At 51.2% G+C, this 230,686-nt stretch carries 189 protein-coding genes, 1 tRNA gene and 6 pseudogenes (1 of these 196 cut by a window edge); 104 read left to right on the top strand and 92 right to left on the bottom strand.

What is annotated here, in order from left to right:
* The 6 genes from KGP26_RS00975 to KGP26_RS00950 all read left to right on the top strand — a co-directional run.
* Window positions 1–364, top strand: partial view of a VWA domain-containing protein gene (locus KGP26_RS00975; protein WP_021807361.1) — the 3' portion only. 275 nt of this gene lie to the left of the window's left edge; only the last 364 of its 639 coding nucleotides appear in the window; the start codon falls outside the window, past its left edge; it ends in the stop codon at window positions 362–364.
* 20 nt (window positions 365–384) lie between these two features.
* Entirely contained in the window at window positions 385–1,029 is a 645-nt protein-coding gene (locus KGP26_RS00970; protein ID WP_021181609.1) for a TerD family protein, read from the top strand.
* Window positions 1,026–1,664 (top strand): VWA domain-containing protein, encoded by a 639-nt coding sequence (locus KGP26_RS00965; RefSeq protein WP_021807360.1) that lies wholly within the window; start codon window positions 1,026–1,028, stop codon window positions 1,662–1,664. The genes KGP26_RS00970 and KGP26_RS00965 overlap by 4 nt, the downstream gene beginning before the upstream one ends.
* A gap of 95 nt (window positions 1,665–1,759) precedes the next feature.
* Window positions 1,760–2,800, top strand: coding sequence for a TerY-C metal binding domain-containing protein (locus tag KGP26_RS00960; protein ID WP_059199165.1), 1,041 nt, complete (start codon window positions 1,760–1,762; stop codon window positions 2,798–2,800).
* Window positions 2,800–4,401, top strand: coding sequence for a PP2C family serine/threonine-protein phosphatase (locus KGP26_RS00955; RefSeq protein WP_223664910.1), 1,602 nt, complete (start codon window positions 2,800–2,802; stop codon window positions 4,399–4,401). The genes KGP26_RS00960 and KGP26_RS00955 overlap by 1 nt, the downstream gene beginning before the upstream one ends.
* Window positions 4,402–4,431: 30 nt before the next feature.
* The gene (locus KGP26_RS00950) at window positions 4,432–5,931 is read left to right on the top strand and encodes a helix-hairpin-helix domain-containing protein (protein WP_223664909.1); all 1,500 of its coding nucleotides are present in this window, start codon (window positions 4,432–4,434) and stop codon (window positions 5,929–5,931) included.
* 112 nt (window positions 5,932–6,043) lie between these two features.
* Here KGP26_RS00950 and KGP26_RS00945 read toward each other — a convergent pair whose 3' ends face one another.
* Both KGP26_RS00945 and KGP26_RS00940 read right to left on the bottom strand, forming a co-directional pair.
* On the bottom strand, window positions 6,044–6,616 hold the full coding sequence (locus KGP26_RS00945; RefSeq protein ID WP_059199168.1) for a response regulator transcription factor: 573 nt from the start codon (window positions 6,614–6,616) through the stop codon (window positions 6,044–6,046).
* A 76-nt stretch (window positions 6,617–6,692) separates the two neighbouring features.
* Window positions 6,693–6,950, bottom strand: a complete 258-nt coding sequence (locus tag KGP26_RS00940; protein WP_021181614.1) for a FaeA/PapI family transcriptional regulator — start codon at window positions 6,948–6,950, stop codon at window positions 6,693–6,695.
* A gap of 775 nt (window positions 6,951–7,725) precedes the next feature.
* On the opposite strand from KGP26_RS00940, the gene KGP26_RS00935 reads away from it, so the two are divergent.
* The 7 genes from KGP26_RS00935 to KGP26_RS00905 all read left to right on the top strand — a co-directional run bounded on the left by KGP26_RS00935 (window position 7,726) and on the right by KGP26_RS00905 (window position 14,793).
* Window positions 7,726–8,274: a fimbrial protein gene (locus tag KGP26_RS00935; RefSeq protein ID WP_021807355.1), complete on the top strand. Its 549-nt coding sequence runs from the start codon at window positions 7,726–7,728 to the stop codon at window positions 8,272–8,274.
* Between the two features lie 44 nt (window positions 8,275–8,318).
* The gene (locus KGP26_RS00930; protein WP_223664908.1) at window positions 8,319–9,044 is read left to right on the top strand and encodes a molecular chaperone; all 726 of its coding nucleotides are present in this window, start codon (window positions 8,319–8,321) and stop codon (window positions 9,042–9,044) included.
* Window positions 9,019–9,579, top strand: coding sequence for a fimbrial protein (locus tag KGP26_RS00925; RefSeq protein ID WP_223664907.1), 561 nt, complete (start codon window positions 9,019–9,021; stop codon window positions 9,577–9,579). Before KGP26_RS00930 ends, KGP26_RS00925 begins: the two co-directional genes overlap by 26 nt.
* Window positions 9,580–9,586: 7 nt before the next feature.
* Entirely contained in the window at window positions 9,587–10,306 is a 720-nt protein-coding gene (locus KGP26_RS00920; RefSeq protein WP_059199169.1) for a molecular chaperone, read from the top strand.
* Entirely contained in the window at window positions 10,303–11,037 is a 735-nt protein-coding gene (locus tag KGP26_RS00915) for a molecular chaperone (protein ID WP_021807351.1), read from the top strand. Before KGP26_RS00920 ends, KGP26_RS00915 begins: the two co-directional genes overlap by 4 nt.
* A gap of 61 nt (window positions 11,038–11,098) precedes the next feature.
* Window positions 11,099–13,690, top strand: coding sequence for a fimbria/pilus outer membrane usher protein (locus KGP26_RS00910; protein WP_223664906.1), 2,592 nt, complete (start codon window positions 11,099–11,101; stop codon window positions 13,688–13,690).
* On the top strand, window positions 13,690–14,793 hold the full coding sequence (locus tag KGP26_RS00905) for a hypothetical protein (protein WP_223664905.1): 1,104 nt from the start codon (window positions 13,690–13,692) through the stop codon (window positions 14,791–14,793). The genes KGP26_RS00910 and KGP26_RS00905 overlap by 1 nt, the downstream gene beginning before the upstream one ends.
* 106 nt (window positions 14,794–14,899) lie before the next feature.
* Here KGP26_RS00905 and KGP26_RS00900 read toward each other — a convergent pair whose 3' ends face one another.
* Window positions 14,900–15,937: a virulence RhuM family protein gene (locus KGP26_RS00900; RefSeq protein ID WP_223664904.1), complete on the bottom strand. Its 1,038-nt coding sequence runs from the start codon at window positions 15,935–15,937 to the stop codon at window positions 14,900–14,902.
* Window positions 15,938–16,205: 268 nt separating this feature from the next.
* Here KGP26_RS00900 and KGP26_RS00895 point away from each other — a divergent pair, with 268 nt between their 5' ends.
* From KGP26_RS00895 to KGP26_RS00830, 14 genes are all read left to right on the top strand, one after another.
* Window positions 16,206–16,469: a PAAR domain-containing protein gene (locus KGP26_RS00895; protein ID WP_071682755.1), complete on the top strand. Its 264-nt coding sequence runs from the start codon at window positions 16,206–16,208 to the stop codon at window positions 16,467–16,469.
* 90 nt (window positions 16,470–16,559) lie between these two features.
* Window positions 16,560–18,020, top strand: coding sequence for a type VI secretion system contractile sheath large subunit (gene tssC, locus KGP26_RS00890; RefSeq protein WP_223664903.1), 1,461 nt, complete (start codon window positions 16,560–16,562; stop codon window positions 18,018–18,020).
* A gap of 24 nt (window positions 18,021–18,044) precedes the next feature.
* On the top strand, window positions 18,045–19,787 hold the full coding sequence (gene tssF / locus KGP26_RS00885; RefSeq protein ID WP_223664902.1) for a type VI secretion system baseplate subunit TssF: 1,743 nt from the start codon (window positions 18,045–18,047) through the stop codon (window positions 19,785–19,787).
* A complete protein-coding gene (gene tssG, locus KGP26_RS00880; RefSeq protein ID WP_223664901.1) occupies window positions 19,784–20,812 on the top strand; it encodes a type VI secretion system baseplate subunit TssG in 1,029 nt (342 codons plus the stop codon). Before tssF (KGP26_RS00885) ends, tssG (KGP26_RS00880) begins: the two co-directional genes overlap by 4 nt.
* 18 nt (window positions 20,813–20,830) lie before the next feature.
* A complete protein-coding gene (gene tssF, locus KGP26_RS00875) occupies window positions 20,831–22,576 on the top strand; it encodes a type VI secretion system baseplate subunit TssF (protein WP_223664900.1) in 1,746 nt (581 codons plus the stop codon).
* 20 nt (window positions 22,577–22,596) lie between these two features.
* Window positions 22,597–24,579 carry a type VI secretion system tip protein TssI/VgrG gene (gene tssI, locus KGP26_RS00870; protein ID WP_223664899.1) on the top strand — a complete coding sequence of 661 codons (1,983 nt, stop codon included), beginning with the start codon at window positions 22,597–22,599 and terminating at the stop codon, window positions 24,577–24,579.
* Window positions 24,580–24,609: 30 nt separating this feature from the next.
* Window positions 24,610–25,326 carry a DUF4123 domain-containing protein gene (locus KGP26_RS00865; RefSeq protein WP_218520015.1) on the top strand — a complete coding sequence of 239 codons (717 nt, stop codon included), beginning with the start codon at window positions 24,610–24,612 and terminating at the stop codon, window positions 25,324–25,326.
* Complete coding sequence (locus KGP26_RS00860) at window positions 25,326–26,459, top strand: hypothetical protein (protein ID WP_223500623.1); 1,134 nt, start codon at window positions 25,326–25,328, stop codon at window positions 26,457–26,459. Before KGP26_RS00865 ends, KGP26_RS00860 begins: the two co-directional genes overlap by 1 nt.
* 13 nt (window positions 26,460–26,472) lie before the next feature.
* A complete protein-coding gene (locus tag KGP26_RS00855) occupies window positions 26,473–30,372 on the top strand; it encodes an RHS repeat-associated core domain-containing protein (protein ID WP_223664898.1) in 3,900 nt (1,299 codons plus the stop codon).
* Between the two features lies 1 nt (window position 30,373).
* Window positions 30,374–30,841, top strand: a complete 468-nt coding sequence (locus tag KGP26_RS00850) for a hypothetical protein (RefSeq protein ID WP_211136601.1) — start codon at window positions 30,374–30,376, stop codon at window positions 30,839–30,841.
* 636 nt (window positions 30,842–31,477) lie between these two features.
* Entirely contained in the window at window positions 31,478–31,720 is a 243-nt protein-coding gene (locus KGP26_RS00845) for a hypothetical protein (protein WP_223664897.1), read from the top strand.
* Between the two features lie 75 nt (window positions 31,721–31,795).
* Window positions 31,796–32,434: a hypothetical protein gene (locus KGP26_RS00840; protein ID WP_223664896.1), complete on the top strand. Its 639-nt coding sequence runs from the start codon at window positions 31,796–31,798 to the stop codon at window positions 32,432–32,434.
* Between the two features lie 444 nt (window positions 32,435–32,878).
* Complete coding sequence (locus KGP26_RS00835; protein WP_223664895.1) at window positions 32,879–33,952, top strand: hypothetical protein; 1,074 nt, start codon at window positions 32,879–32,881, stop codon at window positions 33,950–33,952.
* Window positions 33,953–34,135: 183 nt separating this feature from the next.
* Entirely contained in the window at window positions 34,136–35,059 is a 924-nt protein-coding gene (locus tag KGP26_RS00830) for an IS5 family transposase (RefSeq protein ID WP_223664894.1), read from the top strand.
* Window positions 35,060–35,495: 436 nt separating this feature from the next.
* Here KGP26_RS00830 and KGP26_RS00825 read toward each other — a convergent pair whose 3' ends face one another.
* Window positions 35,496–35,795 carry a hypothetical protein gene (locus KGP26_RS00825; RefSeq protein WP_223664893.1) on the bottom strand — a complete coding sequence of 100 codons (300 nt, stop codon included), beginning with the start codon at window positions 35,793–35,795 and terminating at the stop codon, window positions 35,496–35,498.
* A 245-nt stretch (window positions 35,796–36,040) separates the two neighbouring features.
* On the opposite strand from KGP26_RS00825, the gene KGP26_RS00820 reads away from it, so the two are divergent.
* The 8 genes from KGP26_RS00820 to KGP26_RS00785 all read left to right on the top strand — a co-directional run bounded on the left by KGP26_RS00820 (window position 36,041) and on the right by KGP26_RS00785 (window position 46,277).
* Window positions 36,041–36,541, top strand: a complete 501-nt coding sequence (locus KGP26_RS00820; protein WP_223664892.1) for a toll/interleukin-1 receptor domain-containing protein — start codon at window positions 36,041–36,043, stop codon at window positions 36,539–36,541.
* A 35-nt stretch (window positions 36,542–36,576) separates the two neighbouring features.
* Window positions 36,577–36,966 (top strand): TIR domain-containing protein, encoded by a 390-nt coding sequence (locus KGP26_RS00815; RefSeq protein ID WP_223664891.1) that lies wholly within the window; start codon window positions 36,577–36,579, stop codon window positions 36,964–36,966.
* Window positions 36,966–37,955: a caspase family protein gene (locus KGP26_RS00810; protein ID WP_223664890.1), complete on the top strand. Its 990-nt coding sequence runs from the start codon at window positions 36,966–36,968 to the stop codon at window positions 37,953–37,955. Before KGP26_RS00815 ends, KGP26_RS00810 begins: the two co-directional genes overlap by 1 nt.
* A gap of 8 nt (window positions 37,956–37,963) precedes the next feature.
* On the top strand, window positions 37,964–39,154 hold the full coding sequence (locus KGP26_RS00805) for a S8 family serine peptidase (protein WP_305801994.1): 1,191 nt from the start codon (window positions 37,964–37,966) through the stop codon (window positions 39,152–39,154).
* A 354-nt stretch (window positions 39,155–39,508) separates the two neighbouring features.
* Entirely contained in the window at window positions 39,509–41,215 is a 1,707-nt protein-coding gene (locus KGP26_RS00800) for a class I SAM-dependent DNA methyltransferase (RefSeq protein WP_223664889.1), read from the top strand.
* Window positions 41,205–42,485, top strand: coding sequence for a restriction endonuclease subunit S (locus KGP26_RS00795; protein WP_223664888.1), 1,281 nt, complete (start codon window positions 41,205–41,207; stop codon window positions 42,483–42,485). Before KGP26_RS00800 ends, KGP26_RS00795 begins: the two co-directional genes overlap by 11 nt.
* The gene (locus KGP26_RS00790; protein WP_223664887.1) at window positions 42,482–43,153 is read left to right on the top strand and encodes an abortive infection family protein; all 672 of its coding nucleotides are present in this window, start codon (window positions 42,482–42,484) and stop codon (window positions 43,151–43,153) included. The genes KGP26_RS00795 and KGP26_RS00790 overlap by 4 nt, the downstream gene beginning before the upstream one ends.
* Window positions 43,143–46,277: a type I restriction endonuclease subunit R gene (locus KGP26_RS00785; RefSeq protein ID WP_223664886.1), complete on the top strand. Its 3,135-nt coding sequence runs from the start codon at window positions 43,143–43,145 to the stop codon at window positions 46,275–46,277. Before KGP26_RS00790 ends, KGP26_RS00785 begins: the two co-directional genes overlap by 11 nt.
* A 635-nt stretch (window positions 46,278–46,912) precedes the next feature.
* On the opposite strand, the gene KGP26_RS00780 is transcribed toward KGP26_RS00785, so the two are convergent.
* The 5 genes and pseudogenes from KGP26_RS00780 to KGP26_RS30360 all read right to left on the bottom strand — a co-directional run.
* Window positions 46,913–47,776, bottom strand: coding sequence for a hypothetical protein (locus KGP26_RS00780; RefSeq protein ID WP_223664885.1), 864 nt, complete (start codon window positions 47,774–47,776; stop codon window positions 46,913–46,915).
* Window positions 47,777–48,543: 767 nt separating this feature from the next.
* Window positions 48,544–49,701: a hypothetical protein gene (locus tag KGP26_RS00775; protein ID WP_223664884.1), complete on the bottom strand. Its 1,158-nt coding sequence runs from the start codon at window positions 49,699–49,701 to the stop codon at window positions 48,544–48,546.
* 82 nt (window positions 49,702–49,783) lie between these two features.
* A complete protein-coding gene (locus KGP26_RS00770) occupies window positions 49,784–50,674 on the bottom strand; it encodes a GTPase family protein (RefSeq protein ID WP_223664883.1) in 891 nt (296 codons plus the stop codon).
* An 883-nt stretch (window positions 50,675–51,557) separates the two neighbouring features.
* On the bottom strand, window positions 51,558–52,730 hold the full coding sequence (locus tag KGP26_RS00765; protein WP_223664882.1) for a tyrosine-type recombinase/integrase: 1,173 nt from the start codon (window positions 52,728–52,730) through the stop codon (window positions 51,558–51,560).
* A 159-nt stretch (window positions 52,731–52,889) separates the two neighbouring features.
* Window positions 52,890–53,030, bottom strand: a pseudogene (locus tag KGP26_RS30360) (hypothetical protein); the annotation flags it as partial.
* A 458-nt stretch (window positions 53,031–53,488) separates the two neighbouring features.
* Between KGP26_RS30360 and KGP26_RS00755 the strand changes: the two are divergent.
* From KGP26_RS00755 to KGP26_RS00740, 4 genes are all read left to right on the top strand, one after another.
* The gene (locus KGP26_RS00755) at window positions 53,489–54,754 is read left to right on the top strand and encodes a hypothetical protein (RefSeq protein WP_223536934.1); all 1,266 of its coding nucleotides are present in this window, start codon (window positions 53,489–53,491) and stop codon (window positions 54,752–54,754) included.
* A gap of 348 nt (window positions 54,755–55,102) precedes the next feature.
* On the top strand, window positions 55,103–55,858 hold the full coding sequence (locus KGP26_RS00750; RefSeq protein WP_223536932.1) for a DUF2971 domain-containing protein: 756 nt from the start codon (window positions 55,103–55,105) through the stop codon (window positions 55,856–55,858).
* A 416-nt stretch (window positions 55,859–56,274) separates the two neighbouring features.
* Window positions 56,275–57,204 (top strand): hypothetical protein, encoded by a 930-nt coding sequence (locus tag KGP26_RS00745; RefSeq protein WP_223536930.1) that lies wholly within the window; start codon window positions 56,275–56,277, stop codon window positions 57,202–57,204.
* A gap of 589 nt (window positions 57,205–57,793) precedes the next feature.
* The gene (locus KGP26_RS00740; RefSeq protein ID WP_223536928.1) at window positions 57,794–58,954 is read left to right on the top strand and encodes an IS30 family transposase; all 1,161 of its coding nucleotides are present in this window, start codon (window positions 57,794–57,796) and stop codon (window positions 58,952–58,954) included.
* 115 nt (window positions 58,955–59,069) lie between these two features.
* Here the strand turns inward: KGP26_RS00740 and KGP26_RS00735 are convergent, their stop codons facing one another.
* The 11 genes from KGP26_RS00735 to KGP26_RS00685 all read right to left on the bottom strand — a co-directional run bounded on the left by KGP26_RS00735 (window position 59,070) and on the right by KGP26_RS00685 (window position 66,324).
* Window positions 59,070–60,188: a PIN domain-containing protein gene (locus tag KGP26_RS00735; protein WP_223536926.1), complete on the bottom strand. Its 1,119-nt coding sequence runs from the start codon at window positions 60,186–60,188 to the stop codon at window positions 59,070–59,072.
* A gap of 485 nt (window positions 60,189–60,673) precedes the next feature.
* Window positions 60,674–61,531: a DUF4942 domain-containing protein gene (locus KGP26_RS00730; protein ID WP_223536922.1), complete on the bottom strand. Its 858-nt coding sequence runs from the start codon at window positions 61,529–61,531 to the stop codon at window positions 60,674–60,676.
* An 87-nt stretch (window positions 61,532–61,618) separates the two neighbouring features.
* Window positions 61,619–61,993 carry a type IV toxin-antitoxin system YeeU family antitoxin gene (locus tag KGP26_RS00725; RefSeq protein ID WP_223536919.1) on the bottom strand — a complete coding sequence of 125 codons (375 nt, stop codon included), beginning with the start codon at window positions 61,991–61,993 and terminating at the stop codon, window positions 61,619–61,621.
* Between the two features lie 76 nt (window positions 61,994–62,069).
* Window positions 62,070–62,402, bottom strand: a complete 333-nt coding sequence (locus KGP26_RS00720) for a TA system toxin CbtA family protein (RefSeq protein WP_223536916.1) — start codon at window positions 62,400–62,402, stop codon at window positions 62,070–62,072.
* A 5-nt stretch (window positions 62,403–62,407) separates the two neighbouring features.
* The gene (locus KGP26_RS00715) at window positions 62,408–62,893 is read right to left on the bottom strand and encodes a hypothetical protein (protein WP_223536913.1); all 486 of its coding nucleotides are present in this window, start codon (window positions 62,891–62,893) and stop codon (window positions 62,408–62,410) included.
* Between the two features lie 62 nt (window positions 62,894–62,955).
* Window positions 62,956–63,288 (bottom strand): DUF5983 family protein, encoded by a 333-nt coding sequence (locus tag KGP26_RS00710; protein WP_223536911.1) that lies wholly within the window; start codon window positions 63,286–63,288, stop codon window positions 62,956–62,958.
* Window positions 63,282–63,770: a DNA repair protein RadC gene (radC, locus tag KGP26_RS00705; protein ID WP_223536909.1), complete on the bottom strand. Its 489-nt coding sequence runs from the start codon at window positions 63,768–63,770 to the stop codon at window positions 63,282–63,284. The genes KGP26_RS00710 and radC (KGP26_RS00705) overlap by 7 nt, the downstream gene beginning before the upstream one ends.
* A gap of 18 nt (window positions 63,771–63,788) precedes the next feature.
* Window positions 63,789–64,226 carry an antirestriction protein gene (locus tag KGP26_RS00700; protein ID WP_223536907.1) on the bottom strand — a complete coding sequence of 146 codons (438 nt, stop codon included), beginning with the start codon at window positions 64,224–64,226 and terminating at the stop codon, window positions 63,789–63,791.
* A 189-nt stretch (window positions 64,227–64,415) separates the two neighbouring features.
* A complete protein-coding gene (locus tag KGP26_RS00695; protein WP_223536905.1) occupies window positions 64,416–64,772 on the bottom strand; it encodes a hypothetical protein in 357 nt (118 codons plus the stop codon).
* 131 nt (window positions 64,773–64,903) lie between these two features.
* Window positions 64,904–65,374, bottom strand: a complete 471-nt coding sequence (locus tag KGP26_RS00690; protein WP_223536903.1) for a hypothetical protein — start codon at window positions 65,372–65,374, stop codon at window positions 64,904–64,906.
* A 62-nt stretch (window positions 65,375–65,436) separates the two neighbouring features.
* Window positions 65,437–66,324, bottom strand: coding sequence for a GTPase family protein (locus KGP26_RS00685; protein ID WP_223536901.1), 888 nt, complete (start codon window positions 66,322–66,324; stop codon window positions 65,437–65,439).
* A gap of 435 nt (window positions 66,325–66,759) precedes the next feature.
* On the opposite strand from KGP26_RS00685, the gene KGP26_RS00680 reads away from it, so the two are divergent.
* From KGP26_RS00680 to KGP26_RS00670, 3 genes are all read left to right on the top strand, one after another.
* Window positions 66,760–67,368 carry a hypothetical protein gene (locus tag KGP26_RS00680; protein ID WP_223536898.1) on the top strand — a complete coding sequence of 203 codons (609 nt, stop codon included), beginning with the start codon at window positions 66,760–66,762 and terminating at the stop codon, window positions 67,366–67,368.
* 91 nt (window positions 67,369–67,459) lie between these two features.
* Window positions 67,460–67,867: a hypothetical protein gene (locus KGP26_RS00675; protein ID WP_223538559.1), complete on the top strand. Its 408-nt coding sequence runs from the start codon at window positions 67,460–67,462 to the stop codon at window positions 67,865–67,867.
* Window positions 67,868–68,125: 258 nt separating this feature from the next.
* The gene (locus KGP26_RS00670; RefSeq protein ID WP_223536897.1) at window positions 68,126–68,608 is read left to right on the top strand and encodes a hypothetical protein; all 483 of its coding nucleotides are present in this window, start codon (window positions 68,126–68,128) and stop codon (window positions 68,606–68,608) included.
* A 64-nt stretch (window positions 68,609–68,672) separates the two neighbouring features.
* On the opposite strand, the gene KGP26_RS00665 is transcribed toward KGP26_RS00670, so the two are convergent.
* Window positions 68,673–69,536 carry a hypothetical protein gene (locus KGP26_RS00665; protein ID WP_223536895.1) on the bottom strand — a complete coding sequence of 288 codons (864 nt, stop codon included), beginning with the start codon at window positions 69,534–69,536 and terminating at the stop codon, window positions 68,673–68,675.
* 1,494 nt (window positions 69,537–71,030) lie between these two features.
* Between KGP26_RS00665 and KGP26_RS00660 the strand changes: the two genes are divergently transcribed.
* The 10 genes from KGP26_RS00660 (at window position 71,031) to KGP26_RS00615 (ending at window position 76,473) form a co-directional block, all read left to right on the top strand.
* Window positions 71,031–71,633 carry an inovirus Gp2 family protein gene (locus KGP26_RS00660; RefSeq protein ID WP_223536892.1) on the top strand — a complete coding sequence of 201 codons (603 nt, stop codon included), beginning with the start codon at window positions 71,031–71,033 and terminating at the stop codon, window positions 71,631–71,633.
* A 145-nt stretch (window positions 71,634–71,778) separates the two neighbouring features.
* Complete coding sequence (locus tag KGP26_RS00655; protein WP_223536890.1) at window positions 71,779–72,042, top strand: AlpA family transcriptional regulator; 264 nt, start codon at window positions 71,779–71,781, stop codon at window positions 72,040–72,042.
* A 382-nt stretch (window positions 72,043–72,424) separates the two neighbouring features.
* On the top strand, window positions 72,425–72,592 hold the full coding sequence (locus tag KGP26_RS30355; RefSeq protein WP_223536888.1) for a zinc-ribbon domain-containing protein: 168 nt from the start codon (window positions 72,425–72,427) through the stop codon (window positions 72,590–72,592).
* On the top strand, window positions 72,552–73,169 hold the full coding sequence (locus tag KGP26_RS00645; protein ID WP_223536886.1) for an inovirus-type Gp2 protein: 618 nt from the start codon (window positions 72,552–72,554) through the stop codon (window positions 73,167–73,169). The genes KGP26_RS30355 and KGP26_RS00645 overlap by 41 nt, the downstream gene beginning before the upstream one ends.
* A 94-nt stretch (window positions 73,170–73,263) precedes the next feature.
* Window positions 73,264–73,668: a zinc-ribbon domain-containing protein gene (locus KGP26_RS00640; protein WP_223538555.1), complete on the top strand. Its 405-nt coding sequence runs from the start codon at window positions 73,264–73,266 to the stop codon at window positions 73,666–73,668.
* The gene (locus KGP26_RS00635; protein ID WP_223536884.1) at window positions 73,656–74,060 is read left to right on the top strand and encodes a zinc-ribbon domain-containing protein; all 405 of its coding nucleotides are present in this window, start codon (window positions 73,656–73,658) and stop codon (window positions 74,058–74,060) included. The genes KGP26_RS00640 and KGP26_RS00635 overlap by 13 nt, the downstream gene beginning before the upstream one ends.
* 179 nt (window positions 74,061–74,239) lie before the next feature.
* The gene (locus KGP26_RS30350; RefSeq protein WP_371824834.1) at window positions 74,240–74,419 is read left to right on the top strand and encodes a ClpX C4-type zinc finger protein; all 180 of its coding nucleotides are present in this window, start codon (window positions 74,240–74,242) and stop codon (window positions 74,417–74,419) included.
* Window positions 74,404–74,682 carry a hypothetical protein gene (locus KGP26_RS00625; RefSeq protein ID WP_223536881.1) on the top strand — a complete coding sequence of 93 codons (279 nt, stop codon included), beginning with the start codon at window positions 74,404–74,406 and terminating at the stop codon, window positions 74,680–74,682. Before KGP26_RS30350 ends, KGP26_RS00625 begins: the two co-directional genes overlap by 16 nt.
* Window positions 74,683–74,691: 9 nt before the next feature.
* Complete coding sequence (locus KGP26_RS00620; protein WP_223536879.1) at window positions 74,692–74,940, top strand: hypothetical protein; 249 nt, start codon at window positions 74,692–74,694, stop codon at window positions 74,938–74,940.
* 405 nt (window positions 74,941–75,345) lie between these two features.
* A complete protein-coding gene (locus tag KGP26_RS00615; RefSeq protein WP_223664881.1) occupies window positions 75,346–76,473 on the top strand; it encodes a hypothetical protein in 1,128 nt (375 codons plus the stop codon).
* Between the two features lie 385 nt (window positions 76,474–76,858).
* Here KGP26_RS00615 and KGP26_RS00610 read toward each other — a convergent pair whose 3' ends face one another.
* Both KGP26_RS00610 and KGP26_RS00605 read right to left on the bottom strand, forming a co-directional pair.
* Window positions 76,859–80,155 carry a P-loop NTPase fold protein gene (locus KGP26_RS00610; protein ID WP_223536875.1) on the bottom strand — a complete coding sequence of 1,099 codons (3,297 nt, stop codon included), beginning with the start codon at window positions 80,153–80,155 and terminating at the stop codon, window positions 76,859–76,861.
* A gap of 497 nt (window positions 80,156–80,652) precedes the next feature.
* Window positions 80,653–80,781 (bottom strand): annotated as a pseudogene (locus KGP26_RS00605) (integrase); the annotation flags it as partial.
* 22 nt (window positions 80,782–80,803) lie between these two features.
* Here KGP26_RS00605 and KGP26_RS00600 point away from each other — a divergent pair.
* From KGP26_RS00600 to KGP26_RS00590, 3 genes and pseudogenes are all read left to right on the top strand, one after another.
* The gene (locus tag KGP26_RS00600; protein WP_223536873.1) at window positions 80,804–81,166 is read left to right on the top strand and encodes a hypothetical protein; all 363 of its coding nucleotides are present in this window, start codon (window positions 80,804–80,806) and stop codon (window positions 81,164–81,166) included.
* A 57-nt stretch (window positions 81,167–81,223) separates the two neighbouring features.
* Window positions 81,224–81,488: pseudogene (locus KGP26_RS00595) on the top strand (IS5/IS1182 family transposase); the annotation flags it as partial.
* Between the two features lie 548 nt (window positions 81,489–82,036).
* Window positions 82,037–82,351, top strand: a complete 315-nt coding sequence (locus KGP26_RS00590) for a hypothetical protein (RefSeq protein ID WP_039996087.1) — start codon at window positions 82,037–82,039, stop codon at window positions 82,349–82,351.
* 691 nt (window positions 82,352–83,042) lie between these two features.
* On the opposite strand, the gene KGP26_RS00585 is transcribed toward KGP26_RS00590, so the two are convergent.
* The 5 genes and pseudogenes from KGP26_RS00585 to KGP26_RS00565 form a co-directional block, all read right to left on the bottom strand.
* On the bottom strand, window positions 83,043–86,144 hold the full coding sequence (locus KGP26_RS00585) for a type I restriction endonuclease subunit R (protein ID WP_223536872.1): 3,102 nt from the start codon (window positions 86,142–86,144) through the stop codon (window positions 83,043–83,045).
* The gene (locus KGP26_RS00580; RefSeq protein ID WP_223536871.1) at window positions 86,137–87,306 is read right to left on the bottom strand and encodes an anticodon nuclease; all 1,170 of its coding nucleotides are present in this window, start codon (window positions 87,304–87,306) and stop codon (window positions 86,137–86,139) included. The genes KGP26_RS00585 and KGP26_RS00580 overlap by 8 nt, the downstream gene beginning before the upstream one ends.
* Window position 87,307: 1 nt before the next feature.
* The gene (locus tag KGP26_RS00575) at window positions 87,308–88,426 is read right to left on the bottom strand and encodes a restriction endonuclease subunit S (RefSeq protein WP_223664880.1); all 1,119 of its coding nucleotides are present in this window, start codon (window positions 88,424–88,426) and stop codon (window positions 87,308–87,310) included.
* Window positions 88,423–89,445 (bottom strand): annotated as a pseudogene (locus KGP26_RS00570) (type I restriction-modification system subunit M); the annotation flags it as partial. The pseudogene KGP26_RS00570 and the gene KGP26_RS00575, both read right to left, overlap by 4 nt.
* Window positions 89,446–89,664: 219 nt before the next feature.
* Complete coding sequence (locus KGP26_RS00565; protein ID WP_223536866.1) at window positions 89,665–90,099, bottom strand: hypothetical protein; 435 nt, start codon at window positions 90,097–90,099, stop codon at window positions 89,665–89,667.
* 445 nt (window positions 90,100–90,544) lie between these two features.
* On the opposite strand from KGP26_RS00565, the gene KGP26_RS00560 reads away from it, so the two are divergent.
* The 5 genes and pseudogenes from KGP26_RS00560 to KGP26_RS00540 form a co-directional block, all read left to right on the top strand.
* A complete protein-coding gene (locus tag KGP26_RS00560; RefSeq protein WP_223536864.1) occupies window positions 90,545–90,865 on the top strand; it encodes a hypothetical protein in 321 nt (106 codons plus the stop codon).
* Window positions 90,866–90,958: 93 nt separating this feature from the next.
* Window positions 90,959–92,086 (top strand): AAA family ATPase, encoded by a 1,128-nt coding sequence (locus KGP26_RS00555; RefSeq protein ID WP_223536862.1) that lies wholly within the window; start codon window positions 90,959–90,961, stop codon window positions 92,084–92,086.
* Between the two features lies 1 nt (window position 92,087).
* Entirely contained in the window at window positions 92,088–92,972 is an 885-nt protein-coding gene (locus KGP26_RS00550; protein WP_223536860.1) for an HNH endonuclease, read from the top strand.
* 476 nt (window positions 92,973–93,448) lie between these two features.
* A complete protein-coding gene (locus KGP26_RS00545; protein WP_223536857.1) occupies window positions 93,449–94,612 on the top strand; it encodes a DUF4238 domain-containing protein in 1,164 nt (387 codons plus the stop codon).
* 278 nt (window positions 94,613–94,890) lie between these two features.
* A pseudogene (locus tag KGP26_RS00540) lies at window positions 94,891–95,159 on the top strand (transposase); the annotation flags it as partial.
* 425 nt (window positions 95,160–95,584) lie between these two features.
* Here KGP26_RS00540 and KGP26_RS00535 read toward each other — a convergent pair.
* The 12 genes from KGP26_RS00535 to KGP26_RS00485 all read right to left on the bottom strand — a co-directional run bounded on the left by KGP26_RS00535 (window position 95,585) and on the right by KGP26_RS00485 (window position 103,961).
* Window positions 95,585–96,442 (bottom strand): DUF4942 domain-containing protein, encoded by an 858-nt coding sequence (locus KGP26_RS00535; RefSeq protein WP_223536855.1) that lies wholly within the window; start codon window positions 96,440–96,442, stop codon window positions 95,585–95,587.
* 89 nt (window positions 96,443–96,531) lie between these two features.
* Window positions 96,532–96,816 (bottom strand): type IV toxin-antitoxin system YeeU family antitoxin, encoded by a 285-nt coding sequence (locus KGP26_RS00530; RefSeq protein ID WP_223536852.1) that lies wholly within the window; start codon window positions 96,814–96,816, stop codon window positions 96,532–96,534.
* Between the two features lie 76 nt (window positions 96,817–96,892).
* Window positions 96,893–97,228 (bottom strand): TA system toxin CbtA family protein, encoded by a 336-nt coding sequence (locus KGP26_RS00525; RefSeq protein WP_223536849.1) that lies wholly within the window; start codon window positions 97,226–97,228, stop codon window positions 96,893–96,895.
* 13 nt (window positions 97,229–97,241) lie between these two features.
* Window positions 97,242–97,724: a hypothetical protein gene (locus KGP26_RS00520; protein ID WP_223536847.1), complete on the bottom strand. Its 483-nt coding sequence runs from the start codon at window positions 97,722–97,724 to the stop codon at window positions 97,242–97,244.
* A 63-nt stretch (window positions 97,725–97,787) separates the two neighbouring features.
* Entirely contained in the window at window positions 97,788–98,108 is a 321-nt protein-coding gene (locus KGP26_RS00515; RefSeq protein WP_223536844.1) for a DUF5983 family protein, read from the bottom strand.
* On the bottom strand, window positions 98,102–98,590 hold the full coding sequence (radC, locus tag KGP26_RS00510; protein WP_223536841.1) for a DNA repair protein RadC: 489 nt from the start codon (window positions 98,588–98,590) through the stop codon (window positions 98,102–98,104). The genes KGP26_RS00515 and radC (KGP26_RS00510) overlap by 7 nt, the downstream gene beginning before the upstream one ends.
* A 17-nt stretch (window positions 98,591–98,607) precedes the next feature.
* Window positions 98,608–99,054: an antirestriction protein gene (locus tag KGP26_RS00505; protein WP_223536838.1), complete on the bottom strand. Its 447-nt coding sequence runs from the start codon at window positions 99,052–99,054 to the stop codon at window positions 98,608–98,610.
* A 374-nt stretch (window positions 99,055–99,428) separates the two neighbouring features.
* A complete protein-coding gene (locus KGP26_RS30295; RefSeq protein WP_256461389.1) occupies window positions 99,429–99,554 on the bottom strand; it encodes a hypothetical protein in 126 nt (41 codons plus the stop codon).
* A gap of 135 nt (window positions 99,555–99,689) precedes the next feature.
* The gene (locus KGP26_RS00500) at window positions 99,690–100,631 is read right to left on the bottom strand and encodes a hypothetical protein (protein WP_223536837.1); all 942 of its coding nucleotides are present in this window, start codon (window positions 100,629–100,631) and stop codon (window positions 99,690–99,692) included.
* Between the two features lie 65 nt (window positions 100,632–100,696).
* Window positions 100,697–101,107, bottom strand: coding sequence for a hypothetical protein (locus KGP26_RS00495; protein ID WP_223536836.1), 411 nt, complete (start codon window positions 101,105–101,107; stop codon window positions 100,697–100,699).
* A 654-nt stretch (window positions 101,108–101,761) separates the two neighbouring features.
* Window positions 101,762–102,643 carry a GTPase family protein gene (locus KGP26_RS00490; protein ID WP_223536835.1) on the bottom strand — a complete coding sequence of 294 codons (882 nt, stop codon included), beginning with the start codon at window positions 102,641–102,643 and terminating at the stop codon, window positions 101,762–101,764.
* A 490-nt stretch (window positions 102,644–103,133) separates the two neighbouring features.
* Window positions 103,134–103,961: a CopG family transcriptional regulator gene (locus tag KGP26_RS00485; RefSeq protein WP_223536834.1), complete on the bottom strand. Its 828-nt coding sequence runs from the start codon at window positions 103,959–103,961 to the stop codon at window positions 103,134–103,136.
* A 452-nt stretch (window positions 103,962–104,413) separates the two neighbouring features.
* Here KGP26_RS00485 and KGP26_RS00480 point away from each other — a divergent pair, with 452 nt between their 5' ends.
* From KGP26_RS00480 to KGP26_RS00420, 13 genes are all read left to right on the top strand, one after another.
* Window positions 104,414–104,638, top strand: coding sequence for an AlpA family transcriptional regulator (locus KGP26_RS00480; protein WP_223536833.1), 225 nt, complete (start codon window positions 104,414–104,416; stop codon window positions 104,636–104,638).
* 79 nt (window positions 104,639–104,717) lie between these two features.
* Complete coding sequence (locus KGP26_RS00475; RefSeq protein WP_223536832.1) at window positions 104,718–105,320, top strand: hypothetical protein; 603 nt, start codon at window positions 104,718–104,720, stop codon at window positions 105,318–105,320.
* Window positions 105,321–105,488: 168 nt separating this feature from the next.
* On the top strand, window positions 105,489–106,067 hold the full coding sequence (locus tag KGP26_RS00470) for an inovirus-type Gp2 protein (RefSeq protein WP_223536830.1): 579 nt from the start codon (window positions 105,489–105,491) through the stop codon (window positions 106,065–106,067).
* A 155-nt stretch (window positions 106,068–106,222) separates the two neighbouring features.
* Window positions 106,223–106,768, top strand: a complete 546-nt coding sequence (locus KGP26_RS00465) for an inovirus-type Gp2 protein (RefSeq protein ID WP_223536828.1) — start codon at window positions 106,223–106,225, stop codon at window positions 106,766–106,768.
* 192 nt (window positions 106,769–106,960) lie between these two features.
* Window positions 106,961–107,224 (top strand): PAAR domain-containing protein, encoded by a 264-nt coding sequence (locus KGP26_RS00460; protein WP_223536824.1) that lies wholly within the window; start codon window positions 106,961–106,963, stop codon window positions 107,222–107,224.
* Window positions 107,225–107,288: 64 nt separating this feature from the next.
* A complete protein-coding gene (gene tssC / locus KGP26_RS00455) occupies window positions 107,289–108,749 on the top strand; it encodes a type VI secretion system contractile sheath large subunit (RefSeq protein ID WP_223536822.1) in 1,461 nt (486 codons plus the stop codon).
* 24 nt (window positions 108,750–108,773) lie between these two features.
* Window positions 108,774–110,516, top strand: coding sequence for a type VI secretion system baseplate subunit TssF (gene tssF / locus KGP26_RS00450; protein ID WP_223536819.1), 1,743 nt, complete (start codon window positions 108,774–108,776; stop codon window positions 110,514–110,516).
* Entirely contained in the window at window positions 110,513–111,541 is a 1,029-nt protein-coding gene (tssG, locus tag KGP26_RS00445; RefSeq protein ID WP_037409155.1) for a type VI secretion system baseplate subunit TssG, read from the top strand. The genes tssF (KGP26_RS00450) and tssG (KGP26_RS00445) overlap by 4 nt, the downstream gene beginning before the upstream one ends.
* Before the next feature lie 20 nt (window positions 111,542–111,561).
* Complete coding sequence (gene tssF, locus KGP26_RS00440; RefSeq protein WP_223536817.1) at window positions 111,562–113,307, top strand: type VI secretion system baseplate subunit TssF; 1,746 nt, start codon at window positions 111,562–111,564, stop codon at window positions 113,305–113,307.
* Window positions 113,308–113,327: 20 nt separating this feature from the next.
* On the top strand, window positions 113,328–115,628 hold the full coding sequence (tssI, locus tag KGP26_RS00435; RefSeq protein WP_223536815.1) for a type VI secretion system tip protein TssI/VgrG: 2,301 nt from the start codon (window positions 113,328–113,330) through the stop codon (window positions 115,626–115,628).
* The gene (locus KGP26_RS00430) at window positions 115,625–116,413 is read left to right on the top strand and encodes a DUF4123 domain-containing protein (RefSeq protein ID WP_223536813.1); all 789 of its coding nucleotides are present in this window, start codon (window positions 115,625–115,627) and stop codon (window positions 116,411–116,413) included. Before tssI (KGP26_RS00435) ends, KGP26_RS00430 begins: the two co-directional genes overlap by 4 nt.
* Window positions 116,414–116,423: 10 nt before the next feature.
* Window positions 116,424–121,349, top strand: a complete 4,926-nt coding sequence (locus KGP26_RS00425) for an RHS repeat-associated core domain-containing protein (protein WP_223536811.1) — start codon at window positions 116,424–116,426, stop codon at window positions 121,347–121,349.
* Window position 121,350: 1 nt separating this feature from the next.
* On the top strand, window positions 121,351–121,707 hold the full coding sequence (locus KGP26_RS00420; RefSeq protein ID WP_223536809.1) for a hypothetical protein: 357 nt from the start codon (window positions 121,351–121,353) through the stop codon (window positions 121,705–121,707).
* A 148-nt stretch (window positions 121,708–121,855) separates the two neighbouring features.
* On the opposite strand, the gene KGP26_RS00415 is transcribed toward KGP26_RS00420, so the two are convergent.
* The 13 genes and pseudogenes from KGP26_RS00415 to KGP26_RS00355 form a co-directional block, all read right to left on the bottom strand.
* Entirely contained in the window at window positions 121,856–122,398 is a 543-nt protein-coding gene (locus KGP26_RS00415; protein ID WP_025122249.1) for an RNA 2'-phosphotransferase, read from the bottom strand.
* Window positions 122,399–122,551: 153 nt separating this feature from the next.
* A pseudogene (locus tag KGP26_RS00410) lies at window positions 122,552–123,715 on the bottom strand (IS3 family transposase).
* Window positions 123,716–124,051: 336 nt separating this feature from the next.
* Window positions 124,052–126,100, bottom strand: coding sequence for a BREX-1 system phosphatase PglZ type B (pglZ, locus tag KGP26_RS00405; RefSeq protein ID WP_223536806.1), 2,049 nt, complete (start codon window positions 126,098–126,100; stop codon window positions 124,052–124,054).
* Between the two features lie 7 nt (window positions 126,101–126,107).
* Window positions 126,108–126,254, bottom strand: a complete 147-nt coding sequence (locus KGP26_RS00400) for a hypothetical protein (protein WP_223536803.1) — start codon at window positions 126,252–126,254, stop codon at window positions 126,108–126,110.
* Between the two features lie 154 nt (window positions 126,255–126,408).
* A complete protein-coding gene (locus KGP26_RS00395) occupies window positions 126,409–128,250 on the bottom strand; it encodes a DUF262 domain-containing protein (protein WP_223536800.1) in 1,842 nt (613 codons plus the stop codon).
* On the bottom strand, window positions 128,247–131,639 hold the full coding sequence (locus tag KGP26_RS00390) for a BREX-1 system adenine-specific DNA-methyltransferase PglX (protein ID WP_223536797.1): 3,393 nt from the start codon (window positions 131,637–131,639) through the stop codon (window positions 128,247–128,249). The genes KGP26_RS00395 and KGP26_RS00390 overlap by 4 nt, the downstream gene beginning before the upstream one ends.
* Window positions 131,640–131,758: 119 nt before the next feature.
* On the bottom strand, window positions 131,759–135,235 hold the full coding sequence (brxC, locus tag KGP26_RS00385) for a BREX system P-loop protein BrxC (protein ID WP_223536794.1): 3,477 nt from the start codon (window positions 135,233–135,235) through the stop codon (window positions 131,759–131,761).
* Between the two features lie 13 nt (window positions 135,236–135,248).
* A complete protein-coding gene (locus tag KGP26_RS00380) occupies window positions 135,249–135,797 on the bottom strand; it encodes a BREX protein BrxB domain-containing protein (RefSeq protein WP_179248586.1) in 549 nt (182 codons plus the stop codon).
* A 3-nt stretch (window positions 135,798–135,800) separates the two neighbouring features.
* On the bottom strand, window positions 135,801–136,562 hold the full coding sequence (locus tag KGP26_RS00375; protein ID WP_223536791.1) for a hypothetical protein: 762 nt from the start codon (window positions 136,560–136,562) through the stop codon (window positions 135,801–135,803).
* A 258-nt stretch (window positions 136,563–136,820) separates the two neighbouring features.
* A complete protein-coding gene (locus tag KGP26_RS00370) occupies window positions 136,821–138,677 on the bottom strand; it encodes a hypothetical protein (RefSeq protein ID WP_223536788.1) in 1,857 nt (618 codons plus the stop codon).
* Window positions 138,678–138,694: 17 nt separating this feature from the next.
* On the bottom strand, window positions 138,695–140,692 hold the full coding sequence (locus tag KGP26_RS00365) for a DEAD/DEAH box helicase family protein (RefSeq protein ID WP_223536785.1): 1,998 nt from the start codon (window positions 140,690–140,692) through the stop codon (window positions 138,695–138,697).
* Between the two features lie 271 nt (window positions 140,693–140,963).
* The gene (locus KGP26_RS00360; protein WP_223536782.1) at window positions 140,964–142,172 is read right to left on the bottom strand and encodes an integrase arm-type DNA-binding domain-containing protein; all 1,209 of its coding nucleotides are present in this window, start codon (window positions 142,170–142,172) and stop codon (window positions 140,964–140,966) included.
* A gap of 164 nt (window positions 142,173–142,336) precedes the next feature.
* A tRNA-Sec gene (locus tag KGP26_RS00355) sits at window positions 142,337–142,431 on the bottom strand.
* 174 nt (window positions 142,432–142,605) lie between these two features.
* Between KGP26_RS00355 and KGP26_RS00350 the strand changes: the two genes are divergently transcribed.
* From KGP26_RS00350 to KGP26_RS00340, 3 genes are all read left to right on the top strand, one after another.
* Window positions 142,606–143,190, top strand: a complete 585-nt coding sequence (locus KGP26_RS00350; RefSeq protein ID WP_021181316.1) for a DJ-1/PfpI family protein — start codon at window positions 142,606–142,608, stop codon at window positions 143,188–143,190.
* A gap of 507 nt (window positions 143,191–143,697) precedes the next feature.
* Window positions 143,698–143,862, top strand: a complete 165-nt coding sequence (locus KGP26_RS00345; RefSeq protein WP_155621689.1) for a hypothetical protein — start codon at window positions 143,698–143,700, stop codon at window positions 143,860–143,862.
* A 10-nt stretch (window positions 143,863–143,872) separates the two neighbouring features.
* Complete coding sequence (locus KGP26_RS00340) at window positions 143,873–144,817, top strand: Rpn family recombination-promoting nuclease/putative transposase (RefSeq protein ID WP_223664879.1); 945 nt, start codon at window positions 143,873–143,875, stop codon at window positions 144,815–144,817.
* A 369-nt stretch (window positions 144,818–145,186) separates the two neighbouring features.
* On the opposite strand, the gene KGP26_RS00335 is transcribed toward KGP26_RS00340, so the two are convergent.
* The 8 genes from KGP26_RS00335 to xylF all read right to left on the bottom strand — a co-directional run bounded on the left by KGP26_RS00335 (window position 145,187) and on the right by xylF (window position 156,431).
* Window positions 145,187–146,539: an amino acid permease gene (locus KGP26_RS00335; protein ID WP_223664878.1), complete on the bottom strand. Its 1,353-nt coding sequence runs from the start codon at window positions 146,537–146,539 to the stop codon at window positions 145,187–145,189.
* Between the two features lie 80 nt (window positions 146,540–146,619).
* Window positions 146,620–148,938: an Orn/Lys/Arg decarboxylase N-terminal domain-containing protein gene (locus KGP26_RS00330; RefSeq protein ID WP_223664877.1), complete on the bottom strand. Its 2,319-nt coding sequence runs from the start codon at window positions 148,936–148,938 to the stop codon at window positions 146,620–146,622.
* 123 nt (window positions 148,939–149,061) lie between these two features.
* Window positions 149,062–149,751 (bottom strand): helix-turn-helix transcriptional regulator, encoded by a 690-nt coding sequence (locus tag KGP26_RS00325; protein ID WP_179250956.1) that lies wholly within the window; start codon window positions 149,749–149,751, stop codon window positions 149,062–149,064.
* Between the two features lie 260 nt (window positions 149,752–150,011).
* On the bottom strand, window positions 150,012–151,358 hold the full coding sequence (locus KGP26_RS00320) for an esterase-like activity of phytase family protein (protein ID WP_223664876.1): 1,347 nt from the start codon (window positions 151,356–151,358) through the stop codon (window positions 150,012–150,014).
* Window positions 151,359–151,473: 115 nt separating this feature from the next.
* Entirely contained in the window at window positions 151,474–152,652 is a 1,179-nt protein-coding gene (gene xylR, locus KGP26_RS00315) for a D-xylose utilization transcriptional activator XylR (protein WP_059199223.1), read from the bottom strand.
* Between the two features lie 51 nt (window positions 152,653–152,703).
* A complete protein-coding gene (gene xylH, locus KGP26_RS00310; protein ID WP_223664875.1) occupies window positions 152,704–153,888 on the bottom strand; it encodes a xylose ABC transporter permease XylH in 1,185 nt (394 codons plus the stop codon).
* On the bottom strand, window positions 153,866–155,407 hold the full coding sequence (locus KGP26_RS00305) for a xylose ABC transporter ATP-binding protein (RefSeq protein WP_115160111.1): 1,542 nt from the start codon (window positions 155,405–155,407) through the stop codon (window positions 153,866–153,868). Before KGP26_RS00305 ends, xylH begins: the two co-directional genes overlap by 23 nt.
* 28 nt (window positions 155,408–155,435) lie before the next feature.
* Window positions 155,436–156,431, bottom strand: coding sequence for a D-xylose ABC transporter substrate-binding protein (gene xylF / locus KGP26_RS00300; protein WP_059201918.1), 996 nt, complete (start codon window positions 156,429–156,431; stop codon window positions 155,436–155,438).
* 375 nt (window positions 156,432–156,806) lie between these two features.
* Between xylF and xylA the strand changes: the two genes are divergently transcribed.
* Both xylA and xylB read left to right on the top strand, forming a co-directional pair.
* Entirely contained in the window at window positions 156,807–158,126 is a 1,320-nt protein-coding gene (xylA, locus tag KGP26_RS00295; RefSeq protein WP_223664874.1) for a xylose isomerase, read from the top strand.
* A 51-nt stretch (window positions 158,127–158,177) separates the two neighbouring features.
* Window positions 158,178–159,629 carry a xylulokinase gene (xylB, locus tag KGP26_RS00290; protein ID WP_223664873.1) on the top strand — a complete coding sequence of 484 codons (1,452 nt, stop codon included), beginning with the start codon at window positions 158,178–158,180 and terminating at the stop codon, window positions 159,627–159,629.
* A 99-nt stretch (window positions 159,630–159,728) separates the two neighbouring features.
* On the opposite strand, the gene KGP26_RS00285 is transcribed toward xylB, so the two are convergent.
* Complete coding sequence (locus KGP26_RS00285) at window positions 159,729–160,271, bottom strand: CS1 type fimbrial major subunit (protein ID WP_021807301.1); 543 nt, start codon at window positions 160,269–160,271, stop codon at window positions 159,729–159,731.
* 333 nt (window positions 160,272–160,604) lie between these two features.
* Between KGP26_RS00285 and KGP26_RS00280 the strand changes: the two genes are divergently transcribed.
* Both KGP26_RS00280 and KGP26_RS00275 read left to right on the top strand, forming a co-directional pair.
* On the top strand, window positions 160,605–161,156 hold the full coding sequence (locus tag KGP26_RS00280; RefSeq protein WP_223498668.1) for a cysteine hydrolase family protein: 552 nt from the start codon (window positions 160,605–160,607) through the stop codon (window positions 161,154–161,156).
* A 2-nt stretch (window positions 161,157–161,158) separates the two neighbouring features.
* Entirely contained in the window at window positions 161,159–162,076 is a 918-nt protein-coding gene (locus tag KGP26_RS00275; RefSeq protein ID WP_179248601.1) for a GlxA family transcriptional regulator, read from the top strand.
* Here KGP26_RS00275 and KGP26_RS00270 read toward each other — a convergent pair.
* The gene (locus KGP26_RS00270; protein WP_223664872.1) at window positions 162,073–163,065 is read right to left on the bottom strand and encodes an acyltransferase; all 993 of its coding nucleotides are present in this window, start codon (window positions 163,063–163,065) and stop codon (window positions 162,073–162,075) included. The genes KGP26_RS00275 and KGP26_RS00270 overlap by 4 nt on opposite strands.
* A gap of 229 nt (window positions 163,066–163,294) precedes the next feature.
* Here KGP26_RS00270 and KGP26_RS00265 point away from each other — a divergent pair, with 229 nt between their 5' ends.
* The gene (locus tag KGP26_RS00265) at window positions 163,295–164,539 is read left to right on the top strand and encodes an MFS transporter (protein ID WP_037376487.1); all 1,245 of its coding nucleotides are present in this window, start codon (window positions 163,295–163,297) and stop codon (window positions 164,537–164,539) included.
* Window positions 164,540–164,584: 45 nt separating this feature from the next.
* Here KGP26_RS00265 and KGP26_RS00260 read toward each other — a convergent pair whose 3' ends face one another.
* The 8 genes from KGP26_RS00260 to fdnG form a co-directional block, all read right to left on the bottom strand.
* On the bottom strand, window positions 164,585–166,123 hold the full coding sequence (locus KGP26_RS00260) for an aldehyde dehydrogenase family protein (RefSeq protein WP_021807296.1): 1,539 nt from the start codon (window positions 166,121–166,123) through the stop codon (window positions 164,585–164,587).
* Window positions 166,124–166,334: 211 nt separating this feature from the next.
* Complete coding sequence (selB, locus tag KGP26_RS00255) at window positions 166,335–168,176, bottom strand: selenocysteine-specific translation elongation factor (protein WP_223664871.1); 1,842 nt, start codon at window positions 168,174–168,176, stop codon at window positions 166,335–166,337.
* Entirely contained in the window at window positions 168,173–169,564 is a 1,392-nt protein-coding gene (selA, locus tag KGP26_RS00250; RefSeq protein ID WP_223664870.1) for an L-seryl-tRNA(Sec) selenium transferase, read from the bottom strand. The genes selB and selA overlap by 4 nt, the downstream gene beginning before the upstream one ends.
* A gap of 71 nt (window positions 169,565–169,635) precedes the next feature.
* Window positions 169,636–170,286 carry a DcrB-related protein gene (locus KGP26_RS00245; protein WP_021807293.1) on the bottom strand — a complete coding sequence of 217 codons (651 nt, stop codon included), beginning with the start codon at window positions 170,284–170,286 and terminating at the stop codon, window positions 169,636–169,638.
* Between the two features lie 192 nt (window positions 170,287–170,478).
* Window positions 170,479–171,408, bottom strand: coding sequence for a formate dehydrogenase accessory protein FdhE (gene fdhE, locus KGP26_RS00240; RefSeq protein WP_174333189.1), 930 nt, complete (start codon window positions 171,406–171,408; stop codon window positions 170,479–170,481).
* The gene (gene fdoI / locus KGP26_RS00235; protein WP_021181336.1) at window positions 171,405–172,043 is read right to left on the bottom strand and encodes a formate dehydrogenase cytochrome b556 subunit; all 639 of its coding nucleotides are present in this window, start codon (window positions 172,041–172,043) and stop codon (window positions 171,405–171,407) included. The genes fdhE and fdoI overlap by 4 nt, the downstream gene beginning before the upstream one ends.
* Complete coding sequence (fdxH, locus tag KGP26_RS00230) at window positions 172,040–172,951, bottom strand: formate dehydrogenase subunit beta (protein ID WP_021807291.1); 912 nt, start codon at window positions 172,949–172,951, stop codon at window positions 172,040–172,042. Before fdxH ends, fdoI begins: the two co-directional genes overlap by 4 nt.
* Before the next feature lie 12 nt (window positions 172,952–172,963).
* Entirely contained in the window at window positions 172,964–176,011 is a 3,048-nt protein-coding gene (gene fdnG, locus KGP26_RS00225; RefSeq protein WP_080661084.1) for a formate dehydrogenase-N subunit alpha, read from the bottom strand.
* Window positions 176,012–176,184: 173 nt separating this feature from the next.
* Here fdnG and fdhD point away from each other — a divergent pair, with 173 nt between their 5' ends.
* From fdhD to KGP26_RS00200, 5 genes are all read left to right on the top strand, one after another.
* On the top strand, window positions 176,185–177,012 hold the full coding sequence (gene fdhD, locus KGP26_RS00220; RefSeq protein WP_039996103.1) for a formate dehydrogenase accessory sulfurtransferase FdhD: 828 nt from the start codon (window positions 176,185–176,187) through the stop codon (window positions 177,010–177,012).
* Between the two features lie 128 nt (window positions 177,013–177,140).
* Window positions 177,141–177,764, top strand: coding sequence for a superoxide dismutase [Mn] (gene sodA / locus KGP26_RS00215; protein ID WP_024483271.1), 624 nt, complete (start codon window positions 177,141–177,143; stop codon window positions 177,762–177,764).
* A gap of 121 nt (window positions 177,765–177,885) precedes the next feature.
* Entirely contained in the window at window positions 177,886–179,808 is a 1,923-nt protein-coding gene (locus KGP26_RS00210; RefSeq protein WP_223664869.1) for a methyl-accepting chemotaxis protein, read from the top strand.
* Window positions 179,809–179,908: 100 nt separating this feature from the next.
* Window positions 179,909–180,580 (top strand): 6-hydroxyaminopurine reductase, encoded by a 672-nt coding sequence (gene yiiM / locus KGP26_RS00205; protein WP_223664868.1) that lies wholly within the window; start codon window positions 179,909–179,911, stop codon window positions 180,578–180,580.
* A 49-nt stretch (window positions 180,581–180,629) separates the two neighbouring features.
* Window positions 180,630–181,409, top strand: coding sequence for a class I SAM-dependent methyltransferase (locus KGP26_RS00200; RefSeq protein ID WP_223664867.1), 780 nt, complete (start codon window positions 180,630–180,632; stop codon window positions 181,407–181,409).
* 66 nt (window positions 181,410–181,475) lie between these two features.
* Here KGP26_RS00200 and KGP26_RS00195 read toward each other — a convergent pair whose 3' ends face one another.
* The 3 genes from KGP26_RS00195 to KGP26_RS00185 form a co-directional block, all read right to left on the bottom strand.
* Complete coding sequence (locus tag KGP26_RS00195; protein WP_059199132.1) at window positions 181,476–182,411, bottom strand: IS110 family transposase; 936 nt, start codon at window positions 182,409–182,411, stop codon at window positions 181,476–181,478.
* A 767-nt stretch (window positions 182,412–183,178) separates the two neighbouring features.
* Window positions 183,179–183,541 (bottom strand): YibL family ribosome-associated protein, encoded by a 363-nt coding sequence (locus KGP26_RS00190; RefSeq protein WP_021181343.1) that lies wholly within the window; start codon window positions 183,539–183,541, stop codon window positions 183,179–183,181.
* Window positions 183,542–183,608: 67 nt separating this feature from the next.
* Window positions 183,609–185,078, bottom strand: a complete 1,470-nt coding sequence (locus tag KGP26_RS00185; protein ID WP_115160317.1) for a PLP-dependent aminotransferase family protein — start codon at window positions 185,076–185,078, stop codon at window positions 183,609–183,611.
* Window positions 185,079–185,214: 136 nt separating this feature from the next.
* Here KGP26_RS00185 and KGP26_RS00180 point away from each other — a divergent pair, with 136 nt between their 5' ends.
* Window positions 185,215–185,823: a LysE family translocator gene (locus tag KGP26_RS00180; protein WP_021181345.1), complete on the top strand. Its 609-nt coding sequence runs from the start codon at window positions 185,215–185,217 to the stop codon at window positions 185,821–185,823.
* Here KGP26_RS00180 and KGP26_RS00175 read toward each other — a convergent pair.
* The 8 genes from KGP26_RS00175 to KGP26_RS00140 form a co-directional block, all read right to left on the bottom strand.
* Window positions 185,820–186,377: an MltR family transcriptional regulator gene (locus KGP26_RS00175; RefSeq protein WP_021181346.1), complete on the bottom strand. Its 558-nt coding sequence runs from the start codon at window positions 186,375–186,377 to the stop codon at window positions 185,820–185,822. The genes KGP26_RS00180 and KGP26_RS00175 overlap by 4 nt on opposite strands.
* Window positions 186,378–186,541: 164 nt before the next feature.
* On the bottom strand, window positions 186,542–187,690 hold the full coding sequence (locus KGP26_RS00170) for a mannitol-1-phosphate 5-dehydrogenase (protein WP_179252561.1): 1,149 nt from the start codon (window positions 187,688–187,690) through the stop codon (window positions 186,542–186,544).
* Between the two features lie 62 nt (window positions 187,691–187,752).
* The gene (locus KGP26_RS00165; protein WP_094982485.1) at window positions 187,753–189,669 is read right to left on the bottom strand and encodes a PTS mannitol transporter subunit IICBA; all 1,917 of its coding nucleotides are present in this window, start codon (window positions 189,667–189,669) and stop codon (window positions 187,753–187,755) included.
* Between the two features lie 547 nt (window positions 189,670–190,216).
* Complete coding sequence (locus KGP26_RS00160) at window positions 190,217–190,936, bottom strand: DUF3053 domain-containing protein (RefSeq protein WP_059199242.1); 720 nt, start codon at window positions 190,934–190,936, stop codon at window positions 190,217–190,219.
* Between the two features lie 198 nt (window positions 190,937–191,134).
* Window positions 191,135–193,204, bottom strand: a complete 2,070-nt coding sequence (glyS, locus tag KGP26_RS00155; protein ID WP_059199243.1) for a glycine--tRNA ligase subunit beta — start codon at window positions 193,202–193,204, stop codon at window positions 191,135–191,137.
* Between the two features lie 8 nt (window positions 193,205–193,212).
* Complete coding sequence (glyQ, locus tag KGP26_RS00150) at window positions 193,213–194,121, bottom strand: glycine--tRNA ligase subunit alpha (RefSeq protein ID WP_021181351.1); 909 nt, start codon at window positions 194,119–194,121, stop codon at window positions 193,213–193,215.
* Between the two features lie 282 nt (window positions 194,122–194,403).
* Complete coding sequence (locus tag KGP26_RS00145; RefSeq protein ID WP_218520064.1) at window positions 194,404–195,147, bottom strand: LuxR family transcriptional regulator; 744 nt, start codon at window positions 195,145–195,147, stop codon at window positions 194,404–194,406.
* 790 nt (window positions 195,148–195,937) lie between these two features.
* Window positions 195,938–197,926, bottom strand: a complete 1,989-nt coding sequence (locus tag KGP26_RS00140; RefSeq protein WP_223664866.1) for an autotransporter outer membrane beta-barrel domain-containing protein — start codon at window positions 197,924–197,926, stop codon at window positions 195,938–195,940.
* 193 nt (window positions 197,927–198,119) lie between these two features.
* Here KGP26_RS00140 and KGP26_RS00135 point away from each other — a divergent pair, with 193 nt between their 5' ends.
* From KGP26_RS00135 to KGP26_RS00060, 16 genes are all read left to right on the top strand, one after another.
* Complete coding sequence (locus KGP26_RS00135; protein WP_218520066.1) at window positions 198,120–198,692, top strand: DNA-3-methyladenine glycosylase I; 573 nt, start codon at window positions 198,120–198,122, stop codon at window positions 198,690–198,692.
* Window positions 198,689–199,135: an N-acetyltransferase gene (locus tag KGP26_RS00130; protein WP_094982479.1), complete on the top strand. Its 447-nt coding sequence runs from the start codon at window positions 198,689–198,691 to the stop codon at window positions 199,133–199,135. The genes KGP26_RS00135 and KGP26_RS00130 overlap by 4 nt, the downstream gene beginning before the upstream one ends.
* A gap of 76 nt (window positions 199,136–199,211) precedes the next feature.
* On the top strand, window positions 199,212–199,943 hold the full coding sequence (locus KGP26_RS00125) for a MurR/RpiR family transcriptional regulator (protein ID WP_094982478.1): 732 nt from the start codon (window positions 199,212–199,214) through the stop codon (window positions 199,941–199,943).
* 176 nt (window positions 199,944–200,119) lie between these two features.
* Window positions 200,120–201,628, top strand: coding sequence for a PTS transporter subunit EIIC (locus KGP26_RS00120; RefSeq protein WP_223664865.1), 1,509 nt, complete (start codon window positions 200,120–200,122; stop codon window positions 201,626–201,628).
* Window positions 201,629–201,654: 26 nt separating this feature from the next.
* Window positions 201,655–203,091, top strand: a complete 1,437-nt coding sequence (locus KGP26_RS00115; protein ID WP_059199251.1) for a 6-phospho-beta-glucosidase — start codon at window positions 201,655–201,657, stop codon at window positions 203,089–203,091.
* A gap of 278 nt (window positions 203,092–203,369) precedes the next feature.
* The gene (locus tag KGP26_RS00110; RefSeq protein WP_115160326.1) at window positions 203,370–204,029 is read left to right on the top strand and encodes an OmpA family lipoprotein; all 660 of its coding nucleotides are present in this window, start codon (window positions 203,370–203,372) and stop codon (window positions 204,027–204,029) included.
* Between the two features lie 118 nt (window positions 204,030–204,147).
* Window positions 204,148–205,155 (top strand): LacI family DNA-binding transcriptional regulator, encoded by a 1,008-nt coding sequence (locus KGP26_RS00105; RefSeq protein ID WP_179250964.1) that lies wholly within the window; start codon window positions 204,148–204,150, stop codon window positions 205,153–205,155.
* Window positions 205,156–205,284: 129 nt separating this feature from the next.
* Window positions 205,285–207,411 carry an alpha-galactosidase gene (locus KGP26_RS00100; RefSeq protein ID WP_223664864.1) on the top strand — a complete coding sequence of 709 codons (2,127 nt, stop codon included), beginning with the start codon at window positions 205,285–205,287 and terminating at the stop codon, window positions 207,409–207,411.
* 82 nt (window positions 207,412–207,493) lie between these two features.
* Window positions 207,494–208,765 (top strand): MFS transporter, encoded by a 1,272-nt coding sequence (locus KGP26_RS00095; RefSeq protein WP_223498654.1) that lies wholly within the window; start codon window positions 207,494–207,496, stop codon window positions 208,763–208,765.
* A gap of 70 nt (window positions 208,766–208,835) precedes the next feature.
* Window positions 208,836–209,870, top strand: a complete 1,035-nt coding sequence (locus tag KGP26_RS00090; RefSeq protein ID WP_179248620.1) for a LacI family DNA-binding transcriptional regulator — start codon at window positions 208,836–208,838, stop codon at window positions 209,868–209,870.
* 156 nt (window positions 209,871–210,026) lie between these two features.
* Window positions 210,027–210,785 carry a sugar phosphate isomerase/epimerase gene (locus tag KGP26_RS00085; protein WP_179248621.1) on the top strand — a complete coding sequence of 253 codons (759 nt, stop codon included), beginning with the start codon at window positions 210,027–210,029 and terminating at the stop codon, window positions 210,783–210,785.
* Complete coding sequence (locus tag KGP26_RS00080) at window positions 210,782–211,729, top strand: sugar kinase (RefSeq protein WP_172413971.1); 948 nt, start codon at window positions 210,782–210,784, stop codon at window positions 211,727–211,729. Before KGP26_RS00085 ends, KGP26_RS00080 begins: the two co-directional genes overlap by 4 nt.
* A gap of 122 nt (window positions 211,730–211,851) precedes the next feature.
* Complete coding sequence (locus tag KGP26_RS00075) at window positions 211,852–213,120, top strand: MFS transporter (protein WP_024483300.1); 1,269 nt, start codon at window positions 211,852–211,854, stop codon at window positions 213,118–213,120.
* Between the two features lie 81 nt (window positions 213,121–213,201).
* On the top strand, window positions 213,202–214,176 hold the full coding sequence (gene ghrB / locus KGP26_RS00070; RefSeq protein ID WP_223500575.1) for a glyoxylate/hydroxypyruvate reductase GhrB: 975 nt from the start codon (window positions 213,202–213,204) through the stop codon (window positions 214,174–214,176).
* 186 nt (window positions 214,177–214,362) lie between these two features.
* Window positions 214,363–216,429, top strand: a complete 2,067-nt coding sequence (locus KGP26_RS00065; RefSeq protein ID WP_223500574.1) for an alpha-amylase — start codon at window positions 214,363–214,365, stop codon at window positions 216,427–216,429.
* Window positions 216,430–216,563: 134 nt separating this feature from the next.
* Window positions 216,564–217,814, top strand: coding sequence for a valine--pyruvate transaminase (locus KGP26_RS00060; protein ID WP_223664863.1), 1,251 nt, complete (start codon window positions 216,564–216,566; stop codon window positions 217,812–217,814).
* A gap of 60 nt (window positions 217,815–217,874) precedes the next feature.
* On the opposite strand, the gene KGP26_RS00055 is transcribed toward KGP26_RS00060, so the two are convergent.
* The 3 genes from KGP26_RS00055 to ibpA all read right to left on the bottom strand — a co-directional run bounded on the left by KGP26_RS00055 (window position 217,875) and on the right by ibpA (window position 220,613).
* The gene (locus KGP26_RS00055; RefSeq protein WP_071682676.1) at window positions 217,875–219,533 is read right to left on the bottom strand and encodes a putative transporter; all 1,659 of its coding nucleotides are present in this window, start codon (window positions 219,531–219,533) and stop codon (window positions 217,875–217,877) included.
* Window positions 219,534–219,700: 167 nt separating this feature from the next.
* Window positions 219,701–220,129 carry a small heat shock chaperone IbpB gene (gene ibpB / locus KGP26_RS00050; RefSeq protein WP_223664862.1) on the bottom strand — a complete coding sequence of 143 codons (429 nt, stop codon included), beginning with the start codon at window positions 220,127–220,129 and terminating at the stop codon, window positions 219,701–219,703.
* Between the two features lie 70 nt (window positions 220,130–220,199).
* Window positions 220,200–220,613 (bottom strand): small heat shock chaperone IbpA, encoded by a 414-nt coding sequence (ibpA, locus tag KGP26_RS00045; RefSeq protein ID WP_021181374.1) that lies wholly within the window; start codon window positions 220,611–220,613, stop codon window positions 220,200–220,202.
* Window positions 220,614–220,917: 304 nt separating this feature from the next.
* Here ibpA and KGP26_RS00040 point away from each other — a divergent pair, with 304 nt between their 5' ends.
* Window positions 220,918–221,277: a YceK/YidQ family lipoprotein gene (locus KGP26_RS00040; RefSeq protein ID WP_021181375.1), complete on the top strand. Its 360-nt coding sequence runs from the start codon at window positions 220,918–220,920 to the stop codon at window positions 221,275–221,277.
* Here KGP26_RS00040 and KGP26_RS00035 read toward each other — a convergent pair whose 3' ends face one another.
* The 7 genes from KGP26_RS00035 to dnaA all read right to left on the bottom strand — a co-directional run bounded on the left by KGP26_RS00035 (window position 221,278) and on the right by dnaA (window position 230,686).
* Entirely contained in the window at window positions 221,278–222,558 is a 1,281-nt protein-coding gene (locus KGP26_RS00035; RefSeq protein WP_223498650.1) for a DUF3748 domain-containing protein, read from the bottom strand.
* Window positions 222,559–222,633: 75 nt separating this feature from the next.
* Entirely contained in the window at window positions 222,634–223,374 is a 741-nt protein-coding gene (locus tag KGP26_RS00030; protein WP_223664861.1) for a phosphatase PAP2 family protein, read from the bottom strand.
* A 319-nt stretch (window positions 223,375–223,693) separates the two neighbouring features.
* Window positions 223,694–224,509 (bottom strand): sugar-phosphatase, encoded by an 816-nt coding sequence (gene yidA, locus KGP26_RS00025; RefSeq protein ID WP_179248626.1) that lies wholly within the window; start codon window positions 224,507–224,509, stop codon window positions 223,694–223,696.
* A gap of 125 nt (window positions 224,510–224,634) precedes the next feature.
* Window positions 224,635–227,049, bottom strand: a complete 2,415-nt coding sequence (gyrB, locus tag KGP26_RS00020) for a DNA topoisomerase (ATP-hydrolyzing) subunit B (protein WP_059199267.1) — start codon at window positions 227,047–227,049, stop codon at window positions 224,635–224,637.
* 18 nt (window positions 227,050–227,067) lie between these two features.
* Entirely contained in the window at window positions 227,068–228,153 is a 1,086-nt protein-coding gene (gene recF / locus KGP26_RS00015; RefSeq protein WP_021181392.1) for a DNA replication/repair protein RecF, read from the bottom strand.
* 32 nt (window positions 228,154–228,185) lie between these two features.
* The gene (gene dnaN / locus KGP26_RS00010) at window positions 228,186–229,286 is read right to left on the bottom strand and encodes a DNA polymerase III subunit beta (protein ID WP_021181393.1); all 1,101 of its coding nucleotides are present in this window, start codon (window positions 229,284–229,286) and stop codon (window positions 228,186–228,188) included.
* 5 nt (window positions 229,287–229,291) lie between these two features.
* Complete coding sequence (gene dnaA / locus KGP26_RS00005) at window positions 229,292–230,686, bottom strand: chromosomal replication initiator protein DnaA (RefSeq protein ID WP_021181394.1); 1,395 nt, start codon at window positions 230,684–230,686, stop codon at window positions 229,292–229,294.

The following is a 230,686-nucleotide window of genomic DNA, read 5'->3' as shown; positions in this document are numbered from 1 at the left end:
CAGCAACGAAGTGCAGAAAACCACCGCCGAGACTAAAGGCGATTGGCGCCCGCTGGTGTTCATCATGACCGATGGCTCACCCACGGATGACTGGCGCAAAGGCGTCAGCGACTTTAAAGCCGCCAGAACCGGCGTGGTCGTTGCCTGTGCCGCTGGCCACAGCGCCGAAACCAAAGTGCTCCAGGAAATCACCGAGATCGTCCTCCAGCTGGATACGGCTGACTCCACCTCGATCAAAGCCTTCTTTAAATGGGTGTCGGCCAGCATCTCCGTCGGCAGCCAGAAAGTCGAGTCAGGCAAAAAGGAAGTTATTGGCCTGGACGATTTACCGCCACCACCACCCGAAGTTAACGTTGTTCTATAAAACATTTTCAAGGAGATTTTATGTCAGTCAGTTTGCGTAAAGGACAAAGCGTCAGCCTGCGTAAAAACGAACACGACCTTTCCTCAGTCACCATTGGACTTGGCTGGGATATCAATGAAGAGAAGAAAGGTTTGCTGGGTGGTCTGTTTGGCAAGAAAGAGCCGGAGTATGATCTCGACGTTATCGCCTTCCTGTGTAATGCCCAAGGCAAAGTCGCCGATCTGGGCGATGTGGAAAACGGCCGGCCTTCGCTGGTTAACGGGGACATCATTTTCTTCAACAGCCAGCGCCATAAGTCTGGCCACATCTGGCTGACCGGCGATAACCGCACCGGCGCGGGTGACGGTGATGACGAGCAGATTATCGCCCAGTTGAACTCCCTCGATCCCAAGTACGAAAAAATCGTCTTCATCGTGCAGATCTATAACGGCCAGGAGCTGAAGCAGCACTTCGGCAAGGTGCAAAACGCCTTTATCCGCGCGGTGGATGCCAAAAACGTGGAAATGGCGCGTTTCGATCTTTCGGGCGGGGCCGCCTTTGATGGCCAGCGTTCCATGCTGTTTGCCGAGTTGGTGCGTGAAAGCACCGGCTGGAAGCTGAACGCCATTGGCGAACCTTCCGAGTCCGACTCCTTCGTGTCCCACTTGAAGAACTACCTGCAATGAGAAGATTACCCGTTTACCTGCTGATTGATACCTCCGGGTCGATGCGCGGGGAATCTATCCATGCCGTTAACGTGGGCATTCAGTCAATGATGAGCGCGCTGCGCCAGGACCCGTATGCGCTGGAAAGCGTGCATATCTCCATCATCACCTTTGATAACGAAGCCCGGGAGTTTATCCCGCTAACCTCATTGGAAGAGTTCCAGTTCTCCGACATTGTCGTCCCCAGCGCGGGTGGCACCTTCACCGGGGCCGCGCTTGAGTGCCTGATCAAATGTGTCGATCGGGATATCCACCGCTCCGATGGCGATCAGAAAGGCGATTGGCGGCCACTGGTATTCCTGATGACCGATGGCACCCCGTCAGACAGCTATGCCTATGGCGAGGCGATCAAAGAAGTCAAAAAACGTTCCTTCGGCTCCATTATCGCCTGTGCGGTCGGGCCGAAGGCCAAGCATGAACACCTCAAGCAACTGACCTCTCAGGTTGTGGCCCTCGAAACTCTGGATTCAACGGCCTTTTCCGGCTTCTTCAAATGGGTGTCGGCCAGCGTCGCGTCAGGCAGTTCCAGTGCGGGTGTTAACGCCGGGCAGGATAACCTCCCGCCACCACCACCGGAAATACAGCTGGTTCTGTAGCCAACAGGCAAAGCCTCTACCCGGAGCTTTGCCTGTTTTTTCATTGCCCCATGACGCGCATTGCAAGAAGCATCCGCCTGACGAGGTTTTTAACCATGAGAAGACTGCCCATCTTCCTGGTCTTGGACTGCTCAGAGTCCATGATCGGGGAAAGCCTGAAGAAAATGAATGATGGCCTGCAAAGGATCGTCAGCGACCTGAAAAAAGACCCCCACGCGCTTGAAACCGCCTGGATATCGGTGATCGCCTTCGCCGGGGTGGCAAAAACCATCGTACCGCTGGTCGAGGTGGTGTCATTTTATCCCCCTCGCCTGCCGATCGGCGGTGGCACCAACCTGGGCGCGGCATTGCGGGAACTTACCCGTCAGTTGGATCAACAGGTCAGAAAAACCACCCAGGAACGCAAAGGCGACTGGAAACCGGTGGTGTACTTACTCACCGATGGTCGCCCAACGGATGATACCGCCCCCGAAATCAGGCGCTGGAAAGAAAACTACGCCAATAAGGTCAACCTGATCGCCATCGGCCTTGGCCCTTCGGCGGATATGAACATCCTGCGGCAACTGACCGATAACGTCTTGCTGTTCACCGACAGTCAGGAAGGGGATTTCGCCCAGTTCATTAAGTGGATCACCGCGTCTGTCTCTGCCCACAGCCGCAGCGTGGGGGAGGATGCACCTCCGTTGCTCACCCACACCGACCACATTGTGCGGCTGGCCAAAGACGATATTGCCAGAGCCTACGACGAAAACTGCGTCACCCTGACGGGCCGTTGCAGCAAGTCACGCCGCCCCTACCTGATGAAATACGAACGCCCGGCCGTTAACCTCTCCACGCTGGATTTCAAGCTCAATATCAACGGCTTCAACCTCAACGGCTGCTTCCCGATCGATGAGGATTATTTTGCCTGGAGCGATGAATCGGCATCTGCCATTCAGGTCAATACCAGCGAACTGCACGGCGTGCCGGGTTGCCCGTACTGCGGCAATGCCAGCGCCTTTGCGATGTGTACCTGCGGCAAACTGCTGTGCGTCAACGGGCCCGATGACGTTATCTGCCCGTGGTGCGATAAGGGGCTGACGTTCAGGGAAAACGGCGGCGACTCCGATTTCGACGTGACGCGAGGGAAAGGCTGATGCAAGACGTGGATAAACTGCGCCAAAACGTACTCATGCTGATCCTGGCTGAAACGGGCGCAACGACGGATGACGCCCAGCTTGCCAGCCTGCAAGCCGATGATGAGATCGGCACCTTGCTGACCAACCTCATCACGAAAGTGACGGCCAAGACCCCCGCAACGCTTGAGACAACAGAAGCTCCGCCGTGGGTTGCCAATGACGATACCTTGGCCGACGAGCCAAAAGTGGTCCTCACCAAGGACGATGACACCCCTGTTGCCTCGCCAGATACCGCAGATCTGCCAACACCAGACGACTGGCAGAAAGCACAGTTTGATCCGCTGGAAGTGCAAGGAGATGCCGCATTGCCTGAAGAAACCGCCAAAGAAAACCTGAAGCCAGGCCAGATACCGTCCGGCACCGCTATCCCGATTAGCACGCCGCAGAACATTCAGCCGCAGGCAAAAATCAACGTAGCCAATGCCCGTACCGGCGTCCCCTTCCACTCTGAAATAGATATCGTGCTTGATGATGGAACGACCGCCGAAGTACTGGCCGTCGCGTTCTCCAAAGATATCGGTATCACCTTTGATCCGGCGACCTCTTCACTGGCAGGAACCGCCACCGAAAGCGGCGACTTTGACATCACGGTCACCTGGTCTTGCCCTACTGCGCCGCAATGCTCAACCCAGGTGCCCTTTATCGTTAACCCAGACCCACGCAGCCTGTGGAAAATCCTCGAGCCGCCTGCCGATTCGCGCTATTTCAAACCGCATGTCGCCCATCAGCAGATCCAGGGGCCTGGGGTGAACATCGTGGCGGCCAGCCGCAGAGGGCGTTCACACGAGCATGCGGGCACCTTCCGGGATGATGACTTTTATATCGCCAGCAATAGCGATACTGGTTGGAACATCCTGCTGGTAGCCGACGGAGCCGGTAGCGCTAAAAACTCGCGCGAGGGCTCGCGCATCGCAACTCAAACCGTTGGCGACTACCTGACTACCCTGCTGAATAGCGACAAAGGGCTGGAACTCAAAGCCTGCGTTGAAAACTGGGGAACCGACGATCAGCGGATAGTCTGGGAGGCGTTTAATCGCCTGTTCCGCCAGGCCGCGATCATGGCCGTCAACAACATCAGCAATGAATCCATCCGGGCCGAAGAGAGCGCCAAATCCTATTCGACCACGCTGCTGGTCACCGTTTCCTTCCGTACCGGGGCCGAGCTGTTCGCCGCCTCATTCTGGTTGGGTGACGGTGCCATTGCGGCCTACGGGCCGGTGGGCAAAGTGCGTGTACTGGGCACACCAGACAGCGGTGAGTATGCGGGCCAAACACGCTTCCTGGATGCCGACGCCGTGAACGATGCGAACTTCAGTAAGCGCATCAGCATCGGTAAATGGACCGAGGTCTCTCATCTGGTGCTGATGACCGACGGCGTCTCCGATCCCCGGTTTGAAACGGATAATGGCCTGCAAAATAGCCAGAAGTGGGATGACCTGATCGCGGAGCTGGCGCCCTGCCTGAGCGATCCCTCGCAGCCCGCAGAGCGGCTGGCCGAATGGCTGAACTTCTTCTCCCCGGGCAATCACGACGATCGGACCCTGATCGTGGCGTGGTGAATGGATTGGACTACATAGCGGGTGAGTAAAATGGCAAATATTGTTACCTGTACCACCAGGGATGGCGAAACCATCCAGTATGTCGATGAGATCATCGGCTCCGGCTCCATGAAGGACGTCTACTTTTCGCCGGATAAGTCATACGTAGTGGCGTTCTATAAAAAGCCGCAGAACGAGCAGGCGAAAGAGCGCATCGAGATGATCACTGGCCGCTACCGGCAGAACATCTTTGAGCAAGCCGGCGGGGATTACTGGCAAGGGCTGTTTTGTTGGCCCACCAGCATAGTGGAACACGACGGCAAAATCGGCATCGTAGTGCCCACCTACCAAAGCCACTTCTTCTTTAAATACGGCTCCAAGAATAACGACTTCCTGGGGATTAAAGGCCGCGAGAAGGAAGGTAAATGGTTCGCCAGCGCCAATAACCAGAACAAGTTCCTGGATCCGCGCGAACGTGGCAACACGCTGAATTACCTGAAGGTATGCCTGCTGCTGACCAGAGCCGTCCGGCGTATGCACGCCGCTGGCCTGTGCCATAGCGATCTGAGCTATAAAAACGTGCTGATCGACCCCGAGCAGGGCCACGCCTGCATCATTGACGTCGACGGGCTGGTGGTGCCAGGCAAATATCCCCCAGACGTGGTCGGTACGCCGGACTTTATTGCTCCGGAAGTGGTGAAAACCAGCCATCTGCCGAAGGAAGATCCGCAGCGCATACTGCCAAGCATCGCCACCGACAGGCATGCGTTATCCGTGCTGATCTACATGTATCTGTTATTCCGCCACCCACTGCGCGGCGGCAAGATCCATGACATGGACGATGAGATGCGCGACGAATCCCTGGCGATGGGCGAGAGAGCGCTGTTTATTGAGCACCCGACCGACCACAGCAATGCGGTCAAACTCAACCAGGTCAGCCCTTCTTCGCTGCCTTGGGCCGATCCGCAGAAAGTGCCCTACACCATTATGGGCCCCTACCTGACGCCGCTGTTTGAAAGGGCGTTTATTGAGGGCCTGCACGAACCTGCAAGGCGACCAACTGCCGATGAGTGGGAAACGGCGCTGGTGAAAACGGTCGATCTGATCCAGCCGTGTCAAAACGCTGCCTGCGAACAGAAATGGTACGTGTTCTCCGGTAAAAACCGCCCGGCCTGCCCGTATTGCGGTACGCCGTTCAAGGGCAAACTGCCGATCCTGAACCTTTACTCCTCGCGTAAAGCCGGGAGCTTCCGGCCCGACGATCATCGCCTGATGGTGTGGAGCGGCCAGTCGATTTATGCCTGGCACGTTAACCGCCTGATCGCCCCCAACGAACGCACGCCAGACGCGCAGAAAAAACGCGTGGGCTATTTCGTGTTCCATAACGATCAGTGGTGGCTGGTGAATGAAGGCATCAGTGGGCTGCTCTCCTTGCCGGATAAGACCCCGGTGGCGATCGGTGACAAGCTGGCGCTGAACGACGGTGTCCAGTTCGTGCTTTCTACCGAGGAGGGCGGCAGGTTGGTGGTGGTGCAGTTGGTGGAGAACTAAGCGTTGGTGAGTGCGGGGTGCGGCGCGCCTCGCACTGGATTATGGAGGAAAGGAAGATCCACACCTGCGCCCCACAAAAAACAACCATTAGTGCTTTCACCCTTAGGTAGTATCATCCCTCTCCCACCGTGCTCCTCAATATATCCGGGCTGCCTTGCCACAACCAATGGTACAAATCGTGACTGCGCTGGAATCCCAATTTTCGCATGGATGCCTGCTTATGGGCGCTGACGGTCTTGGTGCTGATCTGCAACTTTCTGGCGATCTGTGTAGGCGATAAGCCTGCTGCTATCGCCTGCAAGACCTCTCGCTCTCGCCGAGTGATCTTTTCGTAGTCAGGTACGCAGGTGGCATTATTATTGAGCTGCACGTCGAACAGCCTATCCAGCAGTTGCATCACCGCCTCGGGTTTATCATTCAGGCCGATTTCTCCCTGTTGATAGGTGACCCCTTCTATATTTTTTCGTATAAGGATTTGGTACCGTTGATATCCATCACCCCGCCAGCTGGCGTTGCTCCTGACAATCAGATCCGCAACTTTCAGATGAATAATATCATTGCAATCTGCATGGACAAATAGAGGAGATACTCCCCGGAGATAAAAATACCGTTCAAAAAGGTGGCGAATGCCTTGTAAGAAATAGAAATTTTTGCCCCACAGAGCAATAACGATGCGTGAGTTCATATTGACACCTTAACAGCCTGATTTTTTTAAATGACACCGTTGATTAGGTGATACATCATTGGGATAAATCCCCACCTCAGGTAGGTGTTGCAATACACCAGCGTAGGCTCTTTTGGTCTGGTACCGATGAGACATGCGCCTTCTTTTTCTTCACCAGTTTCATCAGGTAGTAGCGGGACACATAAATGTTGGTATCACAGTAGTCGGCAATATCCCGGGTCTTGGGCCATTTATCTTGCGGGGGCAATGTGCCCAGAGGGCAATCAACACGGCTCAACACCTGCAGCGCCGTCAGAACCTTGTCGCAGGCTGCATTATGTTTTTTATATTTCATGAGGTTAAACCTTTTCTCTTACGAGCTTTAGTGATGCGTCAGCCCGCGCTACAGGCCAAAGCCCACCGATCAAAACGGCAAACGGCATGCAGGTCCCGTCTGCTTGGCTTTCTGAGCGTATTTAATACCACATCGGAGTAAAGTATTTATAAACGTTACAATAACGAGTTTTAAATCTGCCTAAATTAAATTTGCGATATAACATATCGGAAACATAATGATACATACGATAATAACTCGCAATTTGACCATAAAAACCATCTGCCAAGGCATTTATTGCGAAATTGCTTTTCCTATCAAAAAACACTTTTCAAAAATAAGGTTGGCCGTAATAATTCCGGCCTAAATCGATGGGTAGGAAAAATCTTAAGAACATAGGCAATAAATCGCGAGATTAATCTTAATAAAAAATGAAATATCTGGCTTTCGATTTAGGAAATCATTGGATCAGGAAAGCCCTCCATTTCCAGCTCAGTCAAACTGTGTCTCCAGTGATGGGAAGACAGCCGCACACTAAAACTTAACAAGTCTTTCATGTTTGATGGATAGCCAACCGCTCTCAATCCATTAGGCACAGAGCCTTGGCATAAAAACGCATGAAAATAGCATCAGGATGCCTTACTCACGTCTAAAAAAATTGACGGCATCAGGAGTGATGATTTTATTGAAGATACTTTGTCTGTTCGGACTGTTCAGATAAATGATGGCTCGTGGCTAATAATCAGCTACGAAATGATTGTATTCACCTTTTTAATACGTAAATAAGGAATTCATTATGCGTAAGTCTATTTTTACTCTGGCTCCGGTGGTTGCGACTCTGTTGGCAGGATCTGGCGTGGCTCAGGCCGCATCTAACGCCCAGATGACCATTACCGCCAACGTTGTAGCGGCGACCTGTGACGTTTCTCTCTCCAACCCTAGCCTGGACCTGGGTAACTATTCCAAGTCCGCCTTCACCGCAGTAGCCACCCCGGTTGCCAGCAGTATAAAAACCTTCACCGTGGGTCTGAACAACTGTGAAACCCCGGCAGCAGCAGGTGATACAGCAAGCCTGATCGTCACCGGCCAGACACTAGGGGGCAACCAGAACATCTTTAACAGCACCGGCACCAATACCGGCGTTATGTTAAGTGAAGTGACCTCACCAACCACCTACATTAGCGCCGGCCAGAAATTATTGGTAGCCAAAGCAGGTGAGACTCCGGAAGCAGCCGATTTCAACACGAAATCCTTGAGCCTGCAGGCTGGTTTAGCCTCTACGTCTCTCACGCCAGATATCGGTATGGTTAGCGCGCCGATCCTGTTCAGCTTTGCCTACAACTGATGTGTTCCAGCGGGCCGATGGCCCGCCTTTTCAGGATCCGCAATATGACGCGCTTTATCTCCCTGCTTTCGCTGCTAGTGGCCCTGCTGGGTACGCCGTTGGCAGGCTGGTCCGCCGGGTTTGGCATTAATGCCACACGCCTGATTTACCCTGAAGGGGCTAGCAGTATCAACGTCGCGGTACGCAACACCCTTAACCACGAACCGTATCTGGTGCAAACGGCTGTCAGCGGTAAACAGGATGCACAGACCACGGCCCCGTTCACCGTAACGCCGCCGCTGTTCCGTCTGGAACCACAAAGCACCAATCAGTTACGTATCGCCTTTACCGGCCAGCCGCTACCCGGCGATCGGGAGTCGGTGTTTTATTTGCATGCCACCGCTATTCCAACCAGTACGCAAATGGATCCGACTCAGCAGCGTAATGACGTGCAGGCCCAGCTGCGCTTCGGCGTGGGCAACATTATCAAGCTGTTCTACCGGCCTGCGAGCCTGAGCGGTTCCTCTGCCGCCGCCCAAAAAGAGTTGCAGTTCTCCCGCGTGGCTGGGGGGCTGAAGGTGACCAATCCCTCTCCCTATTTTGTCAGCCTGGCCGGCTTGACGGTGAATGGGCAACAACTGGCTTTGGACACGCCGGCTGCACTCATGATCCCCCCTTTCGGCAACCATATCTGGCCGGTTAAAACACCGTTGGCAACCGGCAAGCGGGTGCAGTGGCAGACCATTAATGATACCGGGGGCACCGATGCGTTCAGCGCAACGTTACCTTAAGGCCGTGCTGGCTGTAGTGCTGGCAGGTGGTGGAGCGGTATCCGCCCCGGTGCAGGCCGTAACGCTGGATTTCTCAGCCGTGCTGACCAATGGCACCTGCACGCTCAGCCTGGATAGAAGCACTCTGCCTTTGGGTGTCATCGCTAAATCACAGCTGCGCCCAAACCAGCTGGTTGCTCCACAGCCCTTTACCCTCTCCGTGCAGGACTGCACCGGTTCAGCGGGCGGCAGCCTTAAACCTGTCGTGACTATCGCCGGCACTGGCACCACCCAAGACGGTAAATGGCTGTTTCGCAATGCCGGATCGGCGGCGAATACCGGGATTTTGGTGATCCAGAGTGCCACCGTGCCGGATTACAGCCAGCCCGAAGTCAAAAACAACAGCTTGCTGTCACTGGCTAATCCCGGACAGATACCGGTCAACCAGGCGTTCACCTTTTATGCCGGTGCCAGTTGTGGCGGCAGCACCGGGTGTGCCACGGTTGCGACCGGTGACGTGACGGCCACGCTGATGTTTACGTTTCTCTATCAGTGAGGGCCCGATGACACAGCAATTTCATCAGGTGCTATCAAGCCTGCTGCTCACTTTCAGCCTGTCTGCACAGGCCGGGAGCGGCGGCATCAGCCTGGGGCAGACACGCGTTATTTTTTCTGCCGCGGATAAAGCGCAAACCCTCACCGTCAGCAATAGCGGGCAACAGGCTTATCTGGTCCAAGCCCGAGTACAGAACGGCCTGGACGATACGACCCCCGCGCCGTTTATCGTTACGCCACCGCTGTTCTCGCTGCAAGGCGATAGCCGCCAACTGCTACGACTATTGCCGCAGGACGCCACGCTGCCCTCCGACCAGGAATCGCTGTTTTATCTCTCTATCTCGGCCATTCCTGCACAGGCTGAACCCGTAACGGCGGCCGATCGGCTGTCAGTTGGGGTACGTTTCGTGCTCAAGCTGTTTTATCGCCCGCAAGGTTTGGCGTTACCTGCGGACAACACCCCGTGCCTGCTGACGTTCAAGCGTGAAGCGCACGGCGTGCGGGCCATTAATCCCACCGGCTATTTTCAGACCCTGGGGATGCTGGCCGTTGACGGGCATACCGTGGCATTAGTTCAGCAACCGGCGATGGTGCCTCCGCACAGCAGTATCATCCTGGCCGTTGACGGGCCGGTGAATAAGGTGGCCTGGCAGACGCTCACCGACTATGGCGGACTCTCCAAGTCCTGCCAGCAGACAGGCTCAGCCTCCACGGAGACCACACCATGAAATACCCGATTTATCTTCTGATGGGCCTATGCCTGTTGGTCAACAAAATGGGCCTGGCACAGGCTCAGGACAACGCCTCGCCGGGGATTTCTTTTTACGTGCTGCGGGTGATTTACCCGGAGGGCGAAAAGCAGGGCGTAACGCTGACCGCCTACAACAAAAGCCCGGCACCGTACCTGATGCAGTCATGGATCCGCCCGGTCGATCCGGCCACCGGGGACGTCGATCTGAGCTGGCATGGCACCCCAGTGATGCCGTTTATTGTCACGCCGCCGCTGGCTCGCCTGGAAGCGAACGGTGAACTGGCGCTGCGAATCCGGCGCAACGATATGCCGCTGCCTAACGACCGTGAATCGGTGTTTTTTATCTCCATGAAGGCGCTGCCCACTCAGCAACCCGACGGTAAGCAGATGGTGATGACGGTCGTGAGCAATATCAAACTGTTTTACCGCCCGGCGGGATTAGTGAAACGCGCTGTGGCAGACATGGCCCCGAAGCTGACCTTCAGCCGGGCAGGCGACCAATTGACAGCCACCAACCCGACCCCCTACTGGCTCACCTTCTCCCGCCTGTCGGTGGGGAATATGGCGTTGGACAAACCGGCTCTGCGCCTGATGGTGCCCCCTTTCGGCAAGCAGTCTTACACCCTGCCCGCCACCGCGAGCGGGAAAGTCAGCTGGCAGCTGATTGATGAAGATGGCTGGGATACTCCGGTTGCCCAACAGGACTGACGATTTCTCCCTTCCTGGCTCGTTACGGGGAGCCACGTTCTTTCAGACGGATAGGATAATAATGAAAATTCACCCTCTTGCCCTTGCGCTTTCCCCACTCCTGGTGGGCAGCGCATTGATTGCAGGCACGTCTCCAGCCTGGGGCCGCGACTACTTTGACCCGGCGCTGTTGTCGCTGGGTGGTGGCCTGGAAGCCGTCACCGACCTGAGTGCGTTTGAAAGCGCCGGACAGACCCCGCCGGGGACTTATCTGGTGACGGTGTTGGTCAACCGCAGCGAGCGTGGCCAATACCGCGTCGTATTCACCCCAGGTGACAAGGGCCAGGTCAGCGCGGAATTGACTCCGGCCTTCCTGGCGGAGATGGGGATCAATACCCCCGCATTGCCCGCTTTTGGCGGATTGCCGGTCGACAAGCCAGTCCGTGACCTGGCCACCCTGATCCCTGATGCCCGAGTGCACTTTGATTTTCAGCAACAGCGCCTGGAACTCAGCATTCCCCAGGTGGCGATGAAGCCAGACGCCAGCAGCGTGGTTAACCCTGCGCTATGGGACCAGGGCATGACTGCGTTTTTACTCAACTATACCCTCAACGGCGGGCGCAGCCGCCAGGACGGACAGTGGGGCCAATCCAACAGCGAACAGACCAACCTGTTCCTGGGGCTGCACAGCGGATTAAACTGGCAGGCCTGGCGCCTGCGCAGTGACATGACCTACACCTACAATAACAGCCGCAGTGGCTATGCCGACAGACAAAGCAATCAGCAAACCCGTTTCTCAAATACCTATCTGCAACGCGATATCCAGGCCTGGCGTTCGGATGTGCTGGCTGGGGAAAACAACACCGGCAATGACGTTTTCGACAGCATTCCGTTTCGTGGGGTGAAATTGAGCTCCAGCGAAGACATGCTGCCGCTCAGCCTGCGGGGATTTGCCCCGGTGATCAGCGGCATTGCACAGAGCAACGCCCGGGTGACCGTCAGCCAGAACGGTAACGTGGTGTACCAGGCGTATGTCGCCCCGGGGCCGTTTCGGATTAATGACCTGTACCAGACCGGACAAGGGGGAGACCTGACGGTCACGGTGACCGAAGCGGATGGCAGCGTACGTACCTGGACCCAGGCCTTCTCGGCTCTGCCGGTGATGCAACGTCCGGGTGGGTTGAAGTACGAACTGACCGCTGGGCGCTACAACGGCGGCATCACCACCGGCTCCAGAGAGGCCCATTTTGCGTTGGGCACCCTGATTTACGGGCTGCCCCATGACATCACGTTGTACGGCGGCGGGCTGATAGCGGAGAAATACGCCTCGGCGGTGGCGGGCAGCGGGATTTCGCTGGGGGATTTCGGCGCCATGTCGGCAGACGTGACCCTCTCATCGGCCCGTATGTATGACGAAAGACAGAGCGGCCAGTCATACCGGGTACGTTATGCCAAAAGCCTGCTCAGCACGGGCACCTCGGTGGACCTGACGGCTTATCGTTACTCCACCCGGCACTATTACAACTTTGCCGACTTCAACAACAGCGGTTATCAGCTCAGTGAAGGCCAGGTGCCCTGGGCACTGGCCCGACAGCGTTCGGATTTCCAGGTGCGGGTAACCCAGCAACTGGGGGATTTTGGATCGCTGTACCTGTCGGGTGCGCGCAGTGATTACTGGGGCGATGAGCAGGTGAACAATACCCTGTCGGCAGGTTACAACGGCAGTTGGCACGGCGTGAGCTATGGCCTGGCCTACAGCGTTGACCGGATAAAATCCGACGGGGATTGGCCGCAGAACCGCCAGTTGGCGTTCAATATGCAGGTACCGTTCAGCCTGTTCAGCGCGCAACCCGCCCTCAACCGCAGCTACGCCAGTTATCAGATGACGCACGACAGTGAAGGTCGTGTACGGCAACAGGTGGGGGTGAGCGGCTCGGCGGCGGAAGACCGCCTGTCCTATAGCCTGATGCAGGGATGGAGTAACAACAACCAGAGTGGCAACGGGGGTAGCACCAGCAACCTGAATCTGGGTTGGCAGGGGAGCCAGGGCATGGTCAGCGCCGGGTACAGCCACAGCAGCCGCTATAACTCGCTGAATGTGAGTGGTAACGGGGGGCTGGTAGTTCACCCCAACGGGGTGACGCTGAGCCAGCAACTGGGCAATTCAGTAGCAGTGGTTCGTGCACCGGGCGCTGCCGGGGTGAGCGTGATGAACGGCGGAGTCCGTACCGACAGCCGCGGTTATGCAGTGGTGCCGTACCTGTCTCCTTACCAGAACAACACGGTGAGCCTGAACCCGTCGACGCTGCCGGAAGATGTCGACCTGCCGCAGAGCAGCACCAATGTCTATCCCACCAAAGGGGCGGTGGTAGCAGCCACGTTTACGCCACGCACCGGCTATCAGGCGCTGATAACCCTGACCCAGGCTGGCATGCCGGTACCCTTCGGCACGCTGGTGACACTGGCCGGGGAAGGAGCGGAGATCAACAGCGGCATCGTGGGTGATGCCGGCCAGGTCTACCTGAGCGGGTTGCCGGAACAGGGAAAATTGCGCGCGGCGTGGGGCCGTGGGACTGCACAGCAGTGCCTAGCCCACTTCAGCCTGAGCAAGGCAGCAGTATCAGCAAACAATCCGGTGCGCATGATGAATGTGCAATGTGAGGAAGGACAGTGATGAAACAACGATTAATAAAGACCGCATCATGCGGTATCGCCAGCATGGCGTTAATGATGCCCCTTGCGGCCCCCGTTCTGGCGGAAACCATCACCATCGGCAAGGGCACGGGGATCCTATGGGAGGGCATGCCGTTTAACGCGACATTAAGTGGCCCTCTCGATCATCCGAAACTTGATCCCATATACGGACTCTTGTCAGTCTCCAAGTCAATGACCCGGTGTATGGCCTCAAATGAATTGAAAAGCATTGGTGGCTATTTGGCCTTCCCGCTGACCGGGGTACCTGGAGTCGGATTGATGCCTCGGGCCTCGGGTAGCGCCACTTATACCCTAAGTAACAATTCACAGGGAAAGTTGACTGGCACCATTGGCCAGCCAGAAACCAGAGGCTCCTCAACGTCACAAGGGAATATTACCTCACCGCCAGACTATACATGGTGCCTGCCCCCTGCCATGTCGTCGAATGATACATTTTACTCAAGTTCCGGTACTCGTACGGCGACGCTCTCAGGCACCTGGGTACTGGTGGCGGACGGCAGCCAAAAAGCTGGAGAGGGTTCAGTTCCCCCCATGTATTTTGGTAGCTTTTCCGCCACTACCTCAGGGGATAGAAGGACCTCTATACTGCCCACCAATATTTCCCTGCGCATCTCCACGCTGGAATGTAGTGTGAATACCCCGACGGCCATTAACTTCGGATCGGTCATTCGCAATACCCAGGCCAATGCAGAACTGGCGGTGAAGCCCGTGCAACTGGTTGCCACCTGCGGGCAGCCTACTGACCGGATAAATGCCAATATCAATCTGCAGTTCCGCGCCATCAGCGGTCTGTACAACAGTGCACCCTCACGGCTGGCATTAAACCAGAAGGGAGGCTATATCACCGGGGAAATTGATAACGGGGTGACCGGCAGTGGCGACTGTAAGGCCACAACCGGCTTGCGCTTTGATAACTCCCTCATAAAACTGGGCAGCATCACCAATGCAGAAAGCAGCAAAACCTTGACCAATCAGCTCACCTGGCGACTGTGCTCGGGAGGCAGTAGCGTGCCAATCGGTGCGGTCACTGCCTCTACAGAAATGCTGGTGACGTTTAACTGAGCCGCATTTGGCGCTGCAGACGGTTGGGTAGTTTTCCAGCCGTCCAGCGGTTTGGGGTTAACAAGGTCGAACATTCAAATTTTGCAAAATTCCAGGGCATTCAAGACTACTTTTTAGCGTCGGTTTTCAACTGCAGCAAACCGGCAATATCCTTTTCCCCTTCGGCCTCTTTTAAACGGCGCTGCTGCTCGGCAAACTGGACATATTCGGCCTGTGCTTTTTCATCTGCCTCTTTCTTGCTGACACTACCTGCGCCCTGTAACACATCGCGGTCGTTAAATTGCAGGAACTGATCCAGCTTATCCTGCCAGTCACGCAAGAACACCTGCTGGCGACGCCGGGCCTGGTCTTCGGCAAAATCCAGCCACATGTTGACCACGCGGTTGAGCTCACCAACTTCGTCCTGATTGAGGTAGTTTTTCGCCACCGTCACATCGCTTTTACGCACCTCTTCACCTTTATAGCTGCTCAACCCCATATGAGGCTTGCTGGCATCGGCACGCTGATGGATGAGTTCTGCAGCGGTATGGCCGGTACAGGCAAAATGCAGCTTGTTCTGGATGGTTTGAAAAAACTGCGTGGTCTCTTTGAGTGAGGGCTGGTAGTCGGCGGCTAGCGCAAAGATCTCCCGCACCCGCAAATAAACCCGGCGCTCGCTGGCGCGGATATCGCGGATGCGTTCCAGCATCTCGTCGAAATAGTCAGGCACAGCCGATGCGCCAACGGGCGGATTTTTCAACCGCTCGTCATCCATCACGAAGCCTTTGATCAGGTATTCCTGGAGGGTTTGGGTGGCCCACTGACGGAATTGGGTGCCTCGGGCTGAACGGACGCGGTAGCCAACGGCGAGTATGGCCTCAAGGTTGTAGTGTTCGATCTCCCTGGAGACCTGGCGAGTACCCTCCTGACGAACTATCCGGAATTTCCGGATGGTTGCATTTTGCTCAAGCTCGCCTTCTTTGTAGATATTAATAAGGTGTTCATTGATGGTTCGAACGTCTTTATCATACAGCTCGGCCATCGACGCTTGGGATAGCCAGAGGGTTTCCGCTTCAAACCGACATTCAACCCGGGTACTCCCATCTGCACTTTTAAACAGCAGAAATTCCCCGACAGGAGCCAGAGGTAAATGTTCATTTGTCATGCAGCCTCCGTTTTTATCTGACTGACACTACGGCCATTCGCTTAGTATGCCAGATATACAGATGGAGGCTCATTACGCGAATGGCGTTTATTTTGCGGGCAGTCACGCAGAAACAAATAAACGCTTCATCAATGCCCCCAGATTGATGCTAAAAGATCCCCTTTATTCCTATGCTGCTCACAGATTCATTACTCACCGTTATATTTCAACTTTTTTCCATTCTAAACATCCTGTAATCTGATAAGAAAATACTAACTATGGTGGGCGTATGGCAGGGAAGGCCGTGATTTTACAAGGCGACAAAACCTCTCATGGTGGGGTCGTGTTACAGGGATCGTCAGTGATGCAGTTCTGCGGGACGAACGTAGCGCTGGTAGGGCATTTGGTGTCCTGCCCGCAATGCAAAGGGGTCTTTCCGATTGTCAGTGGTGCAGAAACCGCACTGGTCGGCGGGGTGCCTGTGGCGCTGGAAGGCATGAAAACCGCCTGCGGGGCCGCTCTGATTGCTTCACAACATGAATGTAATGCCTGACGGCAACGTCGTTCAGCGCTAATCACTCCGCCAGAAGCGGCAGAGTCGCAAAATAATGGACAAGACGCTTTACCAGGGAGCAAGGATGCCGTGGCTACGTTAGATACGCTACAGACCGATTCAGACATTTTCCCACCACGCACCTCACTTGCCGCCGGGCTGCTTGCGACGCTGAACGGCAGTGAATTTGCGGTGAGCCACGCGGACATCGCATTGTTGCTGCGCGCCCTGCCGGAACAAGGTCGTGGCGTCACTCTCAATATTCTGCTGATTGATCGCCTGCTGCGGGAACTTGATCGGCGCCTGAGTGCCCAGATGGATGCGATCCTGCATGCTCCGGCGTTTCAGCGCCTGGAATCAACCTGGCGCGGGCTGGCCCTGCTGGTCGATAACATCCCGTTTCACGAGAACATTCAGCTGACGCTCCTCCATGCCACTCAGGAAGAGCTGCTGGCGGATTTCGAATTCTCCCCAGACATTACCTCCTCGGGCTATTACCAGCATGTCTATTCGGCAGGCTACGGCCAGTTTGGTGGAGTGCCGGTAGCGGCGGTGATTGGCTGCTATGATTTCACCCCCGGTGCCGCCGATATCAAACTGCTGCACTACCTCAGCGTGGTCAGCGCCATGGCGCATGCGCCGTTTCTGTCGGCGGCAGACGCCACCTTCTTCGGCGTTGATTCATTAGCCGACCTGCCCGCCATTCTTGATTTGGATGCGGTCATGGCTGCACCGACACATATCCGCTGGCAGGCACTCAGAGCTACTCCGGATGCCCGCTATTTGGGGCTGACCGTGTGCCGTTTTTTGCAGCGTGAGCCTTATACCCCGGCGTCACAGCAGGTCCGGCAATTTGTCTATCAGGAACAGATTGCCACACATCAGCACCTGCTGTGGGGCAACAGCGCCTTTTTACTGGCGCTCTGCCTGGCGGGCAGCTTTGCCCGTTATCGCTGGTGCCCGAATATTATCGGGGCGGAGAGCGGCGGAGCATTCCGTAACCTGCCCGCTCGCTACTATGCGGCGCTTGGGCGTTGGCAAGAAAAGATCCCAACCGAGACGCTGCTGTCGGACCAGTGGCAGTACCGCTTGTCGATGGCCGGGTTTATTCCGCTTGGGGTGCGCAAGCAAGGGCAGGACGTGGTGTTTTATTCGGCCAACTCAATCCAGTCGCCGCAATATACCGACCTCACGCCTGAGGGGATGAACGCCCGGGTCAATGACCAACTGGGGGCGCAACTGCCTTACCTGTTTATCATCACCCGGCTGGCGCACACCATCAAAGTGCTGCAGCGTGAGCGGCTGGGTAGCTGGCGCAATCGGGGCGACCTGCAGCATCAGCTCAACAACTGGTTAAAACGCTTTGTCTCCGATCAGGAGAACCCACCAGCCAGCGTACGCAGCTGCCGCCCGTTACGCGCTGCACGCATTGAGGTGCAGGAAGTCGCGAATGATCCCGGCTGGTATCTGACACAGCTGCATGTGCAGCCGCATTTCAAACACATGGGCTCCAACTTCGTCCTCGCCTTGACCGGGCGCCTGGATAAATAACCTCCAAGACAGGATGTCTTGCGCATGAACCAGAACAAACATCGGCAATTCCCTCCAGCCCGTCGGCGCAAAGCGCTACACCAGGCTGCCGAGGTGCTGCAACAAACACATGCCCCGCTGGTTTCCTTCCTGACCGCACCCAACCACGATCCCGATGTGGAGCGGCAATTGGAGGGAATGGCCTGGATGACCGGGCAGTTAGAGGGGCAGTTGGCAGACCAGCTACCGAACCTCACCCACCATATGCTGGCCCTGCTGTGGCCCTATTTTCTGCGGCCCACTCCCAGCATGACCGTACTGGAATGGCAGCAGGATTACCTGTCGGATCCCGCGCAGGCTTGCCCCCAGATTGCCAAGGGGGCCACGGTGGTCAGTATCCCGCTGCCGGTGACAACCGGTAAGGAAACGCTGCGGTGCCATTTCCGCACCTGCCGTGATACTCGGCTGTGGCCGTTACAGGTGCAGGCGGTAAGCCGCGAGCAACGGCACGGCCATGACAGCCTGTGCCTGCAACTGGTCACCACGGCGGATCGGCCCCTGGATCTCACTAGCCTGAACGGCCTGCGGCTGTATCTGGGGGAAGACCTGCACACCGGGCAACAGCTGCATTTGTGGCTGAGTGAATACCTGAGCCACGCCACGCTGGAAGTGGAGGGAAAGACGTGGCCGCTGCCTGAACTGGCGCTCACCCCGGTCGGTTTCAACGACGAAGAGGCCCTGCTGCCCTGGCCACAGAATGCCGACCCCGGCTATCGCCTGCTGCAAGAGCACGCCTGCTTCCCCAACGCCTTTTTATTCATGGACGTGACGGGCTTCCCTAGCCTGCCTCCGCTATCAGCCTCTCACGGCTTTACCCTGCGGTTCACCTTCTCCCGGCCTTTGCCGTCTGCCCTGGTTATCAACCGCCAGACGGTGCGCCTGCATTGCACGCCCGCCATCAACCTGTTTAGCCATTACGCTGACGGGATCAGCCTCAATGGGACGCAGTCAGAGCTGCCGTTATTCCCCAGCGTGCGCCATCCCGAGGATTACGACGTGTTCTCGGTGGATGAAGTGACCGGCGTATCAGCCCTGAGTGATGTCCCCCGCCGCTATGCGCCGTTTGAACGCTTCAGCCAGCAACAAGATGCGGGGTATTACCATGTGCGGGTCACCTCATCGCCCGTGGGGGGCTTGAACCATCACCTGGCGTTGATCCGCCACGGAGAAAACCTGGACAACCTACCGCCGGAGTCGGTGTCCGTACGGCTCACCTGCAGCCACCGCCGCTTGCCGTTGCACCTGAAAGTAGGAGAACTCCGCCAACCGGCCACCGGCTGCCCGCCGGGGGTGCGCGTACACAATATCACCCGCCCGTCGGTCCCCCTGAGCCCAAGGTTGGATGCCACCTTGCAGGCGGCCCTGCTGCGCAACCTCTCATTGAACAGCCGCTCACTGCTGACGCTGACGGCGCTGCGGCAAGTGCTGAGCGCCTGCGATCTGCCCGCCTGGCACAGTGAACTGGCGGCAGGGGTCTCCCGGCGGCGTAGAGCAGGGTTACTCAGCCTGACCGTGCGCCCGGCTGAACGTCATATCGACGGTGTGCCGATCGATGGCCTGGCCTCGGTGCTTACGGTGCGGCTCCAAGGGGCGTTTGACTCGGAAGGCGAGCTCTATCTGTATGGCCGGGTACTGGCACGGTTCCTGGCCCAGCGTGCCAGCGTCAACCATTTCCATACCCTCACCGTGGTTAACCAAGATAATCAGGAGTCTTACCGCTTTCTATGATCCCCAGTGCAGAGCAGGAGCAGCAGCTCCAGGTTATCGCCGATAACGTTAGCCAGTATGACTTCTACCGCCTGGTGGAAGGGCTGAACCGGCTGGCGGGCATCGATCCGGCCCGCACGCTCGGCCTGCCGCCCAACCGGGAAGCGTTGCGCTTTACCGCCGCTGCCGGGTTGGGCTTTGCCGCCAGCGATGTGGTGGCGTTGCAACATGAGCCAGGTGGGCCGCTGCGCCTGGAGGTGAGTTTTCTGGGCCTGCAAGGCAGCCAGTCGCCCTTGCCCTATTACTACCTGGATGACATTGCCGGGAGCACGGCACAGGGAGAAACGCGGCTCAACGATTTTCTGGCGGTGTTCAACCATCGGCCTCTGTCGTTGGCGCACCAGATTTGGCGCAAATACCGCTATGAGATCACTTTCAAACCGGGGGGCCGCGATGCCACCTCGGGGCGTATTTTTGCCCTGATAGGCCTGGGCCATCCGCAGACGCGAGAGCAGTTGGGTATCAACGCCGAAGCCATGCTGGCCTACGCCGGTCTGCTGGCCTCACCGGGCCGCTCGCCGGAGGTGATCGCCCGCCTGGTCGGTCACTTCTTTTCACTCCCGGATGTGACGGTGCAGTCTTGTATGCCCCACGTCATGACGTTGAGTGACGAACAGCAAAATCGCCTGGGGCAGCTCACCGCCATACGCGGGCAACGCCATCAACCCCGTTCGCTGCTGGGGGGCAACTTTGTGATCGGCAGCCGAATGCGCGATCGCAGCGTCAAATTTCAACTGTCGATCAATGAGCTCACGCAGGAACAGTACCTGTCGTTTTTACCTGACGGTAAGCAGCATCGTCTGCTGGTCAATTTTGTCGAGTACATCCTGCGCGAACCGCTGGTCTGGGATCTGCGCCTGACGCTGGCACGGCATCAAGCCGGGGGGCTGAAGCTCGGCGACACACAGCGGACCCAGTTGGGGTGGACCACCTTTGTGGGGCAACCCGAAGAGAAACCCTACACCCTGTTGCCTGTGCGCAGGTAGCCAACGTCAAGGATTGATATGAACTTTACCGATCATCTCAGAGAGGAACATGCCTACCTGCGTGCGCTGGCGGACAAGGTGGGGCAGGAAAAACCCGCACTGGCCGCGCAACTGGGCCGCCATGCGGGCGATCCGGATGTGGAGTGCCTGATCCAGGGGGCGGCAATGCTGAACGCCGGGCTGCGCCAACGCCTGGAGGACGGCTTCCCCGAGGTCACACAGGGGCATCTTGAGCGTACCTGGCCCTTCCCCTTGCGGCCTATTCCGGCCTGTGGCGTGGTGAACGTCAGCGCCAAAGCCAGCACGCTGGATGCGCCGTTAACCTTGCCCGCCGGAGAATCGCTCTCCCTGTTGTCCGATGGACGTACGCAGGTGTTCCAGACCTGCCATGCCTTGACGCTGCAGCCGCTGGCCCTGATTGACCGGCAGTTGCTGGTCACCAACTCCCACAGCGAGATCCGCCTGACGTTTCAGTACCAGGGGCCGGGTGACACCTGGCCAACCCAGCCGCTATCGCTGTTTCTGGGCGATGATCCACAGGTGGCGGCGACGCTGACCCTGTGGTGTGAACAGCATCAGGACCGGCCCGTGCTACAGGTGGAAGGACGACAATGGGTGCTGGAAACAGTATTGTCCTCCCCACGGCCAACTGCGGATAACCGCATTCTGCCCCACGAGGGGGAAACCACCTGGGCGCTGCAGAGCCTGGCAGAATACCTGTACCTGCCCCATGTGAATGATTTCCTGACGCTGGATTTTGGCCCGATGCACTCAGGGCTGACGTTGGGGAACAGCCGCACCTTTACCGTCATCCTCACGTTCAACGGGGAGATCCCGCTCACCCAGGCCCAACTGGCGTCGGCCTTTATGCTGCACTGCGTCCCGGTGATCAGCCTGGCGGCGCAGAAAAGCGCCCCCATACGGCTGCTACCCGGGCAGAGCGTTTACCCGCTGCCGTATGCCGACGATCGCTGGGTGTATGCCATCACCGGCGTCAGCATGCTGGAAGAGCCGGATACCCTGCGGCGGGGCCGACGGGTGCACTTCCAGCCCGACAGCGAACTGACGCCGGAATCGCGTTATGCACCCGACGCCGCGTTGGCGATGTTTTACACCGTCCGGGTCAGCGGTGATGTCCTGGGGCGGATGCAGCATGAACTGGTGCTGTGCAACAGTGCCGGGGAGCCGCTGAACGAGCCCCCTTGCCGGGCCGTGGTCTGCGATTTGCTCACCACCTCGGCGCAATCTCCCACGTTACCGCTTGGCTCCCCTTTCCTACTCGGCATGGCGGTGACCGATACCTTGGACGTCACTACCGTCACCCGATTTTCGACCCCGTACCCGGCGGTGGTGGACAGCCATCACCATTGGCGGCTGATGGCCTGCCTGTCGTTCAGCCCCGCGCTCCTCAACCACCGGGAAACGGTGCAGCGGGCGATCGACGATTTTTGCCTGCACGCCCGACATAACCTGCCCCAGGTCCGGCACATTCGCCGGGCGGTGGAGGGCATCACCGCCGTCAAGACCGAACCGGTAAATACCCTGATGGGGGAACGGCTGCGGCGCGGTTTGCAGATGACCCTGACGCTCGATGACCAGGCGTTCGACAGCCCCGGCGAAGCCTACACCTTTGCGGCGGCGCTGAGCGTCTTCTTTACCCATTGCCTGACCACCAACAGCTTCCTGCTGCTGGATGTGATAACCGAACCTTCACAGCGGCGCTGGGCATTGCCCCTGGCGCGCGGCCAACGAGCCATGATGTGAGACACCACAAGGAGTGAACGATGGACAGCGGATTATTTTTCAGCAGCCAACTCGGTGAACTGCCTCCGGACACCTTTGACGTGGCCGGTTTTACCCTGGAAGAAGGGTTGTCGACCCTGTTTACCTTGACGGTAAACCTGGTCAGCACCCGGTCAGACATCGAACTGGAAGCACAGTTGCTGCAGCCGGGGGCGTTGACCGTCACCGTCAGTGGCAAGGAACAGCGCACGATCCCAGGGCTGATCGCCAGCCTGACTCAGGGAGAAAGCGGTTTTCGCCGCACCTACTATCAGGCGGTGATCCGCCCGGATGTCTGGGTACTGAGCCTGAAACAGGACAGCCGGATCTTCCATTTCCTATCGGTGCCAGACATCGTCAATCAGGTACTGGACGAACACCGCATCCCATACCAAAGCCATATCCAGCAGACCTATCCACCGCGTGAGTACGTGACCCAGAAGCGCGAAAGCGACCTGGACTTCATCCTGCGGCTGATGGCCGAGGTGGGGATCACCTTCTGGTTTGAAGATAACGAGCTGGTTTATGGCGATTCGCACCTGAGCATGACGGAAGGTATCCCGCTGACCTTCAACCCGCATATCCAGTCGCCAACCCAGGGCGACATCGCCCATCGGCTGACCCTGGGGGCGTTCATGCAGTCACGGGAAAGCGTGCTTAAAGATCGCGAGCATCGGCGGCCAGACCATCCTCTGCAGTTTAAACAGAGCGACCCTACATTGGGCGGTGAAGCCACCCAATACTCGGTATTTGAGAGCTATGGCCGTTATCAGGATGACCAGACCGGGCCGCAGCTCAGCACCGTGCGGCTGGAGGCCATGCAAGCGGGCACCCAACAGGGCGCAGCAGAAACCAACAGCATCCGGCTGATGCCGGGCACGATTTTTACCTTGCAGGGCCACCCGGTGCAGGCGCGTAACGATCGCTGGCAGGTGATCACCGTCAGCCACCGTGGGGAACAGCCTGCCGCGCTGGAAGAAGAGAGTAACGGCAGCGGCACTACCTTCACCAACTCACTGACCTTTGCGCCGGGCAATATCGACTGGCGGCCAAGCTACCGTTACAAACCGTTGGCCGACGGGGACGAGGTGGCCACGATCGTCGGGCCAAAGGGCGAAGAGCTGTACGTCAACGAACTGGGTTGGGTGCGGGTGCATTTCCACTGGAACCGTTACGACCCGGCGGATGAAAAGGCCTCCTGCTGGGTGCCGGTCTCCAACCAGTGGGCGGGGGACGGTTTTGGCTCGGTGACGCTGCCAAGGATTGGCCAGGAAGTGCTGATCAGCTACCTCAACGGCGATATCGATCGCCCGGTAGTGAGCGGGCGTTACTACAACGGCCTGAACAAACCGCCGTACCCGCTGCCCGCCAACAAGACCAAATCGGTCTGGCGCACCAAATCGCACAAGGCAGAGGGCTTTAACGAACTGTCGTTTGAGGATGAGGCGGGCAGCGAGGAGATTTACCTGCACGCGCAGAAAGACCTCAAGGCCCTGGTCAACAACGATGCGCACTGGGACATTCGCGCCAACCAGAGCAGCAAGGTTGGCGGCAACAGCCTTAGCGAAATCGAGGGCAACCGGGAAAGCCGCATCAAGGGCGAACTCACGCTCCACACCAGCGGCAAAAAGTCCGAACTGGCCGATGGCGAATCCCATTTGCAGGTTGGCAGCGCCTATGTGGTGAAGGCTGGGCAGGAAGTATCGGTTGAAGCCGGGGCCAAAATCACCCTTTCGGCGGGCAGTGAGCTGACGCTCAAGGCCGGGGGCAGCTTTATCAAATTGGCACCGGGGGCCATTTTCACGTCGTCATCGTTGCTGGTAGGCAGTGGCTCCGCGGGTAGCGGTCAGGGCGTCAACCTGAAGATGCCGGGTGTGGTGCCGTTGTTGGCCGCTCCCACGCTGATCCAGCAGGGTGTGCTTAGTAGTGATGCCCCTTATTGCGAAGAGTGTGAGAAATGTAAAGAGGAAGGGTGCGCAATTTAATTGGCCACTCATCGTCAAGGAGGAATAAAGATGCAACAGACCGTACAGGACTGGGCAAGAAACACATCGGGAACGCCGTTGTACGCCGTCTTGGCCAATACCAACGGTGCGCAAGGTATCAAGGCCTATTACCGGGAGGATGGAAGCCGCACGCCGTACGGGCTTTATGCCAATACGCCGTATGCCAACTGGTTCGAGGTGATGCCGGTGCTGGTGCCGCTCACTGACGGCAGCCCGTTTCTGCGCTGGGTGGCAGAAACGCCCCTGCGCAACTGGGGCTGGTTGGCACGTTCACCGTTGCCGCAGGTTGCCATTACGGACCATCTTCGTGGTCTGACCCAGGTGATCATGCCTGGGGGTAAAGCGGTGTTTTTCCGCTACTGGGATGGGCGTTTTCTGCCAGCACACCTGCGTTATATGGGAGAGCACTGGATAGATGTTCTGCCGGTGTTCTCGGATTACTGGATAAACGGCGAGGTGCTTACCTGCCCGGTAGATCCCACGGCGCAAGCCCAGGTCAGCCCCTGGTGGCAGGTGCCGCAACGTCTGATTGACCAACTTCTGAAAACGGATCCTGGGCCGGTGATTGCCCAGGCATTACAGCAATTGCAGGAAACCCGTGCCGATCTCTATGGGCGTTTTTCCCCTGCCTTGCTGGAGATGAAGATCCGACATTTACTGGTGCAAAGCCATGGGCAGCGTGAAGGGCTGATGGCTCGCATCGTCACCACATTGGAGAGTGAGTGATGAGTTATTATGGGTATGGCAACAACTCGACGACGTATACCAGCAGCGCATACGGGAATTACAACAAACGGGTGACGATCCCTTCTGCCCCCATCGACCCTGAGAGGCTTTTCCAGAAGACGCTGAACAATTTTAAATCCTGCCTGACGCGTTACCACGATACGACAGAGTTTCCGCTATTGGGCAGCTTGCTGTTGATGGATCAAGAGGTGAAGGTCGGGGACTTTGTCATTACCACCAAGCGGATAGACGATGAAAAGCTTAACGGCGTCATGCAGTGCACCCTTAATCAACCCATTACCCTGACGCACGCCTTTGAAGCCAAGGGGTATATCCCAATCGCGGGTTCGCCCTTCAAGATCATCAAACGTAAGAAAAAGACCCCGGAGCAATTTCGGCAGATAGCCTACATGAGTGTCAATCAGGCGTACGGACCTTACTACAACAACATGGCGTCCTCAGACTTTGAGGACATCACGGTGCTGGATGGCCTGGCCTTCGATGACAACGGGATGGCCACCATCAATCTGCCCGAGTGCGACGATGCGTATACCTATCACGTTGTCGTCAACGCCCAGGCCAGCAGTGAAAGTAACCTCCAGCGGCTGGATGAATCCTACAGCGAGCTGATCGTCAAGTGTACCAACCTGCTGGAAACCCAGTGGAAAACACACCAGCAGGCAGCCTGGAAGGATTTTACAGACAGAGGCGCTCAGGTGGACTTTACCCAGGCGTTCAAAGCATTTTTTGCCGGCTTACGCGACAAAATCCTCGAACTGTACGAGACAGCCAAAAAGATCGTGCAATGGGTCACCAGCGAGAACCTGGACGCCATGCTGGCTTATATCGGCAAAAAGGGGGTGGATAAAATGAAAGAGCTGTATGACACCGGCAAAAAAGAGATTGCCGATACGTTGGTGATCCTCTCCGATGAGATGCTGATGTTTATCTGTGCCCACGCCCTGTACAGCTACTTTTGCCTGCTGACACCGCAACAGATCGCCGATTTTGCCGGGGGAGCGGCAGGCGAATTGGTCATGATGCTGTTGCTTTACATCGTGCTACCCGGTGCCGTAGCCAAATTAGCCCTGGATGGGTTGGATAGCTTAGCCGGTATTAGCCCGGCCCGATAATCAAGGAGAGTCAATGAAACCGTTATTTCGTGCCAATGCCGGTGCAGGGAAAGCGATCATGGGGGGGATAAAAGAAATCATTTCCCTGATCAATGAACACGTCCCCCATTATTTGGCCAAGAACCCTATTCGGGCAGGGGCTGTTCCGTTAAATATCAAAAAAACCGCGAATATCGACTCCGCTGGCTTGGGCAAGAGCCTGGAAAATCAGAGCAGTCTACCCACTGGGTCCAATAACCTGCATGAAACCAGGTTTGAATCGCCGGTCACCCAAGCCAACAGCAGCGGTCAAAATCCGCAGGGCAAGGCGACGCCAAGAAGCGAGAACGCTGATCTGGATGGCGATCCGGTATCATTGTGCACCGGCGAAGAACTGTTGACGATCAGCGAAGGCAGCCTGCCGGGGCTGTTGCCCTTCACCTGGCAGCGTTTTTACCGCACCAGCGCCTGTGAGTTGGATCTGGGTTTGGGGTACGGCTGGAGCCATAGCCTTTCCCACCGCCTGCATTTTACCGACGACACCATTGTCTGGCATAACGATGAAAACCAGCGGACCGCCTTCCCCTATCCGAATGCCGAACACCCTACCCTGACCAATGTGCTCGGGGGCGCGGTGCTGGCCCTCGGTAGCCACGAGAACGAATACAGCCTCACCTTTGGCGGTGGCGCTGGGGTGTATACCTTTGTGCGTGAGGGAGAATGGGGGCGGTTGACCGCCCTCAGCGACAAATATCACAACCGTCTGCAACTGGAATACGATCGCCAGCAGCGCCTGATCCACCTACAGCATGTGCAGGGCCGGTTGTTGTTCCAGTACACGGATGATGACTCGGCGCACATCGCGCAGGTCCATTTGCAGGCACTGATCCGTGAAGAGGCCTATCGTGATGCGGTCTGGGTGACGCAGCAAGTGCTGGCACATTACACCTACAACGCGGCCGGGCAACTGGCCAGCGCCCTGAACGCCTGTGGGGAGCAAGAGCACTACCAGTACAACGAGGCCCATGTCATCACACAGCGCCAGTTGGCGGGCGGCGCCTGTTTTAACTGGGCCTGGGAAGGCGTGGGGCCAGCATCACGCTGTATCCGCCAGTATGGCAATTTCGCCCAGTTAGATACCCGTTACCTGTGGGACGATAACCAGCGGCAGGTGACGCTAAGGCGCTGCGACGGCAGCCAGGAGATCTATCAATACGACGGCCAGGCCCGGCTGATTTTCCGGCGGGCAGCGAACGGTGCAGAAATCCGCCATACGTACAACGAAGAGGGGTTACGCGTCAGTACCACCGATGCGTTGGGCCAGCAGACCCGTTATTTTTATGACGACGCGGGTAACCTGGTGCTCGAACTGAGCCCGGATGGCAGCATGACACGCTACACCTATCTGGACGGTCAGCTCAAGCGGGTGGCCAAGGGCAGTGGTCGCCTGGAGCAAGTGTGGCTCAATAGCATTAATGAACATGGGGATATCTACGCGGCGCGCTCACCTGGGGAACAGGTGACCGAGTACGACTATTTCCCGAACGGGCAGATGCGCGCCGTTACCCATCCTGACGGGGTGACACAAATGTATCGTTGGGATAACGTAGGGCGTTTACTGGAGAGTACCACCAGTGGCGGTAGCGTGCGCCGTTACCGTTATACCCCCCTTGGCACCCAGCCGATCGCCGTCACCGATGAAGCAGGTAATACCACTCATTTTGTCTGGGATGCGTTGGAACGGTTGCTGGAGCAGACCACGCCGGACGGCCGCACCCAGCAATACCGTTACAATGCCTATGGCAAGGTGACCGAATCGCGCGATCCGGCCGGTTTGGTGACCCGCTACGAGTACGCAGCCCCCCTGCATCTGCTGACGCGCAAGATCCTGCCGGATGGCAGTACGCTGGAGTACCGTTACGACAACACGCACCTGCAGGTCAGTGAGATCCTCAACCCGAAAGGGGAAAGTTACCGCCTGGCTTACACGGCGACGGGGCTGCTGAGTGAAGAGATCGGGTTTGACGGGGTTAAAACCGCGTATGCGTACGATCTGAACGACAGGCTGATTGAAAAGCGAGAATACGGTAATCAGCCAGATGCGGAGCCGCTGGTCACAACCTACCAGCGAGACTGGCAGGGAAAACTGCTGCGTAAGACCCTGCCGGATGGGCAGGTAGAGCAGTACGACTATGATGCCCTGGGGCGGTTAATTGCCGTCAATGACGGGCAGATGCCGCTGGCCTGGGAATACGACATCGCCAATCGCCTGGTGGCAGAGCACCAAGGGTGGGCAACGCAACGTTATCAGTACGATCCACATAGCGGGTTGCTGAAAGGCAGCCGACTGCCGGACGGCCAACAACTGGGCTACCACTACCAGCATGGCCGGGTGCAGGGGATCACGTTGAACGAACAGCCGCTGCTGGCATTCAACCACGACAACGCCGGGCGCGAGCAGGAGCGGCGGCAGGGCAACGGGCTGGTCAACCGCTACCAGTACGATAGTCTGGGGCGTATGGTAGAGCACCGCTTGCAGGGACCCGGCGAGATGGGGGTACAGCCACTGTGGGAGCAGCACTACCGTTACCAGGCGCAGGGTGAACTAGCTAGCATCACGGGCAATGCCCCACGGGAATACGGCTATGATGCCCGGGGGCAGTTACTGAGTGCACAATTCCCCGGCAGCCACACGGTGGTAGATCGGCACAGCGTAGCAGGGGAAAGCTTCCTGTACGACGGGGCCGGTAACCGGGTCAGTGAACATGGCGAGCGGGACAGCGCCCCTGGCAACCGGCTGGCGTTTTTTGGTGACAGGCACTTCGAGTACGATCGCTTTGGTAACTTGGCGGTAGAGCGACGCGGCAAGGCCCACAAATTGGTGACCACCTTTGCCTATGACTGTCGGCACCGGCTGATAAAGCGGACCGATCCACACGGGCAAGTAACCACTTACACCTATGATGCGTTTAACCGCCGGACCAGTAAAAGCGTAGAGGGCCGGACCACGGAATACCTGTGGCAGGGCAATAAGCTGATTGCGGAAACGGACAATCAACAGCACTGGCAGACGTTCTTGTATGAGCCGGGCAGCCACCGACCGATGGCGACGATAGTAGGCTCTACACGGGTGAACAGCCCGAAGGTCAGGACCTATTGGTACCAGAATGACCACCTTGGCACGCCGCACAGCCTGACGGACAGCCAGGGCAACACCGTATGGCGGGGGCAGTACAGCGCCTATGGGCAACTGACGGAGGAATGGACACCGCCAGATGCACGGGATGAACACCCGCAACCGAAGGTGAACAACCCACTGCGTTTTCAGGGGCAGTACGAAGATGCGGAAAGCGGGCTGTATTACAACCTGAACCGGTATTATGATCCGGGGATTGGGCGGTATTTGACGGCGGATCCGGTAAAACTCGATGGTGGGTTGAACTCTTATCAGTATGTTGATGGGAACTCGGTTGGCTGGGTAGATCCTCTGGGTTTAAAAGGACTCCCTGGGTTTGATAATCAAGCTACAGGAAATAGAAGCCCAGAACCTGAAATACTTAGGCCACAAGAAAATATTTATATACCGAGAGACCAAAATGGAAACCCTATTGAATTAGTTAAGCAACGTGTTAACGGTCAGGATATACCTCTCCCTCATCCCGATGCTGAAGGAAGAGCGCACACGGTTCTAGGAGGTAAAGTAAGCTCGGAAGGTGGTGGAGTGTATAGACAGTCAGCTGAATTCCCAGAAAATACATGGCCTTTAGCTAATGGGCAACCCGTACCTATAAGCGAAGTTCACTGGGGGGATCATGGTAAGCCTCATCATCATCCAAACCCTCACCAGCATCCTTTTATATTTGACGGGAAAATTTGGTTAAGAACGAAAGGTAACCAAATGCTTCCATTTAACACATCAACGCAAGGGAAATAGTATGGATATCTATGTGGATTTATTTTTACCGAAGGGTAATGATGTTTGTCATTTAAAAGAAGACCTAATATCATGGGGGGGGGAGAGTTTCTCCCAATCCCCAAAAAAATATTCTTGGATGGACACACTGAAATTCGCCTCCCCCGAACACTCTCCATCATACGAGATTTTATTACCTCAAAATGTAGAGTTAGATAATTACTCAATATATTCAATTGACGATAATTCGATATATGAGTGGGAGCAGGATGTTAATAATCACCTAGTATCTAATAACTATTTAAAAAAATTCATCACCGATGAATTACCTAATATAGACTCATGGATAGCTGCTATTTCATTTGATGAAGACATTATTGACAACATAAAGAAAGTGATTTTCATCAATAATGTTAACGAACTAATAGAAGAGATAGAGAAAGCAATGAACTGGAATGATACCAATGGTTTCATTGCTTATAAAATATAACTTAATTTTATAGTTTATCCTTTAATAAATAATTAGGATCTACTAAGGGATGAACTGCTGTATTAAGAGTATATGATAGAACAAAGGTGAGGGGTTATTCAGCTTCCAGAAGGTAAAACTGGTTTGCAGGAGATAGCCCCTCCTCTTGGTGGGTAAAATCATAAGTAATTTAAAAGCAGAAATCTTAGGGAGTAAATCAGGCCAGAGCGCGGTGATTTACTCGGAGAATTATAAAAGTCCATGGAAGAAAAGAGTGACTAAATAAATAATAAATAAATAAATAATAAATTGAATAGAAATATAGAAATTTATAAAGATGAAGAAATTATTAACCTACTAGAAGTTCTAGGACACGTTCTGAGTGGGTATGCCGATGATGTCATGTTGTCTTATAGAGATTCATATGGGCGATTATGGAATCGCTTCTGAGATGATGATAATTGTCATAAACAAGTTATTATGTATTTGAAACGTAATAACCCCCTGGTAATTCCGTCAGACAAGTGAATGATAGCCAGAAAAATTTTCAGCTAGTAACTAAACGAGAGTGGTAAATACATCGCTATTAATCCCTCCTATAATCAGTAAGGAACCTTTACCAAAAATGGAACGCTCATAAAAGGAAAAATCAGGTTCATGGCGAAGAAAAATAAAACCTATTCTGATAATGAAATTATTGGAATGCTAGAGAAATATGCTTCTATCACCAACTTCTCGTTAAGAAAAAATCAAGATGGGAGCTATATGTTCATTTATACCAATGAAAATGGAATGGACATGGGGTTATTTTTGGATGATGATGACCCCTATGAGAAAATCATCGAATATATGAAGAGCAATAATTCCCCTATCATTTTTCATGATAAGCAAACCTTGTAGCCGAGAAAAGCCCGGATTATTCGTGCATGTCATCAACTCAGGATATGGCGGAAATTAGCATAAGAAGGGAGAAAAATGATGATTAAATTAGACTTAACTAGTAAGTTTAATGTTGCAGTTGATTACACTGGTGTAAGTGACTTACATACGTATATTGATGCAGGACTGACTGATAACCTGAGTGGTTTTTTTGAGCTTTCATTAATTAATTTTGTCTTTAATCTTGATTCTGAATTTATTTCAATATTGAAAGATAAAGGTTTTTCACATAACAATGATTTAGTAGAAGATGGTTTTTTAATAATAAAAAAAGCCAAGATTAAATTTTTAAATATCAAAGGCGGAGATGCGGAATTTTCTGATTCCAAAGGCAGAGAGGATCGAGCTAGTGTTTATAAGACTTGGCCTTGCAAATTATCAGATGGTGACAGAGTTTACCAGATCGGTGGTGGATTGAAACTTTTACCTGAAATTAATGTTTTTATGTACCTTTTATCAAATGACTCGGTGATTATGGATTTTTATCTTGATGATGCGATTTATTTAGACTCATATAGTGAGTTTGTACATAAGGTCAAAGAATTGAATGATGAGACGAAAAATCTCGTCCAAAACAATAAGCCAGGCTTATTTTTTGAGAGTGCTTTCAGAGAGCAATACATCATTAATAATATTGACAGTGATGAGTTAGTTGTAAAAATCAAAAGGGAGTAGAGTTTTTATATAAAATGGATGGAGTTGTAAGTGCCTTTCCCATTTTCAGCAACGGTATCGGTACAATGCCTATGACATGACGCAACTTATCGATGAGAAGGGGGGCACGAAGATGCCCCCAAAACTAACCAATCTCTGCAGTTTCAGGGGAAGTATGCATATAAGGAGAGCAGGACTGGTATTATGATCTGGGGTTGGCCGGTATCTGAAAGGGTATCCGATCAAACTTGCCAGTATATTGATAGAGATCCGATTGGTTGGGGCTCTTTAAACAAGATGGAAAGGGATTCGATGATGCCGTTATAAAGATAGATACCTATCCTCACCAACGGTTTTTCTAATTAGAGTATTATAAGGAATCACATGTAGTTATTACCCTATCTTGATGGATATTATTGGGTGATTTCAACACATGGAAATTTTCAAACGACATGGAGAAAAATTATGTTAATCAAGTTGAAGAAAATAAGCCCATCTAATTCAGTGTATGTATATCACGGGGTTTTATTTTTTTTATCATTAGTTTTCATGATTCCTTTTGACTCAACGGTGATTCCATTTTTTATATTTACAGGTTCTGCCATTATTATTTCCTTAATAATAAAGCCTAATTTATTGCACTTGGGCGCTCGATTTAGAAATAAAAGAAAGAATGTCAATGTAATTAGAAGGTTTAGTAAATATAGTTTATCTATACTGTATTCGTTGCTATCATCACTATTAACACTTACCATTATAACCGTTTTTAAGTATAGAGAACTCATAGGATCACCTGCCTTTTTTATCTTTTCATTTCTTTATGCAATTACTTTTTCCATATCTATTTCAATGTATATGAATAATTCTTCGGATTATTTAGTTAAAGAAAAAAACATGTTTTTCTGGGTTGTGCGTATTATTGGGGTTGTAATCTCTTTCTTTATATTTTCCTTGGCAAGAAATTGGGTTATGCGTTATATGGATATCACAATTTTAGAGGCATCATCTAAAGTAACTGTGTTCGCATATGCAATAATTTTTTTCTTTATAGTTTTATATTTTTTCATGGCCATAGCTAAAATACCCATGTTGATGTATGAGGGTAAAGAGGTTAAACTAAAAAGAAGAAACAGCTTAAATGGGAAACGGCATTTCTTTCTTGTTAGGTATGATGTTACTCCCATCGTTTTTTCTTTGGCCGCCTCCTTTTTTATTTTAATGATTTTTTGTTTTCTTAACAAAAATGTAATTGTCGGATTTATTATAAAAAACACATTAAGTATGGATACGGTTAACAGTTTTTATTGTAATGGTGGCTATAAAATATTAAGTAAAGATAAGGACGCTAGATACCTCCGAGTTTCTGATGGTAACTATAGAGTATTTTTCCCAATCGATGGAGATTGGAAGTCATATCGTCTAAAATGTACTAATGAGCATCCTTACTATATTCTTCAGCCTGTGCTGACTAATATCAACAGAATTGAACTGCAAATGAAAGCAGATGAGTTAATTAATGATTTAAAGAATAAAAATTAAATTTTTACTTGTCTATTAACGGTGTGATGAATTAGGGTGGAATTCAACTCGTGAATGTAAATAAGTTATCTTTAGAGCACAAAGTACGGTATTTTATCTGTGATGCGGCTTTGTTGAATAAATCGAACTTCTGACTGCAATCAGGATCAGATCAGCACATTCCTGAATCTGTAGCGGTATCCCGTGGCAAAGCAAAAGTTCAAGATCACTAACTGGGCGGCCTACAACAAGGCTCTCGTCAACCGTGGTTCGCTGACATTCTGGCTTGATGAGTCGGCCATCCAGGCCTGGTACGACGACCCAAAAACTTCTTCACGAGGGCGCCCACAACGTTATTCTGCATTAGCTATTTCCACCGTACTGATGCTCAAACGCGTCTTTCGTCTCACGCTACGTGCCGCTCAGGGATTCATTGATTCTATTTTTACGTTAATGAAGCTCCCGCTTCGTTGCCCGGATTATTCCTGCGTCAGCAGACGGGCCAAGTCCGTCTGCACCCCGTTTAAAAACCCCACACGCGGTGAGATTGCCCATCTTGTTATCGATTCCACCGGCTTAAAAGTTTTCGGTGAGGGCGAGTGGAAGGTTAAAAAGCACGGTAAGGAAAAGCGCCGCGTCTGGCGAAAACTGCACCTCGCCGTGGACGCCGAAACCCACGAGGTTATCTGTGCTGACCTGTCACTGAACAACGTGACCGATGCGGAGGCATTCCCGGGTCTTATCCGCCAGACCCACCGGAAAATCAGGGTCGCTTCAGCTGATGGGGCTTATGACACAAAACGGTGCCATGACGAGCTAAGACGTAAGAAAATCAAGGCACTTATCCCACCGAGAACCCGCGCAGGCTACTGGCCAACGGAGTACGCAGACCGAAATCAGGCGGTAGCGAGGCAGAGGCTTACAGGGAGTAACGCCTACTGGAAATGGAATACAGCTTACAACCGGCGGTCGGTGGCGGAAACGGCGATGTATCGTGTAAAACAACTGTTCGGCGGGCACCTAACGCTGCGTGACTATGATGCACAGGTCGGAGAGGCTATGGCTATGATCCGTGCCTTAAACAAAATGACGCGTGCAGGCATGCCAGAAAGTGTACGAATTGCCTGAGTAAAAGGCTGACAACCCGATGTTTTATCTAAATTCGATTTATTCAACAAAGCCTTACAGCGCGCTTAAACAGCATTGTAGGGATAGACGGCACCTCAAACTAAAGTAATACAACGTACTTGTGATTAATCAGCCTTGTCATTCCATCTTGCTAGGGCAAACGCATGAATGCCTATGGGGCAGTACAGTACCAAGCACCGTAAAAGGATATGCCAACAAAGATGCGAAGTCCAAGGAGTAGTTCGCGCTAGGGACGCCCGCTAGCTTAGTGTACGGTTCTCCTATAGATAGATGTTAGAGACTCGCGTACCGCCATTGCCTAACGGGCTGTGACGGAGGTCCACGGGAACATGGCTGATTTGGAGAGGGACCAAATTATGGATAATTGCACTCAAAATTGCCCAGACAGGATGGTCACAATATCCTGTCCCGGAATTCATAACTCTGCATTCCTCTGCAGGCTTTCTAGCGCGTCCATCACACCAAGATAGCGAAGGCGATCCGAACTAATCAACTCCCTATCACTCTGTTTTTCAATCTCAGAAAGGTCGCCGTAAGGCGTGACAAGCTGCTTTTCCCAGCGCAATACGAATTCTGCAGGGATTGTCAGAGAACCGTCAGCATTTCGTATGCATTTACTATGCAGATAACACTGCCATTTTGCCCAACGCTCATGCTCAATACCCGCTAACGTTTCAATCACACATTTAAGAATGTTTCCATCACGTTCATACATAACCGTCTCTCCAGATTTATAACCCCATGATTTATTATATATATCAGATTTTTAGGTTAGTAAAATGTTATACATAGCATTATATAACTAATGTTTAAAATTAAAAGAACAAAATTCCGCGAAATTAGTATTTGTAAAAATATTATTTTTAATTAAAAATAACCATAGCCTTTTTGTGTATTTTATATCATGTTAACTTTGCAAGGGATGTTCATTTTCACTTAACAGTACTGAAGGATTCAGGCATGAGTGTTTTTATCAGCTACCGTCATTCCGACTTCGCTCTGGCAGCTAGTATTAACCAGAGGCTCAGAGGTGCAAACATAGAGACATATCTCGATAAGCTAGATGCAGAGTCTCAGAGTACCGAAGATATTACGTCTGTCATAACGAAAAATATTATTAGAAGTACACATCTCATCGCCGTGGTGTCTGCTTCCACAGCCGAGTCATGGTGGGTACCATTCGAAATTGGTGAGGCCACTATGCTGGGTCGCAGAATTTCATCCTACCAGAGCGATCATATCCGCCTGCCTGAATATCTGATGAAATGGCCACAGATGAAAAGCTTAGATCACCTTCAGCTTTTTATCAGTGCATACCAGCTGGAACAATCCAAACCATCTATCGTTGCCAATGAGTCCTACGGAACACGTGATTCTACAGAAAATTCCCTGGCAGGTAGAAGGGCATCAGCAGACACCTTCCATCGTAATCTCAGAGATAACATTCTGCGCACCAGATGACCAGCGGCGGGCGCTCATACAGAAAGGACACTATCATGGCGAAAAAGAGAGTTTTTATCAGTTTTGATTACGATCATGATGCAGCGCTCAAGACGTTGCTGGTCGGGCAGTCAAAGCTCGAAGACAGCCCGTTTGAACTGGCTGACTGGTCTATCAAAGAACATATCGATGCTAACTGGAAAGATAAAGCCAGAACTCGGATTAGGTCAGTTGATATTGTTTGCGTGATCTGCGGTCTTCACACCGATTCGGCCACAGGGGTCAGCGCTGAGTTGAAAATCGCTAAAGAGGAAGATAAGCCCTATTTTCTGTTGTGGGGGTATAGTGAAAAAACGTGCATAAAGCCCAAATCTGCATCTGCTGAAGATAAAATTTACAAATGGACGTGGCAAAACCTGAAGTCTCTGATACAAGGGGATAGGTAATGAGAAAAGCCCTGCTCATCGGCATTGACGACTACCCTGGTCGCCCCCTGAGAGGGTGTGTTAATGATGCCATTGAACTAGCAACACTTTTTGAAACACATGGAAACGGCGATCCGAACTTCGACGTCAGAAAGCTGACCAGCAATGACGATGACACCACAGCAAGTAGTTTGCATCATCACGTTTCCGAACTCTTTAATGGGAATGCAGATATCGTCGTGCTTTATTTTGCCGGACATGGGGTGATCATACCGGAAACCAACACTGGTTACATTATGAGCACGGATGCTAAAATGGGCTCCTGGGGAATGTCAATGGGCGAAATCCTGGGAATAGCCAACCGTGCACATCCCCGGATAAAGTCTACTGTAATTATACTGGACTGTTGTCATTCCGGCTTTGTGGGTGAAGTCGAGGCGATAAATAACCAGAATGTATCGGTTATCGGAACTGGCGTTACGATCCTTACCGCTTCGCATCGGAAGGGAGAGGCGTCGGAAGAGGGCGATCACGGTATTTTCACCGATATTCTTCTTGATGGTCTCAAAGGCGGATGCTGTGATATCCGGGGAAATATAACTCCAGCTGCGCTATATTCTCACGTCGACCAGACTCTCGGCCCCTGGAAGCAGAGACCTATTTACAAAGCAAACGTTCAGAATTTCATTTCACTCAGGCAAGTGGAACCAAAGGTTTCGCCGGAAATATTGAGAAAGCTGCCAAAATATTTCCCCGAGGCAAGCTCGGTATTCCCATTAGATCCCTCCTTTGAGCCGGACAGAAGAAATATCCCCGATGAACTGAAGCATATCGAAGTGAACGAGACAAATGCAGCAATTTTCAAAGAGCTCCAGAGGTGTAATCGTCACGGCTTAGTTTCTCCGGTTGATGCTGAGCATATGTACTATGCCGCCATTGAGTCAAAAGGCTGCAAGCTAACAGCTCTCGGAGCACACTATAGAAAACTTGCCGAAAATAAGCGGCTTTAGGCAAAAAAATGACCCAATACAGTATTCTCAAAAGAAATGTGCACAGTTCGGGAGGGCGTGGGCCAAGTAACAACAACGCGCAGGCAGGCGCTGAAGATTTCAGACTTACGTCTGAAAATCTTTCAGCACGCGAACTTACCGAAGTTGCCGGGGAGCCTGATACAGAGCTCGTTGCGCAGGAGATGCCCGTGTCTTTGATCAGGCCCTTCAGTGAGGTTCGACACCAAAACGCTGACGCGCTTTCGGACGTAAACCAAATCAGCCAAGGTGTGGAAAACGTTTTGGCCGGGACAAATGTTTATACTGGGCGCGGCGTAACGGTCGCTGTTCTAGACACTGGCATTGACTCGGGGCACAACTGCTTTCAAGGGGTATCTCTTGTCAGCAGGGATTTTACAGGCGAGGGCGTACATGACGTCAATGGTCACGGGACCCACTGTGCTGGCACTATTTTTGGGCGAGACATCGATGGATGCCGCATAGGTATAGCTAGGGGAATTGAAACCGCATACATAGGCAAGGTGCTTTCCAATAACGGAAGTGGCAGTTCCGACATGGCTTTTCAGGGGATCCTGTGGGCTCTGGAGCAGAGGGCTGATATTATCTCCATGTCACTCGGCTTTGATTTTCCTGGTATGGTGGTAAGACTGACAGATAGCGGCTGGCCCGTAGATCTCGCAACTTCCGTCGCTTTAGACGCCTATCGCGATAACCTGAGAATGTTCGATGCCATAATGAGAATGGCTGGCGCGCAGTTACCGTTTGGCTATTCTCCTCTCTTTGTTGCAGCAAGTGGTAACGAAAGTCGCCGTTCCGTTGATGAAAAACTGATAATCTCCTGCTCTTTACCTGCCGCTGCTGAAGGCGTGATTTCTGTTGCAGCAGTTTATAAGACGGAAAGCTGTGTATTCGATGTGGCTGACTTTTCCAATGTCAAAGCCACGCTCTCCGCTCCAGGAGTAAACATTCTCTCAGCGTGGCCCGGAAACAAAACTCGCACGTTGAGCGGCACAAGTATGGCATGCCCTCACGTGGCGGGCGTTGCCGCTTTATGGTGGGAAGAGCGGCAACGATCCGGGATCCGAGCAACCGCTAAAAATGTGTCGTCCAAACTTATCGCCACCGCGCGCCGCGACCTTTTTTCACAGAGCGTCACTGAGCTGGATATAGGACAGGGGCTGGTAACCTCTCCACCGTGAATGTACCAATCCTCTGCGGTCGTACCGCAGGGGTTCCGCAGATCCTTGAAGACGTGATGAATTCATTACCAATGGCCTGTTTCAGTCTTGTACCAAAATGCACAACACCCACCAAAGCTTCTTACTGGTCATGCTAGAAGGGCTCAATCTTTCATTAACATGTTCACTTACGAAAAACTCGCTAAAATTCGATTTATCCAACAAGCCCGTCCCCTCTCACTATTTGGAGTTCATGAACAAATACTCTTCATTTCGTGCGTCATGTCGTTGGTGATTACCTCACTAGCAGGTATCATTTTGCGATACGCATTCCAAAAACTCCGTTTGCGCCGGTGCTAATCTTTAAGGATTTTGATGAACAACAACGAACAGCTTTTTCTGAACGAGCTGGATAACAAATTCTGGAAAGCAGCCGACAAGCTGCGTGCCAACATGGATGCCGCCAACTACAAGCATGTGGTACTGGGACTGATTTTCCTTAAGTATGTTTCTGATGCCTTTGAAGCCCGCCAGCAAGAGCTACTCACCCTGTTTCGGGATGTGGGTAACCCGGACAATATCTACGCTATACCACGTGACGGCTATGGTTCTGATGAGGAATATGCGCAAGCATTGCGTGATGAGCTGGAAGTTGAAGACTATTACAGCGAAAAGAACGTGTTCTGGGTGCCGAAAGCGGCACGGTGGGATACATTGAAAAATAAAGCGACGCTGCCTATTGGTTCAGTGCTGTGGTCTGATGAGTCTGGGCAGGAGGTGAAGCTGCGTTCTGTCTCTTGGCTGATTGATAATGCGCTGGATGAGATCGAAAAAACCAACCTTAAACTTAAAGGCATTCTTAACCGTATCAGCCAGTATCAGTTGGGTAATGACGTATTAATAGGTCTGATTAACACCTTCTCGGATGCTAACTTCAGCAACCCGGAATATAACGGCGAGAAACTGCTTCTTAACAGCAAGGATATTCTCGGACACGTTTACGAGTACTTCCTCGGGCAGTTTGCCTTGGCAGAAGGCAAACAGGGTGGCCAATACTACACGCCAAAAAGCATAGTTACTCTAATTGTTGAAATGTTGCAGCCATACCAAGGCCGCGTATACGATCCGGCGATGGGATCGGGTGGTTTCTTTGTTTCCAGCGATCGTTTTATTGAGGAACATGCGGGCGAGCAGCACTACAATGCAGCTGAGCAGAAACGCAATATTTCGGTCTACGGCCAGGAGTCTAACCCGACTACCTGGAAGCTGGCGGCGATGAATATGGCGATCCGGGGCATTGATTTTAACTTTGGCAAAAAGAATGCCGATACCCTGTTGGACGATCAACACCCAGATTTGCGTGCCGATTTTGTGATGGCTAACCCACCGTTCAATATGAAAGAGTGGTGGAACGCCAAGCTGGAAAAAGACGTGCGCTGGAAGTACGGCACCCCGCCGCAGGGCAACGCTAACTTCGCCTGGATGCAGCATATGATCCACCACTTGGCCCCCAAAGGTTCAATGGCGCTGCTGTTGGCTAACGGCTCGATGAGCTCCAACACCAATAACGAAGGCGAGATCCGTAAGGCGCTGCTGGAAGCGGATCTGGTGGAGTGCATGGTGGCATTGCCAGGTCAATTGTTTACCAATACTCAAATCCCTGCCTGCATCTGGTTTCTGACCAAAGACAAATCCGGTGGCAACGGCAAGGCGCACCGAAAAGGCGAAGTGCTGTTTATCGATGCACGTCAGATTGGCTATATGAAAGACCGAGTACTGCGCGATTTCACCAAAGATGATATTGCCAAAATCGCCGATACCTTTCATGCCTGGCAGCAGGATAAAGCGTATCAGGATCAAGCCGGTTTCTGCTTTGCCGCCACGCTGGACGATATTAAGAAGCATGATTATGTCCTGACGCCGGGGCGCTATGTAGGTGCTGCCGAACAGGAAGAAGATAGTGAACCCTTTACTGAGAAGATGACACGTTTGACCGAGCAGCTAAAAGCGCAACTGGCAGAAAGCACTGAGCTTGAAAAGCAGATTAAGGCGAATCTGGGGGGGCTGGGTTATGAGTTTTGAGTGGCGGGCAAAAAAGCTTGGTGACATAATAACATTGCAAAGAGGTCATGATCTTCCTTCTCAAGAGCGAAAGATTGGTCATGTGCCAATAATGGGCTCATCTGGGGTTACTGGTTATCATAATCAATACAAAGCCAAAGGGCCGGGTGTAATCATTGGGCGTAGCGGCAATTCCATGGGACAGATTTCTTATGTCTCAGAAAATTATTGGCCTTTAAATACATCTCTTTATATTACTGATTTCAAGGGTAACTGCCCTGAGTTTATTTATTACTTTCTTAAGCAAATAAATTTTGATCAGTTTAATTCAGGAAGCGCTCAGAAATCTCTGAATAGAAATGCAGTTTACCCTTTTGAGGTAAAATTCCCTTCGTCCTATAAAACGCAGTCAGCGATTGCATCAATTTTATTTTCTTTAGAACAAAAAATAAAAGTTAACCACCAAATCAACCAAACCCTAGAGCAAATAGCGCAAGCGTTATTTAAAAGCTGGTTTGTTGATTTTGAACCGGTCAAAGCAAAAATAGCCGCCCTAGAAAAAGGTGGCACATCAGAAGACGCCACATTGGAAGCTATGACAGCAATTTCTAGCAAAGATACTGCCGCCTTGGCAGTTTTTGCCGGTGAACACCCTGAAAAATATGTGGAACTAAAAGCTATGGCTGAATTATTTCCTTCAACCATGCAAGAGAGTGAGCGAGGGAAAATACCACAGGGATGGGAAGTTACTACCTTTGGAGCCGTTTCAAACTGTTTAGATAAATATCGCATACCCTTAGCTAAAAATCAACGAGAAAAGATAAAGGGTAGTATCCCTTATTACGGTGCAACCTCTATCATGGATTATGTAAATGAGCATATCTTTAATGGTGTTTATTTGCTATTAGGTGAAGATGGTTCAGTGCTTAAAGATGACGGTACACCTTTCACTCAATATATCTGGGGGGAAGCTTGGGTTAACAACCATGCACACGTTCTGCAAGGTAAAAATGGCATATCTACAGAGCAATTACTGTTATTCATGAAGAATCAGAATTTGGCTCCATATGTTACTGGTGCAGTTCAACTTAAATTAAACCAGAAAAACATGAATAGCATACCATTTATTAAATCCGATGAGAAAATATCCCTCATTTTTAACACATTGATAGAGCCGATTTTCTGTACATTTAGAAAACGCCATGATGAGTCAATTTCTCTCTGTCAAATACGGGATACGTTGTTACCTAAATTATTTTCAGGTTCGATCTGTGTAGAGGATGGAGCATGAGTGTAGAAATTTCTCGTTGTCTACAAAAAATTGATGCAACAGGTGATCGATATCGCTTAAAAAGAACAATCGCAGCAATTAACAATGGCCTTGTGGAGGGAGAGTCAGGGATTGTTGTTGGCCAATGCAAGTCTCTGTTAGAAACTCTTTGCAAGTCAATATTGAAGGAGCAAGCATGTGAAGTCGAAGCTGCTATAACTATGCCCAAGTTGGCGAAAAATGCTGTAAAAGCGCTCAATGTAGGTAATACAGGTAACCAAGATCAGAAAACAAAAGAAGCATTTATTAAGTTAATTCAATCATTCACGATGCAACTAGAGAATGCAACAAGTGCCGTTGCCGCCTTGAGGAATGACTATTGTCCTCTAGCTCATGGTCGCAGCTATGAAGAGCCACAGTTGCACATGATTTATGCACATCTTATAGCGACCCAAACCGATTCTCTGACTACGTTTATACTCGAGCTTATTGATCAACATCGCAACTTTGTGCCAGAAATAAAATTTACCGACAATGATGACTACAATGATTATCTTTACGAAACATATAAGCAATTAGAAATATATGGTGATCATTATCAGGCTCCCGAGGTACTTTTTAATATGAATCCAGAGAAATATAAACGTGGGCTCGAAGAGTACAAAGAGGGAGCTTCTGATGTTGAATGAAAATACACTTGAGTTGAACTGCTTAGCTTGGTTTGAACAAGTAGGTTGGGAAGTAATAAATGGCTCAGATATTGCTCCGGATGGCAGCGACCCAAAACGTAGTTCTTACCATGATGTTTTCTTACGCGGTATAATGGCAAACAGCCTGTGCACCATTAACCGGCACTTGCCAGCCGAAGTCTTCGATCAGGTTATCGCCAAGGTCACTCACGCACACAGCCCTGATCTTGTGATCAGTAATCAAGCCTTCCATCATCTTCTACTGGAAGGGGTGCCGGTGGAATACAAAAAAGGCGATGACGTTATCCATGATCACGCCTTCTTAATTGACTTTGCGCATACAGCCAATAACCGCTTTATGGTGGTTAACCAAGTGACTATCACCGGCGCTAAACAGCCACGCCGCCCGGATGTGATCTGCTTTATCAACGGCCTGCCGATAGCGGTAATAGAACTTAAAAGCCCGACGGAGGTTAACGCCGATATCTGGGCCGCGTTCAACCAACTGCAAACCTATAAAAACGAACTCAGCGATCTGTTTATCTGCAATGAAGCGCTGGTGGTGAGTGATGGCTACCATGCCCGCATTGGCTCCCTCACAGCCGATCAAGAACGCTTTATGCCCTGGAAAACTCTAAGCCACGAGAACGACAAACCGTTGCTGGAATGGCAACTTGAAACCCTGGTGAAAGGTTTCTTCAATCGCGAATTGCTGCTTGATTACCTGCGTTACTTCATTCTGTTTGAACGTGACGGCAAACATCTGATTAAAAAAATTGCCGCCTATCACCAGTTCCACGCGGTACGCGAAGCGGTGGCCGCCACCATTGTGGCGGCCACCGGGAAACATCTGGCACTGCACAGCAATATTCAGCCTGGAAGCAAAAAAGCCGGGGTGGTGTGGCATACCCAAGGCTCCGGCAAAAGCATCTCGATGTGCTGCTATGCCGGTAAATTGTTGCAGCAAGCGGAAATGGATAACCCGACGATTGTGGTAGTCACCGATCGCAACGATCTGGATGGCCAACTGTTTGCGACCTTCTGCCAGGCGCAGGATCTGCTCAAGCAGCGGCCAGAACAGGCGGATGACCGTGAAAAACTGCGCGAACTGCTCAACTCCCGCGAATCTGGCGGCATTATCTTTACCACGGTGCAGAAGTTTACCCCGGAAAAGAGCGAAAAAGCGCACCCTGCGCTTAACCAACGCAGCAACATCGTGGTGATTTCCGATGAAGCCCACCGCAGCCAATATGGGCTCAATGCTACGCTGGACCGGGAAACAGGCGAATACAAATACGGTTATGCCAAGCATATGCGCGATGCGTTGCCGAATGCTTGCTTTATGGGTTTTACAGGCACGCCAGTCTCCGCTGACGATAAAGACACCCGAGCGGTATTTGGTGATTACGTCTCGATTTACGATATTCAGGATGCGGTTGACGATGGTGCAACGGTGCCGATCTTCTATGAATCCCGTCTAGCTAGGCTCGATCTCAACCATAAAGAACTGGAAGCGCTTTCTGACCAGGTGGATGAGGTAGTGGAAGATGAAGAGACTGAACAGCAGGAGAAAACCAAAGGGGAGTGGAGCCGCCTGGAAAAACTGGTGGGTTCAACACCACGCTTGCAGCAGGTGGCCGAGGACTTAATCAAACACTTCGAGGCACGCAATGCCACCATTAACGGCAAAGCGATGGTGGTAGCCATGAGCCGAGAAATCTGCGTACGGCTGTACAAAGCGCTGGTGGAACTGCGCCCGGAATGGCATAGCGATGATGCCGAGAAAGGTGAGATCAAAATCATTATGACCGGTTCCGCATCCGATAAAACCAACTTGCAACCGCATATCTACAATAAGCAGACCAAAAAACGTTTAGAAGCGCGCTTTAAGGATGTGAATGATCCGCTGAAGATCGTGATTGTGCGCGATATGTGGCTGACCGGTTTCGATGCCCCGTGCTGTCACACCATGTATATCGATAAACCGATGCGTGGCCATAACCTGATGCAGGCAATTGCCCGCGTGAATCGGGTGTTTAAAGATAAACCCGGTGGTTTGGTGGTTGATTACATCGGTATTGCCAATGAGCTCAAGCAGGCGCTCAAAACCTATACCGATTCGAAAGGCAAAGGGCAAACTATCATCAATACGCAGGAAGCCCTCGCGTTACTGCTGGAAAAGCTGGATATCATTCATGGCATGTTTGCCAAAACCGCCACTTCTGCGAGCTTTGACTATGCTGGCTTTGAAACTAACCCAACACCTCTGTTGATTGGGGCAGCAAACCATATTCTCGGCCTGGATGAGGGCAAAAAGCGTTTCTCTGATACTGTTCTAGCGATGACCAAAGCCTGGTCGTTGTGCAGTACACTGGATGAGGCTGACCCTCTTAAGAGAGAAATCGCCTTTCTATGTGCGGTCAAGGTGGCGATCACCAAGTTTAGTACTACCGATAAAAAACTCAGCGAAGTAGAAAAGAGCTCGTTGCTGAGCCGCATTCTGGATAATGCGATTGTTGCCAATGGCGTGGACGATGTGTTTGCTATGGCGGGTTTGGATAAACCAAACATTGGCCTGCTGTCGGATGAGTTTTTGCAGGAGGTACGCGACATGCCTTACCGTAACCTAGCGGTGGAACTACTGCAAAAGTTGCTCAACGACGGTATTCATGCCAGAACCCAAAACAACGTTGTACAGACAAAAAAATATTCAGAGCGCCTACAAGCAGTTCTGAATCGCTATAACAGCCGGGCGATAGAAACAGCACAGGTTATCGAAGAGCTCATCCAGATGGCGAAAGAGTTCCAGGCGGCAATGGATCGAGATGAAGCGTTGGGGCTGACCCCGGATGAAATCGCTTTCTATGATGCGTTGGCAGAAAACGAAAGTGCGGTGCGCGAACTGGGCAATGAGATACTGAAAAAACTGGCGATAGAAGTAACGCAACAATTGCGCAAATCTACTACCGTTGACTGGCAGGTGCGCGAAAGCGTGCGTGCTCGGTTGCGGATACTGGTTCGCCAGACACTGCGCAAGTACAAGTATCCACCGGACAAAACCGCCGGAGCGGTGGAGTTGATCCTTAAGCAGGCTGAAATAGTGTCGAATAGCTGGACGGTATGACGGACTACCACAATCTGCTCGTCAACAACCAGAACATTAATCAATTGTGTTCTTCAGAACAATTTAAAATCGTTTTGCCTAATTATACTACAGGTAAGTGGGAGCCATACGGGTTGGCCAACCGTTAAACGCAAAGACGCGCTATACGAGTCTTAGGAAAAGGTTCACGGTGCGCCAGCGTTTTGTATGACTCCTACCTGCCTCAATCTGAAAGTAGGCAGTATTAAGCGCTGTTATTTAGAGTATGGATGAATTCTCAAAGCTTGGGCTTGCATCAAATATATTGTTCGTAGACAAGCTGGTGATGAATAAGTTGATATTATCGGTAAAAAACCGGCAGAATAGTCTGAACCATTAACACACCGTATATATTATTAACATACGGTATATTTCTGAAGTTTAATGCTTAGGCCCTGGTTTTTTGTAGGATAGAGGTTGGCGTTTCGAATTAAAATGCTAACTTGAGTGAACTTACAGTGTTTCAAAGGAGAGCCAGTTCATTGTGAGATACACACCCGGCTCGAAAAGGATAGGTTCGACTAAACTACATCTCTTATTTTTAACTGACCTACTGACTAATTTTATACCGCTAAAGGTAGCTCAAATAACACAATTAAAATCTCAATAAATATCATTTACAAAAAAATGTCTTGATTATATAGCTCCTTATGGATTTTGCAGAAATTAATTCTGTTTTCTTTACCTATTATTTCTGTAGAAACTGAACTAGTATTAATTGACATTTTATATTCAAAGTAATTTATTAATGGTGCAATCTCAATTAATTTTGCTGATATCAAGTTTTCATAAAGTTTTTGTAAGAAATTAACACCTTTATCTTGACTGATAATTTTAACTTTAGCATCTATTCCTGACTTTGAAATAAAATCGATTATTCTAACATAATCAGAATAAAGCTTGATGTCGCTGTAAGAGTTATAGGGAGTAAAGCTTTTCTTACCAAACTTCAACAAATCTCTTGCTTTACCACTACCAAACAAGCAAAGAAGTGATGTAAAAAAGACAGGATGCTCAACGCTAATATTAAACTCATCAGCTTTTAATTTCATATCCCTAGCTGTTTTCATACGTTTTTCAACACCGACTGGATCTCCAATTTGCTCATGGTAGATTTTTAAAAGTGAAAGATAGGACTCGCGCTTTATATCCCGAGCAGATGTGGTAAGAGTCTCCACAGTAAGGTCTCTCAAAATGGGTATATTACAAAGCGACTGATCTACTTTTGCTTTTTTGAAAAAGTTGTTTTTTACTAACTTTGCTATGTCTTCGCTTATTGTTTTTAGTACCTCACTCTCATTTTCAGGTCTACTTGATTGCCCCTCCATTATCGCGAGGATTGGTGAAAATATACTTCCTTTACGATCATATTTACGTAACTGTGTGAGAATAGCCACTTGGTCATCTCGCAGAGGTTTATTTTCATTCAGCTTATCAATAATTGAGATTATTTGTCTATCGATAAGATATATCTTTTTCATTGTCAAGTCCTACTATCTATATATGTACATTAATATTACCACTTTCGTAAAAAGCCATCAATCATTCATGCATGAATAGCAATGAACGTGATGCACTCAGAAATAGCTCAATCATGCCTATACCCTGAGTACACTTGCGAATACCAACAAAATCAACATTCGAGATATATGCTATAATAAATTAGCTTTGATGAAAACCTAATCCAACTGGGGTAATTTAATGTATAACGCTATTGTCTTAATAAAATAATTCCATTTTAATAACATCACCAACCGTCAGGTTAAAAATTACTAACTCATAAATATAAAGACATTTTCTCCAATCATTACGAGTTTTATGAACACACGCTTCTAGATGAATCAGACCATGTACAATTTTTTTTCGGAGGGAGAAGTTGACCAAAAAATTGTAACTTATGTTGCCCATGAGGTTATCTAAAGCTTCTTGTTGCAACCCAAAAACAGGATAAAAAAACATCAATCTCGCTCATTCTGTGGGAGTGACATTTATTCGACCTAATAAAAAGCATGATTAACAGACACTTATTTATGTGGACCAACTTTCACTTTCCTTTCGTATATAAAACTCAAAATAAATAAAACATTAGAAACAAAGGCACTCAAAAAAACAGAGTGCCTTGCTACTTTTAACAAACATTAATTGATTATTAAAATAATCAACGTGCATTACAACTCAAACACACCCACGTAATTTTAATATCTAATTTACATTAGTTTAAAGCATAATCCTATAATACATGTTTGTATCAGCACGGCATGAACTGATCTCGGCATTCTCCTCTGATATCAAACCTCAGAGATCTCTTTAGCTCTCTGAAGTAGTTTTCCATGCTAGAGATATAAATCGACGGAATTTGATCATCACTAAAATCATGTAGGGCCATTTCAATAGTTGTCATGGGGTTCTTAAAAGTGTATTTATAATCCTTGCCATCAAGATAGAATGTAAGATAGCTATCCATAAGCTCCACTCCGCCTGTTTTTGTTACAAACCATTGTGTCGTTGAAGTTGCCTTATTCAGACTAATATTTTTTCCCAGCTTCCCGCTGTAGTTTTTAATGTTTTCTTTTATATCCTGGTATATTTTCAGCTTATTATTTGCGATAGAAAAAACCCTACCAACCATTTCTAAATTTTCATCATGTTTCTTGTAATATTTTTCCACCCCAGCTTGTGGGCTAGCATCATAAGCAGCCCAGTTGGGTAGTGACATACTTATTGGGTAATCAACATATGCATGCATATCTTTATCATTCAAAGCTGACTTTTCTTTTAGTGCTGAGTGAATATTACGAATATCAAAGATAAAATCACAACGTTCACCAGATACCAATCCTGCCCCCTGATTCTCATTCCCTTTGTACTTATCATACATGGCATTACAAAACTCATTTTTACTCATATGTTTATAATTTTCATTATACATTGCTTCATTCAACTCAACGGGTGCCTGAATCCCTGTGCTGCTATTGCCGTATTTATTTTGATACTGAATAGATTTGTTAATAAGATTAGCTACATCCTCTTTTCTTTCTTCAAGAAACGTTTTAAGTTGTTTATAACGTACTATATTACTTTTAGCCATGCTTATTTGATCATCTGCAATTTTTTCATCCAACGCGTATCCATCAGATATTTCTTTTATTTGTTTGTTATTATAAAAATAAATATACTTTTTAGGCAGCTGGCACTCATAGCTAACAATAATACGCTCCCGACTATCTTTTTTTTCCTTCCACTCACCATCAATACAGTCTTTCCGGCTTTTAAAGGCATCACCAATGTTTAACGTTGAACTCAACGAACTGTATACCGTAGATTTAACATTATTAATATTGTCATCGCAGCCCGTAAGGATAAATAAACTTATCGGTAGAAAAAAAATACTTGTTCTGATACTCATATCTGTTACTCCATAAATAAGAGGGGGAACTCTCCAGTAACAAGTGAAACAGTTGGAGAGTTTATTTTCATAGGTTTAGTTATTAACCAAAAAGCCAGCTCCAGGCCTTCTTGATGGACTCTACGACAACTTTTTTGGCGGCTTTCGCCAAAGTGGCTATAGGCTTGGGGATAGGAGCCATATCAATGATTTCATCGATAACTCGATCTACGGTATCGCCGAAACCATTTGTTGCGTCTTCGATTACCGTTTCCGTTTTGTGCTCCTCTTTTACCTGAGCGGCAACACTGCTTCGCGCGTGCTTTGGGAGAGCTCTCACCATCTCCTCAACCAGATGAGTAACGTTATAGCCTTCACTGGCTGCGACGGCGACAATAGGGTACTCAGTAAATCCAAAACACTGGCTAATGTAGCCTTTCTTTTCAGTAATGTTTTTCATCTGCCGTGGAGATGGGCAGCCATTCTGTTCATCCCATTCCCGGAATGGCTCGATTTTGTCTACTTGATTCAGAACAAACAGCGTTTTTGCTTTTCCCCCAGAAGGAATAAGAACATCTTTGTAAAAATGCTCATCGGCCGAAAATGCACGATCATCACCTTTGATAACCCAGAGGATCAGATCGAGTTTTGGCATGAGCTCCCTGTAGAGATTTTCGTACTCGCTATCGCGCTCGGCGCTTTCCCCCACTCCGGGTATATCCACAATGCTAATGGAGCGCTTCCCAAAGCGGATACGTACTTCCTTTATTTTACGGGTACAGGCACCTACATCACTGACCGGACATTCTTCCCCCTTAAAAATGGCGTTACACAGACTAGATTTACCTGCCCCAGTTTTCCCCATGATGCCAATTCTGGGCTCATAGCCGACAATCTCGTTAAGCCTGCTAAGGACAAGTCTTCTGACTCCCTCAGGCAGAATATCCACTGCATCCTTGACCGGGTTGTAACCGGCTTTAGCTTTATCTTCCATTTTCTCCCTCTCCTCGCTAGCCAGCGAAACTGGCATATCACAGCAAAAATCCCTGAGTAGGCTTTCTGTTATTTACTGCTCAAAGCCTTCTTCATGTGTCAGGTGCATACCCTCGGCACGAAGTAACTTACTGACAACAAGACTGAAAACAGGCTGTGGACGATGCCCTACCAGACGATATGGATTTAGTGATCTTTTCAGGAAGACAAGGGGGAGTAAAATTGTTAATACCGATCGAATTAGCGAAACCGATCTGTAAAATCTATCGTCAATACCGATCATTTTTAGAATTTTGATCAATAAAACCTATCAAAATAAGCAAACCGATCGCTTTTGCAGATCAATTGAGATCTGAGGATGAGGAGAATTTTCATGAGAAATGAAGATGAGATGATTATTCAGGGGGCTATCTGTTTCTATTTGAGTTCGGCTAATCGTCAGTCAAAGGTATGCTCACAGTTCCGACATTCAAACCGGTCGAACAGAACCCCGTCCATTGCTGATCCCGTAACAGCGCCTGCTGTAGCACCAGTAACAAATCTCCCCAATAATGTACCAATAACCGCCCCCGCTGCCGTTCCCACTATTGGTACAACAGATCCCATTGCGGCTCCAGCTCCAGCACCACTGAGAGCTCCCGCGATACCACCTGCTATACCTCCCGTCATCCTGCCAATATGGCGTTCACTTATACGTTCAGAACCGCATTCAGGGCATATTGTTGTCATTTCAGTATTACTCCTTTTTTCAGTACGTTATAAAAACAAAAAGGCATCCGAACGTTGATGAACGGATGCCTGATATTAGGTAATGGTATATGTACGCTTAGTGGTTATTCAGCTTATAAATCAATGCAATTAGCACCTGGGACGTATGAGTGTCGTCATGCCATCTTATCAAACGCCCCCTGTACAACAGTTTCAGTTGCCAGTGATTCAAGGTAATCCGCATACCACTGCATCATCTCCCGCCTGCCGTCCAGGTACTGCGCATGGTTATAAGCTCCACGAATAGCATTCTTATCCACATGAGCAAGCTGTGTCTCAATCCAAGCCGAGTTATAGCCCTTCTCATGTAAAATCGTGCTCATCGTGTGGCGGAAACCGTGGCCCGTCAGCCTTCCCTTGTACCCAAGCAGCTCAATCACCTGGTTAACACTTTCCTTTGAAATTGGCTTCGTCCGGTCATTTCGCCCAATGAACACCAATGGGTACGCACCCGTGATAGGTTTCAGTGATAAGAACAAATTCACTACCTGCTCAGACAACGGAACGATGTGAGGTCGCTTCATCTTCATCACTTCAGGGGGAATTTCCCAAAGCCGTTTCTCGAAGTCGATATCCTGCCAACGAGCAAAACGCAGCTCCTGAGTACGAACCCCTGTCAGCATGATGATTTGCGTTGCAGTTTTGGTGATGATGCTACCGGTGTACCCAGCGAGATCTTTGAGGAAATGGGGTAGCTCTTCAACGCTAAGAAAAGGGAAATTCGTCTTTTTCGGTGTAGCCAATGCTGTCGCCAAATCAGGCGCGGGGTTGTACTCAGCACGCCCGGTAACAATGGCGTAGCGGAAAACCTCCCCGCAGCGCTGCCGTACCTTACGCATTTTTTCCAATGCCCCACGTTTCTCCATCCGTCGTAAGGTTTCCAGCAACTCCATCGGCTTGATTTCAGCAATAGGGCGTTTGCCGATATGAGGGAAAATGTCTTTCTCGAAGGTATCGATGATTTCCTCACGGTAGCGTAACGACCAACGCTCGGCCTTATGCTGATGCCACTCGCGTGCGATAGCTTCGAATGTGTTGGCGATAGAAAGCTTTTGCGACAGCTTTTCGACCTTCTTCACTTCACCAGGATCGCCACCAGAAGCTAGCGTTTTGCGTGCTTCCTTTCTTTTCTCTCGCGCATCGGCCAGTGAGACATCGGGATACACGCCTATAGAAAGCATCTTCTCTTTACCAGCAAAGCGGTACTTCAAGCGCCAGTACTTTGAGCCATTGGGTTTGACCAGCAGATACATGCCACCGCCGTCAGCCAACTTGTAGGCTTTCTCCATCGGCGATCACAGGAGTCGCATTTGATAGCTATCGCTATTGAATTTACACAGTTTTATCGTGTTGGATTTTGGTTGGTGCCCCCTATTGTGCCCCCAAATGATTTTGCTTGTGGGGAGTGGGGCATGGAGGCTAGTTGTTAGTGTCGGTTTCAGAAGTGCCTGGTAACGCTTCGCAATGGTCGCTTGAAGCAGCCACAATGTTTTGTGCTCAAAGCGGCATTCAACGCGCATGTCGTAATCATCGCTGGCAAACGTAAAAAATTTCTCTACAGGGAGTTGGGTTAAGTGTTTATCTGTCACGCCACCTCCTCTTCAGTCCAACCTACAATGCAGTATCTGTTTAGTATGCCAGAGATCCATTTTGAAGCTCATTATGTTGCTAGATCTAACAGCATTCTGTTGCAAGACTCTACCTAATCAGACAGTCGGAGAGAAGTAGGTGTTAGCTTAGGCACATTGTTCATCGTTTCCGAAAAACTATATATTTTATTAATGAATAGTCCACTTTAAACCAGACAGATGTATTCATGATAAAAATGTAATCACATATACAGATTAGAATAACAAGCCCCTTTAGATAATAATTTACTTTTCCTACGAGTGTAAATAGGCGCAAAGCAGGTGGGTATGGTTTTGATTCGTTACCCTGCATTTTTGAAGAGTTGGCATTAGATTTTCTTTGTGATATGGTATTTATCAGCCTCAATTTAATATGTTAATTTTAATGAGTAACTTACCTTTATCATAGGATATTGTCTATGGAAATGAATAGTAGTGGTGAACAATACGATTTAATTACAACTTTACAATATGTTGGTTCTTCTATTGATCGAGTTGAAGCTTTATGTCGGTACGCTGAAAAAAAGGATTTTTTAAAAAAATGGAGATTCATTTATGCTGACGCCTCCAAAAATGGCCCTTTCGAATTAAGAAGGCGGGTATTCGATGAGAGATGTTTTGTTTCCACTATCTTTCGTGGAAACTCTCTTTGGATTATTGATGATGAGGTGATTTCCAATACTGGAACCTTAGCATTTAAAATTGGCATGGGAACTTATTTGGATTCAAATGCTGCAAGCTATATCCGCTCACTAGCATATGAGGAAAATCCTACAAATGACGTAATTAATAATTGTATTACAATGGCTAGAAATATCGATTTTGATGAAATCAAAAATCTCAATCCTTACTTATACTTACTTGAGAATCAGCATAATAAGTCAGCGAAAAGTATTGAGAAAGTAAGAGAGACAATTAGTGCAATTATTGCCATTGAAATGATCAATAAAAATCTAAGCCTAGCATGGGGTGAAGAATTTAGGAATAATTATTCGCAGGATGCTAAGAAAAAAGCAGATATTTTATTGAGCAAATTTTACGCTGACTTAGAGATTGGTAGCATTTCGAAAAGTGATTCTCTAACCGACTTTATGGAGTTGATTCTAATCAAAACCAAATTAATTGAGTATGGTTCGAATCGCTCATCAGAGAACAAATTTGAGGAGCTTATGAATGTGGCAAACAATGATTTATCTATGTTTATGTTTCGAGAGCTAATTATTTGTGCGGATATTCTTTTTCGTAGCAATAAAACACAGCTTTCTCAAAAACTACACAGTTTGCAAAATCAGAAAGACCCCTTAAGTTTAATCAGGAATTGTGCAAGAGATCTCGGTATGGTAAGAATGATGGATTTCCTTACTAATTCAATCCCAGATCGTAATGGAACTGCCTTTTATGTAGCGAACATCGTTACTTTTGATAAAGACGTAATGGATATTCTCAAAGTTACCGAAGTAAGTGCTATTGCATTGCATAAAGAGTCTCATTATATTCATGTGATTTTCAATGATGACATTCAAAATTGGTTGGTTGAAAAGCTGGGAGAAAAACGGCTTCAGAGACTATTACCCTTACAGACATTTCATGCTTTTAACTCAAGATATAAAAATAGAGGGCACTCACATATTAAACAGCAACTTATTAATGACAGGGAAAAGTTAGCTCAGCTATTGAACAAGTAATAATTATAATATTAGCGAAAAGCCAAAATATTTCGACTTATGGAAAAGGACCTTACTTTGAATTGTATAACACCAGTTCTCAACTCTTAGTAAGCAACCGAAGAGACCTCTGATCTACTATGAGCGAGGAACGGAAGCTCGCAAAGAATTACTTCCATTACTGTGTATTGATCAACGAAGAGCGGGCCACTAGTTTCCTCTCTACGCTGGTACTTTCCGGTGAATTTCCCCCGTGCTTCAAATCAGTGGTATCCTATAGCAGGGCATGTCGGCTTCATTAACTGACTCTGATATTGACCGAACTAATACTTAAAAAGTATATCTTAGATTAAATAGACGGATGTGAAAATGTTATATAAATATGTAGGTCATGAAAATATTGAACAAGTTATAGAATATTTAAAGTGTTTTATTGAAAAAGGTACTATGTTTGCAAGCAAGCCTGTTTATTTTAATGATCCGGCTGAATTTAAGGTGATATTTAATTTTGATGCTGAGCCTGACATTATAAAGGGAAAGTATTTTTCAGATAACCCTAATCATTTAGATACTGATTTTAAAAAATGGAACGACAGTTTTGATGACCATGCTAAATGGCATGTGGGATATTCAACTAGAGAAGCATACCTCACTCAGAATGGTACGATTTGTTTAACGAGAGATAATAATAATTATCTCATGTGGTCACATTACGCCCATTCTCATACAGGATTTTGCATTGGTTTTGATGACAGTATTGTTAATTGTATTGATGATTGTGCTGTCTTTGGTGACGTCAATTATACCAATTCGATTCCAAAATTTAATTACTTTACTGAAGATTTAGAAAAATTTGCTTCCGCAATATTCCTCCATAAAGGGTTACCATGGGCCTACGAAAAAGAATTTAGAATTATTACGGATAAATGGGGGGTGAAAAAAATCGATAAATCATTAATTAAAGAAATAGTGATAGGCTGTCGAGCACCATTTCAGCTTCAAAATTTCGTTAGTGAATTAATTGGCACTGGTATTGAGGTGAGCAAGATGGGGCTATCCCAAGATAATTACTCTTTGAAAAAAATACCTTTGGAGAAAAATATGTTTTTTCAAGGAGACGTTTAGAAGAGAAAGATTGATCTCCCCAAAAATGAAAATAATATAAGTTTAGCAATATCCGCTTTGGCACTCATCAACAAGAACGAGACTAGGTCCGCTCTGAGCGAAAAGCGGAAGTTTTGTCTGCCTCGACTCTCTTAGAAAGTCTGATTTTTGCCAAAGACATTGTCTACGTATAGCAATTGGGTTGAAACTAACATAATTATCAATTAGTTATGAGGATATGTATTCGTGATGGCTGTTTAGGTTTAGCATCATTCTTACAGTTAACATGGTTCTTAGTGTTGGTGGTCCTACAACTCCAATCAGTAGTAGTAAACCAATTAACGGCACTTTTAGCGTATGAAGGCAAAACTGCGAAAATTAAAATCTAAGTGATGCTATTCTAATCGTAAAGCTAAGCTTAATTAGGAGAGGATATTTTGAAAGAAACGATTGAAATTAATTATATAGCTGATGATTTCCCGAAAAAAATATATGGAAAGCAACTAAGTGGCAGCCATACCCTGTATACTGACTGGCATGAAATTATTTGGGCTGCAATAACCGTTGGCAAACGAAATACGCGGCACATAACTAAGCACGGTATATATTCAGCTTATGAAATCATTAATCGTGCAATGTTAATTTGGACATCATTGAAATTAGAATCAAATTTTCTTCAAAAAACCAATGTTTACAAAGAAATGGATCCAACAGAAAAAGTATTTGTTTCATTTTCTTTAGGGATGACGATGTCTAAACTATTAGCATGTAAATTATTAGGCATTCATTGGTTACAGCATGTTGCATATGTAAATAAAGATATTTTCACAAGAAAAACAACACGTTCTAGACCAGATTTAATTGGTCTAAATAAAAGGCAAGAATTTGTTGTTTTTGAAGCAAAAGGAAGATCAAATAAATATGATGACGCAGCACAAATAACAGCAAAAAATCAAACAAAAGTAATAAGTAAAATTAGTGGAAAGTATCCCGTTTTAAGAGTTGCATGTCAGAGTTACTTTGATGAATACTTAAGGGTTTACATTCAAGATCCCGAAGACACTTCTATTAATTCACTTGAAATTGAAACGGATTTAAATCATTATCTTAAAGGGTACTACAGCTTATTTGATGATTTAGACGATGTGAGCACCAGTCTTTTGAAGTCAATTGGCATTGAAATTGATTTCTCTGAAAGCTTATCTTCAGCACTCAAAAATAAAACATTTGATAATTTCCATTCTGACATTGAACAGCCAGAATTTGACAATTATGAATTTAAGTGTTTTCCAGATGGTATTAAAATAAAATTGAATAATGAAATATGGTCAAATGAACGTTTAAGCTTTGAACCAAAAAACAGATGATATGTTTATTATGCTACTTTAACATTTAGATGTTGATCTGAAGTTATTCAAAATCTAATTATCTGTTGTATTCTTTTCTAACACATGTCCGCATTAGCGGACATGTGTTAGTACTGAGTTGTTCTTTATTGATTAACATGCCGTAATTTTAGTAACCTTCGCTTATGGTACTAATTAACCAAATTGTATACCTGTAAAGTCATCGAAGAGCAGAAGCTCACAATTTTTATCACCTTCGTGTGCATTAAAAAATGTGCCGTGCGTTAATCATCGTGTACCTGGTTCCAGTCTCTGCCTTTTGGGCATAATATATTTTAACTGGCATTCACCTTAATCTGTGACATCACTATATTATTCGCAATTCGAAGGTGGGGTTGTTGAAAAGTGGCAATCATCATATCACATGATTCTAGCATAATATTCGCGACCAATAAGCGCATACCCTGGATCACTTGAAAGTGTAATTCTCAGGGTGTGAATGACTATATCTGGCACGACGCGGACCGCTTGAAGAGTCGTGTAGTCTGCTAAGAGCTGTGAGTTCAATGGGTCGAAGCAACGCTATCCTTAAACGAGGGGGGACGTTGCCATGAAACGAAGAACGCGCATTTACTACACGCCAGAACAGAAAGCGATTATCTGGGATAGGTATAAGCAAGGTGATTCCCTGCATGATATCGCCAGAATGTTCGACAGATATCATTCTTCTATCATGCCCACTATCCACCAGACTGGTGGATACCGTCCCCCTGTCCGAAAGAGGCACCGGTTAGCGCTTTCGCTTGATGAAAGAGAGGAGATATCCAGAGGACTGGTAGAAAAACGCAGTATCAGGGACATTGCTGATAAATTATCAAGAGCCCCCTCAACGATTAGCCGCGAGATCAAGAGGCACGGTGGTGCAAAACAATACCGTGCAGCAAAAGCGGATACTGCTGCGTGGGAAAGTGCCCTGAGACCAAAACCTTGCAAGCTAATTGAAAGCCCCACATTGTGTAAAATCATTGCAGAGAAGATGCATCAGGACTGGTCGCCGGAACAAATCGCCGGTTGGCTGAAACGCTGTTATCCGGATAATCAGGAAATGCATGTGTCACACGAAACGATTTATAAAACGCTTTTTATACAAACCCGGGGAGCATTAAAAAAAGAACTGCAGCAATGCCTCAGAAGCGGAAGAGTAGTGCGTAGATCCAGAACGTCATCGCTAAAAGGGAAAGGATTAGGGTCAATCCCTGATGCGATACCTATCAGCGAAAGGCCACCTGAAGCCGCAGAAAGAGCTATACCAGGTCACTGGGAAGGTGACCTGATCCAGGGCTCGAAAAACTCCTATATCGTCACCCTCGTAGAACGCCATTCCCGCTTTGTTATGCTGGCCAAAATCAGGGACAACAAGACCATAACGGTCATATCTGCACTTATCAAACAAGCCCGGGAATTACCTGTTGAACTTTATAAAACATTAACATGGGATCGGGGCGCTGAAATGACCAGCCACACCCGGTTTACTGTAGCCACAGATATACAGGTTTACTTCTGTGATCCTCAATCCCCCTGGCAACGTGGCTCAAATGAAAACACGAACAGATTGCTCAGGCAGTATTTTCCAAAAGGAACTGACTTATCGGTTCACAGCCAGCAAAGACTAAACAGTGTTGCCAGGCAGCTCAACGAGAGGCCAAGAAAAACGCTAGACTATGAATCACCCGCTGAGCGTTTTAACCAATGTGTTGCATCCATCGGTTGAACTCACAGCGAATAGCGGACATTTACCTCCAGGGGAAACTGGAGGGGTTCTAAAAATTATTAGCCCGGTAAATCGAGATACTTACAGCAATACTTTCGTAAAACAAATGTTCGAATTAGAATTTTATTCTCACATCCAAGTTATCAATATTTACTTTCTCAATGTTATTACTGACTAAATCAATAATACCACTTCCATAGAAATAGATTCTTGGATAAGAGTAAAATCTTGTGATTGTTTGACCGATTTCAATATTCATAAACTCACTGATTATAACATCTTTATTTTGATGATAAATACCCGTATCAATGTAAAATTCAAAGCTACATATTCTAAAATTATAAGAATATTCAAATGCATATTTATTATCAGGTAGTTTATATCCTGAATACATTGAAGGGTCTTCTGTTCCTTCTATAACATCAAAGTCAAAGTGTTTACACTTCCTAATTATTGCCCCATTAAAACCAGATGAATCATATAGAGATGCACAGTCATCTAAACTTAAATTCTCCATATAAACAGGAGTGAAACTTTCAAATTCACTCTCAATAGCTTCTATGTACCTCTCTTCTATCTCCTCAATATTTCTATGTGAAAAACTATGTAGTTCTTGATCTACATGCTCAGTTATAAATTCACTTAATGAATTATAGATTGAAAAAACATTATGTAAACCAAGATTGGTTAGATCTTCAATTAAATCAGAATGGAACTCTTTTTTTTGTTTGTCAGGAGACATAAAATCATGTGAGTTATTTGTAATAAAAACAATTTCATCTCCTTTTTTATTATTGTGTAAATATTGCGTCAGCCCATTCCAGATTAGCGCATCTCTATAGCCTTTTTCATTGTCTCTAAATGGCCGCTTGGAAAAAATTGCCTTATCTAATAACAGGTCATTATCAATGTATGATGATGATATAATGTGTGTGCGGGGGAACATTTTTAACAATTCATTTTGAAAGCTAAATTTTTTAATTTCATCATTAAAATCATCGATATGAAACTCATTCTCTGAGAGTTTCTTTACTCGTCCTTTCAGTTGAAGTATTTCTTTTTGTAACTTTTCGAGTTCCTCATTGTATTTTTTTTGAACCTCCCTGAATACAACGAAAGGTATAACAAGTTGGTTTCCTGTCGTGTTTTTAATAAAATTAGACAGGACTTGAAACATAGCGCTAGACATTTTCCAATTATTATAAAATATGTTCGTATCTATTAATATTAACATTTTATATCTTCCATTACACCCTGATAAACTACTGAACCTGAAATCACCTCATAGCACTACTTTTTGAAATTTATAAATATAAACAAAAATCCTTCTGTTCTGCTTCATTTCTTAAATAAAATTAATGACTAGTGAGCCATTTTGTCAAAAACCCATCGTAAAAACAACGTAATAAAATTTGCGTGGCTAACATGCGTCTAGTTGTTTTACACGCAATAGCTTTAGAAAGGTCTGCTTTTGGCACTGAGCGGACGGTCTCCGCAGCAAAGCTGCAGATACCGTCGCCCACTTAAAGTCGTTAGTCTTCGTTCAACAGTCCATACAGTGCTCAGTCAGCTTGATCGAAATCAACAAGACCTTTAAAATCAATCACGAATGAAAGTGTAACGTCTTAAACATATTAGCTTGGAATGAATGCGGGCTTTCATGTCCTGCCATTTCTCCTTTAGCTATGCTTTCACCGTAGCAAACATACTACACTCCACCTATTTTTCGGCTAACATTCCTGGGTAATGCTTAGCGACAATATCATTCATCCTATCAATCAATTCGGGCTTTCTGAATACGATATGCGCCGATCCTTTCATAAAGTACCGAATGCTCAGGTAATCATCTTGGTAATCCTTAGCCACCAGCCTATTTGCACAGATATGCTCATATAACCGACTGGTGATATCCCCTCGATTATCAGGCAACGGCTTGCCATCTAGCAAGTGCAGCACACGTTCCAGATCCGCCAGTTGGTCACGCCGGTAACTGTGGTTCAGAGTAAACCCCCACTTGTTGTAGCTGACCAAATTGCTAACGATAATTTTCTTGCCGAAGCAGCAAGGATTGTTGGTTTTATAGTCCCAGGAAAGCGCTTTAAAAACGTTAATCACACCACGTTCAAACACCTCCCCCTTATCATGGTGCAACTGCTCAAACGTGCTGTAGATGCTTTCCTCACTGATGGCGGGTAGGTCTTTACTCTCCAGACTCTTGTACCAATGATCGCGGGCTTGCGCGTCCATCAACGCCAGCATCCCAGAGCGATTCATCAGGTCTTGCCAGAGTTTGCGATCGATCTGGCGAGTGATTGCAGCCAGACCTTTATCTTGTTCCAGAGTGAGGTGGCATCCGTAACGATGGCCAGATTGCACTGCCCAATCTTCCAGCTTACCGCCACCGATACTGAATATCAGACTGCCAATCTCCTGCAGTTGAACCATCAACGCTTCAATCTGTTTCAATGCAACTTCACGGCCTGTTACCAAACGTTCGATGTCAGTCGAACAGATGAGTTCGGTGTGGCCGATAAGAACTTCAGAGTTTTCAGTAACCGTACTTAACGAATGAGACATTATCGGGATCCTCAAAAACAAAAATGCCCGCATCTGCGCGAGCTGGGGGAAAGGTTGAGATAGGATGTTCTGTGCCTGTTTGGGCTATTACTCTGCAACGGGTGGCCGTGCCGTTTGATAGACGGCGATATACACATAACCAAAACTGCCCAACGTATCGGCTTCACAGGTAAAACCCGCATGCTGAACAGCAACACAATGTTGGCGGCGTGGACCGAGCTCACCAGACCGTAATAGTGTCTCCAGCGTTTCAACCAACACAGGAAATGCCAGCTCAAGAGCCTGGATAGCCTCAGGGGAAAAAGCACCCACACAGCCAGCTCGGTCACTCAGAAAATGCAGATGAGCCCCCTGCTGTACCAGCCGAGCTCCCAAGCGCGGTGTGATGTCAGGTTGCAGGCCCCAGAATGGTGTAGGGTCAGGAATGTTGTTCGGGGCTTTTGGATCGGGGATTTTCACCATGATATTTTCCTTAATATGCACAACACCACCAGCCTGGCTGGTGAGTCAGTGAATTAACGAGATGTGTTTAGACGGGTTAAACCAGGCGGGAATTAATGGGGGTTCGCAGCCCCAGAGCGCTGCGAACCCGCAACATATCGCTGCCGCTCAGGGTCGGATCTTGTGCCAACAAACTGAATCCAGGACGGTCAACGCGTACCAGGTCGAACTTTTGAACCAGTTCGTTGATGGTTTCACGTACGGTCACCCCATACTCAATCTGTTGGGCAATAGCCAGTGGGTCGTGGTATGGCGTGTCGTTGAGCGTGAGTCCGTAGCAGTGGTCCAGTAACCAAGCGAGCAATTGTTGGTATTCGATCAAGGCAGGCTTTTTGGGGGCGGTATGGAGTACTTTATCGATAGCCTTCATAGCGATTAACCTTTAAGCGGAGAAACCGGTAACTGGCAGCGTTGGGCCAGCCAGTAAGCGACTGAGTGCCACTGTTTCAGGGGTACATCGGATTCAATCGTCCAGGAATTCGGACTGTAGGTATTCGCCAGTAATAGCGTAGCCACCACCAGCCATTGGTAAGGATATCCCCGCGTATCACACCGGATCGGCGCATGGGGTGTTTGACGTCGGTACAGTAAAAACGGATCCCCCGCCTGGTGGGCTGCGCGATCCCCATTGAAGCCGATCATACCTAACCCAATCACACTGTCGTCAAAGCGTAACGGGCGATTGCCTGTGTGTTCACAGATAACCGGAGCAGTGGTTAAGCCCAACGTATCGGGATATTCCCGCATCTTCAGGTAAGCCTGGATGGCGACCTGGCAGAAGGAATGCCAAGCCTGCGGGAGAACAGTATTGTGCTGAAGAAAATGGAATACGCCAGACGTAGGCGCAGCATGTCTATTCATGTTGGAATGTCCTAGAAAGTAGCGGAATAATAGGGAGATGAGGCATTGAACGTGGAGAAGCGTTACCAACCGAACGTGGCAAAACCGGGTAATACCTCACCCAGAGCATCAATATGCAGATAGGTCAGTTGATGGCGTTTCATCAGCGTGATAACCAGATAACGACAGGCTTTAGAAAGCCCAAGCCGCCTGAGTTGCAATATCGGATGCGTCCACGCATCCAGCCGGATCAAGTAACCCGTCCCCGTAAAATGTATCCACTCCCCATCGCTAAACTCATCCTGATAATGGGAAACCTGGTACAGCAACGCATTGTCCTCCTCACTGATATGCGCCGAACTGCATTGCAGGCCTCGAGACAGTGCAGGCTCTTGCTGTGGGAAAGTTGCTAACATGGTAACCACCCTCGTTCAGCCAGTGATACCGGTTCACCGTCGCCAATTATCAGATGGTCCAATACCCGGATACCGACCATATCCAACGCATTGACCAACCGATCGGTGAGCGTACGATCAGATTCGCTCGGTGTCGGATCTCCAGCAGGATGGTTATGTGCAATAACGACAGCAGCGGACTGATGACGCAAAGCCTGTATCACGACTTCTCGGGGGTAGACGATAGTGGCATTAAAAGTGCCCACGGAGACCGTTTCACTGGCAATCAGCCGATGGCGGTTATCGAGATACAGCACCATAAAGCATTCTCGCGTTTGTGGGTGCAGATGGAGCCGCAACCAGGTTTTGACCACTTCGGGTGAGGTCATTGCATAAGGTCGGCACTGCAACTGGGTTTCGAGTATCGCTAGAGCCTGGCTAATGATGTTCTGCTGATCACGAGTAAATACCGGTGAGGGTGAAAGCATCTGGGCATAAGGCATGGAGAACCTCCTGGAACGTCAATCAATTAAAGAGAAGATGGCGTTACTTTCCGGGTGTTGTAGAGCGTATGCACGCAGTCGATAGAAATGATCCGTCATAGCCTCACTTTCGGTCCGACAGGCGTGGTGACTGTAGGTCATCAGGCAGGCAGTGATGCCCACCGCTTCCCGATTCATCGTTGCCTCGTTACCGTTGAGTGCATTGAACAGCGTGTATACCTGGTCTGTTGAGGGGATCAGGTAGGCTCCACCGTTGGATAACGTACGAAAATCCCAGTAGTCACCTTGATAGTCATCACATAAGCGATCTAACCAACTGAAGACTTGGGGTTCTATCAGTATCCAGCGAGAAACCTGACCAAAATGCCGGGGCCAGAAATTCATTCTTTGACGATCGGAGACTACGGTAGACGTGATCATGCCGATGTCTGTATTTGTGTTTACCTGAGCGTTCATTTTCACTCTCTTGATGTGGAACAAGCCAATAACAAAACAGGCTCCGCCGGAAAAACCGGGGAGCCTGTTCATAGGGGATAAATGTTTCAGTGGATCAGCTACGCGTACTACAAGCCTTCGTAACACCGTTATTTATGGGGTGATGACGATCTTGTACGTCAACGCATATTGTCGCTTTAAGACATTCAATTATTGCCAGTTAAAGGTAAATGCGCCTTTGTTGGTCTGTACCGTTAACTCCAAGGGTCTACATTGTGTGAAGCCGCTATTACTGGGTGTGGAGAACGATAGGCTCTGACCGTATTGCAGCCGTTTATTGACGCCTTTCCCCCGTCCCGGATAAGAAATAACGCAGTTACCTCGGTTAAGGGTGAACGACTGAACGGTAATGTCGTTATCCACACTTGTCAGCGTCAACTGCCAGGCAGGAAGATTGGCATTATTGCCAATATAAATCCCCCGAGATTGAACCGTTATAGGGGAGTTGGCGGCGAAGGTACTTATGCTGGTAGCAAGTAATGTGATTGCAAGAACAGTTTTTAACATGGTTAAGTTTCCTTACTGAGCTCCACGGATAGTGGGTTAGGTATGTTTGCTGAGGTGTTATGAAGCGGCGTAATAGAACGCGCTTCTACTGTCAGGCTGCGGATATCCATACGCCTGTTATTCCACGTTGATTAAGGCTGGTCCAGACAGTCCTGCCAGGAAACCGCCTTCAAAGCTTGAGCCAAACCACGGGCACTGAATGGTTTTGATTCCCCTGACTGAAGCGAGGTAAACGCAATCTTGTCTTTCGGGCCGGACTGTTTTAGCGCGTCAAATGCCTGCTGCGCCGGGATGCTACCCCCGACCGCTGGTTCGTCATTGTCCAGTCCGTACTTTTTACCGTTGATCATCAGGTAAACATCCTTCAACCCCTCTACCGAGCTCGCACTGTAGTTTTCCTTAAGCTGTTGATACGTCACTACCATCTGGTGATCACCGCAGCTGATTGTCAATTGCTCCCCCGCTTTGTTCATGCTGTTCAGCGCGAACTCCATACCGCCGGTATTGCCGAACCAATCGCCCCACGTTTGCTCACTGACCGCAGCGGATGCACTCGCCGTAACCAGCAGCGCAGCCAATGTCATGCTAGGTAATTTATTCATCGTCTATTTCCTTGTTGTTGATGTGTTTTTTGTTTAATGGCACAAGGCCAAAAACAGGAGGGTTAACCGAAAAACCAGTCCCAGACCGTCTTTGCCACTTGTTTAACGGTGTTTTTAACGGACTGGACCAGTGCTTTTAGGGCGTTAGGTACCGGTACGGAGCCAATGGCCCAATCCACGATTTCCGTCACGGTATCGCCAAAGTCTTCCTTGGCTTTATCGACGGCTATCTCGGTGCGGCAAGAAGCATTGATATGGGCGTAAACATGGCTGCTGGCATAGCGAGGCAATGCATAAATCATGGCTTCCACCAGAGACGACATCTGATAGCCGGTGATGGCACTGATAGCGATGACATGTGCGGGGGAGACTTGGAACCCGGCGGCAACCGCATTGATCTTGCGCTGCAACGTGTCTTGCTGTTGCCGTGAAGGTTGCTGACTCACGCTATCCCAGGTGAGTGAAGGATCGACCTTATCTGCCTGGCTGAGTACAAACAGGATGGCGGGGTGCGGTGTATGGCTGACCTTAAGTATCTGATGATAAACATGTTCATCAGCAGCCAGGGCCCGGTCATCAGCCCGGATAACCCAAAGGATAAGATCAAGCTCAGGGAGTAATCGCTGATAGAGCGCTTCATATTCCGCGTCCCGTTCTTGACTCTCCCCAACCCCGGGTAAATCCATCAGGGTGAGCGAGTGTGTCCCCACGGTTAGCGTCAGACGCTGAGGCTCTCGGGTACAAGCATCAACATCGCTAACGGCACAACACTCACCGTTAAATAACCCATTACACAGGCTCGATTTACCGGCACCTGTTTTACCCATGATGCCGATGACCGGCTGGTAACACAGGGAATGGCGCAAGCGCTGCAAGATATGCTCACGCAGAGAAGCAGGCAGTGCAGAAAGGTGTTGGTCAAGCAGGGAGAACCCTGAATGCTGACTCATGGTATGAACCCTCAGTAAGGAAAAGAAAAATGAGGTAGTGGCCTCACTGAGGTGATGTAGGGCTGAAATTCCCTTCAAGTGAATTTTGTCCTCCGCCACCGTTCCATTCTCAAAGGTGGACTCACAACCATATTGTTTTAATTGATTTTTCATCCTTACCCCCTTATCAGCGCTCTCCTTGCAATGGGTGTTAGCATAACTTTCTTGATCGATTTTAACGATCAATATTTAATTATTGATCACTTTTAACGATCAATGTTAATCTATGGAGCGGCAACCTGTCTTGTCACAGGTTGGGCCTATCACGTTGGAGAGCGCATAACGATGCGGGATTTTAGTGATGGATGGAGGGCTGGCAGCGAAGAGTGAAGGCAACAGGAACCGTATGACCTCTGTATGCAGGACTGCAGTTTCAACAACAAGGATGAAGAGACCATGTTACCCATTGTTTTTAATAATTTTATGGGCGAGGCAAAAAGCCCCATACCGAATAATTTGGTGTTAATCCCTCTGCTGGCTTCCCTCTTGCTTCTCTTATCGCCTGTGCGGGCCTTGGTTGCCACTGTTCTCTTAATGCTAGGATTTCACTGGTATTTTGTTAAACAAGATAGGGTTGCGATTACCGCAGCAGCTAACAAGCCCCCCTGTCCGTGGTGGTCCCTGCTTTACCCGTGGTATTTATTGAGAAGGCTCAACATCATCGGGGGGAGTATCTTTATCGTCGTCATTTTGACGACGGGATTCAGTCAATTAAGTTCAAAGAAAGCCAATACCAGGGAGCTTTCTAAAATCGCATGCCGCACCACAACCCAAATCATCCGGGATAATGCAAGAACCGTGGGCGGTACTGCACAATGCATCATGGCCGATAACCTGATGCATATTCACGGTAACGCCTATCAGGCCGATGCATTCTTAACTAACGGCATACTATTTCCCCCATCTTTGAAAAGCGCAGTAATGGTATTCCTGTCAGTTTTACAGAATCAGGAAGGGGTTACCTACGCCTCTGCCTCGGCAGAGCAACAAGCAAGCGACCTATAACATCAAGGAGGAAAGTGATCAGAAAAAATGAATGTGAAACTTGAGGTGATTTTTATGCGGACTTTTTTTAACAATATAGCGAGGTACCCAAATGGGCCTTTTTGATAATACCAGTACCTACGGGCTGTGCGGTCTCTTTGACGACATAAAGGAAGCTGTCAGTGGTGGGATTGATTATGTGGCTGAAAACCCGGTGAAAGTGATCGCGACTGTGGCCGTGACCGCAGCAACAGGTGGAGCCGCATTCTGCTTTGCCCCTGCCATCGCCGCTACTGCTGGTGCAGCGGGTTTTTTAGGGACGGCGAGTACAGGCACCGCCATCGGTACACTTTCTGGTGCAGCCCTGACAAACGCTTCACTGGCGGCATTGGGCGGTGGGGCTATATCTGCAGGGGGGTTAGGTATGGCTGGTGGCACGGTTGCAGTCGCTACCACTGGAGCCGTGGCTGGAGGTACCGCGACAGCTATCCTCACTCCCTCAAAAACCAGCGACTCGTAAGCCAGACCGGAGGTATGAATGAAGATTAACGCGCTAAGAAACGTCAGCTCAACGAGCAACACCCGGATATGCACACTCATGGGCGTCTGTGAGTTTTGTGATGATAGCGCATGCTCACTATGCGATATCTGCTACGGGTGCAGCGCCTGTTGTCGTTGTTAACCCGTTTACCACTAATGGCTGAGACCTTCAGCCATTAGTGCATTACTCAATGAATAGCTCTCCGCAGGGAGAAGTCTCCAACAAAGGAATGACAGTATGAAAAATCGCTTTAAGTTAGTTATCTCCTTGTCAGTGACCTTGTTGGCATTTGCTGCATCGGCAGAAGCCGATACCAATATCATGTCCTGCCAGTTACAAAATGGCAGCGCCGTCCGGATCACCTGGGATGGCAATAATCTAAAGTACGCGTATGGAAAACCAGCCAAAAACCCTGAGATCGAATTACCCAACCCACCGAACGAGCTGAAGAACGTGCATTTTGGAACTGTATCGTTTGCCAGTAGCGAGGCCGTCTATTATCGTTTCAGTAACGGCAACTATGATTATGTCACTTACTTCACTGAACAGAATGACGGTACCGTCAGTAACCTGGGTATTTTTAAAGATAAGAAATTGATCAAACAGATAAAATGTAAGGGCTATTTCAAAACTGAGTTGGCGAATATTTATCAACCTGTGAGTAGCAAAATAAAGCAAGACGACCCTAATGATAGTATCGACTGGGTAGTGAACGAATAAGCACAAGGAACCTTGACCAATACGGCCAAGGTTCATCTGTATTATGCATAAAAGCAGCAGCCATTTATCTCTCCTTGGACTGATTTCTTTTTATAACCATTCTTGAGTTATCAAGATGAAAGTCAATAAAATATATCTTGTCACTAGTGGGGATCCTTACCTTTTCAAACCTTTTGAAATCTTCCAGCGTGAATTGTTTTTGCTCATGGAGAACCCCAATGAAATACCCTCCGGATCTTGACTGTGAGACTTCATCAATATAAAGCAGATGCGAGTATTTTGATCTGTTCCATCCTTTTTTAGCAACATCACTAAATTGCCTATAGGTAATGTTAGCGAAATCCAGCAAGGAATATTTTTCCAGATGCTTTTTATTTAAATGAATCGGCAGAATATACACGGTTACAGTTGCATAAAAATTGACAAAGAGAGGCTTTTCTTTTTTATAGGAAACGTCAGCTCTAGTTAAGAAAAACAGCATGGCGTCAGGATAAGCGAAATCATAGATATAAGACTCTAATTCTGACTTCAATCGCCTATTGATTTCACCTCGTATCACCATTCTGTTTATGGTTGATTTTTGCGTTTTACTATTGAAATTGAAAGCTTCAGACTCTATCAATGGGAAACTCATGTCGAATACAATCTCGCTCGGCGAAACTGTATAGTCTTTCCCATCCGTAAAATTAACTAAATTCAATGTTAATCCCGATAAAAAATAATTATTAGGAAGTAAATTTCTGTTTTTTCCAACTGTCCCATTATCTAATAGTTTTTGAGGTTCTTTTAGTTGCTCATCAAAAGCAATCCTGAGCGTTTCCTCAATAATTCTTGAAGCTCCAATTTTATTATTTTTCGCCAAAACCCTAACCAAATTATATATTTGAATTGATTTAAAATTCGTCGTAATTCTATTTTCACTAACCATAATAAACCCTCAAAAATAAAAATCAAAACGCAGTTTTAAATAATTAAAGTGCTGCACTTATTTTGATTTTATTTGGTGCTGCACTTTTTTTCAAGTTACTGTTATTTATTATGTGATGAAAAACACGTTCTCCCCTGGACCTGCGATTTTGTCCTCCTGTGCTCCGATGGTCATTGCCTACGGTAATGGTCTGTACAACGCCTTTAAAAGGGGGGCGGCTCATTTCTTAGTGAAAAGTTACTGCGGTAGCAAGGCTATAATCAGCATGCGTTGCTGGGTAATGAACGGTCCTCAGCAGTCGCTCTCTTCGAACTAACTCCAGAGTGATTTATTGAGATGACTTTAGGTATCAGTAACGGCTCAAAGCCAGAGGTGGCTTGCTATAGCGTGGATGAGGAAAAGGTCATCACCATCACTTTTACGTCGGTTTGTTTAATATATACATATAACAGTAGGGGTAAGTATCATGAAGGGTAGTTATCCATATGAACCCTACCAGTCAAAGAGAGGTTTACTTCGTATCGTTACCATCAAGATTACCGATACGAAGATACCAGTGTACCTGTAGGAATGAGTTGATCCATCTGATGTTATGAACATGCATAGGGAACATGAGTTGGCCCTTATCGTAAGAGCCATCTAGCAAGTAGTCGAACATTCACCCGTAAAGGGTTTTGGATCGTATCTGCGTTGATGCCAGTAAAAGGTAACTAACAAGACAACGTTATGCAGGATCTAGACTCTTCCCTATCGAGAGGTTCATCAAACTGATTAAGTTAGAAGCTTACTGTTCATCTGAGCAGTAACGTTCTATGTACAGGTATCGATTCATCCACAGGCCTTATGACTAAGTATCTGCTGGTAATGACTGGTCTTTAGGTAACAGCCATCGTTGGTCCATCTCTCCCAATCTTCGTAGTACTGATTGCGTTGATTCTGTTTACTTACCAGACAAGGGACGCTCTATAAGGCCTGCTAACGGCGGGTATTTGAGGTTATTCACGTAGGAAGTCAGGTTAACGTCGTCGTCATGATAATTAATTATAAATAATATCAGTCATATACCCCAAATCGTTACCAATACCCTTCAGAGCGTTTAGTTACCCTCCAGGGTAACCAAGGTTACCTCTTTGCTACCTAAGCCTCTCTACGTGGCGTACAGCGCGTTTTAAAGTCCTATTGGGAAAGTGTTCTGCCTGATGATTGCTGATGTGGAACGATTACGGGTTAACCGATAGGGATAATCCTTTAATAATCAATGGAAATTAGTCTTGCTATCCATTTTCCTTCGTATGCCTTACCAGAAGCCCCTAGGTGACGTTCATCATCATCGAACGGGTCTTTGCATTATCTCTCCCCCTTGTAGCCTCTCCATCGATGACAGCATGTTTTAACAACCGACAGTACTCACTCAATAAATCATTACTGCTCTGTCGATGGTAATGGACGTTCAGCGTTTGAACGGATCCATCCAATCACTGAGGAGTAAGATAAATGAACTCGATTACCTGGTATGGCCCAATGAATGACCACTATATGCGGCAAATACTTAAAACAATCAAATGCGCAGCAGAATGCTATCCGAGGTTGCTAGCATTACGTGTTGACTTGAGGCTTCCTGGCCAAGGTATCCCTGCTCGCACCGACTCAGCCTGCATATCGCGTTTTTTCGATGCCTTGAACGCCAAACTTAAAGCCGATGCTGCGCGTAAAAAGAAAGAAGGTAAACGGGTTCACCCCTGTACGGTACGGTACATGTGGGCCAGAGAATTTAACCAGGATGGCAAGAAGAAGCATTACCACGTGGCATTACTGCTCAACAAAGATGCCTATGCGTTTTTAGGCGATTTCGATAAAGGAGAGGGAACGTTGGCAGCGATGATCAAGCAAGCCTGGGCCAGTGCGTTAGGTGTGGCTTACCCAGAATTTCAGTCTTTGACCTTCTTCCCCAGAAATCCTTGCTATTTCCTGGACAAAAAGAATCCTCGTGATGGCAAGAAACTCACCGCTCTTATCGAACGAGTCGCTTACCTTGCGAAAGAAACCTCAAAAATCAGTAAGGACGGTGAACGTAACTTTGGTACCAGCCGCAACTGAAAGCATCATCCCCGATAAGTAATTAATTACTCACCTCTCGATGGTAATGACAGAGTAAGCAGCCACCGATAAACGCAGACCAACTAAGGGATTGTGGTAACTGCTTGCTTCTGTCTTCCATTAACGTGAGACAGCGAGAGACATCATGAGTAATCAACTTACCGAATTAAATTTGCTGGAAGACAAGCTGGTGGACATGACCTTTATCACCAGCTTTACCGGATTGACCGACAAATGGTTCTACAAGCTGATCAGCGAAGGCAAGTTCCCAAAGCCCATCAAGCTCGGCCGCAGTTCAAGGTGGCTACACAGTGAGGTTCATACCTGGGTGCGGCAGCGGATCGAACAGTCTCGAGGGCAACAGCAAGCCGAGATATCTCTGGTAAAGCAATGGGCAGGTAGTCGATAACGAATTAAGATCAATGAATAAAGCATCACCACAGGCCCACTGTGCCGTTTTAACGTCCAATGCCCGGGTGTATGCAGGTTTTCTTCCCAATCATGTCTTTGGAGCCCCTAGAAGACCAATAAAGCGTATGTCGACAGCGCGTTGGTTTATCTTCCTTCGTGACTATTTTGATGTTCCCGACCCCATTTCCCCCCTGGTTGAAAGACTGCATTCGGCATAACGGCCTGTATTTATGGATGGTATTAGCAACAACCACCGTCGGTAACATCATTCGCCCCCCCCAATCTTACTCAATAAAAATCCCGCGCTCCCTGCTGTATGCGATGTTCTCTGAACATGTCGCAAGGCCAGCGTTTCTCATGGTTCAAACAAGGAAACTCACATGCAAAAGATCAACGCCGTAAATCCAGTTAGCGCACCCACCCGCTGGATATGTACGCAATGCCACCGGCAATACACGGGTGCCAAACCGTGCTCTTTCTGCCACAGCGCCCTATTCAGCGTACCGGTTGGCTCCCAGGGTACGCCTAATAAGAGATGGCAATGTTAATGAGAGAGCTTCATTCCCCCACTCAACCACTCAACTCGACGAACACGGTATCAAACGCACCCTGCAAGCGACCATTGATCATTATCCGAGGCTGATCGCATTACGTATCACACTACGCTTACCCGATCCTTCAACTCAGCCCCTCGACACGCTGACAACCCGGTTTTACGCTGCATTACTCCAGCGTATCAACGTATTTCTCAACAGCCGCCAATTAGCAGGTAAACCAACACCACCTACCCAAATCAGCCTGTTATGGGGAACTGAGGGTGATGGGGGGATCCCTATGTTATTGCTGCTCAACCAGGATACGTTCTACAGCGTCCGCCATGATGCGGCGTTACAGACGCAAGTTTGTGCTGTTAACGCCCTCATCAGCAAAGCCTGGTCATCAGCTATCGGCCCGTCTAACGAGTGGGTGCAGGTTCAGCTGTCGGAAACCATTTGCCTCCGGGTTGCTCGTGGTGAACCCGATACCTATCCATCCCAGTATGCTGCGCTTAGCAACAACGCGATGCAGTTATCTTTACCTGACAAACCAGCAATCATTAACTATTTACGTCACCCCGCTCGTTGACCTGATTTCACTCACTTCCCTTCGATAGCACGACTTTCTGCCCATACAGGGACGGATGTCCCTTAAGCGTAAGGTCGTGCGGAGAACCAATATGATGTATGCAAAATCCTTTATGGTATTAGACGGCAATGAACGCCTGACCGGGGCCCTCACAGCACAGTCTGCCCTTTACGACCGCTACCGTTGCCCTCTTTGCGGTAGCGCGATGACGTTCCATCCGGAATATCACGCGGAACGCCCCTGGTTTGAACATCGGCAGAACACGTTAACCGCCCGAGGCCGACACTGCCCCTACGTCAAGCCTAAGCGTGTAGAAATGCAGCGTATCAAGCAGCTACGTCGTTACGTACCTGATGCCAGGGCGCTGATACGAAAAACCGACTGGCTTTGCGCAGGCTGTGATAGCCACTACCACGGGGAACAAAATTGCCTGATTTGCCATACCGGTAAACACAGCCGTCATGCCAACCCGTCAGAGGTCACCGTATGCGCATGTTGAAATGTTACCTGGCCAATGACAACTCCGGGCATTTTGTAACAACAAAAGAGGCCATCAACAGGGACAGTGGCGTGCTCACCTGCGTTTCCTGTGGTTGTAGGCTGATATTGCATGTTGGCGAGCCCGGCGTGGCCCCTTGGTTCGAACATGATCAGCAGACCGTTCCGGTAGCGACGCTGATGAAGTGTGCAAATCTGGACCCGCAGGTTAAGGCTGATGAAAGACACGCGCAGTTGCGCAAAACGGTGGGCTGGCTTGCAGCGCCTGCCGCGGTACAGTCTTGGTACTGCGTCAGGTGCCAGAGCCATTACCAGGGGGAAAAACACTGCATTACGTGTAGCACCGGGATATACAGCATTACAGAAGCAACGTGGCGTGAGAATTACCGCTGAACGTAACACTGTTACGGATCCGTTGAGGTATTTTTTGTCAGGCGGGCTCGTCGAATGCCGGGTTGGCGCAATCAGCGACAGCATAAATATCAGCCTTCGATCTGAACGAAGGACCGCAGCATCTTGCGGAGTTCAATGGGATATGATTTGCTTGTCACTCTCCCCGATGAGGCGAATGTATGAAAGACGTTGCCTATTGCTCGTTTTGTGGTAAGTCAAATGCAGAAGTGGCGCATTTGATTGCCGGGCCTAAGGTTTGTATCTGTGATGGGTGCATTTCGCTGAGCTGTAAAATCATTCATGCGCGCAGCGAAATGGAGCCAAAGATCCACTGGCGGCCAAAATGTTGCATTTTTTAGATAAACATTCTGGCGCGTTAATTGATAAAGCCGTCGCCATATCAGATAACCTACTGGCTGAAAAGCTGGATACTGATACAGAAGCTTTAAAGAAATCGGAGAAACTTCTTACCCGAAAGAAAAAAATCACCGTTGTGCCGGTGATGGCGGGTTTTAACATGTACCTGGTGAACGGAAAAGACGTCACGAAAGACTATATCGAAAGTGAAGATATCCTACCGCATTGCCGTTCATCTCATGTTGAAACCGAATCCGAAGTTTAAGCTGTTGCCATGAAACCACTGCCAGCCAAGGGAAAGTACTTTTTGGCTGGTTCTTCCCAGATAACGCTTTGTTTCAGGTTGAACGTTGAGTTACAGCTCAACCAGAAAACCGTCATGATGAACGGAAAAAGCCGGGGACGGGTTTATAGCCTTAAAGCCGATTTAAGCCATATTCCTGAAACATTTCGCTATCTGCTTGTAAACCGTATCCGCCGTGTTCCATCAGCAGGAACCACTGCAGATAAAAGAGCCACGTGAACGTCGAGGTTGGCATTAGAGGCTGGACTACAGGTGAATGCGCTGGATGGTCTTTTCTGGCTAGGTATTAGTGCATCGCTGCCGATGTCTTAAAGCTGCGGCAATCCGGCATGATAATTGCCACGTCTGAGGTTGAGGTTGAGGTTGAGGTTGAGGTTGAGGTTGAGGTTGAGGTTTATGATAGCCTGACCCTAACACAAAGAACCGTTTTTGCGTATCAACTTGAGTAGTGCCAGCAAACATGTCACCTGAGCATTAGGATAATCTACCGCTTTTCGACTGAGTCATTCCCTTTTGTTCCATATTGGCTTTCACCGTTCTTTAGTCCTTAGTGGTATCACTATTGACAATAACTTTGCTTTAGCCAGATAATTTTTTATCATTATGGATTATTGAGTATCAGCTATGTTGGTCAATTGGAAGTACAATAGCGAGTTCAGGTCATGCGTGCGCTTACTTCGCATAATTGGCAATCTCTACCTGGCAGGGACCTTGTTCACAGCAGCGTCGTTGTTCTCCCTGAACACGCACGCTGCCACCATTGATGTTGGGGTCTTGAGAGACAGTACGATTTACATGACGCTTGATGGAGCAATTCAGCCTGGTGATGCTCAAAAGTTCCATTTCCTGGTAGAACAGTACCGGCAAATCAATCACCCCATACAAATAGTCTTCCTTAATTCTCCTGGCGGAGTAGTTGATGAAAGTAAGATAATATTCAGTGATGTGCTCGCAAATAGAATAGATACCTACGTTGCGGCAGGCCAACAGTGCATAAGCGCCTGTTTTGCTATTTTCGCTTCAGGAACCCGACGTTTCTCTGAGGTAAACAGTATCATTGGCGTACATCGTGCCAATGTAGGCGGATCTGATTCGGATCGAGCTCGCTCAGTTTCAATTGATATGCTGGAACTTTATAAACTGCTAAAAGTCCCTCCTGAGATTCAATTGCAAATGATCTCCACAGCTCCACAAGAGGTCTATTTTCTCACCCCACAAGATAAGCGGTTAATGAGTCAATTACTGCCTAATACTGGATCTGCACTTCAACTTGTTAAACACACCAATATTACACCGCGTCCCAAAGGAGTTACCAGCGAGGACAGAGCCCAGGCAAGAAGATATAACAAACAAGGGATTTTACTTATTAATAGTCAGCAATATGCAATTGCTATCAACACCCTTGAATTATCTAAATCCTTATATCCCATCGATGCTGAGGTGTTAGGTAATCTGGGTTATGCCTATTACATGGTAGGCGATTTGGTGAGTGCACAAAACAATTTGACAGCATCTTTACGTATAAGTCCTAAACGTGGTTCCACTTGGAATAATCTTGGGCTAGTACTTTCCGCAAGGGGTTATGTAGCATGGGCTGCTGAAAGTTTCGTTAAATACTGGAATTATTCCCGCAATAAAAAAGCAGCAACAAATCAGTTTTTCCACTGGGAATCTGAACGGCCTGGGACCCCCTTAGAACAAGCTTCACGTATTGCTCGCGCATCACTTGGTCTCTACGCACCGGTTAACTGAGGGAAGAGCATTGAACCAAATTTTATTACTGGCAATCGCAGATGTTTTACTGAGCGCTTATTCTGAGTCTGTTGAAAACCACAAAAATCAATGGTCGCAACCCGTATATCTGGTTTCGCGATGTGCTACCCGCTTGCCGGCTTGGCACAAGAGCCGGCCCAATGAGTTACTACATTACGCCAAAGTAACGTAACCGAACAGTGAACTCGTGTTGCTCGATTTAAATAATGTAATAAGCTGACGGGGTAATTAGCTGAAGGCTTTTTACACGCAGGATATAAATAAAGGCGGGTCACCCCGCCAGTATAAAAATAGTAAATTTTTCGCTCCCCTTTACACCATCACATTCTTGATCTCAGTCTATATTAACTGCTAGTCACATAAATCACTCAACAGTATCAGAAGTCTTTTTTTCATCAATTCTATTTTTAATGTATAGAGATGAGGCACATATATTTGGAAACACACCTTTATTTTCAATGATATGTACAGTAGCAGTTCTTGCATCGCCCTTTGGCCATTTAGAAAAATTGAAAGTTTGCTTATCAAGCCACTCAGCCAGTATAGGGTCCTCAAGAGATGCGTTGAAAAGTGCAGCAATACTACGACGATCATTGGAGTCCTCAGGTTCTTTGTATGTTAACTCTTGATAAAAGTCATGAATAATAAATATGCGCCTTTGCAGACCAGTTTCTCTTTCAAGAAGAACATCATGCAGTTCTTCAATAATTTCGATGCGTTGTTCCTCTTTCAACAGAGTCCATAGCAGATGAATATTTACGGCTTTTTCGATCTCCTTTTCATCCATATGACGGTACCAGTCTGCAAAGAGGTTAATATTCTCAGACATGCTTACGTAAACACCACTTTTTTCCATATCTTTAAGAACTATAATTCTGTTAGCCTCGATATTACCAAATGCCTCATAAAGATGTTGTTCACTGCTGTATACATCCTGACTCAGGATGTATAGTTTTTGCTTAATTTTGGTAAGCCCTTCCGAAGAGAAAAGATCATTAAGGAACAACGGACTTATTTTTTCAATACTATTCACGTCTAAACTAGCCAATGCAGCAGTTTCTCTCTTTTCTACAATCTGTAAAGGCAAAGCATCTGGGAGGCGCATTTTAATTAAAGAATATTGTTGCCTGATAAAGTTAGGCGTTGATATTGAATATATTTTATAGCCATTAATTATATTTTTTATAGCTTCACAAACAAATGGTAAAGCTCTATCATTAGATAGTGATTTAATTACCGAATCAAATGATACCGAGTAGCAAAAATAATTCTCAAGATATTCTAAAAAATCTTCACTTTCTCTTTGCGCTTCATGATTTTCAATACCATCGTAGTTGTTAATTGCAACCATATGAGCCACAATTTGTGCGGAGAAATCTGCAGGATGTTTCTCTCTAATATGTATTTGATTATCATAATAAGATAGATGATTAGTATTACTCCATCCCGGGAAGAAAATTATTTTTCTAAACTCCAAAACGCCTTCTATTACTGTCTGTTGTGAAAATTTATTATAAGATGCACTTACTTGTTTAGGGAGGTCATTTTTCTTATTAACAACTATGCGTTGCACTGCCGAAGTGGACAAATTAATATGCCTTAAAACTCCTGCTAAAAATATATCACCAAGAACATCATCTAAAATAACACGCAACATACTTTCAATACTATCATCACAAAGAATCAACTTATCTATTCTAAGATTTATTAATTCAACCTCCTTATTTAGCAGATGATTAGCATAAATATTACCATCCAATTCATAATCAATTTCACCCAGTAAATTCTCATCAAATATAGCAGAGTATATGTTAGCTTCGCATAATAACTCTGGTATAATCAAAGCATTGTAATCATCAGCAGAGTGGATAGTATTTAAATCAGCAACAATAAAATTTCGCTGACGCATCATGAACGCTTTTTTCTCTATTTTCTCCAGACTCAATAGATTTAGAAGCGTTTTACTAAATTTCTCGTTCAGTGATGCCCTATGTTTTAGAGCATAAGTGGCATTCAAACTCTGCATAGTTGAGTTAACTTCCTTGATAACAACATCTAACATATCAACCGGCAAACTTCCCAATGTTATTAATCCGTCTGACATATTAATACGACTAGCCACCCGTGCCCATGCATGATTGAATCCCCATAAGTTAATAAGCAATTCCAACTTACCCCCATTATGCTCCTTAACAGCTTCAGTTAGTGGTGTATCAAAAAGCTCACTTCTAGCCAAATCTTTCTCAGCTTGATAATGAACACTCATTAAGAATTCACTCCACCTAATTGTGTCATTATTAAAAATCCGATTGAGTTGTTTCACCGTCGCCTGTAAACGGTCAGTGAGTACATCATCAGGGGTTGGTGGATGAAAATCTTCACTATCATCTACAGGCACTCGTAAGAGATTGCTTATATCCTTCTCACCATAGCGAACGACGAGAATATAAAGAGCTATCAAAATATGTCTAAAATCATCTTGGGCTGGGACTGTCAAATCTAAGATGTGAATATCATTAACGAATTTCTTCATCAGCCTTGGCGTAATACGTGGATACTCAGTAGGCCTCCAACGTTCCAACAACTGTATTGCTTCCAAACAGGACTGCAAGTCAGAGGCATGCACGGACTCCTGCCACAATTTCTGAAATGCATCCTGCCAGCCTGCAGTTATCAAAGGGGGGACACTAAAGCATACAGGAATACGTTTAGCAATGAACTCTCTGCCACTATGTCCCTCGACTGAAAGTGAAGTTGCCACCTGCCTAGCTGAGTATGGAATAATTATCCTGAATTGCTCATGCGTTGCACCAGCGATGAGCTCCATATCACTCCACAATTCTTTGACCTTTTCTGCACTTATGCGGTCAAGATTATCTATAATCAGGATAAATCTAGTGCCAATAGCTAAAGTTTCTGACGAAGTAAATCCGGAAAGAGCCTCAGTCAGTTCTATAGTTCCAACCTCTCGACTAATAAGCCATGTTTCAGATATCCTATCCACGCTATTCTGTTTGAATAGATCTCCAACAGTAGTAATTGCATCATCATGCTTCCTATTTTTACAACATATTCCTCTAACCCAAAGTGAAAATAGTAATATAATAGGTGATGCAAACCCAATACTTTCAGCAATTAAGACAAATCCACTGAGAGGCTTAGTTTCAGTTAAATAGTAATTCACATCAGCAATCAGATATCGGATCATTTGAACTGACAATAAAGAAAGAAAAACAAAAGCAACAGTCCACCAACTCAATCTACTTTTTACTTTTTTTTCATATTCAACAATATTACCTAGAGCTTTATTTTTAAATTTATCAAGAGCACGTATATTAACTCCATCACTTTTACTTATACCCTTATGAATAACATCAATTAATGCTTTTTTCGTAGAGCCATGATGATAGCGTTCAGCGTCAAAGTTAATAAAAGTAAATTCACTGTGAAGTTTTTTCTGCAAAAAATGAATAATTGTGGATTTACCAGAACCAAGCTCCCCCTCCAACCCAACAATATTAATCCCAGGCTGTCGCATTACGCCCGCCATCATAGACGCTACTTTTTCATGACTCTGCCCTTCAAATATATCATGTTCCGACGGAGTCTCAGTTTGCAGTTTCAATCCCATAATAACCCCACTAAATAAATTAATAATCATCCATTCTCATGATGAATGTAAAAGGTGTCCTCATGACAATAATGACCACCTATAGATAGCATATCGATTTACCTCCAAGTTGTCTTGATATTACTCACAAAATAGAGATTATCTGCAGATAAGGAAAATTATTGAATGATCTCATTCTAAAAGGCGTGTACAAAAAGCAGGACATAAGTCAGGCTTACGGAACTTGACTTTGCCATTTCCAAAAGGCGGAATGATACGTTTAAAACACTGATAGCGAGGTTGACGAATAAATGGTTAAATGGATAAACATGGCAAATGCAAGTCTCTATTTGAATTTTGTTGATGATACGGCCACTTCAAGGCTGATATTACTCAACCCTATTGAAAACGTAGTGAAATCGATCATGGTATCGAACACATGAAACAGTATCTATTACAGAATCAACTAATAAATACAAATAAACCACAGAAATATGGCTCGCTCATAAATTTATCTCTCTTACTCATCTCAATCAATATTGCAGTTATTACATCTTCGATTTCTGTAATCGTGCATAATCAAACGGGCTAACCGCCCTCACCCGGTTCGTATCCAGAAAATCCGCCCACCACTGCAGCATCAGCCTGCGCTCATCCAAATGCTCTGCCTTATGGATACATCGTTACAAGGGCCATGCTGTGAGGAAGAATATTGCCGAGCATTATGGCTTGAGTGCGCTTCATTCTCTGGCGGAAAGTGCAGATCCATGGGCACAGCTCTTCGCGCTTGCGGCAAGCCAACGCAAAGAGGGACAGTCTGACCTGATTCCCTACTGGATTTTTGAAGAGGGAACCGCTCGCATAGAACGCCGGGTTCCCATGCTGCCGTACAGCAAAGAGAACATTAAGTTTAAACGGCTTAAGCGAGAGCTGGCGCTCTACCGTATTGTCTTCGGCCAACCCCGCCAAGAGGATTTGCTGTTCGGCCTGAAACACAGTAGTGATGAGTCTTTAACGGATATGACGCAGTGGCTTATTTCTCTCGAACCACCAAAGGTATGATGCTCCTGAGCGTGAGAAACTTTCCTCCATTACCTTATGTACTCCTTATACCATGGAGGTTACTGGCCAACGGAGTACGCAGAGCGAAATCAGGCGGTAGCGAGGCAGCGGCTTACGGGGAGTAACGCCTACTGGAAATGGAACACGGCTTACAACCGGCGGTCGGTGGCGGAAACGGCGATGTATCGTGTAAAACAACTGTTCGGCGGGCACCTTACACTGCGTGACTATGATGCACAGGTCGGTGAGGCGATGGCCATGATCCGTGCATTGAACAAAAATGACGCGTGGAGGAATGCCAGAAAGTGTACGGATTGTCTGAGAAAATGACTGACAGGAGGAGCTATTATCTAAATCCTATTTATTTAACAAAGCCCTTCTTAGCCTTGGGGGACACTAATTCATCACAGTAACTACAATGTAGTTGCACTTGATTTTAAAACACTTTTCAGTATTCCTTGCAAGTTTTCATCTAATCATGATAACCCGATTCAGTACTAAAACCCAATAAATTAATCGTTATTAACGATCAATAAATAAATTATGATAGTCAGATGCTATCAATTGATGCCGATCGATCTGTGAAAACAATTGATAAATCATATCAAATACAAATAGCTTAAAGTAGAAGTATAAATATAACGAATGACAAAATGAGAGCAAGCGCATAGATATTCTTTGACAAACTCATATCCCTATGAATTTAAATAAGTTTAATGTTAAACTTGGTAATTGATTATATTCTGGTTGGTTATTATACTAAAGAATGTGGTGCGTAATAATTATTACATCACTAATTCACATAAAGGTTGTGAAGGTAATAAAGAAAAATTAGTAAGAAGACAATATTAAATATAAAAAGGTAATAACATGAAATTATTTGTAAAAGATGAAGGGACTGGAGATAAAGTCTATCTTAAAAACATAGCAAAGGATAGGGAGGATTTAGCAAAAAACATTGGTTCAAGCAAACTGAAAGTAAAAGATAAAATATATTCAGTAAACTCTGTTCAAGCTGAAAGTGGTAGCAGTCTAGCTTATACCACTGCTATGGGGGGAGTAGTAGGTGTACTATTTGGTATTGCTGGCATTGCTATCGGAGCAACTATTGGTGCTATTGTTGGTGTAAAATCCGATGAAGAAGAAAAAAATAAAGTAGAAAATTTCAATAAGAGTAAAAAATAATGTGCAAATTCAATAATAAATTGTTGATTGTCCTTTTTTATTGGTTTTACTTTCTATTTTTTATGTAAATTATAAAGACTATGTACATCAGAATGTTAGAGATTTTCTTGAATGGAAAAATTTAAATTTGTCTCTTTGGATTTTTATTTCAATTTGCTTTATAGTACATTACTTATCTATTGATAAATTTGAGAAAAATAAAACGGTATATATAAACAATTTTCCTATTCATTATGGCGTTTTTTCTAATGCAATTTTTTCTGTCATAACGTTCGGTTTAGCTACTACTACCTCAGTTTCTATCATTAAAGGAATTTACATTCAGAAAGTCTTTGAAGATAAAATTTATTTCTTTAATTTTGATAATATAGATATAGGCTCTATTCTTGTTATTTGCTCTTTCTTGCTCTTATATTCAATGTCAAATAGTATCAAAGTACTTTATGCAGCAATAAAAATTAATACATATGAAAGTGCATCTTCACCTGAATGAAAAGTTTATAGGCTAGTCATATTAATAACTAAATGTTAATATGATTAGTCCTGCTTCAAGGTAAAATAAAGTACTTTAATAAAATTAAAAATACAAAAAATCAGCTAATGATACACACAGAGCATAGCAAGTAGCTGATTTTTATAACGTTGTGCTACAAGTGCATAATGCCGCAATAAGGGCTACTTTGCTCATTTATCAAACTTTCCCTCCCACACCTTTGAACTTCTCGACAAACACCGCGATCTTCTGGAATACACTTTGCTTTTTAGTAAGATACTGTGGGTTTAGTGGGCTCATCTTGGGCAGGATGGAATTAAGCTCGGTGCCGTTTTCGCTTGCGAATTCACGCTTAAGCGAGGTGGTAATATAGCGCCTAGCCGCCTCAGCATTCAAATTCTCAGAATTAATCAGCTCGTCAGCTTCACGCTGTTGCTCGATCTGGGCAAAGGCGAAGAAGGCTTCGATCACGCTGGCTTTATCGCCAATCTGATCCAGGTCGGTTTGATTGATAAAATCAACCAGCAAACTCTCCTTGGCTCGGTTACCGAGGCTGGCACGGATCAACCGACGCACTTCATCAACCAGATCGGCTTTGCTTCTAGTTTTTTTGTTGTGCTCAAAGATCAGCTCCAGAATGTAATCGAGGTTGATCTCCTGAGATTTCAGCAGATCCACTTCGAACACCACATCATCCCAGTCGATGGTGGATTTGTCTTTGTCCTCTGCCGATTTTTGACGACGCTGCCAATCGCGGATGTCGTTGTAGGTCGAGCGGTAATCCTGGATCTTGCGCTCGACTGGCAGGCGTATGGCCTGCAACTCGGCTAGCTTTTCATCATCCAGATAGTGTTCGGCTTTAAACACTTCAATCGCTTCAGGGTCGTTCATATCAACGCTTTGCAGGGCTTTCAGGCTAGCAAACTCATCGTAGTTTTGTAGCACATGCTCAACGCGCAAGTATTCACCAAAGAGTTTGGCAAAGGCTTTTTTGTCAGCTTCTTTTTCAATGGTGGCGGGATCAGGAAAACGCTGCTCCAGCTCGCTGACCACATCCACAAAACCGCGTCGCGCCTGACCAGTCACCACATCGGTAAAACCTTCCATGTATTCCTTGTAGCTCTTTTCCAGCACCACGTTCTTGGTATTTTTGTCACCAAATAGGGTGATGGCATCCACGGTCGCTTGTTCCAGGTCACGGAAGGTAACGATATTACCAAAGGTCTTGGTAGCGTCGTAAATTCGGTTGGTGCGCGAATAGGCTTGCATCAGACCGTGATAGCGCAAGTTTTTATCCACAAACAGAGTGTTCAGCGTCGGAGCATCGAAGCCAGTCAGGAACATGCCCACCACAATCAGCAGATCGATCTCCTTGGCTTTAACCTGTTTGGCCAGGTCGCGGTAATAATTCTGGAACCCATTGCTATTTATGCTGAAATTGGTTTTGAACAGCGCGTTGTAGTCGGCGATGGCCGCGCTTAAAAACTCTTTGGCGCTGCTATTCATGGCCGAAACATCAAAGCTTTCATCCTGAATATCACCCACGGCATCTTGCTCTTCATTGGCTACAAACGAGAAGATGGTGGCCACTTTCAGTGGTTTTTCGCTCTTCTTCTGCAACTCCTTGAACGACTCGTAATAGAGCTTGGCCGCATCCACGCTACTTACCGCAAACATAGCATTAAAGCCCTTGGCGTTCGCTTGTAGGCGATGCGTCTTTTGCCGGAAATGGTTTAGGATGTACAGGGTAATTTCGCGAATACGGTCAGGGTGCAACAAGACCTGCCTGTTTTCAGCAGCACTGAGCTTTGTCTCATCCTGTTCGGTTTCGATGGCTTTGAACTGTGGGCGGACATCGTTGTAGTCCACCTTGAACTTGAGCACCTTTTCATCACGAATAGCATCGGTGATGACATACGAGTGCAACTCCCGGCCAAACACGCTGGCAGTGGTGTCTGCGCCAAGCGCGTTTTGTGGGAAGATGGGAGTGCCGGTAAAACCAAATTGATAGAAGCGTTTAAATTTCTTCTTCAGGTTCTTCTGCGCCTCACCAAACTGACTGCGGTGGCACTCATCAAAAATGAATACGACCTGTTTGGTATAAATGGACAGTTCACTTTCGCTTTTCATCAAATTGTTGAGCTTCTGGATAGTGGTGACAATAATCTTGTTATCATCTTTATCCAAATTACGCTTGAGACTTGCGGTACTGTCAGAGCCATTTACGCTATCCGGCGAAAAGCGCTGGTATTCCTTCATGGTCTGGTAATCCAGATCCTTGCGGTCCACAACGAAGAATACCTTGTCGATAAACTCCAGCTCGGTGGCCAAACGCGCCACCTTAAAACTGGTGAGGGTCTTGCCAGAACCTGTGGTGTGCCAGATAAAGCCGCCGCTTTCCAGCTTGCTCCAGTTTTTCGCCTCAAAGGCGCTTTTAATTTTCCACAAGATGCGTTCAGTGGCGGCAATCTGGTAAGGGCGCATCACCAACAGAGTGTTACTCACGTCAAACACTGAATAATGCAGCAACACATTTAGCAAAGTATGCTTCTGAAAGAAGGTAGCTGTAAAGTCCTTCAAATCCTTGATCAGGTTGTTATCTGCCTTCGCCCAGTTCATGGTGAAGTCGAAGCTGTTTTTATTGCGTGCCGTGGTGTTGGCAAAATAGCGACTATCAGTACCGTTAGATATGACAAACAGTTGCAAATACTTATAGAGAGAATGCCCGCTGTTAAAACTCTCCTTGCTGTAACGGTGTACCTGGTTAAAGGCTTCTCGAATAGCAACGCCACGTTTTTTCAGTTCAATCTGCACCAAAGGCAAGCCATTGACCAGAATGGTCACATCGTAGCGATTGGCATAGCTGCCGGTTTGTTCAAACTGCTTGATCACCTGTACCTTGTTACGGGCGATATTCTTCTTATCCAGCAGATAGATGTTCTTGATGCGGCCATCATCGAAAACGAAGTCGTAGATGTAGTCATCGTGAATTTTGCGGGTCTTATCCACAATGGTATCGCTGGGCTTATCGAGGTAGGTTTCTACAAAACGCGTCCATTCACCATCAGCAAATTGCACATTATTGAGCGTTTGCAATTGCACTCGCACATTGGCTAGTATGGCTTCGGGAGTATTCAGACTGAGCAGGAACTCATAGCCTTGGTTAACTAAGTCCTGGATCAGCTCCCGCTCCAGATCGTTCTCGCTTTGGTAGCTTTCTGCCGCCATCCATTCTTTCTTGTACTTGTCCAATACGATGAAGTTGTTGGATTCGGCGATGGGCTTAGTGTAATCAACCATGTTGTTCCTCCTGCTTCCAAAAGCCATGCTCATTTTTCAAATGTTCAAGCAACAACTTTACCGTTTGCTTCTCGGGCTCTGTAGGCTCGGCCACTTCTTCATTGGACAATGTGCGATGGCTATAAAAATTCATCACCAACCTTGAATAAGACTGTTTATTTTCAGGCAGTAAATCAGACCATTGAGGGTAGCCTAGAAAATTAGCAGATTTTTCGTACAAGTTACGAAGCAAAGTAAAATGGTAGCGTTGAACTTCATTCTTTTCGATGGCTTGTTCAATGAGGCGCTTAATATACAAATGATAAGAAAAACTTTTATTGGAATCGCCTTTCTTATCCTCAATTTCAAAGGTACCATCTTCAAAGCGTTTTAGGATGTAACCGCCCTTGGCTTTAACCTCATTGTAAAGCACGTTATAAAATAAAGGATTGTGCGTGGAAACAATGAATTTAAGCCCCGATTCGCTGGATTTTATTAGTTGTGCCAGATCAAGAGCCAGCTCAATTAAGTGGTTTTCATCCAATGAGCTTACCGGGTCGTCAATAAAAACATATTCCAACTGGTCAAACTGATTCGATTCACGCTCATCAGGTTCGGCCACATTTAAAATTGTTATCACTTGATCTAACAGGGTGTAAAAGACACTCCAAATAAAGTTACTTTGCTCACCTTTAGATATTTTCAGATTACCAAAGTGGTCATCATCCCCTCGCTCAAGAGAAAATGTCACTTCTGAAAATGCTTTTACTGTAACTTCTTTTTCATCTTTGTCTTTGGTTTTATATTCTTCGTTAAACCGTGGTGTGAGCTTATCATTAGCGTAACGCTGAAAATTGGTGATGATATTTTGGTCTTGCCCCTGTTCAATCAACACCCAGTCGGTGAAAGAATTCGTCTGAATTTTCAACTTGGGTTCGGCATCATCCTGTAAATCGTTATCCCAATAGAAGAGATCTTCGGTAAATGCGTTGTAATAAAGGATTTTATTTCGTGAGAGCTCGGCTTCATCAACCTGCTCATCGCCCGAATTTTTCGGCGCAATAAGAGCTTTAAATTCACGAGATAGGCGAGTTTTACCCGTACCATTAAAGGCATAAATCAGCTGCACTTTTTTATTGGCGTCTTTTAGCTGCTGGGCTATTTCCGTTAGCGTCTTGCTCATATCAGGCCGCTACCTCCGAGTCCGGTTTTGGGAGGCCCAATAACAAATCGCGATAATACTCGTATTGCTTTTGGCGCAGTTCTATTTCGCGGGGTAAACCTTCGTTGATTGAGCTGGTTAGTGTTTCAAATTTATCGAGTATTATAACAATACGCTCTTTCTCTTCAGGCGAAGGGTTTGGAATAATGATACTCTCTAAATTTTTTTTGTTTAGTTTAGGTTGGGCTGATCCTGAGATGTATGGCGCTAAGTCAATACTGTTTAGATAATACTCAACATACCTGCGTTCAGCATAAGTCTCGAATTTAAGAACGTGAGCATGATTGTTGACCCATGTCTTACCGCTGATACTAAATGCTATCGGGGTATTACGAGCCAATAAATTTGCGCCATCTTCAGAAACAAGCAAAAAATCACCATCAAAAATATAGTCTTTGACGTAATCAACAATCCCCGAAGCACCATAGTAAGGAATATCACCGGTCTCTCTCAGGCCACTGGTGATAGGTTTTCGCTTTGAGTCAAGATTTTTTGCCAGTTCCCCCAAAGTCTTCCACTCCACTTTCCCCTCTTCAAAACTGAGCAACTTATCGCGATAGTAGTTGTATTGTTTTTTGCGGGCATTAAGCTCGGTGGTAAGCTCGGTAAAGGTATCCAGAATGCGGACGATTTCTACCTGAATTTCCAGCGATTTTTTGGGGTTCTCTGGGCAAGGGATGGGAACCTGAATTTGATTCAAGATTGCCTGCGTAAGGCTAGGCCGTCCCGATCCGGTATCCAACGCCATCAAGTTTGTAGTTTTAATAAAATAATACAGATATTTCGGAACAATCTTTGAGGTATCAATATCCGTATAGTAGATAGTGTCAACATTCCAAAATGGAGTCTCGACATAAAAGATATTTGTAATTGACCCTTTTCTCGGTATCAAAACGGTTGGTTTATCGTATGAATATTCATCGACGTATCCCATAACGCCGCCTGACCCATAAACTGGAACCTCACCTGCATTTAGGCCCTTCCAGTCTTTTCCATGCTTTATTTTTGCAACTTGTTCGAGCTCCAGCCACTTCACAGTGCAGCCATCCATTAGCTTCTCCAAAAAGTTAATGTGGCTCATGCTCCGTCCCCCTCGCCTTCGATTTCTGCCACAATCGCATCAATCTCTTTGCGCAGTTGATCAATCCTAGCAACGGTGGTGTTCAGTTCAGCATTAAGTTGGACGATATCCACCGCCTCACGAGTATCTTTCGCCTCAATATAGCTACTTACCGATAGATTGTAGTCTTTTTCATTTACTATTTCTTCGTAAGGCACCGACCTCGCAAAGTGCTCGACATTCTCTTTGCTAGCAAACACCCTCATTATTTGCTGAATATGCCCTAGGTTGTTCTCGTCCTCATTGTCAGTCAATACGTTGTTATTGGTTTCTTTTTTAAACAGACCACTGGCATCAATAAACTGGGTTGTGGTCTCTGTTTTATTCTTCGCCAGCACCAGAATATTCACCGCAATAGTGGTGCCGTAGAACAGGTTGGGCGCGAGGGAGATCACAGTCTCCACATAGTTGTTGTCCACCAAATATTGGCGAATCTTTTGCTCGGCTCCACCGCGATAAAAGATGCCGGGGAAACAGACGATGGCAGCGCGGCCTTTGCTGGAAAGGTAACTCAGGGCATGCAGCACAAAAGCAAAATCGGCCTTGGATTTGGGGGCCAGTACTCCGGCAGGGGCGAAGCGTTCATCGTTGATCAGCGTCGGGTCATCTGAACCTATCCATTTCACCGAATAGGGTGGGTTAGAGACAATGGCATCAAAGGGCTTATCGTCTCCAAAATGTGGCTCTGTTAAGGTATTACCCAACTGGATATTGAACTTGTCGTAGTTGATGTTGTGCAAGAACATGTTCATCCGCGCCAGGTTGTAGGTGGTGTGGTTGATCTCTTGCCCAAAAAAACCCTCTTCAATGATGTGCGCATCAAAGTGCTTTTTAGCTTGCAACAACAGTGAACCAGATCCACAGGCCGGATCATAAATCTTGTTGACGCTGGTTTGCCCGTGCATAGCGAGCTGCGCGATTAACTTGGAAACATGCTGCGGGGTGAAGAACTCGCCACCCGATTTACCAGCATTGGCGGCATCACAGGAGTCGCATTTGATAGCTAACGCTATTGAATTTACTTAGTTTTATCGTGTTGGATTTTGGTTGGTGCCCCCTATTGTGCCCCCAAATGATTTTGCTTGTGGGGAGCGGTAGGTATTGAAGGCTAGCTCGATCGCTTACCTCACAGTTAGTTATAACGGCTCGCAATCGCCCCTTCCCCCGTGAAGACATTACTAACATCACGGTGTACTAAATCAACGGGGAGCAGGACACTCCTGATGTGCATCCTCAGCGTGGTAAGCAAACAAAACATCGGGCATGAGGCCAGTTTTCTCTATGGTTGCCAGCACGGATTGAGTAGATACTTCAGCGATAACCTTCATCACCTCATCACGGATTTCAACATACGCAGGGTTATCTCGGGGCACAAATGGCTCAAGGAGGTGGGCAATCTCTTTACCGTTAACAGAGAGGCTGAATGTGCCAGCAGCGCGATCCACATTCCAGATATAAATGAGAGGACCTAGCCCAATATCCTCGCAATCATCTTCGTTATGGATCCCCGGAAGATAGACGGGCATAGACAGCTTTCCATCACTCAACGTCAGCGCAATAAACTGTTTTGCCGTTATTGAGGAACCTTGCCCGGGCTCAGTTTCAGGTCTTTTCTTTCTAAAGAATCCGAACATGCCTTTTCCTTGTTAGTGGTGCATCAGAAAGATAATTAGCAATCCTACAGTACTAAATGATCAGGTCAATTGAATGACCCGTTCCCCTTTGAACAACACTGGTTGTTGTTAGCCACTTCCGGTCCTGGCACGAAACTGTCAGACCAGTTGGCTGTCAGGTCCGCTATGAGTAGAGCGGGCATTCCATAACTTATATTAGCCAGTTCCATTCGTCGCGCGTGATCTCCCAGAGTTCGGTATCCAGTAGACCGCTGACATACTCTTGCTATGCAGGAGACGATCCCTCAAGTGAGTGAAACGGGGAGCATCGCAAAGGTTGATTTTATAGGGAACTCAATTGTGATTGACAATCATATGTTTTTATATAAATTAAGATTGCGTGATTTTATTATAAATAACATTAACTTCACAAAATGTATTTTGTGAAATCATATACAAGGTAACTATGAATAATCTTATATTTAAACTAGTTGAGAGTAAGGGGCTTATAACAGTTGATATTAAGCCATGTGTTTATTTAACTAATGATAATTGGGATGACTGGGGTAAATATGAAACAAAATACTATATGAGAGTAGTAGATGATAATGGAAAAATGAAAGACATAGGAACACTGAAAATTGGTAAAAAGGGGCTTAAGCCAGCGATTTCATCCTCTCAAGAAAAAGGATCTAGAAGAGTCGAGCTAGATAATGTTTTTTCGTCTCTTGATAATGATTTTTTCTCGCTGGGGCAAAGTGAGACTTATTACGAAGCATTAAATTAACTTGATGAGGAATTAAAAAATGAGATACTTACAGCGATCAAGGATTGCTCATTCAACCTTACTATTCTCGATGAAAACATCCGAGAAGAAGTCATGGGGGAGTCTCTGTTACGTGATTTCAGTATAGAAAATATTAAAAACAAATTTTATAGATTATCGCATGGATATGCAGAGTTAACTCGTTTTAATTTTAAGTTTGAATTTCCACGCAGTAATGATGATGATCCTGTACTTGAGTTTGTTGTCGAACCCATTTCATTACCATCAAGTAATGTTCATGTATTAATTGGCAGAAATGGAGTAGGAAAAACACGATGCATACAAAATCTTGTTCGTTCCATCATTGAAGATAATGATAATATTGAGGATTATGGGCGTATAATTAGGAGGAATGAGAGTAAATGGAATTTCTCAGGGATAATATCTGTTTCCTTTAGTGCATTTGATGACTTTGATCTTCCAAAAATAAAAGTTAAAGGGATGAAAGCTTATCAAATAGGATTAAGATATTTTAAAGATAATTCCAGCACTGAAGTTTTGATTAAATCGCCATCAATGCTTAAGAACGACTTAGTCGAAAGTTTTAGTATTTGTCGCCTCGGACCAAGGCGCACGCGATGGAGTGAAGCAATCAAAGCGTTAGAGTCAGACCCTCTTTTTGAAGAAGCTGATTTCTGTCAACTTCTAGGGTATAATGATGATAACTGGGAGATGTACGCAAGAACGAAATTTAATAAATTGAGTTCTGGGCATGCTATTGTGCTGCTTACAATTACTAAACTAGTGGAATTAGTTGATGAAATGACATTAGTTATTTTAGATGAACCAGAAAGTCATCTCCATCCACCACTCCTTTCAGCATTCACACGGGCATTATCAGATCTCCTCACAAAACGGAATGGTGTTGGTCTTGTTGCTACGCATTCCCCTGTGTTGCTTCAAGAGGTACCAAAAGATTGTGTTTGGAAAATTTCGCGCTCAGGAAGTTCATCATCAGCACAAAGGCCCCGCATTGAAACCTTTGGAGAAAATGTTGGTATTCTCACAAGTGAGATATTTGGTCTTGAAGTGACAAGATCTGGTTTTCATAAAGTTTTAGAGGATGCTCTTGAAGTGGGATCTTCCTATAAAAGTGTGTTAAATAAATTTGATGGAGCTTTAGGTTCCGAAGCGAGAATGATTTTAAGAGGGCTTTTAAGCAATAGGGATAAGGAAGATTAAAATGAATGAGGTCATTAAACCATCTTTTAGACCCGGCACTGTTTTTGATTCATGTGTTGAAGCAAAACAATCAGAAAACTTGAAAATAAAACTTAGAAGCATTAGAACTGAAATTACAAAGGAAAATAAAGTTTTTAAAACCAAGGGTAATACTAGTCTTTTTTTTCAAATGATGCAAGGGAATGGTATACCACCTGATGTGACAAAGGAGGAAATGGAAGATCTTTATGAAAGTAGTTTTTCACAAAGTAAGATAGTAAGGAAAAAGTATTACGATAAAATTAAGTTAAATGCAAAGTATGATATTTGCCCCTATTGTGCTCAGCGTAATGTTAGCACTCTAGACCATTATTTACCTAAAAGCCTCTATCCCAAACTGGTAGTTAATCCACTTAATTTAATACCGTGCTGCATGGAATGTAATCATATAAAGAGGGAGCATTATCCAAAGAATAATGAAGAGCAAATCCTAAACCCTTATTTTGATGATTTAATTGAAGATGTTTGGTTGATTGCAACAATTAAAAAACAAGGGAGAAAACCACCTGTTTTGTTATTTAAAGCAGAGCCAGGAAACAGAATTCCCACCCCATTTTCCGAAAGGATCATATGGCATTTTAATAAATTCAAACTAGCTGAATTGTACACATCTCAATCAGGAAGACAGTTAACTGGTATTGCTGAATCCTTAAAAAGAGAATGGGAACAAGGGGGGGAGAATAGTTTGAGGATAGCTCTTGAGGAACATTACATTACATGGAGTACAATCAATGTAAATTCATGGCAAAGTGCAATGTTCGCTGCATTAGTTAAATCCCAGTGGTTCATAAGTTCTGGATTTAAATTATGTGGTGAACCACGTGATTTGGTTGCGGTGAACCCGTGATATATCCCAACATTAGCGCCTCTGTGAAGGCGCTATACTTCAATATCAGGTAAGCTTTCATACACAAATATATGTGCTTAAAAGTATGAACTTGTAAAATTTCAGGTGCCTTCTTTTAGCCTGTACTCCTCTTTTCATAAGTTGTGTACTACTATCTATTAAATAGTTCAAGATGAGTGGCAATGTGCGCTCCTGGCACAGGCTGTGTAAAAACTCGTTTTTGCAGTATCTGGGTACTATCCCTAGCCGGGAGGATTTGGCAAGATGCGGTCATTCAATCTCTGGTTGCTAGTAGCTCAGCAGCGACCTCTCGGAGCTTACGCCTATGGGAGAACTGAGTTAGCTTCGCCTAAGTATGTTACAGCTTGATTCAAACACCCTCATTTGATATGTTTTTCATATCTCTAGATAAACTGTAGATTAATGGGTAACCACTTATATCATGGACTTACAACAGAGGCATCAAGGAAATGGTCATGGTAGACGATCAGAAACCACAAAATCAGCATTATGTACCTCAATATTATTTTCGCTTATTTTCCGAGGATGAAAACAGCATATATATGCTGCTTAGAAAGAACGGAAAGTTAATATACCCTACGGCTATCGATACTCAATCTTCAAAAAATAATTTTTATGGAAGCACTGAAACAGAAGCTGAGATTACTTCCTTTGATACCAAGTACGCTAAGAACCATCACTCCATTCTTGAAGTCCTTAAAACCGAATCTGTCGATGAGTTATCGAGTGAGCACATCAACACGCTCATTGAAAATATTCTTTTTCAGCGAGAGCGCACGCTGACATACAGAAGCAACGAAACGCCTGTGCAGAGCTTTTATAAAGATTTTCTCCAGCCCCAGATTGATGACTTGGCAAACTATGACTCTGGACACTCGCAAGAAGCTACCGACGCTGTAAGGCAAGTATTGGAACAAGTGCTTTCCTCCTTTAGCGATCCTAAAAAAATGCAGTATTTAAATCTTATGGGTGTGCCAGACAAGGTAGATGAAGTCAGTGACTTAAGATTAATCATTCTGAAAAACACTACAGGTCGCCCATTCATTTTTAGCGACTCTCCAGTATCATTTACCAACATCGCCCTGAGTGACTATAAGTGCAGCAAGCTGGGTAATATCAACTTGGGGTTGATGATATTTTTTCCGCTAAGCCCATCACTGCTAGCCTTCCTGTACGATCCCGAGGCGTATGAAATTACTGGAGGCTCAGCAAGCATCGTCATCGACATCCACAACGAAGAAGACGTACGTCAAATCAACAAGCTGCAAATTCACGAGTCTTATAACTCAGTATATTTCGGCAGTCACATACATGAAAATTATTTGACTGCACTGTGGCAGGAAGAGACAAGCAGGCTGAGCCGAGAGAAGAAATCAGTCACGCCAGCTCCTGAAATTACTTTAAATGGGATGCCTACAGGTCGAATTGTCCACGCAATTGCTCACCCTGAGCCAAACTTCTATCCAGATCTAAGCTTCATCACATTAAAAGACCTTTCGAACTCCCGCATTCCCTATCGCTCTTCTTTTATCCAATCACAGCTGCCTCCTGGAATAGAGACTCCGAATCTCAACCACTTGGTGGATCGACTTTCCGATCAGGATGATCCTGTTGAATAAATCTCTTGCGATGCTAATTTTGTAGGGATTATCTCCCCCCTTCTGACTGCCCCCTCCGGGTCTACATCTAGGTCCGGAGGGGGCACCAGTTCCAACATCGTATGGAGTTGCACAACCTATAGCCGTCCTTCACTAAAGGCCGCTACCGGCCAGAAACGATCCGATATTGAAGACTGGCGGGGGTTTATACATGTCCTCGTTAGCGTTAGTCTCAGATGGTCAAAGCTTACAGCTCGCTTTACGCACTCGATTCGCACAAAGCTGTACTTTTGCTCAATCCGAGACTTATAAGACGCTGGGTTCATGAAGCTGAAATGGAAGATATGCAGACCAAGCTTGATGCATCGCCACAAACAGCTGTAGTGCGAAAGCAAACGGTAGAGCATCCGTTCGGAACAATTAAAATGTGGATGGGGCAACTCAATTCCTGATGCAACGATTTAAAAACGTCAGCACAGAAATCAGTCTGCATGTGCTGGCTTATAACCTGAAAAGAATGATGTCGATCTTGAGTAATGAAGGATTGACCATTAAAGCTGCGAGAGCAATACAACTAGCGGGTATAACCGCTTTAGCCCCTAATAACCACTCAATAGTACTCAGCACCAGGCTTTAAAAGCTCCGAACTGCCTCCGAACACAAATCATTACGAATACAGCCAATATTGAGAATATTCTTACCCTCCCGACTGGGGATAGTACCCAGATACTGCAAAACCGAGTTTTCACACGGCCTGGGCACTGAGCGGACTTTCAGGCCTGACTAGCCCTCAGCAAGCGTAGGCACCGTCGCCGACTTAATCGTTCAACAGTTTGTGCAGTGCTCAGTCAATCTGATTGTTACCAACAGGACCTTTGGAGCCTTCACAAGTAAAAGCATGACACTTTAATCGTTTTAGCCTAGCCAGAATACGAGCTTTGATCGTCTTACCAATCTCCTTTGGTTATGCTTTCACCTTAGCAAACACACAACCTACCTTGCGGCTAGCATTCCTGGATAATATTTCGCGACAATATCATTCATACGGACAATCAATTCCGGTTTACTGAATACGATATGCGCAGACCCTTTCATGAAGTACCGGATACTCAGGTAGTCATCTTGGTAATCCTTAGCCACCAGCCTATTGGCGCAGATATGTTCATATAACCGAGTGGTGATATCCCCTCGATTGTCAGGCAGCGATTTGCCATCTAGCAAGTGTAATATCCGTTCCAGATCCGCCAGTTGGTCACGCCGGTAACTGTGGTTCAGCGTGAATCCCCATTGGTTGTAGCTGACCAGATTGCTGACGATAATTTTCTTACCGAAGCAACATGGATTGTTGGTCTTATAATCCCAGGAAAGCGACTTGAAAACGTTAATCACGCCACGTTCGAACATCTCACCCTTTTCATGGTGCAACTGCTCAAACGTGCTGTAGATGCTTTCTGCACTGATGGCGGGCAGGTCTTTACTCTCTAAGCTCTTGTACCACTGGTCACGGGCTTGCGCATCCATCAGTGACAGCATCCCAGAGTGATTCATTAGGTCTTGCCAGAGTTTGCGGTCGATCTGATGAGTGATAGCAGCCAGGCCCTTACCCTGCTCCAGAGTGAGATGACACCCGTAACGATGGCCAGATTGCACTGCCCAATCTTCCAATTTACCGCCACCAATACTAAATATCAGATTACCAATTTCTTGTAGTTGAGCCATCAACGCCTCAATCTGTTTCAATGCAACCTCACGGCCTGTTACCAGGCGTTCAATGTCGCTCGAACAGATAAGTCCGGTGTGGCCGGTGAGAACTTCAGGGGTTTCAATAACCATATTTAACGAATGAGACATAATCGGGATCCTCAAAAACAAAAATGCCCGCATCTTCGCGGGCTGGGGGAAATTAGAGAGCATGGTTCCACCTCTACTAGGGTTGGTTATCACTCTGTACTGGGTGACAGCTGAACAGTGACACAATGCTGGCGACGTGGATCGAGCTCGCCAGATCGCAGATAGTTCTCCAACTGTTCAATCAACACCGGAAAAGCCACATCGAGAGCCTTGATGGCTTCGGGTGTGAACGTGCCAATCAAACCGGCGCGGTCAGCCAGAAAATGCAGGTGGCGACCCTGTTGAACCAGTCTGGCCCCCAGACGTGGCGTAATAGCACATTGCAGACCCCAGACCGGAGCCGTGGGTGGGATATCAGGTTCGAGATTTTTCATTATGAGTTTTCCTTAAATAGCACAACGCCAGCCGTGAGGCTGGCGTGTCGGTAGATCATTAAGGTGAGCCGGAGTATCAGGCGAGGCGGCGATTTACGGGGTTTCGCAGCCCTAACGCACTACGGGCGAGTAGCATATCCCCACCACTCAGCGTAGGGTCCTGTGCCAGCAGACTGAAACCGGGGCGGTCAATACGTACCAGGTCGAATTTCTCGACCAGCTCGTTGATGGTTTCCCGTACTGTCATTCCGTACTCAATCTGTTGAGCGATAGCTTGTGGGTCGTGATACGGCGTATCGTTGAGTTCTAATCCATAACAGTGGTTCAGCAACCAGGTAAGCAATTGCTCGTATTCGGCTAACGCCTGATTGGCGTTAGGTGCGGTATGGGGAATTTTGTCGATGGCCTTCATTGAATGATTTACCTTAATAAAGCGGTGAGACCGGTAGCTTGCAGTAGTGAGCCAACCAGTGGGTGACGGAGCGCCACTGCTTCAATGGCACGCCGGATTCGATTGTCCAGGTATTCGGACTGTGGGTATTCGCCAATAGCAATACGGCCATCACCAGCCATTGATAGGGATAACCCCGTGTATCGCATCGGATGGGGGCATGGGGTATTTGACGTCGGTACAGTAAAAAGGGATCACCCGCCAGGTGGGCAGCACGCTCGCCATTGAAGCTGATCAGACCCAACCCAATCGCACTGTCGTCGTAACGTAGCGGATGGTTACCGGTATGTTCACAAATAACCGGGGAGGTGGCTAAGCCCAGACTGTTGGGATGCTCTCGCATCTTCAAGTAGGCGGTAGTGATGGCTTGGCATAGGGTGTGCCAGTCTTGCGGAAGAACGGTGTGATGCTGAAGAAAGTGAAATACGCCAGGCACGGGCGTTGTGCTTGTGTTCATTGGGCATTTTCCTTGGGAAATTACGGGGCAATACGAAAGCGAAACGTTGACCGTGGAGCCGTATTACCAGCCGAAGGTGACAAAGTCGGGCAACACATCACCCAGAGCATCAATATGCAGGTAAGTCATTTGATGGCGTTTCATCAGCGTGATGACCAGACGGCGGCAAGTCTTGGAGAGCCCCAGTCGTTTGAGTTGCAACACCGGATGGCTCCAGGCATCCAGGCGTATCAAATATCCGGTCCCCGAAAAGTGGATCCACTCACCATCACTGAACTCATCTTGACAGTGTGAGATCCTGTACAGCAGTGTATTGTCGTCCTCACTGATATGGGCCGAACTGCATTGCAGACCACGAAGTATCATGGGTGTGGTGACTAACATAACAACCACCCTCGTTCGGCCAGTGAGATCAGATCTCCGTCCCCCACAATCAGGTGATCCAGCACGCGGACATCAACCATGTCGAGCACATTGATCAGCCTATCGGTGAGCGTACGATCGGCCTCACTGGGAGTGGGATCTCCCGACGGGTGATTATGGGCCAGTATCACCGCAGCAGCCTGGTGGTGTAATGCTCGGATCACGATTTCACGAGGATGGACGATGGTGGCATTGAACGTCCCGACCGAGACGGTTTCACTGGCCTTCAGCCTATGGCGATTATCCAGGTACAGCACCATAAAGCATTCGCGACTTTGGGATTGAAGATGGAGTCGAAGCCAGGCCTTGACCGCCTCTGGTGAGCTAAAGGTATAGGACCGGTGCTGCAACTGGGTTTCGAGTATTGCTAACGCCTGGCTGATAACCTGTTGTTGATCGGCGGTGAAGTGCGGCGGAGATGTGAGCATCTGGGAGAATAGCATGATAAACCTCCGGAAGTTCAGTCGATTAGGGCGAAGATGGCACGGCTTTCAGGATGGTGCAGCGCGTATTCTCGTAACCGGTAGAAGTGATCGGTCATGGCCTCGCTTTCGGTCCGGCAAGCATGGTGGCTGTAGGCCATTAGGCAGGCGGTAATACCCGCAGCCTCCTGGCCCACTGTAGCCCCGTTGCCGTTGAGGGCATTGAACAGCACATACTCTTTATCAGTATCTGGCACCAGGAAGGCACCGCCGTTACTGATCGTGTAGAAATCCCACAGTCCACCGTGGTAATCCGCACAAAATCTGTCCAGCCAGCCGAAAACGCGGGGCTCCAGAACGAGCCATTGCGGTATGTTGCCAAAGTGCTGCGGCCAGAAACGAGAGCGCTGGTTGCCAGGCACTACAGTGGCGATCAGTGCATTGGTCTGAGGCATTGCCGTAGACGCGGTAAGATGTGTATTCATGAAAAATATCCTTATTTATTATTGATAAATAACAAAACAGGCCCCACCGGAAACCGGGGAGCCTGCCTGGAGGGTGTGGTGTAAAGGTAAGTTAGTGCTTACAAGGGCTGTTCACCCACGATCTGGCAATTGTGGAAAAGTGAAGATCAGGCGCAGTTGGGTGCAAAATTGGGCATAGCCATCAGCGTCAAAGCAGGCGGGTCAATAGCCCTCTACTTCGACTAATCAGCACAGGCTGAGCTCACCAGGTCGATAGCAAAGATGATTGCACCAGGCGCAGAAATCGTCATCGGATATCAAACGACTGCCGGGTTAGTTGTCCAGTGACTCTGGATGCCAAACTGCCTGTCGCGCGTTGGCAGGGAGCGACCACATTAGGCCACCATGTGCTGTGGCCGCAAATCACGGTTGTTGGTTCTGTAATGCGCCAGTTCATAACAGGTTAAGGGACTGTTGCGGCGTATCTGATTCACCGCACCTAAGCGGAAGGCTAATAGCATGGTTAACTCCTTATTCAGTCGGTAAAAATACAAAAGGCCACACTTCCCGAAGGAGATGTGGCCTGACTCTGTTTATAACAATGGTGTTGGTGATGCGCTGACGGTACAGTTACGCAGGTTTTTCTGCTTGGTTTATCAGTGCTGCTGATTTTTGGCTTTTACTTTATCCCAGGAAGGGCGTCGTTTTCCCGAAAACTCCTTCTGCATTGACCAGTAACCAATGGGGTACTGCTGAACCCGCGTGTCGTTCACACCAATATCGACCGAGAGGTATTGCCCGTTGTTGATAGTCCCTTTGCGTATCCACGCATCCGGGCTACAGGTACCGGTATCGTATTGTTTCCATGAGGTTGTATCGCGGGCTACAATATAGAAGTCACCAAAGGCACAGCTGTGTGTTGATTTACGATTCAGGATGGCTACGTAATATTTGGTGTTGGCAATAATGGTACAACTGCTGTTCTCTCCACCACAGACCTGCCAGAGTGATTTTCCTCCATCTCCCTTAAAGGTCCAGATAGTATTAGCTGGTGCACCATCCGGGGATGTCGCTGTTGCCATCGCCGGAGTCTGTTGCTGTGGCGTCTCTTCTTGTATGTCACGACGCAAGACTCTTGCTTCTGCATCCCCAACGTCGCCAAACATTTTTTCCTTACCCCTGTCGTAATAAAAACCAGCAACAACATGTTCTGAGGGGATATACAAAATTTTCAAATAATGGTCACCACAATTACCTCGCTCACAGACAGAGCCCTGCAACCACTTCTCGCCACCAACGTCCACCGGAAACAACCCACTGTCCGGGCCGTTCATTGAACCATGTCGTCCCAGTAATCCGGTAAGTCCTGCAGATTTCAGCGCGTCATCAATGTCTTTCATAAATATCGGGTCAGCATCGTAAATGCTGCCCAGAAAGGGACATGACCCATACCCATTATCATTGCCACCGACATCAGGCTGACAGTTCATTGCGTCTGCTGCAGTTCTGGCAACACCGGCTGCGCAGACCCCGGTGGTAATAAGGCAAAGCGTGGATATCAGTATTGTTTGTTTTAATTGACGTAATTTAAGAGACATTATTAACTCGACTCCATTCTGTTTATGAAAAATAAATGGGCTCCATACAGAGCCCTGTAACAGACTTAAAAATCAACAGTATTAAGACCGACATTCTTTTTGATGGTGGGGTCGTAAATAGTCACCGTGAGTGTGTTGCCGTCTGAAGACCGTGAGAATTTTGGGACAGCCTCACCGCTGCATGTTGCATGGCGGTTATACTCCATCATTTTTCCTTTGCCGGTGGCAAGCCTGACAACGATGATATAAGGGTCATAACAGGCTGAGCCACCGGGACTGCTCAGCAATGCATACTGGCCATCATTAGAGACACTAATGAGACTGCACGTCCCATTTTTCACATCCTCACTTCCGCACATCTGCTCACTGCCGTCTTTTACATCAATGACTTTTTGGGGTAATTTAACCGCTGCAGCATTGACTGAGGTACTCAATAAAAAACCTGAAATCATTAATGGCACTATAAACGCTTTCATATATTCATCCTGTTTATTGTTCAATTGAAATTCTTATATGGCTTAAATTGCAGTCCTGTTTTCATCTTCAGATGAGGTGTTATTTTTCCGTTACCCTACTCATGAACTCAACGGAGAGCCTGCAACGAGCCAGGCTGGGGATTAAAGCTCGCCCCGGTTACGCTGCTGAAAAATGCCGTTGTCAGTGACAATTCTCTTCAACTCCGCGCTGCTCTTTGTCTCCAGGATCTCATGCACTTCTCCTTTGGCGATATCTATTGTCCTTACCCCATTTACCTCCGTAGTTGCGACACATCCAGCCATTCCCTCTGGGGGATGTCACCGGATGAGCAACAGTCAGGACAACGTCTGCCACCGTTGTCCTGATTTATCACAATGCTTTTATTTTCATTTGGTTACCATCTTTTCGTCTCACGAGCAGTTCCCGTCATAGTGATTTATCTAACCACCACATTGATCTATTATAACGATCAATAATCGATAATCGATCGTTATAGTCTATTGATCGAGGGCGGTTCTGTCACTGAAAAATGTGTGGCAGTGAAAAGAAGAGACATAAGGTATTCTGGTCCCATAGCCGGGCGTATGGGTTTAAAAGGGGGAGGACAGGTGGGGTGATGACAACGCAGCGATGGATGGGGGCATTGGCCCACCTCAGAAGAAAATCCAGTCCCAGATGGAGCTGGCGACCGATACTACAGCCTCTCTCACCTTGCGGATCACGACTTGGACAGGGGCCGGGATAAAAGAGGAAGACTCAGCGGTATCAAATACACTACCCACAGCAGACCCAAAGCCCTCACGTGCCTGCTTTTTTACCGATTCATTGCATAACTTCCCCTGCAGTTGCATCGCCAGTGGGCTGGTGGCAAGGTCAGGGAGGCAGCACATCATTGTTTCTACCATTGACGGCAGATTCCAGCCTGTTCGGACTGAGACAGCGCACACGGGATGGTACGGTGAGAATAACTGGCGAATGGCGTTTAGCTTTGCTTCGATATTAATCGACTGGTGTGGGGAGGGAATGTTGCTTGTGGTATTCCATTTGTGGCAAGGTTCGATCTTGTCGGCCTGGTTAACAACAAACAGCACCCGATGCCGGTAGCCGTCAATCACGCGGCAGTAGAACTGTTCATCTACCGACAGCGCCCGATCGTCGGCTTTGATAACCCACAGGACCAGATCAAGTTCCGGCAGGGTACGATGGTAGAGTGCTTCGTATTCTCGGTCCCGTTGCTCACTTTCTCCCACACCGGGCAAATCCATCAGTATCAGGCTGTGGTTGCCGCTGCGCAGGCGAAAGCGTAAGGGCTCACGAGTGCAGGCGGTCACATCGCTGATCGGGGAAACGTCCCCATGAAACAGGGCGTTGCAGAGTGAGGATTTACCGGCACCTGTTTTACCCATGATGCCAATCACGGGTTCGTAATTGATGGTCTGGAGGATGCGCTCCAGTATGGTGCGGGAGAGGACTCCGGGAAGAAAGGATAGCTGCTGTTTCAGGGCGTCAATACCCTGTTCGGTTTTATCTGACACATTAACCTCCGTGAGTGAAATAACAAGACAGCAACATTTCTGCTGCCGTTCTCACAGTGGTAATATAGGTCTGAGATTTTTTTGAATGCAGGTTTAGCGGCGTTTTCGATACCAGCTTACCCGTATGCCGGAGGTGGTGTCAGTTGGCGACTGACCGCAAGGACTGTTATGTGACGGGGGAAGACGCGTTTGAGTCGGAATACGCAAATAGCCGCCTGAGAATAACGTTGGAAACTCTTTCACGAAGACCTGATGGGTCCGTCATGCCAAGCTTTGATGGTCGATTCATCAAGCTAGAATGCCAGTGCGCCTCGGTTGATAAGTGCTTTATTTTAGATTGTCCCGTTGTTGATTTTGAACTTTTGTTTGGCCACGGGGTATCCGATTATAGTCAGGATCACGGTGATCTACCTCTAATTACGGCCAAAAGCTCGATTTATTCAACAAGGCAGCATGGTAACTTCCTGCGGGTCAACGTTGATCACTCAAATTATTTAAGCCTGTTTTTACTAATTTCCTGAGTGTTGACCATAATGACTTTTTCGGCTTTGACGAGTGAAATTTCATTGTCGGAAAGTGAACGTTTTTTTACGCCGATAACCAACATTTTATTTTGGAAGATGCTCACTGGCATCCAGTACATATAGTTAATAGGTGCCAGTTTTTTCTTCTTTGCCACGAGGGTTCTTAGGGGGGAACGGCCCACCTCTCTCAAATCGAACACCTGAATAGAATGATAATCTAGGTAGAAATGGTCTTTTGAATCAGTGTTGCTTTTAACATCAACGAGCGTAACGGCATACACAAAACTGCATACCGGAATACCCCTTTCAATGTGGCTTTGCGTGGCTTTTATCCTGACAGCCAAAATTTTTATTTTATCCTTTCGGATCTCCCGCATGAATATACGGGCTAAAAGGAGCCCTTGTGGTGATTTGATATGGCGCTTCCTTACAATCTCTCCGTATAGCTCACGCAGTTTGTCGACAAGACTTTCATGCTCTTCGCTCTCGTCATACATCCTGATGCCTGAAAGAGTAACTTCAAACCAACTTTCGCTAGTGTAGAGATAATGACGTAGCGTATTAAAATACAGAGACTTATGCCATTTAAGGTATATCCCTTCAGGAATGACTCCATCACTAACAGCAGCCTCAGTTTCAGGTTGGTGCCTTTTCTGTTCAAGAGCAAAATCAAGCAGTTCACCAACTAATTCGGACTGCGAGCGTTTTCCACTCGTAACAAAGTATTCGTCCAGCACTTTGAGCGTTGTTTTCCGGATACTGAACGATCGAATTTTAGTGTGCTTTTCCATCATCAACCTTCTCGCTTGTTTCCCTTATTCTCCTCCCCCTTACCGCTGTTCCTGAGAGAAAAATGTCCAGTTCCCAGACTACACGATTAAGCGCCTACAGTATAATATAGTTATTAACTATCAAGTAAAACTAATGATAAACAATTAGTTATACAACTAATATCGCATTTTATTTAGCACTAAATCTAAGGTCTGTCGTGGGGTGTATTGCAGGGCGCATACCATGCTGAGAACAGTGTAGAGGGTATGGAAGCGGTGACCGTGGAGCAATCAGCATGCCAGTTCAGGTGAGTAATAAGTAAACAGAAGCCATGTATTTTGTCGGGCCACGGCCCAACATACCGGTCTGAGAAATAAATCAGCTTTTTTACGTCACGCCCGGTTTGTATGTCGGAGCAGGGGTAACAGTCATTCACAACCACTCCGGATTACCTTTTAAACCGGAGAACTCAACCATGACAATCAAACCCTCTCTGCTTGAAGACCAGTTTGTCGATCTGGCATTTATTACCAACCTGACTGGATTAACATATCAATGGTTCTACAAACTTATTAAAGATGGCCTCTTTCCGAAGCCAATTAAGCTGGGTCGCAGTTCCCGCTGGTTAAAAAGTGAAGTGGAAGCCTGGCTTCAGGAGCGTATAAACCAGTCCCGTCAGTACCCCCCCAGCCAGAACTAATTCAACCGCACGCAATTAATTATCCGGCTAACCGGTGATTTTCTGCTACCTGTCATTCATACTCGAAGGAATATGCGCCATGAAAGAAAATAAACCCCGTTACGAAGAGCTACACAGATATTACCAGACCTGGCTGACGGATTTTACGAAGCTGACAGTCAGGTCGGGCATGTGTCACCAGAATATATACCACCATCATACCCTGACGGTTGGCAGTCTAACGTTCCCCGGGAAAGCGTCAGCTATTGCGATTGTTCCGCAGTGCCTGCACCGGATCATTTACGGTAAAACAGCGGCAGCATCATTATCTCTTGAGGATGATCTGAGCGTCAGTCTGTGTACGCAGGAGCACCTGCTGGCTCATCACCCCATGCTGGAGGGTGTTCTGCTTTCAGAATGTGTGCGGTTAAAACAACGCCCGCTGGCAAATAAGCTTATCAGCCTATTCAGGCAATTCAGCGGAACAGAGTTGCGCCTGAAGCTTGTCTGGCTGTGCTGGTACGATTTGATGCTGGGGAATAACCTGGAAGACTGGACTGAGAAACTCCGGTTCAAAAAGAGCAAAGAGGTGGATATCTGGATTAATGAAAGGAAGGCAGAGAATCCAGCCCTTACCAACATAATGGACGAGTATCTCTGCTTCGCATGGCGAACGACAGCCGAACCATTGAATTTGGCTTGATGCCTTGGGAGTTAAAATTAATATCGGTTAATTAATATTATTAATAGGCACTCCCTTTTTATAACCACCTCAGTAACTCCTTGCAGATCGTCCGGTCAATCGTCCCTCTTTCAAGGGGTTACCTTCATCTCTCCTGCTGGTCTCTACCAGCTATCAAGAGTTAATCATATGAATACTAAACTAACCTGGACGCCAGACTGGTTTTTGTCGTCTGTCCTGGACTGGCATACCGGGGAAATGGTAAATCGCTATGCCTGCCTGCTGGCTATCCGTATAGACCTGTTCTATCGGCACCACACAACCCAATATCATCAAAAGGATCACTGCCAACTGGAAAGGGATATCCGGTCACTGATGGACAAAATGATGAACCTTCAAGCAGTAGTGGGGTATTTCTGGGTCATCGAGTGGACAGAGGATCATCACTACCATGGTCATGTGGTCTTCTGGCTGGATGGTAATCGAACCCAAACTCCCTACCCCTGGGCAGAGAAAGCGGGTGAGTTGTGGCACGTTATTACCGATGGCGATGGCTGGCATCATCGCTGTGAATTTAAAGAGCATTACAGGGCAAATATCAATATCCCGGTGCACTACAACGATCCAGACAGCATCACTAACATCCGGCTGATACTGGAATATCTGACTAAAACTCAGCAGAAAGAGGGATTGTTACTTCACGGCTGTAACGAGGTGCCTGAACGCCCTCTAACGGGTCGCCCACGGCTTCCGCCAGCACTCAGCTAAATGTGAAATCACAATGTTAAACGCCTGCAGTGGCGTGACTACGCCACTGATATCCGCTGTCAGCGTAGCTGCTTCAGGAAGCCTGGGGCATATCGGCGTGCTCACGATTTAATTACGTAACACTCCCTTCTTTTGACCTCGACCAGAGATATCCCATGGAACGACTTAATGAAAAACTGACAGATGCGCAGTTGATCCATCGTGAACTACAGTCAGCCATTGACCATTACCCACGACTGGCAGCTTTTCAGTTTAGCTTGCGACAACCCGATGTTGACGCATTGCGACTTCCTGAAGAGGCTGTCGTGCAATTTATTCATGCGCTTCAGCAGAAGACCCATCGATACATCGAGATACGGCAATCAGAAGGCAAAGCAGCACCACCTACTATGCTCAGGGTATTATGGGGGATGGGTACCTCAAGCGATATTCAGGTCATGCTGATGCTCAATCTCAGTACGTTCTGTTGCAGGCAACAGCAGGAAGGCGAGGAAACAGTTCTGGCTCTCATTCGCCAGGCATGGGCTGCTACCTACCGTGAAATCCCCTTTACAATAGAGCCCCAGGTTTTCTTTCCATTAAAACCGTGTTTTTTGGCCTGTCGCACAATACTGGCCAAATTTACTGCGCAACACGAAGTACTGAGAAATATCGCTAGGCAACTTCCTGCGCCTGTTGCCTTCAACCGGAGCAATGCGTAACGCAGAACAATAGCGGTCGGTTTATCTGACCAACGTTCGCGAACCCAGCAATGCAACAATGGCCCAGATTACCCTCAAAGATTGGCATCCCTCACATTGCGTATAATATTCATTAGAAATTATTACCCTTCCGCTTCTTTCGATTCAAAACATCCTGTAATCTGATAAGAAAATGCCAAGTATGGAGGGCGTATGGCAGGGAAGGCCGTGATTTTACAAGGTGACAAAACCTCTCATGGGGGTGTGGTGCTTCAGGGCTCACCCGTCATGCAGTTTCGCGGTACCAACGTAGCACTGGTGGGGCATTTGGTGTCCTGCCCACAATGCAAAGGCGTCTTCCCCATTGTGATGGGGGCCCCAACTGTACAGGTTGGCGGGTTGCCTTTGGTGCTGGAAGGAATGAAAACCGCCTGTGGAGCCGAGTTGATTGCTTCACAACATGAATGTAACGCCTGACGGGGATTTCGTTCAGCGCTAATCACTCCGCCAGAACGGCAGGAGCACAGGGAGCAAGGATGCCGTGGCAACGTTAGACACCTTAGAGACCGAACCCGCCGTTTTTCAACCGCACACCCCACGGGTTGCCTGGCTACTCGCACCGCTGAACGGCAGTGAGTATGTGGTCAGCTACGCGGATATCGCGCTATTACTGGGCACCTTGCCGGAGCAAGGCTGCGACGTCTCCCTCAACATTTTGTTTATTGACCGTCTGCTACGGGAGCTAGATAAGCGTCTGAGCGCCCAGATGGATGCCATCCTGCATGCCCCGGCATTTCAGCGGCTGGAATCGACCTGGCGTGGGCTGTCCCTGCTGGTGGATAACATCCCGTTTCATGAAAACATTCAACTGACGCTGCTTCATGCCACCCAGGAAGAACTGCGGGCGGATTTCGAGTTCTCCATCGATATCACCTCGTCGGGCTATTATCGCCATGTCTATTCGGCAGGCTACGGCCAGTTTGGCGGAGTACCGGTGGCGGCGGTGATTGGCTGCTACGATTTCACCCCCGGTGCTGCCGATATCAAACTGTTGCACTACCTGAGCGTGGTCAGCGCCATGGCGCATGCGCCGTTCTTGTCGGCGGCAGATGCCAGTTTCTTCGGCGTCGATACCCTGGCCGATTTGCCCACCCTTCTTGACCTGGATGCGGTCATGGCCTCGCCGACACACCTGCGCTGGCGGGCACTCAGAGACACCGCCGATGCCCGCTACCTGGGGCTGACGGTGTGCCGTTTTCTGCAGCGTGAGCCGTACACCCAGGCGTCACAGCAGGTTCGGCAGTTTACCTATCAGGAACAGGTGGCTTCTCATCAACATCTGCTGTGGGGCAACAGCGCTTTTTTGCTGGCCATTTGCCTGGCGGGCAGTTTTGCCCGTTATCGCTGGTGCCCGAACATTATCGGAGCAGACAGCGGCGGGGCGTTCCGCAACCTGCCTGCTCAATACTACCCGGCGCTGGGGCGTTGGCAGGAAAAAATCCCGACCGAGACGCTGCTCTCAGACCAGTGGCAGTACACCTTGTCGATGGCGGGCTTCATTCCGCTCGGGGTGCGCAAGCAAGGGCAGGACGTGGTGTTCTATTCCGCCAACTCCGTTCAGTCGCCACTCGAGACAGATAACACGCCAGAAGGGATGAACGCCCGGGTCAACGCACAGTTGGGGGCGCAGTTGCCTTACCTGTTTATCATCACCCGGCTGGCGCACACCATCAAGGTGCTGCAACGTGAACGGCTGGGTGGCTGGAAAAATCGCGGTGACCTGCAGCTTCAGCTCAATAACTGGCTCAAACGGTTTGTCTCCGATCAGGAGAACCCGCCTGCCAGCGTGCGCAGCCGTCGCCCACTGCGTGCGGCCCGCATTGAGGTGCAGGAAGTGGAGCACGACCCAGGCTGGTATCTGACACAACTGCATGTGCAGCCGCATTTCAAGCACATGGGCTCCAACTTCGTCCTCGCCCTGACCGGGCGTCTGGATAAATAATCTTACAGACAGGACGTCTTTACCATGAACCGGGATAAAAATCGGCAATCCTCTCAGGCACGTCGGCGCAACGCGTTACAACAGGCGGCCAAAGCACTGCAGCAGACGCATGCGCCGCTGGTCTCCTTTCTGACCGCCTCCGGTCACGATCCCGATGTCGAGCGGCAACTGGAGGGGATGGCCTGGATGACCGGGCAGTTGGAGGGGCAGTTGGCCGACCAGTTACCGGTCCTGACCCACCATATGCTGACCCTGCTGTGGCCCTATTTTCTGCGCCCGACGCCCAGCATGACCGTGCTGGAATGGCAGCAGGACTTTCAAACCGATCCCGCACAGGCCTGCACCCACATTGCCAAAGGGGCCACGGTGGTCAGTGTCCCGCTGCCGGTCACCACCGGTAAGGAGATGCTGCGTTGCCATTTTCGTACCTGCCGCGATACCCGGCTGTGGCCGCTCCAGGTTCAGGCGGTCAGCCGCGAGCAGCGCCACGGTCACGACAGCCTGTGCCTGCACCTGGTCACCACGGCGGATCAACCGCTGGATCTCAGCACGTTAAATGGGTTGAGGCTGTATCTGGGAGAGGACGGCCACACCGGCAAACAGTTGCATTTATGGCTGAGCGAATACCTGAGCCAGGCCACGCTGGAAGTGAGCGGCAAGAGCTGGCCACTGCCGGAGTTGGCGCTCACCCCAGTCGGTTTCAACGATGACGAGGCGCTGCTGCCGTGGCCACAGAATGCCGATCCGGGCTATCGCCTGCTGCAGGAACACGCCTGTTTCCCCAGCGCGTTTTTATTTATGGACGTGACGGGCTTCCCCAACCTGCCTCCGCTGTCGGCCTCGCACGGTTTTACCCTGCGGTTTACGTTCTCCCGGCCCTTGCCGTCCGCACTGGTCATCAACCGCCAGACGGTGCGCCTGCATTGTACCCCGGCCATCAACCTGTTCAGCCATTACAGCGACGGCGTCAGCCTGGACGGCACGCAGTCCGAACTGCCGCTCACCCCCAGCGTGCGCCACCCCGAAGATTACGACGTGTTCTCGGTGGATGAGGTAGCTGGTGTGTCAGAACAGAGTGATACCCCTCGACACTATCTGCCGTTTGAGCGCTTCACCCATCAGCAGGGCGCGGGGTATTACCATTCACGGGTCACGCCATCCTCGGCAGGCGGCTTGAACCATCATCTGGTGTTGGTGCGCCATGGTGAAAACCAGGACAACCTGCCGCCGGAATCGGTGTCGGTACGGCTCACGTGCAGCCACCGCCGCTTGCCGTTGCAACTGAAAGTGGGTGACCTGCGTCAACCGGCCACCGGCTGCCCGCCGGGTGTACGTGTCCACAATATCACCCGCCCGTCGGTACCGTTGAGCCCCCGGCTGGATGCCACCTTGCAGGCCGCGCTGCTGCGCAACCTCTCGCTGAACAGCCGTTCACTGCTGACGCTGACGGCATTGCGACAGGTGTTGAGCGCCTGCGATCTGCCCGCCTGGCACAGTGAACTGGCGGCCGGGGTCTCCCGGCGGCGCAGAGCCGGGTTACTCACCCTGACCGTGCGCCCGGCTGAACGCCTTGTCGACGGTGTGCCCATCGATGGCCTGGCCTCGGAGCTGCGTGTGCAGTTACAGGGGGCATTTGATTCGGAAGGTGAGCTGTATCTGTATGGCCGGGTGTTGGCGCACTTCCTGGCCCAGCGCGTCAGCGTCAACCATTTCCATACCCTCACCGTGATCAACCACGATAACCAGGAGGCTTACCGATTTCCATGATCCCCACTGCAGAGCAGGAGCAACAGCTCCAGGTTATCGCCGAAAACGCCAGCCAGTATGACTTCTACCGTCTGGTGGAGGGGCTGAACCGGCTGGCGGGCCTCGATCCAGCCCGCACGCTCGGCCTGCCGCCGAACCGGGAGGCATTGCGTTTTACCGCCGCGGCCGGGCTTGGCTTTGCCGCCAGCGATGTGGTTGAGCTGCACCATGAACCGGGTGGTCCGTTGCGTCTGACGGTGAGTTTTCTTGGCCTGCAGGGCAGCCAGTCACCCTTGCCCTATTACTATCTGGATGACATTGCCAGCAGTACGGCGCAGGGAGAGACACGGCTCAATGCGTTTCTGGCGGTGTTCAACCACCGGCCACTGTCTCTCGCGCACCAGATTTGGCGTAAGTACCGCTATGAGATCACCTTTAAACCGGGGGGCCGCGATGCGACCTCGGGACGTATTTTTGCCCTGATCGGCCTGGGCCATCCACAGACACGCGAGCAACTGGGCATCAATGCCGAGGCCATGCTGGCCTACGCCGGTCTGTTGGCCTCGCCGGGCCGCTCGCCAGAGGTGATCGCCCGGTTGGTGGGCCACTTCTTCTCGCTCTCGGACGTGACGGTGCAGTCTTGCATGCCTCACATCATGACGCTGAGTGACGAACAGCAAAATCGCCTGGGGCAGGTCACCGCCGTGCGCGGGCAGCGCCATCAACCCCGTTCGCTGCTGGGGGGCAATTTTGTCATTGGCAGCCGGATGCGGGATCGCAGTGTCAAATTCCAGCTGTCGATCAATGAACTTACGCAGGAACAGTACCTGACGTTCTTGCCTGGGGGAACGCAGCATCGCCTGCTGGTCAATTTTGTCGAATACATCCTGCGTGAACCGCTGGTGTGGGATCTGCGTCTGACGCTGGCCCAGCAACAGGCCGGGGGATTGAAGCTCGGCGATCCCCAGCGTACCCAGTTGGGCTGGACCACCTTTGTGGGGCAACCTGAAGCGAAGCCTTACACCCTGTTGCCTGTCCGCAGGTAACCAACGTCAAGGATTGACTGATGAACTTTACCGATCACCTTCGAGAAGAACATGCCTACCTGCGGGCACTGGCGGACAAGGTGGCACAGGAAAGCCCGGCATTGGCCGCGCAGTTGGGCCGCCATGCCGGCGATCCGGATGTGGAATGCCTGATCCAGGGGGCGGCGCTGCTCAATGCCGGGCTGCGCCAACGGCTGGAAGACGGTTTCCCCGAAGTGACGCAGGGGCATCTTTCCCGTATCTGGCCCTTCCCGTTGCGGCCCATTCCGGCCTGTGGCGTGGTGAACATCAGCGCCAAGGCGGGCACGCTGGATGCGCCGTTGACGTTGCCCGCGGGCGAGTCGCTTTCCCTGTCAGCTGATGGCCGCACGCAGGTATTCCAGACCTGTCATGCCCTGACGCTGCAACCCTTAGCCCTGATTGACCGGCAGTTGATCGTCACCAATGCCCACAGCGAGATCCACCTGACGTTTCACTACCAGGGACCGGGGGACGTGTGGCCAACCCAGCCGCTGTCACTGTTTCTGGGCGACGATCCACAAGTGGCGGCGACGCTGACGCTGTGGTGCGAACAGCATCAGGGCCGGCCGGTCTTGCAGGTGGAAGGACGGCAGACGGTGCTGGAAACGGTGATTTCAGCACCGCAGCCTGATGCGAATAATCGCATTCTGCCCCACGAGGGGGAAACCACCTGGGCGTTGCAAAGCCTGGCCGAGTATTTGTATCTGCCCCATGTGAATGATTTCCTGACGCTGGATTTTGGCGCGGTTCGTTCCGGACTGATGTTGGGGAACAGCCGCATCTTTACCGTCATCCTCTCATTCGACGGGGAGATCCCGCTCACGCAGGCGCAGGTGGCCTCGGCCTTTCAGCTGCATTGCGTTCCGGTGATCAGCCTGGCGGCGCAGAAAAGCACGCCTCTGCGGCTGTTACCCGGGCAGAGTGTCTACCCGTTGCCGTATGCCGACGATCGCTGGGTGTATGCCATTACCGGCGTCAGCATGCTGGAGGAGCCAGACACGCTGAGGCGAGGCCGACGGGTGCATTTTCTGCCCGACAGCGAACTGACACCGGAATCGCGTTATGCGCCCGACGCCGCATTGGCGCTGTTTTACCGCGTGCAGGTCCGCGGAGATGTGCTGGGGCGGATGCAGCATGAGCTGGTGTTGTGCAACAGTGCTGGGGAACCGTTGATTGAGCCGCCGTGTCGCGCGGTGGTCTGCGACCTGCTCACCACGACGGCCAGTACGCCCGCGTTACCCATTGGCTCGCCTTTCCTGCTCGGCATGGCAGTGACCGATACCCTGGATGTCACCACCGTGACACGATTTTCAACGCCCTACCCGGCGGTGGTGGATAGTCATCACCATTGGCGGCTGATGGCCTGCCTGTCGTTCAGTCCGGCCTTGCTCAACCACCGGGAAACGGTGCAGCGGGCGATCGACGACTTTTGCCTGCATGCCCGGCACAACCTGCCCCAGGTTCGGCACATCCGGCGGGCAGTGGAGGGCATATTGGCCGTCAAGACCAAACCGGTGAATACCCTGATGGGCGAACGGTTGCGGCGTGGCCTGCAGATGACCCTGACGCTGGATGACACGGCGTTCGACAGCCCGGGCGAAGGCTACACCTTTGCGGCGGCGTTGAGCGTGTTCTTTACCCATTGTCTGACCACCAACAGCTTCCTGTTGCTGGATGTGATAACCGAACCTTCACAGCAACGCTGGGCATTACCCCAGGCGCGCGGCCAACGGGCCATGATGTGAGACACCACAAGGAGTGAGCAATGGACAACGGATTATTTTTCAGCAGTCAACTCGGTGAACTGCCCGAGGACACTTTCGACGTGGCCGGTTTTACCCTGGAGGAAGGGCTGTCGACCCTGTTCACCCTGACGGTGAGCCTGGTCAGCACCCGGTCGGATATCGACCTGGCGGCACAATTGCTGCAGCCGGGGTCGCTGACCGTCACCGTCAGTGGCGAAGAACAGCGTACCATACCGGGGTTGATTGCCAGCCTGACCCAGGGGGAAAGCGGTTTTCGTCGTACCTATTATCAGGCGGTGATCCGCCCGGATGTCTGGGTCCTGAGCCTGAAGCAGGACAGCCGCATTTTCCATTTCCTGTCGGTGCCCGACATCGTCAACCAAGTGTTGGATGAGCACCACATCCCGTACCAGAGTCAACTCCAGCAGACCTATCCACCGCGTGAGTACGTGACCCAGAAACGTGAAAGCGATCTGGATTTCATCCTGCGGTTGATGGCCGAGGTGGGGATCACCTTCTGGTTTGAAGATAACGAACTGGTGTACGGCGACTCGCATCTGGGGATGACCGAGGGTGTCCCGGTGACCTTCAACCCGCATATCCAGTCGCCCACTCAGGGGGATATCGCCCACCGGCTGACCCTGGGGGCGTATATGCAGTCACGGGAAAGCGTGCTCAAAGATCGCGAGCATCGTCGGCCCGACCATCCCCTGCAATTCAAGCAGAGCGACCCTGAACTGGGCGGTGAAGCCACCCAATACTCGGTGTTTGAGAGCTATGGCCGTTATCAGGATGACCAGACCGGGCCACAGTTCAGTACCCTGCGGCTGGAAGCGATGCAGGCTGGCACCCAACAGGGCGAGGCAGAGACCAACAGTATCCGGCTGATGCCGGGCACGATTTTCACCTTGCAGGGCCACCCGGTGCAGGCACGTAACGATCGCTGGCAGGTGATCACCGTCAGCCACCGTGGAGAACAGCCTGCTGCGCTGGAAGAAGAGAGTAACGGCAGCGGCACCACTTTTACTAACTCACTGACCTTCGCGCCGGGGAATATCGACTGGCGGCCAAGCTACCGTTACAAACCGCTGGCCGACGGGGATGAGGTGGCGACCATCGTCGGGCCAAAGGGGGAAGAGCTGTACGTCAACGAACTGGGTTGGGTGCGGGTGCATTTTCACTGGAACCGTTACGACCCGGCGGATGAAAAGGCCTCCTGCTGGGTGCCGGTCTCCAACCAATGGGCGGGGGATGGCTTTGGTGCGGTGACGTTGCCGCGCATCGGTCAGGAAGTGTTGGTGAGCTACCTGAACGGCGATATCGATCGCCCGGTGGTCAGTGGGCGTTACTACAACGGCTTGAACAAACCGCCTTACCCTCTGCCTGCCAACAAGACCAAATCGGTCTGGCGCAGCAAATCGCACAAGGCCGAGGGTTTTAACGAACTGTCGTTTGAGGATGAAGCGGGCAGCGAGGAGATTTTCCTGCACGCGCAGAAAGACCTCAAGGCGCTGGTGAATAACGATGCGCACTGGGATATCCGCGCCAACCAGCACAGCAAGATTGGCGGCAACAGCCTGAGTGACATCGAGGGTAATCAGGAAACCCGCATCAAGGGTGAACTCTCCCTGTATACCAGCGGCAAAAAGTCCGAACTGGCCGATGGCGAATCCCATTTGCAGGTCGGCAGTGCCTACGTAGTGAAATCGGGGCAGGAGGTGTCGGTAGAAGCCGGGGCCAAAATTACCCTGTCGGCGGGCAGTGAGCTGACGCTCAAGGCTGGGGGCAGCTTCATCAAACTGGCTCCGGGGGCCATTTTCACCTCGTCATCGTTGCTGGTGGGTAGCGGTTCTGCGGGGAGCGGACAGGGCGTCAACCTGAAGATGCCGGGTGTGGTGCCATTGCTGGCTGCTCCTATGCTGGTTCAACAGGGTGTGCTCAGCAGTGACGCTCCTTTTTGTGAAGAGTGCGAGAAGTGCAAAGAGGGCGAGTGTCCAATAGATGAATCGCCTGCGGCTACTGCGTCGCCCGGCAAAAATATTTCCAGCGGTTTTGTACAGCAATCCGGTGGGGCGATCCCGGCAACGGCCAGTGGCGCTCAAGGGATGCCCGGCAGTGGCTGGGCCTCGACAGGCGGTGTTTCTCAAGAATTGCCTAACGTTGGCTCGTTGCCTATCAGTGGACTGGCCGGGATGGTTGATGTCGGCCAACTGTCCGAAGCAACCGCTAAAGACTATTTGAATATGGCCAGCGACAAGCTCAAAGGCTCGCAATCTGCGGATATGGACGCGCTATTCAAAAAGATGGGTAAAAAGTCATGAGCAAAAAACGCGTACAGGACTGGGTCAGAGACACGGCCGGAACACCGCTGTATGCCATCCTGGCCAATACCAATGGCGCGGAAGGTATTAAAGCTTATTACAGGGAAGATGGCAGCCGCACGCCTTATGGGCTCTATGCCAACACGCCCTATGCCAACTGGTTCGAGGTGATGCCAGTGATGGTGCAGCTCAATGAAGGCAGTCCGTTCCTGCGCTGGGTAGCAGAAACGCCCCTGCGCAATTGGGGCTGGCTGGCGCGTTCACCGCTGCCGCAGGCCGCTTTGGCCGCCCACCTTGCCGGTTTAACTCAGGTGATTATGCCCAGCGGCAAAGCGGTGTTTTTCCGTTACTGGGATGGTCGCTTCTTACCGGCTTACCTGCACTATTTTGGCGATGGATGGCGCACTATTCTGCCGGCGTTTTCCGATTACTGGGTAAACGGCGAAGTATTTACCTGTCCAGTAGATCCCACTGCGCAGGCCCTGGTTAGCCCGTGGTGGCAGGTGCCTCAAGGCATGGTGGACTCCCTGCTGGACGAAGATCCGTCACCGCTGATCGCCAACCTGCTGAACTGGTTGCGCGAGAATGAGTTTGAACTCTATCAAGCTGTGCCGGAACCGGTGCTGCGCCAGGTTGCGATGCGGCTGTACCCACAGGTCTGGCAACAGACGCCCGATCCGCAGAAGCGAACCGCACGGCTATCTCAGGCTCTGGTAGATACGTTGAATCGCCGTACTAATCCGTTCGAGGTGAGCACCTTTAACGTTTCCTCTTTTCGACCGTGAGTAATGGACTATGACGACCGAATATATTGCGAGTATTGATAATGCGTTGCTGAGCTTCAAGAACAAGACCCTGTTGACTAAAGAATATCGGCAGATCGTCAAGGAGTGGGCCACCGCCAGCAGCATTTCCGGAAGCTTGGGTGGGCCGACGCTGGAGATGGAGAAAACCCTGCGGCTCAACGACAGTAAAAAGGTGGTCTCTGAAAACGATCGCAGTTTTGAGAGCAGTGTGGTGACCTGCCCCAAGAGCGGTGTGATCACGGTGGCGCTTGCCTATGAGTCCACGCTTGACCTGCCTATTCCCGATGTGACCATCGAGATCTATGAAGATGTCAGTTTTGGCTTTGACTCGAAGGTGGCGACGAAACAAACCGATGAGCAAGGTGTGGCGCTCTTTCCCGGTTTGACCGCGGGCAAGAAGTATTACGTTAAAGCCACCGACACCCAGTTGGAACAGCACAATAACCAGATGCTGCAAGCCTATGACGGCCTGATGCTGGAGATGTACGATGCCTTGTCTACGCAATGGCAGGCCTATAAGCCGCAGTGGCAGCTCAGCCCTATTAATGCAGGCCTGTTGACCGCGTTGGGAGATGGGTTGTACGAGGGCATGTTCGGGCTGTGGGACGACGTAAAACTGGCCTACAACGTGATCACCGATCCCGCAAAATACGGACAGGAAATCTATGCGGGAGCCAGCAAGTATAAGGATCTGATCACCCAACTGGATGAACAGAAACTGAAGACGCTGCTGGAGGGCAGCAAGCAGATGACCCGTGAGCTGCTGGCGTTGTTCAATGACGAAGCCGGATTGTATCTGTTTATGCGTTCGGTGGTCATGCAATTGCGCATGTACCCGTGGGGGGCGTTGCTGGAGCCGATGGTGAAAGTAGGGGGTTCTATTATCGGTGATGCGCTGGTCGGCATTGTCTTCGGGGCGCTGCTGACCCTGGTGACCGCCGGGCTGGGCGTGGCGTTCCTGGTCTATAAAGTGGGCCGCTTGCTCAAGAAGCTGGGCAGCGCCATGCAGCATGTTTGGCAGGGTCTGAAGACGGTCCTGTTTGCCACCCTGGAGCTGGTCAAACGCTTCTTTGAAAAGACGCGTCTACCGAACCTCAAACGCCAGCCTAATAGCCGGTTGAAACCGGATAGAGAGAACCTGGTGGGGCCCAATCACCAGACTGGCCTGGTCGATAATTCGGGCACGGTGAAAAATACCCCCGCGACAGACGCGACGGGGAAATCCACGGTGAACTCGCAATGCACCGGAACAACCGGTTGCCCGGTCTCGCTGATCAACGGCGAGGAACTGCTCACCCTGGACGATGGGCAACTGATTGGCCTGACGCCCTTTATCTTCCAGCGTCAGTACCGCACCACTGCCGTTGAGTGCCCGTCGGTGCTGGGTTTTGGCTGGAGCCACAGCCTGCAGCATCAGGTGGAATTTGTCGGTGATGAACTACACTGGACCGATCATCAGGCCCTCACCACCATTCTGCCGTTGCCTACCGAAGTCTCCCCCAGTGGGCTTAACTATGTGGCCGGGGCTGCCGCCTATCTGGATGAGAAACCCGATAGCTACTGCCTGATGGCCGGTAGCCTGGACGGCTGGGTGCTGCATGTGCAGCGGGTGCCAGGCAAGACGACCGGGCGCATTACCGGCCTTTCACATCGCCAGCAGCACTTGACCCTGCATTATCATGAGGGCTTGCCGGTTCGGCTGAAGCACCCGGCCGGTGCTGCCTTGCAGTTCAGCTATCAGGAGTTACCGCAGGGTTGGCGCTTGACGCAACTGAGTCTGATCCCTGAGTCTGGACGAGAAGATGCAGCCTACTCGCTGATGACCTATGAGTACGATGAGCGGGGGCAACTGAGTGCCGCTATCAATGCGGCGGGAGAAGCCGAGCGTTACCAATATCGCGACGACTATGTGTTCAGCCTGCGGCAGTTGGCGGGTGGAGCCGAGTTTTACTGGGAATGGCAGGGAGAAGGCAAGCAGGTCCGTACCGTGCGCCACTGGAGCAACCTGCCAAACTTTGACCAGCGTTTTCTGTGGGATGAGCAACCTGGGGCCGTCACTGTAGTCCATCAGGACGGCTCACGGGAGACCTGGCAGCATGATACCCGCTTCCGTCGCCTGGTGAAAAAGGTTGACCCGGACGGCGCTACACACCACAACGAATATGGCGAACGTGGGGAGCTGCTGAGTGAAACCGACCCATTGGGCAACCGTACCGAATATGGTTATAACGGCGAACTGCAGTGCACCTGGGTGCGCACCCAGGACGGGCAGGAGACCCAATACCGTTATTCGCGGGGGCGGGTGGTGGAGAAAACCACCTGGAGCCTCGATCAGGAGGATAAAATCCGTGAACGCTATCGCTACGATACGCAGGGCAACCTAACGGAAGAAACCGATGCGTTGGGCAATACCTGTCACTATCAGTGGTCAGCGCAAGGGGCACTCAACGAGGTGCAATACCCGGATGGCAGCCGCGAGCGCTTCGTTCGCGATGCCTTTGGTCAAGTACTGGAGCATCATCAGCGTAACGGGCTGACTCACTATTATCGCTATAACCTGCTGGGACAGGTGATCCGGCACAGCGACAGCCCGCTGGACGACGCCGGGGTCAACGGTACCCGTTATACCTGGAACGCAGCCAACCGTCTGGAAGACATCCACTCACCGGACGGCACGGTGCGGCAGTACCGCTATAACGCCTACGGCAAGGTGACCAGCGAGCGTGACGAAAAAGGGCTCACCACACAATACGAATACCATCCAAACTCCCATCTGGTGAGCCGGGTCATTTACCCTGACCTCAGTCAGGTGGAATACCTCTATGACAACCCGAAGAACTTCGTCAGTGACATCATCAACCAGAACGGCGAACACCATCGGTTGGCCTATTACCCCAATGGCCTGGTGAGTGAAGAACACACCATTAACGGACGCCACTTCTTTTATGACTACGACCTTAACGGGCACCTGACCCAGCGCACCGAGTACGGCACCAGCCAGAGTGAACAGACCGCGCTGGTCACCCGCTATGAGCGGGACGCCGCCGGACGATTGGTGCGTAAAGTGTTGCCAGACGGCAAGGAAGTCAACTACGGCTACGATAGCTTCAACCGCTTGCGGCTAGTGGATGATGGGCATTGGCCGCTGGCCTACGGTTACGATGAGGCCGGGCGGTTAACGGAAGAGTATCAGGGTTTTGCCAGCCTGTTTTATGCGTATGACAGCGCGGGCAACCTGACACGCCAATGCCTGCCCGACGGCAACATTCTGGCCTACCAGTACCAGCAAGGGCAGGTCTCGCGTATTGCACTCAATGGTCAGGTGTTGAGTGAGCACCAGTATCGCGGTGCGCAGGAAACCCGGCGTATCACCGGCGAGGTGGTGAGCGAGTTTGATTACGATGGGCGACAACGCCTGCGCCATCAACAGGCCAGCGCCGTAGTCAAAGCGGAAATGGAGGGCGAGGCCCCGAACGTGACGCGGGTGATGCAGCGCCGCTATGAGTACGATCCGGCAGGTAACCTGACGCAAATCCTCGATCCGCACAAAGGCAACCGGGAATACCGCTACGATAAGCAACATCGCCTGACTGAAGCCTTGCACCACCCGATAACCTACCCCGAAGCCTTGCCGCAGGCGCTGCGCTGGCGGGGTGTCAGTGAGCAGTTTGCGCACGATGCAGCGGGTAACGTGTTGGGGAACGGTACCGCCTCCCGTGGAGCGAAAATCCGTGGCAATTTGCTTAAACAGAAAGGCGATACGCGGTTTGAGTATGACGAGTTTGGCAACCTGACACGCGAAGTGCGCAGCACCAAGCCACTGTGGGTACGAGAGTTCCGTTATGACTGCCAACACCGTCTGGTGGAGTTTATTGAACAGCGGCAGGGGCAGAAAACCCACTTCGCCTATGCCTACGATGCGTTTGGGCGGCGTATCCACAAGCAGGACTTGCTCGCTCAAAGGCCCGATGCCCTAACCCGCTTCTTCTGGCAAGGTGAGCGGATGGTGGCAGAATGCGCTGACGATGATAATATCTTTACGGCGGACGACCCAAAACCGGCGCACCTGGCAACCTATAAAAGCTACCTGTACACCCCCGGCAGCTTTGTGCCGCTGGCACAGTTGTTGGGGAAAGGGCGCAAGTCGGAGATTTACTACTACCTGACCGACCATCTGGGCACTCCGCAGGAACTGGTCAACGGCAAAGGACAGGTTGCCTGGAGTGCGGCGTACCGCGCCTACGGCAATCTGGCGGTAGCGTTCGTTGGCGCAGTGGTACAACCGTTGCGATTCCAGGGACAGTACCACGATGTAGAGAGCGGGCTACACTATAACCGGTATCGTTATTACTCGCCGGAGACTGCACGGTTTATCACGCCGGACCCGATTGGGCTGGCGGGTGGGCTGAACCAGACGCAATATGTGCCTAACCCAACTGGTTGGGTGGATCCGCTGGGGTTGACGAGCGTGCCGGGGAATTGCCCGCCTGCTACAGGAGAAAAGACTGCTAGTGTGGTTAATTTAGGGGAACCAGACATCCCGACAGTGGATTTAAATCCTCATGAAATAAGATATAGTCAAAGTTCAGTAAACAATGCTGGTGATTTAACAAAGAGTATGATTGAGAATGGTTGGAAAGGAGATCCAATCGATGTGGTAAGAATGAGCGATGGAGGGTTAACAACCATAGATAATACCCGTGTTTTAGCTGCATCTCGCGCCAATGTGAATGTTCAGGCTCGAGTGCATGATGGAAACTCACCTTTACCGACTGAATTTATTGAGCGATTTACGACTAAAAAAGGTGTCCCTGTTACATGGGAAGATGCGATCATGCTACGAATTGGAAAACAAAACTCCGGATATAGAAATACATACCCTAATGGCTCACCAATTATAGGCTCAATAGAATAAAATGGATAAATTTCTTACAAAAGACGAACTTCCAGAATGGTTTGAATACCCCATGGAATTCAATAGGATAGCAGAACAAGGATTGCTAGATTTTGACCCATGGATAATACTTCAAGGAGAAAGGCTAAGATCACGTTATGATGGAATAAAATCTAGATATCCATCAAGGCAACTAGTTCCATTCGCGAGGCGTGAGGATAATGATGACATCGCATGCTGGGATAAAGATAAACCAGGACGAGTAATAATCATTCATGATTTCGCTAACGAAGGATATGAGAATGTTATTGAATTTAGTGGATTTTGGGATTGGCTTCGCAGTGCATTAGAAGCTACCATTGAATATGATGGAGAATGAATGACCAATCGCGAAATTTGGATGGCGAATTATATTTTTTAATATAATAAAATTATGATAGTATTCATATATGTTAAATTTTTAGCTCGGGGACAGACCATCCCCGAACTTATGTTCAAGCTACTCTAGGTTAGGCCGAATCCGTCATTCACTCGCAGATAAACTTCGCCGGCACTGTAGCCGTTAGCCACACACCATTATCAGCTTGGTAAAATTTAAAGCCATTTTGGTACATGGCCAATGCATTTAGTGTTAATACAACAGGTTTACCATGTCGCTGGCCAACCGCTGTTGCTGTAGTTATATCAGAGGATAGATGTACATACTGACGGGAGCCTGCGATCAAGCCATCTTGATGAATTGAATTGATAAAACGTATTGCTGTGCCATGGTAAAGATACTGTGGTGGAGTTTTTTCCTCATACTTAATATCCACTTGCGGTGAGGAGTGTCCCTGTACAGCACGGATATAGCAGCCATCGTCAGAAATAGAGAAACGCTTCTTGTCACTGTTCTCCACAACCAATTTTATCAACTGTAAGTTAAGTATCCTACCCTTTTGGGTCGCACAGGTGATAAGTGAGTCGATGCTTACCCACCCCTCACTGTCCAGAGTTAAACCGATAGACTCTGGTTGATGACGTAATACATAACTTAAAAATTTACTTACTTCTTGATTTTGACTACTCATTTCAGATTCCTGGTTTTTAATATCAGCATAATACCTAGTAGCCTATGGTGGAGTTAATAAAGATATCAAATTTGGAGTGATTATGCGAAAAGATAAAGTTTCTGGAAGAAGGAAGTTACTGGGTTTCTACTGAATGGTAGGATGGTGTAGTGGTCAACAAAAACTGGCCACAGTTTTAGAGTTTTCCCAGAACAGTCGTTCTGATTCATCCGGTGTCAGCCCACCATTATATTGATGAGGCCGCAACTGGCTATAATAACCCGTTATGTATGTTGTTATGCTGTGCTGAGCATCCGTAAAATTGCTATAACCGGTTTCGGGTACCCACTCTGTTTTCAGACTATGGAAGAAGCGTTCCATAGGACTGTTATCCCAGCAGTTGCCCCGTCTGCTCAAGCTTTGTTTTATTTGATACTGCCACAGCAACTGCCTGTAATGAGTGCTTGTATAATGACTTCCCTGATCAGAATGGAACAGGATGTTCGCCGGTTTATTTCTGCGCTCCCATGCCATCGATAACGTTTTTCCTGTCAGCGACGAGTTCGGGAAAAACGATATCGCCCAACCCACAGGATTACGTGCAAACAAGTCCAGAACAACGGCCAGATAGGCCCATCGTTGCCCTGGTCACATCACCACACCAAACCTGGTCAGGCTCCGTAACGGCAAACTGTCGATCCAGATAGTTCGGGATATCAACATGCTCTTTTGACGTCTTTTTATAACGGAGTCCAGGCTGCTGGCAGCTGATTATATTCAGGGCTTTCATTAACTTCGTTGCGCGCCAACGGCTAAGGCTTAAGCCTCTTGCTGTCACCATGGCAGCAATACTCCGCGCCCCGGCTGAACCATGACTGGCCTGGTGCACCTCACGCACTGCACTCAACAATACCACTCGCGAGGCATCGGGCATTTTTGGCTTACGCCAGTATTTATAACTGCTACGGTGGACCCCGAACACGTTGCACAAAGTGGCAACAGGAAACCGCTTCCTGAGCTTCTCAACTAACGAGAATTTTTCAGGGAGTCTGACATCAAGAGAGCGGTAGCCTTTTTTAATATATCGTTTTCCATTTCAATACGTTGGATCTGTTTTTTTAGCTCACGTATCTCAAGTTGTTCTGGCGTCATCGGCATTGCTTTAGGCGATTTTCCTGCGCGTTCTTCTTTGAGCTGACGAACCCACTTATCCATCGTGGAAACGCCCACGTTCATAGCCTTGGCAGCACTGGCGACGGAGTAATTTTGGTCGAGCACAAGTTGTGCGGCTTCAAGCCGGTATTCAGGGCTAAAAGTTCTTCTGGTACGACCGGTCATGAGGTCACCTTTGGTAAGTTGAGGTGATGATATCACCTCTGTTCAGGTGGCCAAATTCAGTATGTCACTACATCTGAAACAGGTGGGGCCTAACTTACAGGTAAACCAGGCAGTACTGATTGGATGCTTACGAGTATGGCTGAGCACGGATAAACGTTGTGCGTCAGCCATTATCATCAATTTATGTGGGGTGTGGGGTTCCAATGGCGCTCACGACTATACCGAGCTATTGTTCAATCAACACCACCAACCACAGACCTGTTTGCGAAAATCGACAAAGCACACGCCTTCCTTAGATACTTACAACGAAGCGATATTGCCTCTATCAAAATGTTATTAATGCTTTTTGGTGATAATCAATTCAGGTGTCAAACATTCCTGCAGGCTCAAGCCACCGTGAGTGTAGTAATCACCGGCTTGAAACAAAGAAATCCCTGGAGCCATGGTAACCGTCACTGCAGGGTTCCAATGCCACGGGCACTGCAAATATTCGCTCTGCACATTACCTTTCAAAATGGCGCAGCGGGGAGTACGTAGTTGAGTCATATGCTTGGTCATATCAGCTTTAGGAAGCTTATCGGGGGCCCAAATCCAACCGTGATCGGTCACTACATGTATCCTACCCCATCCGGCATCAAGCAGGTTCACAATCCGATCGACCACACCTTTCAAGGCAAGATCGATATATTTCGGCAAACTTTGCTGACGCTCATGGCCCAAGTTATCAAGATCTCCACATTGTACCCAGGCTTTTCCTTGTTCAGGTTCACCGCAATCTTGCCCATCAAGGTACTGCCAACCCATTTGAGCTAATCCCTTTTTAAAATAATGGGACGAGAAAGAAGCCCCCGAATCGGTAAATTGAGGAATGAAATCTTCACTATCCAGATCACCGCTCAGTTGGAAGCTAAGAGGAGTAACCGCAGCCTTAGCCGTGGCCGTCAAACTTGGTAGTGCACTCCAGCGGCTCTTCAATTTCACCTGTAACATTGATTGCTCCAGTACCCCCTTCAGGCGATGGCCTACATCCAAGCGCAAACCATCGACAAAGAATAGCACTGTACTCGTCCCCAGGTACTCAGCACCAGGCTCTTGTACACTAGTGCTACCAGGATACCCTTCCGTCTTGACCAGTTGCTGAAAGTGGAGAGTCACCGCCTCAAGCCAAGGAGTATAAAGCTTGGCTAACAGCTGAGCTGCTAATTGCTCCATAGTTCCCTCGTTCGCAATGGTCATCACCTGCAAGGCAAGATCATCTGTCTGCCATACTTTTTCTTGGTAATGTGTAGCCATGGTAGTGATATCCGGCCCACCTAATGGCTGGTAGGTCAGTTCAGCCAGCGCGGTCATAGGAGCCAACATACGAGCCCATGGAGATAGTCCCAAGCTAGCCCATATCCATTCACGTCTAGGAGCATGCTCTACCTCTAGCAATGCCAGTTTAGCCCGAATATGGGAAACATCGTCCGATACTAAGCCGGTAAGAGCATGCGCCAACTTCTGCTCTTCGTGCTGATTGACAAAGGGGTAATGAGCAGGATCAAACAACAGTCCGGTGGGCTGTACCTGATGCAGAGCTTTCACCAACAAGGAATGGTGGGCGGCAGTATCAGTAAAACGCTCCCATACGCCTTGCCAGGGGCCATCAGCCTCACATAGAAGAGGTAACATTGCGCCCGATTCTACGCTGGCAGGGTCAACACCAAATGCATCTCTGCTCTGACCACAAAAATGCTGCCACTGGTTGGTTTTTTTCCATTCTCCTTCAGTCATTTCTGGAGCATTGAGCCAAGCCAACATATTCTTGATGGGGTCACCACCGGCAAGAGCATAAAGATCACTTGCCTCAAGACGCTTACCCTGCAAGCTGGCTGCCTGCTCCTCAAGCAAGTCAGGCAATACCTCCAACATTGCTTGTTGAGTTCGGCCATCTTTGGCAATATCAAGTTGTAAACCCACTTTGGGATTACTCAAGAAAGAACCCACGCTCCAATCCCGCCCGGCAGTGTTATAGACCCACCAGCCCCCCCTGTATTGCAGCTCAGCTAAAGGCTGCAACGAAAGGGGACATTGGTCGATGGCTCGCAAATCTTTACGACCGACACCTGGTAGATAAAGGATTGGTACGGCGCCTGTAGGTAAAGAGTACTGCGGCAAAGTGCCTGCAATCATGCATTTTAGCCAGATAGCTGGGCCAGTACGCTCATGGGGCAGGTAGGAACCCAACTCCAGTAATTCAGGAAGGTATCGTTTGATCACCGGCATAGCAGATTGCCACTGGCATGCTTCATCGGTCCAGATCACCACTGCGGGGGATACTTGCACCTGGGAGTTATAAAGAGCGCACTCGCGTAATTGGTTGACAAGATAGTCAATAACTTGCATGGGATTCTCAATACTGATCCGCCAGGGAAGCTAAACTTCCCAGGCGGATCAGTTCGTTATAAACAAAATGTGACTTTCCCGGCCCAAAACACCAGGGAACAGTCGCCGTTGAAATAATCATTATAATGCCCAGTTCAAATCGGATGATGCTCATCCCCCTCACCCCTTGCCAACGTTTTACACCCAGCAGTCAGTTTGGAGTTAATATCAACTGAACAAAAGGAGGATCCAAACTGGCTACCGGTAACGATGCTAAGGTCAGGGATCATAGGTTCCTCTTCACGTTTAGTCACTGAGAAATAGAATGCTTAAAGACAAGGTTCGGCCAGTTTATAATTATGCTCATTCCCCTCAGGTAAGGGGAATGCTGCTAAGATTAACTCTACCATCTGATCTGTACGTTTTGTGATATTAGCTACGGTCCATACTTCTGCTTTCGCAAGAGAATTGTTCAAAAATAGGCCGTTGCGATAGCCTACTGGGCGCCCCTGGCGATTGGCCCTATCTCGTTTTTCTACAAAACTCTTGTTACCCAGCGTACTGTTGTAACCGGAGATAGTAAGATTACCGAGCTGATGTACATATTGCTGACGATAGTGTTCAGCTAATGCCTTATCTCCCTGTGCAATCATCGCCACCCACTCATCAGGAATATTTTCACCTTGCGGGAAGATATGCTCAATGGTCCAAACATACTGCTTTCCTTCCATGGCCCACAAATCGACCGCATACTCCTTAGTCATATGCTGTTCTTCCAGGGCACAAAGGATAAAGCGGCAGACTCCAGTATTCTCTTCATAGAGATTGCCAGCAAGGGCCTCTTTAAACTGCTCATCACTGGCACTAACACTACGAAGAGTATTTGCAACTTTGTGGTAGACCTGTTCAGCGCAGAGAGGGCGAACCGAATCGGCCAACTCCATAAAAATGCGAGTCAAATCGCGGGTTGCAGGATAATCTGTTGTGTTACGCCGCACGAAAAAGGCAATAAGCAGATTAACCACCTGCTCCAAATGTGCGTTCGTCAGCTCCATGGAATCACGCCGTGAAAACAGTAACAACAACAGCAGATAGGACGGGGCAGCTTGTACACGACCCAACTTTTGCAACAACTGCTCAAGATGCGGCGCATCCGATAACCTGTGATGACCAATAAGCTGAGCATAAAGCGCTGAATGGTGCTTCATTTTCACCAGAAAATCCTGAGCATCATGACCAATGATCTTTTCGTAGATCTGGATAAGGTTGGATTTAGTCGCGACAGGAACGGGGAAAATATCCTTTAGCTCGGCGCGAAAAGCATTGTAGTAGTGACGGAAAAAACGTTCCTGAACAGCATAATCATCCCCCAAAGCAGCAATCACTTGGGTCCAGCTATTAAAGTGATTTTCTATCTGCCCTTCATCAAGTTGTTCGAGTTTAGCTAGGAGTTTATTTTTTATCAGATCGATAGCGGTTAACGGCACTCCTCGGTTATTGAGTGACTCAAATAGGGTATAGGCATCTGAGTGGCTACCTACTTCAATCTTAACTAGAGATGCGGAATTGACTTTCTCCAACAGGTCATTTAACGCAACTATAGGTTCAAGAGGCATACTCAGTTGAGATTGTTCGAACAAATAATGTTCGATACGCCCGATGAAGTGCCGATACGCTTTAACTACTCGGCGCTTACCTGCATTGGGTTTTGCCTCTACCTCAGCAAGAATGCCCGCCATATTCAGTACAACCCTATAGTCTTGCTGATTATAATTCTGTACCTGTGGTACCAATCTAGGTTGTTCCGCCTTTTTCTTGAGCACTAACTTGTGTTTGAGGTTATACAGCTCAATCTGCCTTTCCATGGTTAAATCAGGTTGGGCTGAAAACACAAAATAAATGGCCGCAAGCAAGATAGATAGAGTCGTCATACGCTGCTGACCATCAACCAACTCAAGTTGCTGGACCGATAGAGCATCGGTGCTCTGATTAATGCAGATGATAGAGCCCAGAAAATAGTGCAGATCGTTTTCTAACAGATCATCAAACAGGGCGTCCCATTGCCACTTACCCCAGGTGTACTCCCGCTGGTAACGGGGGATGGCATATATCACCCCCGCTTCAATATCGAGCAAGGTAGAAACAGGATAGTTGTGAACCGACTTGATCATGATAGTAACTCCCGGGCAGCCTTTTTCTCCGTTAGCGATAAATAGTGATCATTGATACGAGCACCTTCTTTTTCGCCATATTGCAACCCCAAAGAGTACCAAGGTGCGGATTCGACATCATTGCCTCTATCCTTGTTCCAGTTAATATTGGGTTTAATGCGCAGGATCCCAGCCCCCTTCTTGCCCACATCGTCCACTTTTAGGAAGGGCCGGATATTGAGGCGCACACCGTCGTTGAGATCCGGCTTCCAGCCAATGGGCTGCTCGGCTAGCGACTTCCAACGCACAAAGATATCCAAACCTTTCTCGCCTACCAGGATCGCTTCAAGACGCTGTTGCAAGTTCTTGGCTGCGGTCAGACGCTCTTCGGCACCATCTCGACCCTCGTTAAGTCCCTGCTGCTGGATCTTGATCCAGTCGCCCAAATAGGTGTGCGTCAGCAGTTCTAACCCAGGACGGTCAAGCTTGTGATAGTTAACCAGGGCGGCAAAGCCATCTTTCAGGCCATCCCAGATATGCCAGATAAAGGGTCTGTGCTGGAATAGCTTGCAGTGCTGTTCAAAAAACTTATCGCGCAGCCAAAGATCCAGGCTCTTGCTGCCCACCGAGACAAGCAGTTTATCCAGCGCCCCAGCCTTCCAGTCATCTTCATAGGCAGCCACCAATAGCTTTTCTAAGCGAGTATGGGCAGGCGCTTCACCATGTACAGCCGGTAAACAAACAATGCCATCTTCATCGACGAAAGAGTTAAGCTTGGCAGCCTGCTTAACTAGTTGACGCTGCTCGTCGGCTAGTTCCATCTGCTCATCAAGTTCGGTAGGCCATTGGTAACCCAACATCCGCGCCACTGCAACTTGTAGCACTGTGTCATCAAAGCGCACTGGCCCTTCTTTGGTCCATTTACTTTCCTCATCCCAAATTACAGAAGAACAGGGATGCCCGTGGAAGATCCATTGTGTAGGATCATCAGAATAAGGTTTCGGAAGTCCTTGATTATAATTTTCCTTTGATAACTTCCTCCAATGTTCAATATCGAACAGTGCTTTTTCAAAAGCACTATTGGTTGGTTTTAATGATGTATCAAATTTCCTTACTTCTTGTGAATACAAACCGGACATACCAAACTCTACTATTGGCAGAAGGTCATTGCTATTATTTGGAACTATTACGGTCATATTGCTATCAAACTTTTCACCAATATATATAGCACTTGGTAAAGAGGCCATTTGACTAATGCCTAATCCATATTTACCCCAAGCCTTTAGACCTTGCTTCCTCGCCAAGCCATCGCCTCTATCTCCCCAGTAAAGGACATACTGTAATCCACCGAAATGTAAGTTTCGTTCAAATGTACTCTGATAATAACTCCACTCCAAAAGAAGCTCACTAAGCTCCCAGAATGATCTGCGTACCCGACCATCATCGCCTGTTTTAATCCCTTGGACTGATTTAGCAAAAGCTCCGACGTTCTGATAGTTAATCTCATTGAAAGAAACTATTGATTCAGGGTTTTCAAGTAAACTTGCTTGAATCTCGGCATTAATAGCCGCTGAAAGTAAAAAGCTCGCTTTTTCCTCTGCCGTTTTCAATTCCGCCACATCCACTCCACGCATTAGTGCATTTTTATGAACTACACCCTTGCTAAGGATAAACAAGATCACTTGAACCACTTCACCACTAATAGTTTCAAAAGCCCTTGCCCCCAGGCGGGCCAAAAGGTTCCAAGCCTGCTCTATCAGTAGTTTTTCCCGAAACTCCATATAACTGATCGAAAAAAGCCATTCTTGCGGTAATACAATGGTTGAGCTTCCCCCTGGAGCATTAAAGTCAAGGCAACGCTCCAGGAACACAGTTGCCAAGTTGACTTTGGCTTCTGGATAGTAACTCTCACAAAACTCCTGCAGAACAGAACTCTGTTTTCCTCGTTTTAAATAGGGTACATTTGTGGCCACAAGATGGTAGCTGCCCGCAAGCAATTGAGCCGCCAATGCCAATCCCTGCGCGGCAATACGGGTATCCTGACTTTCATCAACACCATTGGCCTGAGCGGCTAATAGCTGCAGCCAAGGGGCGGGCTTGCCTACCTCTTTCCCCTTATACTGAGCGCTTTTGATATCAATCAGGCTACCAAGTACAGGGGCATCTTTAAACTGGTGTTTAAGCCAGGTCAGCGCAGATTCAAGCTCTGGGTTTTGCTTAGCAAGCTGCTGCCACTCTTGAGCAGCAGCTTCTACATCCTGCCCTGAGCAGGCCAGTTGCAGGGCGGGTAGTGGACGATAACCGCTACTACCTGGGAAGCGCCAAGCCTCCAGCGCCATAGCAAAGGCTGCGATCTCGATGCAGCGGCCATCAAGTTCCAATCCATGAAGGTTTTGTCGCAGTACCCGATCAATGGCGGTGTTGACATCAACTTCTTCCAACTGCATACGCATCGGCACTAGCATCAAGAAAAGCGCTACCAAAAAGTGGCCGGAGCCACAGCAAGGGTCCAACGCTTTGAGTTCACCGATCTCTTGCGGCCAAGCGTCATACCAACCACCGGCCGGTTGCCACAGCTCGCCTTGTTCATCACTGACTTTTACAAAGCGCAGATAAGAGAGCGGTACACCATCGATAGCAGCGCGCTCACGCAGCTCCAGCTCATCGCTGGCATAACGCAAGTGATCCTGGGTCAAACGACGTTTAGCCCACCAAGCGCCAAGGGCATTATCGAGTAAAAACGAGACCATATAGGGCTCGGTGAATAGCTGAGTCACCGGGCTAAGTTCATCTGGCCCAATCGGTACACCCGAATCATTGACCTCTTTTTTACGCTTGGTCTGCCAAAACTGGTAACACCACCCCAAGCTATCCTGGGCCTGAAAAATAGCGGATGGTAGATTGTTAATCAGCCCTTCTAAAGTTCGCTGATGGTTGATGGCAAGACGCACCTCAAGCACGGGGGAATCGACCCGAAACACTTGAGGTAACATTCTAGCGGCTAAACGACCAGCCAGTTCCCAGGCACTGGCACACTCGGGTTCCTCTTCAAGCAGCTCTGCGCACTCATCCAGAGTGACCGATGTGTGGGGGTCATACATCAACAGATTATTTTGCTCAAGGAAGCGAGCAAATAGCATTCGGTGCCACTGCTCGTAAGCCATTTCGGCCAGCAGGTGCTTCGTCTCCTGTGCACCGTTGACTGCAAGATTGTCCCCTAACTGTCGGGCATGGGCACGCAGGCGGTTACGCAGCTTGCGCTGAGCCTCGTTTAAAAAGGTTGGCGCGTTTGTATCACCAATGCCTAAGCGCTCAATCTCTTCATGACAAGCGGTTTCGACTACTTCGCGGGCAGTCAAAACGGTACTTTCTAACTGGTTTCTTAGGGTTTTATCCAGGGATTGTCTCATGGTATTCACTCGATGGATCAGAGCAGATTGGTTTGTCCCAATCGTCACTATCAGGGAGTAAGCGCACCGGCCAGATTGCCAGTGCGCCGTAAGTAGCTTAATCGCTTGGTTGCTATGCGTTAACTGACACGCACTGGGTTACCTTGGTCCAGTTCGCTACGCACCTGTGCTTCTACCTGTGCAAGCCAGTCTTTCAGATCTTGCTCTGATTCAATTAACGGTTTAGGCAGCGAAATATGGCGCACCTTAGGCTTGAGTAGCGTTACGGCATCATTCAAAACCTTGGCAAAGTAAGAGGGCAAGGCAGCGATGCGATCATTCCACCCCTGCCAGGAGCAGTTATCCAGACTCTGTTGCACCTCGTCCAAATTTCCCAACTTGAGGGCAGGAAGCTTGGCAATACCATGTTTTTTAAGTAAATCACTCTGCTGATCGCCGTTGAGTTTGGCCCAACTGGAGTCAATCTCCAACTCGCGGTAGCAATCGTGATAGCATTGCTCATAGCGAGTGCAGTGGGCGGTGATGGCATCACGCAGGGCGGTAAGCGCCTTGGCTAGCAGTGGCTGTACTGGCGATGGACTTTGCAGCAGGGTGCGCCCTGCGCGCAAGGCTTCGCACTCACTATTGAGTTCGCTAATAACAACTAACTCGCGGCAATACGGCAATAAGCTTTGCAGGTTGTACCACTGTTCATTGCGTTCAGCGACCAGTTCAAGCTGGTTCTTCCAGCTTTCGTACTCCGCTTGCAGCTGGTCTTTGCGGTTGTAGGCCTCAAGTAGTTGATCGTTACCAGACAGTACAAGTAGCTCATCGATGCATTGGGTGCTTGGAGGCAATGGCAACGGCGCTTCACCGCCCAAACGACGGGCCAACGCCTTAGCACTTTGCAGCGCCTCGCCGAGCTTACTGCTCTCTTCCCCGGCATTGCAGGGCACACCAAAACTGTTGATCAAGCTACGCACCAGGATAAGCTCCCTCTTACTGATAGTAACAGTCTCGGGGCGGAACTGAGTCTGGCCAACCTGAGCGCGTTCTAGACTGCGGGCATCGGTAGGATTAAGTTTGGCATCACTGGCTTTGATCACTCCAGCAGCCAACATGGCAAAGAGAGCACCATCGATAGCATCACGGGACCAGCCATAGGGAGCTTTGCCAAAGCGTTCACGCACTTCGGCACCTGTTTTCATCACACCGATAAATTTTTTAACTTCGCGGCAGACCGGATGGGCTTGTGCCTCGCCCTGGTAGTCCACTGCCTCCAGAGCATTTTCGCCCCCTTCACGGCTAGCACGGTCATAGACCTTGGCCCAGCCCTTGTGATCGGCCATATCAAAGTTTCGATAGAGGCGAATACAAGCTGTTTCGGCCCCTTTTTGCAACTGCTCACTCAGAGTATCGCCACCTACTTCACTGCCACCGGAAAGACGCAACCACATCAGGGTTTCCATCTCGGAGGTCAGGCGTTTAACCTCCGCCTCAGCATTCCGCTGGCTGGACATCATGGCGGCACGCGCTTCTTTACCGGCTTCGGTTATTACCGCGTTTTGTTTGACATCCAAGGTCATGGTAGCCGCTTGCTTGTCGACAATAGCAGCATTCAAAGCGCTTTTACGATCGGACGGAATATAAAGGTAGAGTGTGCCGTTATCGGCGCTGTCCGCACGTGCCAGCTCTTGTAATTGTCTCTCTGGCAGAGAGGGAGCCCACACATAGAGCTTCTCTTGAGAATCTTTAGGCAAGTCATCACCAAATTCCACATTCAACGTACGGCCTTCAGCCACCCCCCCTTGCGTCAATCGTACTTGGCTCACCAGTTTGCGTACCACTGAGTGTACCAATTGATTACGCAGGCCATCCAGCCGAGCCGGGTCTGCCCGTAGCTCTGCCTGCTGCTGGCGATACATGTCGTACCATTGCTGGCTTTCTGCCGTTTGCAGACGATACTCTACGCCACCGGCAGCCTGAACCGCCATAATGAGCGATGCCTTCTCAAGAGCCTCCAAGGCCTTGTTTACCCGGGGACGTAATTCATGCTTTTCCGTATTCAAATCTTCAAGCAGCAAATCGGCTAAGGTTTCGGCGGTTGCATGAATGCCATAGTCAATCTCACTTGGTAGTTTGCTGATCATCAAGATCAGCGACAATGCTCGCCCCTGTAACACTTCCTCATGAGAGCCGTCTTTGAGCTTGCCAATCTCGGCATAGATCTCCTGCCCCACTACCCCACTGTTTACCAGGTCATTGACTATCTGGTCGTAGATAAAATCTGCAGGAATAATACAGCCAAGGAGTTTTTCGGCACCAAAACGAGTCGCCTCATGGGTAATACGCAGTTGGTTACGCAACTGAGAGCCGGTACCGGTTTTATCTAAAGCAGGCAGTAGTTTTTCCCAAAAACGGCGGCGTACCGGCAACAGAGGATAGTCGGCTACCATCCAGGTCTCATCATCTCGCTGGTGTTCAAACTTGCTACCACGCAGATGACGACTGATCTCACCTAGATTGGTTTGGAACAGAGAATTTATGACCCCTTTGGCGCTCTCTTTTTTCTGCAGTATCACCTTACGAATGACCGCATCCACATCGGTATCGGCCAATTGAACCGTCACGACAAAACGGCCCATCAAACGCTGCAGGTTAGGGGTATCACTGAGGGCGCTCTGACCGGTGGCCACAAACAGCAGGCGGGATTTGAAACGACTCGCCTTACAGCAGGTTTCAATCACCTCTTGTACATCGAAAGCACGATCTTCATCCCCCCCAACATACTGCTGCACTTCATCAAGAACAACCAAGGTCAAAGGAAGTTGACCATTGCGCTCAAGAGCCTCCATCACAGCACCAACCATCTCATCGTTGGTGATGTCTTTCACTTCGGGGAACTGAGCACGAAGCACCTTGAACATATCTGGTGTAGTGGTAGCCAAGTCTGAGAAATGTGACAAAAGAGCTTGAGCCAGCACAGGAGAGACATAGAGGTTACGCAGTTCTTTTTGCCATGCATCGAGATCCCCTGAAGGCTTAGCATGCAGGCGAACATACTGCTGCACCTCTTCAAGGACTCCTTGGGATTTTAGCCACATAACAAAACGAGCCAAATGGTATTGCTCTGGCAAACCGACCGACTTGAAGATGATAGAGAGAAACGCTAGGCGCACGTTGCCCCGTTTACCCGCCCCTAGAGTACCAGAAGCAGCATGAAGGCCTTGGTATTCATGGGATAGACGCTCAAGTTTAGCAAACTGCTCACGAATACCCACGGGCAACTCAGCCAAGCTCAGTGGGTCTGCGCCATCCGGGAAACGTTGGTTGGTCCAAAAGGTGCGAAGCATCTTGGCCAAATGAGATTTACCCGACCCATAGAAACCGCTGATCCAAACCCCAGACTGCTCGACCTTCGCCTCTAACTTGCTCAAGTATGCCGTCAGAATTTTCTGCATACCTGCTTCATAGGCACCATCACAGACAAAGGTTTTCAACTCGTAGCGCAGAGTAGCAAATGACTCGGCACTCTGGTCATCGTTTACAACGGCAACCCCATTGTTTGCTAACTCTGATTGCAGTGGGTCGTTAGTGTAAATCTCTCTATTTAACATCCCGAATTCCTTGTTATTCGTTATGGTGGCAGATGGCGGTGGCATGATAGCCCCAGCCATCCTTGGCATCCAAAAGACTGAAATTGTTATCGTGATATTCACCGGGGAAGAAGACGACTAGCTTCCCTTTTATCGCTGGAGAGAGGGCCTTTACCAGCGCTGAGACAGAAGCGAATCCAAACAGAGTACCGGTGCCTAGCAAGGCCACCACATCATTGCCCCCCAGCGCCTTATCGACTTCAACTTTCAGGCGCTCAGCTAACTCTTCGGCAAAAAATTCATAACTGCCCACCAACAACTCAGGCTCATCGAAGTAGGCTTCTGCATAGTCGTGCTCCCCCATCCACTTGGCGAAACCATCTGTGATATCCAGTAACTGCCAACGGTGGCCATTCTGCTCTACCACCAGTTGAAACTCTTGAACGCGGGCGCGTAGCTTGAGCTCATCCTCTTTGTGGTAAACCACAAAGACTGCTCGTTCCTCGGCTGAGAGCACCGCTCGCCAGGGCACAGACATATAGATTGCAAAACGCTTAATCAATTTCGAGAGGCGATCGCTCATGCCTTAATTCTCCTCAATAGTCCAGAGTGGGAAACGCACTTCAACGATGCCACTGGCCTGCTTATAACTGATCACTTCGTGCAGTGATGCCATATAGGCCAACTCGAACCCTTGCGCAGGCTCTAATCCTAGTAGTTGAAACCAGGAGGTCTGAAAAAGACCTTGCCCAGACTTACCTTCACAATGCCCCAGGAAGAGTGCAAAAGCCGCATTGACATAAGTAACCACAGGGTTAGTTCTAACCTTTTTTACTTTGCCATGTAAGAGTCCAGCCTGGGTCCAACTGCCATTGATGTTTTGGGCAAATGAGCGCAATGACACTGGACTAAATCGGCTCGGTTCCGGCGCTGACAGAATATGTTCAACCTTTTCACGCTCTAACACCTGCCCTATGGGCGTTGTGCTGATCAAAGCTTGGGTTTGCCTGAGTAGAGGATCCCTGACCAACGCCAATTGCAACGCCAACAGAGGTTGCGCCTCTTCAGATCTATCCCATAACTGACGAAATACTCGAAACAGCGGGATCTCGGGTGATATACCATAAAGATCAACCAGATGTCGGAAGGTCAGCTTGCGAGCATTACCGCTACTTTTATGGAGTCGATTGAAAAGCTCTATATCCTGCTGGTAGTCATACCGGGTTGCTTCACAGGGACGGGCATTCAACAGGGTTTTGAGCTCTGCATACATCAGGCTACGAGCGGAGTGGGCACCACTCTTACCAAATTTAAAGCCCAGTCTCACTAGGCGTTCATCGCTACTCATAAATCCTCAATGGCGCTCAGTTCATACAGTCAAAGAAGCATCATTCTACCCCTGAGAGGGCCATAGCTCTACGAAACTAGGTCACCAAATCGAACATTTATGCTGTATGGCATAAATGCATCCACCACAGGTGGCCACTCCACGGTGACTACGTTTTACCAAATACTATGAATGAAGTGTTGCTGCTTTAGTGCATTTGAGCAATTTTAATGCAACATGCCATATCACGCTAAGTTGCAATGAAGTTGCCGCCCTGCGTTATTTAAAAATCGAATTATTCCTTAACTTTGTTGGACTAACGTCAAACTCTAATTCTGATGGGCTAATGTTAAAAACTACCCCGCGCTTAAAAATAACGATAACAGTATCATCATAGGGAACTTTCAGCAGCCTACACAGCTCTTTTAGGTCATCTTCATCCATCGTTCTTTTATAAGCATCCTGCTGCCTGGATAAATTATAAACACTGAAGATAACCGCCATAAGTCGCTTATCATCCGTACGTTCCCCCCCACCAGGATTGACGACCTGATTGAATTCGAGTTGCATGCCATAATTGAGCTTCTCGATAAACGATAAGGTTCGTGCCTTTGCACAGCTCTCAGTGAAATTATCATAGGTAGCTCCGTTTACCCATTGGGCTTTTATCCAGTTTTGGTGATCCCCCCTGAGTGCTCTGCCACTTTTGATAAAGGGGCCATTATCCTTAAGATACTCTTCCCGAATAAGTTGGATAGCCTCTAAAATTTCATTACCCAAGCCATAGCCACTAAAGTCTGGTGCAATTTCATTCAGATTTGCAGGAATAACGTGGTAGCATTCAGTTGAATAAATAAAATGATCTGGGCTTTGCTGTCTACTTTGGCTGATTGAGGTGGTGTTAACCATCAGCCCACGGTCAAAACCAATGACATCGTAGCGTTCACAGATGCGTTCAAACTGTTGTTGTAAAGCAACAAAATCACAGTGCTCGGATTGACTCTCAAGATGATTGAGCAATTCGCTATAAGCGCCTATAGCATCTAGGTTTGTATAATGAATAGCAAGGGTATTGCTATGATAACCGCAAGCACGACCAATATTCGCTTGAACGATAGCTGCAATACTAGAGATAGTACTATCCCAGCTGTTGATTAGTTCCTCTTTCATCTTTGAGCCAAAGTTTATCCCAGCTCGAAAACCTGCAACTGTGATAGCGATAAGCTTATCATCAAAGAGGCTTGCTGCTTCATAGGCATGCTTAAAGTCCTGAATAGTGCCAATCTCATATTCTTCAACACCAGATAACTTTTGACCAATGATGAAGATCTGATCTTCATCGATCCCTTGATCTAGCAATATTGCTTTGGCCTGTGAAGCTGAACCGTTGGGCACCCGGATTAGACTCCAACCAGGCCCTTGGTGTTCACAAAACTGTCTGATAAACCTGCGTCGTAACAATGAATCCTGGCAAAAATCTCGTTGAGTCGGATCCAGTTTCACAATTTGATGGTGCTTGTGCATGCTACGTATGCCGTGATAGTCTCGGCTGGTTTTATGGAACACCAACTGGGTATGATAGCTATGTTTTAGAATGGAGTCGGACCCAGAGGAATATAGAGCACTAAAAGGGGTTGCTGAAATAAAGGCAATTTTACAACCAATGTTTTCACTATCAAGGTAGTTGAAAATTTTACCATAGCGAATACCCTCTTGATTACTACCATAGTGACATTCATCGATGATAATTAACTTCGGTGGTTGATGTTTAAACTCAGTCTCCAGTGACTGCCTGAAATTGGCAAAATTGCTAATTACCATATTGGGAGAAGTCGAGAAATCATTCTTTGCTTGCTCCAATAGAGAGATGTCCGCCATTGTTACCAAATATAAAGTATCTTTGAGTTTCCTTCGGTCACATAAATCAAAATCTGACAAAGAATCGCGTTGTAAGCAACTCATAGCTAATGCAATCCCTGACTTTCCTGATTGCATTTCAGCGGCAACAATAACAGCCCTAGCACCACCATTAAAATAATTAAATGCACGATAGGCTGCATCTTTTTGATGTGCAAAAACATAGTTATTGAGCACTAATCCTATTCGCTCTCGATGTCGCTTCGCCATCATTTTCATGATATTACCTTGCCTAATTAAACATTACGCTGCTGTTCGGAAAACTGTGATTCATCATAGATAGTCGTTTCATAATCGGGTAACTGATTAGCTGCATTTTTCAAACGACTTATCTCAGCATTATACTCGCCACGTTTAAACAAAACGAACATAGTATCATCATAGTCAACACTGAAATATTCACACATCTCATGAACATCAGCTTCAGTCATAACCCATTTATTTACATTATTTCGGCGTGACATATTGTAAACACTAAATATAGTAGCCGTGATCAATTTCTGCTCTGTATATTCACCTGAACCGGGCATAACCACTGTATTGAACTCTAATGCTTCTTCAGCATCAAGCTGGCAAGTGAATTTCAGGGTGCGTTCTTTCATCGTTCCTTCTTTAAGGGCTTTCTCCTTGTTGTCATAGGTATCACCATTTACCCATTGGGCCTTTACCCAGTTTTTCTTGCTGCCTCGCATAGCACGTGATGATTTTACTGATGGCCCCGAATCTTTCAGCAGCTCTTCACGGATTAAAGCGATAGCTTGCAACATCAACTTATCGTCAGTATGTTGAGTAAAGTCGTAATCAGGAGAAAATAACTTTGCCGGTACTGCAACGTAGCTAGCGGTCATATAGGTTTCAACATCACCAATAGGCCTGCGTCTTTTATTTTTGACCGTCAATCCTACATCTAAACCGTTTACATTAAACTCTTGACAGATGTCTTCAAAAAACTCTTTTAAACCATCGAAATCTGAAGCTGCGTGCTCACTGGTATTTTGGTCAAGATAATCTAATATGGCGGCATACGCTTGTGCTGCGTTGAGACTGGTAAAATGATGTGCATCTCGATTGTTGTGATAGCCGCAGGCCCGGCCGATATTAGCTTGTACCACGGCAGCAACGCTAGTGACCGTACTATCCCAGGTAGCAATGAGCCGCTGTTTCATATCTTGGCCGAAATTAATTCCGGCACGGCAACCAGCAACAGTAATTGCGATGAGTTTTTCATCGAAATCGATACATTCATCAAACTCTTTTTTAAATCGCTCAATGGTTGTTAGTTGGTCCTCAGGAACTCCACTCAAGTCCTTACCAAGGATATGAATATTTTGCTCAGAGAAGCCAGCCTGAATGAAACCATTTTTTGCTTCCATTGCGGCGCCAGGTGGCACTCTCACTAATGCCCATCCTGCACCTTCATGTTGAGCCAATAAGGTCATCAATTTATCTCTTGCTGATGACTCTAGGAGGATGTTTCTGGAATCATTATCTAATCCAGTTACCTTATTAGATTGCAGCATCTCCCTGACACCGTAGTATTCATTACTGGTACGATGGAATACGAGTTTTGTATTGAAATCCCGGCGCAATATGGAGTTTTTAGCTGCTTCCTCCGCAGCCTCTGCGGCTTCGCTTGCTTCTTTTTCCTTGTGATGACTCCTGGCAATCTCTTCCTCATATTTAGCCACATCATACTCTGTTTCTGCTGCATAGAGAGCGCCAAAAGGGGTTGCTGAAATGAAAACGACCTTACATTCTTTATTTTCCTTTTCAAGATAATCAAAAACTTTGCAATAACGAATAGCTGAAGCATTTGAGCCATAATGGCATTCATCAATCAGGATAAGCTTCGGCGGACTCCCCTTAAAACTCCTTTCTAAGTCCTGGTCAAAACGAATAAAGTTACTAACGACCACATTTTTTGCATCAGCCAGATCTTTTTCTGCCTGTTCAAGCAGAGCCACATCAGGCATGGTCACCAGGTACAAAGTATCCTTAAGCTTGAGCCGGTCGCAAATATCGTCATCATTCATAGACAGGCGCTGCAAACAGCAAAGTGCCAAAGCCACACCTGACTTACCTGCTTGCATCTCTGCAGCAGTGATAACCGCTCTGACGTTACCATTTAGAGCATCAAATGTTTTTTGTGCTGCCGTTCGTTGGTGCTCATGTAAATTTTGTCCATTGAGAATAGATTGCACTTTCTGTCTTAGAGAATCAGTTTTGGCAGTCATAAGTCAGACCGTCCTTGAGTTTAAGAATGGTTTTATTAGTTTCGCACACCTACCAGCGGTCTCCAACTAACGGTGAGTAGATCTGAGGGTCATCAGTCAAAAAAATCATGCTTGAATACTAGCCGACTCAGTAAAACCAATATCACGACTAAAAAGTGCATTTCAATTAAAGTCAGCAATGCCAGTATGTTAACTGGCATTGCTGACATCTTTCATCATTTTACTCTTCTAGCTGTCTTCTCTGCTGAATTGTGGGTTTTTCCTTAATCTCTCATACTAAATCCCCACCATTTACCACATTCCCGTCCCGCTCCAGGTTATCCATATAGTCCGCATACCACTGCAACATCTCACGCCGTCCATCCAGATACTTCGCATGGTTGTAGGTGCCACGGATGCTGTTCTTATCCACGTGAGCAAGCTGGGTCTCAATCCAAGCCGAGTTATAGCCTTGCTCATGCAGGATGGTACTCATGGTATGGCGGAAGCCGTGGCCAGTCAGTCGCCCCTTGTAACCCAACAGTTCAATAACCTGATTGATGCTTTCCTTGCTGATTGGCTTACGCTGATCGTTCCGACCAATGAACACCAAGGGATAGCCGCCAGTCATTGGCTTGAGAGAGCTGAACAGCTCAATAACCTGCGTTGATAATGGAACGACATGAGGCCGCTTCATTTTCATCACTTCAACCGGTATGTTCCACAGCCCCTTGTCAAAGTCGATATCCTGCCAACGTGCAAATCTCAGCTCCTGGGTTCTTACGCCCGTCAGCATGATGATCTTGGTTGCGGTTTTAGTGATGACACTGCCAGTGTAACCAGATAGGTCTTTAAGGAAATATGGCAGTTCCTGAGCCGTCAGGAATGGGAAGTGTTCCTTCTTCGGCGTTGCCAGAGCGCTAGCCAGATCGGGAGCAGGATTGTAAGTAGCTCTGCCAGTGATAATGGCAAAACGAAATACTTCCCCACAGCGTTGGCGAACCTTACGCATTTTCTCCAGCGCTCCGCGTTTCTCCATTTTGCGCAGTGCTTCTAGCAACTCCATCGGCTTGAGATCGGCAATCGGCCGCTTGCCAATATAAGGGAAGATGTCTTTTTCGAAGGTATCAATGATTTCATCACGGTAGCGCAGTGACCAGCGGTCGGCTTTAGCCTGATGCCACTCGCGGGCAACGGCTTCAAACGTGTTCTCCGAATTCAGTTTCTGAGCAAGCTTCTCAGCTTTTTTGGTTTCACCAGGATCGTCACCTGCAGCCAGAATCTTTTTAGCTACATCGCGTTTGTCACGGGCTTCTGCCAGAGATACATCCGGGTAAACGCCAAAGGCAAGGCGCTTCTCTTTTTCGCCGTAACGGTACTTCAATCTCCAGTAACGAGAACCACTGGTTTTTACTTCAAGGTAAAGCCCTCCTCCATCGAAGAGCTTGTACGGCTTGTCTTTTGGTTTAGCAGTTTCAACTTGTCGGGCTGTTAGCTTCATAGGGGGCACCTCAAAAATAGGGGCATCGCCAGTGCCCCCTATGGTGCCCCCAGACTACACTTGATTTGGGTGGACATGAGTTGACACCAGGAGAGCGAAAGTGGCTTAAGTTACGGGTATTATAAGGGATTTATTGACTTTAGTGGAGTTCAGAATACATCGAATGGCGGAAGATCACAGGAGTCGAACCTGCCCAGGACCGCTGGCGGCCCCAACTGGATTTGAAGTCCAGCCGCCCCACCGGGGACGAGGATCTTCCTCTAGAACTAGGAAGCAAGTCGCAGATTATAGCGCGAATCCCCCTAGCTGCTAAGAGGGAATTCATGTTTCCGCGATCCCCTTCGTACACTTGCTCTCCCGCACAAAACTCCCGCCTTTTATCTGCTACCCTAGCCGAGCCCGGGTTATTAACCCGTACATTGCTGGAGATGCTATGACCAAGAAAGTTGCCGTCCTGCTGAGCGAAGGATTTGAAGAGGCCGAGGCGGTTATCGTGATCGACGTGTTACGTCGTATGGAGATAGAGGTAGAGCTGCTGTCCTGCCAGGATAGGCTGGAGCTGCGCAGCTATCACCAGATACGTATGTTTGCCGATGCTCTGTTGGAACGCCGCATGGACCAACTGTACGATGCCGTGGTGATCCCCGGTGGGCCGCAGGCTACCGCCGCAATGGCGGAAAACGAGCTGGTCGTGGAGTTTATCCGCCGCCACGATCGTGCCGCCAAGCTGATCTGTCCGCTGTGTTCTGCCGCCGCTCGCGTACTGGCTGCCAACAAACTGCTGCAAGGCCGCCGTTATGTCTGTTCTGGCGATCTGCATCAGGAGATCGAAGATGGTACCTACGTGGCTGAAAGGGTTGTGGAAGATGGCAATCTGATCAGTGGCCAAGGGTTGGGGGCCGCGTTTGATTTTGCCTTCACCGTGGCCTACCGCCTGACCGGCGATCGCACTACTACGCAAGAGCAAGCCGTACATATCTATCACGAAAACTGGCAAGCCCCACAGGCAGTGCATTAATCGCTACTGCTGCTAACTAGGCGCGGCACAGTTTGCGTTTTTTGGCTCCGATGCCGAAAGCGAAAATTGTTACCGCGCTTTCTGTTTTTTATGGCTACTCCTCGCTAACCAAATAAAACGTTTTGATCCCGCTTTTGCTACGTTTAGCGGCAACCAACGCATAACAATGACCTGTAACTGTTTTACCCGATTAGGCGAAGCCGTGGTCAGTAATACCACGATCATCAGCACGCCGGTAAAAATCCCCCCTAACCGGCCCATCATTTTTGTTAACCACACAATAGAAGTGCGGGAATAAGCTGCACCTTTGGCAAAAATTATTCATATTGATAACAACGTGGCAATTTTTTGATTTTTTCGGGGCAAAGATATTCGACCGTAGGAGCATAGTTGGTTGAAAGAACCGTGACATCACTAATACTTGTTCCCCTGTAGTGGTGGGTAGTCCATAATTACACCATGCAATGCCTTCACGGGATCTATGCTAAAAAATAGAGGGAATTCTTTATGGGTATGCCACAAACAAAATCTGAATTAATTTCATATCTTAATAAAAACCTCGGTGAATTAATAAATATCCTGAATATAGGTTCGCCGGAGCTTGCCTCAGATAAATCAATGGAGGGATATGCGAAAAATAATAACGTCAGCTTAAAATCAGTATCGGAGTGAAATGATTATAATGAAAAAGAAAAACACCACGCCAACGCCCCACGATGCCACATTCAGACAGTTCCTGACCCAGCCAGAGGTTGCCCGTGATTTCATGGAACTACACCTCCCGGCAGAGCTGCGTGCCATCTGCGACCTTAACACCCTGAAACTGGAGTCAGGCTCCTTTGTGGAAGATAACCTCCGCCAGTACTTCAGCGACGTGCTCTACAGCCTGAAAACCACTGCTGGGGATGACGGTTATGTCCACGTGCTCATCGAACACCAGTCCACCCCGGATCGGCACATGGCTTTCAGGCTCATCAGGTACGCAGTAGCGGCCATGCAGCGCCATCTGGAGGAGGGCCACAAAAAGCTGCCTTTGGTAATACCGATGCTATTCTATACCGGTAAGCGCAGCCCATACCCCTATTCCACCCGGTGGCTGGATGAGTTTGCTAACCCAGAGCTAGCCGGTAAACTTTACAGCGCTGCTTTTCCGCTTGTCGATGTCACCGTCATCCCTGATGACGAAATCGCAGGCCATCGCAGCATGGCGGCTCTGACACTACTGCAGAAGCACATTCATCATCGGGATCTGGCAGAACTGGTGGATAGACTCGCTCCCATCCTACTGGCCGGATATCTCTCTTCATCCCAGGTAGTATCGCTGGTACACTATATTGTACAGGCGGGCGAAACGTCAGACGCCGAAGCCTTTGTACGCCAACTGGCACAGCGAGTGCCGCAACATGGGGACACACTGATGACCATCGCACAACAGCTTGAACAGAAGGGCATTGAGAAGGGTATCGAGAAGGGCATTCAGCTTGGTCGGCAGGAAGGGCATTCAGAAGGCGAGCGCGATGCTACGCTGAAAATTGCCCGTACCATGCTGCAGAACGGTCTCGATCGCAACACCGTCATGAAAATGACCGGTCTGACTGAAGACGAGCTGGCACAGATCCGCCATTAATCTTATTAGAACAATGTTCTAGCCTTACTGTCGGACCTTGCCAGTAGTCTGAATAGTCGCAAAGGGACTATTTTAGGGTGGGACTATTACCTGATGATATAGCAAGGTTTGGCAAATAACGGCGAAATGTAGAATTGCCGTGTAGTCTCACCGCCAGGATATTACACAAAATTGAACGTAACGCGTTTAATTAAAATGAACAACTAATACTGGCAGGGTCTTATATCTCTCCGAAAAGGGGTGATTCGCTGTATTTTATTTTTCACCATCATAAAAAGCCTCCCCACCAAGGAGAAGGCTTTGAGATAAAAGAGCCATTCACTGTTGCAGTAACGCCTTCATTGTTACCGCGCTTTCTGTTTTTTACGGCTACTCCTCGCTATCCAGGTACAGTGTTTTGATCCCGCTTTTGCTGCGTTTTGCGGCAACCAGTGCATATAGCGGGATGGTGAGCATCATCATCAATACCCCCCAGAACATGGCATTGCCTCCCGATCCGAACAGGGCAAACAGACTGTAGAGAATGCCAATCACCGCCAACGTGCAGTAGAAAATGAAGCCCCCGCCCTTATTCAAGGATTTGGCCACCATGATGATCGGTAGCGCGACCAGCGCATAGATATAGGGCAGTAAAGAGGCAAACACCGACATCAGCACAATCACCTGAAACTGTTTTGCCAGATTAGGCGAAGCCGTGGTCAGTAATACCACGGTCATCAGTACGCCGGTAAAAATCAGCCCCTTCATCGGTACATCGTTTTTGTTCACCACGGCAAAGAATTTCGGGAAGAGCCCCTGCTTCGCGCCAGCTTTTGGGGCTTCAGACTGCAAGATCAGCCAGCCAGAGATCGAACCAAAACAGGCGATAATGCTCAGAGCGGAAACCACTTCCCCGGCGAATTCACCAAACATATAACGGGCAGCATCGGCAAAGGGGGCGGCGGAATTCACCAGTTCACTATGCGGTACTAACCCCATGATCACCGAACAGCTGGTGACATAGCACACGGCGGCAATCAGCAACCCCAATACCGTCGCCTTGGGCACTGTGGATTCGGGGTTTTCCACCTGTCCGCTGGACACCACTGCGGATTCCACTCCCAAAAAGCCCCATAAAGCCAAAGACGCGGCGGAGAGGATTGCCGAAACGTCACTACCCTTGGTGCCATTATAAACTTCGGTGAATAACGCGGGTTTGAACCAGAACCAGCCAATAAAACCGATCCCCAGCACTACAACCAGCATGCAGCAGGCGGTGAATGATTGGGAGCGCCCGGCCACCCTTGCCCCCAAAGAAGCCAGAGCGATAAATGCCCAGAGGATAGCAATGGCGGTGATAGAGCTGACCAGCGGATCTTTGAGAATAGGGAAGAAATAACTCAGGTAACCCACACCTGCCACCAGCAGCGCCACGTTACCCACCCAGGCGCTGATCCAGTAACAGATGGTGGTCTGAAAGCCAATAAATGGCCCAAACGCGTCGCTGGCATAGGCAATAATGCCGCCATCACGCGGTGTCACCATGCTGTTTTTCGCAAACACCAGCGCCAGGGCAATCACACCCACAATGGTAATCACCCAGCCAAATAAAGAGATAGACCCGATGCCTGCCAGATTGGTTGGCAGCATGAAGACCCCGGATCCCATCATGTTAGAGGCGGTCACCAGCGTCAGGGCGACCAACCCCATTTTTTTCACGGAGGCAGTATTAACAGAAGCCATGATATTTCCCATCATTATTGCGTTGATACACATCTTGAAGAGGGTGCGGATCGCACCCATGGGGATAAAGCGCGAGCCGATTAACGTATGGAAGCGCTGGCAGGCGTTTCTTTTATGCACCGCACCCAATAAGTGCCGTTCTCATCCACTTCCACACCCTGCAGTTCATGTTCAAAGCCGGGGAATCGCTGGCCGAAGGTCTGCAAGGCCACCAGGTAATCGACGATGGCCCGTGATTCTGACGTCACCTTTTCACCCGGCATGATGAGCGGAATGCCCGGTGGGTAAGGGGTTATCATCACGCCCAGCGTGCGGTTGCTTATGTCGGCAGCCTTGACCTGCTCGGTTTGGTCGGAGATCAGGCATTGGTAGGCCTGGGAGGGGGTAAGAACAGGGATGGCCTCTGCAGAACAGGCCAGCTCCAAAAGCTCGGCAATTTTCAGTTCGATATTGGCCTGATGGATCGACCGGCATAAATCGCCGATGCCCATGTTGCGATAGGCGGGGGAACTGGCCGCAACCTGCGGAAGCACCGAGGTCAGCGGGGTATTCTCGTCATAGTGATGTTTAAATATCATCAGCATGTCGATCAGGGTATTCCATTTGCCCTGGGTAGAACCCAATGCAAATAACACCAGAATGGTGTAGTCGCCGTTGCGGGCCGGGATAATACGCTGGGTATCCAGGAATTTTGCCACTACCGGCGCGGGGATGCCGAAAACATTCATCTTTCCTTGCGCGTTCAGCCCAGGGCAGGTAATGGTGACCTTGATGGGATCCAACATCGCATAACCCTCCGGCAAGTCGCCGAAGCCGTGCCATGCCTCTCCGGCTCGCAACTGCCAGCAGGTGGGATCGTTGGCTAGCACCTCGTCGGCCACCTGGGTGAAGGGAACCTTTTTACCCTCCTGCAGCAACGTGCTCGGCTGCCAGACATCGAAGAACCATCCCTTGTCACTTTTTTCCGCTTTGAGCTTGTCTGCGACGGTCACCAGCGTCTTGCGGAAGCTGATAGCATCGTGAATAGCTTCATCGACCAATGTCTTACCGGCTTGCCCTTCCATCATGGCGGTCGCCACATCCATTGAGGCAATGATCGGATAGAACGGTGACGTGGTGCCGTGCATCATAAAAGCCTGATTGAAAATGTCGTAATCCACCGGGGCACGTTTGGAATTGCGGATATGTATCATCGAGGCCGAAGAAAAGGCCGCCAGCATCTTGTGTGTCGATTGCACGGCATACAGCGTTGGGCCGTTGTCTTTATCTTCGGGCACATCCATGGCGAACCGCCCCTGATACAGGGGATGGAATTTCGCATAGGCATACCAGGCTTCATCAAATTTGATCCGGGGTACCGACTTGGCCAGCTTTTGGGTGACGGCAGTGACGTCATAAATCAAACCGTCGTAAGTGCAGTTAGTGATGATGGCATAAGCGGGGCTGCGGTCTTCTGCCTGATAAGCCAGCACGCTGTCATCGATTTTTTGCTGGATCGCGCTGGCCTCAAACTGCTCGGGAGAGATCAAGCCAATAATGCCGAGCCCATTACGCGCAGGCTGGAAATAGACGGGTTTAGCCTGGGTGATGGTCAGCTCATGGTTGACGGACTTGTGGCAATTGCGGTCAACCAGGATGATTTTATCTTTTAAATCAATTGAGTGGCCTACTATCTGGTTAGACTGGGAAGATCCGCCTGTCACGTAGAAGGTTTTGTCCGCGCCAAAGAGTTTGGCGGCTCGCGTTTCCGATTCGCCCGGCGCTCCCTTATGTTCAAGCCAGTCCCCCATTTCCGGCGTAGAGATGCCGATGTCTGCCCGCATCAGGTTTTCGCCAAAGTAATTGATAAACTCACGGCCTACCGGGTGCTTAAGGTAGGCAACGCCCCCTTGATGCCCCGGGCAATCCCAATAGTAAGGGCTGTCTAACGCGTAACTTTTTAACGCGGCGAAGTAAGGCGGCAGCAGGTTCTCAATATACTGGCGTATCGCCAGATGAATGCGGCCAGCAATAAACTTGGGCGTATCTTCGCTGATGTTGATGTACTCATGGATCTCTTGAATCACCTCCGTCGATAAACGCCCTAACAAAGGTACACTTGACGAAAAGAAGATGGGCACCCGGCTGTTTTTAGCGCGGACCACGCGAATAATCTCCTTGATAATGGGAGAAGCCCCGCCCAAGTTAGCACCCTCGCACTCATTAATAATGATGCAGCCGATGCCCGCTTCTTTTCTGGCCATCGCCAGCGCCGTTTCATTGCTTTCCGCGTGGATAAAATGGTAGTTATTTAATGCCAGCACCTCCTTAATCGCATGATAGCCATCATCGACCTGTATTTTATTATCGCGTACAGAAACAATTAATATTGGAAAATCAAGATTGCTTGCATAACTCATTGTATGACCTCTTCTCATCCATGTCATTGAGATATCAACTGGGATGCCAGATGATGAAAGCGAGCATACTCTTGAAGTACAAACAATAAACTGTACCAAAGGTACAGTTTTGTAGTGAGGTGATTAGCGGATGATATAACAGGGTTTGGAAAATAATGGTGGAATATAGAATTGCCATTGCTGCTTTCTGGCAAAAAATATAAATTCCCGGGTAGTTTCACAATGGACCTTAGCCAGAATATTACTTTTATGGAACTTTATCGTCCTCAACGTTCTGTTGAGAATACCGGCAATCTCTTTCTCCGCCATGCCTTGTAACAACAGAAAAGCCACGACCCACTCCTTAGCGGATAAAATCTCGGAGGGACAAGCAACGGTTAATTTACCGATATCATCACCAGAGACAAAAAAACGTGCGGTGATGGAGTGCAGGGGTTTGATATGGCTGATAATACCGGAGCAATGAGCCTGTTTGTCGTAGTAGGGCATGCGTTCACAATAAAACACGCTGAATATGCGTTTGCTATCGATAGGGAGGATCCCTATTGCCTCAATCTTCCTCATCTCATCAATAACGCGTTGATCATGGATGGAGATAAAGGGCTTAAAAGGGGCTAGTGCAGAAGGCCTCCCATTTTCTTCAGGTTTCAGCAATAGGCCATATCTGGCATTGGCATACACGGGCTTTTTATGCACGTCCTTTAAACACCAGGCCTCATCACTAGACTCCCACGCAATCAGGATCTCCAAAGGAATAGCAATAGCTAACGAATTTAATTTCGCAATAATACTTTCGGTACTGACACGAGACATTTTCCCACCTTCAATCCTTGGTGCCATTATTCACAATGCAAATGGCGACATAGTGTAAAACGCCCAGAGCAGACTACCAGAAAGCCAACCTGAAGCGGCAAGATTGAAAGTAACGTTTTATTAATATACTTACCTGAAAGTGACCGTGCCCTATATCTACGATGCGCCCCCAAAAACGGGGTCACTTAACGTATTTCTTCATCAGCGGAATAAGAAAGCCTTCCCCCAATCAGGAGAAGGCTTGGCGATAAAGGAGAGTTTTACGGCTGTAGCAGGGCTTTCACATCCAGCAAAATAAATTCGTTATCATCTGCCACGTTGGGTTCGCGGCTGGAAGAGAACGGGAAGTTATTGTCGTTCCCCACGATAATATGGCTGCCATCCACCACATCGACATTCTCGATAGTGAAGAACGGGAAGCTCAGCACGCCGTTATTCAGCGGCTTACGCGCCAGCTTCTGTGGGTCCTGAATGTTCAGCAAATCGATATACGCCAGTTTTTCCACCGGTTTGCCGACGTTGGCGTCGGAAAACGCTATTTTGTAGACCCGTTTGAATTTAGCGATCTGGCTGAAGCAGTTATCCATTGGCGCGCCTGCAGCACAGGTTTTATCGGCAGTGCCTTCACCATTATCACGTTCGATCACCAGCCCGTGGGTGGCGTCGATCATATTGAAATCACCGATGGCGTTCTGATTGTCTTCCAACACGTACTGCCAGCTGCGGCCAGTCCATGCCTGCTGTTTGACGTCAAACTCCAGCACCCGCAGGTAGCGTTTGCCCGCCACGTTCTCAAACTGTTCGCCGTCCCACAGCGCCCCTTCCAGCAGGGGATACAGCTTGCCGCCATCCGGTGATACAGCCATTCCTTCAAAGCCCTTGGAGCGCGCGACCTGGAAGTTCTGCTTGCCGTCCGGCGCACCCGGCAGCGTCAGCGTCGGGTTATCCGGTGATTTCACTACTTTGCCGTCAACCTGGGTATCAAACACCGCCAGCACCTTGCCGTTCAGATCCGCTTTAATCAGGTAAGGGCCAAATTCATCGCCGATCCATAGAGCATCGTCGGCAAACTGGAAGCTTTCCGGGTCGAAATCGCTGCCGGTCAGGTAACGTTTGTCGGTGCTTTCATTGACGATATGGAACGGGACTTTTTTATCGGGATCGTGCAGGAACAGCGTTTTTAGCGGCATTACCGTGCCTTCCTTGAAATCGATACGGTAATGGTTGAGATACAGCATGGCGTCCGGCGAGTTGGCTTTACTGCCAAAGCCGTTATCGGTCAGCACCCAGTAGGTGCCATCCGGCATGTGTTTGATACCGGAGTGCCCCTGCAACGGCTGGCCATTGATGGGTAGCCCGATGCCGGTCAGCCGATCGGCAGATTTCCCCGCTACGCTACCCAGTTCGGTGATGCGTTTGCCGCTGGTGTATTTACCGCTCTGTTGCAGATCGGTTGGTGCATCCTGGGGGGCCGTGACGCTGGACTTCACCGGTAATACGGCGTGCCCGGCCAGCACGGCGGGGACTTCCTGAGCCTGAGCCCATAGCGTGGTGCTGAATGCCAGGCAACTGGCCAGCAGTGCCAGGCGAGAGGGTGATTTATGCATATTATGAATTCCCTGATTATGGTTTTGCCCAAAGGTAAAAAGCAACGCCACTATAGGGAGCCGTAATGACAGAAATATTATCTACCGCGTAATAAACAATGCCCACACTGCGGTTTCAATAGCCAGCCTCCCCAAAACGGTCACGGCACTCTTTGGGCGTCATGTCATAGCCCTTCTTGAACACCGAATAGAAGTACTGCAACGATGGGTAGCCACACATCTGGGAAATTTCATTGATGGGTAACGAGGTCGCGGTGAGTAAATTGCGGGCGCGATCGAGCTTCTCTTGGTGGATGGCATTATGGATCGTCTGGCCGGTTTCATCCTTGAAGCGCTTTTCCAGATTGGAACGGGACATGCCCACCGCATCCAGTACCTGCTCCACCTTGATCCCTTTGCAGGCATGGTAACGGATATAGTGCATGGCCTGGATCACTGCCGGGTCACGCAGTGAACGGAAATCTGTAGACCGCCGTTCAATCACCTTCACTGGCGGCACCAGAATGCGCTGTAGCGGCAGCTCGCGCTGATCAAGCAGTTGATGCAACAGCTTGGCGGCACGATAGCCCATCTGGCGTGTCCCCTGCACCACCGACGACAACGCCACGCGCGACAGATAGCGCGTCAGCTCTTCGTTATCAATGCCAATCACACAGAGTTTTTCCGGCACAGGAATATCCAGGTGCTCGCACACTTGTAACAGGTGGCGCGCCCGCGCATCGGTAACGGCTATGATCCCGGTCTGCTGGGGCAAGGTCTGCACCCAGTCCGCCAGGCGGTTCTGGGCGTATTGCCAGTTCTCCGGCGCGGTTTCCATCCCTTGATACACCACCCCTTGATACTGTTCCGCAGCCACCAACTGGCGGAAAGCCTGTTCACGCTCCTGCGCCCAACGCTTACCCCCCTCCACCGGCAGGCCATAGAATGCAAAGCGGTTCAGCCCTTTTTCTTTCAGGTGCATAAACGCCGCTTCCACCAGCGCATGGTTGTCGGTAGCGATGTAATGCACCGGCGGGTAATCCGCCTCCCGATGGTAAGAGCCCCCGACGCCAACCAGCGGTACCTGGACGTTACGCAACAGCTGCTCAATATTCCGGTCGTCGAAATCGGCGATCACGCCGTCCCCCAGCCAGTCCTTGATATTATCGATGCGGCAACGGAAATCCTCTTCGATAAAGATATCCCAATCGCTTTGCGACGCCTGTAAATACTCGCCAACGCCCTCCACCACCTGGCGGTCGTACACTTTATTGGCGTTGAACAGCAGCGTAATACGGTAGCGCTTCTTAAACATGGGGGCTCCCCAGCAATAAATACGGCCACAGCTACAAGTGTGAAGCCACGCCTACACCCGGCGTTTGGTCGCGGAATCCATCCACACCGCCAGCAGCAGGATCGCGCCTTTGACGATATATTGCCAGAACGTCGGCACGTCCAACATGCTCATGCCGTTATCCAATGAGGCCATGATAAACGCCCCCATCACCGCTCCCGCCACGCTACCGATCCCCCCGGCCAGGCTGGTGCCACCGATCACGCAGGCGGCGATAGCATCCAGCTCGGCAATGTTACCGGCAGAGGGCGAACCGGCCCCCAAGCGCGAACTGAGGATCAGCCCGGCAATCGCCACCATCAGGCCGTTGATGGCAAACACCGCCAGCTTGGTACGTTCAACGTTAACCCCGGAAAGCCGCGCGGCATCGATATTACCGCCGATGGCATAAATACGGCGGCCAAAGGCGGTACGCGACGCCATAAAGATCCCAGCCAGCATCAATGCGGTCAGGATCAGCACCGGCGTTGGTACCCCGCGATAGTCGTTCAGCAGGTAAATCGCCCCTAATACCAGGATGGCCATGATGCTCTGCCGGGTGATATCGCCGCTCGCTGCCGCTACCGGCAAGCCCAGTTGCGTACGTCTACTGCGCCGCCGCCACTGCCAGGCCACAAACAGCGTCAGGCCGACCGCGCCAATGCCAAAACCCACTCCGTTGGGCAAGTAGCTCTGGCCAATCTGTGACATGGCATTGCTGGTGGGTGACACGGTGGTGCCATTGGTGATGCCGATCAGAATGCCGCGAAACGCCAACATTCCCGCCAGGGTGACGATAAACGAAGGGACTTTACGATAGGCTACCCACCAGCCATTCCAGGCCCCCAGCAATAGCCCCGCCAACAGCGTGACCATGATGGTCAACGGCAACGGCCAGCCGAACCAGACGTCAAATATCGCCGCCGCGCCCCCCAATAGCCCCATCATTGAGCCAACGGAAAGGTCGATCTCCGCCGAAATAATCACGAACACCATGCCCACCGCCAGAATGCCGGTGATCGCCGTCTGGCGCAGCAGGTTGGAAATGTTACGGGCACTGAGATAGGCCCCTTCGGTGGTAAAGGTAAAGAACAGCATGATGACGGCGATCGCCGCCAGCATCACGAACACCTGCAGATTGACGGTTTTCAGCCCGAACAGCGGTTTTTTCGCCCCCACTGGCGGCAGGCTGGCTTCAGATTGCGTGCTTTTCAACATGTGTTTCACTCCTTAAGGCCGCTTCCATTACCTGTTCCTGGGTCAGATCGCGGTTCACCAGATCGGCTTTGATCTGCCCCTGGTGCATCACCAATACCCGATCGCTTAACCCCAGCACCTCCGGCAATTCGGAGGACACCACAATCACCGCGAGCCCCCGCTGTGCCAATTGATTGATTAACTTGTAAATCTCTTGCTTGGCACCGATATCAATGCCGCGCGTTGGCTCATCCAGAATGAGGATTTGCGGGTTCAGCAACAGGCACTTCGCCAGGATGGCTTTCTGCTGGTTACCCCCGCTGAGACGGGCAATAGCCAGCTCCGCAGAAGACGTTTTTACCCGTAGCCGTGCCAGCGATTGTTGGATAGTTGCCTGCTCCTGTGCATCATCCAGCACCGTCAATGCGCCACTGAAATCCCCCAGCGCCGCCAACGTCATATTGGCCCCCACGCCCATTACCGGCACGATGCCATCGCGCTTGCGGTCTTCTGGCACCATGGCGATGCCATATCGCATTGCCTCGCGGCAGTTGGTGATGGTGGCGGCCTGCCCTGCGATGGTGATCTTGCCCTGCCAACGCCCCGCATAGGCGCCAAACAGGCACTGCATGGTTTCGGTACGCCCGGAGCCAACCAGCCCGGCCACGCCGAGGATCTCCCCACGCCGTAGGGTAAAAGACACATTATCGGCCCGGCGGATATGGCGGTTGACCGGGTGCCAGGCAGTGAGGTTTTCCACCTGCAGGACCACCTCACCGATGGTATGGGGTTCCTGCGGATACAGCTCGGTCAGCTCACGGCCAACCATCATGGCGATGATATCGTCCTCGCTCATCTCCGCCGCAGGCCGGGTGCCAATGTGCTTGCCATCGCGGATCACGCAGATAAAGTCCGAGATCGCTTTCACCTCGTTGAGCTTGTGCGAAATATAGATACAGGCGATCCCGTGATCGCGCAGATCCGCAATGATCGCCAGCAACGTGGCGGTTTCACTTTCGGTCAATGAGGCGGTGGGTTCATCGAGTACCAGCAGGCGCACCTGTTTGTTCAAGGCCTTGGCAATCTCCACCAGTTGCTGTTGGCCCAACCCCAGTTCACCCACGCGGGTATTAGGGTCAACCTCCAGCTTGACCTGCGCCAGCATGCGCTGGCAGCGCAGGTACATGTTGTCGTAATCCATCACCCCATAGCGGCCCCACTCGTTGCCGAGAAACAGGTTCTCCAGCACCGTCATCTGCTTCACCAGGGCCAATTCCTGGTGAATGATGGCGATGCCTTTCTGCTCGGTATCGCGAATGGTTTTCGCCGTAACAATCTCACCCGAAAAATAAATATCGCCCTGATAACTGCCGTGCGGATATATTCCGCACAGCACTTTCATCAAGGTGGATTTTCCTGAGCCATTTTCACCGCACAAGGATAATACCTGCCCCGCTTCCAAGTGTAGGCTGACATTATCCACGGCTTTCACTGCGCCGAATTGTTTAGTGATATTTCGCATTTCTAACAGGCAGGGCATTATTCACTCCCCCCAGATGGCATTGCCATTAATTAAGATCGGATTGCTTATGGAAACCATCGGCAATAACCGTACTGTCGATATTCGTTTTATCCACCTGTACCGGGGTTAATAACCAGGCCGAAACCTCTTTACTGCCATTATTTAATTTGGCATTGGACTTGGGTTGTTCCCCTTTGCCCAGCTGCACGGCGATATCCGCCGCTTCGTCGGCCAGCTTGCTGATCGGTTTATAGACCGTCATGGTTTGGGTGCCCGCCACGATGCGTTTTACCGCCGCCAGATCGGCGTCCTGACCAGAGATCGCCACCTTCCCCGCCAGCCCTTGTGCAGCCAGTGCCTGAATGGCTCCACCGGCGGTGGCATCGTTGGAGGCCACGACCGCGTCGATATGGTTATTGTTGGCCGTCAGGGCGTTTTCCATGATCTTCAGCGCGTTTTCCGGCAGCCAGCCGTCGGCCCACTGATCGCCCACCACCTTGATCTTGCCGCTGTCGATCAGCGGTTGCAGCACGGTCATCTGCCCCTTGCGGAACAGCTTGGCGTTATTATCCACCGGCGAGCCGCCCATCAGGAAGTAGTTGCCCTGTGGCACGCGCTGCACCAGGCTTTCCGCCTGCATCTCACCCACTTTCTCATTATCAAACGAGATGTAGAAATCGATATCGGCATTGTTGATCATGCGGTCATAGGCCAGGACCTTGATGCCTTCGCGCTTCGCCTCGCTGATCACGTTGCTCAGCACCTGGCCGTTATAAGGGATGATCACCAGAACATCGACGCCGCGGTTGATCATATTCTCGATCTGCGCCATTTGGGTTTCTTCATTGCCGTTGGCCGACTGAACAAACACATCGGCCCCCAGGGCGTTGGCTTTCTTGACAAAAATATCGCGGTCTTTTTGCCAACGCTCCAGGCGCAGGTCGTCGATGGCCATACCGATTTTAATCTGTTGGCTGAAGCCCGGTTGGCTGGCCAGTAACAGCAGTGCGCAAGCAGAAAGCAAGAGTGGTTTGAATTTCATTTTATAACCCTTGAGTTGTGTAGGGAAATAGTTATCCGAGGCTTTCAAACGGCAAAATTGAAAGGTAACGAGATAAAACACGAAACTTCCAGTGGATTGTTGTCGCTTATGCGGTGTTCAGCAATTACAGATTTTCACCAGTGAATTACGGTTTTTGGTTTAATGTTGATTTTATGATGGCGGTCATGTTTTAAACCTGTGAAATAACCTGCGGCCAGTAAAACCGGCCCTTCGTTGAATTATGAGATCCCGCGCACATTTAATAATTCTGTGAATTTAAGTGTGAAATAACGTAATTGAGCATTCCGCCGCTTACTCCGAAGATGAGCGCATCCCGCATCCCTTACGCCGGGCACCGTTACCAAGGAGTCACTCATGCAATCCTATTTTGATCAGCTAGAACAGGTTCGTTACGAAGGCACCAGCAGCAATAACCCGTTGGCTTTCCGCCACTACAACCCCGATGAAATCATCCTCGGCAAACGTATGGCCGACCATCTGCGCTTCGCCGCCTGCTACTGGCACACTTTCTGCTGGAACGGGGCAGACATGTTCGGCATCGGGGCGTTCGATCGCCCTTGGCAACAGCCGGGAGAAGCGCTGGAGCTGGCTAAACGCAAGGCCGATGTGGCGTTCGAGTTTTTCCATAAGCTGAACGTGCCTTACTACTGCTTCCACGATATTGACGTGTCACCGGAAGGGGACACGTTAAAAGAGTATCTGAACAATTTTGCGATCATGACCGATGTGCTGGCTGAGAAACAGCAAAGCAGCGGCGTGAAGCTGCTGTGGGGCACCGCCAACTGCTTCACCCATCCGCGTTACGGAGCCGGGGCGGCGACCAATCCGGATCCGGAAGTCTTCAGCTGGGCAGCCACTCAGGTGTTCACGGCCATGAATGCCACCCATAAGCTGGGCGGTGAAAACTATGTGCTGTGGGGCGGGCGCGAAGGCTATGAAACCCTGCTCAATACCGATCTGCGCCAGGAGCGTGAACAGATTGGCCGCTTTATGCAGATGGTAGTTGAGCACAAACATAAGATCGGCTTCCAGGGAACGCTGCTGATCGAGCCCAAACCCCAGGAGCCGACTAAGCATCAGTACGATTACGACGTCGCCACCGTGTACGGTTTCCTTAAACAGTTCGGTCTGGAAAAAGAGATCAAGGTGAACATCGAGGCCAACCACGCCACGCTGGCCGGGCATTCGTTCCACCACGAGATCGCCACCGCCATCGCGCTGGGGATTTTTGGCTCGGTCGATGCCAACCGGGGCGATCCACAGCTAGGTTGGGATACCGATCAGTTCCCGAACAGCGTGGAGGAAAATGCGCTGGTGATGTTCGAAATCCTCAAGGCCGGCGGTTTCACTACCGGCGGGCTGAACTTTGATTCCAAGGTGCGCCGCCAAAGTACCGACAAATATGATCTGTTCTACGGCCATATCGGCGCGATGGACACCATGGCGCTGGCGCTGAAAGTGGCCGCCCGCATGATCGAAGATGGTCAGCTACATCAGCAGGTTGCCAAACGCTATGCCGGTTGGAACGGTGAGCTGGGCCAACAGATCCTGCAAGGGAAGCTGTCGCTCGAAGCGCTGGCACAGCACGCCGAGCAACAGGTGCTGGCCCCACAACATGCCAGCGGGCATCAGGAAAAGCTGGAGAACCTGGTCAACCGCTACCTGTTCGGCTAACTCTCTACGGCGCGGTGGGTCCGCTCACCGCGCTTCAAAGGATCCGTGCTCATGTACATTGGAATCGATCTCGGTACTTCCGGCGTGAAAGTCATCCTGCTAGGCGAGCAAGGCCAACTGCTGGCCAGCCAGAGTGAACCACTGCCCATCTCACGCCCCCATTCCCTATGGTCTGAACAAGACCCGCAAGATTGGTGGCAGGCCACCGACCGCGCCATGTTGGCATTGGCTAAACAGCATAGCCTGCAACAGGTCAAAGCCATTGGCCTGACCGGCCAGATGCATGGCGCAACCTTACTGGATAAACAGCAGCGGGTATTACGCCCGGCCATCCTGTGGAACGATGGCCGCAGCTTTGCGCAATGCCAGACACTAGAACAAACCGTACCCAACTCACGGGAAATCACCGGCAACCTGATGATGCCCGGCTTCACCGCCCCCAAGCTACTGTGGGTCAAGGAGCACGAGCCACAGATTTTCCAGCAGATCGATAGGGTGTTATTGCCGAAGGATTACCTGCGTTGGTGCATCACCGGCGAGTTTGCCAGCGATATGTCCGATGCCGCAGGGACAATGTGGCTAAACGTCGCCAAACGTGACTGGAGCGACGCCATGCTTGATGCCTGCGAGCTGACGCGTGAGCAGATGCCTGCGCTGTTTGAGGGTAACCAGATCACCGGGCAAGTGGATAGCGAACTGGCCCAACGTTGGGGGATGGCGCCGGTGCCGGTGGTAGCTGGCGGGGGTGACAATGCCGCCGGGGCGATCGGCGTTGGGCTGTATCAGGCCGGGCAGGCGATGCTGTCACTGGGTACCTCTGGCGTCTACTTCGCCGTCAGCGACGGTTTCCTCAGTAACCCGACCAGCGCGGTGCACAGCTTCTGCCATGCGCTGCCGCAGACCTGGCACCTGATGTCGGTGATGCTCAGCGCGGCGTCCTGCCTGGACTGGGCCTGCCAGTTAACCCATGTCGACAGCGTTGCCACCTTGCTGCGTAACGTTGAGCAGGCCGCTCCTGCTGAAACGCCGTTATGGTTCTTGCCCTATCTTTCCGGCGAGCGTACGCCACACAACAACCCGAACGCCAAAGGGGCCTTCTGGGGCTTTACTCATCAACATGGGCCGAACGATCTCGCACGGGCAGTGCTGGAAGGCGTGGGTTTTGCACTGGCGGATGGCATGGACGTGCTGCATGCCAGCGGCCTGCAACCCACGGCTATCACCTTGATTGGTGGCGGCGCACGCAGCCCGTTCTGGCGCCAGATGCTGGCAGATATCAGCGGCCAGCGGCTGGAATACCGCACCGGCGGCGACGTTGGCCCGGCATTGGGAGCCGCGCGTCTGGCGCAGATTGCGCTGAACCCTGGGGTATCTTTGAGCACCCTACTGCCTGAATTGCCGTTAGAGCAGGTGCATGAGCCGGATGCTGAACGGCATCAATATTATGCAGCTCAACGCCGCACCTTCCGCGAGCTTTACCGCTGCTTGCAGCCGCTGATGTAATTCACCAACGCCTCTGCCAGGTACATACATATCCAACACCTATGTATGTACTTGGCTGCTCCCGTTGGCATTAGGCTTTAAATCGCTCAGTATTAAGGGCTAAATCGAGCCGGCCGCGATCTCAAACAGCATCACCATTTCCCCGGTATACAAACCTTGGGTGTCGGCATTGCCGTTGCTCTTAGGCGCATTAGCGTTCACCTTCAACTGATAAACGCTTTGATAGCCATTGCCCACCTGAACTTTCTGATCGAAGGTTTGCGCCGCGCCACTAGCACCAAGATCTTTGCCATTGCTGCCTTCACCGGCAAACTTAACCTTCACCCCATCCATTTTATAAGCCGAATCGGTGCGGGCGATCTCAAGTGGATGAACCAGCGACACGTTGAACTGCGGCGTAGTGCTCCAAACCTGTACCGGTATACTGCTGGCGAAAGATTGCTGTGTACCATCGGTGGCCGCTAAATCCACCGTCTGATACCAATCCCCACTCTGCGGGCGAGAAACAAAAATACTGTCTCCGATAGTGGCGGTGATAGTGATGGTTTTGGTGACCGAAGCGTTGTGTTCTTGTGCCTGACTCATCCCTGAAAAAAACAGCAGTCCACCCGCGATAATTACTGCCAACTGACGTTTTTTCATGTTTGGTTGCCCATTCAGATAAGTTAATCGTTACCGATATGGCTGCCAACAATTCGGTTTCTTATTCCTTTGCTATTGCCCTCCAAAATCGACGATAAATGAAACCTGCACATCATTTGCAGACCAGCGGTTGGGGTCATTACCCTCCTCGTTCCAGTCAAAGGACGGTCAATCAATTATAGTAATCAATACCGCGTTCACCGGGATTATTATCGGTAACCGCCCGCAAACCTCATCCCGTCCGTTGTTGTCATCATGATGGCCGTTTTTGACCTTCTTTCTGTCCTATCGCCAGCGCAATATGGTGTTATACCAAATAGAGGAGGGCCGAAAATGTCACGTAGCGCACTATTGATCATCGATGTTCAACAATCCTTTCAGCATCGTCCGTTCTGGCAGGAAGACGATCTGCCTGCGTTTCAACAGGCGCTGACACGCCTGATTGCGGGTTGTCAGCAGCAAGAGGTGCCGCTGGTCGACGTATTCCATGTCTCGCCTGAGGGACCGTTCTCCTTGGCATCTGGCTACGTGAAACGCCTGCCGTTCCTGAACCATCAGGCTGACGTTACGGTGCAAAAGCGAGTACACAATGCGCTGACTGAATCTGGCCTGGATGCCTGGCTGCGTGAACGCCAGATCAACCATCTGATCATCAGCGGTATCCGCACCGAGCAATGCTGTGAAACCACCACCCGCGTCGCCTCCGATCTGGGCTATAAAGTGACGTTTGTGACCGAAGCCACACTCACTTTCCCAATGCATCACCCGGACGGCAGCCTCTTTACCCCCGAGCAGTTAAAGCGGCATACTGAAACCGTGCTGGTCGACCGCTTTGCCACTATTGCCAGCGTCGATCAAGCATTGGCGCAACTTTCGCAGGAATAATCATGCCCAAGGCCGTTTACTTTCTGATGCTCCCCAACGTGCTGTTACTGGATGTCAGCGGCCCGGCAGAGGTATTGCGGCTAACCGGGCAGTTCCAGCTGCACTATGTCAGCCCGGTGCCGCAAATTTCCTGCTCCATCGGCATGACCATCGGCCAGCTAGCCCCCTTGCCACAGCGGTGGAACGAAGGGGATATTCTGGTGATACCGGGGGTGGCAGACTCAACGCATTACTTTGCTAGCGAGGAAGCGGCTCTGGCACGCAATTGGCTCCAGGCATTGCGCCCGGCTTTGGCCCAGCGGCAGATAGATCTGGTATGTGTCTGTTCCGGTGCGCTGTTGGCCGCCCAGGCCGGATTGCTCGACGGCTATCATTGCACCACTCACCACGCCGTGATCGAGCGCTTGCGCCAGCAGGCACCGGCAGCACAGGTGAAGGAAAACCGTATTTTTGTTGAGGATCGCGGCGTGTTTACCAGCGCAGGCATCACCGCCGGTATCGATTTGGCCCTGCACCTGGTCAATCAGCACTGTGGGGCTGACCGCGCGCTAGAGATTGCCCGTGAGATGGTGGTGTATTTCCGCCGCTCCGGCGACGATCCGCAGCTCTCCCCGTGGTTACGCTATCGCAATCATCTGCATCCAGCCGTGCACCGGGCGCAGGATGTGATGGCCGCCGAGCCGGAGGCCGAGTGGTCGGTCCCTCAGGTAGCGGAGAAAGCCCACGTCAGCAGCCGCCATCTGGCCCGGCTGTTCCGTCTGCATATCGGCCTCAGCGTGCGGGAATACCATGAGCAATTGCGGCTGGCGGTCGCACAGCAACGCCTGCAACAAGGCTACGGCCTGGAAAAAGCCGCGCTAACCGCAGGCTTCTCCTCTGGGCGCCAACTGCGGCGGGCACAGCAGCGCTGGCAGGCTTAAGACACCAGCCGCCGGGTATCCACTTTCTGTAACCCCATCGACAACAGCAGGCTCACACCAAGCGCCATGCCAAACACCCAGAAGATATCCAGCAGCGGGTAGGCCGGAAACTCCCAGTGGCGATTACGCATCACGTTAACGATCAGGGCATGAAAGCCGTAGATCGCCAGCGAGTGGCGGGAGATCACGCCTAGCCAGCCGATTGGATTCGGCAGGCAGTTTTTGCACCACACCAGCAGCGAGACCGCCGCCACAAATACCAAGGGGCCGGTGTACATATAAAACGTATCGGCAAAGCTGCCGTTGATAAACATCTGGCTTTTGGTGCCACGGATAATCAGGACCACGCTAGCAACAAAGCACAGCACCGCCAACAGGCTCATACCGCGCCGTTGGGTAGCCATCACGCCGATCGCTCGCCCTGCCAAGGCATACAGCAGGTAATAGAAGGTATCGCCAAAGATGTACAGGTTCACCGGTAGTAGCTGGACATTATCCAGGGTCAGCTTGCTGGTATTAGGGTTGGCGATAATCGCCAGAATGACGATCACCCCGGCCAGATAGCGGCCAGAAACCGGTTTGACGCTGATCAGCGGCGAAAGCAGGTAGACCACCGCAATGGCATAAAAGAACCACAGGTGATAAAACACCGGCTTTTGCAGGATAGCGTGCAACGAGGGCCAAAAGCCGATGCGGGTAAAGCAGGCAATATAAATCAGGGCAATGGCGCTGTAGAACAAAATACAGCAGGTAATGCGGATAAAGTGTTTTTGGTTGGCACTGCGCTCACCAAAAAACAGAAAGCCGGAAATCATAAAGAACAGCGGCACCGAAGCCCGTGAAAGCGAGTTCAATACGTTAGCCATATCCCAGTTATGTTCACCCACAGCCACACCGTTGGCGACGTAGTAGGTGGTCGCGTGGATCATCACCACCATCATGCACGCCAGCGCACGCAAGTTATCTATCCAACCAATTTTATTGCTCATTGCTGCCCGTCAGTTGCCTATAATTCTGTCATAACGAAATGTTAATCAGAGGTTATAGCTCAGGGGGGCGCAGCACAACGCTTAAACGCGCTATTAAGAATGAGCCTAAAATCACCTTATGATTGCCAAGGTGAACAATTGGCGGCAAAATAGCCGCCACAACTCGCTCAGTTTGCGCTCTCCCGCCCTGGCAGTTCCTTATTTCTTCTTTACTATCAGTAAAATAAAAATGAAAACATCATTACCCCCTGCGGCACTTCTGGGCCGACAGGCGCTTTTATTCCCACTTTGTCTGGTGCTGTTCGAATTCGCGACCTATATCGCCAACGATATGATCCAGCCCGGTATGCTGGCGGTCGTGGCCGATTTCAACGCCGGTGTGGAATGGGTGCCCACCTCAATGACCGCCTATCTGGCTGGCGGTATTTTCCTGCAGTGGCTACTTGGCCCGCTGTCAGATCGCCGTGGCCGCCGCCCGGTGATGCTGGCCGGGGTGCTGTTCTTTATCGTCACCTGCCTGGCCATTCTGCTGGTCACCAATATCGAGCAGTTTATCGTGATGCGCTTCCTGCAAGGGATCGGCCTGTGCTTTATCGGTGCGGTGGGCTATGCCACCATTCAGGAGTCGTTTGAAGAGGCGACATGTATCAAAATCACCGCGCTGATGGCTAACGTGGCGTTGATCGCCCCGCTGCTGGGGCCGTTGGCCGGGGCTGCCTGGGTTCACGTCGCCTCCTGGCAGAGCATGTTTGTACTGTTTGCCGCCCTGGCCGCGATTGCCTTTGTCGGCCTGTGGAAAGCCATGCCTGAAACCGCCACGCTGCGAGGGGAAGCCTTTTCGGCGGCCAATCTGTGGCGGGACTATCGTCAGGTGCTGGCCAATCGGCGCTTTATCTGTGGTTCATTGGCTATCGGCTTTGCCAGCCTGCCGTTGTTGGCCTGGATTGCCCAGTCTCCGGTGATCCTGATTAAGGGTGAGTCACTCTCGGCGCTGGACTATGGCCTGTTGCAAATCCCGGTGTTTGGCGCGCTGATCCTCGGCAACCTGACGCTGGCTCGCATCACCGGCAAACTCAGTATTGAACGCCCGATCAAGCTGGGCGCATGGCCGATGCTGCTGGGCCTGCTGCTCGCCGCGCTGGCCACGGTATTTTCCGCCCATGCCTACCTGTGGATGACCGCCGGGCTGAGCCTTTACGCTTACGGCATTGGTTTGGCGAACGCCGGTCTGTATCGCCTGACGCTGTTTTCCAGCAACGTGAGCAAAGGTGCCGTTTCGGCCGTGATGGGGATGCTGAGCATGTCGGTGTTCACCATCGGGATCGAGTTGGCCAAGGTGGCCTATGTCTGGGGCGGTAACGGATTATTCAGCCTGTTCAATCTGGTCAGTGGCCTGTGTTGGCTGATGTTGACGGCGCTGTTCCTCAGCAAACACCGTGGTGGCGCCACTCCCGCACCGAGTGTCACAGTGTAATGGTTAATCAACCCTCTCCCTTTGGGAGAGGGTTAGCGTGAGGGGTCAGAACAGCCCCATCGGTTTCTCAGAGTAGCTCACCAGTAGGCACTTGGTCTGCTGATAGTGCTCCAACATCATCTTATGGGTTTCCCGCCCGATCCCCGACTGTTTGTAGCCGCCGAACGCCGCATGTGCCGGGTAGGCATGGTAGCAGTTGGTCCAGACGCGGCCCGCCTGAATGTTGCGCCCCATCTGGTAGGCAATGTTGCCGTTGCGGCTCCACACCCCGGCCCCCAGGCCAAAATCGGTATCATTGGCCAGCGCCAGTGCTTCATCCATATCCTTGAAAGTGGTCACCGCCAGCACCGGGCCAAAAATCTCTTCCTGGAATACCCGCATGCTGTTCTTACCGAACAGAATGGTAGGTTCCATGTAGTACCCTTGCGCCAACCCGCCATCCAGTGCCTTACGTCGGCCACCGGTCAGCACCTTGGCTCCTTCCTGCTTGCCGATCTCGATGTAGTTAAGAATGGTCTTCATCTGCCCTTCGGAAACCTGCGCCCCCATTTGGGTGTTGGCGTCCAGCGGGTTGCCGCTACGGATGCTCTCCACCCGTTTGATCGCCCGCTCCATAAAGCGCTCGTAGATCGATTCCTGCACCAGCGCCCGGCTCGGACAGGTACAGACTTCCCCCTGGTTAAAGGCAAACAGCGCAAAGCCTTCCAGCGCCTTGTCGAAGAACGAGTCCTCTTTGTCCATCACGTCGGCAAAGAAGATGTTGGGTGACTTGCCGCCCAGTTCCAGCGTCACCGGAATGATGTTCTGGGTGGCGTAGCCCATGATTTGGCGGCCCACTTCGGTCGAACCGGTAAAGGCCACTTTAGCGATGCGCTTGGAGGTGGCCAGATATTCCCCGATTTCACCACCTGCGCCGTTGACCACGTTGATCACCCCTGGCGGCAGGATGTCCTGGATCAGTTCCATCAGCACCAGCACCGATAGCGGCGTCAGCTTGGCCGGTTTCAGCACGATGCAGTTACCCGCCGCCAGAGCCGGAGCCATCTTCCAACAGGCCATCAGCAGCGGGAAGTTCCACGGAATGATTTGTGCCACCACACCCAGCGGTTCGTGGAAGTGATAGGCCACCGTCTCTGAGTCGATCTCACTAATCCCGCCCTCTTGCGCTCGTACGCAGGCAGCAAAGTAGCGGAAATGGTCGATAGCTAACGGAACGTCGGCATTGACGGTTTCGCGGATCGGTTTGCCGTTATCCCAGGTTTCTGCCGCCGCCAGCAGATCGATATTCTGCTCCATGCGATCGGCGACCCGGTTGAGCAAATTGGCGCGCGCCTGCACCGACATTTTCCCCCATGCCCCTTTGGCATCGTGGGCCGCATCCAGCGCCAACTCGATATCCTGGGAGGAGGAGCTGGCCACTTCGCACAGCGTCTGGCCGGTGATCGGCGTCAGGTTGGTGTAATACTCGCCCTGTACCGGCGCCACCCAGGCACCACCGATAAAGTTGTCATAACGTTTTTTCAGCTTGAGAGGAAACCCGGTGTTTTCAGGCGTGAGGTGACTTGCCGTAGTGGTATTCGCCATTTGTATCTCCTTTTAACGTGGCTGCAACCTTACCGCCCGCAGACGGTAAGCAGGTTCACGGCACCATGGCCGCAGATCAAACTTAAGAAGCGGTGAACGATCTCTAGCCGGAATGATAGGGGTTTATGAGGAGAAATGGCGAAACAATGCTCAAACGCATGAGGGGTGTCACAATCTTTTAAACTGGGCGCAACAATATGCACCCATAATTTCAACCACCAAACAGCCCGCGATCCCGTAGCAGGTGCTGATTCCCCTTGCGCCGGGTAAAGCCGCTACGATCGAAGAATTCCAATACCTGGATCGCCAGCTTGCGGCCAATCCCCAGCCGATCGCGGAAATCACCGGCATTGGTGCTGCCTTGCGTGGCGTCCAGCTCGCGGATCATTGCGGCAAACTGTTCGATACGCTGGCTGAGGTAGTAGCGATCGACCACCACGGCGGTGACGTAGCCAAGCTGTGCCGCCTTGCGCAACGCGGCGCGAACGCTGTTTTCCTCTTCGCCCAACGAGGCGGCCAGATCGCGCACCCACCAGGGATCGTCACTAAACAGCGGCTCAATGCGGCTCCACAGCGCCTGTTGCTCGCTGCTGAATGCCAAACCGTGGTCCGGCAGGTGCAGCCAGCCGCGCGTATTGCGCAGCAACCCCGCCGCCAGCAGCCGATCGATCATCATAAATACCAGCGGCTCATGCAGCGCCGGTAACGCCATACGGCGCAGACGAGCCCGCCCCAGGCCTAGCTGATCGGCATGTTGCTGATGGTATTCGGCCAACACCTGCAACAGGCGTTGCTCATGCGCTTGCACGTTGGTTGGGGCTAGCGCCATGTCGCCGGAGATCATCAGGGCATAGCCCGCCAGCAGTTCCTGCAGGCCCTCATCCGTCAGTTGCCGTGCCCAGGCAAACGCGGCCAAATCCAGTGCGCCACCCGGCAAACGCAAATCCAGCACCTGCCTATCGCTGGATGCCTGAGCCAGCGCGGCCAACCAGGCCAGATACTCCGGCTGACGCTTGCCCCGTTTCGGCGAGGAGAGCCCCAGCACGCGTGCAGCGCCCAGCGTTTGGCGCGCGCTGATATCCCGCAGCACCAACCGATCGTTTTCCACCAGCCACAGCGGACGATCGAGGATCAGCTCCGCCAGGTTATCGGCCAGCAGCGCAATGCGCCCGGTGATATGGCTGGCGGCATGGTGAATATGTAGCGACTGCCAGTGCTGGATCGGCGCATCGGCCTCTATCGCCACCAGAATACGCTCTGCCGCCGCTGGCGGTTGTTGCGCCAACAGCCAGTCGCCGCGCGTTAGCTGGTCTTTGCTGACGTCACCGCTGATATTCAGCGCAATGCGCTGCCCGGCAACCGCTTGATCTGTCGCCTGATTCTGCGCATGCAAGCCGCGCACCCGCACTGGCACGTCCGCACCGGTCAGCCACAGCGTATCGCCTACCGCCACGCTGCCGCCCAGCGCCGTCCCTGTCACCACCAGCCCGGCACCTTTAACGCTGAAGGCGCGATCCACTGCCAGGCGAAAACGACGGGAGAGTAAGTGCTCACCGGGTTGCAGCGCCAACAGATGCTGGCGCAGCTCATCAATACCTTCTCCCAGGGCCGCCGCGGTAACAAACACCGGCACATCATGCCAGCCCTGCTGCGCCAATTCAGCCAACACTTGGGTTTGTACTTCAGCGATTCGTGCAGGATCTACACGGTCAGCTTTGGTTAACGCCACCGTCAACTGCGCCCTGCCGCTCAGGCGCAGGATCGCCAGGTGCTCACGGGTTTGCGCCATTACGCCATCGTCACAGGCCACCACCAGCAGCGCATGGTCGATGCCGCCAATGCCCGCCAGCATGTTAGCGAGGAATTTTTCATGGCCGGGAACGTCGATAAACCCCAGCACGCGGCCATCGGGCTGCGGCCAATAGGCATAACCAAGATCGATGGTCATGCCACGGCGTTGCTCCTCCGGCAGGCGATCGGCATTGATGCCGGTGATCGCCTGCAGCAGGGTAGTTTTACCGTGGTCGACATGGCCAGCGGTGGCGATAATCATGCGCTCAGCGCCTCAACCAGTGCGCCCTCCTGTTCCAGGCAACGTAGATCGAGCCACAGTTTGCCGTCGTTGATACGGCCAATGACCGGCTGCGGCAAGCTACGCCACTGCTGGGCCAAGCCTTCTAAGGTTGCGCCCCGGCCATCGAGTGGGGTAAAGGTCAATGCGTAGCTCGGCAGGCGATCTATCGGCAACGAACCGCTGCCAATCTGTGACCAGCACGGCTCGCTACGCAGCTCGAAACGGCCAGCAAACCGCGAAGCCAACTGGCTTTGCAAACGTTCGGCGGTTTCCTGCATCTGTTGCTGTGGGCGGGTCAGTAAGCGCAAGGTGGGTAAGTGTTCTGCCAGTAACTCTGGCTGTTGATACAACCGCAGCGTGGCTTCCAGCGCCGCCAAGGTAATTTTGCCGACGCGCAGAGCGCGCTTGAGCGGATGCTGTTGCAAACGGGCGATGAGATCTTTTTTACCGACGATAATCCCGGCCTGCGGCCCGCCCAGCAGTTTATCACCGGAGAAGGTCACCAGATCGACACCTGCAGCGATCAGGCGTTGCGGCATCGGTTCGGCTGGCAAGCCGTATTGCGCCATGTCGATCAGCGAGCCACTGCCCAAATCGGTCGCCACAGGAATGCCCTGTTCGTGGCCCAACACCGCCAGTTCGCTTTCATCGACCGCAGCGGTAAACCCTTGAATGCTGTAATTACTGGTGTGCACCTTCATCAACAGGCCGGTTTGCTCGTTGATGGCGGCACGATAATCTTTCAGATGTGTACGGTTGGTGGTGCCGACTTCCACCAGTTGGCAGCCAGCCTGGCGCATGACGTCCGGGATGCGGAACGCGCCACCAATCTCCACCAGCTCGCCACGTGATACCACCACCTGCTGACCTGGAGCAACCGCCGCCAGCATCAGTAGCACTGCCGCCGCGTTATTGTTGACGATGCAGGCATCTTCCGCCCCGGTGAGCTGGCAGAGCAAGTCCGCGATGGCCCGATCGCGATGTCCACGGCCTGCGCCATCCAAATCGTATTCCAGCGTCACGGCACTGCTCATGGCACTGACCACCGCATCAACTGCCGGTTGCCCCAACAGCGCTCGCCCCAGGTTGGTATGCAAAACGGTGCCGCTGAGGTTAAACACCGGTTGCAACGCCGGGCGCTGCTGTTGTTCCAGGCGGGCATGTAGCGCCTGCGGCCAGTCCTGACACCAGGCGGGCAGCTGTTGCTGCGTCTTGATGGCTTCACGCGCCTGTGTCTGCATCTGGCGCAGTAGTTCGCTGATAAGCGTCTGGCCGTGTTTGGCGACGGCGGGTTCGACGGCAGGATCGCGCAGCAGGCGGTCAATGGCAGGTAACTGGCTGTATAGGTGCTGGGATTCAGTGCTCATGGTCACTCGATTTTTCAGTGTCCGGTTATCGGCAAACTGGCTTATTGGCGTGCCGAGCTAAACCAGTCAGGTTATTTAACCTGCATGGTATCAATAATTCGCTGTACCAGGGCATGATGTAGATCCGGTGTTTTAGCTGGTGTTAACAGCTGCAACGTCACGACCCGTTTATTGAACACCGTCAACACGATGGTGGAAACCAGTTTTTGCCCGTTGACCGTCTGTTCAGTATCCAAACGATGGAACTTCTGCTTACCGACGGTGAAATTCTCTTCTTTGGTTTTCTTGATGTTCTGATAGCGGTCGGACAGCTCAGTAATGATGCTTTGCGTCAGCTCTTTGAGCATCGCATCGCTGGTATTGATCTTCATGTCTGCTGGCGGGATCACTTCCGAAGCGACAGTGCGCTGGCGTGATTTGCTGTCGAGAAACAGCTGAATGGTCGACTTGTCGTCGTTGATGATGCCGCTCAGCTTGGTCTGATCGCTGAAGCCCGGCGGCAGTTCAAAGGTAATTTTGCCCTTTTGCAGCGATACGTTCAGGCCAGGGGCGGGTTTGGGTTCTTCCACCGGCGGCGCTGGGGCTGGCGTTACGGGCTGTGTCACGACCGGTTTTGGCGCGGGGGCGGGGACTTCCGGCTTTTTGCTGTCCTGATTATCGCAGGCTACCAGCCCGGTAAGCAGCACGGCTAACGCCGCGCCTTTGGCAAGGGTCTTCAACATCATGTCTTCCTTTCGCGTTACGCGTCTTGACGTAACGGTAGCAACTCGCTTGCCGGTTTGCCAGATGTCTAATCCGAAAGTCGCTGCGGACCCCTCATGCCCCCTCTCGCTAGGGAGAGGGGGCTGCAAAAGTGATGGAGTTGAGTTGAGCAATTACCGTGGCAAGGGTCGAATAAAAAAACCCAACTGTCATTATTCCCCAGGGAACAGGAACGGGTTGATACTGCTGCGCGCAAAGCCTTCCTCTTCCATCTTGGCATCGAGGATAAGCGAAGCCAGATCGTCGGCCACCGCCTCGACCTTCGGGTCCTTCTCCTGATAGAGGATCTTCAGGTAGGTGCCGCAATCGCCACAGCTTTCCGCTTTCACCGCCGCCTGCTCACTTTCCAGTGACCAGTAGTTGAGATCGCCGGTTTGCTCGCAGTTGCTGCATTTCACCCGCACCACGTGCCATTCGCTCTCGCACAGGTTGCAGTGCAGATAGCGCAGGCCGTTCACGGTACCAAGATGCACCACGCTGGAAACCGGGATACTGCCGCAAACCGGGCAGAACTGGCGATGCTCGCCGTACTCGGCCCGGGCCTTGCCAGGGATCTGGCTGGCCATCTGCGCCCAGTACAACGACAGCGCTGCCCAAAGGAACGGGGCTTTGTCGCTGCCTACTTTGGCAAACTCGCCTTTCAGCAGGGCGCTGGCCAACAGCTCCAGCTCATGGGACGAGGATTTCTCCAGGTTATCCAACACCGCCAGCACGTGTTCCGGTGCCTGCGGGCGCAGTTCTGCGATCAGCGATGCCAGCAGCTTGTGCCAATGTTCGCTGCGCGGATAAACGCTGATGTCCAACGGCGGCTTGCCGCTGGCGGCACTCTGGGTCAGCGTTTCGCCGAGATCCAGCTCCAGCGGATTATCGTGGCAGGCGTTGTGCTGCGCCTGTGCAATGCTGGCAGCAAAATTGAGGTAATCACCCAGCGGATGGTCTGCGGCCAGTTGCTGCAGACGTTCGGCTCGGCGGGTATAAAGGCTCTTCAAGTTGGCGAAAAGTAACGGCGGAATAGTTTCCGCCGTTGAAGACTTTTCACGCTGTGCCCCTAACTGCTCTTTAGGAACGATGCGGATACTCATCTGGGTTTGTCTTCCTGTTGTTTCTCGCGGACCTCACGGTACCAGCGCGGGTGATGCTTCTTGGCCCAGGCAGCCGGCACCCAACCTTCCACCATCGCGGTAATGGTGCCTTTTACCCACAACGCGGCGTAAATGTGCACCATAATCACGATGATCAACCCCACCGCTGCCAACGAATGCACCACCAACGCGATGCGGATCAGCGGAATGGAGAAGGAGGGGGCAAAGTATGGCCGCCAGATAACGATACCACTGGCCAGCAACAGCACCAGACTGATAATCGCCGCCCAGAATACGCACTTCTGACCGAAATTATAACGCCCAGTGTCACCCACTTCCTCATTCATGGCGATTTTGTGGATGTTTTTCGCCCAGACGATATCTTCCCGGTTGATCAGGTTGTGCTTCCAGTAGCGCAGGAACATCAGCAGGAACGCAACGAACATCAACACCCCGGTGAAGGGGTGAAGGATGCGTGCCAGCTGTGGCGTACCAAAGATATTCATCAGCCAGTTAAAGGACGGGAACAGGAACCCCAGCCCGCTGATGGCGGCAAAAATAAAGCAGAACGCCACAATCCAGTGGTTAATCCGCTCCGGCGCGCTGTAGCGCTGAATTGGCTTTTCCTTCCTCATTTGCGCGTCTCCTCATCATGATGCTCATCCTTCGGATCCTGCTCTTCCTCTTCTTCAACGCGGTTTGGCCCCACGCCAACGTAGTGGAAGATACTGGCCGCGAAGGTGGCAGCAAACCCGATGGCAGCCAACGGTTTCCAGACCCCTTTCCAGAAGGTCACCGCCGGGCTGATGGTCGGGTTATCCGGTAAACCGTGATACAGCTGCGGTTTATCGGCGTGATGCAGTACGTACATCACGTGGGTGCCGCCCACGCCTGCCGGATCGTACAGACCGGCATTCTGGTAGCCACGGGTTTTCAGTTCATCGACACGTTCCGCCGCGACGTTTTTCATCGCTTCTTTGGTGCCGAAGTGGATCGCCCCGGTCGGACAGGTTTTCACACAGGCCGGTTCCTGGCCAACGCCAACACGATCGACGCACAGGGTACATTTGTACACCCGGTTGTCTTCCGCATTCATGCGTGGCACGTCGAACGGGCAACCGGCGATGCAGTAGCCACAGCCGATACAGTGTTCGGACTGGAAATCGACGATGCCGTTGGCGTACTGGATGATGGCCCCTTCCGATGGGCACGCCTTCAGGCAGCCCGGATCGGCGCAGTGCATGCAGCCATCCTTGCGGATCAGCCACTCCAGCTTACCGTGCTCCTCAACTTCCGAGAAGCGCATCACCGTCCACGATTTGGCGGTCAGATCGGCGGGGTTATCGTAAACCCCGACGTTGTGCCCCACTTCATCGCGGATATCGTTCCATTCAGAACAGGCTACCTGGCAGGCTTTGCAGCCGATACAGGTAGTGACATCGATCAGCTTGGCCACTTCTTCCTGGTGATCGCGCGCGCGCGGTGCCGGGGTGAAGCCATTGGTGGCGGATTTACGAATGATGTCTTGAGATTGCATTGCCATAATTCGTCTCCGTTACACCTTTTCCACGTTAACCAGGAACGCCTTGAACTCTGGCGTTTGCGTATTGGCGTCGCCGACAAACGGCGTCAGCGTGTTGGCGATAAAGCCTTTCTTCGCTACCCCTTCGTAACCCCAGTGGATCGGGATGCCGATGGTGTCCACGTCCTGGCCATTTACCTGCAGAGTCCGAATACGTTTGGTCACCACCGCCTTGGCCTTGATATAGCCGCGGTTGGAGCTGACTTTGACCGTATCGCCCTGCTTGATGCCTTTTTTCTCAGCCAGTTTTTCACCTATCTCGACAAACTGCTCCGGCTGGAGGATCGCATTGAGCAACGCATGTTTGGTCCAGTAGTGGAAATGCTCGGTCAGACGATAGGTCGTGCCGACATACGGGAACTTGTCGGATTTGCCCATCGCAGCCAGATCGTCTTTGAACACGCGTGCCGCCGGGTTGGACACCACGTTCGGGTGCAACGGGTTGGTGCCGAGCGGCGTTTCAAACGGCTCGTAGTGTTCAGGGAACGGTCCTTCCGCCATTTTGTCGATGGCAAACAGGCGGCCCATGCCTTCCGGCTGCATGATAAACGGCCCAACGTCACTGCCCGGTGCGGCGGCGCTGTAGTCCGGGATATCCACCCCGCCCCACTTGGCACCATCCCATTCCAACAACTGGCGTTTGGCATCCCACGGTTTACCCGCTGGATCCGCAGATGCACGGTTATACAGGATGCGGCGGTTCAACGGCCATGCCCAGGCCCAGCCCAGCGTGTTGCCAAGGCCAGAAGGATCGGCGTTATCACGGCGCGCCATCTGGTTGCCCGCTGGCGTCCAACTGCCTGCGAAGATCCAACAGCCACTTGCCGTGGTGCCGTCATCACGCAGGTGCGCGAAGGTACTGAGCAGTTCGCCTTTCTTCACCAACACTTTGCCGTCTGGATCGAGAACATCCGCCAGCGCCCGGCCATTGCTCTCCATCGCCACTTCTTCTGGCTTCGGATTTTCCGGGGTCAGGTAATCCCAGGACATGTTCAGCAACGGCTCAGGGACCGCACCGCCGTCACGGGTGTACATTTCGCGCAGGCGCATCAGCAGCCCCGCCAGAATTTCACCGTCGTTCAGCGCTTCCCCTGGGGCATCGGCCCCTTTCCAGTGCCATTGCAGCCAGCGGCCAGAGTTAACGATCGAGCCGTTCTCTTCGGCAAAGCAGGTGGATGGCAAGCGGAACACTTCGGTCTGGATTTTCGATGGATCAACGTCGTTAAACTCATCGTGGTTCTGCCAGAAGTTGGAAGTTTCGGTGTTCAGCGGATCGATGGTCACCAGGAACTTCAGCTTGGCCAGTGAGGCCACCACTTTGTTCTTGTTCGGGAACGACGCAACCGGGTTAAAGCCCTGGCAGATATAGCCATTCACTTTCCCCTGCGACATCATCTCGAAATACTGCAGCACGTCGTAGCCTTTGTCCCACTTCGGCAACCAGTCAAAGCCCCAGCTGTTATCTTTCTGCGCTTTGTCGCCGTAGAAGCTCTTCATCATGCTGACGAAGAATTTCGGGTAGTTGCTCCAGTAGTTGACCTGGCCCGGCAGCAGCGCCTTCGGCGTGTTGGCTTTCAGGTAGGTTTCCAGATCGGCCTGCTTCTCGGAAGGTAGCGTCATGTAGCCCGGCAGGCTTTGTGACAGCAGACCCAAATCGGTCAGACCCTGGATATTGGAGTGACCACGCAGGGCGTTCACGCCACCACCTGCCATGCCCATATTGCCAAGCAGCAGTTGGATCATCGCCATGGTGCGGATGTTCTGCGCACCGACCGAGTGCTGTGTCCAGCCCAGGGCGTAGAGGAACGAGGCCGTCTTGTCGTTGGCGCTGGTTTCAGCGATATATTCGCACACCTTGATGAAATCTTCGGTTGGCGTGCCGCAGATGTTGGTTACCACCTCTGGCGTATAACGGCTGATGTGTTTTTTCAGCAGGTTCCACACGCAGTTCGGATCCTGTAGCGTTGTATCACGCTTGGCGAAGCCGTTCTCGTCGAGCTGGTAGTTCCAGGTGGTTTTATCGTATTTGCGATTTTCCGCGTCGTAGCCGCTGAACAGGCCGTCGTCGAAAGTGAAGTCTTCCCGCACCAGCAGGCTGGCGTTGGTGTAGGCGTCCACGTATTCGCGGTTAATCTTGTTATTGGTGATCAGGTACAGCAAGACGCCCGACAGGAAAGCAATGTCGGTACCTGAACGGATAGGCGTGTAGAAATCCGCCACGGATGCAGTACGGGTAAAGCGCGGATCGATGACGATCAGCTTGGCTTTATTATGAATTTTGGCTTCCATCGCCCAGCGGAATCCCACTGGATGCGCTTCTGCCGCATTCCCACCCATGACAATAATTAAGTCGGCGTTCTTGATATCAACCCAGTGGTTGGTCATCGCACCGCGACCAAATGTTGGAGCAAGACTTGCTACCGTTGGTCCGTGTCAGACACGCGCCTGGTTGTCTACGGCAAGCATGCCGAGAGCGCGACTAAATTTTTGGGTCAGCATACCGGTTTCGTTGCTGGAGGCCGAAGCACACAGCATCCCGGTGGAGAGCCAACGGTTTACCGTTACGCCAGCGGCGTTGGTGGCTTCGAAGTTGGCATCGCGGTCTTCTTTCATCAGTTTGGCGATGCGGGTGAAGGCGTCGTCCCAGCTGATGCGTTGCCACTTGTCTGAGCCTGGAGCGCGATATTCAGGGTATTGGAGACGGCTTTCGCTGTGGATGAAATCCACCAGACCTGCCCCTTTCGGGCACAGTGCACCACGGTTTACCGGATGGTCTGGATCCCCTTCGATATGGAAGATGCTCTCTTTGGCGTTTTTGGCGCCATCACCAAGGCTGTACATCAACAGCCCACAGCCGACGGAACAATACGTGCAGGTATTACGGGTTTCACGGGCGCGCAGCAACTTGTACTGCCGGGTTTCCGCCAACGCCACCGCCGGGCTAAAGCCCAGTGCAGCTACCGTGGTTCCTGCCATACCGCCAGCGCAGATCTTAAAGAACTGCCTTCTGCTGACCTGCATGGGGGGTCTCCTTTCTCTCTCGTGTTGTCACATTGTTTCAAATGACGCTTTCCCCCTCAAAGCGGGAAGCGCTAAAATCACTATTCTTATGTGGGTATTGGCCAAATGGGCCGCAACGGCGCCGCAATAATACCATAGCAGGCGTAGGGTTGTTACAAACAGGTGCCAGGAAAGTGAACAAAATTAACCAAGAGCAGCCCACAAATGTGAACGCGCTCACGGGCCTGATCCAGGCTCCGGTGTACCAGCGCGGGCAACTGACCACCAAAGAGCAAGATTGGCTCGCCGAAGAGGTGCCGGTCGCGCTGGTGTATAACGGTATTTCTCACGTGGTGATGATGTGTACGCCAAAGGATCTGGAGGCGTTCGCCCTCGGTTTTTCCCTTTCGGAAGGGATTATCGACTCACCACGGGATATCTTCAGTATAGAGGTTAATCCCACCTGCAACGGCATGGAAGTACAAATCGAGCTTTCCAGCCGCCGCTTTGCCGGGCTTAAGGAGCGCCGCCGGGCGATGGCGGGCCGCACAGGGTGCGGCGTTTGTGGCATCGAACAGTTGGCGGATATCTTCCGGCCGGTCACACCGCTGCCCTTTACCCAAACCTTCTCATTGGCCAATCTCGATCGCGCCCTTGACCAGCTGCGTCAGGTGCAGAACGTCGGCCAGTTGACGGGTTGTACCCACGCGGCAGGTTGGATCTCACCGCAGGGTGAACTGCTGGGCGGTTGCGAAGACGTTGGCCGCCATGTGGCGCTGGACAAAATGATCGGCATACGCGCCAAACAGGGCTGGCAGCAAGGGGCGATCCTGGTTTCCAGCCGGGCCAGCTATGAGATGGTGCAAAAATCCGCCATGTGCGGTGCCGAGATCCTGTTCGTGGTGTCTGCCGCCACCTCGCTGGCGGTGGAAATCGCCGAGCGCAGCAACCTGACATTGGTTGGTTTTAGCAAGCCAGGCCGGGCAACGGTGTTTACTCATCCGCAGCGTATTACCGATTAATCCCTAAACCACACAGTCTGTAGGGCATTGATAATCATTTTCAATATCATTTAATTAATTATAATGCATCATACTGCTTACGCGGTGCTCACATTTTGCGCCGCCCTACACTACTGGAGATGATGATCATGAGTTATTCACTGCCATCCCTACCTTATGCTTACGACGCACTAGAACCGCATTTCGACAAGCAGACGATGGAAATCCATCACACCAAACACCACCAGACCTACGTCAACAACGCCAACACCGTGCTGGAAGCTTACCCTGAGCTGGCTTCGCTGAGCGTAGAAGAGCTGATCCAGGATCTGGATAAAGTCCCTGCAGACAAGCGCACCTTTATGCGCAACAACGCAGGCGGCCACGCTAACCACAGCCTGTTCTGGAAAGGCCTGAAAACCGGCACCACGCTGGGTGGCGATCTGAAAGCCGCTATCGAGCGCGATTTCGGCAGCGTAGAGAAATTCCAGGAAGAGTTCGAGAAAGCCGCCGCCACCCGTTTCGGTTCTGGCTGGGCTTGGCTGGTGCTGAAAGGCGACAAGCTGGCCGTAGTCTCTACCGCTAACCAGGACAGCCCGCTGATGGGCGAAGCCGTCTCCGGCGCTTCAGGCTTGCCAATCGTTGGCCTGGACGTGTGGGAACACGCTTACTACCTGAAATTCCAGAACCGTCGCCCTGACTACATCAAGGCATTCTGGAACGTAGTGAACTGGGACGAAGCGGCCAAACGCTTCGCCGAAGCCAAGAAATAATTTGGCTTATCTCCGATGATGCCCGCTGATGCGGGCATTTTTTTGCCCATTTCCCGCTAAAGTTTAACCGCCCCTTGCCGATGCTTTGTTCAATTGACCAACGCCTAAAGAGGGATAAATCATGGCGGCATTGCAAGCTTTGGCAGGAAAAATCGTTCATCTCACCGTAGGTAAAAAGCTCGGACTCGGGTTCTCTCTAATGTTGATACTGGCGATCGTTATCGCTGGCACCGGGATAACCTACCTCAATCTTATCGAATCACGCAGCGACCGCATCGATTTCAGCTATCAGTTAACGGGCGAAATCAGTCAGGCTAAATACACCCGTGCCATGTTTAGCCAAAATTACAACACCGACTACCTTGAACGTAACCGCAAACATATCGAGAACGCGTTGCAACTGGCCAGCCACGCGCAAAACCTGAATTGGGATGCGCAAAGCCGCAAGGATCTGGAGCTGTTGGTGGTGTTGCTGGGTAACTATGAGCAACAACAGAAAATGTTTGCCAAAGCCGTGGTGGATAAAGGCGCGGTACGAGCCAGCTGGAACATGTCCGAAGTTCAGGACAGCCTGAGCCAGGTTGAACGTCAGTTGGGGGCTACCGATCTGCAACTGGCGTTTATCCAGTTGAACCAGAAGCTGACCCAGATCCGCTACTATGCCCGTGGCCTGGTGCTGCAACCCAATCGCGACTCCGAAATCCCATTGCTCAGCGCCATCGACGACGCCCGCAGCGCCGCCAACACGCTCAGCCAACGCCTGAACGAGTCACAGCGTCCGTTGCTCCAACCTCTGTTGACCGTGCTTGACGAGTATAAAGGCCACATCGCGGCCTACCTGCCCGCCGTTGAGAATGAGATCAAGATCAGTAAACAGCTCGGCGGTTACGCTGACGAGATCGGTACGCTGGTCAATAATTTCATGAAGGATGAGTTGACGCAGACCCATAACAATATCAATACCGCGCAATGGCAGATGGGGATCACCACGGCGATCGCCATTCTTGCTGGCCTGCTGATATCATGGCGTATCACATTGCAGATCACTCGCCCACTCAACAGCACCCTGGAACTGGCAGAACGCATTGCCAAGGGTGATCTACGCCAGGCACAAACCAGCACTCGCCGTGATGAACTGGGCCAGTTGCTTAACGCCGTCGCCGCCATGAGCCAGAACCTGCGCGATATGATTGAGAAAATCCAGATGGGGGTCAGCCAGGTCTCCACCGCCGCCGGAGAAATCGCTGCGGGCAATACCGACCTCTCTTCACGCACCGAACAACAGGCCGCCGCGGTGGAAGAAACCGCCGCCAGCATGGAGCAGCTCACCGCCACGGTGAAGCAAAATGCCGACAATGCCCATCACGCCAACCAGTTGGCGACCGATGCCTCACAAACCGCACAACAGGGCGGCAAACTGGTTAACAACGTCGTCAGCACCATGCGGGATATTTCCAACAGTTCGCAGCGGATCGCCGAAATTACCACCCTGATCAACGGCATTGCCTTCCAGACTAACATCCTGGCCCTGAACGCCGCCGTAGAGGCCGCCCGTGCGGGTGAGCAAGGGCGCGGTTTCTCGGTTGTCGCCAGCGAAGTCCGTAATCTGGCCCAGCGCAGCGCCCAGGCGGCGAAAGAAATCGAAGGGTTGATTACCGAGTCGGTCAACCGGGTACAGAGCGGTACCGCACTGGTGGAAGACACCGGCAACACCATGGAGCAAATCGTCCGTTCGGTCACCCACGTACGCGACATCATGGCTGAAATAGCCGCCGCCTCCGATGAACAGACCAGAGGCATCGCGCAGATTGGTCAGGCCATTGTGGAAATGGATCACACCACGCAGCAAAACGCCGCGCTGGTGGAAGAGTCTGCCGCCGCCGCCGATTCGCTGGAAGAGCAGGCTGAGATGCTGCTGCAAAGCGTCTCGGTATTCCGTCTGGCGGACAAGGCTGCGTCAGTGGAAGCGAAAACCACCCAGCTCAAATCACCGTCGATGGCTAAACCGAGCGCCAGCACCGAAGACAACTGGACAACCTTCTAACCCCTCCGCCCGCCCGGTGATTTCCGGGCGGGTTATTCTGTTCCTCCCCCTCGACTCAGGCTATGCTAGACGGCATTAACGAGCGTGAAAGGAGGCCAGCATGCACCACCCAGACGTCTATCTCGGTTCGATTCAACCTTATGAAGGTGGCCGCCCCAGCGCTATCGCCAAACACCTGGTGGAGGGGACGCTGAAGCTTACCCCATTGGGTCTGGCGGGCGATGAGCAGGCAGAAAAAAGCTACCACGGCGGGCCTGACCGCGCCCTTTGCCACTATCCGCGCGAACATTACGACCACTGGCGTGAACAGTTCCCCGCTCAGGCAGAACAGTTCTGCGCACCCGCCTTTGGTGAGAATATTTCGACCCTCGGCCTGACCGAGCATAACGTGTTTATGGGGGATATTTTCCGCTGGGGAGAAGCGCTGATCCAGGTAACCCAACCGCGCTCTCCGTGTTTCAAACTCAATTACCATTTCGCTATCGACGATATTTCGGTGCTGATGCAGCAAACCGGCCGCTGCGGCTGGCTGTACCGCGTGGTGGCGGCCGGATCGGTCAGTGGCGACCAACCGCTGGAACTGGTGATCCGCAATAGCGACGTTTCCGTCGCACAAGCGATCGGCATCGCCTGGCACATGCCGTTCGATGAAGAGCAATACCGTCGTTTACTGTCGGTCGCGGGGCTGTCGGCCAGCTGGAGCAAAACCATGCTGACGCGCATCACCAGCGGCAAAATCGAAGACCTCAACCGCCGTCTGCTTGGCCGTTAACCGGCGCCAGACAGAAGACATCCATCGAGTTGGATTAGGGAGTTGCGTTATGGCTACATCACCTCATTCCATTCATCACGCGGCTGCGGCTGGCTATCAGGCCAATGCGGATCGCTACGTTTTAGGTCGCCCGGATTATCCGGCGGAGATCGCCGATTGGCTGCGTGAGGTACTCGAGCTACAGCCCGGTAAGACCGTCATCGATCTGGGTGCAGGAACCGGCAAGTTCACTCCGCGCCTGCTGGAGGCCGGTGCCAACGTCATCGCCGTTGAACCGGTGGCGCAGATGCTGGAAAAGCTGGCGGCAACATTCCCTCAGGTGAAAACGCTGGCAGGTACCGCCGAATCACTCCCGCTGCCGGATGAGTCGGTGGATGCCGTGGTGTGTGCGCAATCCTTTCACTGGTTTGCCACACGCCAGGCGCTGGCGGAAATTCAGCGCGTGCTGAAACCCGGCGGCAAGCTTGGCCTGGTGTGGAATATGCGCGATGCGCGGGTTGGCTGGGTACGTAAGCTCAACCAGATAGTCGATCGCCACGAAGGGGATGCGCCGCGTTTTTATACCGGTGAATGGCGCAGGCTGTTCCCTTACCCGGGTTTTGCCCAGCTACAGGAGCAGGTGTTTATGCTGGGGCATTGTGGGGCGCCGGAAGATGTGATTTATAACCGTGTGCGATCCACCAGCTTTATCGCCGCGTTGCCGCAACAGCAGCAGGAACAGGTGATCGAACAGATCCGCCAACTGGTGGCAGAGGAAGAGGAACTCCGGGGAAAAGAAACGCTCACGGTGCCTTACCAGACCTGCGCGTTCTTTACGACCAAGGCCTGAGCATGCCCCTCACCCTAACCCTCTCCCACAGGGAGAGCAGCTGTGTTTAAAATCAACGGGTGATGATTAATTTGTCACCCATTTTTTATTATCCCGCAGCATCGCATTCAGGATGGTTAGCAGCTTTCTCACGCAGGCGGTCACCGCCACCTTGAACGGTTTTCCACGCCCTGTCAGGCGCTCGTAAAACTCCCGGATTGTCGGGTTGTACCGCACCGCTGACAAGGTCGCCATGTATAGCGCTGAACGCACCGCGCTTCGCCCTCCCCAGATACTTCGCTTCCCTTTCATTTTTCCACTGTCATGGGCATAGGGACACACGCCAACCAACGCGCTTATTTTGTGCCGATTCAGCCTCCCCAGCTCCGGCAACATCGCAAGAAGCACCGCCATCGTTGTCGGCCCGATACCTTTGACTTCCTCCAACAACGTCGCCTTTTCCCGCCACAGAGGCATCACTTTTATTTGCCTGTCGATATCGTCATCTGCATCCCGGATTTCAGCGGTCAGCCAGTCGATATGCCGCTTGATGCCCGCTGAGACCACCACGTCATCGCAGCTTTTATAGCGGTTTATCTCCATGGTCCTGTTATCGACCAGTTGGCGACGGCGGGTCACCATCCCGGCCAGACGCTGCGTCTGTTCATCCGGTGTGGGGCGGGCTTCGGGCTCCATTCTCCGGCCAAACTCGCAGATGATACGCGCATCATTCGGGTCGGTTTTGTACAGGGTCCCTAGCGCACGAGCGAAGTTTTTTACCTGGCGTGGATTGACCACGGCCACGGGTAACCCAGCCAACTCAAGCGTGGCGGCCAGCAACGAGTGATATCGGCCTGTCGCCTCCATCACGACAAGCTTGACGGTGATGGCAGAGAGCGAACTCAGCAACTGCTGATGGCCTTCCGGTGTGTTATCCAGATGCAGAAGCTGACGAGTTGGGTCGATGTATACGTCAAAAGTGTCTTTGGCAATGTCGATACCGACGGTTGCATGTTCAGTCATTTCAAGTCTCCCGGCCTTGTAAGATACGGGCTGGCTGATGCCGCCCTGGCAGCTGTTCGGGTTAACAGGAAAACTGACGCCACGCCATAAGCTCTCCCACGGGCTTGTTGTCCCAGAGGGGAATCGGGCTGTAGCGTCAGGTACAACTCGGTTAAAGTCTACCCGCCTTTGGGCGGGTAATTAAAGTACCTTAAACATACAAGGGGACCGATCGAGTTAGGCTGAAAGTATCGTGACTCTTCATCAGCACCAGCTGATTCACCTTGGTTGAGGGGGGCGATCGCGGTTGCTGAGATTACCACCGTTCTCTCAACAGAGCAGGGACTATCCGCTCCCAAGGAGAGGGGACCGATCGAGTTAGGCTGAAAGTATCGTGACACTTCATCAGCACCGGCTGGTTCACCTTGGTTGAGGGGGGCGATCGCGGTTGCTGAGATTACCACCGTTCTCTCAACAGAGCAGGGACTATCCGCTCCTAAGGAGAGGGGACCGATCGAGTTAGGCTGAAAGTATCGTGACTCTTCATCAGCACCAGCTGATTCACCTTGGTTGAGGGGGCGATCGCGGTTGCTGAGATTACCACCGTTCTCTCAACAGAGCAGGGGCTATCCGCTCCCAAGGAGAGGGGACCGATCGAATTCGTTAATTGCTTTGCGTAATACCTTGCCTTTCTTGTTCTGCCCCCCTACTTTCCGAAGTTACGCGGACTAACTACGCACTCGGGACAGCTCCCTCTCCCTGTGGGAGAGGGTTGGGGTGAGGGGTAATCAGAACGCTTTTTTGGCGTAGCCGGTAACCACTTTCAGGCCCATCTCACGGCCAAGTGCGGTCATTGGGTGTACCACGATCAGGCCACGAACGCTTTTCTTCAGCGTGCCCATATCCGCCTGCTCTTTCTTGGTGATCTCGCGGCTGAACGGCAGCTGGCTCAACTTCTGCGCTTCCGCACTCAGTTTTTCCACGCGCACGTTTTTCAGGCGCTCAATCTCGGTCTTTAGCTTCTCTTTTTCTTTGAGATGTTGCGCAATCAGGTCGGTGTTACCCTGCTGGATCACCACGGTGTCTTTGTGGTTCAGTGCGTCCAGCAAATCGCTCAGGCGCTTAATCTCGGCTTTTTCTTTCTCTTTCATCGTCTCTGGCCTGTTTTGTTCTATGGCGTAAAAAATATTTCGCTAGTGTAGCAAAATGCACGGCAGGTTACTCCTCACCTTGCGCAATTCCCGCAGGCAGGCCGCTCATCTCGCAGGCTTTTGCCCCCACCCGCGCCAGCGCCTGGGTATAACGGGCGTTAAAGGGATAGCAGCAGGAGAGCCGCAGCCCATTATGATAACGCCCACTGGGAGAATATAGCGTACCGGGCGTCAGGCAGATCTGCTCATCCAGCAACTGATGGAATAGCGCCACCGTGTCCACCCCTGCTGGGAACTCCACCCAGAACACAAACCCACCGGCAGGCTGAGTCGCTCTTGTCCCGCGCGGGAAATGGCGGGCAATCAGCGCTCTAGCCTCTTCCACCTGCGCCGCATAGCGTTTGCGCAAATTACGCAGATGATGATCGTATCCCCCCGCCTCCAGGAACATGGCCAGCGTTTCCGACAGCAAGTGCGACTCCGACATCGAAGACACCGCCTTCAGCTTACGCAGCGCATCACTGAACCGGCCACCAACCACCCAACCGATGCGGAAATCCGGTGCCAGCGTTTTGGTAAAGCTGGAGCAAAACAGCACCCAGCCGTCGCTATCGAACGCCTTCACCGCCGGGCTGAGCGCACTGCCAAATTGTAGCTCAGCATACAGCCCATCTTCGATCAGTGGCACTTGATGATCGTTCATCAGGCGTGCCAGCCGTTTTTTCGACGCCAGCGGCATGGTACAGCCCAGTGGATTCTGTATCGTCGGCATAGCGATGACCGCATTCAGCCGTTTCTCCTGCAACAGCAACTCCAGCGCATCCAGCGACAGGCCATGCTGCGGGTCGGTGGGGATCTCCAACGCTTTCAGCCCCAGGCTGGCGAGCAACGGCAACAGGTAAAAATAGGTCGGCGACTCCAACCCCACGCAGTCGCCGGGCTTGGTGGTCACCCTGAGCGCCAGCTGCAAGGCTTCCATACAACCGTGCGTCAGCGTGATGTCACTCGGCTCCAGCAACATGCCCAACGTCATCGAACGCCGGGCGATCTGCTGGCGCAACCGCAGGCTGCCCGGCGGCAAAGCGTATTGGCCAATCAGATTCGGCTGGCGGCGTAACTGTGATGACAACATCCTCCCCAGCTTGCCACCGGGATAAAAATCCACGGTTTGCGGACAGGCGAGCGACAAATTGGTGAAGGCCGGGTTCTGTTGGGCGGCAAAAACCGTATCGATCAGGGCCAGCACATCATCCGCTGGCTGTTCAACCCGGTTGCTGGGTGCCGACGCCGTTTTCAACGCAGGCAAGGTCGCCCGCACGTAAAACCCAGACTGTGGCCGCGCCTCGATCAGCCCCCGGTCTTCCAACTGGCGATAGGCTGCCACCACGGTATTGATGCTGACGCTGTGGCTCTGTGCGCAACGGCGCACCGAAGGCAGGCGGCTACCGGGCGGTAAAGTGCCACGATGGATAGCCGCCGCCAATGTCTCCGCCAGTTGCAGGTAGCGGGTTTCGGGGATTTCGTCGAGCAGGGTCACAATTTCTCTCCAGGCAATGGGTACAGTTTGAAATTAGCGAAACTGTAACCATGACAATAGCTGATTTCTGGTTCTGTCACCATCACCCCACAGCCCTTATGCTGGTGATCACTCCCAATCATGTATGGAAAACCTTATGCTGGACTCTGCTTTTATCAGTTACGTGACCGTGATGTCGATTACCCCTGGCCCCAATAACCTGCTGCTGGCTTCGTCCGGCGTCAATTTCGGCCTGCGGCGTACCTTACCGATGATGTTTGGTATCAGTCTGGGCTGTGCGACACAGTTAGCCCTCACCACGCTATTGCTGGCGTTGATCCTTAACTGGGCCGATACCATCCGCTTTCCGCTGGCGGTAATGGGCTGTGCGTACCTGTTGTGGCTATCGTGGAAACTGTATAAGGCGGCTTCGCCGGATGCTAAACAGCAGGCGCGGCCAATGCGCTTTATCGGCGGAGCCTTGTTCCAGGCGGTGAACCCGAAAGCCTGGCTGATGGCCATCAACGTGGCGATCCTGTTCACTCCCCATGAAGGGGCGACGCTGCATCAAACGCTGTTAACCATCGCAGGCTTCACCGCGGTGAATGTTCCCTGCATCTTGATCTGGGCGTTGATGGGCGATCGGCTGCGCCACGCTCTGCGTGTGACCTGGAAACTGCGGTTATTTAACGGCGTGATGGCGGGCTTGATGGCAACAACCGCATTATGGCTGCTGTTTGACGAGTGGCGTGCGCTGATGGCTTAAGGCTTTTGAGCACCGAGCGGGGAGAGCCGGGAGGGCTGCTTGGCGCCAATTTTCGCCAGCAGCTCGGTGATCGACAGCACCATGGTGGAACGCACCATCTGCTGGTAACGCTGGTGTTGCATGGCGATCAGCGATTCATCCGCCTCGCCGGGCTGTAGAAACGTGGGGACCGGCGGCAACGCGCTGACGCAATGGAGCTCACCGAAGGGGCCGAGTATCTCATCATCAATAAAGCGATATTCCGAACCGTCGTGGTTCAGCTCTTCACGCATCGCCATCAGCAGTTCGGCATCTTCGTATTCATGGCGGGAAATCACCCCCAGCCCGTACATCAGCTTCAGACGAACCGAAAGTTCACCGAGCGGCCCGGCACCGGACAACAGAGGTTCTACGGCATATTTCACCGCGTAGTCATCTTTACGGAAAACCTGTACCACCAGGACGTTAAGCGCTTCTGCCAACAGCTCGACCGCTGCGATCAGAAAACTGCGCACCGTCTTGCCAGCGTTCAGCTTTTCCAGAACCTTGTTTTCGAATGCCTGTGTCTCGATCATCTTCGCTTTTCGAATCGCATGGGTGGTGTGGTCATTCGAGCCCCTCCCATTAACCACAGGAAGTGAGCCCGAATGGGGGGCAAAGACGCCTTGCCCCCTCACCCTACCCCTTATCCGTGGGGAAAGGGAATGAGTTTGCTTACACTGGTTTGATATCACAGCGTTTACTGCAAGGCGTTATACACAGCAACCGCCTCTTCCACAACCTTGCTGTCGGCCGGTAAACCGGAAATTTGCGCCAGCGCGGCTTTTGGACCCAATTTTGTCAGCAAGTCTACCAGTTCTTGTGCCTGTGGGTCCTGCTCGCTGCGGTAGCTCATGGCGGCGGCAATCCCCTTGATCAGGTTGGCGTGCGGCAAGCCGTATTCCAACGTGCCCAACAGCGGCTTGATCAGGCGATCGCCTGCGCTCAGTTTGCGCAACGGCTGACGGCCTACGCGCTCAACGTCATCGTGCAGATACGGATTTTCGAAGCGGGACAGGATTTTGTTGATATAGGCGGCATGCTTGTCGGCGTCAAAACCGTAGCGCTTGATCAGCACCGCACCGCTCTCTTCCATCGCCCCTTTGACCACCTGGCGGATGACCGGATCGAGGATTGCATCACGAATAGTCAACAGCTTGGCGCGTTGGCCCAGGTAGGCAGTGATCGCATGGCCGGTATTGAGGGTAAACAGCTTACGCTCCACAAACGCCATCAGGTTGTCAGTCAGTTCCATACCGGCGATGGCTGGCGGTTGCCCTTTGAATTGGGTCTGATCGACAATCCACTCGCTAAAGGTTTCCACCGTCACTTCCAGCGGATCGTTGCTGCCCGCTTCTGCTGGGGGCACGATACGGTCTACGGCGGAATCGACAAAGCCGATATGCTGCTCAACCCAGGCCTGTTCATCCTGCGGCAGTGCGTCGAACACGTGCTGTTTGAGCTGGCTGGTGCCGCGTACCATGTTTTCACAGGCGATGATATTCAGCGGTTGATTATTGCCTTGCTGATGGCGCAGGATCAGGCCTTTGGCGATAGTCCCGGCAATTCTGGCGAGGATCTGCGGGCCAACGGCGGTCGTGACAATATCGGCCTGGGCTATCAAGGCCACCGCCTCTTCGCTACCGCTGTTAACGGCACTGACGTTGTTCACCTCTTCAACGCGCGCCTGCTCACCCACCACATGTACCTGGTAGCTTTTGCGTTGGTTCAACGCGTCCAGCACCGTCTGGTTAACGTCAGCAAAAGTCAGTTCGGCGTGCGCGTCGGCAAGCAGTTTGCCAATAAAGCCACGGCCAATATTGCCGGCTCCGAAGTGTAATGCTTTCATATTCCACCCTTTCTTAATGTAGAAAGGTGCAGCAAGCTGCACCCTTTAAAATAATTCTGCTATCAGGCCTTCTTGCCGCCCAGCAACTCCAACACTTCCTGGACGCTGGTGGTATTCGCCAGCCGCTCGATGACGGTTTCATCATCCAACGCATTGGTCAGGCTGGTGATCACCTGGATATGCTCGTTATTACGTGCCGCGATACCGATAACCAGGCGTGCCACCTCATCCTCTTCGTCACCGAAACGTACGCCCTGCGGATACTGGCAGAACACCACGCCGGTACGCAGCACGCGGTCTTTGGCTTCGATGGTGCCATGCGGCACGGCAATGGATTCGCCCAGATAGGTAGAGGTCAGCTTTTCACGCTCCAACATGGCTGGAACATATTCTGGCTCGACGTAGCCTCCCTTCACCAGTTGCTCACCAGCAAAACGAATCGCCTGCTCTTTATCAATGGCCTGCAAACCGAGGAACACGTTGTTTTCACCCAGTTTGAACAGGTTCTGTTCGCTGGCGTCAAAGCTGTCATCCAGGGTAGAGATAACCTTCTGCTCGGTTTCGCTGGTCTTGTTAGCAGCCACCAGGCGAGCGGTCAAATCACTGTACAGATGGCTGTCCAGGAAGTTGGTCAGCGAGATGTGCTGAGCCTGCGGCGCATGGCGCATCGCACGCTCGGTCAAATCGCGGTGAGTGATCACCAGATCCACATCTTCCGGCAGGCTGTTGATCGCACTATTGGTTACCGAGATATTCTTCAGCCCCGCGTCCGCCACTTTCTTGCGCAGCACGCCAGCACCCATGGCGCTGGAACCCATACCCGCATCGCAAGCCACGATGATTTTACGCACGGTGCTCAGATCGCCGTCTACCGCTGCGTTTACCGCGGCACCGCCTTTAGACTGGGCTTTCATGTCCTGAATACGGCGGGTCGCCTCTTCCAGATCGTCTTCCTCTTTCACTTTTGAGGTTTTCAACAGGAAAGATGAGACCACGAAGGAGACCAGGAACGCCGCAAATACCGCCGCCAGGTTAGCGAAGTAGGCGCCTTTTGGCGTCATCGCCAACACCGCCAGGATAGAGCCTGGGGAGGCAGGGGATACCAGGCCACCGTTCAACAAGGTCAGGGTGAATACGCCGGTCATACCGCCCAGAATAACCGCCAGGATCAGGCGTGGATTCATCAGCACGTATGGGAAGTAAATTTCGTGGATACCCCCCAGGAAGTGGATGATCGCCGCACCGCCAGCAGACTGCTTGGCACTACCACGGCCGAAGAACATATAGGCCATCAGCACACCCAAACCTGGGCCTGGGTTGGCTTCGATCAGGAAGAAGATTGATTTACCGGTTTCCGTCGCCTGCTGGATACCCAGCGGAGAGAAGATGCCGTGGTTGATGGCGTTGTTCAGGAACAGGATTTTCGCCGGTTCAACGAAGATCGAGGTCAATGGCAGCAGGTTGTTGACCACCATGATATGCACGCCAGCCGCCAACACTTTAGACAGCGCTTCGACCAATGGCCCGATACCCATAAAGGCCAGGATCGCCAACAGCATACCAATGATGCCAGCGGAGAAGTTGTTGACCAACATCTCGAAGCCGCTCTTGATCTTGCCGTCGACCCAACGGTCAAAATGCTTGATCGCCCAGCCGCCCAGCGGCCCAACAATCATGGCGCCGAGGAACATCGGCATATCTGCACCGACGATCACACCCATGGTGGTGATGGCACCGACCACGCCGCCACGCTCGCCGCCCACCAGTTTACCGCCGGTATAACCGATCAGCAGTGGCAGCAGATAGGTGATCATTGGCCCAACCAGCTTGGCTAACGTCTCGTTTGGCAGCCAGCCGGTAGGAATGAATAGCGCAGTGATGATACCCCAGGCGATGAATGCGCCAATGTTGGGCATCACCATGTTACTCAGGAAACGGCCAAAGTTTTGCACTTTAACCTTGATGTCTGGTGAAAACATAAACACACCCCTATTGTTACGCGCTGACAATAAGAGCGCGCGATAATTGTTGTAACGTTCTAGCCCTGTTGATGCTGTTTGCGAAACGGACTCTACCACGCTCCTTTTACTACGCGAACTTCACGGAATTTTTGTGATCGCCATCACTAACATTGCCCCTACACCCCGGTGTATTTAGTGATACACATCACACTTATCCGGTGTAAAAAAAATACAACGAGAAGATATACCGGCTAAAAGCACCTAAAACGTGACCTTAATCACACTTTAAACCTTGATGTTTGTTTTTAAAATGTGACAAGAATCACAATTTATTTTACATCCGACCACCGGGCCGTGACCTGAAATGACATCTTCCCTGTGAGCATCCACACCGTCGGGAAATAACCATGGCGTGGATGAAAGAAAACTACATTAAGAGATGTGATGAATAAGTGAAGTGTAGTACAGAAAATACGTGGGGGAGGGAGGGGTAAGGAGTTGGAAAAAAGCGGAATAATGTATGTGGTACCAAACGCTGGCCCACATACATTGTTTAGAACGAAGGTTATTGCATTACCGCCAGCACGGTTTTCTGTGCGTTCAGCAAGTCCTGCTGCTTGGCCACCAGATTGGACATCATGGTGTTGTACTGCGTCGCCTGCTGCTGGGTGCGGAACTGCACGCCACCGTTGTTGAAGCTGACCTGATTGCCCTGGGCCTGCAGGAAATCCCCTACCTGTACCAGGTCTTGGACAAAACCGGCGGTGGTTGGGATCGCTGGCATCAGCGCATTGGCCGGTGCGGTAACGATCTTGTCATACGCCTGGTTGTACACCGCTTTCAGGTCGTCCGGCTGTTTCAGCGCCGCACGAGCGGTATCCGCCTGCGCCTTGGCAGTCTGGATCTGCTGGCCCAGCAGGTTTAACGCGCCGATCGACTGTTGCAAGCTATCGCGCTTGCTCATGTAGTCCTGCGCGGTGCGGATCTGATTAACCTGCTCCAGCGCCGGGGTCAGGCTGGCGTCCACCGACTTGGTCAACTGCTGGGAAAAGCCCACCAGAATGGCGTAATCGCTGGTATAAGCACCGAATTTCTGTTTCTGATCTTCGCTCAACGTCGGGATATGTACGCCACTGCGCATGACCGTATTCTGTAAGTAATCAACGAATGCCTTGCGCTGCTCCGGCTCTTTATCGCCGCAGGCGGTCAGTTGCATAACCACCAACAATGCCAACACCGGTGCCAGCCAACGCGCGAAACTTCTGCTCTGGATCCCTACAGCCATGTGACATAACTCCTGTTATAAACGTGTCTTTTATCGGATTCCATGCCGTCTGCCGCCCTCCGTGCGTCTACAAGAATAGATCAACTGCCAGCGATACGAAATGTGATTGTGCGAGGCTCGCAGAATAACTCACCGTTGCGCGGCCGCCATCAGAGAAGAAAAAGCGCCCGCAGGCGCTTTTTCTTGGGCTTTACACCATTATTGCAGTACGGAGATATCCGCGACCTGCAAGAACAACTCACGCAGCTTGCTCAGCAGAGTCAGGCGGTTCACGCGCACCGCTTCATCTTCTGCCATCACCATCACGCCGTCGAAGAACGCATCCACGGTTTCACGGAGTGCGGCCAGTTCTACCAGTGCTTCCTGGTAGCGGCCTTCGGCGAAGAACGGTTGCAGCTTATCGCGCAGCACCACCAAGTGGGTTGCCAACTTCAGTTCGGCCGGTTCTTTCAATACCGATGCGTGGACCTGGTCCAGCAGCGTATCGTTGGATTTAGCCAGGATATTGGAAACGCGCTTGTTGGCAGCCGCCAATGCCGCTGCTGCTTCCAGCGTACGGAAATGCGTCACCGCTTTTACCCGCGCATCGAAGTCTGCTGGCTTGGTTGGGCGACGAGCCAACACGGCCTGGATGGTATCCACCGCGTGACCTTCTTCCTGATACCAGGCGCGGAAACGGCCCAGCATAAAGTCGACAACCTCATCTACGACCTTGGCGTTGGTCAGCTTGTCACCATACAGGCGGACAGCCTCTTCGGTCAGGGTTTGCAGATCCAGCGGCAGGTTTTTCTCAACGATAATACGCAGTACGCCCAGCGCAGCACGGCGCAGTGCGAACGGGTCTTTATCGCCTTTTGGATGTTGCCCGATGCCGAAGATCCCGGCCAGGGTGTCCATTTTGTCGGCAATAGCCAACGAGCAGGCCACCAACGATTGCGGCAGCTCATCACCGGCAAAGCGTGGTTGATACTGTTCGTTCAACGCTACCGCCACGTCTTCGGCTTCACCGTCATGGCGCGCATAGTGCATGCCCATGACGCCTTGGGTGTCGGTGAATTCGAACACCATGTTGGTCATCAGATCGCACTTCGACAGCAGCCCCGCACGCGTGGCGTGGTTGACGTCAGCCCCGATCTGGCCAGCGATCCAGCCAGCCATGGCCTGAATACGGTCGGTCTTGGCGCGCAGGGTGCCCAGTTGCTGTTGGAACAGCACGGTTTCCAGACGCGGCAGGTTGTCTTCCAGGCGTTGCTTGCGGTCGGTATTGAAGAAGAATTCGGCATCCGCCAGACGTGGGCGCACCACTTTCTCGTTACCGGAGATAATTTGCTGCGGATCTTTCGATTCGATATTGGCGACGAAGATAAAGTTCGGCAGCAGTTTGCCCGCGGCGTCATACACCGGGAAATACTTCTGATCGCCCTTCATGGTGTACACCAACGCTTCCGCCGGCACCGCCAGGAATTTCTCTTCGAACTTGGCGGTCAGCACCACTGGCCATTCGACCAACGAGGTGACTTCTTCCAGCAGGCTCTCGCTCAGATCGGCTTTACCGCCAATCTGCTGTGCAGCCAACTCGGCATCACGCTTGATCAAGGATTTACGGGTTTGATAATCCGCCACCACTTTGCCGCGCTCCAACAGGATCTGCGGGTATTGATCGGCATTATCGATGGTGAATTCGGCTTCACCCATAAAGCGGTGGCCGCGAATAGTGCGGGCAGAGTCGATACCCAGCACGGTGCCAGGGATCAATTCTGCACCCAGCAGCAGGGTCACGGTATGCACAGGGCGGACGAACTGGGTTTCTTTATCACCCCAGCGCATCAGTTTCGGGATTGGCAGCTTGGACAGCGCGGTGCTCACCATACCGGCCAGCAGTTGCTGGGCAGATTGGCCAGGCACATGGGCGCGATACAGCAGCCATTCGCCTTTATCGGTCACCAGGCGCTCGGCCTGATCGACGGTAATACCGCAGCCACGCGCCCAACCTTCGGCCGCTTTGCTCGGTTTGCCTTCGGCATCGAACGCCTGGGCAATGGCTGGACCGCGTTTTTCAACTTCACGATCGGCCTGCGCAGCACTCAGATCCGCCACTTTCAACGCCAGGCGGCGCGGAGCGGCAAACCACTTCACTTCGCCATGTTCCAGGCCAGCGTTGTCCAGTTCAGCGGTAAAGTTGGCGGCAAAGGCTTCTGCCAGTGAGCGAAGAGCCTTCGGCGGCAGCTCTTCCGTGCCGATTTCCACCAGGAAAGTCTGTTGTGTCATAGCTGCCTCTACTTCTTGTTACACATTGGGAAGCCCAGCGCTTCGCGGGAAGCGTAGTAGGCCTCGGCAACGGCTTTGGTCAGCGTGCGAATACGCAGAATATAGCGCTGACGCTCGGTAACCGAGATCGCCTTGCGTGCATCCAACAGGTTGAAGGTATGAGCAGCCTTGAGGATACGTTCATAAGCCGGCAGCGGCAGCGGTTTCTCCAATGCCAGCAGCGTTTGTGCTTCCTTCTCGTACTGCTCGAAGCAGGAGAACAGGAAATCGACATCGGCGTATTCGAAGTTATAGGTGGACTGCTCCACTTCGTTCTGATGGAACACGTCGCCGTAGGTGGTAACGCCCAATGGGCCATTGCTCCAAACCAGATCGTAGACGCTGTCCACGCCCTGGATGTACATCGCCAGGCGTTCCAGACCGTAGGTAATCTCACCGGTGACCGGTTTGCACTCCAGACCACCAACCTGCTGGAAATAGGTAAACTGCGTGACTTCCATGCCGTTTAACCACACTTCCCAACCCAGACCCCAGGCACCGAGCGTCGGGTTTTCCCAGTTGTCTTCCACAAAGCGGATATCGTGGATGGTCGGATCCAGACCCAGTTCCTTCAAGGAACCCAGGTAGAGTTCCTGAATGTTTTCTGGCGATGGCTTAATCACCACCTGGAATTGGTAGTAATGCTGCAGGCGGTTCGGGTTTTCCCCGTAACGGCCGTCGGTTGGGCGACGAGACGGTTGCACATAGGCGGTGGCCATTGGCTCCGGGCCCAGTGCACGCAGGCAGGTCATCGGGTGGGATGTCCCCGCGCCAACTTCCATGTCCAGCGGTTGCACGATGGTGCAGCCCTGGCGCGCCCAATAGTCCTGTAGTGTCAGGATCAGACCCTGAAAGGTCTTGGTATCAAACTTTTGCATGTTGATTTCGCACGCGATACAAGTGGATTTAACAGAATGGGTCAGTATACCCGTTGACCGTAAGATATACAGCCAGAATCCCGCAGCAAGTGTCAATCTTCGTGAAAAAATCGCGCTGCGCGGCCAGTTAGGAAGGGATCGAGTCGATAGCTGTTGCCTGAACGAGATTGAGCCAGGCGATAAGCCTCAATGAATAGGGGCGGCCTAAGCAACCGCTACACCATCCGACATTGATCATCGATACGTTCAAGCCGGAAGGCAACGTTGAGCGCTTGGCCACTCTCATTCCCGCTCGTAAAGCACCGGCCTGATGAGCTTCAGTTCGACGCCAAGCCTGATGGCATGTTTGGCATTGGTAACGCCTAATTTTTTGACCACGTTGCCGATATGATATTTTACGGTGGTGAGCTTGATCCCCAAAATCAGCGCGATTTCCTGATAGGACTTTCCCATGCTTGCCCAGTAAATCACCTCATTCTCGCGCTTGGAGAACAGCTCTTTTTGGTTGATTTGGTCATCATCGCTGGTGTTATTCAGTTCGTGATAAAGTGCGGTTAATTTATCATGCACGGTGATCAACAGCATTTGCAGTTTATGTTGATTCTCTTTGATAATCTCTTCTATATTTTCGTCACAGGAGTCATCCATAAAAAGAGACAGCACCACCAGATTATTATTATGATCGTGCAACACAAACGTATAGCCATTGATGATGTTATAATTCTTGGCCATCTCAAAAATATTGGGGTGTTTTAACCCAGAGCCGTTCTTAATATTTTCATCCCAGACGAAGGGAGTCACTCGCCGGGATGTCGTAATCAATACCGGATCGATAAACTGGTAGTTATTTGCGGTGTAAAACTCAAACCATTCTGTTTTGTTAGAAATGATGGCGAAATCGGCAGGGTTTATTTTGCTCATGATCGCATAAGCGTACTTTATGCTGTTATACTCTTGTAAGTTTTCCTCCAAATAACTCTTTATGACTGAGTTAATAAATTCATTATTAAAGAATAAACTCGACACGCAAAGTCTCCTTATTGAAATTCCCGTTACAAATTTCAGAGGACAGCATAGAGGTAATATTTTATCATAAAAAAAAACAGAAAATTCATAGTGAGTAAAAAAATTCCGTGATGATTTTAATGCTTGATATATTTAATGAAAGAACTGTGTTTTTTAACCACGTTCACCCCAAGATATCAAAGCCTGATTTTTTCACTGCGCTAATAACGGGTTTACGACAGTCTGCGTGATAAATTTTTTAGTTGCTGAAGTGTTTTTCATTGGGTGTTTTTTTGCCAAAAATGTTAACATTCGGCAAAAAACACCACGTCATATCTGATAATAGCTCACTTTCTGATTGTTAATAACAGGTTAAAGCTAAAAAACTAATGATAGGGGCTGAGATTGATACGTTTTTTATATATTTCAGGCACGCAAAAGCGCTCCCACTCGTTGATTGGCGAGCGAGAGAACAATTGACAGACAACCTGTTATTTATAATAATGACAACAAAATTTCCCTGGTGTTGGCCGAATTGGCTCCTGATCCTTTAAACGGGATCAGTTTTTTTATTTAAATCTTTTGCTCTTATGCCGTAACGATAAAGTCTTTTAGGAGCAAATGATAGTTATACTAAAGTACAGTCAGACACTGTACTTTTTCGGTGAAGGGCTTGGGCAAGACGATGGCTAACAGGGCTGACAGCCCCTGATGTCAGGCACTGTCCCGTAATAATGGTAAGCACAACTCCCTCCTATTCTTCCCGGCACCAAACCGTCTGGCACCGGGCAATTAAGTTTAAAGCCATTCTTCAAAAACGCGCACTGACCCCCAAATTGTACATAAATTGCTCACCACTGCTCAAGCCGCTGGTTTGCGAAACCGTCGCAAAGGCCGCCACCCGATCGCTCAATGGCATATTCGCCCCCAAGGTGATATCCATCCAGTTTTTATCCTGGCTGGCGCTGTCGCGGGTGAATGAGGTCTGGGTCGATTTCAATCCACCGCCTGCCCGGTAAACGCCATCACCGAACTGATGCTGATAGCTCACCTCCGCGTAGGGATTAACTACCCCAAGTTGGCTATCCAATCGCCATCCTACAGCGCCAATCTGCGAATGATAGGTCTGATCGTTGAAACGCATGGCCGTACTGTCGTCGCCATTCTCGCTATAACCGGAGACGTTGCTGTAATCCCAGGCAAACTGGGCCATCGGCCCAGTGGTGAGGTACGAAGCGATTGGGAAGTCATACCCCGCAGTAACGCGTGCGCCCCACTGCTTACCATCGGTATCGCCGGTTTCTGTGCGGGTTAGCGAACCCAGCTGCATACTGCGATTAATATCGTCGTAATTCACGCTGGCATAGTGCAAATCGGCATTGACCCATCCCTGCTCAAACAGCGTTACTGAGCTGAAGGCCGACAGCAGCACGCCACGCGCCTTATAATCGTAACGGCTGGAAGGTTGCTGATTGTCGTTGGAACCTGAGATCAACGCACCTATCAGCCACTTATCCGTCAGTTGATAATCTACGCCCAGCGTTAGGTTATGCGTGGTGGCGTCGCCATCCCCGGAAACCGTATTGGCAGAATAATCGTAACGTTGCCCGGCATAGCCGCCGAACACGCCAAATGACCCCTGCGGATTGCTGCTGGTGCGTAACTGCTGAAAACGGCTGTCCAGGGTAGCACGGCTATCACGCGCGAAGGCGGCGGTTGCCTGGTTGAGTGCCACTGCCTGCGCCGGGCCATCCAATACCGCCTGAATATAATCGGCGATCAGTTGGTGAGCCTGTGGGCTAGGGTGGAAATGATCGGCAAACAGATAAGCCTGCTCGCTGTTAAAGCCTGGCATGGACGAACTGCATACCGCCGAAGAAACTCCCGCTGGGCAGGCCATACCGGCGGTGTTGGTAAAACCAAACTGGCCCGGATTGGCGATCGCCTCGCTGAACAGTTTGTTGACATCTACGCGCACGATATTACCGCCGCCCTGAGCCAACAGGCGATCTTCGCTCTGGTTATAAAAATCGGTAAGCTGGGCCGCCTGGGCGCTGAAACTGTCAAAAGCCGCGCTCAGTTGGGCAGCGATGGCCTGTTGCACCAGAGGATTGCTGCTGGCCTGCTGTGCCGCGGCACCTAAAGCCTGATGGATCGCCTGCTGGCGCGAAGCGTTATCCGGCGTGGCGAGAGTATTAAGCTTGCCGTACGCCGCCAGTATGGCCGCGCCCTGCACTGGCCCCAGCGCCTGCTGGATAATCAGTTCCATCAACTGCGGGGTTGAGCCGATATTGGGTACCGTTGGCACTATCACCGTCCCGGCACCGGCGTTCAATAAAGCGTGCACCTGAGTCGCCGCAGCCAAGGCGCTGGTATAGGCCACCTCCGGTGCGGTTGCCACATTCATCGCCGCGGCGGCCAGATCGTTACCGCCAATCCAGTGAATATACAGACCGTCGCCGTCGGCCCTGCCGTTAACCCGCGCAAGGTAGCTTTGTAGCTGATCCTCGGTATTGTCCGCCGGGTTTAGCGCCGGTACGGCCACGCCACCACCGGCAGCATAGTTGTAGCCACCGCTATCGGACGCCACCAGCGCGGCACCGATGCGCTGCCCCAGTATTTCGTCATACAGCCGATGTTGGTTACTGTCATAAGTGAAGCGGCCGTTATTGCCGGTATCACTCAGGCTGTCACCAAACACGTACAGTTGATCGTAAGCCTGTGCCGTAGCACTGAGGCAAAAAGCTAACGCCACGGCAAGCACCGTTGGGGTGTGCTTACCCTGTCTTTTCAGAGGCATAAATAGACTCCTAGTCATAAATAGAGGAAATCCTGTTCTTATCGTTGGCAGTTATCGCCATAGCCGTGTAGTAAATATTGCGGGGATTCACATAACGTCAAGTTAACTGACGATAAATCGTGCGAAGGGTTGCCAAGCAGGCAACTTACGGCGATGATTACCTGTAAATAAATACAGCAAAAGGAATCCTCGTATGGCCATCGAACGTTGCGGTTGGGTTACCGCCGATCCGCTATATCTTGAGTATCATGACCAGGAATGGGGCGTACCCACCACCGACGCACGCGAGCTGTTCGAAATGCTGTGCCTGGAAGGCCAGCAGGCCGGTCTTTCCTGGATCACCGTGCTGAAAAAACGTGAAAACTACCGCCGTGCCTTCCACAATTTCGATCCGCAGCACATTGCAGCCATGACCGAGCAAGACGTGGCAACGCTGATGCAAGACAGCGGCATCATCCGCCATCGCGGCAAGATTGAGGCGATTATCAACAATGCCAAGGCTTATCTGGCGATGGAAGCCGCCGGAGAGGATTTTGTCACCTTTATCTGGCAATTCGTCACCGGCAAGCCGATGATCAATCACTGGCAGGCACTTGGCGAAGTCCCCGCCAAAACCGAACAGTCCGATGCCCTATCCAAGGCGTTGAAAAAGCGCGGCTTTAAATTTATCGGCTCAACCACCTGCTATGCCTTTATGCAGGCCAGCGGCCTGGTGAACGATCATGTTACCGGGTGCTTTTGCCACCCAAAGCAGCGCCAGGCATGATCCGCACCGCCGTCCCGGCAGATATCGAGCCGCTTATGACGCTGTGGCAGGCAAGTACCACCCAAGCCCATCCGTTTATCGCGGCCGATTATTGGCAGCAAACCGCCCAGTTGGTGCGTGAAAGCTATCTGCCGCGCGCCAAAACCTGGGTTTATCTGCACCACCAGCAGATCGCCGGTTTTATCAGCGTGCTGGATGAACGCTTTGTGGGTGCGCTGTTTGTCGATGAAAGCTTCCACGGCCAAGGCGTCGGAGCAGCGCTGATGGAGCATGTGCAGCAACAGCACGGCTGGCTGAGCCTGGAGGTATACGAGCAGAATCTGCGGGCCTGCGCCTTTTACCGCAAGCATGGGTTCAGTGAAGTACAACGCCAGTTCAACCAGGAGACCCAGGCCCATACGCTGATCATGAACTGGGCCGCAACCGAACTGCGCTACCCCTGAAGAAGCGGCGGGCGGGCTTTGTCATCCCTGCCCGCTTCTGGTACTTTGGCAGCCAACCTTGTCAACGAGATCCAGCATGTTTACCCATATCGCCTTATCCAAGCTCAACGGTCTTGAATTGATGGTGTACAACTACGTCATCAAAAATAAGGACAAGGTTATGTATATGACCATTCGCGAGCTGGCGGACGGTGCCAAGGTCTCCACCACCACGGTATTACGCTTTTGTAAGAAAATGAATTTCAGCGGCTATTCGGAATTCCGCATTCGTTTTAAACTCTTTCTGGAACAGGAAGACAAGCTGCTGCTAACCTCCGGCGTCAGTGAAATTGTCAGCTTCTTCAAGAGTATTAACAATGAAGAGTTTGAACAGTTAATTACGGATGCGGCAGCGCACATTGCCAACGCGGAAAGGATCATCTTTGTTGGAGCAGGAACATCCGGCACCTTAGGTAAGTACGGCGCCCGTTTTTTCTCTAACGTTGGTAAATTCAGTAATTATATCGATGATCCTTATTATCCCATCAGCAGCGATATGTATAAAAACGCGGTAGCCATTATTTTATCGGTTTCTGGAGAAACGCCGGAAATTCTTAAACTGGCCAGCCAATTTAGCCTGCATAACTGTAAGATCGTCAGCATTACCAATAGCGAAACCTCTTCACTGGCGCGCATGGCGGACTTTAACCTCTCTTACCACATGCCGCAAATCCGCATTGCCAGCGAATACGATATCACCACCCAGGTGCCGGTGATGTATATGTTGGAGGCGATAGGGAAAAAGCTGGCTAAAAGCCTCGGCCATTAATGTTATTAGTTAAAGCACGTTAAATAACACCCTGTTTTTTGTATGTGACAAATCACTATTTTGCCATTTTGTTATATCGTGACATTCTCTTGCCGTTTGCTACTATCCATTTAGAAATCACCTTCGACCTACAATAAAGCCCGATATTTCTGCACCCCACAGATGGAGTTACGTTGATGGCAATTAATTATGCTGACTCGGCAAAAGAGATCGTGCGCCTGATTGGTGGCGATAATAATGTGATTAATGTCACACATTGCGCCACCCGTTTACGATTTATTTTAAAAGACGGTAGCCAGGCCGATAAAGACACGCTGAAACGCGTCAAAGGCGTTATTACCGTTATCGAATCCAGTGGCCAATTGCAGGTGGTGATCGGCAACCACGTCGGCGATGCCTATCGGGAAGTGCTGAAGCTGGTCAATATGGATGAGAACGTGGCGGTCAGCGCGCCGAACGTCGGCATCGTCAGCCGCCTGATGGACATTATCTCCAGCATCTTCGCCCCCTTCCTGTATCCGCTGGCAGCCTGCGGGGTGTTGCAGGGGCTCATCTCGCTGTTTGCTGCCTTGGGCTGGATGGATCCGGCAAGCGGCACCTATCGTATCCTGAACTTCGTTTCCTGGACCGGCTTCACCTTCCTGCCGGTGATGGTGGCCTTCACCGCCGCGAAAAAATTCAACGTCAACCCGTTCACCGCAGTGATCGCGGCCTGTGCGCTGGTCTCTCCAGACTATATGAACATGCTCACCGCCAATAAAATCCTGTTGGTGAACTCTGCCGATCCGGCCATGCAGGCTTTGATGCAGGAAGCCGTCAATAACCCACAGATTGCCAGGGTGCTGGCCGAGGTGGCCGGTATCCCGATTAACGCCGATCCCCTCACCTTCCTGGGCATGCCGGTGCAGTATCTCAGCTACACCGCCTCGGTGATCCCGATCATATTGATGGTCTGGATCATGTCTTATGTGCAGCGTTTCTTTGAACGCATCCTGCCGCTGGTGATCCGCAACCTGTTCACGCCGATGTTCTGTATCGCGATCATGGTGCCGCTGACGCTGCTGGCCTTTGGCCCGATCGGCAACATGATTGGCGGTGCCATCGGTGGAGTCTATAACACGCTGTATCACCTCAGCCCTTCCATTGCCGGAGCGGTGGTAGGCGCACTGTGGATGCCGTTGGTCACGCTGGGCGTACACTGGGGGATCACGCCGGTCACCGTGGGGAACTATGCCACACTGGGTTATGACACCTTTACCGGCCTGCAAGCCTCGCCGGTGTTTGCCATGGCGGGTGCCGTGCTGGGCGTCTATTTGAAATCCAAAGACCCGGAGATGAAGCGCGTTTCGCTGTCTGCGGGCATGACCGCCCTGTTTGGCATCACGGAGCCCGCCATCTACGGCGTGGCGTTGCGTCTGAAACGCCCAATGATTTGCGGCTGTGTCGCCGGTGCGGTCGGCGGTTCCATTGCCGGAGCCTTCAACGCGGTGTCATGGAGCTATTGCCTGCCGGGGATTGCCGTGCTGCCGGTGTTCTTTAAAGAAGGCCATATGCCGCAGTTCCTTGGCTTCCTGTTGTCCATCTGCGTGGCATTTGTGCTTGGTGCGGTACTAACCTATATCGTCGGCTTCAAAGAAGAACAGCCTGTACCAACGGCACCGCTCAACAAGCCTGAAATGGCCTAAATTCATCTACCAAGAGAAGCAAAGTTATGAAAAAACAGTTACCGGATAATTTCCTGTGGGGTGGCGCGGTAGCGGCACATCAGGTTGAAGGCGGCTGGGATCAGGGCGGTAAGGGCCCAAGCATCGTCGATGTGCTGTCCAGCGGTGCCCACGGCGTCGATCGCGTGATCACCGACGGCATTGAGCCAGGCTACCTCTACGCCAACCACGAGGCGGTGGACTTCTATCACCGTTATCAAGGCGATATCGCGCTGTTTGCCGAAATGGGCTTCAAGTGCTTCCGCACCTCGATTGCCTGGTCGCGCATCTTCCCGCTGGGGGATGAGCTGGAACCGAACGAAGAAGGATTACAGTTCTACGACAACCTGTTTGACGAGTTGCTGAAATACGGCATTGAGCCGGTGATCACCCTTTCCCACTTTGAGATGCCATGGCATCTGGTGAAAGCATATGGCGGCTGGAAAAACCGCAAGGTAGTCGATTTCTTTGTGCGCTTTAGCGAAGTGGTCATCTCCCGTTACCAGCACAAAGTGAAGTACTGGATGACCTTCAACGAGATCAACAACCAGCGCAACTGGAAGACCCCGCTGTTCGGCTACTGCTGTTCAGGGGTGATTTTCACCCAGGAACCGAATCCGGAAGAGTGCATGTACCAGGTGCTGCACCATCAGTTTGTCGCCAGCGCGCAGGTGGTCAAACTGGGGCATGCCATCAACCCGGCCCTGCAGATTGGCTGCATGATCGCCATGGTGCCGCTGTATCCGTTCTCCTGCAATCCGGACGACGTGATGTACGCCCAAGAGGCGATGCGTGAACGCTTCCTGTTTGGCGATGTGCATATGCGCGGCTATTACCCGTCCTACATCCTGCATGAATGGGAGCGCAAGGGTTACCACATCCAGATGCAACCGGAGGATGAGCAGATCCTGCGTGAAGGCTGTGCAGACTATATCGGCCTGAGCTACTACATGAGTAACGCGGTGCAGGCAGACTCCATCGGGACGGGCACGGCCCTGGCCGGTTTTGAAGGCAGCGTGCCGAACCCTTATGTGAAAGCGTCCGACTGGGGCTGGCAAATCGATCCGGTTGGGCTGCGCTATACGCTCAACATTCTCTATGAACGCTATCAGAAGCCGCTGTTTATCGTCGAGAACGGCTTCGGTGCACTGGATAAGCCCGAGGCCGATGGCCAGATCCACGACGATTACCGCATCGCCTATCTCCGCTCGCATATCGAGCAGATGAAAAAAGCGGTGATCGACGACGGCGTTGAGCTAATGGGCTTTACCCCCTGGGGCTGTATCGACTGCGTATCCTTCACCACCGGGCAATACAGTAAGCGCTACGGTTTTATCTACGTGGATAAGCACGACGACGGTAGCGGCAGCTTTGACCGCTCGAAAAAACAGAGCTTCGACTGGTATCGCCGCGTGATCGCCAGCAATGGTGAAACGTTAGCCTAACCGCATCTCATCGGGGCGAAACCCTTCGCCCCTTTGTCCTAAAGATCAACCCTTCCTGCATTAATTCAGTTTGTTCTGGTTCCCAAGCGGCGATTTGGCGGCTACCTTCCTGCCTGGCTTACAGGTTTATAATTTGTCACGATTTTTATCGGAACTGCGGGCCAAAAGGTACGTCATAGTTGCGCGGCCCGTTTGGGGCTGGCGGCTGAATACCGACGATTTAGCGCCTCCAGTTTGGAGTCGCGCAGCAGATATCCCTGCTTTTAAAGGAACTAACAATGAAAAAACGTATTGCGATAATTTCGGGTATGGTAGCCGTTACCATGACGCTATCGGCTTGTACCACCAACCCTTACACCGGGGAATCAGAAGCCGGCAAAGCCGGTATTGGCGCTGGCGTTGGCGCAGCCCTAGGTGCCGGTATCGGCATGATCTCTTCATCGAAAAAAGACCGGGGTAAAGGCGCGCTGATCGGCGCCGCAGCCGGGGCCGCATTGGGCGGTGGGGCCGGATACTACATGGACGTGCAGGAAGCCAAACTGCGCGACAAAATGAAAGGCACCGGCGTTAGCGTTACCCGTCAGGGCGATAATATCGTGCTGAATATGCCAAACAACGTGACCTTCGATACCGACAGCAGCACGCTGAAACCGGCGGGCGCCAACACCCTGACCGGCGTGGCGATGGTGCTCAAAGAGTATGAAAAAACCGCCGTCAACGTGGTGGGTTACACCGACAGCACCGGGGCCCGTGCGCATAATATGACGCTGTCCCAGCAACGTGCAGACGGTGTGGCCAGCGCGCTAATCACCCAAGGGGTCGCTGCCAACCGCATCCGCTCAACCGGTGCTGGCCCGGATAATCCGATCGCCTCCAATAGCACCACCGCAGGCAAGGCGCAGAACCGCCGCGTCGAGATCACTCTCAGCCCGCTGTAAGCCCACAGTGCGGGGCCTTTGCCCCGCCAGTTCGCATTTCCTGCCCTCACCTCTCCCGCCGGTTCCTCTGCCTGTGTTACTCTCGCCCGGCATCCCAATACCTTCTGTAGAGTGAAATATGTCCCTGAAAGCGATTGCCAAAGCATTGGATCTCTCCGTTACCACCGTGAGTCGCGCCCTGAATGGCTACGGCGACGTCGCCCAAGATACGCGCCAACGGGTAGAGGCTGAGGCAGAGCGTTTGGGGTATCGCCCCAACACCCTGGCACGCCGTTTGAAAATGGGCAAAATCGACGCCGTTGGTCTGGTTTTCCCCTTCAATAACTACACGTTAAGTAACTCTACCTTGATGGAGATGATCGGTTGTATCAGCAATGAGTTGGTACGCCACGAGATCGATCTGCTATTGGTGGCAGATGATGCGCCCCATCATGCCTTTACTCGCCTGATTGCCAGCAAACGTGTTGATGCGTTGATTGTTGCCCATACGCTAGACAACGATCCGCGTCTGCATGAATTACAGCGACTAAACTTCCCGTTTCTGGCGCTCGGCCGCAGCCAACTGGTGAAAGATTACGCCTGGTTTGATTTTGATAATCGCGCTGGCAGCCTGATGGCTGTGGACTATCTGGTGGCGCTCGGCCACCGGAAAATTGCCTATCTGGGCGAAAATAACCAGCAGTCATTTATCAGCCAGCGCCGCCAAGGTTATCTGGATGGATTGGCCAACCATCAACTGCAACAACGTGACGATTATCTGTGCAGTATCACGCCAAGCCGTCGCGCGGGTTATCTGACCACCCAAGCGTTATTGGCGTTAGCCGATCCACCGACGGCAATCATTACCGACTGCAACGGTCACGGCGAGGGGGCAGCAATGGCGCTTCGTGATGCCGATAAACTCGGCCCCGGTGGAGTTTCTCTGGTGGTGTATGACGGATTACCAGCGGAAAGCCTGCTCGATCTTCCTGTAGCCTCCATCGTCCAAGCCACCCGCGCGGAAGTCGGCCAACAAATCGCACAAATGACTCTTGGCCTGATCCGTGGTGAACCACTGCAACAATTACAGGTACTATGGCAACCGGTGCTAAAACCCAACCCTGACGAGCTCCCCCTTACCTTCTGATCGTTTAAAACAACGACGTTTTTTGCCCAACCAGATCACAGATCCGAAACGTTTAGGTTTTAATCCGAAACGTTTCGGATCAATGATGAGGCCACTGAGTTGAGCCAAAGATCGTAAAGGAGTCAAAACATGGAACCCACCATTGTGCGGTTAACCAGCCCCATGACCGACGTCATTGTTCGTTGCCAGCCGTTTGCCGAAATTCTCTATTGGGGCCCTCATTTAAGCGGGTTTATGCCGGAAGATGTCCTGACGCTGAGCCGGGCAGTGCCCAACGGCAGGCTGGATGTCGATGCGCCACTGACGCTAGCGGCAGAATCTGGACGCGGTCTGTTTGGCTCGCCGGGAGTGGAAGGCCATCGTGACGGCTACGATTGGTCACCCGTATTCACCACCAGCGAAATCACGCATCAAGACAATCAGTTACTGATCCTGGCAGAAGACCCACAGGCTGGGCTGCAACTACGCAGCGAACTGCAATTGGACAGCGCCAGCGGCGTGCTAAAGATGCGCCATACGTTGATCAATCATCATGCTGCTCGTTACTGGGTTAACCGATTGGCGTTAACACTGCCCTTGCCTGAGCGTGCTGGTGAAGTGATGGCGTTTCATGGCCGCTGGATCCGCGAGTTCCAACCGCACCGCGTCACCCTGGAGCATGGTGGATACCTGCAGGAAAACCGCCGAGGGCGCAGCTCTCATGAATACTTCCCCGGCATGATGGTAGGTAGCCGTGGCTTCAGCGAGCAACAAGGGGAAGTCTGGGGCATTCATCTCGGTTGGAGCGGCAACCATCGCCTGCGCGCCGATGTGAAAACCGATGGCCGCCGCCTGTTGCAGGCAGAGGCCCTGTATCTGCCAGGCGAGCAGGAGCTGGAAGGCGGAGCCAGCCTAAGCACGCCCTGGCTGTATGCCGCCAGCTCTCGCACGGGGCTGAATGCGCTCAGCCAGCAGTTTCACCGTTATGTCCGCCAGAATATCCTGCACTTCCCTGAACACAAGCCACGTCCCGTGCATCTCAATACCTGGGAGGGCATCTATTTCGACCACCAGCCCGAGTACATCATGCAGATGGCCACCAAGTCGGCCGGACTTGGCGTAGAACGCTTTATCATTGATGACGGTTGGTTCCGTGGCCGCGACCACGATCGCGCGGCACTTGGCGACTGGTACCTGGACGAGAAGAAATACCCGAACGGGCTGGCTCCGGTGATCGAGCATGTTAAACAACTAGGCATGGAATTCGGTATCTGGGTGGAGCCAGAGATGATCAATCCAGATTCCGATCTGTTCCGGGCTCACCCCGACTGGGTATTAGGTTTACCGGGTTATCAGCAACCTACCGGGCGTTTTCAGTACGTGCTCGATCTGTGCAACCCACAGGTCTTCGAATACCTGCTGGAGCGCATGAACTGGCTACTGAGCAATCATGATATCGACTACATCAAGTGGGACATGAACCGCGAGATCGTGCAACCCGCTCACCTTGGCCGCGCCTCGCTGACAGCCCAGACCGAGCAATTCTATCGCCTGTTGGATAGTTTGAGGGAACGCTTCCCGCAGGTGGAATTCGAATCCTGCGCCTCCGGTGGGGGCCGTATCGATTATGAGGTCCTGCAACGCTGCCACCGCTTCTGGGCCTCCGACAACAACGACGCGCTGGAACGCCAAACTATTCAGCGCGGCATGAGCTATTTCTTCCCCCCGGAAGTGATGGGCTCACACATCGGCAACCGACGTTGTCACGCCACCGAACGTCAGCACAGCATCGGTTTTCGCGGCCTGACGGCGCTGTTCGGTCACATGGGTATCGAACTCGACCCGGTCAAAGAAGGTGACGCCGAACAGCTTGGCTTCGTCCGCTATGTGGCGTTGCACAAATCTCTCCGGCCGCTGCTACATAGCGGCGATGTTATCCGTATCGATCATCACGACCCAAGCACCCAGATTAATGGCGTGGTTGCCCCAGGACAGGAGCGAGCAGTCATTCTGGTCAGCCAGTTGGCGATGCCGGATCACCAGTTGCCGGGTAATTTGCGCATTCCAGGGTTGAGGCCGGATGCACGTTATCGGATCACCCTGCTGGATACCCCGCCGCTGATTCACCAACAGCAGGGTGGCCATACCATGCGCCAGTTACCCGCCTGGATGAAACAGCCCTGCGACGTTAGCGGGGAATGGCTGGCACAGGTCGGCCTGGCGTTACCGGTACTGGATCCGGAAAGCGCCATGCTGATCGGCCTGGAACAGCTCTGAGTTATCCCATAGATTTGCAGGTGCAGCGCTCACCACGGCGGGCCGCTGCACACCCAAAGCTCGTCGTGGAAGGACAATCACCATGAACGCCACCGTCTGTACCTATAAAAATAACCGTAACTTCTGGATATTTGGCGCTTTCTTTTTCCTCTACTTTTTCATTATGGCCACCTGCTTTCCGTTTCTGCCGATCTGGCTGTCTGAAGTCATCGGGTTGAATAAAACCGAAACTGGCCTGGTATTTTCCTGTCTGTCTCTGTTTGCCATTCTCTTCCAACCCATTTTCGGCATTATTTCCGATAAGCTCGGGCTGAAAAAACATCTGCTTTGGGTGATTACCCTGTTGCTGTTTTTCTTTGCCCCCTTCTTCCTCTACGTCTTTGCACCGTTATTGAAAATCAACGTCTTGCTCGGAGCCATGGTGGGCGGGGCCTATATCGGATTTGCTTTTTCAGGGGGCGCGGGAGCCGTTGAGGCTTATATCGAGCGAGTCAGCCGCAAGAGTGCCTTCGAATACGGCAAGGCAAGGATGTTTGGCTGTTTCGGCTGGGGGATCTGTGCGTCTACCGCCGGGGTGTTATTCAACATCAATCCGGATATCGTCTTTTGGATGGGTTCTGGAGCCGCAGTGCTACTGATGCTACTCCTGATCCTGGCCAACCCGCGCGAAAATCCTAACGCCATGGTCATGGGCAAACTGGGTGCCAACCAGAGCCAGTTCAACCTGAGGATGGTGGTAGCGCTGTTCAGGATGCCGAAGATGTGGATGTTCATCCTGTATGTGGTCGGCGTAGCCTGCGTCTATGACGTGTTCGATCAACAGTTTGCCAACTTCTTCAAAACCTTCTTCAGCTCGCCCCAGCGCGGTACCGAAGTCTTCGGTTATGCGACCACCGCCGGAGAATTGGCCAATGCGCTGATCATGTTCTGCTCGCCGTGGATTATTAACCGCATCGGGGCGAAAAATACGCTGCTGCTGGCCGGTACCATCATGTCCATACGCATTATTGGCTCCGCCTTTGCCACAACGGCACTGGAAGTCATCATGCTGAAAATGCTGCACGCGCTGGAAGTGCCTTTCTTGCTGGTCGGCTCCTTCAAGTACATCACCGCCAACTTTGATACCCGCCTTTCCGCCACGATCTATCTGATTGGTTTCCAGTTTGCCAAACAAGGGGCCGCCATCTTCCTCTCTGCCTTTGCAGGTAGCCTGTATGACCGTATGGGGTTCGCCGACACTTACCTGATCCTTGGCTGCCTTGCCTTGGGTGTCACGCTGATTTCTGTCTTCACCCTCAGCAGCCCCGGCAAGAAAATCCAGACGCAGGCTAAAGCGCAGGAGGCCACCTCCTGACAAGGGTCATTCCCGGCTTTGGGCTTGGTGTGTTAGTCTCCTTGGCATTGAACCGCAGGGGAGATTGGCTGTGAGCAGTGATAAAGCAACGCGTGCCTCAGGGCGCGCCACCATCAGTGATGTGGCAAAACACGCCCAAACCGGCAAAACCAGCGTGTCGCGCTATCTCAATGGTGAACAGCACCTGCTCTCCGACGCCCTCAAGCAACGTATCGACATCGCGATCCAGCAGCTCGACTATCGCCCAAGCCAGATGGCACGCAGCCTGAAAGGCGGACAAACGCGGCTGATCGGCCTGATCATCGCCGATATCACCAATCCCTATTCCGTCGACGTGATGCGCGGTATCGAAGCCGCCTGCCGTCAACATGGCTTTACCCTGCTGGTCTGTAACACCAATAACGAGATCAATCAGGAACAGCACTATCTACAGTTGCTGAGCAGCTACCGGGTGGAAGGGATTGTGGTGAACGCCGTAGGGATGCGTGAAGACGCGCTCTCCATGCTGCAACAGTCGATGCTGCCAATGGTGCTGATCGACCGTAAAATCCCCGATTTCGCCTGCGATGTGGTGGGCCTGAATAACCACGAGGCCACCGCCATCGCAACGGAGCATTTGTTACAGCAGGGGTTTGAGGCGATCCTGTTCCTCAGTGAGCCGATTGGCACCGTGAATACCCGGCTTGAACGTCTGCACGCCTTTCGCCAGACCATGGCCAAACATCCCGATTTATCCGCCGAGCAGGCTGAAACCCCGCTCAACGACGCCGAAAAGCTGGCAACGGTATTACAGACCTTCAACACCCGCCATCGCGGCATGCGCAAAGCGGTGATCTCAGCCAACGGTGCCCTAACGCTGCAAGTTGCGCGCGCTATGCGCCACCTGGGCATGCAGTGGGGCAACGATATTGGCCTGCTGGGGTTTGACGAACTGGATTGGGCCGAACTGGCCGGGGTGGGGATCACCACCCTGAAACAGCCCACCTACCAGATAGGACATGCCGCGTTGGAGTTGCTGGTGCAGCGTATCCAGGGCCTCGATGATCCCGTTAGCGAGCAGCTATTCTCCGGTGAGCTGATCGTTCGTGGCTCCACCCAGCGTTAAGCCACACTCGAATCACCAGTCCTCAAACGACTATTTTTCAGCCAACTCCGTGATTGCGATCATAATTCTGCATGCTGCTGCTTTTCAATGGAACCGGTTCCATTTACCGTGGCAATAACAGTCGCGGTGGTGATAGGTCACCTCAGGAGCCAAAAGATGAAGCAACAGATTATTGTAGTAACCAGCGCCTACGGCAACGACAAGGTACAGCAGCTAGGGGGGCAGGCGGCGTTATTACCCCTGATCGCTCAGGCAGGCGCAGACGGCGTGGAAATCCGCCGTGAACTGCTTTCCCCGCAGGAACTGGACGCTTTACCCACTCTGGCAAAAGCCCTGCAGCAACACCAACTGGCCGCCGTGTATTCCGCTCCTGAGTCACTGTTTACACCACAGCACACCCTGAACCCGAATCTGCCCGCCTTTTTGGCAGAGGCGAAGATCCTGCAAGCCAGTAGGCTCAAACTCGCTTTAGGCCACTACCGGCCAGGCTTTGACTTTACCGAGTTAAAAATCGCGCTGGGGCAATCCGCAGTCCAACTGGTGGTCGAGAACGATCAAACGCCAGACTGCGGCATCCTGTCGTTGATGAACGCCTTTTTCCTTGCGGTGGAAGAGAGCCAGTTGCCGGTCGGGATGACGTTCGACATGGCCAACTGGCATTGGGTGGGGCAAGACGCCCTGGCCGCCGCCAATCTGCTGGCCGCACACGTCGGCTATATCCATGTTAAAGCCGCCACCCTTGGCCCACGCGGCTGGCGCGCCATCGCCCTGGATGATACCGACGGTAGCTGGCGTGAAGTGCTGGCCCGCTTGCCGCAGGACGTACCACGCGGCATCGAGTTCCCGCTACAGGGCAGCGATCTGGAGGCGGTAACCCGCCATTACGTGGATATGTTACGTGGGGAGCAGGCATGATGAGCACGCAAAATTCTTTAGATGTCGTCACGCTGGGTGAAGCCATGGCGATGTTTGTCGCAGCGCAAACTGGCGATCTGGCCGAGGTTGAAAGCTTTACCAAACGCATCGCCGGTGCCGAGCTGAACGTAGCGATCGGACTTGCCCGCCTGGGTCTGAACGTCGGCTGGGTCAGCCGGGTAGGTAATGACTCGTTTGGACGCTTTACCCTGCAACAGCTGGCGAAAGAAGGGGTTAATGCCCAGCGGGTCACCGTTGATGGCCGCTACCCAACCGGTTTTCAGCTGAAATCTAAAAATACCGATGGAACCGATCCCAGCGTGGAGTATTTCCGCAAAGGCTCCGCCGCCAGCCATCTTTCCACCGCCGACTTCGATCGTGACTACTTCGCCGGGGCGCGCCATCTGCACCTGAGCGGAGTAGCCGCCGCGCTGTCTGCCGAGTCGCTGGAGCTGTGCCATTTCGCCGCCGCCGAGATGCGCGCCCTGGGCAAAACCATCTCCTTCGACCCCAACCTGCGCCCAGTGCTGTGGTCTAGCCGGGAGCTGATGATCGAACAGCTCAACAAGCTGGCCTGCGCGGCCGACTGGGTGCTGCCAGGGTTAAAAGAGGGCCAGATCCTGACCGGACAATCCACCGCGGAAGGCATCGCCGATTTCTATCTGGAGCGCGGCGTACAGGCCGTGATCATCAAAACCGGGCCAGAGGGTGCCTGGTTTAAAACCGCCGCCGGCGACCAGGCTGCGGTACCCGCGGTCAAAGTCACCAACGTGGTTGATACCGTCGGTGCCGGAGACGGCTTCGCGGTTGGGACGCTAAGCGCCCTGCTGGAAGGCAAAACGCTGATCCAGGCGGTACAACGCGGCAACAAGATCGGTTCGCTGGCCATCCAGGCCATCGGCGACAGCGAAGGGCTGCCAACCCGTGCCGCACTGGCGGAATAATCATTTGCTCCAATGAGCGCCCACCTCTGTCCCTACAACCGAGGCACGCCGGGAGAGCACAAGCCCCAGCGGATGGCTGCAAGCCACCGCTGGTGAGAAGACTCCACTGAAGGGTTCTGCACATGACTAAAGCAACTATTGCGGCCAAACGCTGGTGGTACATCATGCCCATCGTGTTTATCACCTACAGCCTGGCCTATCTGGACCGCGCCAACTTTAGCTTTGCCTCTGCCGCCGGGATTAATGACGATCTTGGCATCACCAAAGGGATGTCATCCCTGCTGGGTGCCCTGTTTTTCCTCGGCTATTTCTTCTTCCAAATCCCCGGCGCCATCTACGCCGAACGCCGTAGCGTCAAGAAGCTGATTTTCTGGTGTTTGATCCTGTGGGGCGGCTGCGCCTCGCTGACCGGCATGGTCAGCAATATCCCGATGCTGGCAGCGATCCGCTTTATCCTCGGCGTGGTGGAGGCGGCGGTGATGCCCGCAATGCTGATTTACATCAGCAACTGGTTTACCAAGTCTGAACGCTCTCGCGCCAACACCTTCCTGATCCTCGGCAATCCGGTCACGGTGTTGTGGATGTCGGTGGTTTCTGGCTACCTGATCCACGCCTTTGGCTGGCGTGAAATGTTTATCATCGAAGGGGTTCCTGCGGTGATCTGGGCATTCTGTTGGTGGGTGCTGGTCAAAGACAAACCGTCACAGGTCGGCTGGCTGAGCGATCAGGAAAAGCTGGCGTTGCAACAGCAACTGGCCGAGGAGCAGAAAGGTATCAAGGCGGTACGCAACTACGGCGAAGCCTTCCGCTCGCGCAACGTGATCCTGCTGTGCATGCAATATTTTGCCTGGAGCATCGGCGTGTATGGCTTTGTGCTGTGGCTGCCTTCGATCCTGCGCAGCGGTATGCAGATGGGGATGGTTGAAGCGGGCTGGTTGTCGTCGGTACCTTATCTGGCCGCCACCATTGCGATGATCGTGGTTTCCTGGGCATCGGACAAGATGCAGAACCGTAAGCTGTTTGTTTGGCCGCTGTTGTTGATTGGCGCGCTGGCCTTCTTCGCTTCCTACGCCATTGGCCCGAACCACTTCTGGATCTCCTATGGTCTGCTGGTGGTCGCCGGTGCGGCCATGTATGCGCCTTACGGTCCGTTTTTCGCCATCATTCCGGAGATGCTGCCAAGAAACGTCGCCGGGGGTGCCATGGCGCTGATTAACAGCATGGGCGCGCTGGGCTCCTTCTTCGGCTCCTGGTTTGTCGGTTACCTCAACGGGGCAACCGGCAGCCCGGCGGCCTCCTATATGTTTATGGCTATCGCGCTGCTGGCCTCAGTGGGGCTGACGCTGATCGTCAAGCCAGCACGTAATGAAGCTCAGCCCCAGGTGGCCTGATCTTGCGAGTGAGGGGCTCAGCCCTTCACTCTCCTGCAATATGTTATGTTGAACATCTCGTTCGCCAGATGGAGTTATTTGATGAAGCCTGCAATCGTGTTGTACAAACGTATTCCTGCCGACCTGCGTGCCAAGCTGGACCAGCACTTTACCGTTCATACCTTTGACGGTCTGCAACTGGACAACGCCGCCTTCGATCAGGCGCTACAACAGGCCGAAGGCATCCTCGGTTCCGGCGGCAAGATTGACGAAGCCTTTTTGCAACGCGCCCCCAAACTGCGTGCGGCGTCCACCGTCTCCGTCGGTTATGACAACTTTGACGTTGCAGCGCTCAACGCCCACCGGGTGCTGTTGATGCATACCCCAACCGTCCTGACCGAAACCGTGGCCGATACCATCATGAGCCTGGTGTTGGCCACCGCACGCCGGGTGGTCGAGGTGGCTGAGCGGGTCAAGGCAGGGGAATGGCAGGGCAGCATCGGGCCTGACTGGTACGGCGTTGACGTGCATCATAAAACCATCGGCATCCTCGGTATGGGCCGCATCGGCCTGGCGCTGGCGCAGCGCGCGCATTTTGGCTTTGGCATGCCGGTGCTGTACAACGCACGCCGTACACATGAAGAAGCAGAGCAACGCTTCAATGCCCGCCGTTGCGATCTCGATACGCTGCTGGCCGAGTCGGACTTCCTGTGCATTACGCTGCCGCTCACTGAGCAAACCTTCCATCTGATTGGCCGCGAACAGCTGGCGAAGATGAAGCAGAGCGGAATTTTGATTAACGCGGGGCGTGGCCCGGTGGTAGATGAGCAAGCGCTGATTGAAGCCTTACAAGACGGTACCATTCATGCCGCTGGATTGGATGTGTTCGAGCAAGAGCCGGTCGCGGTCGATTCGCCGCTGCTGAAAATGGCCAACGTGGTCGCTTTGCCGCATATCGGTTCCGCTACCCATGAGACTCGCTACGGCATGGCCGAGTGCGCCGTGGATAACCTGATTGCCGCCTTGACCGGTACGGTCACAGAAAACTGCGTTAACCCGCAGTTGCTGAAGAAATAAGTTTGACTGAATGAGACTGCTCCGGCTCGCTATGTAGCTACATTTTGAACCTGTGGAGTGAGCAGCAGTCTCCCCCTTCCCCCTCCGCCCCCAAATTCTTACCCAGGGATGAGGCGATTTTTTCTCCATCCAGCACACTAGGTTACCCTACGATAAAAACGCTTCCTGCCACGAGTAAGGAGAGCCATGAAACGCCTGACCCTTCCCCTGCTGATGCTGCTTTCACCCGCAGCGCTGGCCAACTGGACGCTGCAAAGCTTCCCGGCCTTCAGCGAATCCGCCAGCGGTTTATTTACCAGCCAGGCTACCCTAGCCAAAGGCCAACTGCCGCTGCGGCTGTATCAGAACCAACAGTGCTGGCAGCCCAGTGACGCGGTTAAGCTGAACCAGACATTGTCGCTGCAACCCTGTAGCGATAGCGAGCCGGTCAACTGGCGGCTATTTCGCGATGGTGATTATCAGGTACGTATCGACACCCGCAGTGGCACGCCCACCTTGCAGCTCAGCCTGAAGGCAGAACCGGAAAAAACCGTCGCCGCCGTAGCTCGCACCTGCCAACGCTGGGATGGCCAGCCGATCACGATCGCGGTGAAGGACACCTTTGCCGAAGGCGAAACGGTGCGCGATTTTTATTCCGGCCAGACCGCCACGGTAGTTCAAGGCCTGGTCACCCTGCAACCGGCGGCCAACAGCGGGGGTCTGCTATTGCTAGAGTCAGCCAATACGCCGCCACAGGCGGCTTTCAACTGGCACAACGCCACGGTCTATTTCGTGCTGACCGATCGCTTTGAAAACGGCAACCCAGCCAACGATCACAGCTATGGCCGCCACGGCGACGGCATGCAAGAGATCGGCACCTTCCACGGCGGCGACCTCGCCGGGTTGACGAAAAAACTGGATTATCTGCAACAGCTGGGGGTCAACGCCCTGTGGATCAGTTCCCCGTTGGAACAGATCCACGGCTGGGTCGGCGGCGGAACCAAAGGGGATTTCCCGCATTATGCCTATCACGGCTACTACCATCAGGACTGGACCAAGCTTGATGCCAATATGGGCAATGAGCAGGATCTGCGTAATCTGGTGGAGCAAGCACATCAGCGCGGGATCCGCATCTTGTTTGACGTGGTGGTGAATCACGTCGGCTATGCCACACTGGCCGATATGCAGCAGTTCCAGTTTGGCTCGCTGTACCTGAAGAGTGACGAAGCCGCAAAAATCCTCGGCAAAAACTGGGGCGATTGGCAACCGGGGCCTGGCCAGAGCTGGCACAGCTTTAACGACTACATTAACTTCAGCGATAAAGCAGGCTGGAGCCAATGGTGGGGGAAAAACTGGATCCGCACCGATATCGGCGATTACGACTCACCGGGCTTCGACGACCTGACCATGTCACTGGCTTTCCTTCCGGACATCAAAACTGAAGCGCCAGGAGCCAGCGGCCTACCGCTGTTCTTCCGCCATAAATCTGATACCGCCGCGCGCGAAATCCCAGGGGCCACCACCCGCGATTATCTGACGGCCTGGCTCAGCCAATGGGTGCGCGACTACGGCATTGACGGTTTCCGCGTTGATACCGCCAAGCACGTCGATAAACCCACGCTGGACCTGCTAAAGCAGCGTGCCACCGAGGCGCTGGCAGAGTGGAAAGCGGCTAATCCCAAGCAGGCACTGGATAACGCGCCGTTCTGGATGACCGGTGAAGCCTGGGGCCACGGGGTGATGAAAAGCGACTATTACCAGCACGGCTTCGATGCGATGATCAACTTCGATTTTCAGGATCAGGCCTCGCAGGCGCTGGGCTGCTTCTCCAATATCGATGCCACCTATCAGCAAATGGCGGACAAGCTGCTGGGCTTCAACGTGCTGAGCTATATTTCCTCGCACGACACTCGCCTGTTCTTCGCCAGCGATGCCAAAGGTTCGTTGCCTTTGCAGCAACGAGCAGCAGACCTGCTGTTATTGGCTCCGGGCGCGGTACAGATTTATTACGGTGATGAGAGTGGCCGGCCGTTTGGCCCTACCGGTTCCGATCCTTTACAAGGCACGCGCTCGGATATGAACTGGGGTGAACTGCAAGGAGCCAAAGCGCCGTTGTTGGCACATTGGCAGCAACTAGGCCAGTTCCGCGAGCGCCACCCGGCAGTCGGTGCCGGTACGCAGCAATCCCAGCAAACGCCTCATTACTATGCCTTTAGTCGCCAACATGGGGGTGATAAGGTGATGGTGGTGTGGGCTGGCGATCGGTCACAATAATTCAGCGCGTTATGCTGTAAAAAGCCCGCCGAGCGACATCTATGCCCGGCGGGTAAGATATCAGCCGCATTGCACCCGCTTTTATCTGGCGGTATGGTGGGCGTCTACCCGCTTACAACCATATTGCAGCAGCTATGAATTTTTCACTTTTCGGCGACAAATTTACCCGTTACGCGGGCATCACCCGCTTGATGGACGATCTGAACGAAGGCCTGCGCACGCCAGGTGCCATCATGCTTGGCGGCGGTAACCCGGCGCAGATCCCAGAGATGGCCAGCTACTTCAAACAGCTGTGCCAGGAGATGCTCGATCAGGGCAAGCTGACCGAGGCACTGTGCAACTACGACGGCCCGCAAGGCAAAGACGCCCTGCTGAAAGCGCTGGCCACTATGCTGCAGGAAGAGCTTGGCTGGCAGATCGAGCCACAGAATATTGCACTGACAAATGGCAGCCAGAGCGCGTTTTTCTACTTGTTTAACCTGTTCGCTGGCCGTTACGCCGACGGCACTCGCCGCCGCGTGCTGTTCCCGCTGGCGCCAGAATATATTGGCTATGCCGATTCCGGACTGGATGAAGGGCTGTTTGTCTCTGCCAAACCCAATATCGAGCTGCTGCCAGACGGCCAGTTCAAGTATCACGTCGATTTTGAGCATCTGAACATCGGTGACGACATCGGCATGATCTGCGTATCGCGCCCCACCAACCCGACCGGTAACGTGATCACCGACGAAGAGCTGATGAAGCTCGATCTCTTGGCGCAACAGCGTGATATCCCACTGGTGATCGATAACGCTTACGGCGTGCCGTTCCCCGGCATTATCTTCAGCGAAGCCACGCCGCTGTGGAACCCGAACATCATCCTGTGCATGAGCTTGTCCAAGTTGGGTCTGCCTGGCTCACGCTGTGGCATCGTGATTGCCGACGAGAAGGTCATTACCGCGCTGACCAATATGAACGGCATTATCAGCCTGTCCCCAGGCAGCATTGGCCCGGCGCTGGCCACGGAGATGATTGAGCGCGGCGACCTGCTGCGTTTATCCAACGAGGTGATCCGCCCGTTCTACAAGCAGCGGGTCGAGCAGACCATCGGCATTATTCGCCGTTACCTGTCGCCGGAGCGCTGCCTGATCCATAAACCGGAAGGGGCTATCTTCCTCTGGCTGTGGTTCAAGGATCTGCCCATCACCACCGAACTGCTGTATCAACGGCTGAAAAAGCGTGGCGTATTGATGGTGCCTGGCCACTACTTCTTCCCGGGATTGGAGCATGAATGGCCGCATACGCATCAATGTATGCGCATGAACTATGTGCCTAATCCGGAAGATATTGAGCGTGGCGTGATGATCCTGGCCGAAGAGGTTGAGCGCGCCCACCAGGAAGTGTAGCCGGTTGAGATTTTGTCAGCAGTATCTTGGGGCTCCGCAAGCGGAGCCCCTTTTTGCAGGCTACATTGCCCAGAACAGCACCGCCAACAGCTGCGGTGACATGATGCGCAGGAACATTGCCAACGGGTAGACCGTGGCATAAGAGAGCGCTGCAGCGCCGCTGGTAGGGTGCAGGCCGTTGGCAAAGGCCAGCGCCGGTGGATCGGTCATTGAGCCCGCCAGCATGCCGGAGAGCGTCAGGTAGTTCATCTTACCCACTACCCGAGCCAGAATACCTACGCTGATCAGTGGTATGAAGGTGATGAGTGCCCCGTAACCGACCCACGCCAGCCCATCGCCATGCAGCAGGGTATCGACAAAGTTGCCACCCGACTTCAGGCCAACCACAGCCAGGAACAGCACGATACCCAGTTCACGCAGAGCCAGGTTGGCACTTGGCGGCATAAACCAGTACAGCTTACCGATGCTACCAATACGCCCCAGGATCAGCGCCACCACCAGCGGACCACCGGCTAACCCCAACCGCAATGCTGCCGGGAAGCCGGGAATAAACAGCGGGATAGAACCCAACAGCACCCCAAGGCCAATGCCGATAAATACCGGCAGCATCTGCACCTGTTGCAGCTTCTGCTGGGCGTTGCCGACAATCGCGGCCACCGCCTCAATGGATTCTGGCCGCCCCACCAGGTTGAGGATATCCCCGAACTGCAGCGTAACATTGCTGCCCGCCACCAGCTCGACCCCGGCACGGTTGAGGCGAGAGACCACCACCTCATATTTTTGCTTCAGCTCCAGATCGCGGATTTTTTTACCCAACACCTTTTCGTTGGTCACTACCGCACGAACCACTTGCAGTGAAGTCCCCCGGGTGGAGAGCGATACGTCGACTTCCTCGCCAATCACCAGCCGGGCATTTTCCAGCTTTTCGCGCTTGCCGACCAGGTGCAGGAAATCCCCCAGTTCCAGCGTCTCATGCGGGGCGGGCACCATCAGCAAATCACCGCGCTTGAGGCGCGAACAAATGATCTCATCACTGTTGAGCAACGGTACGTTCTTGATGGCCATGCCTTGCAGATTGGGGTTACGCACCGCCACGTTCATGGTCTGCAACAGTTCGCGATTGCTCCCCAGACTGTCTTCAAATTCCTGCGCTTCCTTATCGATATTGATGCGGAAAAACAGCCGGATCAGCCACATCACCAGCAGAATGCCGCAGATACCGAACGGATAGGCCATCGCATAGCCCATCCCCATGCGGTTAACCAGCGCCGGATCGGAACCCAGATCGGTGAGTATCTGCTGCCCGGCACCGAGCGCCGGAGTGTTGGTAACCGCGCCGGAGAACACGCCGAGAATGATCGGTAACGGCACGGCAAACAGCTTATGGACAATCGCCGCCACCACGCCGCCCACCAGCACCAACAGAATGGCAAAGCCATTGAGCTTGAGGCCGGAAACGCGCAGGGACGAGAAGAAACCAGGGCCAACCTGAATACCGATGGTGTAAACAAACAGGATCAGACCGAACTCCTGAATAAAGTGCAGCATGTCGCCGTTGAGAGTGATCTGGTAAGTCTGTGCAAAGTGTCCGACGATGATGCCGCCGAACAAGACGCCGCCTATCCCTAAACCCACGCCATACACTTTCCAGTTGCCAATCCATAACCCGAGAATAGCCACCAACGCCAACATGCTGACGGTCAGGGCGATATCACTCATACGTCACATCCTTACCATAAGTTTAACAATCGGTATGCGATTAAATGCCTGCAATTATTAGGGATTCTGACATAAGGCGTTGGGGGGTAATGTGGGGTATGCCACAGAATGCGACGGGGGAGGCCCGAATGGACCTCCCCCGCAAGTTTTTGTGTTTTTTCAGCCGGTTATTTGGCTTCCAGCTCCGGAGTGCTACCGATGCTGATGCGTTGTGGCTGCAAGGCTTCCGGCACGTGGCGTACCAGATCGATGTGCAGCAGGCCGTCTTCAAATTTGGCTTCGGACACCTGCAGGTGCTCTGCCAGGGTAAAGGTCAGGCTGAACTCTTTGCACACCAGCCCCTGATGCAGATACTCCACCTGTTTTTCCGGCGGTGTGGGGTTGCCACGCACGGTCAGGCGCGGGCCTTCCACTTCAATATCCAGTTCGCTTTGTTTGAACCCGGCTAACGCCAGGGAAATGCGATAGTGGTTATCGTCGCTTTTCTCAATGTTATAGGGCGGGAACCCTTGTGGCTCCTGGCCTCCCATTGAGCTGGCCAGCTTGTCAAAACCGATCCATTGACGCAGAAGTGGGGATAAATCGTAGTTACGCATAATACTCTCCTTCCAAGAAGCGAGGTTTAAAGTTTGCCCCCTAACGGCAGGCACGGTGATACAACAACAATTACTTAATTTCGATCCGACGCGGCTTTAACGTTTCCGGCACGATACGTTCCAGATCGATATACAGCAGGCCGTTTTCCAGTTTGGCGCCTCTAATTTGAATATGCTCGGCCAGCTGGAATTTGCGTTCAAAGTTACGCTCGGCAATGCCTTGATATAAATAGGTTCTCTCAGCAGGTTCGTTGGTGTGAGCCCCGCGCACAATCAACAGATTGTCTTGCGTGGTGATCTCCAGTTCCTGCTCGGCAAACCCGGCCACCGCGATGGCAATGCGGTAATGATTTTCATCAACCAGCTCAACGTTATACGGCGGATAGCCACCGTTACCCTGGCTTTGGCCAGCCTCAAGGGCGTTGAACAGACGATCAAAACCGATCGCGGAACGGTACAGCGGGGAAAGATCAAAGTTGCGCATAAAACAGCCTCCTAAGGCACTTCAGCGAGGTTGATAATGAAGCCTTCCATCATGGACAGGCTATAAGGCTTGAATTCCCTTACGGCAAATTCTTAATTTGGCCTTGTAAAGAAGATGGGGTTTGCTTTCCACATTTCAACTGGTGATGATTAAATAATTGCCAATGGAAACGGCGAAAATTTGTTTATCACATACACTCAAAGTGAGATAGCCGCCACAGTGCGGAATGTTGCATCTTTCAATGCTTTGGCTGGATGTTATAAATCAGCAAATTTCAGGGGATGTCTCCCCTCAGGATGGACGAATGAAACCAATAAAAAAAATGATAGCGACCGGTTGCCTGCTGCTGACCACTAACGGTTGCTCCAGCGTAGCCAGCCACACCGGGGCCGACCAGGGTTATTACTCCGGTACGCGCGCCAATGTCGATATGATGAAGAGCGAAGATACCAGTTGGGCCATGATGCCCCTGCTGGCGATCGACCTGCCCCTGTCGGCGGCGATGGACACCATTTTGCTGCCTTACGACTACCTGCGTTCTGGCAGCGATAAAGCGGCAGCCTCACCCAAAGCCCGTATCCAGCATGATGAAGAACGAAATCTGGCTGTCAGCGGCAATCCAGGCCAGGGCATGGCAACCTCGCCAGCACCGGCCGGGTTGTAGTTAAACCGCCACCACAAAAATCTGGTTAAATCCGGCGACTTCACGCATAAAGGCCACCTGTTTGCCATCTGGTGAGAACACCACGGCGTCCCCCAGTGGTGGTTGCGTAGTCCGTTTGGTCAGGCGCTGCATATTGCCGTTGGCGATATCGCACAGCATCACGCTGTTATCACACACCAGCGCAATCTTGCCCCCCTGCGGATGCCAACTGAAGGCCGACTGGATGCTGTGATCCGATTGTGTCACCTGATTCGCCTCCCCGCCATTGGGGGAAACAGTCCACAGTTGCACTATGCCCCGATCGTCTTGCATCAGGAAGGCGATGGCCCTGCCGTCTGGCGAACTCCGCAACCAATGACGTGGCGTGGTGGCAACCCCAGGATAGTTGCGTTGGCCGGTATAGGTTAACCGCCGTTGTCGAACGCCTAACGGTGGCGCAGGTAAGGTCGTTGCCGTTCCCTGCAAGGGAGCCTCCCCGGCTTTGGCATAGTCGGCATCGTTTTCAGGTAAATCCACCACAAACACTTCCGGCAACTTTTCCCCCTGCGGCGAGAGGGTATCGCCGATAAACGCCAACGCCCAACGCTGGCGGCTGCCATCGGGTTTGCTATAACCTTGCAGGCCAATCCAACCTTCTTCATAAGCCCGATTGATTTGATCGCTGCCCGGTTGCGGGGTTGGCGTGGTTGCGCTGACCAGTACGCAATAATGGCTTCCGTCGTATTCACGTGGGTGCTGCTTGGGGGGATTTACCCCTTGCAACGGCACCGCTACGCCAACGTTACGCAAATCCAGTGCGGGATCGAGTTCATGCATCACATGGTCGTTATAGGTGAAGCTCAGACGGCTACCCTCTGGGCTGAAGACATGCACGTGGGTGCCGCCACGCAGCGCACCTGGGGTATAGGGGGCGGTAATGTCCAATGCGTCCAGGGTTATCGCCAATTCACGATCCGGCTCGCTGACGATCACGCCACGGCGATGGTGGAAGTCATAATGCCAGAAGCTGTCTGGGTGTTCCGGCCCATGGATAAATGCGTAGCGCGCTGGCGCATCCGGGCTCACCGTCACCACGCCGACATGGGCTCCATGCTGCGCCCGATAAACCACCTCCACCTGACCGCTGGCAACGTTCACCCGTTCAATACTCAGCCCGGTAAAGGATGCACCGCTTGGCCGTACATCATATGCCAGCCATTGGCCGCACGGCGTCCAGACATTAATATTGGTGAGTTGATGACCTCGCGGATCAAAAGTCAGCTGTCGTTCCTGATGGCTCATGGCGGCTCCTGCATACCGGCTGGAATAGAACCGCCATAGTACCCGATCGGCCTGGCTGTTTCACACCACCCAGGTTTAAGGCGCTTTTGCTAATCGCAGGTATTCAGCCTTGGCTTTTTGTAACTGGTCAACAAACGTTGGCTCGGCGTGTAAACGTGCCACGATAGCCGCCCCAACCAGGCGCCCGGCGGTGACGTCACTCTGCCAATGATAGCCACAAATCACGCGACTTTGCCCCATCTCATAACCCCGCTTGAGGATCTCCCCTTGGCGAGCAGGATTGATCTCCGCCAGCACGAGTGCAGTAGCCCAACCGATACTCGTATGGCCAGAAGGATAGGAACCGTTGGTTGATAGCACACTTTCTTCTTCCGGGCGGCAGGTCGCCTGATGATAAAAAGCAAAAGGCCGGGTCCGCATATAATGCTGCTTGGCGCTGCGGGTCGCCAAATCACCGGTATCCTCACGCATTTTAGTTACCAGGCGATATAACTCTGGCGTTTTCTTGCGTGTTATTTCCATGCCGAAGGCGTTGAAAAATGCCAGTGGTATGCCATCGCCGTAAATCTGCGCATCGTTATAAGCTTGCTTGCCTCTTGGCGTATTCCTCAGCAACTTACCGGCGTCATACTGAGCTTTGTCATTGAGGAAGTCGATGCTGTCAACGGCCGGTGGCGGGGGCAATAAGGAGAGGCTATCAATAGACTGCGCTTCCTTAAGATAGTAGAAATCCGGTGTCGTCGTCACGTCTCTGGCGGCAAAGGATATTTGCGTCAAGGCAATATAAGCCAATGATGATATTATAATTTTTTTCATATTATCTCCTAACGAACTTTATTAGTTGTTTTGCAATATAGTGAGTAAGCTAAAATGAAAGATGATGTGATAAATAGCTATTTCGTCATTTAAAATACAATAAAAAATACAGATCGCAAAAATAATTTTTATTTATACCATTTAAATTAATGCAATTAATTAACGAGAACATTTATATTAATAAAACATGAAATCACTACAAATATTCTTTTAGGAGCGACTTAATTATTTCAGTAAAGAAATAACACCAGCAGGCCATCAGCCATACCTGATTTACGTGGAAGCATCTTAAGCCCCCAGGGAAGGGGGCTGGCAGACATTAAACGTTCAGCACAAACTTCTCAATGGCCAGTGCGACGCCGTCTTCGGTATTGGTGCCGGTCACGTGCTGGGCAATTTCCTTTAATTCTGCAATAGCATTGCCCATCGCCACGCCCAGCCCGGCATACTCGATCATCGCAATATCATTAGCCTGATCGCCTAACGCCATCACGTTTTCCTGCTTGACGCCCAAATGCTCGGCCAGCATTCTGACGCCCGCGCCCTTATCAACATTCTTGTGCAGGATCTCCAGGAAGTAAGGGGCGCTTTTCATAATGGTGTAGCGATCCCAGGCCTCTGCGGGCAAGCGGGCTATCGCGCTATCCAGCAACTCTGGCTCATCAATCATCATCACCTTCGGGAAGCGCATGGTGCGATCCATCTCTTCCACGCTGCGGTATTTCAGCGGGATACCGGTCATTTGCGATTCATGGACGGTATATTTGCCAATGTCTTTATTTGGCGTGTAGAGGGTATCGAAATCAAAGGCGTGGAAATGTACGCCAAACTCCCGCGCCAACTGCTCAAAATAGAGGTAATCGTCAAAGCCGAGCGTTTCTTGCAGCACGCAGGCCCCGTCCGTCGCCTTCAGCACCAGAGCACCGTTATAAGTGATGCAGAAATCGCCCTCCCCCTGAATATCCAACTGACGCAGATAGTCCTGCACGCCGACATATGGCCGCCCGGTAGCCAGTACCACATGCACGCCTTTAGCGCGCGCGGCGGTCAGAGCCTGCTTTACCGCGGGCGTAATCTGATGCTGCGGATTGAGCAGCGTGCCGTCCATATCAATTGCAATCAGTTCAATAGCCATTCGAGCGTCTCCCAGTGGTTTTTTCTCATGCTAACGCGTTTCAGCTTGCCTTGTTAGTGCTAAAAACGGCATAAAAAAATCCGCGCGGGCGAACCGGCGCGGATTGTTAATAGCCAAATAAGGCGTTAGATATCGATATTCGCCGCTTTCAGGGCGTTTTCTTCGATAAAAGCACGGCGTGGTTCAACCGCATCGCCCATCAGGGTGGTGAACAGCTGATCGGCCGCAATAGCGTCTTTCACCGCTACGCGCAGCATACGCCGCTGATCGGGATCCATGGTGGTTTCCCACAGCTGGTCCGGGTTCATTTCGCCCAGCCCTTTATAGCGCTGGACCGACAGGCCACGGCGCGACTCTTTCACCAGCCACTCCAACGCCTGTTCGAAGCTGTCTACCGGCTGGCGACGTTCGCCACGTTCGATATAGGCATCTTCTTCCAGCAGGCCGCGCAGTTTTTCGCCCAACGCACAGATCCTGCGGTATTCACCACCGCGGATAAATTCAAAGTCCAGCGGGTAGTCTGTATCAACACCATGGGTACGGATACGCAGCACCGGTTCGAACATCTGGCGTTCACGGTTTTCAACCAGCACAGAACTGTAGCTGCTACCGTGCTGCTCGTTATCGTTGAGCAATTTCACCAGCGATTCGATCCAGCTTTCCACCTTGGCACGGTCGCTCAGATCGTCTTCGTTCAAGGTTGGCTGGTAGATCAGGTTGTTCAGTAACGCACGCGGGTAACGGCGTTCCATCCGGCCAATCTGCTTCTGCACGGCGTAATGTTCAGCCACCAGCTTCTCTAACGGCTCACCCGCCAAGGCTGGTGCAGAACCGTTGGTGTGCAGGGTCGCGCCGTCGAGGGCGATGGAGATCTGATACTGATCCATCGCTTCGTCGTCTTTGATGTACTGCTCCTGCTTGCCTTTTTTCACCTTGTACAACGGCGGCTGGGCAATATACACATGGCCACGCTCGATGATTTCCGGCATCTGACGATAGAAGAAGGTCAACAGCAGCGTACGGATGTGCGAGCCGTCGACGTCGGCATCGGTCATGATAATGATGCTGTGATAACGCAGTTTGTCCGGGTTGTATTCGTCACGGCCAATGCCGCAGCCCAGCGCGGTGATCAGCGTGGCAACTTCCTGTGAGGACAGCATCTTGTCGAAGCGGGCTTTCTCAACGTTGAGGATTTTCCCTTTCAGCGGCAAGATTGCCTGGTTCTTACGGTTACGGCCCTGCTTGGCTGAGCCGCCCGCGGAGTCCCCTTCCACCAGGTAGAGTTCGGACAACGCCGGGTCACGTTCCTGACAGTCCGCCAATTTGCCTGGCAAGCCAGCCAAATCCAGCGCGCCTTTACGGCGGGTCATTTCACGCGCTTTACGCGCCGCTTCACGAGCACGGGCCGCATCGATGATTTTACCGACCACGATCTTGGCATCCGCTGGGTTTTCCATCAGGTAATCCACCAGCTTCTCGTTCATCAGCGATTCGACCGCCGTTTTCACTTCCGAAGACACCAGCTTGTCTTTGGTCTGGGAAGAGAATTTAGGATCGGGCACTTTCACCGAAACCACGGCAATCAGGCCTTCACGCGCATCGTCACCGGTGGCGCTTATTTTGGACTTTTTGCTGTAGCCTTCTTTATCCATGTAGGTGTTCAGGGTACGGGTCATCGCGGCACGGAAGCCGGCCAGGTGAGTCCCCCCATCACGCTGCGGGATGTTGTTGGTGAAGCAGTAGATGTTTTCCTGGAAACCATCGTTCCACTGCAGCGCCACTTCCACACCGATATCGTCTTTCACGGTTGAGAAGTAGAACACCGTTGGGTGGATCGGTGTCTTGTTCTTGTTCAGGTATTCCACAAACGCACGGATACCCCCTTCGTAATGGAAGTGGTCTTCTCTGTCGTTGCGCTTGTCTTTCAGGCGAATAGAGACGCCCGAGTTGAGGAACGACAGTTCACGCAGGCGCTTGGCCAGGATGTCGTACTCAAACTCGATGTTATTGGTAAAGGTCTGGAAGCTCGGCCAGAAGCGCAGGGTAGTACCTGTCTGGTCGGTTTCACCGACGACTTTCAGCGGGGCCTGTGGTTCGCCATGCTTGTAAGTTTGCTCATGGACCTTGCCTTCGCGGCGGATCACCAGTTCCAGCTTTTCTGACAGGGCGTTAACAACAGAAACGCCCACGCCGTGCAGACCGCCGGAAACCTTATAGGAGTTGTCGTCAAACTTACCGCCGGCGTGCAGTACGGTCATGATGACCTGTGCCGCAGACACCCCTTCCTCTTCGTGGATACCGGTTGGGATACCACGGCCATCATCCTGCACCGAGACGGAGTTGTCGGCGTGGATCGTCACCTGAATGTCGCTACAGTGGCCAGCGAGTGCTTCGTCGATAGCGTTGTCCACGACCTCGAATACCATGTGGTGCAGACCGGTGCCGTCATCAGTATCACCGATATACATGCCCGGACGCTTACGTACCGCATCCAGCCCTTTTAATACCTTGATACTTGAGGAGTCATAAGAATTCGACATCAACGTTTCTCGCTCATTTTAGTCCTGTGGTTGAACCTCTATTTTACCTTGTTCCACGCGGAACATCTTGCCCTTTTCACCCATCATGTCGGTTACTTGTTCAGCGCTTACCGCACTGACAAAAACCTGTGCCTGGGTGGCTTTCAGGCGATCGGCCAGCAACCGGCGACGGCCGGTGTCCAGCTCGGAGGCAAAATCATCAATCAGATACAGGCAACGCCGCCCGCTCTGGCGGGTGAGAAACTCACCCTGCGCCAAGCGCAATGCGCACATCAGCAGTTTAAGCTGACCGCGCGATAACAAATCCTCTACCGGCGTACCTTCGGCACGAATGCGGAAGTCCGCTTTATGCGGCCCCACCGCGGTATAGGTTAACGCCCTGTCGCGCTCAAACTGGCGCTCCAGCAGCTCTCCGTAGTCGCTCTCTTTGTCCCAGCCGCGCTGGAAAGAGAAACTCAGGGCAAATTCGGGCAAAAACTGCGCGCAGGTCGCGGTGATATCCGCGGCAATTGCATCGCTGTAAGCTGCCCGCCACTCGCTGATACGCTCGGCCAACGGGATCAGTTCCTGATCCCAGGCGCGGATCTGCGCATAGCGATTGACCTGGCGCAGCGCGGCATTGCGCTGCTTCAGTAACCTTTTCAGGTTGCTCCAGGCGGTGAAAAAACCGGGTTCATTATGAAAACAACCCCAGTCCAGGAAGGCACGCCGATACTTCGGCCCGCCATTAAGCAGGGTAAAACCTTCGGGGGTGATCAACTGCATGGGCAATAGCTGTGCCAGCTCTGCCACCTTATGGCCATCGCTGCCATCGATGCGCACTTTGCTGTCACCCTGACGGCTTTTACTCAGTCCTACCGATAATTCGCGCCCGCTGCCTTCGATCCGGCCATGCAACACAAACTCCGGCTGATCGTGGCGGATCACTCGCCCGGCCTGCAGGCTGCGAAACGCGCGCCCATGACCAAGGGTATAAACCGCCTCCAGCACGCTGGTCTTGCCGCTGCCGTTGGCCCCCACCAGGAAGTTAAACCCCGGTGCAGGCGCCAGATCGGCAGCTTCGATATTGCGGAAATCTTTAATCAGTAAACGCGTTAATGCCATGCCATCTCTTTACCGAAACGGTATTTATAAAATTACAACCGCATTGGCATAACCACGTAGGCGGCGGACTTGCTGGCACCGTCCTCGATCTGCACGCTGGAGACGGAATCGGTCAGCAGCAGGCGCACATCTTCACACTTGAGCGCGTTCAGCACGTCCAGCACATAGCTGACGTTGAAACCAATTTCCATCTCGGTGCCATCATAGCTGACATCGAGGATCTCTTCCGCCTCTTCCTGTTCCGGGTTGTTGGCGGTGATCTTGAGCTGGTTCTGGCTGACGTACAGGCGCACGCCGCGGAACTTTTCGTTCGACAGAATGGCCGCACGAGCAAACGCCTGCTTGAGCAGATCACAGCCCGCTTCCAGCGTTTTGTCCGGGTTCTTCGGCAATACGCGGCGATAATCAGGGAAACGGCCGTCAACCAGCTTGGAAGTGAAGATAAAGTCACCGACGTGGGCGCGGATGTTGTTGCTACCAATCTGCACCCGTAGCGGCGTATCGCCACCGTCAAGCAAGCGGACCAGCTCCATCACCCCTTTACGCGGCACGATCACCGAATGGGTAGGCAACTGTTGGCCAATCGGCATTGAACACACCGCCAGGCGGTGGCCATCGGTGGCGACGGTGCGCAGTTCTTCCCCTTCGGTTTCAAACAGCATACCGTTCAGGTAATAGCGCACATCCTGATGAGCCATCGAAAATTGGGTGGCTTCAATCAGGCGCTTTAGCGTCGCCTGCGGCAAGGTGAACTCCACCTCGCTCTGCCAATCATCCAGATTCGGGAAGTCTATCGCCGGCAGCGTGGACAGTGAGAAGCGGCTGCGGCCAGAACGCACCAGCATACGGTCGCCTTCGAGGATCACCGTAATCTCCGCACCTTCCGGCAGGCCACGGCAGATATCAAAGAATTTACGCGCGGGGACGGTCGTCGCGCCCGCTTCATGGGGCTGAGACAGGGCAACGCGGGCCACCATCTCCATCTCCAGATCGGTCCCTGTCAGCAACAGGGAACCTTCCGTCACCTGCAGCAGCAGGTTACCCAGAATTGGCAGCGTCGGGCGGCCACCCAGTGGGCTGCTCACCTGTTGCAGCGGTTTTAGCAGATGCTCACGTTCAACGATAAATTTCATATGGGCTATGACGACAATGTTCTGATTAAATTGGAGAAATCTTCTTTGATGTCGTGACTTTCCTCACGCAGCTGCTCGATCTTCCGGCAGGCGTGCAACACCGTAGTATGGTCGCGGCCACCAAACGCATCGCCGATTTCTGGCAGGCTGTGGTTGGTGAGCTCTTTTGCCAATGCCATCGCCATCTGGCGCGGGCGGGCAACCGAGCGCGAACGCCGTTTAGACAGCAGGTCCGCGATTTTGATTTTGTAGTACTCGGCCACCGTCTTCTGGATATTGTCGATGGTGACCAGCTTTTCCTGCAACGCCAGCAGATCCCGCAGCGCTTCACGCACGAAATCGATAGTGATGGCGCGGCCGGTAAAGTTGGCGTTGGCGATCACCCGGTTCAGCGCCCCTTCGAGCTCACGCACGTTGGAACGCAGGCGTTTGGCGATAAAGAACGCCACCTCGCCCGGCAGACGGATATCGTTCTCGTCGGCCTTTTTCATCAGGATCGCCACGCGGGTTTCCAGCTCCGGCGGCTCGATCGCAACCGTCAGGCCCCAGCCGAAGCGGGATTTCAAACGATCTTCCACCCCGTTGATCTCTTTTGGATAGCGATCCGAGGTCAGGATGATCTGTTGATTACCTTCCAACAGGGCGTTAAAGGTGTGGAAGAACTCTTCCTGTGAACGCTCTTTGTTGGCAAAGAATTGAATATCATCGATCAGCAACGCATCCACCGAGCGGTAGTAGCGTTTGAATTCTTCAATGGCGTTATTTTGCAACGCCTTGACCATGTCCTGCACAAAGCGTTCCGAGTGCATATAGACCACTTTGGCATTGGCCTTACGCGCCATGATGCCGTTGCCTACCGCATGCAACAGGTGCGTTTTACCCAGGCCGGTACCGCCATACAGGAACAGTGGGTTATAAGCGCCCCCCGGATTGTCTGCCACCTGCCGCGCCGCAGCACGCGCCAGCTGGTTGGACTTACCCTCAACGAAGTTATCGAAGGTGTGCTTGGGGTTGACGTTGGAACGATAGGACAGCTCAGGCGGCGGTGCCGCGTTGTCCCAGCTTGGGCGGGACGGTGCAGCCGTGCGCACCACCGGGGCTACCGGAGCGCTGTTGACGCTGGCCATTACGGGCTGGCTGAGGGTTTGTGTCAGTGGCTTGCTGCCCACCTCAAAACGCAACAGCGGCGCATCCGTACCGCAGAAATCATTCAACAGGCCATTGATATTGTTTAAGTACTTATCGCGAACCCAATCCAGCACAAAGCGATTGGGCGCATACAGCGCCAGGGTATTGTCACTCAGTTCCGCCTGCAATGGGCGTATCCACATACTAAATTCTGTGGCAGGTAACTCATCCTGCAATCGGGCAAGACACTGCTGCCAAAGCGAAAGTGACAC

Source organism: Serratia sp. JSRIV002 (assembly GCF_019968725.1).
GTDB lineage: Bacteria > Pseudomonadota > Gammaproteobacteria > Enterobacterales > Enterobacteriaceae > Chania > Chania fonticola_B.
The sequence above is the reverse complement of the archived record's forward strand: the minus strand, read 5'-3'. Positions and strand labels throughout refer to the sequence as shown.

What these genes read in the sequence shown, in the direction of transcription:
- KGP26_RS00970 (WP_021181609.1), top strand. Translation starts at nt 385, where the DNA reads ATGTCAGTCAGTTTGCGTAAAGGACAAAGCGTCAGCCTGCGTAAAAAC.
- KGP26_RS00965 (WP_021807360.1), top strand. Translation starts at nt 1,026, where the DNA reads ATGAGAAGATTACCCGTTTACCTGCTGATTGATACCTCCGGGTCGATG.
- KGP26_RS00960 (WP_059199165.1), top strand. Translation starts at nt 1,760, where the DNA reads ATGAGAAGACTGCCCATCTTCCTGGTCTTGGACTGCTCAGAGTCCATG.
- KGP26_RS00955 (WP_223664910.1), top strand. Translation starts at nt 2,800, where the DNA reads ATGCAAGACGTGGATAAACTGCGCCAAAACGTACTCATGCTGATCCTG.
- KGP26_RS00950 (WP_223664909.1), top strand. Translation starts at nt 4,432, where the DNA reads ATGGCAAATATTGTTACCTGTACCACCAGGGATGGCGAAACCATCCAG.
- KGP26_RS00945 (WP_059199168.1), bottom strand. Translation starts at nt 6,616, where the DNA reads ATGAACTCACGCATCGTTATTGCTCTGTGGGGCAAAAATTTCTATTTC.
- KGP26_RS00940 (WP_021181614.1), bottom strand. Translation starts at nt 6,950, where the DNA reads ATGAAATATAAAAAACATAATGCAGCCTGCGACAAGGTTCTGACGGCG.
- KGP26_RS00935 (WP_021807355.1), top strand. Translation starts at nt 7,726, where the DNA reads ATGCGTAAGTCTATTTTTACTCTGGCTCCGGTGGTTGCGACTCTGTTG.
- KGP26_RS00930 (WP_223664908.1), top strand. Translation starts at nt 8,319, where the DNA reads ATGACGCGCTTTATCTCCCTGCTTTCGCTGCTAGTGGCCCTGCTGGGT.
- KGP26_RS00925 (WP_223664907.1), top strand. Translation starts at nt 9,019, where the DNA reads ATGCGTTCAGCGCAACGTTACCTTAAGGCCGTGCTGGCTGTAGTGCTG.
- KGP26_RS00920 (WP_059199169.1), top strand. Translation starts at nt 9,587, where the DNA reads ATGACACAGCAATTTCATCAGGTGCTATCAAGCCTGCTGCTCACTTTC.
- KGP26_RS00915 (WP_021807351.1), top strand. Translation starts at nt 10,303, where the DNA reads ATGAAATACCCGATTTATCTTCTGATGGGCCTATGCCTGTTGGTCAAC.
- KGP26_RS00910 (WP_223664906.1), top strand. Translation starts at nt 11,099, where the DNA reads ATGAAAATTCACCCTCTTGCCCTTGCGCTTTCCCCACTCCTGGTGGGC.
- KGP26_RS00905 (WP_223664905.1), top strand. Translation starts at nt 13,690, where the DNA reads ATGAAACAACGATTAATAAAGACCGCATCATGCGGTATCGCCAGCATG.
- KGP26_RS00900 (WP_223664904.1), bottom strand. Translation starts at nt 15,937, where the DNA reads ATGACAAATGAACATTTACCTCTGGCTCCTGTCGGGGAATTTCTGCTG.
- KGP26_RS00895 (WP_071682755.1), top strand. Translation starts at nt 16,206, where the DNA reads ATGGCAGGGAAGGCCGTGATTTTACAAGGCGACAAAACCTCTCATGGT.
- tssF (WP_223664902.1), top strand. Translation starts at nt 18,045, where the DNA reads ATGAACCAGAACAAACATCGGCAATTCCCTCCAGCCCGTCGGCGCAAA.
- tssG (WP_223664901.1), top strand. Translation starts at nt 19,784, where the DNA reads ATGATCCCCAGTGCAGAGCAGGAGCAGCAGCTCCAGGTTATCGCCGAT.
- tssF (WP_223664900.1), top strand. Translation starts at nt 20,831, where the DNA reads ATGAACTTTACCGATCATCTCAGAGAGGAACATGCCTACCTGCGTGCG.
- tssI (WP_223664899.1), top strand. Translation starts at nt 22,597, where the DNA reads ATGGACAGCGGATTATTTTTCAGCAGCCAACTCGGTGAACTGCCTCCG.
- KGP26_RS00865 (WP_218520015.1), top strand. Translation starts at nt 24,610, where the DNA reads ATGCAACAGACCGTACAGGACTGGGCAAGAAACACATCGGGAACGCCG.
- KGP26_RS00860 (WP_223500623.1), top strand. Translation starts at nt 25,326, where the DNA reads ATGAGTTATTATGGGTATGGCAACAACTCGACGACGTATACCAGCAGC.
- KGP26_RS00855 (WP_223664898.1), top strand. Translation starts at nt 26,473, where the DNA reads ATGAAACCGTTATTTCGTGCCAATGCCGGTGCAGGGAAAGCGATCATG.
- KGP26_RS00850 (WP_211136601.1), top strand. Translation starts at nt 30,374, where the DNA reads ATGGATATCTATGTGGATTTATTTTTACCGAAGGGTAATGATGTTTGT.
- KGP26_RS00845 (WP_223664897.1), top strand. Translation starts at nt 31,478, where the DNA reads ATGGCGAAGAAAAATAAAACCTATTCTGATAATGAAATTATTGGAATG.
- KGP26_RS00840 (WP_223664896.1), top strand. Translation starts at nt 31,796, where the DNA reads ATGATGATTAAATTAGACTTAACTAGTAAGTTTAATGTTGCAGTTGAT.
- KGP26_RS00835 (WP_223664895.1), top strand. Translation starts at nt 32,879, where the DNA reads ATGTTAATCAAGTTGAAGAAAATAAGCCCATCTAATTCAGTGTATGTA.
- KGP26_RS00825 (WP_223664893.1), bottom strand. Translation starts at nt 35,795, where the DNA reads ATGTATGAACGTGATGGAAACATTCTTAAATGTGTGATTGAAACGTTA.
- KGP26_RS00820 (WP_223664892.1), top strand. Translation starts at nt 36,041, where the DNA reads ATGAGTGTTTTTATCAGCTACCGTCATTCCGACTTCGCTCTGGCAGCT.
- KGP26_RS00815 (WP_223664891.1), top strand. Translation starts at nt 36,577, where the DNA reads ATGGCGAAAAAGAGAGTTTTTATCAGTTTTGATTACGATCATGATGCA.
- KGP26_RS00810 (WP_223664890.1), top strand. Translation starts at nt 36,966, where the DNA reads ATGAGAAAAGCCCTGCTCATCGGCATTGACGACTACCCTGGTCGCCCC.
- KGP26_RS00805 (WP_305801994.1), top strand. Translation starts at nt 37,964, where the DNA reads ATGACCCAATACAGTATTCTCAAAAGAAATGTGCACAGTTCGGGAGGG.
- KGP26_RS00800 (WP_223664889.1), top strand. Translation starts at nt 39,509, where the DNA reads ATGAACAACAACGAACAGCTTTTTCTGAACGAGCTGGATAACAAATTC.
- KGP26_RS00795 (WP_223664888.1), top strand. Translation starts at nt 41,205, where the DNA reads ATGAGTTTTGAGTGGCGGGCAAAAAAGCTTGGTGACATAATAACATTG.
- KGP26_RS00790 (WP_223664887.1), top strand. Translation starts at nt 42,482, where the DNA reads ATGAGTGTAGAAATTTCTCGTTGTCTACAAAAAATTGATGCAACAGGT.
- KGP26_RS00785 (WP_223664886.1), top strand. Translation starts at nt 43,143, where the DNA reads ATGTTGAATGAAAATACACTTGAGTTGAACTGCTTAGCTTGGTTTGAA.
- KGP26_RS00780 (WP_223664885.1), bottom strand. Translation starts at nt 47,776, where the DNA reads ATGAAAAAGATATATCTTATCGATAGACAAATAATCTCAATTATTGAT.
- KGP26_RS00775 (WP_223664884.1), bottom strand. Translation starts at nt 49,701, where the DNA reads ATGAGTATCAGAACAAGTATTTTTTTTCTACCGATAAGTTTATTTATC.
- KGP26_RS00770 (WP_223664883.1), bottom strand. Translation starts at nt 50,674, where the DNA reads ATGGAAGATAAAGCTAAAGCCGGTTACAACCCGGTCAAGGATGCAGTG.
- KGP26_RS00765 (WP_223664882.1), bottom strand. Translation starts at nt 52,730, where the DNA reads ATGGAGAAAGCCTACAAGTTGGCTGACGGCGGTGGCATGTATCTGCTG.
- KGP26_RS00755 (WP_223536934.1), top strand. Translation starts at nt 53,489, where the DNA reads ATGGAAATGAATAGTAGTGGTGAACAATACGATTTAATTACAACTTTA.
- KGP26_RS00750 (WP_223536932.1), top strand. Translation starts at nt 55,103, where the DNA reads ATGTTATATAAATATGTAGGTCATGAAAATATTGAACAAGTTATAGAA.
- KGP26_RS00740 (WP_223536928.1), top strand. Translation starts at nt 57,794, where the DNA reads ATGAAACGAAGAACGCGCATTTACTACACGCCAGAACAGAAAGCGATT.
- KGP26_RS00735 (WP_223536926.1), bottom strand. Translation starts at nt 60,188, where the DNA reads ATGTTAATATTAATAGATACGAACATATTTTATAATAATTGGAAAATG.
- KGP26_RS00730 (WP_223536922.1), bottom strand. Translation starts at nt 61,531, where the DNA reads ATGTCTCATTCGTTAAGTACGGTTACTGAAAACTCTGAAGTTCTTATC.
- KGP26_RS00725 (WP_223536919.1), bottom strand. Translation starts at nt 61,993, where the DNA reads ATGGTGAAAATCCCCGATCCAAAAGCCCCGAACAACATTCCTGACCCT.
- KGP26_RS00720 (WP_223536916.1), bottom strand. Translation starts at nt 62,402, where the DNA reads ATGAAGGCTATCGATAAAGTACTCCATACCGCCCCCAAAAAGCCTGCC.
- KGP26_RS00715 (WP_223536913.1), bottom strand. Translation starts at nt 62,893, where the DNA reads ATGAATAGACATGCTGCGCCTACGTCTGGCGTATTCCATTTTCTTCAG.
- KGP26_RS00710 (WP_223536911.1), bottom strand. Translation starts at nt 63,288, where the DNA reads ATGTTAGCAACTTTCCCACAGCAAGAGCCTGCACTGTCTCGAGGCCTG.
- radC (WP_223536909.1), bottom strand. Translation starts at nt 63,770, where the DNA reads ATGCCTTATGCCCAGATGCTTTCACCCTCACCGGTATTTACTCGTGAT.
- KGP26_RS00700 (WP_223536907.1), bottom strand. Translation starts at nt 64,226, where the DNA reads ATGAACGCTCAGGTAAACACAAATACAGACATCGGCATGATCACGTCT.
- KGP26_RS00695 (WP_223536905.1), bottom strand. Translation starts at nt 64,772, where the DNA reads ATGTTAAAAACTGTTCTTGCAATCACATTACTTGCTACCAGCATAAGT.
- KGP26_RS00690 (WP_223536903.1), bottom strand. Translation starts at nt 65,374, where the DNA reads ATGAATAAATTACCTAGCATGACATTGGCTGCGCTGCTGGTTACGGCG.
- KGP26_RS00685 (WP_223536901.1), bottom strand. Translation starts at nt 66,324, where the DNA reads ATGAGTCAGCATTCAGGGTTCTCCCTGCTTGACCAACACCTTTCTGCA.
- KGP26_RS00680 (WP_223536898.1), top strand. Translation starts at nt 66,760, where the DNA reads ATGTTACCCATTGTTTTTAATAATTTTATGGGCGAGGCAAAAAGCCCC.
- KGP26_RS00675 (WP_223538559.1), top strand. Translation starts at nt 67,460, where the DNA reads ATGGGCCTTTTTGATAATACCAGTACCTACGGGCTGTGCGGTCTCTTT.
- KGP26_RS00670 (WP_223536897.1), top strand. Translation starts at nt 68,126, where the DNA reads ATGAAAAATCGCTTTAAGTTAGTTATCTCCTTGTCAGTGACCTTGTTG.
- KGP26_RS00665 (WP_223536895.1), bottom strand. Translation starts at nt 69,536, where the DNA reads ATGGTTAGTGAAAATAGAATTACGACGAATTTTAAATCAATTCAAATA.
- KGP26_RS00660 (WP_223536892.1), top strand. Translation starts at nt 71,031, where the DNA reads ATGAACTCGATTACCTGGTATGGCCCAATGAATGACCACTATATGCGG.
- KGP26_RS00655 (WP_223536890.1), top strand. Translation starts at nt 71,779, where the DNA reads ATGAGTAATCAACTTACCGAATTAAATTTGCTGGAAGACAAGCTGGTG.
- KGP26_RS30355 (WP_223536888.1), top strand. Translation starts at nt 72,425, where the DNA reads ATGCAAAAGATCAACGCCGTAAATCCAGTTAGCGCACCCACCCGCTGG.
- KGP26_RS00640 (WP_223538555.1), top strand. Translation starts at nt 73,264, where the DNA reads ATGTATGCAAAATCCTTTATGGTATTAGACGGCAATGAACGCCTGACC.
- KGP26_RS00635 (WP_223536884.1), top strand. Translation starts at nt 73,656, where the DNA reads ATGCGCATGTTGAAATGTTACCTGGCCAATGACAACTCCGGGCATTTT.
- KGP26_RS30350 (WP_371824834.1), top strand. Translation starts at nt 74,240, where the DNA reads ATGAAAGACGTTGCCTATTGCTCGTTTTGTGGTAAGTCAAATGCAGAA.
- KGP26_RS00625 (WP_223536881.1), top strand. Translation starts at nt 74,404, where the DNA reads ATGTTGCATTTTTTAGATAAACATTCTGGCGCGTTAATTGATAAAGCC.
- KGP26_RS00620 (WP_223536879.1), top strand. Translation starts at nt 74,692, where the DNA reads ATGAAACCACTGCCAGCCAAGGGAAAGTACTTTTTGGCTGGTTCTTCC.
- KGP26_RS00615 (WP_223664881.1), top strand. Translation starts at nt 75,346, where the DNA reads ATGTTGGTCAATTGGAAGTACAATAGCGAGTTCAGGTCATGCGTGCGC.
- KGP26_RS00610 (WP_223536875.1), bottom strand. Translation starts at nt 80,155, where the DNA reads ATGATTATTAATTTATTTAGTGGGGTTATTATGGGATTGAAACTGCAA.
- KGP26_RS00590 (WP_039996087.1), top strand. Translation starts at nt 82,037, where the DNA reads ATGAAATTATTTGTAAAAGATGAAGGGACTGGAGATAAAGTCTATCTT.
- KGP26_RS00585 (WP_223536872.1), bottom strand. Translation starts at nt 86,144, where the DNA reads ATGGTTGATTACACTAAGCCCATCGCCGAATCCAACAACTTCATCGTA.
- KGP26_RS00580 (WP_223536871.1), bottom strand. Translation starts at nt 87,306, where the DNA reads ATGAGCAAGACGCTAACGGAAATAGCCCAGCAGCTAAAAGACGCCAAT.
- KGP26_RS00575 (WP_223664880.1), bottom strand. Translation starts at nt 88,426, where the DNA reads ATGAGCCACATTAACTTTTTGGAGAAGCTAATGGATGGCTGCACTGTG.
- KGP26_RS00565 (WP_223536866.1), bottom strand. Translation starts at nt 90,099, where the DNA reads ATGTTCGGATTCTTTAGAAAGAAAAGACCTGAAACTGAGCCCGGGCAA.
- KGP26_RS00560 (WP_223536864.1), top strand. Translation starts at nt 90,545, where the DNA reads ATGAATAATCTTATATTTAAACTAGTTGAGAGTAAGGGGCTTATAACA.
- KGP26_RS00555 (WP_223536862.1), top strand. Translation starts at nt 90,959, where the DNA reads ATGGGGGAGTCTCTGTTACGTGATTTCAGTATAGAAAATATTAAAAAC.
- KGP26_RS00550 (WP_223536860.1), top strand. Translation starts at nt 92,088, where the DNA reads ATGAATGAGGTCATTAAACCATCTTTTAGACCCGGCACTGTTTTTGAT.
- KGP26_RS00545 (WP_223536857.1), top strand. Translation starts at nt 93,449, where the DNA reads ATGGTAGACGATCAGAAACCACAAAATCAGCATTATGTACCTCAATAT.
- KGP26_RS00535 (WP_223536855.1), bottom strand. Translation starts at nt 96,442, where the DNA reads ATGTCTCATTCGTTAAATATGGTTATTGAAACCCCTGAAGTTCTCACC.
- KGP26_RS00530 (WP_223536852.1), bottom strand. Translation starts at nt 96,816, where the DNA reads ATGAAAAATCTCGAACCTGATATCCCACCCACGGCTCCGGTCTGGGGT.
- KGP26_RS00525 (WP_223536849.1), bottom strand. Translation starts at nt 97,228, where the DNA reads ATGAAGGCCATCGACAAAATTCCCCATACCGCACCTAACGCCAATCAG.
- KGP26_RS00520 (WP_223536847.1), bottom strand. Translation starts at nt 97,724, where the DNA reads ATGAACACAAGCACAACGCCCGTGCCTGGCGTATTTCACTTTCTTCAG.
- KGP26_RS00515 (WP_223536844.1), bottom strand. Translation starts at nt 98,108, where the DNA reads ATGTTAGTCACCACACCCATGATACTTCGTGGTCTGCAATGCAGTTCG.
- radC (WP_223536841.1), bottom strand. Translation starts at nt 98,590, where the DNA reads ATGCTATTCTCCCAGATGCTCACATCTCCGCCGCACTTCACCGCCGAT.
- KGP26_RS00505 (WP_223536838.1), bottom strand. Translation starts at nt 99,054, where the DNA reads ATGAATACACATCTTACCGCGTCTACGGCAATGCCTCAGACCAATGCA.
- KGP26_RS30295 (WP_256461389.1), bottom strand. Translation starts at nt 99,554, where the DNA reads ATGCTATTAGCCTTCCGCTTAGGTGCGGTGAATCAGATACGCCGCAAC.
- KGP26_RS00500 (WP_223536837.1), bottom strand. Translation starts at nt 100,631, where the DNA reads ATGTCTCTTAAATTACGTCAATTAAAACAAACAATACTGATATCCACG.
- KGP26_RS00495 (WP_223536836.1), bottom strand. Translation starts at nt 101,107, where the DNA reads ATGAAAGCGTTTATAGTGCCATTAATGATTTCAGGTTTTTTATTGAGT.
- KGP26_RS00485 (WP_223536834.1), bottom strand. Translation starts at nt 103,961, where the DNA reads ATGATGGAAAAGCACACTAAAATTCGATCGTTCAGTATCCGGAAAACA.
- KGP26_RS00480 (WP_223536833.1), top strand. Translation starts at nt 104,414, where the DNA reads ATGACAATCAAACCCTCTCTGCTTGAAGACCAGTTTGTCGATCTGGCA.
- KGP26_RS00475 (WP_223536832.1), top strand. Translation starts at nt 104,718, where the DNA reads ATGAAAGAAAATAAACCCCGTTACGAAGAGCTACACAGATATTACCAG.
- KGP26_RS00470 (WP_223536830.1), top strand. Translation starts at nt 105,489, where the DNA reads ATGAATACTAAACTAACCTGGACGCCAGACTGGTTTTTGTCGTCTGTC.
- KGP26_RS00465 (WP_223536828.1), top strand. Translation starts at nt 106,223, where the DNA reads ATGGAACGACTTAATGAAAAACTGACAGATGCGCAGTTGATCCATCGT.
- KGP26_RS00460 (WP_223536824.1), top strand. Translation starts at nt 106,961, where the DNA reads ATGGCAGGGAAGGCCGTGATTTTACAAGGTGACAAAACCTCTCATGGG.
- tssF (WP_223536819.1), top strand. Translation starts at nt 108,774, where the DNA reads ATGAACCGGGATAAAAATCGGCAATCCTCTCAGGCACGTCGGCGCAAC.
- tssG (WP_037409155.1), top strand. Translation starts at nt 110,513, where the DNA reads ATGATCCCCACTGCAGAGCAGGAGCAACAGCTCCAGGTTATCGCCGAA.
- tssF (WP_223536817.1), top strand. Translation starts at nt 111,562, where the DNA reads ATGAACTTTACCGATCACCTTCGAGAAGAACATGCCTACCTGCGGGCA.
- tssI (WP_223536815.1), top strand. Translation starts at nt 113,328, where the DNA reads ATGGACAACGGATTATTTTTCAGCAGTCAACTCGGTGAACTGCCCGAG.
- KGP26_RS00430 (WP_223536813.1), top strand. Translation starts at nt 115,625, where the DNA reads ATGAGCAAAAAACGCGTACAGGACTGGGTCAGAGACACGGCCGGAACA.
- KGP26_RS00425 (WP_223536811.1), top strand. Translation starts at nt 116,424, where the DNA reads ATGACGACCGAATATATTGCGAGTATTGATAATGCGTTGCTGAGCTTC.
- KGP26_RS00420 (WP_223536809.1), top strand. Translation starts at nt 121,351, where the DNA reads ATGGATAAATTTCTTACAAAAGACGAACTTCCAGAATGGTTTGAATAC.
- KGP26_RS00415 (WP_025122249.1), bottom strand. Translation starts at nt 122,398, where the DNA reads ATGAGTAGTCAAAATCAAGAAGTAAGTAAATTTTTAAGTTATGTATTA.
- pglZ (WP_223536806.1), bottom strand. Translation starts at nt 126,100, where the DNA reads ATGCAAGTTATTGACTATCTTGTCAACCAATTACGCGAGTGCGCTCTT.
- KGP26_RS00400 (WP_223536803.1), bottom strand. Translation starts at nt 126,254, where the DNA reads ATGAGCATCATCCGATTTGAACTGGGCATTATAATGATTATTTCAACG.
- KGP26_RS00395 (WP_223536800.1), bottom strand. Translation starts at nt 128,250, where the DNA reads ATGATCAAGTCGGTTCACAACTATCCTGTTTCTACCTTGCTCGATATT.
- KGP26_RS00390 (WP_223536797.1), bottom strand. Translation starts at nt 131,639, where the DNA reads ATGAGACAATCCCTGGATAAAACCCTAAGAAACCAGTTAGAAAGTACC.
- brxC (WP_223536794.1), bottom strand. Translation starts at nt 135,235, where the DNA reads ATGTTAAATAGAGAGATTTACACTAACGACCCACTGCAATCAGAGTTA.
- KGP26_RS00380 (WP_179248586.1), bottom strand. Translation starts at nt 135,797, where the DNA reads ATGAGCGATCGCCTCTCGAAATTGATTAAGCGTTTTGCAATCTATATG.
- KGP26_RS00375 (WP_223536791.1), bottom strand. Translation starts at nt 136,562, where the DNA reads ATGAGTAGCGATGAACGCCTAGTGAGACTGGGCTTTAAATTTGGTAAG.
- KGP26_RS00370 (WP_223536788.1), bottom strand. Translation starts at nt 138,677, where the DNA reads ATGAAAATGATGGCGAAGCGACATCGAGAGCGAATAGGATTAGTGCTC.
- KGP26_RS00365 (WP_223536785.1), bottom strand. Translation starts at nt 140,692, where the DNA reads ATGACTGCCAAAACTGATTCTCTAAGACAGAAAGTGCAATCTATTCTC.
- KGP26_RS00360 (WP_223536782.1), bottom strand. Translation starts at nt 142,172, where the DNA reads ATGAAGCTAACAGCCCGACAAGTTGAAACTGCTAAACCAAAAGACAAG.
- KGP26_RS00350 (WP_021181316.1), top strand. Translation starts at nt 142,606, where the DNA reads ATGACCAAGAAAGTTGCCGTCCTGCTGAGCGAAGGATTTGAAGAGGCC.
- KGP26_RS00345 (WP_155621689.1), top strand. Translation starts at nt 143,698, where the DNA reads ATGGGTATGCCACAAACAAAATCTGAATTAATTTCATATCTTAATAAA.
- KGP26_RS00340 (WP_223664879.1), top strand. Translation starts at nt 143,873, where the DNA reads ATGAAAAAGAAAAACACCACGCCAACGCCCCACGATGCCACATTCAGA.
- KGP26_RS00335 (WP_223664878.1), bottom strand. Translation starts at nt 146,539, where the DNA reads ATGGCTTCTGTTAATACTGCCTCCGTGAAAAAAATGGGGTTGGTCGCC.
- KGP26_RS00330 (WP_223664877.1), bottom strand. Translation starts at nt 148,938, where the DNA reads ATGAGTTATGCAAGCAATCTTGATTTTCCAATATTAATTGTTTCTGTA.
- KGP26_RS00325 (WP_179250956.1), bottom strand. Translation starts at nt 149,751, where the DNA reads ATGTCTCGTGTCAGTACCGAAAGTATTATTGCGAAATTAAATTCGTTA.
- KGP26_RS00320 (WP_223664876.1), bottom strand. Translation starts at nt 151,358, where the DNA reads ATGCATAAATCACCCTCTCGCCTGGCACTGCTGGCCAGTTGCCTGGCA.
- xylR (WP_059199223.1), bottom strand. Translation starts at nt 152,652, where the DNA reads ATGTTTAAGAAGCGCTACCGTATTACGCTGCTGTTCAACGCCAATAAA.
- xylH (WP_223664875.1), bottom strand. Translation starts at nt 153,888, where the DNA reads ATGTTGAAAAGCACGCAATCTGAAGCCAGCCTGCCGCCAGTGGGGGCG.
- KGP26_RS00305 (WP_115160111.1), bottom strand. Translation starts at nt 155,407, where the DNA reads ATGCCCTGCCTGTTAGAAATGCGAAATATCACTAAACAATTCGGCGCA.
- xylF (WP_059201918.1), bottom strand. Translation starts at nt 156,431, where the DNA reads ATGAAATTCAAACCACTCTTGCTTTCTGCTTGCGCACTGCTGTTACTG.
- xylA (WP_223664874.1), top strand. Translation starts at nt 156,807, where the DNA reads ATGCAATCCTATTTTGATCAGCTAGAACAGGTTCGTTACGAAGGCACC.
- xylB (WP_223664873.1), top strand. Translation starts at nt 158,178, where the DNA reads ATGTACATTGGAATCGATCTCGGTACTTCCGGCGTGAAAGTCATCCTG.
- KGP26_RS00285 (WP_021807301.1), bottom strand. Translation starts at nt 160,271, where the DNA reads ATGAAAAAACGTCAGTTGGCAGTAATTATCGCGGGTGGACTGCTGTTT.
- KGP26_RS00280 (WP_223498668.1), top strand. Translation starts at nt 160,605, where the DNA reads ATGTCACGTAGCGCACTATTGATCATCGATGTTCAACAATCCTTTCAG.
- KGP26_RS00275 (WP_179248601.1), top strand. Translation starts at nt 161,159, where the DNA reads ATGCCCAAGGCCGTTTACTTTCTGATGCTCCCCAACGTGCTGTTACTG.
- KGP26_RS00270 (WP_223664872.1), bottom strand. Translation starts at nt 163,065, where the DNA reads ATGAGCAATAAAATTGGTTGGATAGATAACTTGCGTGCGCTGGCGTGC.
- KGP26_RS00265 (WP_037376487.1), top strand. Translation starts at nt 163,295, where the DNA reads ATGAAAACATCATTACCCCCTGCGGCACTTCTGGGCCGACAGGCGCTT.
- KGP26_RS00260 (WP_021807296.1), bottom strand. Translation starts at nt 166,123, where the DNA reads ATGGCGAATACCACTACGGCAAGTCACCTCACGCCTGAAAACACCGGG.
- selB (WP_223664871.1), bottom strand. Translation starts at nt 168,176, where the DNA reads ATGATTATCGCCACCGCTGGCCATGTCGACCACGGTAAAACTACCCTG.
- selA (WP_223664870.1), bottom strand. Translation starts at nt 169,564, where the DNA reads ATGAGCACTGAATCCCAGCACCTATACAGCCAGTTACCTGCCATTGAC.
- KGP26_RS00245 (WP_021807293.1), bottom strand. Translation starts at nt 170,286, where the DNA reads ATGTTGAAGACCCTTGCCAAAGGCGCGGCGTTAGCCGTGCTGCTTACC.
- fdhE (WP_174333189.1), bottom strand. Translation starts at nt 171,408, where the DNA reads ATGAGTATCCGCATCGTTCCTAAAGAGCAGTTAGGGGCACAGCGTGAA.
- fdoI (WP_021181336.1), bottom strand. Translation starts at nt 172,043, where the DNA reads ATGAGGAAGGAAAAGCCAATTCAGCGCTACAGCGCGCCGGAGCGGATT.
- fdxH (WP_021807291.1), bottom strand. Translation starts at nt 172,951, where the DNA reads ATGGCAATGCAATCTCAAGACATCATTCGTAAATCCGCCACCAATGGC.
- sodA (WP_024483271.1), top strand. Translation starts at nt 177,141, where the DNA reads ATGAGTTATTCACTGCCATCCCTACCTTATGCTTACGACGCACTAGAA.
- KGP26_RS00210 (WP_223664869.1), top strand. Translation starts at nt 177,886, where the DNA reads ATGGCGGCATTGCAAGCTTTGGCAGGAAAAATCGTTCATCTCACCGTA.
- yiiM (WP_223664868.1), top strand. Translation starts at nt 179,909, where the DNA reads ATGCACCACCCAGACGTCTATCTCGGTTCGATTCAACCTTATGAAGGT.
- KGP26_RS00200 (WP_223664867.1), top strand. Translation starts at nt 180,630, where the DNA reads ATGGCTACATCACCTCATTCCATTCATCACGCGGCTGCGGCTGGCTAT.
- KGP26_RS00195 (WP_059199132.1), bottom strand. Translation starts at nt 182,411, where the DNA reads ATGACTGAACATGCAACCGTCGGTATCGACATTGCCAAAGACACTTTT.
- KGP26_RS00190 (WP_021181343.1), bottom strand. Translation starts at nt 183,541, where the DNA reads ATGAAAGAGAAAGAAAAAGCCGAGATTAAGCGCCTGAGCGATTTGCTG.
- KGP26_RS00180 (WP_021181345.1), top strand. Translation starts at nt 185,215, where the DNA reads ATGCTGGACTCTGCTTTTATCAGTTACGTGACCGTGATGTCGATTACC.
- KGP26_RS00175 (WP_021181346.1), bottom strand. Translation starts at nt 186,377, where the DNA reads ATGATCGAGACACAGGCATTCGAAAACAAGGTTCTGGAAAAGCTGAAC.
- KGP26_RS00170 (WP_179252561.1), bottom strand. Translation starts at nt 187,690, where the DNA reads ATGAAAGCATTACACTTCGGAGCCGGCAATATTGGCCGTGGCTTTATT.
- KGP26_RS00165 (WP_094982485.1), bottom strand. Translation starts at nt 189,669, where the DNA reads ATGTTTTCACCAGACATCAAGGTTAAAGTGCAAAACTTTGGCCGTTTC.
- KGP26_RS00160 (WP_059199242.1), bottom strand. Translation starts at nt 190,936, where the DNA reads ATGGCTGTAGGGATCCAGAGCAGAAGTTTCGCGCGTTGGCTGGCACCG.
- glyS (WP_059199243.1), bottom strand. Translation starts at nt 193,204, where the DNA reads ATGACACAACAGACTTTCCTGGTGGAAATCGGCACGGAAGAGCTGCCG.
- glyQ (WP_021181351.1), bottom strand. Translation starts at nt 194,121, where the DNA reads ATGCAAAAGTTTGATACCAAGACCTTTCAGGGTCTGATCCTGACACTA.
- KGP26_RS00140 (WP_223664866.1), bottom strand. Translation starts at nt 197,926, where the DNA reads ATGCCTCTGAAAAGACAGGGTAAGCACACCCCAACGGTGCTTGCCGTG.
- KGP26_RS00135 (WP_218520066.1), top strand. Translation starts at nt 198,120, where the DNA reads ATGGCCATCGAACGTTGCGGTTGGGTTACCGCCGATCCGCTATATCTT.
- KGP26_RS00130 (WP_094982479.1), top strand. Translation starts at nt 198,689, where the DNA reads ATGATCCGCACCGCCGTCCCGGCAGATATCGAGCCGCTTATGACGCTG.
- KGP26_RS00125 (WP_094982478.1), top strand. Translation starts at nt 199,212, where the DNA reads ATGTTTACCCATATCGCCTTATCCAAGCTCAACGGTCTTGAATTGATG.
- KGP26_RS00120 (WP_223664865.1), top strand. Translation starts at nt 200,120, where the DNA reads ATGGCAATTAATTATGCTGACTCGGCAAAAGAGATCGTGCGCCTGATT.
- KGP26_RS00115 (WP_059199251.1), top strand. Translation starts at nt 201,655, where the DNA reads ATGAAAAAACAGTTACCGGATAATTTCCTGTGGGGTGGCGCGGTAGCG.
- KGP26_RS00110 (WP_115160326.1), top strand. Translation starts at nt 203,370, where the DNA reads ATGAAAAAACGTATTGCGATAATTTCGGGTATGGTAGCCGTTACCATG.
- KGP26_RS00105 (WP_179250964.1), top strand. Translation starts at nt 204,148, where the DNA reads ATGTCCCTGAAAGCGATTGCCAAAGCATTGGATCTCTCCGTTACCACC.
- KGP26_RS00100 (WP_223664864.1), top strand. Translation starts at nt 205,285, where the DNA reads ATGGAACCCACCATTGTGCGGTTAACCAGCCCCATGACCGACGTCATT.
- KGP26_RS00095 (WP_223498654.1), top strand. Translation starts at nt 207,494, where the DNA reads ATGAACGCCACCGTCTGTACCTATAAAAATAACCGTAACTTCTGGATA.
- KGP26_RS00085 (WP_179248621.1), top strand. Translation starts at nt 210,027, where the DNA reads ATGAAGCAACAGATTATTGTAGTAACCAGCGCCTACGGCAACGACAAG.
- KGP26_RS00080 (WP_172413971.1), top strand. Translation starts at nt 210,782, where the DNA reads ATGATGAGCACGCAAAATTCTTTAGATGTCGTCACGCTGGGTGAAGCC.
- KGP26_RS00075 (WP_024483300.1), top strand. Translation starts at nt 211,852, where the DNA reads ATGACTAAAGCAACTATTGCGGCCAAACGCTGGTGGTACATCATGCCC.
- ghrB (WP_223500575.1), top strand. Translation starts at nt 213,202, where the DNA reads ATGAAGCCTGCAATCGTGTTGTACAAACGTATTCCTGCCGACCTGCGT.
- KGP26_RS00065 (WP_223500574.1), top strand. Translation starts at nt 214,363, where the DNA reads ATGAAACGCCTGACCCTTCCCCTGCTGATGCTGCTTTCACCCGCAGCG.
- KGP26_RS00060 (WP_223664863.1), top strand. Translation starts at nt 216,564, where the DNA reads ATGAATTTTTCACTTTTCGGCGACAAATTTACCCGTTACGCGGGCATC.
- KGP26_RS00055 (WP_071682676.1), bottom strand. Translation starts at nt 219,533, where the DNA reads ATGAGTGATATCGCCCTGACCGTCAGCATGTTGGCGTTGGTGGCTATT.
- ibpB (WP_223664862.1), bottom strand. Translation starts at nt 220,129, where the DNA reads ATGCGTAACTACGATTTATCCCCACTTCTGCGTCAATGGATCGGTTTT.
- ibpA (WP_021181374.1), bottom strand. Translation starts at nt 220,613, where the DNA reads ATGCGCAACTTTGATCTTTCCCCGCTGTACCGTTCCGCGATCGGTTTT.
- KGP26_RS00040 (WP_021181375.1), top strand. Translation starts at nt 220,918, where the DNA reads ATGAAACCAATAAAAAAAATGATAGCGACCGGTTGCCTGCTGCTGACC.
- KGP26_RS00035 (WP_223498650.1), bottom strand. Translation starts at nt 222,558, where the DNA reads ATGAGCCATCAGGAACGACAGCTGACTTTTGATCCGCGAGGTCATCAA.
- KGP26_RS00030 (WP_223664861.1), bottom strand. Translation starts at nt 223,374, where the DNA reads ATGAAAAAAATTATAATATCATCATTGGCTTATATTGCCTTGACGCAA.
- yidA (WP_179248626.1), bottom strand. Translation starts at nt 224,509, where the DNA reads ATGGCTATTGAACTGATTGCAATTGATATGGACGGCACGCTGCTCAAT.
- gyrB (WP_059199267.1), bottom strand. Translation starts at nt 227,049, where the DNA reads ATGTCGAATTCTTATGACTCCTCAAGTATCAAGGTATTAAAAGGGCTG.
- recF (WP_021181392.1), bottom strand. Translation starts at nt 228,153, where the DNA reads ATGGCATTAACGCGTTTACTGATTAAAGATTTCCGCAATATCGAAGCT.
- dnaN (WP_021181393.1), bottom strand. Translation starts at nt 229,286, where the DNA reads ATGAAATTTATCGTTGAACGTGAGCATCTGCTAAAACCGCTGCAACAG.